This is a genomic window from Hydrogenobaculum sp. Y04AAS1 (assembly GCF_000020785.1).
Classification (GTDB): domain Bacteria; phylum Aquificota; class Aquificia; order Aquificales; family Aquificaceae; genus Hydrogenobaculum.
In genome coordinates this window covers 1-225,627 of the sequence record NC_011126.1, presented here as the reverse complement: position 1 = coordinate 225,627, position 225,627 = coordinate 1, and the positions used below count along the sequence as shown (strand labels likewise).

Annotated in this window: 253 protein-coding genes, 15 tRNA genes and 1 other RNA gene (1 of these 269 only partly in view); 137 read left to right on the top strand and 132 right to left on the bottom strand. The window is 35.2% G+C overall.

Going from position 1 to position 225,627, the window contains the following annotated elements:
- The 10 genes from rplA to HY04AAS1_RS01265 form a co-directional block, all read right to left on the bottom strand.
- Positions 1–250: the start of a 50S ribosomal protein L1 gene (rplA, locus tag HY04AAS1_RS01305; protein ID WP_012513302.1), read on the bottom strand. It extends 476 nt beyond the left edge of the window; the window shows 250 of its 726 coding nt (coding positions 1–250); the start codon lies at positions 248–250; its stop codon lies beyond the left edge, outside the window.
- A gap of 5 nt (positions 251–255) precedes the next feature.
- Positions 256–693: a 50S ribosomal protein L11 gene (rplK, locus tag HY04AAS1_RS01300; protein ID WP_012513301.1), complete on the bottom strand. Its 438-nt coding sequence runs from the start codon at positions 691–693 to the stop codon at positions 256–258.
- Between the two features lie 10 nt (positions 694–703).
- Positions 704–1,441: a transcription termination/antitermination protein NusG gene (gene nusG, locus HY04AAS1_RS01295; RefSeq protein WP_012513300.1), complete on the bottom strand. Its 738-nt coding sequence runs from the start codon at positions 1,439–1,441 to the stop codon at positions 704–706.
- The gene (gene secE / locus HY04AAS1_RS01290) at positions 1,438–1,638 is read right to left on the bottom strand and encodes a preprotein translocase subunit SecE (protein WP_012513299.1); all 201 of its coding nucleotides are present in this window, start codon (positions 1,636–1,638) and stop codon (positions 1,438–1,440) included. Before secE ends, nusG begins: the two co-directional genes overlap by 4 nt.
- 27 nt (positions 1,639–1,665) lie before the next feature.
- A tRNA-Trp gene (locus HY04AAS1_RS01285) sits at positions 1,666–1,738 on the bottom strand.
- The gene (rpmG, locus tag HY04AAS1_RS08350; RefSeq protein ID WP_012513298.1) at positions 1,738–1,887 is read right to left on the bottom strand and encodes a 50S ribosomal protein L33; all 150 of its coding nucleotides are present in this window, start codon (positions 1,885–1,887) and stop codon (positions 1,738–1,740) included. The genes HY04AAS1_RS01285 and rpmG overlap by 1 nt, the downstream gene beginning before the upstream one ends.
- A gap of 10 nt (positions 1,888–1,897) precedes the next feature.
- Entirely contained in the window at positions 1,898–3,115 is a 1,218-nt protein-coding gene (tuf, locus tag HY04AAS1_RS01280) for an elongation factor Tu (RefSeq protein WP_012513297.1), read from the bottom strand.
- Between the two features lie 31 nt (positions 3,116–3,146).
- Positions 3,147–3,219: transfer RNA gene (locus HY04AAS1_RS01275), tRNA-Thr, on the bottom strand.
- Between the two features lie 22 nt (positions 3,220–3,241).
- Positions 3,242–3,313, bottom strand: a tRNA-Gly gene (locus tag HY04AAS1_RS01270).
- 5 nt (positions 3,314–3,318) lie between these two features.
- A tRNA-Tyr gene (locus tag HY04AAS1_RS01265) sits at positions 3,319–3,405 on the bottom strand.
- A 137-nt stretch (positions 3,406–3,542) separates the two neighbouring features.
- Between HY04AAS1_RS01265 and hpt the strand changes: the two genes are divergently transcribed.
- The 4 genes from hpt to HY04AAS1_RS01250 all read left to right on the top strand — a co-directional run bounded on the left by hpt (position 3,543) and on the right by HY04AAS1_RS01250 (position 7,357).
- Positions 3,543–4,046: a hypoxanthine phosphoribosyltransferase gene (gene hpt / locus HY04AAS1_RS01260; RefSeq protein WP_012513296.1), complete on the top strand. Its 504-nt coding sequence runs from the start codon at positions 3,543–3,545 to the stop codon at positions 4,044–4,046.
- 272 nt (positions 4,047–4,318) lie between these two features.
- A complete protein-coding gene (locus tag HY04AAS1_RS08410) occupies positions 4,319–4,564 on the top strand; it encodes a DNA topoisomerase (RefSeq protein WP_337954098.1) in 246 nt (81 codons plus the stop codon).
- A gap of 2 nt (positions 4,565–4,566) precedes the next feature.
- Entirely contained in the window at positions 4,567–6,249 is a 1,683-nt protein-coding gene (locus HY04AAS1_RS01255) for a GspE/PulE family protein (protein WP_012513295.1), read from the top strand.
- 28 nt (positions 6,250–6,277) lie between these two features.
- On the top strand, positions 6,278–7,357 hold the full coding sequence (locus HY04AAS1_RS01250) for a type IV pilus twitching motility protein PilT (RefSeq protein WP_012513294.1): 1,080 nt from the start codon (positions 6,278–6,280) through the stop codon (positions 7,355–7,357).
- Between the two features lie 327 nt (positions 7,358–7,684).
- On the opposite strand, the gene recR is transcribed toward HY04AAS1_RS01250, so the two are convergent.
- On the bottom strand, positions 7,685–8,356 hold the full coding sequence (gene recR / locus HY04AAS1_RS01245; RefSeq protein WP_012513293.1) for a recombination mediator RecR: 672 nt from the start codon (positions 8,354–8,356) through the stop codon (positions 7,685–7,687).
- Entirely contained in the window at positions 8,346–8,642 is a 297-nt protein-coding gene (locus HY04AAS1_RS01240) for a hypothetical protein (protein WP_337954080.1), read from the bottom strand. Before HY04AAS1_RS01240 ends, recR begins: the two co-directional genes overlap by 11 nt.
- Before the next feature lie 296 nt (positions 8,643–8,938).
- Between HY04AAS1_RS01240 and HY04AAS1_RS01235 the strand changes: the two genes are divergently transcribed.
- The 4 genes from HY04AAS1_RS01235 to HY04AAS1_RS01220 are packed head-to-tail and all read left to right on the top strand — an operon-like array spanning position 8,939 to position 12,910.
- Entirely contained in the window at positions 8,939–10,861 is a 1,923-nt protein-coding gene (locus HY04AAS1_RS01235) for a GGDEF domain-containing protein (RefSeq protein WP_012513290.1), read from the top strand.
- A 20-nt stretch (positions 10,862–10,881) separates the two neighbouring features.
- A complete protein-coding gene (locus HY04AAS1_RS01230; protein ID WP_012513289.1) occupies positions 10,882–11,793 on the top strand; it encodes a MoxR family ATPase in 912 nt (303 codons plus the stop codon).
- A complete protein-coding gene (locus HY04AAS1_RS01225; protein ID WP_012513288.1) occupies positions 11,790–12,005 on the top strand; it encodes a hypothetical protein in 216 nt (71 codons plus the stop codon). The genes HY04AAS1_RS01230 and HY04AAS1_RS01225 overlap by 4 nt, the downstream gene beginning before the upstream one ends.
- Before the next feature lie 2 nt (positions 12,006–12,007).
- Complete coding sequence (locus tag HY04AAS1_RS01220; protein WP_012513287.1) at positions 12,008–12,910, top strand: Ppx/GppA phosphatase family protein; 903 nt, start codon at positions 12,008–12,010, stop codon at positions 12,908–12,910.
- Between the two features lie 2 nt (positions 12,911–12,912).
- Here HY04AAS1_RS01220 and HY04AAS1_RS01215 read toward each other — a convergent pair whose 3' ends face one another.
- The 8 genes from HY04AAS1_RS01215 to rfaD all read right to left on the bottom strand — a co-directional run bounded on the left by HY04AAS1_RS01215 (position 12,913) and on the right by rfaD (position 18,481).
- Complete coding sequence (locus tag HY04AAS1_RS01215) at positions 12,913–13,482, bottom strand: sulfite oxidase-like oxidoreductase (protein ID WP_012513286.1); 570 nt, start codon at positions 13,480–13,482, stop codon at positions 12,913–12,915.
- A gap of 67 nt (positions 13,483–13,549) precedes the next feature.
- The gene (locus HY04AAS1_RS01210; protein WP_012513285.1) at positions 13,550–13,963 is read right to left on the bottom strand and encodes a hypothetical protein; all 414 of its coding nucleotides are present in this window, start codon (positions 13,961–13,963) and stop codon (positions 13,550–13,552) included.
- Position 13,964: 1 nt separating this feature from the next.
- The gene (locus HY04AAS1_RS01205) at positions 13,965–14,876 is read right to left on the bottom strand and encodes a beta-ketoacyl-ACP synthase III (protein WP_012513284.1); all 912 of its coding nucleotides are present in this window, start codon (positions 14,874–14,876) and stop codon (positions 13,965–13,967) included.
- The gene (plsX, locus tag HY04AAS1_RS01200) at positions 14,876–15,895 is read right to left on the bottom strand and encodes a phosphate acyltransferase PlsX (RefSeq protein ID WP_012513283.1); all 1,020 of its coding nucleotides are present in this window, start codon (positions 15,893–15,895) and stop codon (positions 14,876–14,878) included. The genes HY04AAS1_RS01205 and plsX overlap by 1 nt, the downstream gene beginning before the upstream one ends.
- An 11-nt stretch (positions 15,896–15,906) precedes the next feature.
- On the bottom strand, positions 15,907–16,089 hold the full coding sequence (gene rpmF, locus HY04AAS1_RS01195) for a 50S ribosomal protein L32 (RefSeq protein ID WP_012513282.1): 183 nt from the start codon (positions 16,087–16,089) through the stop codon (positions 15,907–15,909).
- Complete coding sequence (locus HY04AAS1_RS01190) at positions 16,070–16,585, bottom strand: DUF177 domain-containing protein (RefSeq protein WP_012513281.1); 516 nt, start codon at positions 16,583–16,585, stop codon at positions 16,070–16,072. Before HY04AAS1_RS01190 ends, rpmF begins: the two co-directional genes overlap by 20 nt.
- Before the next feature lies 1 nt (position 16,586).
- A complete protein-coding gene (cysM, locus tag HY04AAS1_RS01185) occupies positions 16,587–17,552 on the bottom strand; it encodes a cysteine synthase B (protein WP_012513280.1) in 966 nt (321 codons plus the stop codon).
- On the bottom strand, positions 17,549–18,481 hold the full coding sequence (gene rfaD / locus HY04AAS1_RS01180) for an ADP-glyceromanno-heptose 6-epimerase (protein ID WP_012513279.1): 933 nt from the start codon (positions 18,479–18,481) through the stop codon (positions 17,549–17,551). The genes cysM and rfaD overlap by 4 nt, the downstream gene beginning before the upstream one ends.
- A 171-nt stretch (positions 18,482–18,652) precedes the next feature.
- On the opposite strand from rfaD, the gene HY04AAS1_RS01175 reads away from it, so the two are divergent.
- The 8 genes from HY04AAS1_RS01175 to HY04AAS1_RS01150 all read left to right on the top strand — a co-directional run bounded on the left by HY04AAS1_RS01175 (position 18,653) and on the right by HY04AAS1_RS01150 (position 22,266).
- Positions 18,653–19,231, top strand: a complete 579-nt coding sequence (locus tag HY04AAS1_RS01175; RefSeq protein ID WP_012513278.1) for a hypothetical protein — start codon at positions 18,653–18,655, stop codon at positions 19,229–19,231.
- Positions 19,232–19,277: 46 nt separating this feature from the next.
- Positions 19,278–19,472 carry a hypothetical protein gene (locus tag HY04AAS1_RS01170; RefSeq protein WP_012513277.1) on the top strand — a complete coding sequence of 65 codons (195 nt, stop codon included), beginning with the start codon at positions 19,278–19,280 and terminating at the stop codon, positions 19,470–19,472.
- Between the two features lie 11 nt (positions 19,473–19,483).
- Entirely contained in the window at positions 19,484–20,068 is a 585-nt protein-coding gene (locus HY04AAS1_RS01165) for a hypothetical protein (RefSeq protein WP_012513276.1), read from the top strand.
- 68 nt (positions 20,069–20,136) lie between these two features.
- Positions 20,137–20,271, top strand: coding sequence for a hypothetical protein (locus HY04AAS1_RS08515; RefSeq protein ID WP_012513275.1), 135 nt, complete (start codon positions 20,137–20,139; stop codon positions 20,269–20,271).
- A gap of 375 nt (positions 20,272–20,646) precedes the next feature.
- A complete protein-coding gene (locus HY04AAS1_RS01160) occupies positions 20,647–20,874 on the top strand; it encodes a hypothetical protein (protein WP_012513274.1) in 228 nt (75 codons plus the stop codon).
- Positions 20,875–20,960: 86 nt separating this feature from the next.
- Positions 20,961–21,377 carry a NifB/NifX family molybdenum-iron cluster-binding protein gene (locus HY04AAS1_RS01155; RefSeq protein ID WP_012513273.1) on the top strand — a complete coding sequence of 139 codons (417 nt, stop codon included), beginning with the start codon at positions 20,961–20,963 and terminating at the stop codon, positions 21,375–21,377.
- Between the two features lie 226 nt (positions 21,378–21,603).
- Complete coding sequence (locus HY04AAS1_RS08510) at positions 21,604–21,738, top strand: hypothetical protein (RefSeq protein WP_337954079.1); 135 nt, start codon at positions 21,604–21,606, stop codon at positions 21,736–21,738.
- An 18-nt stretch (positions 21,739–21,756) separates the two neighbouring features.
- Positions 21,757–22,266 (top strand): gamma carbonic anhydrase family protein, encoded by a 510-nt coding sequence (locus tag HY04AAS1_RS01150; RefSeq protein ID WP_012513272.1) that lies wholly within the window; start codon positions 21,757–21,759, stop codon positions 22,264–22,266.
- A gap of 229 nt (positions 22,267–22,495) precedes the next feature.
- Here HY04AAS1_RS01150 and HY04AAS1_RS01145 read toward each other — a convergent pair.
- Positions 22,496–22,568, bottom strand: a tRNA-Arg gene (locus HY04AAS1_RS01145).
- Positions 22,569–22,698: 130 nt separating this feature from the next.
- Here HY04AAS1_RS01145 and HY04AAS1_RS01140 point away from each other — a divergent pair.
- Positions 22,699–23,664 (top strand): hypothetical protein, encoded by a 966-nt coding sequence (locus tag HY04AAS1_RS01140; protein WP_012513271.1) that lies wholly within the window; start codon positions 22,699–22,701, stop codon positions 23,662–23,664.
- Positions 23,665–23,773: 109 nt separating this feature from the next.
- Here the strand turns inward: HY04AAS1_RS01140 and HY04AAS1_RS08405 are convergent, their stop codons facing one another.
- Positions 23,774–23,947 carry a hypothetical protein gene (locus tag HY04AAS1_RS08405; RefSeq protein WP_156769301.1) on the bottom strand — a complete coding sequence of 58 codons (174 nt, stop codon included), beginning with the start codon at positions 23,945–23,947 and terminating at the stop codon, positions 23,774–23,776.
- A 20-nt stretch (positions 23,948–23,967) separates the two neighbouring features.
- Between HY04AAS1_RS08405 and aroC the strand changes: the two genes are divergently transcribed.
- The gene (gene aroC, locus HY04AAS1_RS01135) at positions 23,968–25,125 is read left to right on the top strand and encodes a chorismate synthase (protein ID WP_012513270.1); all 1,158 of its coding nucleotides are present in this window, start codon (positions 23,968–23,970) and stop codon (positions 25,123–25,125) included.
- A complete protein-coding gene (aroD, locus tag HY04AAS1_RS01130; RefSeq protein ID WP_012513269.1) occupies positions 25,125–25,778 on the top strand; it encodes a type I 3-dehydroquinate dehydratase in 654 nt (217 codons plus the stop codon). The genes aroC and aroD overlap by 1 nt, the downstream gene beginning before the upstream one ends.
- Before the next feature lie 36 nt (positions 25,779–25,814).
- Here aroD and HY04AAS1_RS08400 read toward each other — a convergent pair whose 3' ends face one another.
- Genes HY04AAS1_RS08400 through HY04AAS1_RS01085 form a run of 10 tightly spaced genes read right to left on the bottom strand, consistent with a single transcriptional unit; the run spans position 25,815 to position 34,588 of the window.
- The gene (locus tag HY04AAS1_RS08400) at positions 25,815–25,967 is read right to left on the bottom strand and encodes a hypothetical protein (RefSeq protein ID WP_012513268.1); all 153 of its coding nucleotides are present in this window, start codon (positions 25,965–25,967) and stop codon (positions 25,815–25,817) included.
- A 16-nt stretch (positions 25,968–25,983) separates the two neighbouring features.
- On the bottom strand, positions 25,984–27,114 hold the full coding sequence (tgt, locus tag HY04AAS1_RS01125; RefSeq protein WP_012513267.1) for a tRNA guanosine(34) transglycosylase Tgt: 1,131 nt from the start codon (positions 27,112–27,114) through the stop codon (positions 25,984–25,986).
- Between the two features lie 10 nt (positions 27,115–27,124).
- Positions 27,125–28,789 (bottom strand): dihydroxy-acid dehydratase, encoded by a 1,665-nt coding sequence (gene ilvD, locus HY04AAS1_RS01120; protein WP_012513266.1) that lies wholly within the window; start codon positions 28,787–28,789, stop codon positions 27,125–27,127.
- Positions 28,790–28,804: 15 nt separating this feature from the next.
- A complete protein-coding gene (locus tag HY04AAS1_RS01115; RefSeq protein WP_012513265.1) occupies positions 28,805–30,082 on the bottom strand; it encodes an NADH-ubiquinone oxidoreductase-F iron-sulfur binding region domain-containing protein in 1,278 nt (425 codons plus the stop codon).
- Positions 30,057–30,521, bottom strand: a complete 465-nt coding sequence (nuoE, locus tag HY04AAS1_RS01110; protein WP_012513264.1) for an NADH-quinone oxidoreductase subunit NuoE — start codon at positions 30,519–30,521, stop codon at positions 30,057–30,059. Before nuoE ends, HY04AAS1_RS01115 begins: the two co-directional genes overlap by 26 nt.
- A gap of 41 nt (positions 30,522–30,562) precedes the next feature.
- Complete coding sequence (locus HY04AAS1_RS01105; RefSeq protein ID WP_012513263.1) at positions 30,563–31,651, bottom strand: GGDEF domain-containing protein; 1,089 nt, start codon at positions 31,649–31,651, stop codon at positions 30,563–30,565.
- Positions 31,648–32,715: an undecaprenyldiphospho-muramoylpentapeptide beta-N-acetylglucosaminyltransferase gene (gene murG, locus HY04AAS1_RS01100; protein ID WP_012513262.1), complete on the bottom strand. Its 1,068-nt coding sequence runs from the start codon at positions 32,713–32,715 to the stop codon at positions 31,648–31,650. Before murG ends, HY04AAS1_RS01105 begins: the two co-directional genes overlap by 4 nt.
- Entirely contained in the window at positions 32,697–33,821 is a 1,125-nt protein-coding gene (locus HY04AAS1_RS01095; RefSeq protein ID WP_012513261.1) for an FtsW/RodA/SpoVE family cell cycle protein, read from the bottom strand. The genes murG and HY04AAS1_RS01095 overlap by 19 nt, the downstream gene beginning before the upstream one ends.
- A 10-nt stretch (positions 33,822–33,831) precedes the next feature.
- Entirely contained in the window at positions 33,832–34,386 is a 555-nt protein-coding gene (locus HY04AAS1_RS01090; protein ID WP_012513260.1) for a transglycosylase SLT domain-containing protein, read from the bottom strand.
- A complete protein-coding gene (locus HY04AAS1_RS01085; RefSeq protein ID WP_012513259.1) occupies positions 34,355–34,588 on the bottom strand; it encodes a hypothetical protein in 234 nt (77 codons plus the stop codon). The genes HY04AAS1_RS01090 and HY04AAS1_RS01085 overlap by 32 nt, the downstream gene beginning before the upstream one ends.
- A gap of 127 nt (positions 34,589–34,715) precedes the next feature.
- On the opposite strand from HY04AAS1_RS01085, the gene HY04AAS1_RS01080 reads away from it, so the two are divergent.
- From HY04AAS1_RS01080 to HY04AAS1_RS01040, 9 genes are all read left to right on the top strand, one after another.
- Positions 34,716–36,938: an EAL domain-containing protein gene (locus HY04AAS1_RS01080; RefSeq protein ID WP_012513258.1), complete on the top strand. Its 2,223-nt coding sequence runs from the start codon at positions 34,716–34,718 to the stop codon at positions 36,936–36,938.
- A gap of 73 nt (positions 36,939–37,011) precedes the next feature.
- Positions 37,012–39,855: an EAL domain-containing protein gene (locus HY04AAS1_RS01075; protein ID WP_012513257.1), complete on the top strand. Its 2,844-nt coding sequence runs from the start codon at positions 37,012–37,014 to the stop codon at positions 39,853–39,855.
- A 2-nt stretch (positions 39,856–39,857) separates the two neighbouring features.
- Complete coding sequence (locus tag HY04AAS1_RS01070; RefSeq protein ID WP_337954078.1) at positions 39,858–42,170, top strand: sensor domain-containing diguanylate cyclase; 2,313 nt, start codon at positions 39,858–39,860, stop codon at positions 42,168–42,170.
- Positions 42,171–42,209: 39 nt separating this feature from the next.
- The gene (locus HY04AAS1_RS01065; protein ID WP_012513255.1) at positions 42,210–43,733 is read left to right on the top strand and encodes an ATP-binding protein; all 1,524 of its coding nucleotides are present in this window, start codon (positions 42,210–42,212) and stop codon (positions 43,731–43,733) included.
- 18 nt (positions 43,734–43,751) lie between these two features.
- The gene (gene ruvX / locus HY04AAS1_RS01060) at positions 43,752–44,123 is read left to right on the top strand and encodes a Holliday junction resolvase RuvX (RefSeq protein ID WP_012513254.1); all 372 of its coding nucleotides are present in this window, start codon (positions 43,752–43,754) and stop codon (positions 44,121–44,123) included.
- Positions 44,107–45,051, top strand: coding sequence for an endolytic transglycosylase MltG (gene mltG, locus HY04AAS1_RS01055; protein ID WP_012513253.1), 945 nt, complete (start codon positions 44,107–44,109; stop codon positions 45,049–45,051). The genes ruvX and mltG overlap by 17 nt, the downstream gene beginning before the upstream one ends.
- Before the next feature lies 1 nt (position 45,052).
- Positions 45,053–45,793, top strand: coding sequence for a DNA polymerase III subunit delta' (locus tag HY04AAS1_RS01050; RefSeq protein ID WP_012513252.1), 741 nt, complete (start codon positions 45,053–45,055; stop codon positions 45,791–45,793).
- Positions 45,794–45,822: 29 nt separating this feature from the next.
- A complete protein-coding gene (locus HY04AAS1_RS01045; RefSeq protein ID WP_012513251.1) occupies positions 45,823–46,674 on the top strand; it encodes an ATP-dependent Clp protease proteolytic subunit in 852 nt (283 codons plus the stop codon).
- Positions 46,674–47,735: an LptF/LptG family permease gene (locus tag HY04AAS1_RS01040; protein WP_012513250.1), complete on the top strand. Its 1,062-nt coding sequence runs from the start codon at positions 46,674–46,676 to the stop codon at positions 47,733–47,735. The genes HY04AAS1_RS01045 and HY04AAS1_RS01040 overlap by 1 nt, the downstream gene beginning before the upstream one ends.
- On the opposite strand, the gene lpxD is transcribed toward HY04AAS1_RS01040, so the two are convergent.
- The 11 genes from lpxD to HY04AAS1_RS00985 form a co-directional block, all read right to left on the bottom strand.
- Positions 47,732–48,706, bottom strand: a complete 975-nt coding sequence (gene lpxD, locus HY04AAS1_RS01035) for a UDP-3-O-(3-hydroxymyristoyl)glucosamine N-acyltransferase (protein ID WP_012513249.1) — start codon at positions 48,704–48,706, stop codon at positions 47,732–47,734. The two genes, HY04AAS1_RS01040 and lpxD, sit on opposite strands and share 4 nt — an antisense overlap.
- Positions 48,703–49,215 (bottom strand): OmpH family outer membrane protein, encoded by a 513-nt coding sequence (locus HY04AAS1_RS01030; RefSeq protein WP_012513248.1) that lies wholly within the window; start codon positions 49,213–49,215, stop codon positions 48,703–48,705. Before HY04AAS1_RS01030 ends, lpxD begins: the two co-directional genes overlap by 4 nt.
- 30 nt (positions 49,216–49,245) lie before the next feature.
- Complete coding sequence (locus tag HY04AAS1_RS01025; RefSeq protein WP_012513247.1) at positions 49,246–49,959, bottom strand: biotin--[acetyl-CoA-carboxylase] ligase; 714 nt, start codon at positions 49,957–49,959, stop codon at positions 49,246–49,248.
- Positions 49,960–50,065: 106 nt separating this feature from the next.
- Positions 50,066–52,129 carry a chemotaxis protein CheA gene (locus HY04AAS1_RS01020; RefSeq protein WP_012513246.1) on the bottom strand — a complete coding sequence of 688 codons (2,064 nt, stop codon included), beginning with the start codon at positions 52,127–52,129 and terminating at the stop codon, positions 50,066–50,068.
- Positions 52,130–52,132: 3 nt separating this feature from the next.
- Entirely contained in the window at positions 52,133–53,173 is a 1,041-nt protein-coding gene (locus HY04AAS1_RS01015; protein WP_012513245.1) for a chemotaxis protein, read from the bottom strand.
- 12 nt (positions 53,174–53,185) lie between these two features.
- Complete coding sequence (locus tag HY04AAS1_RS08340; RefSeq protein ID WP_012513244.1) at positions 53,186–53,551, bottom strand: methyl-accepting chemotaxis protein; 366 nt, start codon at positions 53,549–53,551, stop codon at positions 53,186–53,188.
- 21 nt (positions 53,552–53,572) lie between these two features.
- A complete protein-coding gene (locus tag HY04AAS1_RS01005; RefSeq protein ID WP_012513243.1) occupies positions 53,573–55,441 on the bottom strand; it encodes a methyl-accepting chemotaxis protein in 1,869 nt (622 codons plus the stop codon).
- A gap of 17 nt (positions 55,442–55,458) precedes the next feature.
- A complete protein-coding gene (locus HY04AAS1_RS01000) occupies positions 55,459–55,842 on the bottom strand; it encodes a chemotaxis response regulator CheY (protein ID WP_012513242.1) in 384 nt (127 codons plus the stop codon).
- Positions 55,843–55,855: 13 nt separating this feature from the next.
- On the bottom strand, positions 55,856–56,416 hold the full coding sequence (locus HY04AAS1_RS00995; protein WP_012513241.1) for a protein phosphatase CheZ: 561 nt from the start codon (positions 56,414–56,416) through the stop codon (positions 55,856–55,858).
- A 2-nt stretch (positions 56,417–56,418) separates the two neighbouring features.
- The gene (locus HY04AAS1_RS00990) at positions 56,419–56,607 is read right to left on the bottom strand and encodes a twin-arginine translocase TatA/TatE family subunit (RefSeq protein ID WP_012513240.1); all 189 of its coding nucleotides are present in this window, start codon (positions 56,605–56,607) and stop codon (positions 56,419–56,421) included.
- A 54-nt stretch (positions 56,608–56,661) separates the two neighbouring features.
- Complete coding sequence (locus tag HY04AAS1_RS00985) at positions 56,662–56,853, bottom strand: twin-arginine translocase TatA/TatE family subunit (protein WP_012513239.1); 192 nt, start codon at positions 56,851–56,853, stop codon at positions 56,662–56,664.
- Between the two features lie 100 nt (positions 56,854–56,953).
- On the opposite strand from HY04AAS1_RS00985, the gene guaB reads away from it, so the two are divergent.
- The 6 genes from guaB (at position 56,954) to HY04AAS1_RS00955 (ending at position 61,346) form a co-directional block, all read left to right on the top strand.
- Positions 56,954–58,423, top strand: coding sequence for an IMP dehydrogenase (gene guaB / locus HY04AAS1_RS00980; RefSeq protein WP_012513238.1), 1,470 nt, complete (start codon positions 56,954–56,956; stop codon positions 58,421–58,423).
- The gene (locus tag HY04AAS1_RS00975; protein ID WP_012513237.1) at positions 58,420–59,091 is read left to right on the top strand and encodes a type III pantothenate kinase; all 672 of its coding nucleotides are present in this window, start codon (positions 58,420–58,422) and stop codon (positions 59,089–59,091) included. Before guaB ends, HY04AAS1_RS00975 begins: the two co-directional genes overlap by 4 nt.
- 19 nt (positions 59,092–59,110) lie before the next feature.
- A complete protein-coding gene (locus tag HY04AAS1_RS00970; RefSeq protein ID WP_012513236.1) occupies positions 59,111–59,488 on the top strand; it encodes a hypothetical protein in 378 nt (125 codons plus the stop codon).
- An 87-nt stretch (positions 59,489–59,575) separates the two neighbouring features.
- Positions 59,576–59,767, top strand: coding sequence for a helix-turn-helix domain-containing protein (locus tag HY04AAS1_RS00965; RefSeq protein WP_012513235.1), 192 nt, complete (start codon positions 59,576–59,578; stop codon positions 59,765–59,767).
- Positions 59,764–60,462, top strand: coding sequence for a sulfite exporter TauE/SafE family protein (locus tag HY04AAS1_RS00960; RefSeq protein ID WP_012513234.1), 699 nt, complete (start codon positions 59,764–59,766; stop codon positions 60,460–60,462). The genes HY04AAS1_RS00965 and HY04AAS1_RS00960 overlap by 4 nt, the downstream gene beginning before the upstream one ends.
- On the top strand, positions 60,459–61,346 hold the full coding sequence (locus HY04AAS1_RS00955; protein WP_012513233.1) for a sulfite exporter TauE/SafE family protein: 888 nt from the start codon (positions 60,459–60,461) through the stop codon (positions 61,344–61,346). Before HY04AAS1_RS00960 ends, HY04AAS1_RS00955 begins: the two co-directional genes overlap by 4 nt.
- Here HY04AAS1_RS00955 and HY04AAS1_RS00950 read toward each other — a convergent pair.
- Genes HY04AAS1_RS00950 through HY04AAS1_RS00940 form a run of 3 tightly spaced genes read right to left on the bottom strand, consistent with a single transcriptional unit; the run spans position 61,334 to position 63,124 of the window.
- The gene (locus HY04AAS1_RS00950) at positions 61,334–61,750 is read right to left on the bottom strand and encodes a hypothetical protein (protein ID WP_012513232.1); all 417 of its coding nucleotides are present in this window, start codon (positions 61,748–61,750) and stop codon (positions 61,334–61,336) included. The two genes, HY04AAS1_RS00955 and HY04AAS1_RS00950, sit on opposite strands and share 13 nt — an antisense overlap.
- Before the next feature lie 7 nt (positions 61,751–61,757).
- The gene (locus HY04AAS1_RS00945; protein ID WP_012513231.1) at positions 61,758–62,684 is read right to left on the bottom strand and encodes a GTP-binding protein; all 927 of its coding nucleotides are present in this window, start codon (positions 62,682–62,684) and stop codon (positions 61,758–61,760) included.
- Positions 62,681–63,124, bottom strand: coding sequence for a hypothetical protein (locus HY04AAS1_RS00940; RefSeq protein ID WP_041307962.1), 444 nt, complete (start codon positions 63,122–63,124; stop codon positions 62,681–62,683). Before HY04AAS1_RS00940 ends, HY04AAS1_RS00945 begins: the two co-directional genes overlap by 4 nt.
- Before the next feature lie 46 nt (positions 63,125–63,170).
- On the opposite strand from HY04AAS1_RS00940, the gene HY04AAS1_RS00935 reads away from it, so the two are divergent.
- Genes HY04AAS1_RS00935 through pfkB form a run of 6 tightly spaced genes read left to right on the top strand, consistent with a single transcriptional unit; the run spans position 63,171 to position 68,161 of the window.
- Entirely contained in the window at positions 63,171–64,154 is a 984-nt protein-coding gene (locus HY04AAS1_RS00935) for an ABC transporter permease (RefSeq protein ID WP_012513229.1), read from the top strand.
- Entirely contained in the window at positions 64,151–64,885 is a 735-nt protein-coding gene (locus tag HY04AAS1_RS00930; RefSeq protein WP_012513228.1) for an ATP-binding cassette domain-containing protein, read from the top strand. Before HY04AAS1_RS00935 ends, HY04AAS1_RS00930 begins: the two co-directional genes overlap by 4 nt.
- Positions 64,878–65,795 (top strand): MlaD family protein, encoded by a 918-nt coding sequence (locus HY04AAS1_RS00925; RefSeq protein WP_012513227.1) that lies wholly within the window; start codon positions 64,878–64,880, stop codon positions 65,793–65,795. Before HY04AAS1_RS00930 ends, HY04AAS1_RS00925 begins: the two co-directional genes overlap by 8 nt.
- A complete protein-coding gene (locus tag HY04AAS1_RS00920; RefSeq protein ID WP_012513226.1) occupies positions 65,792–66,349 on the top strand; it encodes a hypothetical protein in 558 nt (185 codons plus the stop codon). Before HY04AAS1_RS00925 ends, HY04AAS1_RS00920 begins: the two co-directional genes overlap by 4 nt.
- A complete protein-coding gene (locus tag HY04AAS1_RS00915) occupies positions 66,342–67,244 on the top strand; it encodes an aldolase (RefSeq protein ID WP_012513225.1) in 903 nt (300 codons plus the stop codon). The genes HY04AAS1_RS00920 and HY04AAS1_RS00915 overlap by 8 nt, the downstream gene beginning before the upstream one ends.
- Complete coding sequence (pfkB, locus tag HY04AAS1_RS00910) at positions 67,241–68,161, top strand: 1-phosphofructokinase (RefSeq protein ID WP_012513224.1); 921 nt, start codon at positions 67,241–67,243, stop codon at positions 68,159–68,161. The genes HY04AAS1_RS00915 and pfkB overlap by 4 nt, the downstream gene beginning before the upstream one ends.
- On the opposite strand, the gene fliN is transcribed toward pfkB, so the two are convergent.
- Genes fliN through HY04AAS1_RS00850 form a run of 12 tightly spaced genes read right to left on the bottom strand, consistent with a single transcriptional unit; the run spans position 68,162 to position 77,514 of the window.
- Positions 68,162–68,611 carry a flagellar motor switch protein FliN gene (gene fliN, locus HY04AAS1_RS00905; protein WP_012513223.1) on the bottom strand — a complete coding sequence of 150 codons (450 nt, stop codon included), beginning with the start codon at positions 68,609–68,611 and terminating at the stop codon, positions 68,162–68,164.
- Positions 68,611–69,576, bottom strand: a complete 966-nt coding sequence (locus HY04AAS1_RS00900) for a FliM/FliN family flagellar motor switch protein (RefSeq protein WP_012513222.1) — start codon at positions 69,574–69,576, stop codon at positions 68,611–68,613. The genes fliN and HY04AAS1_RS00900 overlap by 1 nt, the downstream gene beginning before the upstream one ends.
- 12 nt (positions 69,577–69,588) lie before the next feature.
- A complete protein-coding gene (gene fliF, locus HY04AAS1_RS00895) occupies positions 69,589–71,091 on the bottom strand; it encodes a flagellar basal-body MS-ring/collar protein FliF (RefSeq protein WP_012513221.1) in 1,503 nt (500 codons plus the stop codon).
- Between the two features lie 7 nt (positions 71,092–71,098).
- A complete protein-coding gene (gene fliE, locus HY04AAS1_RS00890; protein WP_012513220.1) occupies positions 71,099–71,404 on the bottom strand; it encodes a flagellar hook-basal body complex protein FliE in 306 nt (101 codons plus the stop codon).
- A 2-nt stretch (positions 71,405–71,406) separates the two neighbouring features.
- Positions 71,407–71,817, bottom strand: coding sequence for a flagellar basal body rod protein FlgC (flgC, locus tag HY04AAS1_RS00885; protein ID WP_012513219.1), 411 nt, complete (start codon positions 71,815–71,817; stop codon positions 71,407–71,409).
- Positions 71,818–71,831: 14 nt separating this feature from the next.
- Positions 71,832–72,206, bottom strand: coding sequence for a flagellar biosynthesis protein FlgB (locus HY04AAS1_RS00880; protein ID WP_012513218.1), 375 nt, complete (start codon positions 72,204–72,206; stop codon positions 71,832–71,834).
- Between the two features lie 2 nt (positions 72,207–72,208).
- Positions 72,209–74,047, bottom strand: a complete 1,839-nt coding sequence (locus HY04AAS1_RS00875; RefSeq protein WP_012513217.1) for a hypothetical protein — start codon at positions 74,045–74,047, stop codon at positions 72,209–72,211.
- Between the two features lie 4 nt (positions 74,048–74,051).
- Positions 74,052–74,696 carry a CDP-alcohol phosphatidyltransferase family protein gene (locus HY04AAS1_RS00870; RefSeq protein ID WP_012513216.1) on the bottom strand — a complete coding sequence of 215 codons (645 nt, stop codon included), beginning with the start codon at positions 74,694–74,696 and terminating at the stop codon, positions 74,052–74,054.
- Complete coding sequence (locus tag HY04AAS1_RS00865; protein WP_012513215.1) at positions 74,693–75,652, bottom strand: KpsF/GutQ family sugar-phosphate isomerase; 960 nt, start codon at positions 75,650–75,652, stop codon at positions 74,693–74,695. Before HY04AAS1_RS00865 ends, HY04AAS1_RS00870 begins: the two co-directional genes overlap by 4 nt.
- Positions 75,649–76,170 carry an inorganic diphosphatase gene (ppa, locus tag HY04AAS1_RS00860; protein WP_012513214.1) on the bottom strand — a complete coding sequence of 174 codons (522 nt, stop codon included), beginning with the start codon at positions 76,168–76,170 and terminating at the stop codon, positions 75,649–75,651. The genes HY04AAS1_RS00865 and ppa overlap by 4 nt, the downstream gene beginning before the upstream one ends.
- A gap of 38 nt (positions 76,171–76,208) precedes the next feature.
- Positions 76,209–77,270, bottom strand: coding sequence for a LysM peptidoglycan-binding domain-containing protein (locus HY04AAS1_RS00855; RefSeq protein WP_012513213.1), 1,062 nt, complete (start codon positions 77,268–77,270; stop codon positions 76,209–76,211).
- On the bottom strand, positions 77,233–77,514 hold the full coding sequence (locus HY04AAS1_RS00850) for an acylphosphatase (RefSeq protein ID WP_012513212.1): 282 nt from the start codon (positions 77,512–77,514) through the stop codon (positions 77,233–77,235). The genes HY04AAS1_RS00855 and HY04AAS1_RS00850 overlap by 38 nt, the downstream gene beginning before the upstream one ends.
- Before the next feature lie 84 nt (positions 77,515–77,598).
- Here HY04AAS1_RS00850 and HY04AAS1_RS00845 point away from each other — a divergent pair, with 84 nt between their 5' ends.
- The 11 genes from HY04AAS1_RS00845 to HY04AAS1_RS00795 are packed head-to-tail and all read left to right on the top strand — an operon-like array spanning position 77,599 to position 88,938.
- The gene (locus HY04AAS1_RS00845; RefSeq protein ID WP_012513211.1) at positions 77,599–78,558 is read left to right on the top strand and encodes a bifunctional phosphoglucose/phosphomannose isomerase; all 960 of its coding nucleotides are present in this window, start codon (positions 77,599–77,601) and stop codon (positions 78,556–78,558) included.
- Positions 78,551–79,669: a methionine adenosyltransferase gene (gene metK / locus HY04AAS1_RS00840; protein ID WP_012513210.1), complete on the top strand. Its 1,119-nt coding sequence runs from the start codon at positions 78,551–78,553 to the stop codon at positions 79,667–79,669. The genes HY04AAS1_RS00845 and metK overlap by 8 nt, the downstream gene beginning before the upstream one ends.
- A gap of 1 nt (position 79,670) precedes the next feature.
- Positions 79,671–80,876: a 30S ribosomal protein S12 methylthiotransferase RimO gene (gene rimO / locus HY04AAS1_RS00835; RefSeq protein ID WP_012513209.1), complete on the top strand. Its 1,206-nt coding sequence runs from the start codon at positions 79,671–79,673 to the stop codon at positions 80,874–80,876.
- Positions 80,873–81,646: a cytochrome c biogenesis protein CcsA gene (gene ccsA / locus HY04AAS1_RS00830; protein WP_012513208.1), complete on the top strand. Its 774-nt coding sequence runs from the start codon at positions 80,873–80,875 to the stop codon at positions 81,644–81,646. The genes rimO and ccsA overlap by 4 nt, the downstream gene beginning before the upstream one ends.
- Complete coding sequence (gene argH / locus HY04AAS1_RS00825; RefSeq protein ID WP_012513207.1) at positions 81,643–83,019, top strand: argininosuccinate lyase; 1,377 nt, start codon at positions 81,643–81,645, stop codon at positions 83,017–83,019. The genes ccsA and argH overlap by 4 nt, the downstream gene beginning before the upstream one ends.
- A gap of 29 nt (positions 83,020–83,048) precedes the next feature.
- Complete coding sequence (locus HY04AAS1_RS00820; protein WP_012513206.1) at positions 83,049–83,396, top strand: hypothetical protein; 348 nt, start codon at positions 83,049–83,051, stop codon at positions 83,394–83,396.
- Positions 83,380–84,291 carry a prepilin-type N-terminal cleavage/methylation domain-containing protein gene (locus tag HY04AAS1_RS00815; RefSeq protein WP_012513205.1) on the top strand — a complete coding sequence of 304 codons (912 nt, stop codon included), beginning with the start codon at positions 83,380–83,382 and terminating at the stop codon, positions 84,289–84,291. The genes HY04AAS1_RS00820 and HY04AAS1_RS00815 overlap by 17 nt, the downstream gene beginning before the upstream one ends.
- Positions 84,292–84,302: 11 nt before the next feature.
- Positions 84,303–85,598, top strand: coding sequence for a hypothetical protein (locus HY04AAS1_RS00810; protein WP_012513204.1), 1,296 nt, complete (start codon positions 84,303–84,305; stop codon positions 85,596–85,598).
- A gap of 56 nt (positions 85,599–85,654) precedes the next feature.
- Entirely contained in the window at positions 85,655–86,446 is a 792-nt protein-coding gene (gene flgG / locus HY04AAS1_RS00805) for a flagellar basal-body rod protein FlgG (protein WP_012513203.1), read from the top strand.
- Positions 86,447–86,478: 32 nt separating this feature from the next.
- Positions 86,479–87,153 carry a flagellar basal body P-ring formation chaperone FlgA gene (flgA, locus tag HY04AAS1_RS00800; RefSeq protein WP_337954077.1) on the top strand — a complete coding sequence of 225 codons (675 nt, stop codon included), beginning with the start codon at positions 86,479–86,481 and terminating at the stop codon, positions 87,151–87,153.
- A gap of 30 nt (positions 87,154–87,183) precedes the next feature.
- Positions 87,184–88,938, top strand: coding sequence for an ABC transporter ATP-binding protein/permease (locus HY04AAS1_RS00795; protein WP_337954076.1), 1,755 nt, complete (start codon positions 87,184–87,186; stop codon positions 88,936–88,938).
- Position 88,939: 1 nt separating this feature from the next.
- Here the strand turns inward: HY04AAS1_RS00795 and HY04AAS1_RS00790 are convergent.
- A tRNA-Asn gene (locus tag HY04AAS1_RS00790) sits at positions 88,940–89,012 on the bottom strand.
- Positions 89,013–89,126: 114 nt separating this feature from the next.
- On the opposite strand from HY04AAS1_RS00790, the gene ftsZ reads away from it, so the two are divergent.
- The 6 genes from ftsZ to clpX all read left to right on the top strand — a co-directional run bounded on the left by ftsZ (position 89,127) and on the right by clpX (position 93,947).
- Complete coding sequence (ftsZ, locus tag HY04AAS1_RS00785) at positions 89,127–90,212, top strand: cell division protein FtsZ (protein ID WP_012513200.1); 1,086 nt, start codon at positions 89,127–89,129, stop codon at positions 90,210–90,212.
- Entirely contained in the window at positions 90,209–90,589 is a 381-nt protein-coding gene (locus tag HY04AAS1_RS00780) for a Rid family detoxifying hydrolase (protein ID WP_012513199.1), read from the top strand. Before ftsZ ends, HY04AAS1_RS00780 begins: the two co-directional genes overlap by 4 nt.
- Positions 90,590–90,661: 72 nt before the next feature.
- Positions 90,662–90,747: transfer RNA gene (locus HY04AAS1_RS00775), tRNA-Leu, on the top strand.
- 24 nt (positions 90,748–90,771) lie between these two features.
- Positions 90,772–92,142: a trigger factor gene (locus tag HY04AAS1_RS00770; RefSeq protein ID WP_012513198.1), complete on the top strand. Its 1,371-nt coding sequence runs from the start codon at positions 90,772–90,774 to the stop codon at positions 92,140–92,142.
- Complete coding sequence (clpP, locus tag HY04AAS1_RS00765; RefSeq protein WP_012513197.1) at positions 92,129–92,746, top strand: ATP-dependent Clp endopeptidase proteolytic subunit ClpP; 618 nt, start codon at positions 92,129–92,131, stop codon at positions 92,744–92,746. The genes HY04AAS1_RS00770 and clpP overlap by 14 nt, the downstream gene beginning before the upstream one ends.
- Position 92,747: 1 nt before the next feature.
- Positions 92,748–93,947 carry an ATP-dependent Clp protease ATP-binding subunit ClpX gene (gene clpX / locus HY04AAS1_RS00760; RefSeq protein ID WP_012513196.1) on the top strand — a complete coding sequence of 400 codons (1,200 nt, stop codon included), beginning with the start codon at positions 92,748–92,750 and terminating at the stop codon, positions 93,945–93,947.
- Here the strand turns inward: clpX and HY04AAS1_RS00755 are convergent.
- The 9 genes from HY04AAS1_RS00755 to HY04AAS1_RS00715 form a co-directional block, all read right to left on the bottom strand.
- The gene (locus HY04AAS1_RS00755) at positions 93,944–94,681 is read right to left on the bottom strand and encodes a menaquinone biosynthesis protein (RefSeq protein ID WP_012513195.1); all 738 of its coding nucleotides are present in this window, start codon (positions 94,679–94,681) and stop codon (positions 93,944–93,946) included. The genes clpX and HY04AAS1_RS00755 overlap by 4 nt on opposite strands.
- The gene (trpD, locus tag HY04AAS1_RS00750) at positions 94,678–95,691 is read right to left on the bottom strand and encodes an anthranilate phosphoribosyltransferase (protein WP_012513194.1); all 1,014 of its coding nucleotides are present in this window, start codon (positions 95,689–95,691) and stop codon (positions 94,678–94,680) included. Before trpD ends, HY04AAS1_RS00755 begins: the two co-directional genes overlap by 4 nt.
- Positions 95,688–96,122 carry a dUTP diphosphatase gene (gene dut / locus HY04AAS1_RS00745; RefSeq protein WP_012513193.1) on the bottom strand — a complete coding sequence of 145 codons (435 nt, stop codon included), beginning with the start codon at positions 96,120–96,122 and terminating at the stop codon, positions 95,688–95,690. The genes trpD and dut overlap by 4 nt, the downstream gene beginning before the upstream one ends.
- 3 nt (positions 96,123–96,125) lie before the next feature.
- The gene (locus tag HY04AAS1_RS00740) at positions 96,126–98,237 is read right to left on the bottom strand and encodes a polyribonucleotide nucleotidyltransferase (protein WP_012513192.1); all 2,112 of its coding nucleotides are present in this window, start codon (positions 98,235–98,237) and stop codon (positions 96,126–96,128) included.
- 2 nt (positions 98,238–98,239) lie between these two features.
- Positions 98,240–98,515 carry a 30S ribosomal protein S15 gene (rpsO, locus tag HY04AAS1_RS00735; RefSeq protein ID WP_012513191.1) on the bottom strand — a complete coding sequence of 92 codons (276 nt, stop codon included), beginning with the start codon at positions 98,513–98,515 and terminating at the stop codon, positions 98,240–98,242.
- 29 nt (positions 98,516–98,544) lie between these two features.
- Positions 98,545–98,618 (bottom strand) — tRNA-Arg (locus HY04AAS1_RS00730).
- 39 nt (positions 98,619–98,657) lie between these two features.
- Positions 98,658–99,500 (bottom strand): EAL domain-containing protein, encoded by an 843-nt coding sequence (locus tag HY04AAS1_RS00725; RefSeq protein WP_012513190.1) that lies wholly within the window; start codon positions 99,498–99,500, stop codon positions 98,658–98,660.
- 22 nt (positions 99,501–99,522) lie between these two features.
- Positions 99,523–100,113, bottom strand: a complete 591-nt coding sequence (locus tag HY04AAS1_RS00720; RefSeq protein WP_012513189.1) for a GGDEF domain-containing protein — start codon at positions 100,111–100,113, stop codon at positions 99,523–99,525.
- Positions 100,110–101,156 carry a GAF domain-containing protein gene (locus HY04AAS1_RS00715; RefSeq protein WP_012513188.1) on the bottom strand — a complete coding sequence of 349 codons (1,047 nt, stop codon included), beginning with the start codon at positions 101,154–101,156 and terminating at the stop codon, positions 100,110–100,112. Before HY04AAS1_RS00715 ends, HY04AAS1_RS00720 begins: the two co-directional genes overlap by 4 nt.
- Before the next feature lie 71 nt (positions 101,157–101,227).
- Between HY04AAS1_RS00715 and murB the strand changes: the two genes are divergently transcribed.
- The 12 genes from murB (at position 101,228) to HY04AAS1_RS00655 (ending at position 111,853) form a co-directional block, all read left to right on the top strand.
- The gene (gene murB / locus HY04AAS1_RS00710; RefSeq protein WP_012513187.1) at positions 101,228–102,076 is read left to right on the top strand and encodes a UDP-N-acetylmuramate dehydrogenase; all 849 of its coding nucleotides are present in this window, start codon (positions 101,228–101,230) and stop codon (positions 102,074–102,076) included.
- A complete protein-coding gene (locus HY04AAS1_RS00705) occupies positions 102,067–102,933 on the top strand; it encodes a D-alanine--D-alanine ligase (RefSeq protein ID WP_012513186.1) in 867 nt (288 codons plus the stop codon). The genes murB and HY04AAS1_RS00705 overlap by 10 nt, the downstream gene beginning before the upstream one ends.
- Positions 102,926–103,762, top strand: coding sequence for a hypothetical protein (locus HY04AAS1_RS00700; protein ID WP_012513185.1), 837 nt, complete (start codon positions 102,926–102,928; stop codon positions 103,760–103,762). The genes HY04AAS1_RS00705 and HY04AAS1_RS00700 overlap by 8 nt, the downstream gene beginning before the upstream one ends.
- Positions 103,763–103,828: 66 nt before the next feature.
- The gene (locus HY04AAS1_RS00695) at positions 103,829–104,581 is read left to right on the top strand and encodes a polysaccharide deacetylase family protein (protein WP_012513184.1); all 753 of its coding nucleotides are present in this window, start codon (positions 103,829–103,831) and stop codon (positions 104,579–104,581) included.
- 33 nt (positions 104,582–104,614) lie between these two features.
- Positions 104,615–105,457, top strand: coding sequence for an MTAP family purine nucleoside phosphorylase (locus HY04AAS1_RS00690; RefSeq protein ID WP_012513183.1), 843 nt, complete (start codon positions 104,615–104,617; stop codon positions 105,455–105,457).
- Positions 105,454–106,362 carry a bifunctional molybdenum cofactor biosynthesis protein MoaC/MoaB gene (gene moaCB / locus HY04AAS1_RS00685; RefSeq protein ID WP_012513182.1) on the top strand — a complete coding sequence of 303 codons (909 nt, stop codon included), beginning with the start codon at positions 105,454–105,456 and terminating at the stop codon, positions 106,360–106,362. Before HY04AAS1_RS00690 ends, moaCB begins: the two co-directional genes overlap by 4 nt.
- A 133-nt stretch (positions 106,363–106,495) precedes the next feature.
- Positions 106,496–106,834: a P-II family nitrogen regulator gene (locus tag HY04AAS1_RS00680; RefSeq protein ID WP_012513181.1), complete on the top strand. Its 339-nt coding sequence runs from the start codon at positions 106,496–106,498 to the stop codon at positions 106,832–106,834.
- A 36-nt stretch (positions 106,835–106,870) separates the two neighbouring features.
- Positions 106,871–108,280, top strand: coding sequence for a type I glutamate--ammonia ligase (glnA, locus tag HY04AAS1_RS00675; protein ID WP_012513180.1), 1,410 nt, complete (start codon positions 106,871–106,873; stop codon positions 108,278–108,280).
- A gap of 48 nt (positions 108,281–108,328) precedes the next feature.
- Positions 108,329–108,931, top strand: coding sequence for a lysophospholipid acyltransferase family protein (locus HY04AAS1_RS00670; RefSeq protein WP_012513179.1), 603 nt, complete (start codon positions 108,329–108,331; stop codon positions 108,929–108,931).
- 36 nt (positions 108,932–108,967) lie between these two features.
- Positions 108,968–110,425, top strand: a complete 1,458-nt coding sequence (dnaB, locus tag HY04AAS1_RS00665) for a replicative DNA helicase (protein ID WP_012513178.1) — start codon at positions 108,968–108,970, stop codon at positions 110,423–110,425.
- The gene (gene tmk, locus HY04AAS1_RS00660; protein WP_012513177.1) at positions 110,425–111,027 is read left to right on the top strand and encodes a dTMP kinase; all 603 of its coding nucleotides are present in this window, start codon (positions 110,425–110,427) and stop codon (positions 111,025–111,027) included. Before dnaB ends, tmk begins: the two co-directional genes overlap by 1 nt.
- A 67-nt stretch (positions 111,028–111,094) precedes the next feature.
- Positions 111,095–111,853 (top strand): sulfite exporter TauE/SafE family protein, encoded by a 759-nt coding sequence (locus HY04AAS1_RS00655; protein WP_012513176.1) that lies wholly within the window; start codon positions 111,095–111,097, stop codon positions 111,851–111,853.
- Positions 111,854–111,884: 31 nt separating this feature from the next.
- On the opposite strand, the gene HY04AAS1_RS08460 is transcribed toward HY04AAS1_RS00655, so the two are convergent.
- The 3 genes from HY04AAS1_RS08460 to secF all read right to left on the bottom strand — a co-directional run bounded on the left by HY04AAS1_RS08460 (position 111,885) and on the right by secF (position 114,570).
- A complete protein-coding gene (locus HY04AAS1_RS08460) occupies positions 111,885–112,043 on the bottom strand; it encodes a hypothetical protein (protein WP_012513175.1) in 159 nt (52 codons plus the stop codon).
- A gap of 51 nt (positions 112,044–112,094) precedes the next feature.
- On the bottom strand, positions 112,095–113,381 hold the full coding sequence (locus HY04AAS1_RS00650) for an FAD-dependent oxidoreductase (protein ID WP_012513174.1): 1,287 nt from the start codon (positions 113,379–113,381) through the stop codon (positions 112,095–112,097).
- A gap of 307 nt (positions 113,382–113,688) precedes the next feature.
- On the bottom strand, positions 113,689–114,570 hold the full coding sequence (gene secF / locus HY04AAS1_RS00645; protein ID WP_012513172.1) for a protein translocase subunit SecF: 882 nt from the start codon (positions 114,568–114,570) through the stop codon (positions 113,689–113,691).
- Positions 114,571–114,635: 65 nt separating this feature from the next.
- On the opposite strand from secF, the gene HY04AAS1_RS00640 reads away from it, so the two are divergent.
- Genes HY04AAS1_RS00640 through HY04AAS1_RS08290 form a run of 5 tightly spaced genes read left to right on the top strand, consistent with a single transcriptional unit; the run spans position 114,636 to position 117,828 of the window.
- On the top strand, positions 114,636–114,896 hold the full coding sequence (locus HY04AAS1_RS00640) for a hypothetical protein (RefSeq protein ID WP_012513171.1): 261 nt from the start codon (positions 114,636–114,638) through the stop codon (positions 114,894–114,896).
- Positions 114,893–115,963 carry a prephenate dehydratase gene (gene pheA, locus HY04AAS1_RS00635; RefSeq protein WP_012513170.1) on the top strand — a complete coding sequence of 357 codons (1,071 nt, stop codon included), beginning with the start codon at positions 114,893–114,895 and terminating at the stop codon, positions 115,961–115,963. The genes HY04AAS1_RS00640 and pheA overlap by 4 nt, the downstream gene beginning before the upstream one ends.
- The gene (locus HY04AAS1_RS00630) at positions 115,960–116,178 is read left to right on the top strand and encodes an AtpZ/AtpI family protein (RefSeq protein ID WP_012513169.1); all 219 of its coding nucleotides are present in this window, start codon (positions 115,960–115,962) and stop codon (positions 116,176–116,178) included. Before pheA ends, HY04AAS1_RS00630 begins: the two co-directional genes overlap by 4 nt.
- Entirely contained in the window at positions 116,171–116,929 is a 759-nt protein-coding gene (trmD, locus tag HY04AAS1_RS00625) for a tRNA (guanosine(37)-N1)-methyltransferase TrmD (protein WP_012513168.1), read from the top strand. The genes HY04AAS1_RS00630 and trmD overlap by 8 nt, the downstream gene beginning before the upstream one ends.
- Entirely contained in the window at positions 116,905–117,828 is a 924-nt protein-coding gene (locus HY04AAS1_RS08290; protein WP_012513167.1) for a CheR family methyltransferase, read from the top strand. The genes trmD and HY04AAS1_RS08290 overlap by 25 nt, the downstream gene beginning before the upstream one ends.
- Positions 117,829–117,843: 15 nt before the next feature.
- Here HY04AAS1_RS08290 and HY04AAS1_RS00615 read toward each other — a convergent pair.
- Positions 117,844–117,917, bottom strand: a tRNA-Met gene (locus HY04AAS1_RS00615).
- Between the two features lie 83 nt (positions 117,918–118,000).
- Between HY04AAS1_RS00615 and tsaE the strand changes: the two genes are divergently transcribed.
- Positions 118,001–118,402, top strand: coding sequence for a tRNA (adenosine(37)-N6)-threonylcarbamoyltransferase complex ATPase subunit type 1 TsaE (gene tsaE, locus HY04AAS1_RS00610; protein ID WP_012513166.1), 402 nt, complete (start codon positions 118,001–118,003; stop codon positions 118,400–118,402).
- A complete protein-coding gene (gene miaA, locus HY04AAS1_RS00605) occupies positions 118,393–119,289 on the top strand; it encodes a tRNA (adenosine(37)-N6)-dimethylallyltransferase MiaA (RefSeq protein ID WP_012513165.1) in 897 nt (298 codons plus the stop codon). The genes tsaE and miaA overlap by 10 nt, the downstream gene beginning before the upstream one ends.
- Here the strand turns inward: miaA and HY04AAS1_RS00600 are convergent.
- Positions 119,258–119,536 carry a ubiquitin-like small modifier protein 1 gene (locus HY04AAS1_RS00600; protein ID WP_012513164.1) on the bottom strand — a complete coding sequence of 93 codons (279 nt, stop codon included), beginning with the start codon at positions 119,534–119,536 and terminating at the stop codon, positions 119,258–119,260. The two genes, miaA and HY04AAS1_RS00600, sit on opposite strands and share 32 nt — an antisense overlap.
- A gap of 181 nt (positions 119,537–119,717) precedes the next feature.
- On the opposite strand from HY04AAS1_RS00600, the gene HY04AAS1_RS00595 reads away from it, so the two are divergent.
- The gene (locus HY04AAS1_RS00595; RefSeq protein WP_012513163.1) at positions 119,718–120,032 is read left to right on the top strand and encodes a hypothetical protein; all 315 of its coding nucleotides are present in this window, start codon (positions 119,718–119,720) and stop codon (positions 120,030–120,032) included.
- Positions 120,033–120,034: 2 nt separating this feature from the next.
- Here the strand turns inward: HY04AAS1_RS00595 and trpB are convergent, their stop codons facing one another.
- From trpB to HY04AAS1_RS00550, 9 genes are all read right to left on the bottom strand, one after another.
- The gene (gene trpB, locus HY04AAS1_RS00590) at positions 120,035–121,234 is read right to left on the bottom strand and encodes a tryptophan synthase subunit beta (protein WP_012513162.1); all 1,200 of its coding nucleotides are present in this window, start codon (positions 121,232–121,234) and stop codon (positions 120,035–120,037) included.
- Positions 121,235–121,248: 14 nt separating this feature from the next.
- Positions 121,249–123,297 carry a DUF3536 domain-containing protein gene (locus HY04AAS1_RS00585; RefSeq protein WP_012513161.1) on the bottom strand — a complete coding sequence of 683 codons (2,049 nt, stop codon included), beginning with the start codon at positions 123,295–123,297 and terminating at the stop codon, positions 121,249–121,251.
- Entirely contained in the window at positions 123,284–123,901 is a 618-nt protein-coding gene (locus tag HY04AAS1_RS00580) for a TetR/AcrR family transcriptional regulator (RefSeq protein ID WP_012513160.1), read from the bottom strand. The genes HY04AAS1_RS00585 and HY04AAS1_RS00580 overlap by 14 nt, the downstream gene beginning before the upstream one ends.
- Positions 123,894–124,157, bottom strand: a complete 264-nt coding sequence (gene rpmA / locus HY04AAS1_RS00575; RefSeq protein WP_012513159.1) for a 50S ribosomal protein L27 — start codon at positions 124,155–124,157, stop codon at positions 123,894–123,896. The genes HY04AAS1_RS00580 and rpmA overlap by 8 nt, the downstream gene beginning before the upstream one ends.
- A 3-nt stretch (positions 124,158–124,160) precedes the next feature.
- On the bottom strand, positions 124,161–124,451 hold the full coding sequence (gene rplU, locus HY04AAS1_RS00570; protein WP_012513158.1) for a 50S ribosomal protein L21: 291 nt from the start codon (positions 124,449–124,451) through the stop codon (positions 124,161–124,163).
- A 68-nt stretch (positions 124,452–124,519) separates the two neighbouring features.
- Complete coding sequence (locus HY04AAS1_RS00565; protein WP_012513157.1) at positions 124,520–125,017, bottom strand: GspH/FimT family pseudopilin; 498 nt, start codon at positions 125,015–125,017, stop codon at positions 124,520–124,522.
- Between the two features lie 48 nt (positions 125,018–125,065).
- Positions 125,066–125,138 (bottom strand) — tRNA-Pro (locus HY04AAS1_RS00560).
- Positions 125,139–125,447, bottom strand: coding sequence for an HU family DNA-binding protein (locus HY04AAS1_RS00555; protein WP_012513156.1), 309 nt, complete (start codon positions 125,445–125,447; stop codon positions 125,139–125,141).
- Positions 125,444–126,403, bottom strand: coding sequence for a sodium/calcium exchanger membrane protein (locus tag HY04AAS1_RS00550; RefSeq protein WP_012513155.1), 960 nt, complete (start codon positions 126,401–126,403; stop codon positions 125,444–125,446). The genes HY04AAS1_RS00555 and HY04AAS1_RS00550 overlap by 4 nt, the downstream gene beginning before the upstream one ends.
- A gap of 30 nt (positions 126,404–126,433) precedes the next feature.
- On the opposite strand from HY04AAS1_RS00550, the gene HY04AAS1_RS00545 reads away from it, so the two are divergent.
- Positions 126,434–126,835 carry a hypothetical protein gene (locus tag HY04AAS1_RS00545; RefSeq protein WP_012513154.1) on the top strand — a complete coding sequence of 134 codons (402 nt, stop codon included), beginning with the start codon at positions 126,434–126,436 and terminating at the stop codon, positions 126,833–126,835.
- A complete protein-coding gene (gene lpxB / locus HY04AAS1_RS08330; RefSeq protein WP_012513153.1) occupies positions 126,828–127,895 on the top strand; it encodes a lipid-A-disaccharide synthase in 1,068 nt (355 codons plus the stop codon). The genes HY04AAS1_RS00545 and lpxB overlap by 8 nt, the downstream gene beginning before the upstream one ends.
- On the opposite strand, the gene HY04AAS1_RS00535 is transcribed toward lpxB, so the two are convergent.
- The 26 genes from HY04AAS1_RS00535 to speD form a co-directional block, all read right to left on the bottom strand.
- Positions 127,887–127,959, bottom strand: a tRNA-Pro gene (locus HY04AAS1_RS00535). The genes lpxB and HY04AAS1_RS00535 overlap by 9 nt on opposite strands.
- 73 nt (positions 127,960–128,032) lie before the next feature.
- Entirely contained in the window at positions 128,033–129,592 is a 1,560-nt protein-coding gene (locus HY04AAS1_RS00530; protein WP_012513152.1) for a sigma-54-dependent Fis family transcriptional regulator, read from the bottom strand.
- A gap of 8 nt (positions 129,593–129,600) precedes the next feature.
- On the bottom strand, positions 129,601–129,987 hold the full coding sequence (locus HY04AAS1_RS00525) for an SCP2 sterol-binding domain-containing protein (RefSeq protein WP_012513151.1): 387 nt from the start codon (positions 129,985–129,987) through the stop codon (positions 129,601–129,603).
- A gap of 58 nt (positions 129,988–130,045) precedes the next feature.
- On the bottom strand, positions 130,046–130,369 hold the full coding sequence (locus tag HY04AAS1_RS00520; RefSeq protein WP_012513150.1) for a DUF2173 family protein: 324 nt from the start codon (positions 130,367–130,369) through the stop codon (positions 130,046–130,048).
- 11 nt (positions 130,370–130,380) lie between these two features.
- Positions 130,381–130,722, bottom strand: a complete 342-nt coding sequence (locus HY04AAS1_RS00515; RefSeq protein WP_012513149.1) for a DUF2173 family protein — start codon at positions 130,720–130,722, stop codon at positions 130,381–130,383.
- A 157-nt stretch (positions 130,723–130,879) separates the two neighbouring features.
- Positions 130,880–131,977, bottom strand: a complete 1,098-nt coding sequence (locus HY04AAS1_RS00510) for a KamA family radical SAM protein (RefSeq protein WP_012513148.1) — start codon at positions 131,975–131,977, stop codon at positions 130,880–130,882.
- Positions 131,974–133,773, bottom strand: coding sequence for a translation elongation factor 4 (lepA, locus tag HY04AAS1_RS00505; protein WP_012513147.1), 1,800 nt, complete (start codon positions 133,771–133,773; stop codon positions 131,974–131,976). Before lepA ends, HY04AAS1_RS00510 begins: the two co-directional genes overlap by 4 nt.
- 9 nt (positions 133,774–133,782) lie before the next feature.
- Positions 133,783–134,967, bottom strand: coding sequence for a formate-dependent phosphoribosylglycinamide formyltransferase (gene purT / locus HY04AAS1_RS00500; protein WP_012513146.1), 1,185 nt, complete (start codon positions 134,965–134,967; stop codon positions 133,783–133,785).
- Positions 134,968–134,999: 32 nt separating this feature from the next.
- Positions 135,000–136,592, bottom strand: a complete 1,593-nt coding sequence (locus tag HY04AAS1_RS00495; RefSeq protein WP_012513145.1) for an RNA-guided endonuclease TnpB family protein — start codon at positions 136,590–136,592, stop codon at positions 135,000–135,002.
- 129 nt (positions 136,593–136,721) lie between these two features.
- Positions 136,722–137,858, bottom strand: coding sequence for a 1-deoxy-D-xylulose-5-phosphate reductoisomerase (gene dxr / locus HY04AAS1_RS00490; RefSeq protein WP_012513144.1), 1,137 nt, complete (start codon positions 137,856–137,858; stop codon positions 136,722–136,724).
- Positions 137,855–138,253: a DUF4149 domain-containing protein gene (locus HY04AAS1_RS00485; RefSeq protein WP_012513143.1), complete on the bottom strand. Its 399-nt coding sequence runs from the start codon at positions 138,251–138,253 to the stop codon at positions 137,855–137,857. Before HY04AAS1_RS00485 ends, dxr begins: the two co-directional genes overlap by 4 nt.
- Positions 138,250–138,531, bottom strand: coding sequence for a hypothetical protein (locus tag HY04AAS1_RS00480; protein WP_012513142.1), 282 nt, complete (start codon positions 138,529–138,531; stop codon positions 138,250–138,252). Before HY04AAS1_RS00480 ends, HY04AAS1_RS00485 begins: the two co-directional genes overlap by 4 nt.
- Positions 138,528–138,860 (bottom strand): hypothetical protein, encoded by a 333-nt coding sequence (locus HY04AAS1_RS00475; RefSeq protein WP_012513141.1) that lies wholly within the window; start codon positions 138,858–138,860, stop codon positions 138,528–138,530. Before HY04AAS1_RS00475 ends, HY04AAS1_RS00480 begins: the two co-directional genes overlap by 4 nt.
- Positions 138,861–140,009: a nitronate monooxygenase family protein gene (locus tag HY04AAS1_RS00470; RefSeq protein WP_012513140.1), complete on the bottom strand. Its 1,149-nt coding sequence runs from the start codon at positions 140,007–140,009 to the stop codon at positions 138,861–138,863. It lies immediately after the preceding gene.
- Positions 140,010–140,070: 61 nt separating this feature from the next.
- Positions 140,071–141,591 (bottom strand): bifunctional phosphoribosylaminoimidazolecarboxamide formyltransferase/IMP cyclohydrolase, encoded by a 1,521-nt coding sequence (purH, locus tag HY04AAS1_RS00465; protein WP_012513139.1) that lies wholly within the window; start codon positions 141,589–141,591, stop codon positions 140,071–140,073.
- Complete coding sequence (acs, locus tag HY04AAS1_RS00460; RefSeq protein WP_012513138.1) at positions 141,592–143,472, bottom strand: acetate--CoA ligase; 1,881 nt, start codon at positions 143,470–143,472, stop codon at positions 141,592–141,594.
- 32 nt (positions 143,473–143,504) lie between these two features.
- Positions 143,505–144,203 carry a ComF family protein gene (locus HY04AAS1_RS00455; protein WP_012513137.1) on the bottom strand — a complete coding sequence of 233 codons (699 nt, stop codon included), beginning with the start codon at positions 144,201–144,203 and terminating at the stop codon, positions 143,505–143,507.
- Positions 144,160–145,413, bottom strand: a complete 1,254-nt coding sequence (locus HY04AAS1_RS00450) for a hemolysin family protein (protein WP_012513136.1) — start codon at positions 145,411–145,413, stop codon at positions 144,160–144,162. Before HY04AAS1_RS00450 ends, HY04AAS1_RS00455 begins: the two co-directional genes overlap by 44 nt.
- A complete protein-coding gene (locus HY04AAS1_RS00445; protein WP_012513135.1) occupies positions 145,406–146,149 on the bottom strand; it encodes an ABC transporter ATP-binding protein in 744 nt (247 codons plus the stop codon). Before HY04AAS1_RS00445 ends, HY04AAS1_RS00450 begins: the two co-directional genes overlap by 8 nt.
- A 255-nt stretch (positions 146,150–146,404) precedes the next feature.
- Positions 146,405–147,412 (bottom strand): substrate-binding domain-containing protein, encoded by a 1,008-nt coding sequence (locus HY04AAS1_RS00440; protein WP_012513134.1) that lies wholly within the window; start codon positions 147,410–147,412, stop codon positions 146,405–146,407.
- Between the two features lie 19 nt (positions 147,413–147,431).
- On the bottom strand, positions 147,432–148,232 hold the full coding sequence (locus tag HY04AAS1_RS00435) for a transcriptional initiation protein Tat (RefSeq protein ID WP_012513133.1): 801 nt from the start codon (positions 148,230–148,232) through the stop codon (positions 147,432–147,434).
- Positions 148,233–148,352: 120 nt separating this feature from the next.
- The gene (locus HY04AAS1_RS00430; RefSeq protein ID WP_012513132.1) at positions 148,353–149,447 is read right to left on the bottom strand and encodes a hypothetical protein; all 1,095 of its coding nucleotides are present in this window, start codon (positions 149,445–149,447) and stop codon (positions 148,353–148,355) included.
- A gap of 6 nt (positions 149,448–149,453) precedes the next feature.
- Entirely contained in the window at positions 149,454–151,109 is a 1,656-nt protein-coding gene (locus HY04AAS1_RS00425) for a 2-oxoacid:acceptor oxidoreductase subunit alpha (protein ID WP_012513131.1), read from the bottom strand.
- A 36-nt stretch (positions 151,110–151,145) separates the two neighbouring features.
- Entirely contained in the window at positions 151,146–151,805 is a 660-nt protein-coding gene (locus HY04AAS1_RS00420; RefSeq protein ID WP_012513130.1) for an RsmE family RNA methyltransferase, read from the bottom strand.
- Complete coding sequence (locus HY04AAS1_RS00415) at positions 151,798–152,823, bottom strand: DNA-processing protein DprA (RefSeq protein WP_041307948.1); 1,026 nt, start codon at positions 152,821–152,823, stop codon at positions 151,798–151,800. Before HY04AAS1_RS00415 ends, HY04AAS1_RS00420 begins: the two co-directional genes overlap by 8 nt.
- Positions 152,793–153,197 (bottom strand): adenosylmethionine decarboxylase, encoded by a 405-nt coding sequence (gene speD / locus HY04AAS1_RS00410; protein WP_012513128.1) that lies wholly within the window; start codon positions 153,195–153,197, stop codon positions 152,793–152,795. Before speD ends, HY04AAS1_RS00415 begins: the two co-directional genes overlap by 31 nt.
- Before the next feature lie 214 nt (positions 153,198–153,411).
- Here speD and gspD point away from each other — a divergent pair, with 214 nt between their 5' ends.
- The 6 genes from gspD (at position 153,412) to HY04AAS1_RS00380 (ending at position 159,204) form a co-directional block, all read left to right on the top strand.
- Positions 153,412–155,394: a type II secretion system secretin GspD gene (gene gspD, locus HY04AAS1_RS00405; RefSeq protein WP_012513127.1), complete on the top strand. Its 1,983-nt coding sequence runs from the start codon at positions 153,412–153,414 to the stop codon at positions 155,392–155,394.
- Between the two features lie 49 nt (positions 155,395–155,443).
- Entirely contained in the window at positions 155,444–156,412 is a 969-nt protein-coding gene (locus HY04AAS1_RS00400; RefSeq protein WP_012513126.1) for a lytic transglycosylase domain-containing protein, read from the top strand.
- Positions 156,405–156,992 carry a molybdenum cofactor guanylyltransferase gene (locus tag HY04AAS1_RS00395; RefSeq protein WP_012513125.1) on the top strand — a complete coding sequence of 196 codons (588 nt, stop codon included), beginning with the start codon at positions 156,405–156,407 and terminating at the stop codon, positions 156,990–156,992. Before HY04AAS1_RS00400 ends, HY04AAS1_RS00395 begins: the two co-directional genes overlap by 8 nt.
- 55 nt (positions 156,993–157,047) lie before the next feature.
- The gene (locus tag HY04AAS1_RS00390) at positions 157,048–157,671 is read left to right on the top strand and encodes a superoxide dismutase (RefSeq protein ID WP_012513124.1); all 624 of its coding nucleotides are present in this window, start codon (positions 157,048–157,050) and stop codon (positions 157,669–157,671) included.
- Between the two features lie 14 nt (positions 157,672–157,685).
- Complete coding sequence (locus tag HY04AAS1_RS00385; protein ID WP_012513123.1) at positions 157,686–157,949, top strand: NifU family protein; 264 nt, start codon at positions 157,686–157,688, stop codon at positions 157,947–157,949.
- Positions 157,950–158,031: 82 nt separating this feature from the next.
- Positions 158,032–159,204 (top strand): porin, encoded by a 1,173-nt coding sequence (locus HY04AAS1_RS00380; protein WP_012513122.1) that lies wholly within the window; start codon positions 158,032–158,034, stop codon positions 159,202–159,204.
- Here HY04AAS1_RS00380 and HY04AAS1_RS00375 read toward each other — a convergent pair.
- From HY04AAS1_RS00375 to ssrA, 10 genes are all read right to left on the bottom strand, one after another.
- Positions 159,181–160,092 (bottom strand): NAD-dependent epimerase/dehydratase family protein, encoded by a 912-nt coding sequence (locus HY04AAS1_RS00375; RefSeq protein WP_012513121.1) that lies wholly within the window; start codon positions 160,090–160,092, stop codon positions 159,181–159,183. The two genes, HY04AAS1_RS00380 and HY04AAS1_RS00375, sit on opposite strands and share 24 nt — an antisense overlap.
- A gap of 51 nt (positions 160,093–160,143) precedes the next feature.
- Entirely contained in the window at positions 160,144–160,335 is a 192-nt protein-coding gene (gene rpmB, locus HY04AAS1_RS00370) for a 50S ribosomal protein L28 (protein ID WP_012513120.1), read from the bottom strand.
- A gap of 54 nt (positions 160,336–160,389) precedes the next feature.
- Positions 160,390–160,914, bottom strand: coding sequence for an HNH endonuclease (locus HY04AAS1_RS00365; protein ID WP_012513119.1), 525 nt, complete (start codon positions 160,912–160,914; stop codon positions 160,390–160,392).
- Positions 160,911–161,699, bottom strand: a complete 789-nt coding sequence (gene dapB, locus HY04AAS1_RS00360; RefSeq protein WP_012513118.1) for a 4-hydroxy-tetrahydrodipicolinate reductase — start codon at positions 161,697–161,699, stop codon at positions 160,911–160,913. Before dapB ends, HY04AAS1_RS00365 begins: the two co-directional genes overlap by 4 nt.
- Complete coding sequence (locus tag HY04AAS1_RS00355) at positions 161,696–161,953, bottom strand: hypothetical protein (RefSeq protein ID WP_012513117.1); 258 nt, start codon at positions 161,951–161,953, stop codon at positions 161,696–161,698. Before HY04AAS1_RS00355 ends, dapB begins: the two co-directional genes overlap by 4 nt.
- Before the next feature lie 30 nt (positions 161,954–161,983).
- On the bottom strand, positions 161,984–162,652 hold the full coding sequence (locus tag HY04AAS1_RS00350; RefSeq protein ID WP_012513116.1) for a dihydrofolate reductase family protein: 669 nt from the start codon (positions 162,650–162,652) through the stop codon (positions 161,984–161,986).
- Positions 162,645–163,268 (bottom strand): CDP-alcohol phosphatidyltransferase family protein, encoded by a 624-nt coding sequence (locus HY04AAS1_RS00345; RefSeq protein ID WP_012513115.1) that lies wholly within the window; start codon positions 163,266–163,268, stop codon positions 162,645–162,647. Before HY04AAS1_RS00345 ends, HY04AAS1_RS00350 begins: the two co-directional genes overlap by 8 nt.
- Positions 163,265–164,266 (bottom strand): ketol-acid reductoisomerase, encoded by a 1,002-nt coding sequence (ilvC, locus tag HY04AAS1_RS00340; protein WP_012513114.1) that lies wholly within the window; start codon positions 164,264–164,266, stop codon positions 163,265–163,267. The genes HY04AAS1_RS00345 and ilvC overlap by 4 nt, the downstream gene beginning before the upstream one ends.
- A gap of 97 nt (positions 164,267–164,363) precedes the next feature.
- On the bottom strand, positions 164,364–164,828 hold the full coding sequence (locus tag HY04AAS1_RS00335; protein WP_012513113.1) for a CZB domain-containing protein: 465 nt from the start codon (positions 164,826–164,828) through the stop codon (positions 164,364–164,366).
- Between the two features lie 87 nt (positions 164,829–164,915).
- Positions 164,916–165,341: a transfer-messenger RNA gene (gene ssrA / locus HY04AAS1_RS08325) on the bottom strand.
- Positions 165,342–165,490: 149 nt separating this feature from the next.
- Here ssrA and mazG point away from each other — a divergent pair.
- The 5 genes from mazG (at position 165,491) to HY04AAS1_RS00310 (ending at position 171,082) form a co-directional block, all read left to right on the top strand.
- Positions 165,491–166,246, top strand: a complete 756-nt coding sequence (gene mazG, locus HY04AAS1_RS00330; RefSeq protein ID WP_012513112.1) for a nucleoside triphosphate pyrophosphohydrolase — start codon at positions 165,491–165,493, stop codon at positions 166,244–166,246.
- 270 nt (positions 166,247–166,516) lie between these two features.
- Positions 166,517–168,094, top strand: coding sequence for a S1 RNA-binding domain-containing protein (locus HY04AAS1_RS00325; RefSeq protein ID WP_012513110.1), 1,578 nt, complete (start codon positions 166,517–166,519; stop codon positions 168,092–168,094).
- On the top strand, positions 168,094–169,014 hold the full coding sequence (locus HY04AAS1_RS00320) for a DHHA1 domain-containing protein (protein WP_012513109.1): 921 nt from the start codon (positions 168,094–168,096) through the stop codon (positions 169,012–169,014). Before HY04AAS1_RS00325 ends, HY04AAS1_RS00320 begins: the two co-directional genes overlap by 1 nt.
- A gap of 44 nt (positions 169,015–169,058) precedes the next feature.
- Positions 169,059–170,963, top strand: a complete 1,905-nt coding sequence (locus HY04AAS1_RS00315; protein ID WP_012513108.1) for a thioredoxin domain-containing protein — start codon at positions 169,059–169,061, stop codon at positions 170,961–170,963.
- Positions 170,964–171,010: 47 nt separating this feature from the next.
- Positions 171,011–171,082 (top strand) — tRNA-Cys (locus HY04AAS1_RS00310).
- A 9-nt stretch (positions 171,083–171,091) separates the two neighbouring features.
- Here the strand turns inward: HY04AAS1_RS00310 and HY04AAS1_RS00305 are convergent.
- Positions 171,092–171,820: a hypothetical protein gene (locus tag HY04AAS1_RS00305; RefSeq protein WP_012513107.1), complete on the bottom strand. Its 729-nt coding sequence runs from the start codon at positions 171,818–171,820 to the stop codon at positions 171,092–171,094.
- A gap of 41 nt (positions 171,821–171,861) precedes the next feature.
- Between HY04AAS1_RS00305 and HY04AAS1_RS00300 the strand changes: the two genes are divergently transcribed.
- Positions 171,862–172,392, top strand: coding sequence for a hypothetical protein (locus HY04AAS1_RS00300; protein ID WP_012513106.1), 531 nt, complete (start codon positions 171,862–171,864; stop codon positions 172,390–172,392).
- 2 nt (positions 172,393–172,394) lie between these two features.
- Here HY04AAS1_RS00300 and HY04AAS1_RS00295 read toward each other — a convergent pair whose 3' ends face one another.
- Positions 172,395–173,774: a porin gene (locus HY04AAS1_RS00295; protein WP_012513105.1), complete on the bottom strand. Its 1,380-nt coding sequence runs from the start codon at positions 173,772–173,774 to the stop codon at positions 172,395–172,397.
- 9 nt (positions 173,775–173,783) lie between these two features.
- Positions 173,784–175,928, bottom strand: a complete 2,145-nt coding sequence (locus tag HY04AAS1_RS00290; protein ID WP_012513104.1) for a methyl-accepting chemotaxis protein — start codon at positions 175,926–175,928, stop codon at positions 173,784–173,786.
- Between the two features lie 265 nt (positions 175,929–176,193).
- Between HY04AAS1_RS00290 and HY04AAS1_RS00285 the strand changes: the two genes are divergently transcribed.
- From HY04AAS1_RS00285 to HY04AAS1_RS00175, 23 genes are all read left to right on the top strand, one after another.
- Entirely contained in the window at positions 176,194–177,261 is a 1,068-nt protein-coding gene (locus HY04AAS1_RS00285; RefSeq protein ID WP_343122202.1) for a hydrogenase small subunit, read from the top strand.
- A 3-nt stretch (positions 177,262–177,264) separates the two neighbouring features.
- On the top strand, positions 177,265–179,166 hold the full coding sequence (locus HY04AAS1_RS00280; RefSeq protein ID WP_012513102.1) for a nickel-dependent hydrogenase large subunit: 1,902 nt from the start codon (positions 177,265–177,267) through the stop codon (positions 179,164–179,166).
- On the top strand, positions 179,159–179,854 hold the full coding sequence (gene cybH / locus HY04AAS1_RS00275) for a Ni/Fe-hydrogenase, b-type cytochrome subunit (protein ID WP_012513101.1): 696 nt from the start codon (positions 179,159–179,161) through the stop codon (positions 179,852–179,854). Before HY04AAS1_RS00280 ends, cybH begins: the two co-directional genes overlap by 8 nt.
- The gene (locus HY04AAS1_RS00270; RefSeq protein WP_012513100.1) at positions 179,851–180,351 is read left to right on the top strand and encodes a HyaD/HybD family hydrogenase maturation endopeptidase; all 501 of its coding nucleotides are present in this window, start codon (positions 179,851–179,853) and stop codon (positions 180,349–180,351) included. Before cybH ends, HY04AAS1_RS00270 begins: the two co-directional genes overlap by 4 nt.
- A gap of 9 nt (positions 180,352–180,360) precedes the next feature.
- Positions 180,361–180,600 carry a HypC/HybG/HupF family hydrogenase formation chaperone gene (locus HY04AAS1_RS00265; protein ID WP_012513099.1) on the top strand — a complete coding sequence of 80 codons (240 nt, stop codon included), beginning with the start codon at positions 180,361–180,363 and terminating at the stop codon, positions 180,598–180,600.
- Positions 180,578–181,672 carry a hydrogenase formation protein HypD gene (hypD, locus tag HY04AAS1_RS00260; RefSeq protein ID WP_012513098.1) on the top strand — a complete coding sequence of 365 codons (1,095 nt, stop codon included), beginning with the start codon at positions 180,578–180,580 and terminating at the stop codon, positions 181,670–181,672. Before HY04AAS1_RS00265 ends, hypD begins: the two co-directional genes overlap by 23 nt.
- Positions 181,663–182,649 carry a hydrogenase expression/formation protein HypE gene (gene hypE / locus HY04AAS1_RS00255; protein ID WP_012513097.1) on the top strand — a complete coding sequence of 329 codons (987 nt, stop codon included), beginning with the start codon at positions 181,663–181,665 and terminating at the stop codon, positions 182,647–182,649. Before hypD ends, hypE begins: the two co-directional genes overlap by 10 nt.
- Positions 182,624–182,995, top strand: coding sequence for a hydrogenase maturation nickel metallochaperone HypA (gene hypA, locus HY04AAS1_RS00250; RefSeq protein ID WP_337954075.1), 372 nt, complete (start codon positions 182,624–182,626; stop codon positions 182,993–182,995). The genes hypE and hypA overlap by 26 nt, the downstream gene beginning before the upstream one ends.
- Positions 182,992–185,202 carry a carbamoyltransferase HypF gene (gene hypF, locus HY04AAS1_RS00245; RefSeq protein ID WP_012513095.1) on the top strand — a complete coding sequence of 737 codons (2,211 nt, stop codon included), beginning with the start codon at positions 182,992–182,994 and terminating at the stop codon, positions 185,200–185,202. The genes hypA and hypF overlap by 4 nt, the downstream gene beginning before the upstream one ends.
- A complete protein-coding gene (locus HY04AAS1_RS00240) occupies positions 185,202–185,585 on the top strand; it encodes a hydrogenase expression/formation protein (RefSeq protein ID WP_337954074.1) in 384 nt (127 codons plus the stop codon). The genes hypF and HY04AAS1_RS00240 overlap by 1 nt, the downstream gene beginning before the upstream one ends.
- Complete coding sequence (hypB, locus tag HY04AAS1_RS00235; RefSeq protein WP_012513093.1) at positions 185,578–186,330, top strand: hydrogenase nickel incorporation protein HypB; 753 nt, start codon at positions 185,578–185,580, stop codon at positions 186,328–186,330. Before HY04AAS1_RS00240 ends, hypB begins: the two co-directional genes overlap by 8 nt.
- Positions 186,331–186,529: 199 nt before the next feature.
- Complete coding sequence (locus tag HY04AAS1_RS00230) at positions 186,530–187,243, top strand: carbon monoxide dehydrogenase beta subunit family protein (protein ID WP_012513092.1); 714 nt, start codon at positions 186,530–186,532, stop codon at positions 187,241–187,243.
- A 15-nt stretch (positions 187,244–187,258) separates the two neighbouring features.
- Positions 187,259–188,428 carry a ferredoxin oxidoreductase gene (locus HY04AAS1_RS00225; protein ID WP_012513091.1) on the top strand — a complete coding sequence of 390 codons (1,170 nt, stop codon included), beginning with the start codon at positions 187,259–187,261 and terminating at the stop codon, positions 188,426–188,428.
- Positions 188,429–188,458: 30 nt separating this feature from the next.
- Complete coding sequence (locus HY04AAS1_RS00220) at positions 188,459–189,325, top strand: thiamine pyrophosphate-dependent enzyme (protein WP_012513090.1); 867 nt, start codon at positions 188,459–188,461, stop codon at positions 189,323–189,325.
- An 11-nt stretch (positions 189,326–189,336) separates the two neighbouring features.
- A complete protein-coding gene (locus tag HY04AAS1_RS00215) occupies positions 189,337–190,017 on the top strand; it encodes a 2-oxoacid:acceptor oxidoreductase family protein (RefSeq protein ID WP_012513089.1) in 681 nt (226 codons plus the stop codon).
- 10 nt (positions 190,018–190,027) lie between these two features.
- The gene (locus HY04AAS1_RS00210; RefSeq protein ID WP_012513088.1) at positions 190,028–190,252 is read left to right on the top strand and encodes a hypothetical protein; all 225 of its coding nucleotides are present in this window, start codon (positions 190,028–190,030) and stop codon (positions 190,250–190,252) included.
- 3 nt (positions 190,253–190,255) lie between these two features.
- Complete coding sequence (locus HY04AAS1_RS00205) at positions 190,256–190,525, top strand: hypothetical protein (protein ID WP_012513087.1); 270 nt, start codon at positions 190,256–190,258, stop codon at positions 190,523–190,525.
- A gap of 118 nt (positions 190,526–190,643) precedes the next feature.
- Entirely contained in the window at positions 190,644–191,138 is a 495-nt protein-coding gene (locus tag HY04AAS1_RS00200; RefSeq protein ID WP_012513086.1) for a bifunctional nuclease family protein, read from the top strand.
- Complete coding sequence (locus tag HY04AAS1_RS00195; protein WP_012513085.1) at positions 191,139–192,038, top strand: 5'-3' exonuclease H3TH domain-containing protein; 900 nt, start codon at positions 191,139–191,141, stop codon at positions 192,036–192,038. It abuts the gene before it with no gap.
- Between the two features lie 77 nt (positions 192,039–192,115).
- Positions 192,116–192,622 carry a thiol peroxidase gene (gene tpx / locus HY04AAS1_RS00190; protein ID WP_012513084.1) on the top strand — a complete coding sequence of 169 codons (507 nt, stop codon included), beginning with the start codon at positions 192,116–192,118 and terminating at the stop codon, positions 192,620–192,622.
- Positions 192,619–193,311 carry an MtnX-like HAD-IB family phosphatase gene (locus HY04AAS1_RS00185; RefSeq protein ID WP_041307939.1) on the top strand — a complete coding sequence of 231 codons (693 nt, stop codon included), beginning with the start codon at positions 192,619–192,621 and terminating at the stop codon, positions 193,309–193,311. Before tpx ends, HY04AAS1_RS00185 begins: the two co-directional genes overlap by 4 nt.
- The gene (locus tag HY04AAS1_RS00180) at positions 193,259–194,620 is read left to right on the top strand and encodes an aminotransferase class III-fold pyridoxal phosphate-dependent enzyme (protein WP_012513082.1); all 1,362 of its coding nucleotides are present in this window, start codon (positions 193,259–193,261) and stop codon (positions 194,618–194,620) included. The genes HY04AAS1_RS00185 and HY04AAS1_RS00180 overlap by 53 nt, the downstream gene beginning before the upstream one ends.
- A 1-nt stretch (position 194,621) precedes the next feature.
- Positions 194,622–195,446, top strand: coding sequence for an alpha/beta fold hydrolase (locus tag HY04AAS1_RS00175; protein ID WP_012513081.1), 825 nt, complete (start codon positions 194,622–194,624; stop codon positions 195,444–195,446).
- 378 nt (positions 195,447–195,824) lie between these two features.
- Here HY04AAS1_RS00175 and HY04AAS1_RS00170 read toward each other — a convergent pair whose 3' ends face one another.
- Positions 195,825–196,241, bottom strand: a complete 417-nt coding sequence (locus HY04AAS1_RS00170) for a putative metalloprotease CJM1_0395 family protein (RefSeq protein WP_012513080.1) — start codon at positions 196,239–196,241, stop codon at positions 195,825–195,827.
- Between the two features lie 82 nt (positions 196,242–196,323).
- On the opposite strand from HY04AAS1_RS00170, the gene HY04AAS1_RS00165 reads away from it, so the two are divergent.
- Genes HY04AAS1_RS00165 through HY04AAS1_RS00140 form a run of 6 tightly spaced genes read left to right on the top strand, consistent with a single transcriptional unit; the run spans position 196,324 to position 202,057 of the window.
- Positions 196,324–197,211, top strand: a complete 888-nt coding sequence (locus tag HY04AAS1_RS00165) for a tetratricopeptide repeat protein (protein ID WP_012513079.1) — start codon at positions 196,324–196,326, stop codon at positions 197,209–197,211.
- Positions 197,201–198,823, top strand: coding sequence for a methyl-accepting chemotaxis protein (locus tag HY04AAS1_RS00160; RefSeq protein WP_012513078.1), 1,623 nt, complete (start codon positions 197,201–197,203; stop codon positions 198,821–198,823). Before HY04AAS1_RS00165 ends, HY04AAS1_RS00160 begins: the two co-directional genes overlap by 11 nt.
- Positions 198,824–198,826: 3 nt before the next feature.
- The gene (queC, locus tag HY04AAS1_RS00155) at positions 198,827–199,477 is read left to right on the top strand and encodes a 7-cyano-7-deazaguanine synthase QueC (protein ID WP_012513077.1); all 651 of its coding nucleotides are present in this window, start codon (positions 198,827–198,829) and stop codon (positions 199,475–199,477) included.
- Positions 199,474–200,376, top strand: a complete 903-nt coding sequence (locus tag HY04AAS1_RS00150; RefSeq protein ID WP_012513076.1) for an amino acid--tRNA ligase-related protein — start codon at positions 199,474–199,476, stop codon at positions 200,374–200,376. Before queC ends, HY04AAS1_RS00150 begins: the two co-directional genes overlap by 4 nt.
- Before the next feature lie 9 nt (positions 200,377–200,385).
- Positions 200,386–201,771 (top strand): bifunctional UDP-N-acetylglucosamine diphosphorylase/glucosamine-1-phosphate N-acetyltransferase GlmU, encoded by a 1,386-nt coding sequence (gene glmU / locus HY04AAS1_RS00145; protein WP_012513075.1) that lies wholly within the window; start codon positions 200,386–200,388, stop codon positions 201,769–201,771.
- Positions 201,764–202,057, top strand: coding sequence for a cupin domain-containing protein (locus HY04AAS1_RS00140; protein WP_012513074.1), 294 nt, complete (start codon positions 201,764–201,766; stop codon positions 202,055–202,057). The genes glmU and HY04AAS1_RS00140 overlap by 8 nt, the downstream gene beginning before the upstream one ends.
- Positions 202,058–202,085: 28 nt before the next feature.
- Here the strand turns inward: HY04AAS1_RS00140 and HY04AAS1_RS00135 are convergent, their stop codons facing one another.
- Complete coding sequence (locus HY04AAS1_RS00135; protein ID WP_012513073.1) at positions 202,086–202,481, bottom strand: helix-turn-helix transcriptional regulator; 396 nt, start codon at positions 202,479–202,481, stop codon at positions 202,086–202,088.
- The gene (dnaJ, locus tag HY04AAS1_RS00130; RefSeq protein ID WP_012513072.1) at positions 202,471–203,625 is read right to left on the bottom strand and encodes a molecular chaperone DnaJ; all 1,155 of its coding nucleotides are present in this window, start codon (positions 203,623–203,625) and stop codon (positions 202,471–202,473) included. The genes HY04AAS1_RS00135 and dnaJ overlap by 11 nt, the downstream gene beginning before the upstream one ends.
- Before the next feature lie 117 nt (positions 203,626–203,742).
- Between dnaJ and HY04AAS1_RS00125 the strand changes: the two genes are divergently transcribed.
- From HY04AAS1_RS00125 to HY04AAS1_RS00100, 6 genes are all read left to right on the top strand, one after another.
- Positions 203,743–204,477, top strand: a complete 735-nt coding sequence (locus tag HY04AAS1_RS00125; RefSeq protein WP_012513071.1) for a hypothetical protein — start codon at positions 203,743–203,745, stop codon at positions 204,475–204,477.
- Positions 204,478–204,633: 156 nt separating this feature from the next.
- Positions 204,634–204,846 carry a heavy-metal-associated domain-containing protein gene (locus HY04AAS1_RS00120; RefSeq protein ID WP_012513070.1) on the top strand — a complete coding sequence of 71 codons (213 nt, stop codon included), beginning with the start codon at positions 204,634–204,636 and terminating at the stop codon, positions 204,844–204,846.
- Between the two features lies 1 nt (position 204,847).
- A complete protein-coding gene (gene prfB, locus HY04AAS1_RS00115; RefSeq protein WP_012513069.1) occupies positions 204,848–205,975 on the top strand; it encodes a peptide chain release factor 2 in 1,128 nt (375 codons plus the stop codon).
- Positions 205,965–206,762 (top strand): 3-methyl-2-oxobutanoate hydroxymethyltransferase, encoded by a 798-nt coding sequence (panB, locus tag HY04AAS1_RS00110; RefSeq protein WP_012513068.1) that lies wholly within the window; start codon positions 205,965–205,967, stop codon positions 206,760–206,762. The genes prfB and panB overlap by 11 nt, the downstream gene beginning before the upstream one ends.
- 79 nt (positions 206,763–206,841) lie before the next feature.
- The gene (gene folE / locus HY04AAS1_RS00105; RefSeq protein ID WP_012513067.1) at positions 206,842–207,390 is read left to right on the top strand and encodes a GTP cyclohydrolase I FolE; all 549 of its coding nucleotides are present in this window, start codon (positions 206,842–206,844) and stop codon (positions 207,388–207,390) included.
- Complete coding sequence (locus HY04AAS1_RS00100; RefSeq protein WP_012513066.1) at positions 207,387–208,106, top strand: pseudouridine synthase; 720 nt, start codon at positions 207,387–207,389, stop codon at positions 208,104–208,106. The genes folE and HY04AAS1_RS00100 overlap by 4 nt, the downstream gene beginning before the upstream one ends.
- 9 nt (positions 208,107–208,115) lie before the next feature.
- Here HY04AAS1_RS00100 and HY04AAS1_RS00095 read toward each other — a convergent pair.
- Both HY04AAS1_RS00095 and HY04AAS1_RS00090 read right to left on the bottom strand, forming a co-directional pair.
- A tRNA-Ser gene (locus HY04AAS1_RS00095) sits at positions 208,116–208,208 on the bottom strand.
- An 18-nt stretch (positions 208,209–208,226) separates the two neighbouring features.
- Complete coding sequence (locus HY04AAS1_RS00090) at positions 208,227–209,165, bottom strand: ribose-phosphate pyrophosphokinase (RefSeq protein WP_012513065.1); 939 nt, start codon at positions 209,163–209,165, stop codon at positions 208,227–208,229.
- Positions 209,166–209,275: 110 nt separating this feature from the next.
- Between HY04AAS1_RS00090 and nadA the strand changes: the two genes are divergently transcribed.
- Complete coding sequence (nadA, locus tag HY04AAS1_RS00085; RefSeq protein ID WP_012513064.1) at positions 209,276–210,247, top strand: quinolinate synthase NadA; 972 nt, start codon at positions 209,276–209,278, stop codon at positions 210,245–210,247.
- Positions 210,244–211,383: an MFS transporter gene (locus HY04AAS1_RS00080; RefSeq protein ID WP_012513063.1), complete on the top strand. Its 1,140-nt coding sequence runs from the start codon at positions 210,244–210,246 to the stop codon at positions 211,381–211,383. The genes nadA and HY04AAS1_RS00080 overlap by 4 nt, the downstream gene beginning before the upstream one ends.
- On the opposite strand, the gene HY04AAS1_RS00075 is transcribed toward HY04AAS1_RS00080, so the two are convergent.
- Together HY04AAS1_RS00075 and phoU are read right to left on the bottom strand one after the other, a co-directional pair.
- Complete coding sequence (locus HY04AAS1_RS00075; RefSeq protein WP_012513062.1) at positions 211,373–213,169, bottom strand: HAMP domain-containing protein; 1,797 nt, start codon at positions 213,167–213,169, stop codon at positions 211,373–211,375. The two genes, HY04AAS1_RS00080 and HY04AAS1_RS00075, sit on opposite strands and share 11 nt — an antisense overlap.
- Positions 213,129–213,791 carry a phosphate signaling complex protein PhoU gene (phoU, locus tag HY04AAS1_RS00070; RefSeq protein WP_012513061.1) on the bottom strand — a complete coding sequence of 221 codons (663 nt, stop codon included), beginning with the start codon at positions 213,789–213,791 and terminating at the stop codon, positions 213,129–213,131. Before phoU ends, HY04AAS1_RS00075 begins: the two co-directional genes overlap by 41 nt.
- Before the next feature lie 273 nt (positions 213,792–214,064).
- Here phoU and HY04AAS1_RS00065 point away from each other — a divergent pair, with 273 nt between their 5' ends.
- From HY04AAS1_RS00065 to HY04AAS1_RS00035, 7 genes are all read left to right on the top strand, one after another.
- Positions 214,065–214,550, top strand: a complete 486-nt coding sequence (locus tag HY04AAS1_RS00065) for a septal ring lytic transglycosylase RlpA family protein (RefSeq protein ID WP_012513060.1) — start codon at positions 214,065–214,067, stop codon at positions 214,548–214,550.
- A gap of 232 nt (positions 214,551–214,782) precedes the next feature.
- Positions 214,783–214,855 (top strand) — tRNA-Pro (locus HY04AAS1_RS00060).
- A gap of 7 nt (positions 214,856–214,862) precedes the next feature.
- A tRNA-Ala gene (locus tag HY04AAS1_RS00055) sits at positions 214,863–214,935 on the top strand.
- A gap of 89 nt (positions 214,936–215,024) precedes the next feature.
- Positions 215,025–216,161, top strand: coding sequence for an ABC transporter permease (locus tag HY04AAS1_RS00050; RefSeq protein WP_343122201.1), 1,137 nt, complete (start codon positions 215,025–215,027; stop codon positions 216,159–216,161).
- A 1-nt stretch (position 216,162) separates the two neighbouring features.
- Complete coding sequence (locus HY04AAS1_RS00045) at positions 216,163–216,870, top strand: ABC transporter ATP-binding protein (RefSeq protein WP_012513058.1); 708 nt, start codon at positions 216,163–216,165, stop codon at positions 216,868–216,870.
- A 78-nt stretch (positions 216,871–216,948) separates the two neighbouring features.
- Positions 216,949–218,040, top strand: a complete 1,092-nt coding sequence (locus HY04AAS1_RS00040) for an HlyD family secretion protein (RefSeq protein WP_012513057.1) — start codon at positions 216,949–216,951, stop codon at positions 218,038–218,040.
- A 1-nt stretch (position 218,041) separates the two neighbouring features.
- Positions 218,042–219,439, top strand: a complete 1,398-nt coding sequence (locus HY04AAS1_RS00035) for a TolC family protein (protein ID WP_012513056.1) — start codon at positions 218,042–218,044, stop codon at positions 219,437–219,439.
- 4 nt (positions 219,440–219,443) lie between these two features.
- Here the strand turns inward: HY04AAS1_RS00035 and cdaA are convergent, their stop codons facing one another.
- From cdaA to HY04AAS1_RS00020, 3 genes are read right to left on the bottom strand one after another with little or no spacing between them, the layout of a single operon-like run.
- Positions 219,444–220,190, bottom strand: coding sequence for a diadenylate cyclase CdaA (gene cdaA, locus HY04AAS1_RS00030; RefSeq protein WP_012513055.1), 747 nt, complete (start codon positions 220,188–220,190; stop codon positions 219,444–219,446).
- Positions 220,183–221,370, bottom strand: coding sequence for a dihydropteroate synthase (gene folP, locus HY04AAS1_RS00025; RefSeq protein WP_012513054.1), 1,188 nt, complete (start codon positions 221,368–221,370; stop codon positions 220,183–220,185). The genes cdaA and folP overlap by 8 nt, the downstream gene beginning before the upstream one ends.
- Positions 221,370–222,818 carry a glycogen synthase gene (locus tag HY04AAS1_RS00020; RefSeq protein ID WP_012513053.1) on the bottom strand — a complete coding sequence of 483 codons (1,449 nt, stop codon included), beginning with the start codon at positions 222,816–222,818 and terminating at the stop codon, positions 221,370–221,372. Before HY04AAS1_RS00020 ends, folP begins: the two co-directional genes overlap by 1 nt.
- Positions 222,819–222,877: 59 nt before the next feature.
- Between HY04AAS1_RS00020 and metG the strand changes: the two genes are divergently transcribed.
- Together metG and HY04AAS1_RS00010 are read left to right on the top strand one after the other, a co-directional pair.
- Positions 222,878–223,228 (top strand): methionine--tRNA ligase subunit beta, encoded by a 351-nt coding sequence (metG, locus tag HY04AAS1_RS00015; RefSeq protein WP_012513052.1) that lies wholly within the window; start codon positions 222,878–222,880, stop codon positions 223,226–223,228.
- A complete protein-coding gene (locus tag HY04AAS1_RS00010) occupies positions 223,225–224,028 on the top strand; it encodes a sulfite exporter TauE/SafE family protein (RefSeq protein WP_012513051.1) in 804 nt (267 codons plus the stop codon). Before metG ends, HY04AAS1_RS00010 begins: the two co-directional genes overlap by 4 nt.
- Here HY04AAS1_RS00010 and dnaA read toward each other — a convergent pair whose 3' ends face one another.
- Positions 224,029–225,525 (bottom strand): chromosomal replication initiator protein DnaA, encoded by a 1,497-nt coding sequence (dnaA, locus tag HY04AAS1_RS00005; RefSeq protein ID WP_041307931.1) that lies wholly within the window; start codon positions 225,523–225,525, stop codon positions 224,029–224,031.
- Positions 225,526–225,627 lie beyond the last annotated feature (102 nt).

Sequence of the window (225,627 nt, the reverse complement as noted above, 5' to 3'; positions counted from 1 at the left end):
CACCTTCAGCCAAAACCAACACCTTTAGCTCTCTTCCAAGCCCGGCCGGTAACACTAAAGACCCTCTAACCATTTGGTCGGCATACTTAGGATCTACACCCAACTTCATAGCAAGTTCAACAGTTTCATCAAACTTATGCTTTAAGATGTCTTCCATTTTTTTAAGAATCTCTACCGCTTCAGGCAAAGCATAAGTTTTACCTGGCATTACAAGCTTAGAAGCCTCTATATACTTCTTTCCTCTTCTCATAACACTTACCCCTTATAACCTTCTATTTCTATGCCCATGCTTCTGGCAGTACCGGCTATCGTTCTCATAACAGCATCTAGATCTTGAGTGTTCATATCTTTAGCTTTTAATTGAGCTATCTCTTTTAACTGATTTAAGGTAATCTTACCAGCCTTTTGACGTTTTGGATCAGATGAGCCCTTTTGGACCTTTGCCGCCTTCTTCAACAAGAAAGAAGTAGGCGGTGTTTTCATTATAAACGTAAAACTTCTATCAGCATATATACTAATCACAACCGGCACAATAGTACCGGGTTCCATATCTTTTGAAGCAGCGTTAAACTGCTTCACAAACTCCATTATATTTATACCATGCTGACCTAAAGCAGGCCCAACAGGAGGAGCCGGTGTCGCTTGCCCCGCTGGAAGCATCAATTCAACTGTAGCTGTTAACTTTTTAGCCATATGCTACTCCTTATATCTTTTCTACCTGTGAAAAATCAAGCTCCACAGGTGTTAACCTTCCAAATATGCTAATAAGCACATTTAACTTTTCTCTTTCTAAGTTCACTTCTTCTATAGTACCGGTAAAACTCATAAAAGGACCTTCTATAATTCTAACCTGCTCACCTTTTTCAAATACCGCTTTTTTGGTTTTGAATCCTCTCTGAGCATGTGCCAATATTTTATTTACTTCTTCCTCTTTCAAAGGGGCTATTTTGCCACCCACCAAGACCGGCTTGTAAACGTGCGGTGCCTTTTCTATTGCTCTTAAAAGCCTGTCGTCCATATGAGCTTTTAACAATATATACCCTGGAAACATTTTATTATCCAAAACTATTTTTGCTTCAGTTTTATTGTCCTTGCAAGTAATTTTTTGCCCCGGTTTAGATATTTCTCCAGCCCTTATACAGTCATGGTTACAGTCTTCATCATCTTCCGATGGCACAACCTTTACAGTGCCTTCTTCTATTCTAAATACAGTTACGCATTTTTTACCCAAAACACTTATATCCCTGTTGTTTCCTCTTAAAGATAATCTATATTTTTCTTTCCCTAGGGCTTTTATAACTACTTTTTCCTCTGCAGGCAACACTATATCTTCTACCAGATCGTTTATCTTGTCAAGTTCTATAACCTTCATAAGAGATTCTTTAGCGGTGGTCTCCTTTCCGGCTTCAACCTGCAGAGCATACCACTTCATATCAGTCATAAACTACCACCCCAAATACCAAATATAAACGACAAAATCTTCGTAAAACTCAAATCTACAATCCATAAATAAATTCCAAAAAATAAGGAAAATATTATAACACTAACCGTCGCCCTTATGACGAGTTTTTTATCAGGCCAAGATACCTTGCGTAACTCTTGCTTTACTTCTTTTAAAAAATTTAAAATTTTATCCATCTAAAATCCCAAAACTCATCGTAAGAGCGGGGCACGGAGGAGTCGAACCCCCAACCGCGGAATTTGGAGTCCCGCGCTCTGCCAATTGAGCTAGTGCCCCTATTTTACCTCTCTATGAACTACGTGCTTGTTACACCAAGGACAATGCTTCCTTATTTCAACCCTTTGGGGATGTTTTTGCCTGTTTTTAGTGATAGAATAATTTCTTCTCTTGCATTCAGTACAGGCCAACGTAATAATTTCTCTCATACTTTCTTCCTCACTCTATAATCTTGGTGACAACACCAGCACCAACTGTTCTACCACCTTCTCTTATGGCAAATCTAAGGCCTTCTTCCATAGCTACTGGATGTATTAGCTCTACTTCAAACTCTACGTTATCACCAGGCATTACCATCTCTTGACCTTCTGGAAGCTTTACCACTGTACCAGTTACGTCAGCGGTTCTTATGTAGAATTGTGGTCTGTAGTTTAGGAAGAATGGAGTGTGTCTACCACCTTCTTCTTTTGACAATACGTAAACTTGAGCTTTGAACTTTTTATGTGGAGTTATAGAACCTGGCTTTGCTAAGACTTGACCTCTTTCTACTTGGTCTTTACCTACACCTCTTAATAACACACCTACGTTGTCACCGGGTAATGCTTCGTCAAGGATTTTTCTAAACATTTCCACAGATGTGGCTGTAGTTTTTAGGGATTCTTCTTTTAGACCTACTATTTCCACTTCTTCGCCTGGTTTTAGCACACCTCTTTCTACTCTACCTGTGACAACTGTACCTCTACCAGATATGGTAAAGACATCTTCTATTGGCATTAGGAATGGCTTATCAGTTTCTCTTTGAGGAGATGGTATATAGTCATCTAAGGCTTTCATAAGGTCTACTATTGCATTGCACCATTTGTCTGGTTTGCCTTTGTCTAGTTCTTCTAGTGCTCCTAAAGCAGAACCTCTTATAATTGGCACATCATCACCCGGAAATTCGTACTTGTTTAGCAGGTCTCTTACTTCTAACTCTACTAGATCTAATAGCTCTGGGTCATCTACCATATCGCATTTGTTCATAAATACCACTATGTAAGGGACGTTAACTTGTCTTGCTAGCAAAACGTGTTCTCTGGTTTGGGGCATTGGACCATCTGCTGCTGATACAACAAGTATTGCACCGTCCATTTGAGCGGCACCTGTAATCATGTTCTTTATGTAGTCTGCGTGTCCGGGACAGTCAACGTGAGCGTAGTGTCTTTTTGGTGTTTCGTATTCAACGTGAGTTATGTTGATGGTAATACCTCTTTCTTTTTCTTCAGGTGCTTTGTCTATTTCTTCATAACGGTAGCATTTTGCCTTACCGCCTGATAATACACCAGCACCTAACACACAGGTGATAGCAGATGTTAAGGTAGATTTACCATGGTCAACGTGACCTATGGTACCTACGTTGATGTGCTCTTTCTCTCTAACAAACTTTTCCTTTGCCATAAAACGCTAAACCCCCAAAAAAATTTTCAAAAGCCCTAGACCGGACTTGAACCGGCGACCTCACCCTTACCAAGGGTGTGCTCTACCGACTGAGCTACCAGGGCTAAAAACAAAACTAAAAACAAAAGCGGACGACGGGACTCGAACCCGCAGCCTGCTGCTTGGAAGGCAGCTGCTCTACCATTGAGCTACATCCGCTAAAATGGTGGAGAGAGCAGGATTCGAACCTGCGAAGGGCGAAGCCCGAGGGATTTACAGTCCCTTGCCGTTGGCCGCTTGGCTATCTCTCCTACTTACTAAATGTTATATTATAACATTTCTTCAAAAAAAATTCAAGTTTTGTAGCTTTTAAAGGCCACAAAAATGTAGCCTTAAATTATAGCACAAATTATGGTAAAATGTTAAATATTGGAGAATAGGCTAGAAGATGAAAGTAAGACCTATTATAAACAGCTTTGATTTACAAAAAAGAGTCATAGAATTATCAAAAACTATAGAAAAAGACTACGAAGAAGTTTATATATTGGGGCTTTTAAACGGTTCATTTATGTTTGTAAGTGATTTATCAAGACATATACAAAAAAATGTGTTTGTTGATTTTATGAAAGTAAGCTCATACGTAGGAGATAAATCTTCAAATCTTAATATCCTTTGCGATATTAGTTTTGATATAAAGGATAAAGATGTAATCTTGGTAGATGATATATTAGACACGGGCAAAACACTAAGTAAAGTAAAGGAGCTAATATTATCAAAACATCCGAAAAGCCTTAAGATATGCGTGCTCCTTGATAAGCCCTCTAGAAGAGAGGTTAGTATAAAGGCAGATTACGTAGGTTTTGAAATAGAAGATAAGTTTGTTGTAGGATACGGCCTTGACTACAACGGCTTTGGAAGAAACTTCAGCTTTATAGCTCAGATAGAAATATAGATGATATAGGCTATATTTAAAAACCTATGCCCAAACTGTGGAGGTGATATATCCTCTTATAGAGTTGCAAAAGGTCTACCTTGCGAAAAATGTCTAAAAGAAGAAAACGTATGCGATGTATTGAAAGAGGGTTTTTAAAAGAGTAGTGCGATATAGAAAAAGAGTTAAACTTATGGGAAGAGTATTTCTACAAAAAAAATGCCATTATACACAAGAAGAACTCGTTAAAGAAATGAAAGAAAAAGGAATAGGAAGACCAATCCACATACTCTATCATAGTTTCTAGGCTTTTAGAAAGAAAGTATCTAATAGAGAAAAGATCAAAGCTTATATCTACTAAACTCGGCATAGAAGTATATAACTTTCTAAAGCAAAACAAAGAGCTTTCTTATTTGGTATCTGAAGAATTTACCAGAGAACTAGAACACAAAATGGATATAATAAGCGAGAAAGGAGAAGATTATAAAGAGGTGCTAAAAACACTGTATAACTATCTTAAATTTATTTATAATTTATAAATATGCCGGATACAGAAAGGAATTTAAGGTTTTTAAGATTTTTGCGAAACGAAGGACTCATAGATGACAATACATTAAAAGAATTAAAAGATCTAGATATAGACATAGTAAGCTATCTTGTAGAAACTAAAAAAATAACTGAGCAAGATCTTCTTAACGCATATTCAAAAATGTTTAAATTTGTAGATAGATACGGTAGCATAGTAAACATAGATAAAATAGATAAAAATCTTTTAAACTTATTTCCTCAAGATTTTATAGTAAAAAATAAAATAATACCCATTTCTATGTCTGACAATAATATTATTGTAGCTACATATATGCCGTACATAGATGAAAATCAAATAAAGTACATTACCAAAAAAACAAATGTAATAATCTGGTACGCGGCACCGTCACACATAAAAAGTGTAATAGATAATATCTTTCATAGTTCTGGATCTATAGACTTAAGCACAGAAGAGGTATATATAGAAGTAAACCAAGAATACGATATCAATATAGAAAAGTTGGTAGAACAATCAAGCGAAAGTGCAATCGTGAAATTGGCTGACTCCATACTTTATAGAGCTGTAAAAGATGGTGCTTCTGATATACATATAGAGCCTCAGGAAAAAGAAATTGTTCTAAGATTTAGAATAGATGGAATGCTGAAAAAAATAGACACTTACCCAACAAATATAAAAGAACCACTAGTATCTAGGTTTAAAATATTGGCAAACCTCGATATATCGGAAAGAAGAAAGCCTCAAGACGGGACAATAAAAGTAAGAATATCAAATAAAAAAGTTCAGCTTAGAATATCGACACTTCCTACAATATTCGGTGAAAAAATAGTAATGAGAGTGCAGTTTCCTGATGAGTTTTCAGCTTTAAAATTAGAAACGCTTGGATTTGAAGAAGATGAAGTGGAAAAACTAAAACAAACTTACAGCAAACCTTATGGGATAATACTAGTGGTAGGACCCACAGGTAGCGGGAAAACTACAACCCTTTATTCAATACTTCAAGACTTAAACAAAGAAGATGTAAATATAGTAACTGCCGAAGACCCGGTAGAAATAAATATACCAGGGCTTAATCAAGTCCAAATAGATGAAAAAGTAGGAAGGACTTTCGAATCGGTTTTAAGGTCATTTTTAAGGCAAGACCCAGATATTATGCTTGTAGGTGAAATAAGAGATGCTATAACGGCTGAAATAGCGATAAAATCATCTCTTACTGGGCACTTAGTCCTATCAACGCTACATGTAAACGATGCGCCAAGTACGGTAGCAAGGCTTATAGACATGGGGATAGAACCGTTTCTCATATCATCTTCACTTTTGGCAGTATCCGCTCAAAGGCTTGTTAGAAAGTTGTGTCCATATTGCAAAATACCATATGAACCCACAAAGGAAAAAAGAGAATATTACGGCATTACCACCAATACAATATATAAAGCAAGCAAGCAAGGCTGTGAACATTGCAACTATTTAGGTTATAAAGGAAGAACTGTAATAGCAGAACTCATGTTTGTAGATAATGAAATAAGAGAGGCTATAAATCAAAAGAAAACCACAGAAGAGATAAGAGAAATAGCTATTAAAAAAGGTATGAAGACATTGTTTCAGTCTGGTATAATAAAAGTAAACAAAGGAATTACATCTTTAGAAGAAGTGTTAAGAGTATCTATACAAGATTAAGATAATTTCAAACATTAAGGAGGAACTTATGCAACTTGATATAGGGACGTTAACAGAAATACTGGTAAAAAACAAAGGAAGTGATATTCACATAGTGGCAGGCTCTAAACCTGCTATAAGAGCAGATGGCAAAATAAAGTTTTTAGAAGAATACAATACATTAACACCTGAAGATACACAGCATTTAGCCTACGGCATTATGCTTGAGAAATATAAAAAAGTATTTGAAGAGAAAAATGCAGTAGATTTTTCTATCGGAGTACACGGTTTAGGCAGATTTCGCGTAAATGTATTTAGACAAAGAGACTCTGTAAGTATGGTTTTAAGATACTTAACCAGCGAGATAAAAGATATTACAAAATTAGGGTTGGACACAAAGGTCTTAGAACTTACCAAAAGGAGTATGGGACTTATTCTAGTAACAGGTCCAACAGGTAGCGGTAAATCCACGACCTTAGCATCGATGATACAGTATATACTTGATAATGAGCCTGTACATGTTATAACAGTGGAAGATCCGATAGAATATCTTTTTAAACATAGTAAAGGTATTGTAAACCAGCGCGAGTTAGGACAAGATGTACCAAGTTTTTCCGATGCTTTAAGAAGCGCTTTAAGAGAAGACCCAGATGTAATACTAGTAGGTGAAATGAGAGATAGAGAAACTATAGAAATGGCTTTAAGAGCAGCTGAAACAGGGCACTTGGTATTTGGAACACTTCATACAAATACCGCTATATCCACTATAAATAGAATTGTAGATGTATTTAGTGCAGAAGAAAAGGATCAAATAAGGACACAGCTCTCTATCTCTTTGCAAGGTATTATATCTCAAAGGCTTTTACCCAAAATAAACGGTGGTAGAGTGTTAGCTTACGAGCTTTTAATACCAAACACAGGTATAAGGAATTTGATAAAAGAAAATAAGCTACCACAAGCTTACGCTTTGATGCAATCAGGTCAAGCTCAAACAGGTATGCAAACCATGAATCAACACTTAAGAAAACTATACGGTATGGGGCTTATAACAAAAGAAGATGCTCTAAAATACAGTCCAGATCCAAAAGAATTGGCAAGGTTAATGGGTGTAGCTTATGAAGAGATGTAGAGCGGTAGCGCCCGCATTTTACTATTGCGTGGCATACTTGTCGTAGCAAGATGAAAGAACAGGCATATACGATGTAAGAAATGCCCATCGGCACACTAGAGCGCTATCAGCGCGTTTCAAAGCTAAAGAACAGACAAAGCCGCTCAAAACTATGAAAAATGCTAAAGCACACTAGAGCGCTATCAGCGTGTTTCGGATCTAATGAACATGCAAAGACACTCAAAAGCTCAGAGAAATGCCTTTGGCACACTAGAGCGCTATCAGCGCGTTTCGGATCTAATGAACATGCAAAGACACTCAAAAGCTCAGAGAAATGCCTTTGGCACACTATTCCCTTTTTTCTATGCTCTCTTCCAAAGATAGATCGTCCACATACTCTATAAGCGTACCAAACTGGATAGCGGTGGCTATGCGTGTTATCTTCGGTGTAGTAGACCGTGGTAGACTTGTGGTGCGTGGCATACTTGTGGTGCGTGGCATACTTGTAGCAGATTTATTGTTTAAGCTTTTTATTATTTTTATAAGATAGTTAGCTGTAGCCTCACCCTCCGGGTTTGGATTTGTGGCTATTATTATCTCCTTCGGATTGTATTTTCTTATTCTTTCTTTTAAAAGCTCTATACTCAAATCTTCTGGTGCTATACCCTCCAGTGGACTTATACGACCACCTAAAATATGATAAACACCTTTAAAACGCTCCAATTTTTCTATCTTGTAAGCATCTTGAGACTCTTCTACTACAGCTATATACTTTTTACTTCTTTTTGGATTAGAGCATATAGCACAAACTTCTTGATCTGTAAGTATGTTGCACTCTTTACATGTAGTTATAGAAAAAAGATTTTCTAAGCTTTTTACGATATCTTCTTTTTTGATTTTATCAAGCTTTAAAAAGCCGTATACAAACCTTGAAGCGTTTTTTTCACCATAGCCAGGTATATGTTTTATGTTTTCCAAAGCTTTTAGAAGATTTCTTGGTATAAAATCCTCAAAGGCCAAAAGGGATACTCCCTAACAATCTATCTTTCATAGCTTTAGTAAGATTCTCTTTTACCATATCCTGGTATTCTTCTATTAGGCTTTTAAGATCATCCTTAAATTCTGCTATAGGTTTTGAAGACACATCTTCTGATATACTAAAATCCTTTATATTGCCAAGACCGTCAAACTTTATGGTAATACCAGCTCGCTCTAACATATGCTCTTTAGAAGCAAGTTCAGTTTTTAGCTTTTCATACTCTAGCTCTAAGCTCTTAAGCTGTTTCATCATACTTATTATATCCATAGGTAAAGATTATATCACAAAAATTTATAAAATTTGCATAATACTTGGCTATAATAATACATAGGAGGTATATTCTTTATGGAAGAATTTAGCTTTTGGGCTTTTGTAATAGCGCCTATATTTATACCCATAGTATTTGGACTTATATACGTATTTACGAAAATGGAATGATATATATAAAAGCTTTGGTAGCCATATTGGTAATAATGTTTTTATTGGGAGGATTTTTTATCTTTAGCCTATATAAGGAAAAATAGTTTATCATCTTAAGTTATTTTGTAATATAATTAAAAATTATGCATTTATTTTATAAAATAAAGAAGTTTATAGTTACGTCTATAACACATAAGCTTATATTTAGATTGTTTGTACTTATAACATCAATAGTCATTATAACGGAAGGAATATTTGCTGTTTCTTTTAGAGAGCAAGGTATTAGATACGCTTTATCAAAAGCCAATACTGTGGCTGGTATTGTAAGAGACGGACTAACATCTTTGATGGTAATGGGCGTTATAAAAGATAGGGAGTCTTATATTAAAAGGCTTGAGCGAGTAAAAGGTGTAACAAACATACATATAGTAAGGGGAGAAGCTGTAGATAAACAGTTTGGTCCAGGGCTTCCGACAGAACAACCAATAGACAACTTAGAAAAACTTGTACTTTTAACAGGAAAGCCTATTTACAAAATATATGAAAGCCCATCAAAAGTGCTTGTTAGAGACATAATACCCTATAAAGCCTCGAATAAAGGCATAGTAAATTGCTTTCAGTGCCACGAGGTCCAAAACGGCCAGGTATTAGGCGCAATAGATATAACACTTGATGTAACAGGCATAAGATATAAAGCATTTTTAGTAATGTTAACTACGCTGTTAATTTTTGTTGGGCTTTTTGGTGCGTTATCTTACTCTATATTTAGATTCTCAAAACCATATATAGATATGTTTAATAAGCTTATAAAGAGCTTCGACTCACTGCAAGAAGGAAGATTCGAAGAAGCTAAGATAAGAGATAGCAGCGTATTAGAAAACAACGAAATAATAGATGAGGCTGGTAAGGTGGTGATATTTTTCAATAAGATGATCGATATACTGCATAACGCTTTAAACAGTATACATCAAAAAGCTTTCACTCTAATAGGATACGATGTTATGAATTCTGGCAACACCATAAAAGATACCGATAAAATAGTAACAGAACTAGAAAATATATATAAATTCAAAAAAACCATAGAAAAAGATAGCTCTAAAGAAGATATATACGAAAGACTACGATTAATACTAGAACACTACATGTCTTTGGATAAGTTTAGCTTATATGAAGTGCATTACGATAAAATGAAGCTAATATTTGCAAATGGCACCGACAAACTCTGGTGCAAGGAAGAAATCTTAAAGGACAACAACTGTTGCAGAGCCTATAGGACTGGTGCAGACGTAAACAGCGATGAATTTCCAAACGTATGCAAGTGTTTTATAAAGGACTATAATGAATTTCAAAAACAAGAAGATTCTTTGGAATATTACTGCATCCCGATATATCTAAACGGACACGTGCACAACGTATTGCAAATTGTATATGAACACTACATGAAAGATTTTGTAAATATGATGATACCTTATATAAAAGGCTATCTAGATGAAGCTATACCTGTTATGGAGTCTAAGCTTTTAATGGAGAAACTAAAAGAGCAATCTATAAAAGATCAATTAACAGGATTCTACAATAGAAGATATATAGAAGAAGCCATAGACCCTATATTAAATAACGCCAAAAGAAAAGGTGAAACCACGGGTGTTTTGATGATAGATGTGGATCACTTCAAAGAGATAAATGACAAATATGGACACGATGTAGGAGATATGGTGTTAAAAACAGTAGCTCAAACTATAAAAGAATCCATAAGAGAATCGGATATTCCTATAAGGTTTGGTGGTGAAGAGTTTATGGTGCTTTTAACAAACGTAAAACCCGGAGATAGTGAAAGTGTTGCCGAGAAGATAAGGAAAAATATGGAAAACAGAGTTATAAAATTACCAAACAACACCACTATAAAAAGGACGATAAGTATAGGAGTATCTGAAATACCAACAGATACTGATAAATTCTGGCAGGCTGTTAAGTTTGCAGATGTCGCTCTTTATAAAGCAAAAGAATCTGGCAGAAACAAAGTAGTTAGATATCAAAAAGATATGTGGCAAGAAGAAGAATATTAAGTTAAAATATAACAGTTCATATGGCTATTAATCCTAAAAAAGTAGAATTTGAAATATCAAGAATTATAAAAGGCAAAGAAAACGTTATAAGATATGTATTGGCTGCTTTCTTTGCTGGCGGGCATATTCTTATAGAAGATGTACCTGGGGTTGGTAAAACTACGTTGGCTATATCTATGGCAAAGGCTATGTCATTAATTTTTAATAGAATACAATTTACATCAGATTTGATGCCTTCGGATGTCTTGGGCATATACATATACGACGAAAAGAAAAGAGATTTTGTATTTAGACCTGGTCCTATCTTTAGCAACATAATACTTGCGGACGAGATAAATAGGGCTCCACCAAAAACTCAAAGCGCTTTACTAGAGGCCATGGCAGAAAAAACCGTTAGCATAGAGGGTAAAACTCACAAGTTAGAAGATGTCTTCTGTGTAATAGCCACTCAAAATCCAATGGACAACTATGGCACGTTTGCATTGCCAGAATCAGAATTGGATAGGTTTATGATAAAAATATCTATGGGATACCCATCCTACGATATAGAAAAATTGATGATTTTGAACGGGGACCCTTCGGAAAGGTTAGCAGATATACAATCTGTACTTACAAAACAAGATGTTTTAGATATTATAAAACATGTAAAGCATATACACGTATCAGAGGATGTGGCAGACGTACTTATGTTTATAGTACAAAAAACAAGAAAACACAAAGATGTATATGTAGGTGTGTCTCCAAGGGGTACTTTGCAAATGATAAATCTGGCCAAATCTTATGCCTTCTTGATGGATAGAGATTTTGTAACACCTTTTGACATAATAGAGTTAGCTCCCATAGCTTTTCCACATAGAATATTGACAGACGATACCACCCAAAAGAAAAATTCTATTATAATAGAAGAGATAGTAAAAGAGGTTAAGTTATGAAGATGTTTTATGGAATATTGTTTTTTCTTATAGTAGCTGTATTAGCTTATATCACGTGGCTAAATAAAGATAGCTTATTTTCCATAAAGTTAAGCCCTGCAATAGATGGATATTACTACCATACTATCTATTATCCTATTGGAGTATGGCTTACTGGCGCTATTGTGATAGGTTTTATAATAGGATATATTTTGGGGCTTTTAAAAAAATAGACATGAAAGACGTTGTAGCGGCAATAGACATAGGTTCATACAGTATAAGGCTTGGCATAGCCACCAAAGAACCTTTTGAAATAATTTTTGAAAAAGGAAACATAGTAGAATTAGGCACCGGGGTAAAAGAAACTGGCTTTATAAAAGAAGAAAAAATCAAAGAAGCTTTGGAAACTTTAAAAGATTTTAAAAACACCATAGACAGCTACAATGCTTCAAACATCATTGCAGTAGGCACAGAAGCTCTAAGAAAAGCAAAAAACGCTGATGATTTTATAAAAAAAGTAAAAGAAGAAGTTGGTATAGATGTAAATATTATTAGCGGTGAAGAAGAAGGAGAGCTTTCTTTTAAAGCAAGCATATTTTCCCTGGGGCTTAAAAAAGACGCAGTTGTGATAGATCAAGGTGGTGGTTCTACAGAGTTTGTTTACGGAAAAGCTTCTAATATAAAATCTATAAACTCTTTTCCTTTTGGTATAGTAAATCTTACCGAAGAGTTTTTTAAGCATGACCCACCTACCGATGAAGAAATAAAAGCTCTTTTTGATTTTCTTGAAAAAAACATAAAACAAGTACTAAAACTAGTAGATAGTATAGTGGCAATAGGAGGCACCATTACAACTATAGCAGCTCTTCACTATGGTGTATATCCTTACAACGGCAAAATAATACACGGTAAAATCCTGTCTTTAGATGCTTTAGAAAAATGGTTTTGGGCACTTGCAAAAATACCAACAGAAGAAAGAAAAAAATACAAAGAGATAGAAGATAAAAGAGCAAAGGCTATAGTATCTGGTATAGCCATATTTTATAAAGTTTTGGAGCTTTTTGAAAAAGATTACCTTATAATAAGCGACTTTGGTCTAAAACATGCTCTTCTTTTAAAAGCAGCAGGACTTATATAAAGCTAATCTTCACTAAAACGCTCTTCCTTCCAAGGGTCTCCTATATCGTGATAACCTCTAAGCTCCCAAAATCCCTTTACGTTTTTATCCATAAACTCAAGAGCTTCCAAATACTTTGCACTTTTCCATGCATACAAAGAAGGGATCACAAGCCTTATAGGAAAGCCGTGCCTTTTCGGGATAATTTCACCGTTCATTTTATAAGCCAATATAGAGTTTTCATCGTAAAGATACTCTATAGGAAAGTTTGTGGTATATCCTTCAAGACAATGAGCCATAACAAACTTAGCTTCTTTCTTTGGTTTTACCATCTCTAATATTTTTTTTGTTTTTACGCCTTCCCAAACGATATCTCTTACACTCCAAGTGGTAACACAGTGAAAATCCGCCACCACTTTGTCTTTTGCCATAGATACAAACTCATCGTAAGTTATTTCTATAGGATTTTCTAAAAATCCAAAAAACTTCAACCTATACTTAGATAAATCAACATCTTTTATATCTTTTACTATATCGTAAACAACAGGTTTTGAAATCCATTTTTGTCCTTTTGGCAATCTATCTTTTTCCATAAGAAAAAAATTTACATTCTTAGATTTTATAAGTTATGACCAAGCTACCTTTATTTTTAGCAGTGTTTTAGGTTGGCTTTTTTAACTCTTTGTCAAGATGTTTGTAAATCTCATCTATTTTTATACCCGAGTTTTCAATGTCTGTTTTTAACACCGTAGGATCAAAATAGTGGTTCTTGGCGTTTAAAAAAGAAAACCTCTTGTCTTGATTTCTAAACATAGCTATCAAAGGTGTGGTATAATAGCTTCCTTTTTTATCTTGCCATGCAACATATCCCACGAATACATAAGGGTTGTCGTTTTTGATAAAACCGCTAAAGCCAAGTATATCGCTTATAGTATTAGGATAATATCCAAGTATATATTCTCTTAATTCTTGTAGAAACTGAGGCATTTCAACTGATTGCTGGTCTATAGGAGGTTGTTCTTGTTCTATCTTTTCACTATCGTCATCAGAGTTAAATCTTATAACCTTACCCATCTTAAAACTCCAAAACGCTAGCTCCCCATGTAAGTCCTCCGCCCATAGCCGTTAATAGAATTTTATCTTTTCTTTTTAATATACCTTTTTCAAAAGCCTCATACATAGCTATAGGTATAGAAGCAGCACTAGTGTTTGCATACTCTTGTATGTTTACATAAACTTTTGAACTTGGAACACCAAGTTTTTGCGCCAACGAGTTTATTATACGTATGTTTGCCTGATGAGGTATCACAAGAGATATTTCATCTATGCTAACGTTTGCCTTTTCAATAGCCATTCTACAAGCAGCTTCCATGTTTCTTACAGCGTATTTAAACACTTCTTTTCCGTTCATCTTTAGAAAATCGCATTTCTCAGCATAAAGAAGATCCTTGTACTTACCATCGGAAAACATAACACTTGATAATATATCCCCTTCTCCTTTTGTAATTACAGCAGCACCGGCCCCATCTCCAAAAAGCACACAGGTGCTCCTATCGGTCCAATCCACTATAGAAGAAAGTTTTTCTACTCCTATAAGAAGTATTGAATTTACATTTGAGCTTTCTATGTAAGATTTTGCTATATCAAGCCCATACAAAAACCCACTACAAGCAGCCGATATATCAAAAGCAAATCTTGATTTTATATGCTGTTGAACTACACAAGCTACAGCTGGAAAAAGCATCTCTGGGCTTAAAGTGGCTACTATTATAAGATCTACTTCTTCTAAACCGGCTTTTTCAAGAGCCATCTTACCAGCTTTCACAGCCATATCGTATATAGACTCATCTTTTGCTACGTGTCTTCTTTTTATACCAGTTCTCGTAGTAATCCACTCATCGGAAGTATCAATGTTTTTTTCCAAATCCTTGTTGGTAACAACATGAGAAGGCACGTAAATGCCTATAGACTTTATAGATACGCCCATTATTGCTCCTTTAAGACTGGTTCTATATATTTTACAAAGTTTTCTTTCATTCTTTCGTTGAAGTGGTGAGATAAAAATGCTCTAGCTATCTTTATAGCGTTTTTTATGGCTTTCGCGTTTGCTCTACCATGTGTTATTATAACAGGTTTTTTTGCTCCTAAAAGTGGTGTACCACCGTATTCTTCAAAATCTACTTTTCTCTTAAAAGCATTTATAGCTGGCTTCATCAAAAAAGCTCCAAGCTTACTTATTTTTCTTTTCATAACCTCTTCTTTTATCATATCTATAAGAGCCATACCAAGACTTTCAGATGCTTTTAAAACTATATTTCCTACAAACCCATCGCATACTATGACGTCAAAAGTACCGTTGTATATATCTCTACCTTCAGCGTTTCCTTTGAAGTTTAACTTTGTTTCTTTTAAAAGCGGAAACGTTTCTTTTACAAGCTCGTTGCCTTTCCCTTCTTCTTCTCCTATACTTAAAATACCTATGGTTGGATTCTTTACACCCAATATCTCCTCTGCGTAAGTATGTCCTATGATGGCAAAATCCAAAAGATGCCTTGGTCTACTATCAACGTTTGCTCCCACATCAACAAGCACAGTCTTCTTACCAAGCTTGTTTGGAAGAGCTACAGCTATAGCTGGTCTTTCTAAAAACTCCGCCGCCCCCACCACAAATTTACCTATCACCAACACAGCACCGGTGTTGCCAGCAGATACAAGAGCATCGGCTTGATTTTCTTTTAAAAGCTTACCAGCTATATATAAAGACGAGTTTTTCCTTTTCAACACAGAAGAAGGAGATGAGTTAATCTCAATTGAATCTTCAGAATTTATAATTTTTATATCTTCTCTTAATTTATACTTTTTCAATACCTGTCTTATAAGCTCTTCTTTCCCTACAAATAAAACTTCACAGTTTAGTTCATCTAAAGCTAGTATACCACCTTTTACTATCTCATCGGGGGCATAATCACCCCCCATACAGTCAAGCGCTATACGAAAGCTTTCCATTTATAGCTAAATTACACTTCTAATACTTGTTTATCTCTGTAATAACCGCAGTAAGGACAAGCCCTGTGTGGCATTGCAAATTCTCCACAATTTGGACATTTTACCATATTAAAAGATTTTAGCTTCGCAAAAAAAGCTTGCGCCCTTCTTTGGTTTCTTCTCCAACGAGAAGTCCTACGCTTTGGTACCGCCATTTTTTTCCTCCTTAGTTAGTAACTCTTTAAGTATAGCAAAACTTTTGTTTCCTTGCTCAACTTTTGATGGCAAACTACAAGACTCTTCACATAAAAATTTTATAGGCATAGCACCTATAAGAGCATCCAAAACAACCTCAGAAGGATCAAACTCCTCCTGGTCTATGTAGTAAGTGTAGAATTCTTCTTCTTTTAACATGTGTGATTTTGAATATGTTTCTAAACTTTTATCTAAAAGCTCAAAAACCTCGTCCAAAACTATATCAAATCCAAACTCCTTAAGGCAAACAGAACAAAAAGCCCTTACCTTAGCCTCTAACTTCAAAGATAGCTCATATCTCATATAACCTTTTGGTGATATATTGATCTTCACATTGGCCTCAACACTTTCTATATCCTCAGGTAAAAAATCTTTCCAAAAATCCTTTTTTATATCCTCTTCAAAGGAGTAAGTTTTTTGGCTTTTAAAAATATCTACAAGGTTTAAAATCTCCATATCACTTACCCCACACTCTAGTGGATAGATATCTATCCCCGCCATCTGGAAACACCGTCACAATGAGCCCACTTTCAAGCTCTTTGGCAAGTTTTATAGCACCAGCCAAGGCAGCTCCAGAAGATTGTCCTACGAAAAGCCCTTCTTCCTTGGCAAGTCTTCTTGTAAGTTCGTAAGCTTCTTCCGTATCTACAAAGATTGTTCTATCTAAAAACGTTTCATCAAAAATACCTGGTTTTATAGAAGACTCTATATGCTTTAGGCCTTCTATGCCATGAAATGGATAGGCTGGTTGGATGCCTATAACCTCTATGTTGGGATTGTAAACCTTTAACCTTCTACCAGTACCCATTATAGTCCCACCGGTACCAATCCCTGCTACAAAATGAGTAATCTGACCTTTAGTTTGATTGTATATCTCTATACCAGTAGAGTAAAAATGAGCTTGCCAGTTGGCTTGGTTGTTGTATTGGTCTAGATACACATATCTATCTGGATATTTTTTTACAATATCTCTAACGTATAAGATAGCCCCGTCTGTGCCCTCCAAAGGATCAGTATAGTGGGTTATAGCCCCATAAGCCTCCAGTATCTTCTTACGCTCTTCGCTTACGTTTGATGGCATAGCAAGCTCTACTTTTATACCAAGTGAAGCTCCTACCATAGCAAGCGCTATACCCGTATTACCAGAGGTGGCGTCTATCACAGCCTTATCTTTTTGTATAATACCTTTTTTTATGGCGTTTAAAAACATAGAAAGAGCAGCCCTATCTTTTACAGAGCCCCCTGGATTCGTAGATTCAAGCTTTGCATATATTTTCACATTTGGGTTTATATCAAAAGCCTCTAAAACTTTTTTTATTCTTACCAAAGGTGTGTTGCCCACAAGCTCCAAAGAGCTTTCCCTTGGTTTTAAATAAGGCTCGTCGTGTTCTCCTAATACCCAAAAAATACCCTTTAAACTCATATCAGCTTCAAGCTTTTAAGATAATGCTCTATACCAGATTCCAAATCATATTTGGGCTCGTAGCCAAGCTTTTCTTTGATAGCACTTATATCGGCTTCTGTGTAGTTTTGATAAAATTCGTATGGACAGTCAAAATACTCTATTTCGTAGTTTGCACCCATGAGATGGTTTAAAATCTCTACTATATCGTTGAAGCTTCTTGCCTTGCCATAGCCTACGTTAAATATACCACTAGCATCGTATCTTTCCAAAGCCTTTATATTTGCTTGCAATACATCTTCTATATAAACAAAATCTCTTTTTTGCTCACCATATTTAAAAAGTCTTGGGTTTTTGCCAGATTTCATCTGCATGGCAAGTTGATAAATCATACTGGCGGTTTTGCCTTTGTATTGCTCTCCCATGCCGTATACGTTGAAGTATCTAAAACCCACTGCCCTAAAAGAAGGATATTCTTCCATCTTATTTTTAACGAGGTTATCAGCCATTAGCTTTGAAAAGCCGTATACGTTTTCCGGTATAAGACCCCTATCTTCTCTCATAGGTGCTTCTGTGTTGCCATACACTCCAGCAGAAGAAGCGTATATAAGCTTTGCATCCCATTTTATACAAGCATCTATTATATATTTCATGCTATTGGTGTTTACATCCATCATAAACTTCTGATCAAGGATTGTGGTATCTGTAATAGCTCCGTTGTGAAAGACCGCTTCAAAAGAGGCGTATTCTTTTTTAAGATATTCCCATAGGTCTTTATCTTCTATAGCCCCTTCTATCACATCGCCTTTAAATCCATAAAGAGTTTTAAAGTATCCTGAAGAAAAGTTATCCACCACAAGGATATAAGCTTTTGGGTAAAGCTCTTGAAGCCTTAAGGCTATCCTTGAGCCTATAAAACCGCTTCCACCTGTTATTAGAAATTTTCTCATAAAAATATTTTAACTTAAATATTTAAGGTATAAGGCTTTAAATATATTGAAAAACATCAAAGAAAAATATGATATATACCATATTATATGTTGGACTTTCTTGGACAGGCTTACCTTCGTTTTTTGGCTTTTAAAAGAAATTTAACATATCACTTTTAGGAGGTAAGGCCCATGCTAAAAACCTTTGTAATGCCACATGTAGCACCTATCACGGAAACCTTTGACCTTGAGAGGTCAAAAAGCGCTGTTCAAAACCTTATAAGGTTTGGCGGATACGAGCTTTTATCAAGATTTGTGGCTGTAGTAGATATGGGAAGCTCAAGCTCATTGCCCCAATCTGCAGACAACTATTACTTTGTCTTTGGCGATGTAATAAACGGCCAAGCTCTTATAATAGCCGATGCACTCAAGTTTTGGGCAAAAGAGTTAAGAGTTTCTTCTCATAAGAAAAGTTCTATAAAAGGCTCAAAAACCGCCGAAGAGATAGCTATATTAAACGACATACTAAAGGAGTTAAAAGACCAAAACCAAGAAGCTACAATACAAAACCTCATAAGCTCCTTAGAAAAAAGAAAAAAGTCAAGCTCCAAAACCCCAAGCTTAGGCACAGTACTATCTAACTCCGGCAAGCAAGATATAGTAAGCGTTGGAAGATGTGTCATAAGAAAACTAGAATCTGAAATAAGAAGCAAAAAAGACAGAAAAACCGGCCAAGTGGTCTTGTATCGCTCCTGCGATCAATTAACCTAAACATAATTTGCCCCCTGTAAAGGGGGCGTTAAAAGGAGGTAGTTTTATGGATTTTAAAATAATTAGCCTGTTGATAGAAGATACACCAAAATTTGTAAAACTGGTAGAAGATATAGAAGTCCTTATAAAAAATACAAAGGATCCTCATCAAAAAAATTTGCTTTTGGAAATTGTGGATATACTGGAAGAAATAACACCAAGACTCCAAAGCGTGTTAAGAGATTTAGAAGAAATAGGATAAAGGAGAAAGCTATGAAAGAAAAGGCTATTCTAGAAAAGATATTTGTATCCCAAGACAACAAAGATATCAGGTCAAAAATAAAATCTTTGATAGGCTACGATATACCAAGCATAATAGAAGCTTGGGTAAATTATGTAGGATACAAAACGCTATACGATAAGGACATAACAGAGCTTTTATTAAAAGCAAATATACTAGATGATGAATTTGCAAAATTTCTCCAAAGCTTACAAGCCATAAAATCCACCAAAAACAGAATATCTAAAAAAGAGTTTTTAAGCTTGTTTAAAGAACTCATATCAAATACAGGTTATATGGCTAACGCCCTACCCTATATAGAAGACATAATAACTTACATAGGACATGCCCTTTATCTTATTATGCTAAGTGGTCTTGATGTAAAACCTTTTAGTTTCATGCTTTTAAAAGCAAAACACCAACAAACTCTTTATAAAAACCCTCAAAATCAATCCGGGTCCATCAAGCAGATAGAATACACAGCGCATGCAAAGATAAAAGGTATCAAGGTAAAAGAAGCTGTAAAACAATCACCTCCAGACATGTCTTGGAACAAAGATGCCTTTGGGAGATTTTAATCAAAATACTTGGAGGGCTTTTGCCCTCTTTTTATATTTATTTTATATTGATGTTGTAAAATAATACTATGAACACATGGAAAGCATTAGCAAAACAACAAATGGCATTTTCTCATTACTCAGGTGCAGTGGTAATAGTACTTTCTATCATATTTGCCATAGGTATGCTGGCTATACTTGCAGTAGCTTTAAAAAGCAAATAGAGCGATACAATCGCATTTTACATCGTAGCAAAATGAAAGAACAGACATATACCACGTAAGAAATGCCAAGCACACTAGAGCGATACAATCGCATTTTAATTCGTAGGTTGATGAAAGAACAGGCAGAGCGGCAACGTCCGCATTTCACATCGTAGGTTGATAAAAGAACAGGCAGAGCGATGAAATCGCATTTTATTTCTGGGGTTGACGAGGGAACAGGTACTGGTAGTGTAAGAAATGCTTCCAGCACACTACGATGTAAGAAATGTTACACACACTAGAGCGGTAACGCCCGCATTTTACATCGTAGCAAAATGAAGGAACAGGCATATACGATGTAAGAAATGCTACACACACTAGAGTTATAATAAACTAATGGATATTTGGCATAGCATAATGAATTTTATACATATGTTGGAAGGCACACCCTATCAAGGGCATACACATTGTTATAACTGCATGTTTCAAACAGGGCAAATACCAAACGTATTTAAGATTTACGCCCAAAGGCTTGTAGAAACTGTTGTGATAGGTGGTTTGTTGATAGTTATTTTTTCTAAAATCGTAAAACACGAAGAAGATAGGATAAACAAAGAAGACTAATTATGATAAAACTTCTACTACAATCTAAATTTTTAACTAATTTAATAGTTAGTATTTATTAACCTTAAATTTTTAGGAGGTGCTCTATGAAAATGCTTAAAACAGTAGAGAGATTTACATTGCCAGAAGGCTTTGAATCTTATGAAAACCATGTGGCTATACCAATAAAAGCCCCAAAGGAAAATAGCCCCATCAAAATATCACCACTTTTTGGAGAAGTGAAGTTTTTTGCTTTTTACGATAAAAACTCAAAAACCATTAAAACCCTAAGAAACCCGGTAGAAAGGGGCGGTATGGTGATAAGGTTTTTACTATCTCTTGGTGTAAGAGAACTTATAGCCCTACACATGGGACAAGGAGCTTACAACCTCGCTATAACAAATGGTATGAAGGTGTATTTTGCCGAAGATGATAAGATAAGTTTTGATGAGCTTTTAAAAAAATACGAATCTAACGAACTTACCCTCATAACCCCCGATAAATTTGAGCTTCTTACAAGGTAGAGCGGTAACGCCCGCATTTCACCTCGTGGGTTGACTAAAGAACAGGCAAAAGAGCTAAAGCTAAAAAATAGGTAGAGCGGTAACGCCCGCATTTCACCTCGTGGGTTGACTAAAGAACAGGCAAAAGAGCTAAAGCTAAAAAATAGGTAGAGCGGTAACGCCCGCATTTCACCTCGTGGGTTAATGAAGGGACAGGCAGAGCGACGAAATCGCATTTTACTATTGCGTGGCAGACTTGTCGGGGGTTGACGAGGGAATAGGCACTGGTAGTGTAAGAAATGCTTCCAGCACACTATACGATGTAAGAAATGCCAAGCACACTTTAGCTGCGGTGATCATCAGCATCATCATTAAAAGATAATTTGCTATAATACTTTTCATGTTAAAAGCTTACAAAGACTTTTATCCAAAAATAGGTAGCGGCGTATATATAGCAGATAACGCTTTTGTAATAGGAGATGTAGAACTTGGAGATGATGTTAGTGTATGGTTTGGCACCGTTGTAAGAGGAGATGTAAATTATATCAAAATTGGCAACAGAACAAACATTCAAGATAATTCCGTAATCCATGTAACCCACGACACGCATCCAACCATCATAGGACACGATGTCACTATAGGACACGGGGCTATAATACACGGATGCACTATAAAAAATTTTGTACTGGTGGGAATGGGAGCTACCATCATGGACGGAGCTACAATAGAAGATTTTGTATTGGTAGGGGCAAGAGCCCTCATAACACCAAACAAACATATACCAAGCGGTGTTTTGGTAGCAGGAAGCCCAGCTAAAATAGTAAGAGACTTAAAACCAGAAGAGATAGAGCTTATAAAAGAATCTGCTTCAAACTATGTAAGATATAAAAATAATTATTTAGCGATGTAATCGCATTTTACTATTGCGTGGCATACTTGTGAACCGTGGCAGACTTGTGAACCGTGGCAGACTTGTGAACCGTGGCAGACTTGTCGTAGCAAGACAAAAGAACGAGCACTGGTAGTGTAAGAAATGTTGTACACAGGGTGGTTTACCATATTTCAGATGCCTATTTTCTTAATAAACGCTTATCTCACGATGTAAGAAATGCCTTCGGCACACTTATCAAGTCCTTAAACGTGTCTGGCGGGATTCGAACCCGCAATCTCAGGTTCCGGAGACCTGCGCTTTATCCGTTAAGCTACAGACACTTTATCCTTTGATATTTATTTTAACCTATAAAAAACCAAAACAACATATTTTTAATTTTCGTATAAAATAATGTTAATACCACATATATTTTATGTTATAATAACATAAATTTATTTTAGGAGGTTGAACATGAGAAGGTGGGAATGGTTGAGCTTGTTCGTATCAAAAACGGTTTTTGCGTGCGCTTGCGGATGTGGTGTGTTTGAAGTTACACTACCAAGCATGATGCCAAGAAACACGGAAAACACGGTATTTTTTAAATATACGTTTATGGATCAAAATGAGACTTGGCACGGTAGTTCCAAAGCCGATAGCGCTTTAAATCCAGACCAAAAGATAAGAACAGACTTCTTTACCATAGGATATCAACATATGTTTAATAGAAGTTGGGGAATTCACATAGAAATACCATTTTGGGATAGATATTTTAGCACTGATACAAATGGCACGCCCGGTATTACCGATGAACAACTTGGCGTTAATCCAAACGTACAATCCACTGAGCATTTTACCTTAGCAGATATAAGAATAATGGGTATATACTCTGGTTTTTCACCAGATATGAGTACTGGGCTTCTTTTTGGGTTTATACTACCAACAGGACCGCATAACCTTACAAATCTAAAGATAGAAGATCCAGATACTCAGCCAGGTTATGGTTCTTTGGGTAGTCTTTTAGGCTTTTATCATTATGGATATCTAACAAAAAATGTTCAGTGGTTTAGTGAAGGTATGTGGAGACACCAATTTTACGCTGTCACAGAATCAGACGGCGGAACTTACAAACCGGGAGATAGTTTCAATGTATCTTTGGGAGCTTACTATCTTAAGTTTATGCAAAAATACCATGTATCTCCGTTTTTAGAAGCCATATACTCAGTAAGAAATAAAGACGATGGATCAGACGCCGCATACACAAACAGCGGTTCTCCAAGCAGCGGATTTCAAAGGCTTTTTGTAGCTCCTGGAATAGAGTACAAATTTGGAAATTACGATCTTAGTGCAAATGTTCAGATACCTGTATACACATACGTAAACGGATATCAACAGGTGGCTCCTTACATGTTTAGCGCTAGCGTAAGTTATAGCTTTTAGGATTTAGATAGAGCGATATAATCGCATTTTACATCGTGAACAAAACAGGGAACAGGTATACACGAGGTGAAAATGCCAAGCACACTAGACCGGTGACGCCTGCGTTTTACTATTGTGTGGCAGACTCGTCGTGAACAAAGCAAAGAACAGGCACTGGTAGTGTAAGAAATGCTACGCACACTAGAGCGGTGAAATCGCATTTTACTTCGGGGGTTGATGAAGGAATAGGCACTGGTAGTGTAAGAAATGCTACGCACACTACGATGTAAGAAATGCTATACACACTTTTGATATAATTATTAAATGGGTTTAAGATTTTTAAGCGCTGGTGAGTCTCATGGACAAGCTCTTATATCTATATTAGAAGGGTTGCCATCAAACCTTGAAGTGGATATAGATTTTATAAACAACGAACTAAGAAGAAGACAAGGCGGATACGGAAGGGGCGGGCGTATGGCTATAGAGCAAGATAAAGCCAATATCTTATCTGGGGTTAGGTTTGGAAAAACCACCGGTGCTCCTATAGCCATAGAGATAAAAAACAAAGACTGGGAAAACTGGCAAAACAAAATGGCTCCTTTTGGTCAAAAACCAGAAGATTTTAAAGATTTTACAAGGCCAAGACCTGGACATGCTGATTTGGTAGGTGGTATAAAATACAATCAAAAAGACTTAAGAAACGTCTTAGAAAGGGCTTCTGCCAGAGAAACCGCTTCAAGAGTAGCAATAGGTGCTTTTTGTAAGCTTTTATTAAAAGCTTTAAACATAGAAGTTTATAGCTATGTCTTAAGCGTTGGGAAAATATCTGCAACGCCACCATCTGACGATCCTTTTATCAATGCCAAAGAAGCTGAAAAATCTGTCTTAAGGTTTGTAGACCCAGCCAAAGACCAAGAAGCAATAGAGTATATTGACAAAGCTAAAGAACAAGGGGAAAGTCTTGGGGGAATATTTGAGGTAGTAGCTGTAAATGTACCGCCTGGGCTTGGGTCTTACATACAATGGGACAAAAGAATAGATGGGGATATAGCAAAAGCTATGATGAGCATTCAAGCTATAAAGGGAGTGGAGATAGGGCTTGGTTTTAAGGGGGCTACGCTTTTTGGATCAGAAGTGATGGATGAGATAGGATACGAAAACGGTTATATGAGATATTCAAACAATCTCGGTGGCACCGAAGGTGGTATGACAAATGGAATGCCTATAGTAGTAAGGGCTGCCATGAAACCCATACCTACTCTTATGAACCCTTTAAGAAGCGTAGATATCATCTCAAAAGAACCGATAAAAGCCAGCAAAGAAAGAAGCGATGTAACAGCCATAGCAGCTGCTTCAGTGGTAGGAGAAGCCATGCTTAGTTTTGTAATAGCTCATCATATATTAGAAAAATTTGGCGCAGATTCCATGGAAGAGCTTATAATAAATTACAACCAATACCTTGAATACGTGAGGTCATTTTAATGAAAATAGCTATACCAATAACCGATGAAAATTTTGATGAGGTTTTATTAAAAGCCAGAAATGCGGATATCTTAGAATTTAGAGTAGATTCTTTTACAAACAAAGATATAAGCTTTGTATCTGGGCTTTTAAAAAAAGCAAAAGAAAATGGTTTTGAAACGATACTTACTATAAGAAGTGAAAAAGAAGGTGGGGCTTATGTAGAAAACAGAGTAGAAATGTTTGAAAAACTTATGCCTTTATCTGATTATACAGATATAGAGCTTTCTTCCACAGATATAATAGCCTATATATCAAGACTCTCTAAAGAGTACAACAAAAAGCTTATCGTCTCTTATCACAACTTTGAAATGACACCGGCAAACTTTGTTATAAAAGAAACCATAAGAGAAGCCTTAAGATATGGAGATATTCCAAAAATCGCCCTAAAAGCAAACTCCTATGAAGATGTGGCAAGGCTTATGTGTAGTGCTATCGATATAAAAACACCAAAAATACTCATATCTATGGGAGAGTTTGGCAAAATCTCAAGAATAGCTGGATTTATCTTCGGTTCTTTCATAAGCTACGCATACTTGGAAAAACCAAACGCCCCTGGACAGCTTTCTTTAGAAGAGATGCTTAAGCTAAAAGAAATGTTTTATTTAAGATAATATGCCATAACTTTAGAGCAGTGAAACCGCATTTTACTATTGCGTGGCATACTTGTCGTAGGTTGATGAAAAAACAGGCATATACGATGTAAGAAATGCCAAGCACACTATGGCAGAATCCTCTTTTACATTTCCAGATTCATCGTAAGCTCTTAGCTGTATATAATAACTCCAAGATTTTAAATTCATAGTTTAAAATTTAGATTTAGTTTAAGTTTATGCTATGATTTTTCATATTAAACTTTTCTAACATTTGGCTTTTAAAATCCAAAAACCTACCTTGGATTATAGCTTCTCTGGCTTTTTTGGTAAGATTTAAGAAAAAGTGAAGATTGTGAATAGTATTTAAAATATAAGAAGATATTTCCTCCATCATAAAAAGATGTCTCAAATAAGCCCTTGAAAAGTTTTTACAGGTATAACATTCACATTCTTCATCCACAGGTCTTGGATCTTCTTTATAACGCTCATGTCTTAAAACAAGTTCACCTTTTGATGTGTATAAAAGCCCAGTACGGGCGTTTCTTGTAGGAATCACACAATCAAACATATCTATTCCAAGAGAAATGGCTTCCAATATATCCTCTGGTTTTCCAACGCCCATAAGATAATGGGGTTTATCAAACGGCAGTTCTTCTACAACGTAATAGGTCATAGAATACATGATATCTTTTGACTCCCCCACAGACAAGCCACCGATAGAATAACCATCCATATCAAATTCTACAGTAAGTCTTGCAGAAAGCTTTCTTAAATCTTTATATTCACCGCCTTGAACAATGCCAAAAAGCATTTGGTCTTTTCGTTTTTTGGCTTTTTTGGAACGCTCTAGCCATCTTATAGTCCTATAAAGAGCTTCTTTGGTATATTCGTAAGAAGCCGGTAAAGAGATACACTCATCTATTGGCATCATGATATCTGAGCCAAATATCTCTTGAATTTCTATCACTTTCTCAGGGCTAAAAAGATGTTTATCCCCTTGAAGGTGGTCTTTAAAATAAACTCCATCATCTGTTATCTTGACGTTTGAGCTATTTTTCTTAGACAAAGAAAATACTTGAAAACCACCGCTATCTGTAAGAATAGGCTTATTCCAGTTGATAAATTTATGAAGACCACCAAACTTTTCTATAAGCTCAGGTCCTGGCCTTAAGTAAAGATGATAGGTATTTCCAAGGATGATTTGAGTACCAAGCTCTTCTAACAAACGGTGAGTCATGGCTTTTACAGTACCCTTTGTACCCACCGGCATAAAAACAGGTGTTAATATATCACCATGTAAAGTTGATAATATACCAGCCCTTGCTAAACCATTGGTTTTTTCTATCTTAAACATCAACTAAATGTCAATCCGCAGATAAAATAGCACCCTCTGAAGCATCTTTTACAAATTTCCTATAACGCTTGAGCCATGAGCTTTTAATAAGTTTTTCCTTTGGTTTAAAAGCTTTTAAACGAGCATCAAACTCTTCTTGAGATATCAAAAGCTCAAGCTTTCTATTTGGTATGTCTATAAGTATTTCATCACCGTCTTGAACTATACCAATAGGGCCACCAGCTGCTGCTTCTGGAGATATATGCCCTATACAAGCACCTCTAGTACCACCTGAAAACCTTCCATCTGTAATAAGGGCCACAGAACTTCCAAGACCCATACCCATTATGGTGGAAGTGGGGCTTAGCATCTCCCTCATACCAGGACCACCTTTTGGACCTTCGTATCTTATGACCACTACATGGCCGGGTTTTACCTTTCCACCCCTTATACCTTCTATGGCTTCTTCTTCGGAATCAAAACATATGGCTTTCCCTTTGAACTGCAGCATCTCTTTGGCAACACCAGCAGTTTTTACCACGCTTCCTTTGGGTGCCAAATTACCAAATAGTATGGCAAGACCACCGTCTTTTGAATAAGCGTTGTCTATACGTCTTATGACGTTTTCATCCATTATTTCTACATCTTTTACGATCTCTTCTATGGTTTTTGTAGTCACCGTTCTTTGTTTACCGTCAAATAAACCATTTCTAAGAAGTTCTTTCATGATAGCACTTATTCCACCAGCTCTATCAAGGTCATCCATATGATAATCTGAAGAAGGGGATATTTTGCAAAGCGTAGGTGTTTCTCTTGAAATTTTATCTATATCTTCCATTTTGTACTCTATACCAGCCTCTCTTGCAATAGCCAAAAGATGAAGCACTGTGTTGGAAGATCCACCCATAGCTATATCAACTCTAAAAGCATTGTCAAAAGATGCTTTTGTAACTATATCCCTTGGTTTTAAATCTATCTTTACAAGTTCTACTACTTGTCTAGCAGCTTGCCTTGCAAGCATTTCTCTTCTTGGGTCTATGGCTAAGGTGGTACCGTTTCCTGGAAGTCCAAGACCAAGCACTTCAGTAAGGCAGTTCATAGAGTTTGCCGTAAAAAGCCCAGAACAAGAACCGCAAGAAGGACAAGCGTTTTGCTCTATAACAAGAAGATCTTTTTCTGTTATCTCACCTTTGTTTAGCTTGCCAACCCCTTCAAAAACAGATATAAGATCTACTTTTTTATCTCCTATTTTACCAGCAGCCATGGGACCGCCGCTTATAAACACCGTAGGCACGTTTACTCTAAGAGCACCCATTAGCATACCGGGGACTATTTTATCGCAGTTTGGTATGCAGATAAGACCATCAAGCTGATGAGCTTCTACAACGGTTTCTATAGCATCTGCTATAAGTTCTCTACTAGGTAAAGAGTAGTGCATACCGTAATGTCCCATAGCTATACCGTCATCTACACCTATGGTGTTAAACTCTACTGGTATAGCACCGGCTTTTCTAATCTCTTCTTTTATAGGTTCTACAAATTCTCTAAGATGCACATGCCCAGGCACAATATCTATATAAGAATTAGCAACACCTATGATGGGTTTTCCAAAATCCTCATCTTTAAAACCACAAGCCCTCAATAAAGATCTATGCGGGGCTTTGTCATAGCCTTTTTGTATTATATCGCTTCTCATAAAAACCTCCAAACTTTAAATATTTACAAAGGATTTTTGTTCTTTCTTGGCAAAATCCTCTGGGAACTTTTCCATAGCTTGTTTGATAAGTCTACTAGCCACAGCGCCAAGACCACAAACAGAAGTGGGTTGAATATACTTTGTCACAAACCTAAGACCTTCCCAAGTCTTTGGTGTGGCTTCGTCTTTTTCTATCTTGTCAAGAAGATAAGCTTGCTCGTGGCAACCTATACGGCACGGTGTACAAAAGCCACAAGTCTCATGTTCATAAAACTCAGCTATCTTATAACAAGCATTCACTATATCATCTTCTTCAGTTAGCACTATCACAGTACCAGTACCACCAAAGCCAAACTGTGAGTAATCCATAGGAGTATCTAGTTCACTCACGCTAAGACAATCAAGAGCTCCAGAAAATACAGCCTTTATAGGAACGTTTCTAATAGTCCCACCAGCGTATTTAAATATAACCTCTCTTAGGGTTGTATTCATGGGGAGTTCATAAACACCTGGCTTTTTCACCTTCCCGCTCACTGGAAAAAGCTTAGGACCAGGATAATCCATAGGGCCTATCTCTTTATAGCCTTCAGAACCTAAATTTATAATAATAGGAATATTTGACAACGTTTCTACATTGTTTACAACTGTAGGCCTACCCCATAAGCCCACCTGGACTGGAAAAGGTGGTTTTAGCCTTGGATGCCCTCTTTTACCTTCTATAGAGTTAAGAAGAGCCGTCTCTTCACCGCAGATATAAGCACCGGCTCCTCTTGAAACAAGTATTTCAAGATCAAAACCAGAGTTTAGTATATTTTTACCCAAAAAACCTTCTTTTTTTGCTTCTTCTATGGCGTTTCTTAATATATAATAACCGGCTGGATACTCGCCTCTTATGTATATGTAAGCTCTGTTGACCCCAAGAGCGTAAGCGGATATAATCATACCCTCCAAAAGTAGATGAGGATCCCTTTCTATAATAAGCCTGTCTTTAAAAGTGCCTGGCTCTGATTCATCGGCGTTGCACACCAAGTATCTAGGAGCTTTGTTTTGAAGACAAAATTTCCACTTTCTACCAGTAGGAAAACCTGCTCCGCCTCTTCCTCTTAAATTGCTGTTGTCTACTTCTTCTACTATGTCTTCAGGCTTCATGCTTAGGGCTTTCTCTAACGCAAGATATCCATTGTCTTTTAAGTATTCTTTTATATCGGCGGTTCGCTTGCGTTTGGCTCTTTTAAGAAGAAGGTTTAGCTCCGTTTCAGCGTGTATATTAGCTATATTTGGCAAGTATTTCATGAAGCTTCTCCTTTGATTCATACCTATACGTATCGTTGTCTACCATGAAAACCGGTGCTTCTGAGCAAGCACCAAGGCATTGGACTTCCACAAGCTTAAACATGCCATCTCTTGTCACTTGGCCTGGCTCTATACCAAGAAGTTCTTTTACAGCGTTGAAAACTTTGTGGCTTTTAAGAAGATAGCAAACTATGCTATTGCATACGTATATGCGGTGCTTGGCTTTTTCGCCTGTGTCAAACATTTCATAAAAAGCCACCACACCTTTTATATGATGAAGCGGTATATCTAAAATCTCTGAGAGCTCTTCCAAAGCCTCTTCTGGTATGTGGCCAAGGTGCTCTTGAATAGAGTGAAGAGAAAGCAGCATAGCCTCTTCCTTAGACCCAAAATACTTTATATGACCTTCTATAGCCTCTTTTATCTCTTGAGTTAGCATATATACATTTTAAGCTTTTATAGTTATTTTTGCAACTTAATTTATATCAAAATCTCAATACGATTTTTACCGCTTCTTTTTGCGTAGTAAAGAGCTTTATCAGCCCTCTCGATGGCTTTTTCAAGACTATCGTCTTCTTCTTTTAACTCCGTTAGACCCATGCTTACGGTAAACTTAACAATATTATCACCTTCTTTTATTTCAATATTTCTTATCTTGTTAAGTAGCTTTTCACAGGCTAACTTAGCTTCGTTTAAATGAGTATGGGTAAACAATATTAAAAATTCTTCACCACCCCATCTAAAGGGTATATCGGATTTTCTAACATTATCCAAAACAACCTTGCCAAGCTCTTTTATCACCTTATCACCAATAGGATGGCCGTAAGTATCGTTTATTTTCTTAAAATCATCTATATCAAACATGCATAGAGATAGCGGTATTTTATACCGTCTTGACCTAGCAAATTCATAATTTTTGATATCGTTAAACTTTGCCCTATTGTAAAGGTTAGAAAGCTGATCTTTTGTAGATTTTTCATAAACCTCATATACTTTGTCTGTAAGAAGCTTTTCATAGTAAGATAAAGAAACTACTTCTGAAGCAAAATGGGAAAACTTTACAAAAGAAGCGGTAAGACCAAAGATATCAATGGATTCATTTTGATGATCATCTTTATACTTTCTTATAGCGTCTATAGTATACGAGGATAAAATATTTTGAGCTTTGTAAAAATCAAAGATATTTTCACTTTCTTTTTCCAAAGCAAAGCCAAGTTCTATACAATCTAAAATAAAGCTATAAACAGCGCCTTCAGTAAAATTGCAAAATAAATCCAGAAACTTGTATATAAAATCCTTTAGATAATCAAACATTGGACTTATGCGTTTTTTAAGACATTCGTCGGTGTCCAAAATTATATGTTTAACTCTACAGAAATTCTTAATATCTTTATCGGTTATCCCAAAATTTTTCAAAATATTCAAATCGTAATAAGTTTGCTGGTTATGGTTTTCAAAAATCCCAGCATTATTTTGCGCTTCAAATAGCTCCAAGAATATGTTAGCAGCATCTTTTTTAATATGATATCTCTTTAAAAGCTCAAACAATCTAGTTTTATAGTCTATCATAATATACCCCGTATTTTTTCAAGCATAAGCTCTTGTGGTAATATTATATCATTTTCTTCGGTTTTTATACAAAAAGAAGATATATTTTTTGAATAGCTTTCTAAATCATTTAGAACATTTTCTAAGGCTTTTATAAGACTATCATAATCTAATTTAGATTGTTCTATAAGCTGAGCCCCGCCTAAATCTTTTATCTCCAAAGCATTGAAATACTGATGGTTGTATGCAGCATACGGATATGGTACAAGCACAGCCGGAAGACCCAGCGTAGCCATCTCATACACAGTACTTGCCCCAGCACGAGATATAGCTACATCGCAAGCTCTCATAAGCTTATACATCTTTTTAAAAAAAGGAAAAACCTTCACTCGTTTTAGGCTTTTAAGAGCGTTTGAAACCTCTTCGTAGTTTTTTTCACCTGTTAGGATGATGCCATTAAAGTTTGTTTTTTTGAAAAAATCTATAGCTATATCGTTTAAAACCTTTGCCCCTTGAGAACCACCCATTACCAAAACACAAGGGCTTTCTATACCAAACTCCTTTTGAAGTTCTTTTTTATCGTAAAAGCTCAAAAACTCTTTTCTAATAGGCATACCTACTCTAAAAGCATTTTTAAAAAACTTAGAGGTATAGGAAAACGTCGTAAAGCATAATTTAGCTTTTTTGGAAAGAGATTTATTCGTAAGGCTTGGAATGGTATTTTGCTCATGAAGAAAAAGGGGCATTCTTTTTAATATACTCAAAGCCCCTACGGGTAAAGATGCGTATCCACCAAACACAACTCCTATAAAATCGTCTTTAATATTTTTATTTAAAAAGTATACAGATTTTCCCATAAGATAAAGAGATTTTAACTTATCAAGATATCTTTTACCAACAAAGCCTTTTGTATCAAGAAAAATATTTTTAGAGGGTATATCTTCTTGAAGTTTTTTCTCTATACCATAAGAAGAGCCCACATAGAAAGAATTTATATTCTTTTCTTTTAAAAGCTCTAAAAAACTAATGGCAGGGAAAAAATGTCCACCGGTTCCACCGCCTGATACTAAGAAAGTTTTTTCCATGGTTTCTTTTCTTTTCTATAAACAGACATCACAAGACCTATAGCCAACAGGTTGGCAAGCAAATTTGAGCTTCCATAACTTATAAATGGTAGAGCTATACCTTTTGAGGGTATTACATTCATAGCCATCATCATATTCCATATGGACTCCGTAGCTATATACATACCTATGCCAAACGCAATAAGCTTACCAAAGCTATTTTCAGCAAAATTTGATATTTTAAATATTCTGTAAACCAGTCCAGCATATAAAAGAACCACAAACAAAACCCCCAAAAATCCCCATTCTTCACCTATTAGAGCAAGAGCATAATCTGTATCTATTTCTGGAAGATAACCCTCTTTCTGAATACCCTCCCCTATACCAACACCCAAGAGTTTACCGTGGGCAAAAGCAAAAAGAGACTGTATAATTTGATAGCCTTTTGTGTTTGCCTTGGCAAAAGGATTTAACCATGCCGCAAAACGACCTTCCACATAGTTTCCGCCAGTTTTTAAAAGTAAAAAAAGAATCCCAAGCACACCAAACATAAACGTTGCCGGATATAAAACCCTAGGAGGAGCGTTGCCTATCCAAAGCATTATAAAAGCAATAAAAAGTAAAAAAATAGCGCTTCCCCTATCTGGTTCTAAAAATATCAGAAAAGACTGTAAGGCCACCAAAAAGGAAGCAAACAAAAGCTCCTTCGTAGCACTAACCTCACCTTTTCTACTTATATAGTAAGCTAAAAAAACAATGTTTATAATCTTTGAAAATTCCGACACTTGTAAACTTCCACCAAAAAGCCATCTATTTACAGGCATATGTTTGGCATACTTTATTAAGAGCACCACTATGAGTAGAAAAATGTTTAAAGATATGATACTATATATGGCCTTTGGGTTTTTAAGCTTTTCGTAATCAAATTTAGTAATCAAAGCAGCCATAAAAAAGCCTACAATACCAATACCAAATTGAAATATAAGTTTTTTATAAGCAGAAAAGCCAAGTTTTATAAATACACTACCCACCAAACTTGCACTTGCTATATTTACAAGACCTATTATGTATAAAAGCAACACACTTACAAGTATGATTTCATCCCATTCTTTAATGTAAAACCTCATTTATCACATATTATACAGCAATTTCTCGAAGGCTACGCCATATGTTAAAGATGGATATTGGGTAGTTTAGAATTTCAAAAATTTTATTTTCATCGGGGTATGTGCTTTTGTGAGAATTTCTATAATCTCTTAAAGCTATTACAGAAACAACACCGTGATATTCAAGACACCACTCCACCACGCTAAGACCACCGTTGTAAGCCATCAAAGAATAGGCTAGTATCTCCTGCCTTGGTAACATGGGTTCTTTCTTGGAAACGGCGTTTATAAGGTATTTCATATAAGTGTGCTGGGCTATTATTTGAGCTTTTATGTCCCATATGCTTGGTATTTCTTCATGTTTTAGGAGCTTTTTCCAAACAAATTTCCAAGTGGATAGTTCAAACTGAGCAAAGCCTTTACAACCTGTTTTAGAAACGCTTTCTTCATTCCACCCAGATTCTTGATAAGACTGCGCCATCAAAAACGCCACGTAGTCATCTTTGTTTTTAAAAATAGCCGGTATCTGCAGCACTTCCTCCTTGTAGAGGTTTTTAACGCTTTTTAGCTTGGTTTTGTCCCACATAGTAAGCCTCCAATCTGTCAAGTCTTCTAAACACTTCTTTGAAAAACCTATCAAGCTCCCTGTGATAGTCTTCTTTTATCACAGATTTCTGCCTTAGGTTTTCTATCTCCTTTTCAAGAGTTTCAAGCTTATTCTTGAAAAAGAACAAAAACAGCCCCACAAACACGTTGATAATTACCGCCGTTAAACTTAAATCTCTCATAAATTTTAATATCGTTAAAAGCCAAAAACTAAAAGTCTCATTTGTCCAAAGAAGTCCAAATAAAAATACTGATACGTATTATGGAAAAAATTAGTAATTTATGTTATAAATAAGATAGAGGTGTCTTATGATTGCAGAAAAAGAGAAGTTCTTAACCATATCGCATAAGATATTCAGCGAGTTTTACTCACACTTTTTACAAGATTACCATGCATCAGCGTTTTTCAACTCACCTTTTACAATTGAAAAACTAATAAAAGCCCAATCTGAAGTGCTTTACAATATAATAAAACTTATCCAAGAAAAAGATGAAGTGTGCCAAAGGCCGTTCTCAGAGCAAGGAAATGGCAACGCCTGGTCCTCAGAGTCGAAATGCGATGATACCGCTCTAAAAACAGCTGAGAATGAGCTTGAAATTATAGCCAGAAGACATTACCAGCTTGGTGTAAATAAAGATACCATGCTTGATTCCATAGATTATTACATAGATCTCTTAAAACTTCATCAAGAAGAGCTTGGGTTAGAAAGTACTACTATAATGAGGTTAAAAGAGATGCTTGACAAAACCACTGCCAATGCTTATATAGAAGGTATAATAGGCTACGCTATCAACTTTATAATAAACGGTGACAACATACATACTTCTTCAAAATACGACTTATTTTTTAAAGAAGGTATAAAAAATAAATTAGAATCTATACAAAAAGCTTTTAAAGAAGTTTCTGAAGAGCATCTCAAAGCTGAGATGCAAAGCCACATTGAGTGCAAAGTAGGGCAGATTCTTCATGGGCTTGGTTTTGACATAATGAGTTTTGGTGCAGAAGCTATTAAGGTCAAAACCATAGAAATACACAAAGATGTTCACACTTATATGAACCAGCTTATAGGTTATTATATTTCAAAAGATTACAGGCATGCTGTTTCTATATCAAACTACGTTATAAACGCTGTATATGAGCTTATATACAACTATGAACTTATCTCAAATCGTTGGAATCAAGACAAAGAAATACTTATACCACAGATATTAAACAACAAAAAGTATAAGGACAAATTGTCTCTTTTAGTGGTAAACTTTTTTGGATCCATGACAGATAGACAGCTTGGCAAACAATGTGAAACAATTTTAGAAATGCTAGAAAGCGTTATTGTCAAACATATGGAAAATTTCAACCAACTGTTTTTCACCAGAGTTAAAAATGAGCTCTATGTATTTTTAAACAACGATCTAACTTACAATTTTGTTAGCTTTTACAACGATCTAATAAAAGATATAGAATTGTTTGCAGAAGATTTAAAAACATCAAATTTTGCGATTGGCAACCATCCAGTATTTTATATATATAAGTTTGATATAAATAGATTTCTTGAAGTGTCTTCAGAAGAACTAAATGAGATTATAAATATAATAAAAGAAGAGTCAAAAACAAAATTTAAAGAACTTGCACCACCTTTGGTGATAGTAGATGTAAGTGATAGAAAGTTAGAGCTCTTGGAAAAAGCAAAGGCAAACTTAGAGCTAAAAGATATCGTTTTAAAGAAAGTAAAAAATAAAGATGTAGATATTTTTGTTCAATGGATATACGATAAAAACTTGAAAAACAGATTTTTTGAAGTGCTTGTAAGGATAAAACAAGGTGATAATTACATACCAGCTTATAAATTTATAAACATTCTCCAAAGAGAAAATGCGATGACGCTACTTGATATAGCCGTTATCGGTAAAGTATTGGAAAATGTAGATAAGATAAAAGCTATAACCAACGAGCTTTATCTAAACATATATCCACCTTCTCTTGAAAACGGTGAAGTAGTAGGGCTTTTAAAAGAACTTGTCAAAACACTATCACAAAATGAGGTTATGCTAAACTTAGAGCTTACCGAATACGCTATCACCACCAACAAAGAATTGTTTGAAAACGATATGAAAGATCATTTACTTTACCTTGCCTTAGATGATTTTGGCACAGGATACACCAATTACGAGCTCATAGGAGAGCTTTCGGAGTCTGGTCTCATAAAAACCATAAAAATAGACGGTGCTATAGTAAAGAAAATATTGGATTCACAGGTCTATATGTCTATGGTGGAAACTATCACCATGTTTTGTAAAAGAAACAAGCTTAGGGTGATATACGAGTTTGTAGACAGCAACCAAATACTGGAAGCTCTCACAAACATTGCTTCGTCTATTCATTTTCCAAAAGAGTTTATGTTTTTCCAAGGGTTTTACCTTCATAAACCAAACGCTTTGGAAGAAGAATACAAAAAGCTTACTGCAAGTCTGCCACGGGATACCAGTATGTCAAGCTATCAACCAAACCCAAAAGACGAAAGCGTAAAGGTTTAACTTTATCGTTGCAACCTTATCAAATTATAATATAATAAAATATCCTTATGTTAATAATAATTGAGGTATTGTTATGATTGAGTTTAGGGTTTGTCCCCATGATACACAAAAAGGACTTGACAAATGGCTTAATATAGCTAAAAAGATAAAAGAAATTTTTGGCCAAGAGGTGGAGCTTAAGCCTTTTAAAAACTTTGACGAAGAATACGCTTATTTTTCTAAGGACGATTTTAAACCAGATATTTATTACGCAAGCTTTGATATGACGCTTTTGCTTTTAGATAAGGGCTATAAGATCATAGGCAAATTTAAAAATGAAAATGATGTTTTTTTGTTGGTAAGCCGAAAAAAGTTTAACGATGAAGAACCAAGCAATATAACAATTGTAGATAAGCTAAATTCTTTTTATGTCTTATACGATATGGATTTTTACGACAAAAATATAGTCTTGTCAGAGTTCTATGATGATGTTGTAAAAAAGGTGATAAGCGGCGAAGTAGAATTAGGGCTAATATTTAAAGAATACTACGATCAATTAGACCAAGAAACCAAAGACAGCATAAACATCGTAAAGGAAATATCTTTGGATGCAGGTCATCACTTCTTGGTGTCAAAAGAATTTTATGAAACACATCAAAATAGTATAAAGGCTTTTATAAAAGCCTTGGAACTGGAAGAAATCTCTGAAGAAAACACGAATAAACTAAAGATATATCAAAAATCTGGAAATATTATCAGAGAATCTGTAATCCGTAGCATGCTTGTAGAAAGCTTAAAAGATATAAACCAGGCGATAATATCTGCTGATACGGAAGAAGAGCTTTTTGAGCGAATATGCCAAAATCTTGTAAATAAAAGCCGTTTTAAATTTGTATGGGTTGGGAAAAAAGAAGGAGAGTTCATAAAACCAGTGCATAAATGCGGTGAAGACGATGGATATGTGGATAGTCTTAAAATAAGCGTAAGAGAAGATGTCCCAGAAGGGATAGGACAAACTGGCATAGCTTATAGGGAAAATAGGATTGTTATAAACGAAAACACATTAACATCAGATCTTATGAAAGCTTGGAAAGATGAGCTTTTAAAAAGAGATATATATTCATCGTTAGCTGTACCTATAGAAAAAAATGGAGAAGTTTATGCGGTAATAAGCGTTTATTCTATTATACCGTTTTCTTTTAAAAAAGAATTTATGACAATATTTGAAGAGCTTAAAAAAGATGTATCTTTTGCTTTGGAGAAGATTGATAAAGACAAAGAAAGTATCGTTTTAAGAAAAGCCACAGACGATGCAAAAATGTGGCTTCTTATAACAAGCAAAGAGGGTCTGATTGAGTACGTCAATCAACATGTTTTAGATTTGACAGGTTATAAAAAAGAAGAGGTGATAGGCAAAAGCCCAAAAATGTTTAACTCCGAATATCAGAGTGATAATTTTTGCGATGAGGTATGGAGAACCGTTTCGTCAAACAAACCTTTTTCTGCAATATTTGCATACAAGACAAAAAATGAAAATGTTATATACATAGATCAGACTATATATCCAGTGGTGCTTAACGACGGAACCATGAAATTTTTATTCGTTGGCAAAGACATCACCAATGAAAAAGTATTGAGCCAAGAGCTTGATAAATACAAATTTTACGATACTCTTACCGAACTGCCAAACTTTTTAGCTTTTAAGTTTTATGTTTCAGATGTCGTTGAAAGCAAAAGATACAAAGATTTTGCTTTGATACTTATAGATATTTACAACATGTCTTTTGTTAACTCCACCTATGGGTTTGATGTGGGCAACGAAGTACTAAAAGAGGTAGCAAATATCTTAAAGCAAGAGTTTAAAGAGGGATTTGTGGCAAGGATCGGAAACGATGAATTTGGCATATTTGTCCCAGATATAGAAAGTGAATCTATTTTGATATATAAGATTAGAAGCCTTTTGGATAGAAAGATAAAAACCTCTAAAAACTATATTAGCATATCCTACAACGTTTCTATCGTATTATCTGATGTTGCTAATACTGATTTTGAAGAAGTTTACAACAACGCCGTTGTCACCCTAAACCTTTCTAAGAAAGAGGGTGAAAACGTTATAAAGTTTTATGAATCTGAGGTAAACACAAGATTACAAGAGTATATAACGTCAGAAAATCTTGTGGAAAGAGCTTCTGAAGAGAATTTGTTTAGGTTTTATTTTCAACCTTATCTTAATTCAAAAGATTTGAAAATCGTAGGTTTTGAATCTCTTATAAGAATAGTAGATAAAGACGGTACTGTCTATGCACCCTATAAATTTATAGATTACCTTGAAAATAGTAAGTATATCATGCATTTTGAAGAATGGGCTTTAAAAGAGATATCTGATAAGATAAGAATATTTAAATCTTTAGACAAAGATATATCTATATCTTTGAACTTATCGGCAAAAGGGATCTTAAGCTTACCAGATGAGGATTTTATTGAAAAATTGGCTTCTGTGCCTGTGGATGTTCAAGATAATTTAGTTTTAGAAATTACAGAAAGAAACATTATAAAAAATGTAGAAAAATCCAAAAAGATATTTAGAAGTATAAAAGAATTCAACAAACATATTAAAATATCAATAGATGATTTTGGCACTGGTTATTCATCGCTGGCTTATCTAAAACACCTTCCGATAGATATACTTAAAATAGATATATCTTTTATAAGAGGTATTGCAACCGATAGGCACGATTTTTCCATAGTAAAGTTTATAACCGGCTTATCCAAAGATTTTGGTTTTAAGACTATAGCAGAAGGCGTAGAAACAAAAGAACAAGTAGATATGCTTTCATCGATGGGAGTGGATTATTTTCAAGGATTTTATTTTGCTAAACCCATGCCAGAAAATGAGGCTATAGAGTTTGTCTTGGAGGATATGAAAAAAAGCAAATGAGTATGTTAAACTGCACGTACGAAAATACTATAAAAGCCCTTTGGGAAGATTACCTAAAAACAGATACGGTAGACCAAGAGCTGCTGAAGAATATAGGAAAAGAAGCTTACGATAAAACCCATATAACTTATATGAAACATAACTTAGAATATATTAAAAATGATATCACCAAGAGCCTAATCAAAAAAGGTCTTCTTACAGAAGAGACTTACGATAAACTTATATCTTTCTTTGAAAAGCTAAAAAACACGATTTCAAGATATTACTCATTCCGTTGCGTAGAAGAGTCTGACAAATTAGAATCGATGCTTTATACTGAGGATATATTACCAGAGCTTCTTAAACCAAGTGCATACTTTAAAGATGCTATCACAAAAGACTATATTGAACTTAGCAAAAATCCTTCTATCACTTTTGATTCTCACGCTTGCCCAGTCTACAAGGAAATAGAAAACTCAGCAATGCCAGAAGATGTTAAAAAAGATGTTCATAAAGCACACGAGAGGCTTCATTATGTGGCTAAGTATTTTTACAAGCTTATAGAACAAGGTGATATTGACAATCTATACGGTATATACTGGCGTATGAGATATCTAAATATCTTAATAGTAACTGCTATATCAATATACACTTTGAAATCTGAAATGGAGTTTTATAAAACATTTTTAGAGGGCCATAGTATACCTATACTTTTGGTAGATCCAGATACTTACAGCATAGCAAACGCCAATCAAGCTGCTCTTGATTTTTATGGATACACAAAAGAAGAAATAACTACTTTGAAAAATTGGGATATAAACACGCTTGGCGAAGAAAAGATGAAAGAGCTTGCTCGCAAAGCAAAATATAAAGAGCTAAACTTCTTTAAGCTTAAGCACAGATTAAAATCTGGTGAGATAAGAGATGTGGAAGTTTATTCGTCCCCTGTTCATCTAAATGGCAAAACTTACTTACTGTCAATAATAAACGATATTACAAAAGAAGAGAGAATAAGAAAAGCTTTTGAGATATTTAAAGAGATAGAACATCTTAGCCTTACATCGGATAGTGAAGATGGATTTTTTGAAAAGCTTTTAGATATGTTTGAAAAAGAGGATATGTTTAAAGATGTATGTATTTTGAGAAAACAAAAAAATGGTTTTTACATAAACTCTACATCGGAAACATGCATTGAAGATGTAAACAAAGAAATAAACTTTCCTATCATCAAAGCTTTTAACACCAAAAGCACCGTATACTATGAAAATTCAAATGAAATTGAAGATGATGCAATAAGACAAAAACTGATAGAAAAAGAAACTTTATCTTCCATTGCCATGCCTATATCAGAAAATGGCAACATCTATGGGTCTATATGTATATGCTCTAAGGTGAAAAATTACTTTGAGGATTACAAAGAAATTTTATCTAACTTGAAAGATAGGATAGAAAATGCACTAAAAACCATAGAATTAAGGAAAAAACTAAATTATCAAAACGATCTTGTCAATAGCATTGTTAAAAACACACAAGTAGGCGTTTTGGTATTCGATGAAGATAATATTTATTATGAGAATGATTATCTTCTTGAACTTTTAGGATACACTCATGAAGATATAAAAACACTTAGCATCTTTGATATCTTATCACCTATACATGTTAAAGATATAATCAAGGCTTTAACCAATAAAACACCTATTATCTTACAAGAGTTTCATATTCTTAACAAGAAAAACCAAACACTTTATGTAAAGGGCTCTTTAAACTTCATAAAAGATGTTGAAAACAAACCTGTGGCTGTTTTCACATTTGTTGATATCACAAAAGAAAAAGAGTTATCTGATATGTTGTTAAAACAATCCACTGAAGATCCTCTTACAGGTATTTACAATAGAAGGTATCTTGAAAATAAATTGGAAGAATATGTAAAATTGGCAAAACGACACGACAGGCCTTTAAGTCTTATCATGTTTGACATAGACTTTTTTAAGCATATAAACGATTCTTTTGGTCACGACGTAGGTGATAAAGTGCTAAAAGCCATAGCAAAAGTGGTATCAGAGAACATAAGAAATACCGATATCTTTGCAAGATATGGCGGTGAGGAGTTTGTCATCATAGCTCCAGAGACCACAAAAGAAGATGCCAAAATATTAGCTGAAAAACTAAGAAGTCTTATAAGAAATCTTCATTTTGAAGAAGGGATCAACGTAACTTGCTCTTTTGGCGTGGCATCGTTAGAAAAGCACGATACAAAAGAAACGCTTTTAAAACGTGCAGACGAAGCTCTTTACGAAGCAAAGAAAACCGGTAGAAACAAGGTGGTAGTAACATAAGATTTTATCGTATCCAGTCATATTTGATATAATCATATTATGAAACTTTTACCAATAGGCATACAAACCTTCAAAGATATCATAGAAGGTGGTTTTTACTATGTAGATAAAACACATTTTATACCAAAACTAACAAGTAAATATTATTTTCTATCTCGCCCCAGAAGGTTTGGTAAATCCCTTTTTCTTGATACCCTAAAAGAAGCCTTTTCTGGCAACAAAGAATTATTTAAAGGGTTATATCTATACGATAATTGGAATTGGGAGAAAAGATATCCTATCATAAAAATAAGCTTTGCAAGTGGAAATATAAGAACTTCAGATATTTTATTGGATCTAATGACATCTCAAGTAAATAGGATATCAGAAAAAGAAAAGATAAACTTAAAAGAAAAGCGTCCAAGTCAAATGTTTTTAGAACTCATCGAAAAACTATACGAAAAATACAACCAACAAGTAGTAGTACTCATAGATGAGTACGATAAACCGATATTAGATGCAATAGAAAATATAGAAGTAGCAAGGGAAAATAGAGAAATATTGAAAGATTTTTATTCGGTATTAAAGGGTATGGATCCTTATCTAAAGCTTGCCTTTCTAACAGGTGTATCAAGGTTTTCAAAAGTATCAATATTTAGTGGACTGAATCAGCTTCAGGATATCACTTTAAATGAAGAGTTTTCAACAGTATGCGGTTATACCCAATCTGAGCTTGAAAGTGTATTTGAAGACAGGCTAAAGGATTTTGATAAAGAAAAGATAAAAGTCTGGTACAACGGCTATAGTTGGCTTGGAGAGAGTGTTTACAATCCTTTTGATATACTCCTTCTTTTCTCAGAGAAAAGGTTTAGAGCCTTTTGGTTTGAGACAGGAACGCCCACATTTCTTATTAAGATGTTTATGAAAAACAGATACTACCTACCAGAGCTTGAGAACCTTGAAGTGGGAGAAGAGATTTTATCAAACCTTGATGTGGATAACATATTTCCTGAGAATCTTTTATTTCAAGCGGGCTATCTTACAATAAAAGAGTTTATGGAAGAATACGGAACATACATATTGTCTTATCCAAACCTTGAAGTAAGAAAAAGCTTTAACAGCTCATTTTTGATATATGTATTTAGAGAACCAGTAAGTGTAAGCAAAACAGAAACAAATATAAAAAAGGCTATACTCACAAAAGATATAGACAAACTAAAAGATGCTATATACACATTCTTTGCAAGCATTCCTCATGATTGGTATAGGAAAAACGATATATCATCATATGAGGGCTTTTATGCATCTATCGTGTATGCTCTTTTTAACGGAGCAGGACTAAACGTGATAGCAGAAGACAATACCAATAAGGGTCAGATAGATCTAAGTGTCTTTAACCAAGACAGCGTTTATATTATAGAGTTTAAGGTATTAGAAGATAAAGAAGAAGGAGGAAAAGCTTTAAAACAGATAAAAGATAAAAGGTATTATGAGAAGTATAAAGATAAAGAAGTTTATTTGATAGGTATAGAATTTAGCAAAGAGAAGAAGAATATAGTTAGTTTTGAGTGGGAGAGGGTATAACAAAGAAGAGATATCACGATGATACTTGGCATAGATTACGGAACAAAAAGAATAGGGCTTGCCTTAGGAGATAAGCATCTAAAGATATATAAACCCTTTAAGATAATAAAAAACGATAAAAATCTAATACAAACGCTAAAGCATATAGTAAAAGCCTACAAAATAGAGCTAATAGTGCTTGGATACCCACTAACGCCTTCTGGAAAGGAAGGCCAAAGGGCGAAAAAGGTAAAAAAGTTTTACGAGCTTTTAAAAAAAGAGTTAAATATAGATATAGTATTACAAGATGAAAGATACACAACCTTTGAAGCCAAAAGCTTAAGCGATGAAAAAGAGATTGACCACATAAGTGCATATATAATATTAAAAGAGTATGCAGAAAACCTTTAAACAGATATCTTTTATAATCCTTGGCACCGTGCTTATGCTTGGTTTTTGGCTTTTAAGACCACATATAGTAAATAAAACAATAGATATATACGGATTAAACAAAGAAGAGGCTATAAACAAACTCTCAAGAAACGGCATAGTAAACAAATACATATTGGAAGCCCTTCTTTATATTACAAACGCCCATATAAAATATGGAGAGTATAGATTTAAAGGCATCGTAAGCCCTTTTGAAGTGTATAGAAAGCTAACAAGGGGAGAGTTTTTGCTTCATAAAATCACAATACCAGAAGGTTTTGATATATACGATATAGCAAATAGGCTTCAAGAAAACGGTATATGTTCTAAAAAAGCTTTTTTAAAGTACGCCAAAGACAAATCTTATGCCAAAGCGCTTGGTATAAACTCAGATGGTTTTGAAGGGTATTTATTTCCAGATACATATTTTTTCTATAAGCATGAAAATCCAAAATATATAATATATTCTATGTATAAAGCTTTTAAAGAAACGATGAAGGAAAATCACCTAAACCCCACAAAAGATCAGATTATAATAGCCTCTATAGTGGAAAAGGAAGCAAAGTATTTAAAAGATAAACCGCTTGTGGCATCTGTTATATACAACAGGCTTAAAAAAGATATGCCACTTCAAATGGATTCTACCGTAATTTACGCTTTAAAAATAGAAGGAAAATGGAACGGCACTATCACCAAAAAAGACCTTTCTATAAAAAGCCCCTACAACACGTATCTTGTAAAAGGGCTTCCACCAACCCCTATCTGCAACCCAGGTATCAACTCTATAAAAAGCGCCATATACCCTGCAAAATCCAATTACCTTTACTTTGTAAGCGATAAATCTGGCAACATCTATTTTAATAAAAGCCTGAAAAACCATATAAAAGCTATAAAAAAAGTCGACGGATAACATGAACGCAAAAGAATTTTTAGAAAAAGCCCAGCTAAACCAAAGAATACCTACCTCTACCCTTATTGTATCTATAGAAAAAGATGTAGAAAAACTAGCCCTTTCTTATGCAAAGGGGATTCTTTGTGAAAACAAGCAACCATGGGGATGCAAAGAGTGTTATAGTTGCAAGATATTTTATGAAAAGCATCCAGATTTTATATGGATAGGAAAAGAAAACTCTATAAAGATAGACGATATAAGAGAAATATCAAATTTTGCCAACCTAAAACCAAACTATAGTCCAAACAAAGTATGTCTTATAACAAACGCCCAAAACATGTTAAAAGAAGCCTCAAACGCCCTTTTGAAAACCTTAGAAGAACCGCCTTCTTACCTAAAATTTATCATCACAGCGGACTCTTTATCAAACATAATACCTACGATAGTATCAAGATCCATCGTTTTAGAGCTTTTTGAAAGAAAAACTTCAAAACATCCTCTATGTGAGAAGCTTATCTCAAAACGCTTTTACGAAACAATCCCCCAGATAGACAACATAAAAGATATTAAAGAAAAGGAAGAGCTTATAGACTGTCTAGTAGAAAAACTAGAGCAACACATGTTAAAAATTGGCTTCAACGAAGACATGGACAAAGCTATTAAAAGCCTAAACAACACCAAAAGAGCACTTTCAAGAGGCATAAGACTAAGCCTTTGGATTAGTGCTATATTAAGCCCTATAATAGATGAGCAATTCTAAATTAATTTTAAATATGGTATAATTTACATATGAATCAAGATATAGGTGGGCTTTTTAATCTATTTTGGTTTTTATTTTTATTTTTCTTTGTAGTTTGGCCTTTTTTGAAAAGAAGCCTTTTAAATAGAGAAAGGGAGGCAATGATAAGGCTTATAGAAAAAAAATATAACGCCAGAGTCATAACGATGATTCATAGACAAGAAGGATTGTCATTTTTTGGGTTTGCCTTTATGAAGTTTATAAACATAGAAGACTCTGAACAGGTGTTAAGAGCCATAAGGATGACTCCAGAAGATATGCCCATTGTTATGATACTTCATACACCCGGTGGTTTAGCGCTGGCAGCTTCTCAAATAGCTAGTGCACTGGCAAAACACAAGTCAAAAGTTATAGTCATAATACCTCACTACGCCATGAGTGGTGGTACACTAATAGCCTTATCTGCCGACGAGATAACGATGGACCATAACGCCGTGTTGGGACCCGTTGACCCACAAATAGGGCAAATGCCGGCTGCTTCTATACTAAAAGTGCTTGATGTAAAAAAACCAGAAGACATAGATGATGAAACTATGATAATGGCCGATGTATCCAAAAAAGCAATAGAGCAGATGAAAAGCTATGTATACGAGCTTTTAAAGAAAAAAGGACATCCTGATGATGTTGCAAAAAAGATAGCAGAAGAGTTATCCACAGGTAAATTTACACATGATTATCCTCTTGATGTAGACCAGCTAAAAGCCATGGGCTTAAATATAAACACCGATGTACCAGAAGAGGTTTATGAACTCATGGAGCTTTACGACCAACCCACGAATTCTCAAGTACCCTCTGTCCAGTACATACCTATTCCTTATAAAACCACTCAAAACAAAAAATAATGCTTCTAAGATTTATAACGAAGCGCTTTTTGTTTACTATATTTTTGGTTTATCTATCTATTTTAGCATTATTTTTTATATATCAAATTTCAAATTTTTTTATCACTTATCATATGAAAAGCCCAAAAATACTTTTTCAAACAATATTAAACTTTTTACCGATAGTGCTTTTTTACACTGCTACAATAAATGTATCTATATCAGTTTTTGTATTAAGCCATTACTTAAAAAGGATAAAGATGTTTTTGGTACCTCAAAGCTTTGGAATACCAATAAGCCATATATTTAAGCCCTTTATCATAGTAAGTCTTTTAATATCTTTTGGAAATTTGATGCTAAACGAATTTTTCATACCAAACGCTACAAAAGAACTAAAATACATAGAGCACGTCTATAAAAAAAATCAAAAATACGAGCTTGGAATAGCTAGAAACCTCTGGATAGCAAAAGAAAAAAACAACGAAAAAACTTTCATAGGAACATCTTTGGCCACATCAAACGGCTTATTTTACAACATAAAGATAATAAATGTAAAAAACAACAAATTTAACTATATCATAAAAGCTAAAAAAGCCATAGTGAAAAATGGTTATATGGATTTAGAACAAGGGATAGAAACATCCTTTAGCCCGTTTAGAGAGATACATTTCCAGACATTACACCTTAAAACAGAAATAAATCCAAAAGATTTGAACCTTTGGATAAAAACCCCAGACGAGCAATCTCTTACAGAGCTTGTTAAAACCGCTATCGTAATGAGAAAAGAAGGATTAAACATGTTTCCATACATATCAACGTTTATATTTAAGCTGGAGTTTTCTTTTTTGCCTTTCCTGATGGTGTGTATAGCATCTTTTTATATAGCTAAAAGCCAAAATACGATAGATTGGTATAAAGCGTTTTTATGGCATGCTTCTTTATTTGGTATAGGTATAGTAATACCTTACAGCTTATCTTCCAAAATAAATATGAATCCCTTATTTTTTGTAGTGATATATGTATTTATGAGCTTTTACGCTTTAAAAAGAGTTTTTGATATACAAAGAGCAAACTGGTTTTAAAGTTTGTTTAGCTTCTTTAAGGCATCTGGAAGTTTTAACAAAGATACGTAAATTCTTTTCCACTTGTTCCATTCTATAGATGGTAGGTTTGCACCGTAAGTGTTGTTAGAAGGAAGATCGTAGGCAACGCCCGATTTGGCTGCTACTTGTACGTTTGAGCCTATGTTTACGTGATCTGCAACTCCCACTTGTCCAGCAAGTATTGAATTATCCCCTATATTGACGCTACCCGAAAGCCCCACTTGAGATACCAAAAAGCAGTTTTGCCCTATCTTACAATTGTGTCCTACCATTACAAGGTTGTCTATCTTTGTAGATTTACCTATGATTGTGCTATCAAGAAGCGACCTATCTATAGTGGTGTTTGCCCCTATCTCTACATTATCTTCTATGATAACGTTTCCTATATGATTTAGCTTTTTTATACCTTCTGGTCCTATAGCGTATCCAAATCCATCCGCTCCTATTACAGCCCCTGAATGTATTATTACATTTTTACCTATAACGGTATTTTTGTATATATGAACTCCGCTATACAAAATGCTGTTATCCCCTATAATGGTGTTGTCTCCCACGTAAGTAAAAGGATATATTAGCACTCCTTCTCCTAAGCTTACGTTTTTGCCTATATAAGAAAAGGGCCCTATATAAACGTCTTTGTCAATATGTACACTCTCTTCTATAAAAGCTTTGTCCGATATACCTTTTGGTTTTTCGCTTTTATAAAAAGTATCAAGGACTATAGCCATTGCATACTTTAAATTTTGCACCTTTATAAAGTTTGGCGCTTGTAAATCTATATCAGATAGGTAAGCAATGTCTTGTTTGAAATCTATATCTTTATGTTTTTCATCTACAAACACTATGGTATTTGGCTTTTGAGATAAAACAGAACTAACGCCAACAACATCTATATCAACGGTATAGCTTGAAATGCCCCCAAGCAAGGAGGCTATTTCAGATAATTTCATTTGTGTGCGCTATCTAAGGCTTTTATAATAGATGGTGTTATATCAAGATTACCAGTATATAGCATTTGATTGCAATCAAAGACGCCTTCTAAGCTATGAGATTTTGCGTAAGATGTAACCACATTTTTAAGGCCTTCGGTAAACTCCTTGCCTGCCTTTTCTTGCATAGCTTGGAGTTCTTTTTGAGCGTCTTGCTGATATTCCAAAGCTTTTAACCTTACGTTTTCGTATTCTTTAATCTTCTGTTTTTTGGCTTGCTTGGAAATAGCTTTGCTCTCTATCTCCCTTTGAAGGTTTTGAAGCTCTGCTTCATAGTTTTTGAGCTTTTGTCTTATCTCGACCACTTTCTCATTTAAAGATTTACCAAGGGATTTGGCAAAGGTAGATTTTTGCATTACCTCTTGAGTATCCACACATGCAAAACCACCAGCGTAAGAAGAAGCCGATAAAACAGACAATAGCCCTACAGCTAATGCTGAAGTCTTTAACATCTTTTTAAGATTTTTCATTTTTGCCTCCTTTTAAAAATTATAAATATTTTACCACGTTTCTTTAGGTATCATAGACTCTATTTCACCGGCATTTAAACTAATAAGCGTATTGTCTTTCTCAATCACTATAGAGCCATCTTTATCTATCTCTTTTAAAATCCCAGACACCTTTCCATCGTTTGCCGTTATAAGTTTATTTTTGTAAAGAAGGTTGTTGTTTATAATATTTCTAAAATCTTCAAAACCATGAGAGTTAAAATAGTCTATATCTTGATAGAAAAAATCAAAAAACGTTGTTAAAAAGTGTTGCTTTGATATATATATACCAGTGAAAAGCTTTAAGGATATAGCCCTGTCTGATATATCTTGGGGAAAATCATCTTGATTTAGATTTACGCCTATACCTATTATAGTATTTTCCCTTATTTTCTCTATCAAAATACCTGCAACTTTTCTTGGCTTTTCCAATAAAACGTATATATCGTTTGGCCATTTTATAAAAGCTCTTATGCCGTATAGAGTCTTGATAGTTTTAAAAAGAGAAACACCAACTACGAGAGAAAATGGTTCTATGTGCAAATTCTTCTTAAGCATACTAAAGTAAAGCCCATCTTTTAAATAAGAAAACCAAACATGTCCATACCTACCCCTACCTTTGGTTTGCACGTTTGCTAAAACACAAGTATCATCCATCAATTCTTTTATATGGCTTTTAATATAATCTTGCGTAGAATCTATGCTATTAAACCATATAAGCTTCATAGTGTGTCAACGGCATTTTTCAGAGCTATTGAGTACCTTTGAAACCGTGGCATACTTGCCTGTTCTTTAGCATCGAAACGCGCTGATAGCGCTCTATCAAACAACATTAAACTCTTGCGCTATGAGTTATTCTTTTTAATATACCAGCCAAATCAAGTATAAGCACTACATTACCATCACCTGTAATGGTAGCCCCAGATATACCTTCTACTTCGCCAAATATCTTGCCAAGAGGTTTTACCACTATCTCCTCGTCTCCATAAAGCTCTTCTACGGTAAAGCTCACCCTTTGATTGCCAAGCTGTGATATGATAACATACCCTATTTTGCTGTTTCTAATACCAAGTACGTCCGCAAGGTTTACAAGTGGAATAGTAGATTCTCTCAATATAAGGACATCTTCACCAGATACGGTAGTGATGGTAGCATTTTCTTGTTGTATAATCTCTAACACAGAGTATATGGGTATGGCAAAATTTCTGTTGCCTATAGATACCATAAGAGCCCTTATAATACCTACCGTCAGAGGGAATGCCATAGTAACCTTTGTGCCTTTTCCTTTTTGGGTTTCTATATCTATGGTACCCCTAAAATTCATGACGGTAGTCATCACAACATCCATACCTACGCCTCTACCAGAGACCTCAGAGACTTGGTCCGCTGTAGAAAAACCAGGATGGAATATAAGAGAAAGTACTTCTTTTTCAGTCATTTTTTCAAGTCTATCTTGGCTTATAATACCCTTTTCCAAAGCTTTCCTCTTTACCTTATCTATGTCTATACCGCGCCCATCATCTTCTATAACCATTATGATTCTATCACCCTGATAGTAAGCTTTCAGTTTTATAATACCATTTCTTGGTTTGCCTAAAAGCTCTCTTTCTTCTGGAGATTCTATGCCATGGTCTACAGAATTCCTTATAATATGTATAAGAGGTTCTTCAAGCTTTTCCAAAACAGACTTATCCATTTCAGTATCTTCACCTTCGGTAACAAGCTCTATCTGTTTGTTTAAAAGTTTTGCCAAATCTCTAACAACACGGGGAAACTTTTGAAATAATCTTTTAACAGGTTGCATACGAGTTTTCATAACGGCTACTTGAAGATCACCCACTATTCTATCTATGGAAGATAATACAGATTCAAGGTCATCCAAACCTTTTATCTGTTCGTTGTTTTCTGAAGCACTTTGCATAATAGTAGATACCACTTTTACAAGTCTATTTCTATCAAGGACAAGTTCACCTACTAAGTTCATAAGAACTTCTATCTTCTGTACATCTATCCTTAAAACTTTTTCTTCTTCTTTTTCTTTTGGAGGTTGAGTACGAGAATGCGTATCAGCCGCTCCAGCTTGCTTTGGAGGTTCTACTATACCGTGGGATACTTGTGCACCAGCATCCACTTGCGCTTCCATCTGAGAGGTAAACCGTGGCATACTTGTAGCAATTTTATCTTTTGCGATCTCTTCTTCTTTTTTAGACGACTCTGCCGTGCTTTTTGAAGATGTCCCATTTATAAGAGCATCTAATTCTTGAATGAGACCTTCCGGTCTTTCACTTGGTGGCATCAACACAAGCTCTTCTAATATCTCTTCTATAGATTTGCCAATAAGGTGCTCAAAACCGTATTTCTTTAAAAGCCTTGATACTGGATCATCTGATGATTCTTCAAAATTCTTCTCACCAATCTGCGGCTTAGCCTCCTTCTCTTTAGAAGATACGGACTGGTCAGAGACCGTGGCAGACTTGTTAATCGTGGTATACTTGTCAGAATATTTATCTGGGTTTTTCAAAACATCTTCTAACTGAGACAAAAGCTCGTTATCAGGCTCCAACTCTTCTTGATTTTCAGCCTTTTCTAAATATTCCTTTATTTTATCTGCAGCTTTTAAAAGTAAATCGTTTATAGCAGGAGATATAATAAATTCAGCATTTCTTAACTTACCAAGTATATCTTCTGCTTTATGAGCAGTTTCTACTATAGGATCAAGCCCAAGAAAACCAGCCCCTCCTTTTATAGTATGCATTACTCTAAAAGCACTGTTTAAAATTTCTTGATTCGTAGGATCTTTTTCTAATTCTAATAAATCTGTTTCTAACTTTTCTAAATTCTCTCTTGCCTCTACCAAAAACTCTTCAAATATTTCACGCATTTCATTAGGTATCATACATCACTCTCCTTTTACCCTTAAAGCAACTCTATTTACAATATCTGCTAGTTCTTTTGCATCAAACTTCACTATAAAATCATCAGCTCCTACAGATTTTGCTTTCATTCTGTTTGCTTCGTCACTTAAAGTAGTATTTACTACCACTGGTATATGCATAAGTCCAGGTGTGGATTTTAACTTCTTAGTAAGGGTAAGCCCATCCATTTTTGGCATTTCAAGGTCTGTTATCACAAGCTGAACGTAGTTTGATATATTTTTATTTTCTTTTTTTGCTTTTTCTAATAGATTTTCTAAAGCGTTCCAAAGTTCTTCTCCATTCTCAAATATAACCACCTCGTGACCCAATTTCGTCAGCATACTCTTTAGTAAATTTCTAGCGGTGCTTGAATCATCGGCCATGTATATAGTAAATGTCTCTTCTTGCTCATCTTTTGCCTTTTCAAGATAATCTGCATCAAAAACATTTAAAAGACCCATATCGTTTAGTATGCCTTCAAAATCAAGTATAAGAAGAAGACCCTCTTCAGTTTCCACTACACCTGTAATACGTCCATTCAATTTTTGATTTAATATAACAGGAGCCTCTTTTATATCTGCCCACGATATTCTTCTTATACGCTTAGCATCGTGGATTATGATGCCTACTTTTTCTCTTAAAAACTCCATATAAAGAACGTATTTTTTATACTTAAGAGGCTCAGCCAAGCCCATCCACTTTGATAAACTAACAACAGGTATCAGCTCTCCCCTTATCTCCGCCATACCCTCTACTTGAGGAGGCATGTTTGGAACCTTCGTAATCTCTGGAAGCCTCAGCACTTCCCTTACTTTTGCTACGTTAACTCCCATTATCCATTCATAACGAGAACCATCTTCTTTATCTTCAAAGATTCTAAAATCTACTATTTCAAGCTCATTTGCACCAGTCCTCAATACTTCCGGTAAGCCGCTGTTTGATTTTTTAGGAGCTACAAGGGTGCCACGATCATCAAGGGTGCCACGATCATCAAGTCTGCCACGATCTACTATGCCGCTTTCCATACTAAGCCCTCCTTAGACCTCTTCTTTATTAAGAGTGTCAAGCTTTTCTTCTATAGAAAGCATAAGCCTTTTTATGTTGGTGGCTATTTTGTTTGTATTTTCTGCGAGCTTTCTAAACTCAGAAGCCACCACCGCAAAGCCCTTGCCAACTTCACCGACTCTAGCTGCCTCTATGGCAGCGTTTAAAGCAAGTAAGTTTGTTTGCTTGGCTATCTTAGAAAGACTATCTACCATCTCTTTTATCTCTTCGGTCTCTTTAACAGCCTCTTTTACAATATCTTTTTTGCTTAGATTAGAATTTTCATCCCGTGTTAGTGTCGTCTCGTTTTTTCCCGCATCTACTAAATCATGGGCTTGTTGTTGAAATTGCTCTTCCATATTTACACCTCCTCTTTTACTTTAACATCCTTTTAAACTTTCTGCAAGGCTTGTTATTTTATCTACAATAGTAGAAGAATAATCTGTAAGCTCTATAAGTTTCTCATAAAGCTCATTTTTCTTACCCTGTCTTTTCAGCTTTTCTATATCCATACCTATTTGATGGTAATACTTATGAGGATTTTCCGTCTCTTCAAATATTGCACTTGCAGATGAACTGCATTTTTGCACCATACTTCTTGTATTTGGATCGTAATACCATTTTCCAAAAGCACATTGAGTATGATCTGGCACACTAAAGCTTATCTTATCTTCAACCATCTTAAGTACATTTAGCATAAACTTTCCGTGATCCACTGCTCTTTGATATATCTCTCCAAAGTACCCTGGTTTTATGGCTTTTAGAGAAACAAACGAGTTTTCTGAAAAATTGATGGCATTTTCAACAACCGGTTCTTGTTGTTCTATGGTTTGCTTTATTTTACCCAAAGAATCTCCAAGAGAATGTATATTTTGGGTTATGCTGTGAATAACAGCAGATTGCTCTTCCGTAGCGGTGCTTTGCTTTGATATAAGCATAGAAAGCTCTTCAAAACTGTGTTTAATACTTGAAAAACCTTGTTTTAGGTCTTCCACATACTCTTTGTTTTTGACGATGATTTTCTTGGCTTCTTCGGTTTTTGATATGGAGATCTTTGTCTCTTCTACGATATTTTCTATGAGATCTTTTATGCTTATGGCAGATTTTGATGTTTTTTCTGCAAGTTTTCTCACTTCATCTGCCACAACGGCAAAACCTCTTCCTACCTCACCAGCGCGAGCTGCTTCTATAGCTGCATTTAAAGATAGCAAGTTGGTTTGCTCTGTAATATCCATGATTACCTCTACTATCTGATTTATAGAGGCAATACTTTTTCTGAGCTTTTCAGAGCTGCTGGACACATTTTCTATAGCACTTACGGAAAGATCTATATTTTTGGTAGTGTCTTCAAGCTTTTTAAAACCAGATTCAACATTGTTTGAAAGCTCTGTTTGAACCTCTTTTATACTATGGATAGCGTTGGTAAGATCAGATATGCTTTGGTTTACCTCTGTAATAGCATTTATAACAGCACCAAGGTCTTCTTCAAAGTTTCTAACTTGGGTTTCTACTCTATATCTGTATCCTTCTATCAAAGACATAGTATGATATAGCTTGGCTAATGTGGGTAATGTGGAATAATACATGTTATCCACCATTCTATCTGAAGTGGCGTCTTTCCAAACAGCGGCGTAGTTTATAACGTTACCGTCATCGTCGTATATGGCTGTTCTGTAAGATTCTACAACGGTATTGCCCATATGAATATCTGTGTTTTTCAAGACCTCACCGGGTTTTAGGGCTTTAAAAAGCTCTTTTATACGCTCTGGGTCCTTGTGGAATTTATGGATAGATGTACCCAACGGGTTTGACCAGTCTATGTTGTAGCCAAATGTTCTATTTATAGTATCCCCTTCTTTTTTAAGTATCTCAATACCTCTTTTATTTATATAAACAAGCTCATTTCCTTCTTTGCCCGGTTTAAAATCTGGTGTTACTACAAAAGCACCTTCTGACTGAAGGGCATTTAAAAGATCAAAACCAAGTTTTGCCTTTTCCTTGAAGGTGGATAAATCTTGTTGTAAAGAGTTTAATTTTTCAGCAAGGGTGTCTTTCTCTCTCAATATGTTGTCAAACTTTGATTTATAATCTTCTAAAGAGCTTTTTACACTTGAAAGCTCCGATTGATGTTTGTTTTTTAGTTCTTCATATCTTCTTGAGAGTTCCTCTTTCTCTTTTTCTAAAAGCTCTAACTTATGCTTTAGCTCAGCATTCTCGTCAATTAAATCCTTGCAAAAGATTCCCTTCATAAATGTCCTCCTTTTACCTATTTAAAAATTTTCTCTATCTTTTCTTTCAAAATTTCCGCTGTAAAAGGCTTCACTATATAGTTATTTACACCGGTCTTTAAAGCCTCAAGCACGTTTTCTTTTTTAGCTTCCGCTGTTACCATCAATATAGGTAAATCTTTTAGATTTGGGTCTTGTCTTATGGTTTTTACAAGCTCCAAACCATCCATCTCTGGCATGTTCCAGTCTGTCAAAACAAAATCATAATTAGAAGAAGATAGTTTTGAAAGGGCATCTTTACCATTTTCAGCCTCTTCAATGTTTGAATATCCAAGCTGGTTTAGTATGCTTTTGATAACTCTTCTCATAGTGGACATATCGTCTACTACCAGTATTCTAATATCTCTTGGTGGTAAAGGCATAAAAGCACCTCCTCTAAAGTCCAAATTCTTTTAATAGTTCATCTACATCGTCTTGGTTTATGCGGTCTCCAGTTAAAATCTCCGTTGCTTTACCTATAATTTTTTCTTTGGTAGTTTCATCCTTTTCGCTGGCTTCTATAGAGCTTACCACCATTTGAAGAAGCCTTCTCTTTGTATCCTCTATAGCCTGTATTACTTTCTTTATCTGCTGAGCTGTAATATCTTGAAAAGACATTGCAGTGTATATTTCTATAAGCTTATTGAGATTATCTTGGTTTAAAGATTTTATCTCTTCCAAAATACCGTTTATGGTTTTTGTGGGTTTTAATTTTAATAAGGTACTTATATCTTCATCTATCTTTTTAGAATTCGTCTCTATGGCATCCAAAAGGCTCATGATTTGATGTGTACTTTTTTCGGTAAACTCAATCACATCTTGCAAAGAAGCGCTAGCAGATGGAAGTAAGTTAGATGTCTCCTCTATAGGAGCTTTTATATCCTCTACTTTGGTCTCTAAGTTTTTAATTTCTTCTAGCAGTTGCTTTATGATATCGTTCAAATCACTTACCCCCATCTTTACTTCACCTCTTCTGCTTTTACCTCTTTTTCCCTTGATTTATCGTCTTCCCCCGAAAGTGCTTTTTTGAAGTTTCTAATACCTTCTCCTAAACCTTTGCCAGCCTCTGGCAGTTTATTTGCACCAAAAAGAAGAAATACCACAAACAATATAACAATGAGCTCAGTAATGTTTGGCATATGAAACATAATACAACCTCCTAACAAATTATATCATAATTATGAAGATAAAAATTTACAAAATTAATTGGCTTCTTTTGGTTTCTCCTCTTCTTTCTTTTCCTCTGCTTCTCCGGAAAGTGCCTTTTTAAAGTTTCTAATACCTTCTCCTAAACCTTTACCCATTTCTGGTAGTTTGTTTGCTCCAAAAAGCACCAAAACTATTGCAAATATAAGCACAAGCTTTAATGGATTGTCAAATAAATCTCCAAACATAAAAACCTCCTATATTATTAATATAATACTAATTTTACTTTTAGGCTTTTAAAAAAAAGAAAACTTTACTCTGAAAAAGTATTTATTATATAATAAGATTATGTTAGAGCATAACCTTAGAGAATATTATTCATTTGACGATGTGCTGCTGGAGCCAGCTTACGCTGAATTTTTACCTTATGAAGCGGATGTATCTACATATCTTACCAAGAAAATAAAACTAAATATACCAATAGTATCTGCCGCTATGGACACTGTCACAGAGTACAAAATGGCTATAGCCATGGCAAGAAAAGGCGGTATTGGTATTATCCACAGAAACATGACCCCAGAAGAACAGGCAAAAGAAGTGGAACTCGTAAAAAAATCCGAAAGCGGCATGATACTAAAACCAATCACTATAAAAAGCACAGATACAGTCCAGGAAGCAAAAAAGCTCATGGATAAGTACAAAATATCTGGTCTTCCAGTGGTGGACGACGACGGAAAACTCATAGGCATTCTTACAAACAGAGATTTAAGATTTGTAAAACATCAGGATTTTTCCAAACCTATCTCTATGTTTATGACCTCTAAAAACCTCATCACAGCAAAAGAGGGAATATCCCTCGAAGATGCCACTGAGATATTAAGAGCCCACAAGATAGAAAAACTACCTATAGTAGACGACGAAGGTAAAGTGAAAGGGCTAATCACCATAAAAGATATAATGAAGCGTATTCAATATCCAGAAGCTGTAAAAGACAAATATGGAAGGCTTATGGTAGGGGCTGCCATAGGCACAGGTCCAGATACAATGCACCGTTTGGAGCTTTTAGTAAACGCTGGAGTTGATGTAATAGCAGTAGACACAGCCCATGGACATTCTAAAAGAGTTTTAGAAGTAATAGAGCAAGTAAAATCAAAATACCCAGATTTGCAGGTTATAGGTGGCAACATAGCTACTCCAAAAGCTGTAGAAGACCTTGTTAAAGCAGGAGTTGATGCGGTAAAAGTAGGTATAGGTCCAGGGTCCATATGCACTACCCGTATAGTGAGTGGCGTAGGGGTACCGCAGTTAAGCGCAGTAGCACATTGTTATGAAGTCGCCAAAAAATACGATATACCAATCATAGCGGATGGTGGTATAAGACACTCAGGGGATATAGTAAAGGCTATAGCAGCAGGTGCTAGTTCTGTAATGCTCGGGAACTTGTTGGCTGGTACAGACGAGGCACCTGGCGAGCACATATTCTATCAGGGCAGAGCTTACAAAGTGTATAGAGGCATGGGTTCTCTTGGGGCTATGATGTCAAGACGCTCAGCAGATAGATACTCCCAAGAAAATTTAGAAAAATTTGTACCAGAGGGCATAGAAGGAAGAGTACCTTACAAGGGCAGTGTTATAGATGTTTTGTATCAGCTTGTAGGTGGGCTTAAATCTGGTATGGGATACACCGGAAGTCCAAACATAAAAGCTTTACAAGAAAACACGAGGTTTATAAAGATAACCCAAGCAGGGTATAGAGAATCTCACGTTCACGATGTGGCAATAACAAAAGAAGCTCCAAACTACTCTTTAGAACCTTGAAGATATTGGATATAGGTAACACTAGGATAAAGTACTATGAGGTAAAGTCTATAGATAGCATAGATGTTATATTTGACATATCTGCAAAAAGACCAACGTTAGAATGTTATATCGAAAACTATAAAGAAGAAATTTACGCCATATCCACCAACAAGGAGTTTGAAGATTTTATCATAATAAATAAATTAAGAAAAATAGACACATCTCTATTTGAAAAGCTTACAGACTTCAAAAGTCCATACGAGGAATATGGCATAGATAGACTCATAAACTCCTACGCAGCTTCAAAGCTTTACTCCAGCAACGTTTTAGTGGTGAGTATGGGAAGCGCTATCACATACGATATAGTGAAAAATTCCAAAATAGAGTATGGATATATAACACTTGGTTTGATCCAAAGAAAAGAATGTTTAAGTATAAGCGTACCGCATTTACAGATGCCAACAAACGAATTAGAAAAAGCAAGAAATTTCCAAAAACCGTCAAACACACAAGAAGCCATAGCATACGGCATAGCAAAAGAGCTTCTTAGTACTATAAACACAATAAAAAGCGAGGAAAACGTGGAAGTTGTTATCACAGGAGGAGATGCAAATTTTTTTGAGGACATGTTTACCATAGACAAATTTCTTACGCCAAAAGGCATATTTTTGGCTTTTAAAAAATAAATGTGTTATAATAATATCTATGATGACAAAAAAAGAGTTAGAACAGCATTTGGCTAAGCTTGAAGATTTTGTGCCGAAGGTGTCGGCTAAAAAAAGCAAAAGACCAGGCAGACCCAAAAAATACGACGATAGGCTGGTATTGTTTTTGATAGCCCTTAGAGAAAAATACGGCTGGTCTTTGAGAGATTTGGAGAAAAAGACAAAAGACATAGTACCAAAAGGTATAGAGGTACCAGACTTTTCGTCTATTCACTACCGCATAAGGGGTATGAGAGAATACATAGAAGAGATAAAACCAAAGCTCCTCAAGATTATTCCCGATATAGAAGACCAAAAGGCAGATTCAAACACCAAGAAAAGCCGAAAACCTAAGAGCACGAAAACTACAAGAAAGTAAGTTGTTGATTTAGCTACATTTTTAGGGCTTGCCTTCCTAACCATATTTGGTTATACTAATATTAAATGGTTAGTAGGAGGTAAAGCCGTGAATACTAAAAAGAAGTATATTAGCGTTAAAGAATTGGCGGAGCTACTTGGCTGTAGCACAAAAACAGTCTATCGCATGATACAATGCGGTAGGTTTTGGACAGAAGATGGAGATAGGATAGTGAAGTTAAATGGAGCCTATAGGATACCGCTTTCAGCTATAAAAAGACTAGAAGCTGAAGAAGTATGATAACAAGCATATTCGGTTTAACCACAAACTATGTGCTTATATTTATCTCGGGATTTCTATCGTTTGTACACTGCTACGGCATGTGTGGAGTATTTCCGGCTAGCGTATCGAAGCTAAGCGAAGAAAATAATATAAAAAATATCATTTATCTTTTTCTTTACAACTTAGGTAGAATGCTATCTTATATGTTTCTTGGTTTTTTGGTAAGCTTCGGGAGTATGAAGTTTGGGGTTTTTGTAAGCAATATAAAGTATATTTCCGGAGTATTTTCGGTAGCTATAGGCATATTAATGGCCTTCATAGGTCTAAAGCTGATTTTTGGGAAAGCCATAGGTAGCATAGGCTTTTTAAACCCTCTTTACGAAGGTATCATATATATAATAAACGTTTTATCCAGCACGAAAAGCATTTTTTCACCATTTTTAATAGGGATTTTTAACGGGTTTTTACCATGCCCTATGGTTTATGGGTTTTTGCTTTTGGCAGCTCTTTCTAAAAGCCCGATACAAGGCATCCTCATAATGTTTAGTTTTGGATTGGGAACCATGTTTACAATGTTTAGCTTTGGATTTTTATCAAAATACCTTATTAAACTGAAACATCAAGCTGTATATAAATTAATAGGTGTGATACTCATATACTTTTCTTACGAATCCATAGCAAGAGTTTATATGAGTATATACAATTGCAGATGATAGACTTATACAACGTAACGACATCTTCTAACATATGGGTAACGCTACTAACAGCTTACTTGTTGGGGATAATACACGGCATAACACCGGATGAACATACTTGGCCTATAACATTTAGCTATTCCGTTGGAAGCTACTCAGCGAAAAAAGGGTTTTTAGTGGGTTTATCTTTTTCGCTAGCTTTTACGCTACAAAGGGCTATAGCCAGCGAGCTAGCTTATTTTTCTTTGGTAAACTTCCTAAAAATACCTATCTTAGAATACATCATATACATACTTGTAGGGTTAGCTATGGCCTTCGGTGGGCTATATATATTCAAATACAAAGACATGTTTCATATACACTTTGGCAAGATAGACACCTCGCATCACAAAGAGGCACTTCTTGGACATACCATAGATGATACTCGCGAAGTTATAACTATAAAGATGGCAATGTTGCATGGATTTATAGCAGGGTGGGGTTTTGGGGCTTTTGCAATAATTATATATACCGTGCTGGCTCCTTCTATGCCAAACGCCTACGCTGGTTGGTTGCCGGGATTTATGTTTGGGCTTGGTACTACAACGGTGCAAGTAATTATGGGTACATTGTTTGGACTTCTTGGTAAATCCTTAAATTTACCACAAGAGATATCAAGAAAAATAGCAAGAACTACCGCTGCAAGAACGCTATTTTTTGGTGGTATTTTGTTTTTTATAGTTGGGGTGTTGGGGCTTTCAAAACCAGAATGGTTAGGGTTTAGCATAAAAACACCTTTGAGAATTCACAACCTTCACAACCTTGATATAGGATTTTTTTTAGTGATAATAACAGTTATGGGAATAGGCTTGTCTAGTATGGTAATCGAAACAATAAAATATAAAAAATACTATAAAGCGTAGATATCTAAAGAAAGCTTTAGCCTTACCATACCCCTAAAGTTTTCTACCAAAGCTGATGCGTTATCACCATCTTCCGGAGATGTAGCCATAGTGTAAAACATATTTTGTCCAAAAAATTCTTTTAGCTCGTTTACTATGTGTATAGCCCCTTCTTTATCAGTACCAAACAGTAAAAGCACCAGGAAATCTTCAAACACAAAAAATGCATCTGATGTCCTAGTTGAATCTATCAAAGCTTTTAGAATGCTCTCGTCTTTTTTATCAAACCTTATACCAAGGAGCGTTATATTTCTTAGTACGCTTAAATTTTCTGCTAGACTTAGCTCTTTGTTTATCCTTCCAAGCAAAGAAAAGGAGTATCCCACCAACGACAAAAAATCTTTCTTATCAAACAATATACCCATACATTAATTATAATACAAAAACATTTTCTTTTTTGATATTCTCACCAATAAATACTAAAAAAGACTTACCATCGTATTTTTCTATGGGGCTTAACTCCGTATAACCAAACACATAGTTGACAACCATAGGAGTTTGAAAATCTTTAAGCCTCACGATACCTTTTATCCTGTATATATTTTTAGGTATATTTTTTAACTTCTGCTCCAATTCATCGTAAAATATCTCTTTTTCTAAAAATACCACAAACTCCCCTATATGGGATTCTTCAAGATGGTTTACTCCAGCTAAATTGACTGGTAGATTTGGTAAATCTCTTATAGGATAGACGTGTTTAAACAAATTTTCGTCTACTTGGCCGTATTTACTTTTATAGATTTTAAAATCTTTAAAAAATTCTTCTGAGGTTAGAAAATCTCTTAGATTATACTCTTTCTTTATGACTTTTACCTCGTTCTCTATATTTTCTAATTCTTTTTCAGATACCAAATCTATCTTATTTATAACTATTATATTTGAGCTGCCTATTTGATATTTAAAAGTTTCGTTAGATTTATAGTTATGAAAATTTTTTGCATCTACAACACATACAACACCTTCTAACAAAGAACCTATATTTTGAAGGCTTAACATGATAGGAAAGGGATTTGAAGCTCCAGAGGTTTCTACAAAAAGAAAATCTGGATTGTATTTTTCTAAAATCTCGTAAACGCCTTTTTCAAACTCCGCCTGCAAAGTGCAGCATATACAACCCTCTGAAAGCTCAAGCACGTTAGAATAAACATTTTGAAGTATTTTACCATCAACACCTACATCACCAATCTCGTTTACAATAACAGCTACTTTTTTATCTTTAAAATGCTCTTTTACAGCTTTTAGCATAAAAGTAGTTTTACCAGCACCTAAAAACCCCGTTATTACAAAAGAAGATATCATTGCTGATTGTTTGTAGTGTTGTCTGTGGTGTTAAATTTGCTCATATCTGGTACTTGCACCTTGCCAGTAGTTGTATTGACAACGCTTCCAGATATAACGTAAGCCATATCGTTTCTTATTCTAATAAAAAATGTCTTGTTGTTCATGCTCTTTAGTATAACATCACAATATCCTGGCACAGATTGGGAGGGAACAATAGCCAATATCGTATATGTGGCTAAATTCTGGGATACGAGATATCCTTTTATAGCATCTTCGGTAGGACATTGATTTTGAGAATTTGAAGATTGAGAGTTAGATGGTGCCTGGGCGGGAGAAGATGTATTGGCTTGGGGTGGATTAGCGTTTTGGGAAGGTTGTATAGGTTGTTGGACAATTTGCACATTTTCACCAAAAGCCAAAAAACTAAGTAAACATGATATACAAAAAAACTTTTTCATAATTTTAATTATATCACTGCAAAGCATATTTTGTTAAAATTAGGCTATGGACTTAACGAAAGAAACCATTGAGGGGAAAATTGATGTATCTATCTTTATAAAAGAGCACACAATAGATATAAAAGATATTGAGAAATTAGATACCTTCGGAGCCATTTTTGTATTGGAGCTTTTAGAAAAATATAAAGATAAAGAACTAGTAGGCAAAAAAGAACATATAGAGTTTATACAAAAAGTAAAAGAGCTATTAAAATACAACAACGAAAAGACAAAAAAAGACTCAAATATAAACTTATCTTTAACGTTTTTAGAGTATATAGGAATATTGGTTTACCATAGTTTTAAAAATATAAAAGATATAGAATTTGAATCTTTTTTAAAAGAAGTAGAAAGTTCTGGTATTGGCTCTCTTTTTATATTGGCGGTGCTTTCGTTTTTGGTAGGGATAGTGATAGCTTATCAAAGCGCAAATGAGCTTATAAGCTTTGGAGCAAATATATTTATAGTAAATCTAATAGGTATATCGGCCTTTAGAGAGCTTGGTCCACTTATCACCGGTATAATATTGGCTGGTAGGGTAAGCAGTGGATATACAGCGAACATAGGCATAAGAAATGTATACGAAGAAATCGATGCTATAGAGGTGATGAGCATATCTCCTTACGTGGTGTTTGGTTTACCAAGAATCATAACTCTTACATTGATAACGCCTTTGCTGGTGCTTTTTTCCAGCAACGTAATGGTACTAGGCGGGGCTATAATAGCAAATACTTCTTTAGATATCCCTTTTGATATGTTTTTTGATAGACTAAGAGAGGTTGTAGGATTTAACCAGGTGTTTGTGGGTTTGGTAAAAGCTCCGTTTTTTGGAGCATATATAGGACTTGTAGGCACATACTTTGGTTTTTATTCTGGTAAAAAGCCTGAAGACGTCACATTAAACGTTATGAAAAGTGTAGTGATAAGCATCTCTGGTATCATAGTAATAGATGCTTTATTCTCTATCATCTTTGCAAAGATTGGCATATGATAGAATTTAAAAATGTTTACTCTGGATACGGCAATTATATAGTCCATGAAAATATAAGCTTTAAAATAGAAAAATCAGAGATAGTGGCTATAGTAGGTGGAAGCGGATCTGGTAAAAGTACTTTGGTAAAATTGATGCTTTTTCTTTTAAAACCAAAATCTGGGGAGATATACTTTGATGGGAAAAAGATAGATTTTGACGATGAGAAAACCATACAAAAGATAAGGGACAAAATAGGGGTGGTGTTTCAATTTAACGCCCTTTTTAATTCTATCACAAGTGTAGAAAACGTGATGTATCCAGTTTTAAAAAAGACTTTACTATCAAAAGACATTGCTTTTAAAAATGCTATAGTGAAGTTAAACATGGTTGGTTTTACCAACATATGGGCTTATCCGGGTGAGCTTTCTGGGGGCATGAAAAAGAAAGTGGCTTTGGCAAGGGCTTTGGCGCTGGAACCAGATATACTTATACTTGATGAACCTACCTCTGGCTTAGACCCAATATCTGCTGATGAGTTTGATAGCCTTATAAAATCTACAAGAGATAGCTTAGGTACCACCGTCGTTATAGTAACTCACGATATAGCCTCTTTAAAAATAGTTGATAGAGTGCTTATGCTTTATGACAAAAAGATTATCTTCAATGGAAACCCATATTTGTTAAAAGCTCAAAACCACCCATGGATACAATCTTTTATAAAAGGTCAAAGAGGTCATTGCTATGATTGAAGGAAAACCAAGATACACGTTGATAGGATTTTTTATAGTTTTTGGAATAGGTGTTGTAGTAGCCACAATATATTTTTCTACAAGCTTTTTTAAAAATAGAAACTTAAACACTTACTACATCTTCACAAAATACTCAGTAGCTGGTCTATCCATAGGTTCACCGGTAAAATACAAAGGTGTTGATGTTGGGAAAGTAAACGCTATAAAAATAGCAAAAGACCAAGAAACCATAAAGATAAAAATATCCGTAGAGAGAAATCTTGACTTAAAAAAAGATGTAATAGCAAGCTTAGGGATAACTGGTATAACTGGTCTATCATATATAGATTTAGAACATGAGAAAGGGGTAAAAGCTTTTTATGACAAAGATTTGGAGGCCTACGTGATACCTATGAAACCATCAGAACTTCAACAAATATCAAATTACATACCTCAAATACTTTATTCCGCTTACAACCTTATAAAAAATCTAAACAATCTAACATCCTACAAAAATACCAAAAAATTTGATACGTTGTTTGACAACATCAATGATACCATAAAAAACCTAAATAGTCTTATAAAAGATTCCAAAAACTCTTTATCTAATACCAACAAAGTTTTAACGGCTTTTAACAAAAAGATAAACGAATTAGATGTAAAAGATATAAACAATACTGTAGAAAAATATAACCTCTTGGCGGATAACTTAAACAAAGAAACGACAAAATTAGATACCCTTCTTAAAAGCCTAAAAACAAATTCAGATATGTTGACAAACAACATATACCCTCAAATAAACAAAACATTGAAAGATATACAAAAAACATCTAAAGAGATGAGGATTCTAATAAAACATATAAAAAATCATCCAAATGCATTTTTTATCATAAACCGCCAAAAACCCTTTCCACTGGAGGAAACAAAATGAAGAACATTCTTTTGGCCTTTGTTATGATACTCATAACTTCCTGTGCTTTTGTCCAAAAAGAAAAAACTATAGAATTTATACAACCAAAAGAAAGCTATACAAACGTCAAAAAAGTTTACATATCAAGCGTTAGCTCTCCAAGATACTTAGACACTGACGATATGGCTTACATTTATAAACATCAACTAAGATATTTTGCAAAACACCGTTTTCCTTGTAGTTTAAACTGCACTGTCAAGAACTATCTTTTAGAAGCACTACCTTACTTAGTGGAAAAACCCATATCAGATTATAAGCTTTCAATATACATTTACGACTTTGAACCAAGCTTCAAAACATTTAATAGCGGTAATATGATACTAAAAGCAAGGTTTTATTTAAAGTATAAAAACACCTATAAGATAGAAGATTTTAACTACAACAAAGCCTTTTCTGTCAAAGATTTTAGTAAGCTTATGGAACAAGAAAACATGGCACTACAAACCATGGCAAAAAAATTAAATAGCTTTATAAAAGATGCTATAATAACCATTAAGGAGGGCAAAAATGCTTGAAGTAATCATACCTGCAAATGTATCAAACGAAGAAGAATTTCTTAAGAACTTCAACGAAGCCACAAAAAACACCGGAAATCTCATGCTTTTTGCCGGAGACCAAAAAATAGAACATCTAAATAAAGATTTTTATGGAGAAGGTATAGCAAAAGATGATGCAAACCCAGAGCACCTTTTTAAAATAGCCTCAAAAGGAGAAATAGGTATTTTTGCTACACAACTTGGACTTATCACAAGATATGCAAAAAAATATCCAAACGTACCTTATCTTGTCAAAGTAAACTCTAAGACAAACCTAGTACCTTTTGAGCAAAGAGATCCAATAAGCTTGAGTCTTCATGATTTTGATAAAATCTTAGATATAAAACAAAAGGGAATAAAGATATTAGGAGTAGGGTATACAGTGTATCTTGGCAGTGAGTTTGAACATGTAATGCTAAAAGAAGCCTCAGAGCTTGTTTATAAAGCGCACAAAAACAACATGATAGCGGTGTTATGGATGTATCCTAAAGGAAAAGCCGTAAAAAACGAACATGACCCAGAGCTTATAGCTGGAGCTGCCGGTGTAGCGGCATGTCTTGGAGCGGATTTTGCCAAAATAAAAGTACCAAAACAAGAAGGAAAAGATGTAAAAGAGCTGCTTCACATAGCAGTAGAAGCAGCTGGTAATACTGGACTTATATGCGAAGGAGGTTCGAAAGAAGGGGTTTTAGAGTTTTTAAAAGAGTTATATCTCTATAAAGAAGCTGGTGTAAGAGGAAATGGCACTGGTAGAAATATACACCAAAGACCTTTAAAAGAAGCCATAGCAATGACAAAAGCCATATCTGCCATAACCCTTTACGATAAAACACCAGAAGAAGCATATAAAATTTTTCAAGACAACCCATTATGATATATACAATTACTTTAAATCCAGCTTTGGATAGGACTATATGGCTTGACGAGCTAAAGCAAGATGATACCAACAGAATATTAAAAGAAGAAAAATATGCCGGCGGTAAAGGTATAGATGTATCGAGGGTGTTGTTTAATTTTGGTGTGCCTAACGTAGCTCTTGGTTTTGTAGGTGGGTTTGCAGGGCTTGAGATAGAGGGGCTTTTGATAAATGAAGGGGTAAATTTTGATTTTATAAGAATATCAGAAGAGACAAGAACAAACATCATTATAAATACAGACAACAACCAAATTATAATAAGCGCAAAAGGGCCCAATATACCACCGTTTGAACTTACAAAATTAATAGAGAAAATAAACAACCTGGACAACCCTTCTTATGTAGTAATATCTGGTTCACTACCAGAAGGTCTTAAACCGGCTGTATACGCAAAGATAATAGATATGGCAAAATCAAAATCTGCTACAGTAGTATTAGATACAGACGGAGATGTTTTAAAATTTAACATAAGCCACAAACCAGACATTATAAAACCAAACAAACACGAACTTTCTAGGGTAGTAGGAAGAGATATAAAAACTATAGAAGACGCCGTAATAGCTGCAAAAGAGATAAATAGAATGGGTGTAAGGATAGTTTTGGTATCTTTAGGTAAAGACGGAATAGTTTATGTAAGTCAAAATGCAATAATGCATGCAACACCTCCAGCCGTCAAGGTAGTAAACACTATAGGAGCTGGCGATTCTGCGGTAGCTGGTTTTATATACGCTAAGCATATGGGGCTTTCGGATGAAGAAGCTTTAAAATATGCGGTAGCAACAGGAACAGCCACAACGCTTAAATCTGGTACAGCGTTAGCTACGCTAGAGGATGCTGTTGCCATAAAAGAACAAGTAAAGTTAAGATACTTATAACTAATGACTTGCTAAAGATTTTACGCGCTCTTCTTTCTCTATTATTTCTGCTATCCTTATGCCAAAGTTTTCTCCAACTACCACAAGTTCAGCTTTAGCTATGAGTTTTCCGTTTGCATAAACGGATACAAAACTATTTATAGACTCATCCAACGCCATCACAGAACCGGGCCTTAGATTAAGCAACTCTTTTATAGTTATTACCGTTGTCCCTATAACTACAGTAATAGAAAGAGGTATATCAAGTATACGCTGTAAATCTTTAGATATATCTTGTGTAGTAGCTTGAGCTTGTTGGTTTTCAGCGCTGGACTCGGTTTGAGCTTGGGCTTGTATAGCCTCTTCCCACAATTTCATCAAGTCTTCATCGTTTTGAGGTGTAGGTTCTACTTTGTTTTCTTTTTCCTTGATCTCTTCAGGTTGTTGATCTTGTTTTTCTTCCTCTGCCATTATTGACTCTCCTTGTTATCCAATAATTTTAGTATTTTAACAGCTTTTTTAGAATTAGAGCGCCCCAATACACCATACATCTTAAGCATCCCTTCTATATTTACCTTTACTGGCCTGTTAGCAGAAGTTTTGAGTGTTATAGTATCACCTACTTCCCATTCTAGTATATCTTTTACCATAAAATCACCACCATCTATCGCTACAGACAAACTAACCGTTAAATTTTTTATTAAATTTTTATTTATACTATCATAATCAACATAATCTGATACTTCTGATACGTTTCTTAATCTATCTACAACGGGTTCTAAAGAAGAGTTTTGTATAGCAAGAAAAATAGGATAATCTATGCCATCTATTTCTATATTTATATGAGCTTGTATAAACATTTCCTTCTTAGAATTCATAGGAGCTATAAGGGCTGGGTTTACCTCCGTTTCCAAATACATAACTTCTCCAGACAATATACTATTCCAACTTTCTTGAAAAGCGCTTAAAAGTAAATCCACCACTTTCTTTATAATTTTTAACTCTAACTTTGTAAACTCCTTACCTTCTATCCTATAAGGTTTAGCAGAACCACCAAATATAACACTTACTATGCTATAAATCATACGAGGATCTAATATCAAAAAGTGCGTACCTTTTAACCCAGTAATATTAAACATATTTATACACGATGGAACTGGTAATTTAGTTATTAAATCCTCAAATCTTATGAGAGATGTTTCAGCTTTGTAAATGTTATTAATAGCCACTATTAAGCTAGATAACTTTACCCTTGAAAGCCTGCTCCACTTTTCTAATATAATCTCAAGTCCTGCTATTGTGCCTAGAGAAATACGCTCTAAATCATCTATATCAAACTTCTCGTATTCTAAAGATTTTTCCTCTACCTCTTCTTCTTTGCCTAAAGACTTTAAAAGAAGGTCTACCTCTTCCTGACCTAATACTTGTTCAGCCATAGTTGTTCACCTCTAAGTCTTTTTGGTGCTACTAAGCCAATGCTTAATAATCTTTGCCACCTTATCTGGATTTTCCTTAGTTACCTTTATCATCTTATCAACGGTAATAAGCTCCTTGGCTTTTTCTCTTAGCTCTTCAGTTTCAAGCGATTCTAAAGCTTCCATAGCTGCACTTACAGCTGGTAATTCTCGAACTTCTGGTTTTTTTCTGGTTTTTAAGAATACAAAAAGCAATATTCCAAGCAACAAAAGAAGTAAGATACCAGCTATACCGTACTTTGCATAAACAACATATATAGGGGGTTTCGGTACAACTGGTCTATAAAAAGGTACCGCTATGACAGATACGGTATCACCTCTTTTTGGATCTACCCCAGCCGCCGCAATTACCAATTGTCTTATACTGTTTAGATTCACGTTTTTAAGATCAGCGTTTACTATGACGCCTACACTCATTCTCTTTATACGTATGGTCTTATCTACAACATGAGTTTTTTCTACACTAACATCGTAGTTTGTAGTAACTTCTTTTTTCGTAGATTGAAAATTGGCGTTTGGTCTAAGTCCACTCATTGGTGGTATGTTTGAAGCTGTACCTGGTACTCCGGATACGCTGGTACCTGTGGTGGTTTCTTGTTTTTTCTGTTGACTAACTATTGCTGTAGTGTTCGGATTGTAATTTTTTGATTTTGTTTCCACTTGAGAAAAATCTGGTTCTACATCCACAGCAACCCTAACGTTGTTGTAACCAAGAGCCTGACCCAACACTTGTTCAAGATGTTTTGTTATGGAGTTTTCTAAATCTGTTTTTACCCTTAACTGTTCATTTGTAAGATAGGAAGAGGGGTTGTTTAGTTCTTCCGTTAGGTCCACGCCGTTGCTATCAACCACAGTCACCCTGTTGGGAGTTAAATCGGGCACACTAGCGGCCACCAAATTCCTTATAGCTATCACCTGACGTCTTGTGATTGAAGCCCCCGGTTTTAATTCTATAAATACCGAAGCTGAGGGTTTTTGGCTTTGGGTTATAAATATGCTTGGTTTTGGTATAGCTAAATTTACCTTTGCTTTTTCTATATTTCTAAAACCTAATATCGTATTTGACAGCTCTTCTTCTAGGGCTCTTTGATATTCTACATGTTGCATGAAATCTGTCATTCCAAGAGGCATTTTGTTTAAAAGCTTAAAACCTGGATAGCCTTTTGTCGGAAGCCCCATAGCAGCAAGTTTTAATCTAAGCTGTCTGGCTTCTTGCTTTGGGACTAAAATTGTCCTACCGTCTTGAGTTATTTTATATTTTACGTTGTCTTTTTCAAGCTGCTCCGCTATGGCAGCCATGTCTCTGTTGTTTAAATCTCCATACAAGACCGCATAATGTACTCTTGATGTCAAAAAAAATATTAATCCAGTTAAAAGCGCTAAAACTACAGGTATAGACAAAACTATAATTTGCTGAGTTTTGTTTAAAGCTTGGAAACGCTCTTTTAAATTATTTAATATTTCTTTGTAGTCCATAGATTATTTAAACTTGAGTATTTATAAGAGTCTGATAAGCATCTAAAAGCTTGTTTCTCACCTGCACCAACAAGTTTAATACCACACCAGCTTTATCAAATTGGACTACAGCATCGTGAAGCGGAATATCAGCGCCTTCCAATATAGCCTTTTTAGTAGCTTCGGCAGTTTGCTGCACATCGTTTGTATAGTTTAAAAAGTTTGATAATACATCGAAGAATGACTCTGCCCCTTGGTTTTGTGATTTGGGCTTTTCTGTGTTGTTGTTTACGTTTCCAAACAGGTCCGGTATACTTTTTATTATGTTATCCATAATCAGGTCCAGCTATTAATAGTAAACTGAGCTATATTCTTTGTCATATTAAAAGCACTGAGATTAGCTTGATAGCTCTGTGTAGCTGTAATCATATCCACCATCTCGGTAGTAACGTTTATATTTGGCTCTTCCACATACCCTTGAGTGTTTGCATGAGGATTTGAAGGATCGTATATAAGCTTAAAACCGTTTGATTGTCTAATTTCGCTAACATTAACCGGTACTAAACCATCTGAAAGCATATTTCTATCGTAAACCGCTTGAAACACTGGCTCTAGCTTTTGATAAGGAGTGCCATCTGTCTTGTAAGATTCGTAGTTTGCAAGGTTTGAAGCGATAGTGTTCATTCTTATGCGCTCTGCATACATACCAGAAGCAGATACATCAAAAGCGTTAAATATATCAAGCATAATTTACACCTCCTTTATTGCCCTTTTATAGCTGTATTTAGTTCGTTTATGTTGTCTGTTATCATTTTCATATAAGTCTCGTAGGCTATATAATTTGCGTTTGCCTGTGCCATCTGCTTTTCTATACTAACGTTGTTTCTATCGTTTCCTATAAGCCCAGATTCCTTTTCCAATATATCAAAATGAGGCCCTGTTTGTACAGGTTGAATTTGTTTTTTGGGGTTTGTTATCTTTAGGGCAAGCTCTTTTTCAAAAGGTACAAACCTAACGTTTAACTCCTTATAATGAGGCGTATCTGCATTTGCTAAATTACTAAGTATAACCTTATGCTTTAACCAAGTATAATCCAAATAAGGAACTACTTCATCTACGCCATTAAAAAGCCCCATAACTATTCACCCCACAAAATAATAGCAGCCTTCGCCCAAAGGTTTTGGCTATTTTTAGCCAAACCTAATATATATTTTAACTCATTTTTGTCTTTTAGCAAGTGGCTAATGTAGGCAGCTTTATATAAAGCCCACCAATATGTGTCATCTTTTGTTTTATTGTAAATCTCTATATAGGTTTCAAAATATTTTAAAGCATTTTGATAATCTTTTTTGTTTAACTTTAATATGCCGTCTTTTAAAAGTCCAAGCTTAGCATAGTCTTTTAATCTATTAGAGGCGTAAATATTTTTATGAGACAAAAATCTATCTAACATAGCATCGTCATTGTTGTAATAGCCTATTAGGAATTCTGCCTCTTCTTTATCGTCGCCTTTTAAATTGTTTAAAACAGAATTTAAGTCGGTTATGCCGTCTTTTATATCGCCTTGTTCTATATAAAACTCTCCTTGTAGAAACGTCTTTATATTTTGATCTTGGGTGCCACTTGTAAATCCAAGTCCATTGGTATCACCTACATACACAAAAACTCTTGATATGTTCTCATAAGTGCTTGGCTGTATAAACATTGCAAATAAAGAGGGGTCTTCTTTGTAAACGCTATAAAGCCTATAGGCAAAGGTTTCATTGTAGGGGTTTTCTCTTGATATAAGGTTTGATATATAGTTTACAGGCTTTTCAAATGATACATTAATATCATCAAAATTTATGGTTTTTTTTGGAAATTTTATGTTTAAAAAGCCTATAAACATATCTTGGATCTCTTCGGAATTAAGTCCGCCTTCAAGGTAGTAGTTGAGAAGGCCAAAATCTGGATACAAAGATAAAACGCTTGGAAAATGAAGCCACATAAGCTTATCTAAGGTATTTTGATAAAACGGTATCTTGTAAGTAGCCAAATAACCAGGGTGCATCCATAAAGAACTAAGCGATATATAGGCAACTGGATTGTAGAAAACACCGTCATGCTTTAAAAATTCTTTTAAAATCCTATGAGCATCAAGATAGTCTTTTGTAATAAGATATATGTGCATCAGTATATAATTTACCTTGTTTTTATACCTTCCATATATATCCCTTCTTTTTGAAAGCTCAAGGTGAAACATGGCATCTTGCCAATCTGATAACTTATAAAAAGCGTATCCATAAAGAAACTCGTAATAGGGGTGATAAGACAAAAAACTATCGTAGTTAGAAGCTTCATGAAGCATGAAGGTAGTGTTTTTATAATCTCCAGTCAAAAAATAGTATATGCCGTAATCAAAATAATAAAGAGCCGTATCTTCTGGGGTTTTTATATCTTTGTTTTGAATGCTTTTAATATAATCTATACCGCTTTTATCGTGGTTTCTAAGGGTTGCATAGGCTAACTTGATTTTATACTTATTTACATTTGGGTGTTTGCTTGATAAAACCATAAAAACACCACCAGCTTTGTTGAAATCTCCCAAAAGAAGATATATATCACCTATTATTTCTCTTTGTAGAGCTATATAAGAAGGGACCTTATAATAAAATGGGTACATGTTTAGCATAACTATAGCATTCTGAACACCTTTTATATTTGCGCTGTAGTAGTTTTCGTAAGCGTAAGCCTTTGCTATGTAAAGATAAGAAAGCTCACCGTATTTACTTTTTGGAGCCATAGAGTACACATCCATAAACTCTGAGATAGCGTCTTGGTAGTCCCTTAGATGTATAAGCTCTATAGCGTGATTTAGCTTTCTTTCTAAATAAGCGTTTAAACTTGAGCCTACGCCAAAGGATTTTATACCAGAAGCCGCCAACAAAACAAGTATAAATACAAAAAGTATAAAAAGCTTCTTTATAAAAAGCTTCATGAATCTATTTTAAAACTTTACGGTTTAATGCGCTTATTATATTTCTAACACCTATACTTAAAGTGTGCTTCCAAGCCGCTCTCTGCGCTTTGGAGAGGCTATGCCTGTTCCTTTGCCCCGAAATGCGGTTGCACCGCTCTAAATATTCTAAGAAACTAAGCACTACAAAAATACCTACTACATCGTAAAGCAAGTCTATAAATTTTATTTCGTAGTTCTTAATATTTTCTATAAAAAGCCCACAAAAAAGCACTATCATAGAAAACGTGGCAAGTTTTCCAAGATAAGAGGGCTTTGGCACTACACCAAGATAGAGCAATAAAAAGCTCCCTAAGATTATAAACACCTCTCTAGCCAATATTAGCTTAAAAAGAATAGCTGGCATATGGTACTTTAGTCTTATAAAAGCAAAAGACAAAGACAATATCAAAACTTTATCAGCTACAGGATCAAGCAGTTTGCCCAAAAGGCTTATGCTGTTTGTAAGCCTTGCTATAAGCCCGTCCAAAGCATCCGTGATACTAACTAAAATAAATAGAAAAAACGCTAGCTTTATATCGGCTTTTACTAGAAATAAAAAAAATGGAGATATTAAAAGCCTAAAAAATGATAAAAGATTTGGGATTGTAAAAATATTTGAAGTATTCAATTTATACCAGACCTCAGTATGTCGTGAAGGTGTATTATGCCTATGGGCTTTTCGTCCTCTTCTATGATAAGAACGGTTATCTTATAACTTTCCATCAAAGATAGAGCTTTTGCTAGTATGTCAGATTTTGATATAGTTTTTGGGTTTTTAGTGCAAACCTCATACACACTAGTGGTGTTTATATCTACTTTACTTTCCAAAATCCTTCTTATATCACCATCTGTCAATATGCCCACCAGCTTTCCAGCTTCATCTACTACGGCTGTAGCCCCAAAGCCCTTTTGAGTTATCTCTATAATGGCCTCGTAGATCTTTGCATCTTTTTTTACAATAGGAAGCTCATCGCCAAAATGACCCACATCTTTTACTTGCTTTAGCTTCTTGCCTAAAAACCCAGCCGGATGTAAAAGAGCAAAATCCTCTTCTTTAAAACCAGAAAGCCTCAAAAGACTCATAGCCATAGCATCACCAAGTACAAGCATGGCAGTGGTGGAAGATGTGGGAGCCAAGTTTAAGGGGCATGCTTCTTTTTCAATATTAAGTACTATTGATATATCGCTTTGTTTTGCCAAAGTGGAGTTTTTATTGTTTGTAACAGATATCAAGAAGCATCCCATCATTTTTATATAAGGAATCATATAGAGTATTTCAGCAGACTCGCCGCTGTTGGACAATGCCAAAACAACATCTTCTTTTGAAATAATACCAAGGTCTCCGTGTAAAGCCTCGTTTGGATGCAAGAACACCGCGGGGGTACCAACGCTTGCCATAGTGGAAGCTATTTTCCTAGCTATATGACCTGACTTACCCACTCCAGTCAATATAACTTTACCTTTGGAGCGATGTATAACATATATAGCTTTTTCAAAATCTTCGTTTATTAAAAGCTTTAAACCTTCAACGGCCTCTATTTCTTTTGAGATAGTCTCTAAAGCCGTGTCTTTTACAAGGCTCATTTGTTAAAACGTTCTATGGCCTTCTTCAATTCCTCAGAAGCTTTTTCTTTGGATATAAAATTTTTTATCTTCACCCATTTCCCCTGCTCTAATTCTTTATAATGCTCAAAGAAGTGCTTTATTTTGTCCTTTATATGTTGAGGTATATCGTCTACATCTTTTATATGAGAAAAAGAAGGGTCTACTTTTTTGTGAGGCACTGCTAGAAATTTTGTGTCTATACCAGCCTCATCTTCCATCTCAAGCATACCCGCCAAAGAGCATCTTATTACAGAACCAGGCACAGCAGAAAACTCCGATATTACAAGAATATCTGCAGGGTCTCCATCTTCAGCTAGTGTATTTGGTATAAAACCGTAGTTGAAAGGATAGTACATAGCGGTAAAAAGTACCCTATCAACAAATATAACGCCACTTTCTTTATCGAGCTCGTATTTGATGTTACTGTCTTTGGGTATCTCTATAAAAGCGTAGATATCATCAGGCGGATTTTTACTTACTATCTTGCTTAAATCCATAACAAACCTCCTTTAAAGTTTAAATATATTATAACAAACTATCTACCAAAGTAAGTAATAGGGTCTATAGGAGTGCCGTCTTTGCTTCTTAATTCAAAGTGAAGCTCACAAATAGAAGTGCCAGGCTTTGTCCCCACCAAACCTATGGTTTGACCTTTATTTACCATCTGACCTTTCTTTACAAAAAGCTTTTGGTTATAAGCGTAAACCGTTATAATACCTCCACCATCCACTATAGCCATATTGCCGTAAGCTACCAAATCATCACCACTATATACCACTATGCCTGAGTTTATAGTTTTTACCGGATTTCCACAGGCGGTAACGATATTTATGCCCCTTTGGGCCCTTTGTATCTGGCCTTCTACGGGTAGTGGTATATTTACATGTTTATGCAACGTTGATTGAGAATTAGCCTCTTCTTGAGTAAGGGCTTTTAGATTGTTTGGTTGGCTTGGTAGCGGTTTAGTCCTATAATGTTCTTTATAACGCTTTTTAGCTCTTGCTATAATTTTTTTATAGGTGATATGCTTTTTGCCAAGCTTTACTACAACTCCTTTGCCAAGGTATTTGTCCATCAAGTCTGGGTTTAATTTTTCAAGTATTCTTAAAGGTACACCAGTAACATCTGAAACGTCTCTTAGGGTACCACCGTTTTTGATAATATAAAGTTTGTACTTTCTGCCTTCGTATCTCTCTACATACTTCGTATTGTAAGGAACTTTTATAGTCTCTCCTGCCCTTAGAAAATTTCTATGAAGGTTGTTTAGCTCTTTTAACTCCCTTATAGATGTACCAAAACGCTTCGCCAAAACCGACAATGTATCACCGCTTTTTACTTTATAGCCCATGGTAGGTATTCTTGGTCTTTTTGGTTTATAAGGGATACAGATTTTTTGCCCTATAGACAAAAATTTATGTCTCCTAAGAGAAGGGTTTGCCTCTTTTATGGATTTTGTATAAACGTGAAACTTGAGAGCAATACCGTCTATAGTGTCCCCTTTTCTTATCTTGTAATAATGACACTCATAAGCCTTAGCTTGCCACGTCAAAAGCCCCAGACTAATACAAAATATCAAAGCTTTTTGGATAATCTTCATCTTCAAAAACCTCCATGTTATATTTTATATCAGATACAAAGGCATGTTTTGGACCTTCTTTTAGCTTTTCTAAAAACATCTCAAGAGCTTCTTTCTCTCCTATAGCTTCAAACTCTACCGTACCATCTTCAACGTTTCTAACATAGCCTTGTATACCCAAACTATCCGCTATATCTTTGGTAAAAGCCCTAAAACTTACTTTTTGAACTCTTCCAAAAACCTTTCCTTTTAGAATATACTTCATTGAAAAGACATTATAACATACAAAATTTATCTTTATCAATGAGGATATATTGATGTAAAATATTACTTAAGGAGGTATTTGAAAATGAAAAGCGCATTAGAAATGTTGAGGGGTTTTGGAGACCACTTTGAAAAAGTCGATGTTGGTAACATGTTGCCACAAAGCTACAACATGCTTGTGTTTAGCGGTATGGGAGGGTCTGGTATTGTAGGAGAAATAATGAAATCCTACCTTATAAAAAATGGTTTTAACAAGCCCGTATTCTCCATAAAAGGGTATGAACTTTTGCCTTTTGTAGACAAAGACGCTCTTGTGGTATGTATATCTTATAGTGGCGATACGGAAGAAACAATATCTGTATTTGAACAAGCCATAAAAGTAGGGGCGAAAATAATATCTATAAGCTCTGGCGGAAAGTTAGAAGAATTGTCCAACAAGCACGGTGTACCACACATAAAAATACCCACTGGTTATCCTCCGAGGTATGCTCTTGGATTTATGCTTAATGCTTGTTTATGGCTTTTTGGAAAAGAAGAAGAAATATTAGACTTAAAAGAAGATCTAAAAGCTTCAAGCTCTCGTTATGAGGAAATCTCAAAAGACATAGCAAAAAGCTTGTTTGGATATGTGCCTATAATATATGGAACACCGCTTATGGAAGCAGCCGCTTACAGGTTTAAAACCCAAATAAACGAAAACTCAAAAACACCAGCTTACAACGCATATATACCAGAGATGCATCACAACGAAGTGGTAGGTTATACAAACCCAGACATAAACCAATACCTTAGGTTTGTTATAGTAGCAGATAAAAAAGAACACCCAAGGGTAAGCCTAAGAGTAAATATGACAATAGACATTTTAAAAGACAAGGGCTTTAACCCAATACTCATATCCGAAGAAGGAAACTCCTACATTTCAAGGCTTTTAAAGAATATATACATAGGGGATTTTGCCAGCTATCATTTGGCAAACATGTACGGCTATGACCCGTTGCCTGTAGATATAATAACCTATGTAAAAAAGAGGCTTCAAGATGGATAGGATAAGGTTTGCGGAATCACCTTTTGAAGGGCATCCAGACAAGCTTGCAGACATTATATCCGATGAGATATTGGATGAGTTCATGAGAAAAGACCCGTTTTCTAGGGTCTCTATAAACGTCTTGCTTAGCTCCAACATTGTATTTATAGCAGGGGAAGTCTCTTCCTCTGCATATGTAGATTTGCAGATAGTATCAAAAAAAGCTATAAAAGAAGTGGGATATACAAAACCAGAGTATGGTTTTGACGGAGATCTTATAGGCGTTATAAGCTCTATAAACGAGCAAAGCCCAGAGATAGCCCTTTGCATAGCATCAGAAGGAGCAGGTGATAGTGCCATAGTGGTAGGTTATGCCACCGATGAGACGGAAAGCTTTTTACCAGCCCCCATTTACTTTGCTCATAAAATCTCAAAAACCACATCAGACTTTAGAAAAAAAGGTATAATGCCCTTCTTAAGACCAGATGGCAAAACGATAGTGGGTATCAAATACGAAAATCAAAACAAATTTTATATAGATTCTATAAATATGTTTGTACAACACGATCCAGATATAAGCCTAAACCATCTAAGAGAACTCATCTTCGAGGACATCATTAAAAAACATATACCCAATGAGCTTTTAAGAAAAGAAACAAAAATAAAGATAAACCCAGCTGGCAGATTTATAATAGGTGGGCCTGTGGCGGATACGGGTATGACTGGCAGAAAAATTGTATCAGATGCTTATGGTGATATTTCTTTCTCAGGAGGAAGCGCTTTTTCTGGCAAAGACCCTACAAAAACAGACAGGGCTGCCTCCTACATGGCAAGGTATATAGCAAAGCACATAGTGGCAGCTGGTTGGGCTAAAAAAATCTTGGTACAAATAGCTTATGCTTTTGGTGTAAAAGAACCTATAGGCTTTGACATAGAGACCTTTGGCACTGAAACAAAACCAATAGATCTTATAAAATCTAGAATAAGAGAAGTTTTTAGCCTATATCCAAAAGATATCATAGAAACCTTAGATCTTAGGAAGCCTATATACAAAAGAACCTCTTGCTATGGGCATTTTGGCAAAGAAGGTCTTCCATGGGAAAAGCTTGATAAACTAGAGTATTTTTCTTGATATGAAAATAAATTTTATAAATTTAGGATGTCCAAAAAACCTTGTGGATTCAGAAAATATTATGGGCTTTTTTAAAAAAGAAAACATAAGCTCTTATCACAGGGCTGACACCGTTGTTATAAACACCTGTGGGTTTATAGAACAAGCCAAAAGAGAGTCTATAGAAGAGATACTAAAAGCTATAGGAGACGGCAAAAAAGTGTTTGTGACAGGATGCCTTGTGTACAGATACAAAGAAGAGCTTCAAAAGGAGATACCAGAAGCTGTATTTTTTGAAAATATAAAAGATTTAGAAGGTATTGAGCTTTTACAAACACCCAAAAGACAACTTACCACCAAGCATTACGCCTACCTTAAGATAGCGGAAGGATGCAACAGAAAATGTTCTTTTTGTGCCATACCAAATATAAGAGGTCATCATAGGTCAAAATCCATAGAAGAGCTTGTAGAAGAGGCCATATATCTAAAAGAAAAGGGTGTAAAAGAACTTATCATCGTATCTCAAGATACTCTTTACTATCAAGAAGATAACTCTTTTAAAAGCATAATAAAACTATTAGATGCCCTTGAAAAGCTCGATTTTCCTTGGATAAGACTCATGTATCTGTATCCAAACAGCATAAGTAAAGACTTTATAGATTATATAGACAATTCTAAAAGCGTATTGCCTTATTTTGATATACCACTTCAGCATATATCTGATAATATTTTAAAAAGCATGAGAAGAGGATATACAAAAAAAGATGTTTTTAGGCTTTTAGAACAAATAAACGCTATGAAGCATAAAAAACCTATACTAAGAAGCTCTTTTATAGTAGGTTATCCAACGGAAGAGGAAAGAGATTTTGAGGAGCTTTTAGATTTTATAAGCCAAGAACTTTTTCACTTTGTAGGGGTTTTCGAATATTCCCACGAAGAGGGCACATATGCATATCAGTTTGATGATAAAATACCAAAAGAAGAAAAACAAAGACGCTACAAAGAGGTGTTTAATCTGTCCCAAGAGATATTGGAAGAGAAAAACAGCGCTTTGGTAGGGCAAGAGATAGATATACTTATAGAGAAAAAAGATAGAGCAAGAGCTTTCTTTCAAGCCCCGGAGATAGATGGGATAGTGTTCCTTGAAAAATCAAGCCCTAAAACTGGTATTATTAAAAAAGCAAAGGTTATAGCAAACATCGGTACCGATTTACTGGTGGATATATGATATTTTATATATTTAATATACTATTTTACCTTATGGCTTTTATAAGCTTTTTGCTTTATACACTAAAAGCCAAAAACACGATAAAATACAGTCTAATTTTTATAATGCTTGGGAACTTGTTTTACCTTATAAAGCTTATTTTAAATGTAAAATCTGGGGTCGCTTTTAGCAACATAGATGCTATAGTTGCTTTTTCTGGTAACATCATAATGCTTTTTTACGGTATCCTTCTTACTAAGTTTAGAAATTTAGAAAACATAGGTTTTATTATATCTTTTATAGGAGCGCTGTTTAGCATGGCTAATTTAAGAAACGTATTTTTACATCAACAACCAAGCCTTTTAAACCCGATATTTTTAATACATATAATAAGTGCAGGGCTCTCTTACTCTTTTATCATGCTTGGAGGTATATTTTCTTTGTTAAAACTTATATCAGAAAAGCAGATAAAACAAAAAAAGTTTTCAAAAACTTACGTTCCTATATATACTTTAATATTTATAGAAAGATTGTCTATAAATATGAGTTTTATATTTTTAACCATCACTATCCTTTTTGGTGTTATGTGGTCTTTTTATTACGACAAAAGCCTTTATTTAGATCCAAAAATCTTAGTAATATCGTTTTTATGGTTTTATTATGCAATACTTGTCCATACATATATCTTTAAATCTTCAAAACCCACCACAATCTCGGTTCTATCAGCTTTGGGAAGCACCATAACGGTTATATCTGTTATATTCATAAAACATAGTATAATAACAGGATGAGCAAAGCGTGGTCTGGAAGGTTTAAAGAAGATACATCAAAAGACGTAGAACTTTTTACAGAATCTATAAGCTTTGATAAAGCCTTAGCAATGTATGATCTAGAGCAAGATTTTGCACACTTAGAAGCTCTTTTAAAAGCAGGTGTCATATCAAAAGACTCTTACGAAAATATAAAAAGTGGTCTAAAGAAGATAAAACAAGAGATAGAAAAAAACGAGTTTTATTTTGATATATCAAAAGAAGATATACATATGAATATAGAAAGTAGGTTGTATGAACTAATAGGAGAAGATGCCAAAAAACTACACACCGGAAGATCAAGAAACGATCAAGTAAACACAGATTTAAGACTTTATTTAAAAGACCATATTCTAAAGATTTTTGAGCTTTTAAAAGCACTAAAACAACAGCTTGTCTTAAAAGCAAAAGAGTATGAAGATCTTATAATGCCAGGATACACGCACTTACAAAGGGCTCAGCCGGTATTGGTGGCTCATTATCTTCTTTCTTTTAAAGAGGCTTTTTTAAGAGACTCTCAAAGACTTATAGATGCTTACAGAAGGATAGATACTCTAACCCTTGGAAGCGGTGCTTTGGCAGGGGCAGATTTTCCACTAGATAGGTTTTTAGAAGCAAGTATTTTGAACTTTTCTAAAATCTCAAGAAACTCAATGGATGCTGTAGCAGATAGAGATTTTGCCATAGAATACATGTTTTGCCTTAGTTCTATAGCGATGCATCTTTCTAGGATGGCAGAGGATTTTATTATATTTAACACAGAAGAGTTTAAATTTATAGATTTACCAGATAGTCTTTGCACAGGAAGCTCCATCATGCCTCAAAAGAAAAACCCAGATGTTTTAGAGCTTATAAGAGGAAAAGCTGGAAGAGTTTACGCAAACCTTATAAATCTTATGGTAAACCTAAAAGGGCTTCCAATGACTTACAACAGGGACCTTCAAGAGGACAAAGAGCCTATTTTTGACGCCACAAACACCATCTTAAACAGCTTAAAAATGATGATATTGATTATAAAAGATATAAGGTTTAGACAAAATATAGAAGCGGGAAACCTTCTTTTAGCCACAGATTTGGCAAACTATCTTGTAGAAAAAAATATACCTTTTAGAGAAGCTCATCACATAGTAGGTAATATCGTAGCTTACGCCATAGAAAACCAAAAACCCTTAGAATCTCTAACCAAAGAAGAACTAAACAACTTCTCAAAAGCTTTTGACAAAGACGCAAAAGATATAATTTCCAAAGAATCTTCTATCTTAAGAAAAAAAACCTATGGCAGCACAAACAAAGATTTTGTAAAAAAACAGATAGATTTATCCTCTTCAGAAGAAAGCATAGACAAAAATTTATAAAAGTATTATATTTTTAATCAGAGGAGTTTATGATAAAAACTCAAAAACATGAAAAATTAGGGCTTACTGTCACAGAGGTGATGGTATCCATCGCCCTTTTAGCAATAGGGGTTATCACATTTGCAGCGATGCAGTCTTTTTTTGCCAACGATACAAAAAATAGGTTTATATATGGATGTCTTACAACTATAGCTTCAAATGCTATAGCCATGTGTATGAGTGGACAACCAATACCTTCTACAGTCCAATGCGGTGGGATACAAGTGAATTTAAATGTAAACTGTACTCAACCTACAAGTGGATGTAGCACAATAACATCTACAGCCTCTTACAATAATCTATCTTACAGCGAGACTGACAATGTTTGTCAATTCTAAGTCTAAGGCTTTTACCATAACAGAGATGCTTGTAGCAATAGCTATGAGCGTAGTCCTTATGCTAGCACTTTTTGAGCTTTACGAATCCACTCAAAAGATTTTCTTTAACACAAACTCAATCTCAGGAGCAGAGGAAAATGCTTACAACGCTTACGTGGTAATGCAAAAATATTTTGATAGAGGTGGTGTAGGAGTACCATCAAATACAAACAATACAAATGGAGGATATCCACCACCAGCACCAAGCTATATATCCATATCTTCAGGAAGCTGTTCGTGGCAGACTTGTCCTTGTGATAGCATAAGTTTCTACGGTAGTTTGTATGGTTTTGGTATGGTGCAAAATATAGACAGCAATTCCAATGCAGATGTTATAAGCTGTAGACTTTCAGATACAAATCCAAGTGGTAGCACTGCATACTATTATCTAATTAGGGGTGGAAGCTTTTACTATTCCAATTCTTCCAATACGACCCCTGATATATTTACAATAAACATATCTCCAAACAACGTATCTTGCATATATACCACAGCTTCAAATGCTACAATATATAACGATACTATATACGATACTACTACAGGCCAAAATCTAAGTTTAAGCCCAGGAGATGTGCTTTACTCAGTTCCCTATCAAATATCATTTTTTTGCCAGCCAAATCCAAGTGATAACAACAACAATTGGCTTTATTTACAAACTATTAACGAAGCCACTGGTACCACCAATACGCAGCCAATAGTCCCAGTTCAAAGCCTTAGCTTTAGTGCATATCCGCAAGGCTGCATTGCTACAAACTCATGTAATATGATAGAGGCTATCATAGGCGTAAATTCTCAAGCTAAAAATGCCTCTGGAGGTATAACTTCTATAACTTTTAGTTTTGATTTTTACAAGTAGGAGGGTAGCTTATGAGTGTAGTCAAGCAATTTAGAAGAGGGTATACGTTAATTACTACAATGCTTGTTATGATAGTGCTTTTTGTAATAGGCATAGCAGGTGCTATGCTTGTATATTACGGCAATATGACATCGGGGGCTATGATAAACTATTCAAAAGCCTATTACAACGCAGATTATGGACTTCAGCAAGTAGCTTACAACGTTATGAATGGCACTTGTAATTGTACTAACAACGGTTGTGGTATATCTCAAACACTTCCAACCGGCGGGACAGTGCAAGTGATAACACAATCTGATATTAACAACAAAACCTGCTTTATAGAATCAATAGGTACTGGCCAAACAGGAGGAGAAGTAGTAAGAGCAATAGCTATATCCACTGGTAGTTCAAACTGGGGAGCTTTGGGAGTGATAAATGGTTCAGTAAGCATAGGTGGGTCTGCCGCTATTAACGGTTGTGACTACATAGCCCAATGTGAAGCAACAGGACTACTAGAGGGTTCTAACTTAACATTGCCAAATTTACCAAATTTATATACATGTCAAAATAATCCAAACCCAAATAATCCAAAAGGCATAGGAGGAGATCCATATACAAGAACAACAACATCCACAGATATAGCTCAACTTGTAACACCTTTTAACAGCTTTTCGCAGCTTCAAAACTATATACTAACAGAAGTGGCTAATTATTTTGGCACTACTACAAATGGGAGTTCTATAAACGCACCCACTCAAAATCAAAGTTGCTATTGCAATGGTAATGCTACAGCTAGTGGATCCAGTATTAGTTGCGGTTCACAACCATTAAGCAATAATTGTTCAATATACTACATAGGCGGTAATTTAACTGTAAATTCTGCTACTTTCGGAAACAATCAAATAATTTATGCAAACAGTGGTATAAACATTACTGGTAATACATTATCTATTACCGGTGGATTGCTATATACTCCAAACACATTAACAATTGATACCCATGGAAACTCTCAAATAGGATACCCAAACCCTACAACTTTAATAGCTGACAATGCAAGCATAGATATGCATGGTACTGCTAGCATAAACGGCCTTTTTATGATTAATAATTTATCAGATTTTAGCATAGGAAATTCAAGTGTTAATGGTGCTTTATATGTTAACAATACAAGCGATGGGATTAATCTAAGCGGTAATACTTCCATCAACTTTAACTATGCTATACTACAAACAATTACTAGTGCTTTTCCTAATTTATTTAACCCCATAAATTGCTATTCCCAAGGACAGCAGCAGGTTATGCTTAATGCTGTTACTTTATATTAAAAGCATTGAAAAGTTTATAGCAAAGCATATATTTATAAATCTGGAGGTAAGAGTGTATGTTTAGAGCTATGTGGACATCGGCGGCTGGTATGACAGCTCAACAACAAAACCTTGATGTTATATCAAACAACATGGCAAATGTAGATACGGTAGGCTATAAACAGCTTCAACCTGTATTTGACGATCTTATATACCAAACTGTAAAAGATCCTGGCATGGAAACATCTCAAAACTCACAAAACCCCATAGGATATCAACTTGGGCTTGGTGCTTACATAGATGGAACTTACGGTATATTTACTCAAGGAAACGTCCAGCAAACTGGTAATCCCCTTGATGTGGCTATACAAGGAAACGGGTTTTTCCAAGTGGCTATGCCAGATGGTACTATAGCCTATACAAGAAATGGACAACTTCAATTAGATGCCAATGGAGATTTGGTAACAGCAGATGGATATCTCATCCAACCTCAAATTACGGTACCTCCAAACGCAACCTCTGTAAACATAGGTCCGGATGGCACGGTGGCTGTTACAATACCGGGACAGCAAGGGGTCCAAACTGTAGGGCAGCTTCAAATGGCAAATTTTGTAAATCCAGCCGGTTTAAAGCGTATAGGCAACAACCTGTTTGAACAAACCCAAGCTTCTGGAAATCCAATAGTATCAAACCCTGGTACTCAAGGACTTGGCACTCTTTTATCAGGTTACACAGAAGCTTCAAATGTAAACATAGTAAACGAAATGGTAAATCTCATCATAGCAGAAAACGCTTACCAATTTAACTCAAAAGGGATTACAGCAGCAAACACTATGCTTTCTACTGCGGCAAACCTATACACAGGTTAATGAAAAAAACCTTTTATAGTATTTTTGTTTTTTTGCTTTTTTTATCGTTTTGTGGCTTTTCAGAAAATATAACATTTAGCCAAAAATATATTGAAAATCTTGTTAAAAGCCAAATAAAAAAAGAGTACCATGATAACATAAGAGTAGATTCGGTAAACTGCTTTGTATATAAGCCATTTGAAGTAGACTCAAAAGATATATCTGTAAATCTCAGAGTACCGCCCCTTAGCCCGGTGGCTTACGCTACGATAAATATAAACTCAAATAACGTGCTTCAAAGAACCTACAATGCCATGGTATATATAGAATGGAGAGTGCCTGTTATAGTGGCAAAAAAACTCATCACCAGAGGACAGATTATTACAAAAGACGACATCAAGAGCGCCGTAAAGTATATAAGGTTTGTACCTCAAAACTTGGTTGTATCAAAGCGTCAAGTGATAGGGGCTACAGCTTTGCAAAATATAGGCATAGGAGAGCCCATAAGAACTTCTATGATAAGCATGGTGCCTATTATACGTTACGGAGATATAGTAAGAGTTATATACGACAACGGCTATATAAGGATTACCACAAAGGCTAAAGCAATGCAAAACGGATATCTTGGCAAATTTGTAAGACTGCAACCTCTAGGCAACCAAAAAACTTTTATCGTCGGCAAAGTTATAGACAAAGATACTGTCCTTATAAGCCCAAATTCATATTAATTTCATATAAAAATGGTAAAATTAAGTAAGATGGACAGTAATATAAGTAAACTGGATAAGACTTTCTGGAAAGATTTCTGGCATATATTAAAACCCTATTGGCTTCATTCGGAAGAAAAGAAAAAAGCTTGGCTTTTGTTTTTTGTGATAATTTTTTTAAATCTTTTCCAAGTATTTTTAAATGTGCTTTTTACAAAATGGTATAAAGTTTTTTACGATGCATTGCAACACTTTGATGAAAAAGGCTTTTGGAAAGCGCTTTTAGAGTTTAGCATCTTAGCAACGCTTTTTATAGTATCGGCAGTCTATGCTACATATCTTCAACAGATGCTTCAGATAAAATGGAGAGCTTGGCTCACATCACACTACATAAACAAATGGGTAAGCAATAAAAAGTTTTACCACATGCAAGTTATAGAACAAAACACCGATAACCCAGACCAACGTATAGCAGATGACGTAAATGCCTTTATAAGCCAAAGCTTAGGACTATTTTTGGGACTAATGAGCTCGGTGGTAACGTTTTTCTCATTTGTCGGAATGCTTTGGATCATATCTGGTCCTATAAGTTTTAATGCTTTTCATATTAAAATCACAATACCAGCTTATATGGTTTGGGCAGCGATTATATACGCTATATTAGGGACTTATATAACCGCCAAAATCGGTAAACCTCTAGTGAAACTAAACTTTGACCAACAAATGTTTGAAGCAAACTTTAGATTTGCTTTGATAAGAATAAGAGAAAATTCAGAATCTGTAGCTCTTTTAAACGCGGAAGAAAAAGAGCATCAAAACCTCATGGATACATTTAGATACGTATTTCAAAACTATTGGCAAATCATGGTAAGGCTAAAAATGCTTGGATGGTTTACATCTGGATACAATCAAATAGCCATTATATTCCCGATACTCGTAGCAGCTCCGAGGTTTTTTGCCAAAAAAATACAGCTTGGTGACGTGATGCAAATAGCTAGCGCTTTTGGTCAAGTGCAATCGTCTTTATCTTTTATAGTAAATTCTTACGCTTCAATAGCCGCTTGGTATTCGGTGGTAGACAGGCTTAGGACTTTTGAGAAAAATATAAAAGCTATAGAAACTTCTCAAAATCAAAGCAAGATAACTATTTTGCCAAGCCAAGATGGACTAACAATAGAACATTTAAGTATAAAGATACCTTATTCTGAGAAGTTTATCGTAAAAAATCTAAACCTTAATGTAGATAAAAAAGAACATACTATAATAATGGGACCCTCTGGTGTCGGTAAATCTACTCTCATAAGAGCAATAGCCGGCATTTGGCCCTTTGGAGAAGGAACCATAAAACTGCCGCAAAACCATATGTTTTTACCGCAAAAACCTTATTTTCCATATGGAAGTCTAAGGGAGATACTTTTATACCCATCTACAGATGGCAAAGCTGTGTCAAATGAATATTTGGAAGAACTTTTAAACATAGTGGGTCTTTCTTACCTTTCAAAGGATTTAAACACAAAAAATCTATGGTCTCAGGTGCTTTCTCCCGGTGAACAGCAAAACCTCAACATAGCAAGGGTATTGCTTCATTCACCGGATTGGCTTTTTATGGATGAATCCACAAGTGCCTTAAACGAAGAAAAAGAACTACACCTTTATAGCCTTTTATTAGAAAAGCTTAAAAACCTAACGATAATAAGCGTTGCTCATCGTAAATCTTTGGAAGATTTTCACCTTAAAAAACTGATTTTGAAAGAAAACGCTCAATACGAGATAACGTATATTCAAAAATCTATAAGATCTATTTAAACTCCGGGGGAGGGGCTCGAACCCCCAACCTGGTGGTTAACAGCCACCCGCTCTGCCGGTTGAGCTACCCCAGATAACAATATTATTATACCATAAGCAAAAAAATTTTCAAGGATTTTTTAAGTCATAAGAAATAGCAACAACGTTTTTATGATATACTAATTATGAGTAATATTTAGGAGGTGTATATGGATTTTATAAATCCTACAAAGATTAAAGTGTTTGGCGTAGGCGGCGGTGGTTGCAACGCTGTTAATAGAATGTATCTTGATGGTATAGAAAATGTTGAATTGTATGCTTTAAATACAGATATACAACACCTTAGCACGTTGGGTGTTCCAAACAAACTACAAATAGGTGAAAAAATAACTAGAGGTCTAGGAGCCGGCGCAAGACCAGAAGTAGGAGAACAAGCGGCTTTAGAAGATTTGGATAAGGTAAAAGAAATATTAAGAGATACCGATATGCTATTTATAGCGGTAGGTCTTGGAGGTGGCACAGGCACAGGAGCAGCTCCTGTTATAGCCCAAGCGGCAAAAGAGATGAACATACTTACGGTATGCGTATGCACAAAGCCCTTCAACTTTGAAGGTCCCAAAAGAGCTCAGGCAGCAGAAGAAGGATTACAAAAAATAAAAGATGTATGCGATACATATATTGTGATACACAATCAAAGACTTCACGATATAGCCGATAGAAACCTCACAATAGGAAACGCTTTCAAAATGGTAGACGATATACTATCTCAAGCAGTCAGAGGTATAACAAACATAGTAACCACACCGGCTTTAATAAACGTAGACTTTGCAGACGTAAAAACGATAATGCAAGACGGAGGATTATCTTTAATAGGTATAGGTACATCCAAAAATAGCGATAAGTTAGATGCCGCCGTAGAACAAGCTATGCACAGTCCGCTGTTGGAAGGAAACTCTATAAAAGGATCCAAGAGACTTATGGTAACACTTTGGATAAATCAAGACACGCCATTTACAGAAATAGAATCCTCTATAGCAAAGATAAGAGAAGAAGCCGACGACAACGCACTTATTATATTTGGTGCTGTTGTGTTAAATGAAAACGAAGGTCAAAATACAAAAGTGGCTATAGTAGCCACTGATTTTGAAGAAAATGTAAAAGCCCAGCAGGGTTTAAAGGTTATAAAAACCCAAGATAGAGAACCAAAAAAAGAAGAAAAACCAAGAGTCGTAGAACCGCAAGCTCAGGAAGAAGAAGACTTACCGGCTTACCTTAGAAGAAAAAGAAAGATATGAAAAAAGAAATATTTACACCAAAAGCCCCAAAACCTTTGGGGCCTTATTCCCAAGCGATACTTATAAACAACATGCTTTTTGTATCCGGTAGCATAGGTATAGATGAAGCGGGTAATCTAAAACCAGACATAGTATCCCAAACAAAACAATGTCTTTCAAACATACAACACATACTTCAAGAAGCGGGTTTTAATTTAGAAGATGTGGTAAAAACTACCATATACCTAACTCATTTAGAAAATTTTGCGGTGATAAACGCTATTTACGAAGAGTTTTTTACAAACGCCCCTACAAAACCAGCGCGCTCTACGGTAGAAGTATCTTCTCTACCAAAAGGTGCCTTGATAGAAATTGATGTTATAGCAATAAAAGCCTAAAAACTAAAAATCAACCGATTTAGTTCAGTAAATCTAAAATGTGCAAGTTTGTGCTATAATATTAAATTTATAGCGGATGTGGTGAAATTGGCAGACACACAGGACTTAGGATCCTGTGGGCGTAAAAGCCCGTGAGGGTTCGAGTCCCTCCATCCGCATTAAACAAATTTTTTGGAGGTTTTATGGCTTTTACCATAACAAAAGAAGAAGGTATATTTAGAGATTTTGCTTTTGATGTAGAAGGAAAAGAGCTAGAGCAAACTTACAGGACAATCTTAAACGAGCTAAAGACCAATGCAGAGGTAGATGGCTTTAGAAAAGGAAAAGCCCCTGAATGGATTATAAAGAGCAAGTTTAAAAACTACATACTCGAAGCTCTTGTAGAAGATTTTGCCAAGAAAGCCTATGAAAGTGCAAAAGAAATGGGCTTTGATGTTATGGATATAAAAATAAACTTGGAAAATAGCAAATTTTCAGAAAAAGAAATGAAACTCACAATGGAAGGTTATATTGAAATATTCCCAGTCATAGAAAGCGGCAAGCTAAAAGACTTTGAAAGCGTAGAATTAGAAATACCTAGTTTTGAGTTAACAGATGAGATGGTAGAACAAACAATAAAATATGCCCTAGAAGATAAAGCCACGTTGGAGCCAAAAGATGGGCCAATAGAAGAAGATGATTACGTTGTAATAGACTATACCGTTGTAGATAAGCAAGATGGAGAAAAGGTAAATCAAAAACTAAGCGGTATATTGAAAGAGTTAGGCTTAAGAGAAGACCTTTATAAGGAGATTTTAGGGAAAAAAGAACAGGACGTAATCAAGCTAGAAAATGTACCAATCCAAGAAACAGAAGATGAAAACACGCCAAAAGTAGATATAGAAGCAAAGATAGAGTCTGTAAAAAAGAAAGCATATCCAGAACTAACAGATGAATTGGCGAAAGAACTAAACCTTGGAGAAAATGTCCAAGAAGCTAGAGAAAACATAAAGAAAAGACTACAAACCTACTTAGAAAACAAAAAAGAAGAAGCAAAGATAGAAGCTCTTACCAAATACTTATTAGAAGAGTACAAAGATATAACCGAAGTATCAAGAACAGAAGCTATAAGAATTGCCAACTTGGTCTACGAAGAGGAGCTAAACAGATTAAACAACATGTTTGATTTGAGCTCCTTTGATGAAGAAACGTTAAAAGTTATAGAAAAATCGGCGTACGATAAGTCTATAAAAGAAGGTATCACAAGCGCTAAAACTCGCTCAATATTTGTATCTTACGCTAAAAAATTTGGCATAGAACTAACAGATGAAGATATAAAGAAATATATAGACGAACAAGTAGAAGCTTACAAAGACATGCTACCAGAACATCAGAAAGATGAGGAGTCTTTAAAAAGATTGAGAGAGAACATAGAAAACTACTTTTTAAGAGAAGACAGGAAGTCTGTGCTTATAAAAGATATACTTGCTTCTAAAGCTATGGACAAACTTTTAGAAATGGTTAAATTTAAAGAGAATACATCTTTAAAGGAGGAAAACGTTGAGCAACCCTAAAGATTATCAGAAGATTATAGATCAACTTGTACCGATAGTAGTTGAACAAACACCTCGTGGTGAAAGAGCCTACGATATATATTCGAGGCTTTTACAAGATCGTATAGTTATACTTGGTTTTCCTATAGATGACCACGTGGCAAACCTTATAGTAGCCCAGCTTTTGTTTTTAGAAGCCCAAGACCCTGAAAAAGATATACAAATGTATATAAACTCCCCTGGTGGTTCTGTTACAGCAGGTCTTGCTATATACGACACTATGCAGTATATAAAGCCTGATGTAACCACTATATGCATAGGACAAGCAGCTTCTATGGGAGCGGTGCTTTTGGCAGCTGGTACAAAAGGAAAAAGGTTTGCGCTTCCAAACGCTCGCATCATGATACACCAACCACTTGGAGGCGTACAAGGTCAAGCTACAGATATACTTATACACGCTGAGGAGATAAAACGTATAAAACACATATTAAATACCATATTGGCAAACGCCACCGGTAAAAACTTAAGACAAATAGAAAAAGATGTGGATAGAGATTACTTTATGTCTGCCGAAGAAGCCAAAAACTATGGGCTTATAGACAAAGTAATCACGAAGAGGGCTTAATATGGCTAGCAAAAAAGAATATTGTTCATTTTGCAACAAATCATCCAAAGATGTACCGTTGATGATAGCGGGTCCAAATGGTATGAACATATGTAGCGAATGCGTAGAAAAAGCGATGGATCTAATCAAGCAACATGATAAGGAAGAAGTTACAAAAGAAGTAAGATCTATACCAAAACCAAAAGAGATAAAGAAAATTCTAGATGAGTTTATCATAGGTCAAGATGAAGCTAAAAAAATTCTATCCGTGGCAGTTTATAATCATTACAAAAGAATACTTAGAAAATCCGATACAGATATAGAAAAGAGCAATATACTCCTTATAGGACCTACCGGAAGTGGCAAAACGCTTTTGGCAAAAACATTGGCAAAAATTTTAAACGTACCTTTTGCTATAGCAGATGCCACTACCCTTACAGAGGCAGGTTACGTCGGAGAAGACGTAGAGAACGTTTTAGTGAGACTCTTACAAAACTGTGATTACAACATAGAAAAGGCTAAAAAAGGCATTATATATATAGATGAAATAGATAAAATAGCTAAGAAATCTGGTCATAACCCCTCTATCACAAGGGATGTATCGGGCGAAGGTGTGCAACAAGCTCTTTTAAAAATCATAGAAGGGACTATAGCAAACGTACCACCTCAGGGTGGCAGAAAACATCCACACCAAGAGTTCATACAGCTTGATACTACCAACATACTGTTTATATGCGGTGGAGCTTTCGTAGGTTTAGAAGATATAATAAAAAGAAGACTTGGTAAAAGCACCGTGGGTTTTGAAACAGAAATTTCAAAATACAAAGAAGAAGGCAATATACTATCACAGGTAGAACCCGACGACCTTATCAACTTTGGGCTTATACCTGAGTTTGTAGGAAGACTACCGGTTATAAGTGTTTTAAATGAACTAACAGAAGAAGATTTGATAAGAATACTAACTGAACCTAAAAATGCTGTTATTAAACAGTATAAAGAGCTTTTAAGAATGGAAGGTATAGGATTAGAGTTTACTGAGGGTGCTTTAAGAGAAATTGCAAAAGAGGCCATAAAAAGAAAGACCGGTGCAAGAGGGCTAAGGGCTATAGTAGAAAAAATCATGACTGACATTATGTATGAAGCACCGTCTTTAGTAAACGTAGAAAAGATAGTTATAGATGAGAACAAAAAACCAGTTTATATGTATAAAAAAGCTGGTTAAGTAAGGCCAAAGCGCTTCACAAAACCTTCAAATATTTCCAGTGAGCGTTTGTGGCCTTCTCTTAGTCCTAAATCAAGGCATTCAAGAAAATACTTTCTAAAAAAGTCTATATCCACAAAATCGTATTTTTTAAATATCTCATTCTCTAAAGAATTGTTCTTTAGTTTTTCATAAAAAAAGTTTATAGAATTTATCACATCCTCTTTCAACTTATCAAAGGATTTTACAGATCTTTTCTTGTATGTAAAAAGCGCAAAAACAAAACCAACACCATATCTTTTAAACCATTCTTCACCTAAATCTACAATTTTTTTATAAGCGTTAGAACAATATTCTTTTATAGCTTTATCACCTATATAAAGAATTGTATCCGCTTTTTCTTCGTCATCTACATAGTTTGGTTTTAATTTTAAAATTTCCTCTACATACCATCTTGTCAGTATCCTTGAAGTAACAGAATCTTTGGTAAGATAAACATTTTTTACATAATCTTCTTTCAAAAAAAGCAAAACAGAACATACCATTTTCTTGCCAGATATGGAAACGCCATCAAGGTATGTGTACTTATCTTTATCTTTTAAATATACGGCAGATGATAATATGCCTATGTCTATTTTATCTTCTTCAAGCATTTTAAAAAGCTCTGAAGGGTGTCCTTCTATTATTTCATAATTTAAAAGATTGTAAAACATGGGAAGCGTATTTAAATAAGATACTTTACCTACTTTTATCATTCAGTATAATTTGAACATTCTATCAAACTTTGTAGCTTATTTAAAGCTTTTTTAGAAAACACACTATCTTTTGCTATTTCCAAAGCTTCTTTAAAAGCTATATCGCTAAAAGCCATAATACCAAAACTAGCATTTATAAGCACTACATCAAGAGCAGCCGACGGCTTACCGCTTAAAGCCATATTAAATAAATTTAAGCTTTCTTCTATATCTTTGGCTTGGATATCTTCTATATTTTGAAAAGAAAATCCATACTCTGTAGGATCAAATTCAAACATGTCAACATCGTCTTTTGTTTGTTTTGCCACAAGCGTTTTGGAGCTTATAGAAACCTCATCCATACCATCATAACTACTAAACACAAAAGATTTTATGTTACCTAGCTCCTTTAACACGTAAGCTATTTTCTCCACCAAATATATATCGTAAACACCCATTATCTGCCTTTTAGCACCAGCGGGATTTGAAAGAGGTCCTACAAGGTTGAAAACAGATTTTATTCCAAGTTCTTTTCGTGGCTTTGCTATGTTTTTCATAACACCATGATGAAAAGGTGCATAGATAAATCCAATACCAACTTCTTCTATACATCTTGCTATATGATTTGGCGACATACTTATGTTTACACCAAGACGTTCTAATATATCAGCACTTCCACACTTTGAAGATACGGATTTGTTGCCATGTTTTGCCACTTTAAAACCAGCACCAGCTATAACAAATGCACTAGCCGTTGATATGTTGAAGGTGGATTTTCCATCTCCGCCAGTCCCACAAGTATCTAAAAGTTCTTCTTGATTGTTTACTGGGACTTTTAAAGCTTTTTCTCTAAAAAACTTTGCTATCTCTGTTATCTCTTCTATTGTTTCTCCCTTTAATCTCATCCCCATTATGAAAGCGCCCATTTGAGCTTCTGTGGCTTCGTTTGAAGCAATGGATTCTAACATTTGTCTTATATCTTCTTTTGTTAGATTTTCCTTTATCGATAATTTAGAAAGAACATCTATCATTTCATACCTGTGGAACCAAAACCACCATCTTGTCTTTGTGTATTAGAGAGTTCTTTGGCCTCTACAACTTCTACCTTTAAAACAGGAACTATAACCATCTGAGCTATCCTTTCACCTTTTTCAATAATTACTTCCTTGTCCGATAAATTTATAAGTATGACTTTTATTTCACCTCTATAGTCATGGTCTATAGTACCTGGGCTGTTTAACACAGTTACACCCTTTTTAAGAGCCAATCCGCTTCTTGGTCTTATTTGAGCTTCATAGCCTTCTGGAAGCTCTATGGCTATTCCAGTAGACACCAACACTCTTTCAAAAGGTCTTATCACTACTACATCATCAACGCAAAAAAGATCGAGTCCAGAAGCACCAGAGGTAGCATAAAAAGGAAGTGCAGCATCTTCTCTTAGTTTTTTTACTAAAAGCTTCATAAACTATTTTCTGTGATGGGGTTTCCTATTAAGTTGTTCTTTTCGTGGTCTTTCTTGGTTTTCTGGCTTTTGATAGTCTGGACTACAGAGGTTTAACCTATTTTGTTCGTCTATAGCCATAACTTTTACTTTTATAGTATCACCAACGTTTATAGTAGGCTTTTCAGTCATAGCAGACGCATGTAGCAATCCTACTTTGCCAGGTAGTACTTCTACAAACAAACCATAGTTTTCTACCCTTATTACTTTGCCTTCATATACGCCACCTACCTCTACCTCTTGAATTAAAGAGTTTATAAAATCTGCCGCCTTATTTACGGCTTCTATAGTAGGTGCATTTATATAAGCGTTAGCACCATCTATCCATACACTTGCACCAAATTGCTCTTTTATATACTTTATATTCTTTCCAGCAGGGCCTATTACAAGACCCACTTTGTCCTCTGGAATTTTCATCACTTGAGCTTTTGGAGCATATTTAGATACTTCTTTGTTTGGTTCTGGTATAGCTTCATAAAGTTTATCCAATATAAACATCCTTGCTTCTTTGGCTTGGTTTAAAGCTTTTATCATTATATCTTTGCTAAGACCTTTTATTTTTATATCCATTTGAACGCTTGTTACTCCATCCCTTGTACCAGCTACCTTGAAATCCATATCTCCAAGATGGTCTTCATCTCCAAGTATATCGGTAAGTATGACAAAGTTATCGCCATCTTTTATAAGACCCATAGCTATGCCGGCTACATGCTTTTTCATGGGTACACCAGCATCAAAAAGTGCCAAAGAACCTGCGCACACTGTAGCCATAGAGCTTGAGCCGTTTGATTCTAAAATATCTGAAACTACTCTTATAATGTAAGGGAAATCCTCTTCTTTCGCTAAAAGAGGCTCTAAAGCTCTTTCCGCCAAAGCACCGTGGCCTATCTCCCTTCTTCTTGGAGGACCCCAAGGCCTCGCTTCACCTGTGCTAAAAGGTGGGAAGTTGTAATGAAGCATAAATCTTTTAAAAGTCTCACCTTCAAATATTGTTTCCACAAGCTGAGCTTCATCTTTTGGTGCCAAAGTCACTGTAGCTAAAGCTTGAGTTTGACCTCTAGTGAAAACAGCAGACCCATGTGGTCTTTCGAGTGGATGCATTTCTATGGTAATTGGCCTTATATCTGTTTCCTTTCTACCATCTATGCGCTTTTTATATTTTAGGATTTGCTCCCTCATAAGTTGGCTTTCTAAATCTTTAAAAGATACTAAAAAGTCAAACTCTTGTTCTTTTGATATCCCCAATTTTTGCATTGCTTGAGCATAAACATCTTTTAAAGCTTTAGATCTTTCTTTTTTATCTTCTATACTAAAAGCTTCTAAAATCTTTGAAGAAGCAATTTCTTTTAGCTTATTCGCCATATCATCTGATAAACCGATGTGACCTATGGGTTTTTTCTCTGGTTTTAAAGAATCCACAAGCTCTTCTTGGGCCTTTATAAGGGTTTGTCCTTTTTCAAGTCCAAAAAATAAAGCATCCAAAAGAACACTTTCTTCTACTTCTTTTGCCCCGCCTTCCACCATCACTATCGCATCTTTTGAAAGAGCCATAACGATATCCATATCGCTGTTTTTGCGCTGTTCATAGGTGGGGTTTATTATAAATTCTCCGTTTACTCTGCAAACCCTCATGCCAGCTATAGGCCCTTCAAAAGGCACAGAGGAAGAAACGAGCGCAGCAGAAGCACCTGTGATGGCTAACACGTCAGGATCGTATTTGTCATCGGCTGAAAGCGTTAGACAAGTAACCACCACCTCATTTAAAAATCCTTTGGGCATGAGAGGTCTAAGAGGTCTATCTATCACCCTTGAGATAAGCACTTCTCTATCTGTAGGTTTTCCCTCTCTTTTTATAAACCCTCCTGGTATTTTACCCCAAGCAAAAGAGCGCTCTCTGTAATCTACTGATAAAGGTGCAAAATCTATGCCACATAGAGGCTCTTCTGATACACATACAGTAACCAATACCTTTGTACCACCTTGAGATATAAGAATGCTGCTATCAGCTTGATGGGCATACTTGTTTGCTTCTATATATATAGGGTCTTGATTTCCAATTTCAGCTTTTACAATCATACTCAATTCTTCACTCTCAAGTTAAGCTTTTCGGATACTTCAAGGTACTTCTGATAATTTTTTCTTTTGAGGTAATCAAGTAACGCTTTTCTTTTGTTTACCATGGCTATAAGCCCACGCCTTGAATGCAAATCCTTTTTATTTTGCTTCATGTGTTCTGTAAGTTTATTTATACGCTCTGTTAATATGGCTATCTGCACTTCTGGTGAGCCAGTATCTTTGTCGTGATGTTGAAAACTTCTTATAAGTTCCCATTTTCTCTCTTTTAAAATAGGCATATCTAACCTCCAATTAATGTTTATCAGAACGGGTCCGGAGGGAGTCGAACCCCCGGCCTAGGGATTAGAAATCCCTTGCTCTATCCAACTGAGCTACGGACCCTTCTAAATTTATATATTATATCAAAAACCTAAAACTTTATCAATAATAATTTAATTTTTTATGTTCCCAGCTTTCAACAAAATCTACTAACTCACTTATCGGCATTGGTTTTGCTAACCAAAAACCTTGAATGAAATCACATCCTAAAGACTTTAGCAACTCAAATTGTTCTTTTGTTTCTACGCCTTCTGCTATGGTCTTCATCTCAAGATTGTGGGCTAGTTCTATTATAGTTTTCGTGATGGATCTTGATTTTTTATCGTCCAATATATGCCTTACAAAAGATATGTCTATTTTAAGATAATCTATTGGTAAATCTTTAAGATAGGAAAAAGAACTATAACCAGTTCCAAAATCATCAATAGATATCTTAAAACCAGAACTCTTAAGCTTTTCAAGCGTAGATAATGCTTTATCAAAATTTTCTAAAAATAAACTCTCGGTAATTTCTATATTTATATAGCCCAATAAAGTGTGCTGTAAGCCGTTCTCAGAGCTATTGAGTGCCTTTGAGACCGTGGCAGACTTGTCCTGTTCATTAGCCCCGAAATGCGTCTTTGCCGCTCTAGTGTGCTTTAAGCCGTTCTCTGAGCTCTTGGGTGTCTGTGTCTGTTCCTCAGAGTTGAAATGCGCTGATTGCGCTCTATCTGCATTTTTATATCTTGAAACAATGCTTACAACTTTTTCATATACATCTTCATTTTTAAAAGAAATAGGTGATATATTGATAGATATTGGCACAAGTCTACCACGGTTCATTGGTACACTTGCAGAAAGCTTTATGCTATATAGATATTCTAAGTCCTTACATACTTGGTTTATAAGCCAAGTTTCTAATTTTGATATAAGACCAGACTCTTCAAGCATAGGTATGAAATGCATGGGCGAAATAAAGCCGAGTTCTTCAGAATTCCATCTTGTAAGCGTCAAATCCAGCAATACAAAGAGTGTTGATATCAAAATAAGGCTGATAGTATATCACAAACTCTTCTTTCTCAAAAGCTTTCTCAAGATGTGTTTTGTAAAGTAAAAACTGGGAAGCCTTTGAGTTTAAATCATCGCTGAAAAACACATAACTCCACTCTGTATTTTTTTTAGCTTTAGCCAAAGATATGTCAGCATTTTTATACACCTCTTTGGCAGACTTTCCATTGTCTGGGAAAATAGCTATACCCATTTGCATAGCTACACTTATGACATTGCCATTTATGTTGAAAGGTTGCTCAAAAGCTTTTCTTAATCTATCCAAAAGTATTATTACATCTTCCTTGTCCTTTAAATCTGTCAAAATTATACCGAACGTATCAGAACTAACCCTACCTATTATATCTGTTGGCCTAAATATATCTCTTAGCCTCCTGCCCACAGCTTTCAAAAGCTCATCGCCTATATCAAAACCATATACGTCGTTTATATAAGTAAATCTATAGATATCCGCCAGTATGAAAGCCCCAAGCCTATTGTAATTAGCTTTACCAGTGTTTATAGCATTCATCTCGGGAACCACGGCAGACGGCTCACCCCCCCCCATTCGCTCGTTTCCAATGCTCTTCTTACATGCATATCAAGTTCTGCTATCAAAAATGAGTAAGAGAATAAACCGGTAACAGGGTCTTGATTTAAAAGAAAATGCATTTGCTCTTCTAAGCTCTTCTCTTTTGATACATCTTTGCCTATAAATATAAAATTCTCGTTGGCTATCGGTACAACAGCCAGATCTACATAAACATTTTTGTTTTGTTTTGTTCTAAAAAGCACTATACTACTATACTCTTTAGCTTGGGATATAGCCTCTAATAAATCTTTATAATTAAATAAATAATTAAATAAAATATCAACTTTTTTACCTAAAAGCTCACCCTTGTTGTATCCAAAAACTTTCAACGTTTTATCGCCTACATACAATATGTTACCGTCGTTGTCTGTCATGATAAATAATTCCATATAAGAAGAAAGCCCCGATTCTACAGCCTGAAAAAGCCAGTGTGTTTTTATAGCGTTAAGAGTCATCTCTATATCAATAGCTAATTCCTCTAACAAGCTCCTTTCTTCTTCTTGAAAAAACTCTATCTCGTCCGCATACATCCCAAACACACCTACGACATCACCGTTTTTTCTTACAGGCAAAGTAGCGCTTGAGCGAAATCCTCTTTTTAAAGCTTCTTCTTTCCAAGGTATCATTCTTGGATCTTTTTCTATATCCTCTATTATGATAACGCTATTTGTTTTAAAACATGTGGCGGCAGGTCCTTTTGAGCTTATATCTGACTCATCAAGAGAAATTTCCAAAAATTTAAGATAATCTATATATATATTATCAGCGGCTGATTTTTTAGAGTAATAAACCGGTACTATTTTATTTATGCTTTTTATATAAAAACCTATAAAGGCAAACTTTACAAAATGCTCTACTACTATATTGCAAAGATGCTCAAAAAATGAAGCTTCATCGTAAGGTGTTGAAGCATTTACGCTTCTAACAATCTCCTGGTTTATAGCCCTCATCAACCTATACAACTTTACAATTTTATTTTCCATTTCACCTTCCACGTAAAGTTATTTTTATATGTATTATAGCAAATTTATATACGTTATGATAAAATAAATTGATGATAATAAACAAAAATGCGGACTTAAAAGACTTTACAACGATAAAAGTAGGCGGTATAGGTTCATATATGTTTTTTCCAGAAAACGAAAAGGAGTTCCTAAATATATATAAAAAGCACAAAAACGATAAACTCTACATACTTGGGAAAGGTTCAAACACCATATTTGGGGATTTCAACGGAATATTAATAAATACAAAACATTTTTACGATATTAAAATCTCAGAAACAAAAGAAGGTATTTTGGTAAAAGCCTCTGCAGGAGTACCTTTGAAAGACTTAATAAAACTATCTATTGAAAACAACATAGAAGAGTTTTACAAGTTGATAGGTTTTCCAGCAAGCACTGGCGGGGCAATAGCTATGAATGCAGGAGCTTATGGTGTGGAAACCTTTGATTTTATAAAAGGTGTATGGTGTATAGATGACGACGAAATAGTTTACAAACCAAAAGAAGAGATATTTTATTCGTATAGAAAAACCGAGTTTGAAAATAAGCCAGTGTTGTACGGAGAGTTTTTATTTAAAAAAAGTCATCAAGATATAAAACCTTTAGCACAAAATATAAATCAAAAAAGAATAGAAGCCCAGCCACTTAACATGCCCACTTCTGGTTCTACATTTAAAAATCCAAAAGATCACTTTGCCGGTAAGCTTTTAGAAACGGTTGGTTTAAAAGGATATAGAATAAAAGACATAGGTTTTTCAGAAAGGCATGCAAACTTTTTAATAAATTATAAAAACGCATCTTTTCAAAATGTAATTGACATATTAAACATAGCAAAAGAGCAAGTTTACAAAGCTTTTAATATAATATTAGAAGAGGAAATAAAACTGATATGCGCATAACGGTTATAACTGGTGGAGATTCACTTGAGAAAGAGATTGCCCTAAAAGGTGCTAAAGCGGTAGAAGAGTCCCTTAAAAGGCTTGGCTACGACGTAGATGTTTTAGAAATAGACAAAGATTTATGTTTTAAACTAAAACAGACAAATCCAGAAAAAGTTTTTATAATAGCCCATGGGACTTACGGAGAAGACGGCAGAGTTCAAGGACTTCTTGATATATTAGGTATACCTTACATAGGTTCAAATACGAAAACAAGTGCCATATGTATGGATAAAGATTTTTCAAAACAGATATTTGAACAAAACCATATCAAAACCCCAAAATGGAAAGCTTACAAACCAAAAGATGTTATAGATTGGAGCATTTTTCCTTGTATTGCAAAACCAGCTTCTGCTGGTTCTAGTTTTGGGCTTTTCAAAGTAGAAGATGACAAATCTCTTAAAGAAGCCGCTCAAAATATATTTAAAATAGACGATAAGCTTATTGTAGAGGAGTTTATAGAGGGTAAAGATATGACGGTGGGATACTTCAAAGGGTTTATTTTAGAACCTATAGAGATAATACCAAAAAAAGGTATATACGATTTTGAAAGCAAATATACAAAAGGTATGTCAGAATATATATTTGTGGAAGATGAGAGTATCGCTAAAAAGCTAAAAGAGATAGCTTCAAAGCTAGTGGATATATTTGAATTAAAAGATATGGCAAGGATAGATTTTAGAGTAAAAGGTAAAGACGTATACACCCTTGAAATAAATACTATACCTGGTCTTACAGAACTTAGTCTTTTGCCTATGGCCCTTAAAAAAGCAGGCATATCTTTTAACAAGATGGTGGAGATGCTTGTAAATGGCTAACTTATATTATCACCGAGGAAAACAAAGGGGAAAATTATCAAAATGGAACGCTATAAAACAAGTTCTACCTTTTATATGGCTTATACTTTTTGGGCTTTTTAGTTTCTTTGCACCTTTTCTTATAGACAGCATAAGCTTTTTCAAAGCAAAAGCCGTAAATGTTTACGGAGATCAAAATATACCGCCAAAGGTAGTGGCAGATGCCATAGGAGCTTACAAAAGAAACTGGCTTTTTATGAATGCATCTGGCATCAAAGATAAATTAGAAAAAGCCACCGGCAACGCTGTAGCTTCAGTGGCTATAAAAAAAGATTTGAAGGGTATATTAAATAACGATGTAGTAGTAGATGTTTATATAAAAGAAAGAAAACCCATTGCCGTTGTGGTAAATCAGAATAAAAGCTATCTCATGGATGACAAAGGTAATTTGTTTGATAAAAAATACTTCAACACCAAAGGCCTAACCATCATATATACCCCAGATATAGAAAAAACCCAAAAAGAAGTTAAGCTGTGGCTAAAGCCTATAGCAAATTATTTAAAACAATTTAAAGACAAAAATATATTTATTACCAACAGCGGTATTTTTGTAGATATAAAAGATATAAATGGAGAGATTATACTACCTCTTTCAAACGAATATGATAAAAAGCAACTTTTAGAGAGGTTGAATATAATATTAAACTATGGACCTAGTTATCTTGCAAACAAAATAGTGGATCTGCGCTACAACAAGTTTATAACAATAAGAGAAAAGACAAACAATCATTCATCTTTAAACCCCGCAGAAACTGCTACAGAAAATTCTAACAACCCTAATAACCTATAGATGTGTTCACACAAGTTTTATATTTCTTTCATAATTATTATATATAATATTTTAGAGGAGAAATATATGGAAAGAAGAGAATTTTTAAAAAACATTCTTGTAGGTGGAATAGGCTTAGGCATTGGTAGTGCTTTTGGAAGCACATTGAAGATTACCGCAAAAGAACAAACAAAATCTACCAATATAAAACCGCAAATAGCTTTAACTATAGACGACGGGTGGTTTGATAGAGAAAAAATGGTAAATATAGTAAATCATTATCAAGTACCAGCAAACTTTTTTATCATAGGAAGAGTTATAGAAGAGGACCCAAAACCATGGATAAACGCTATAGAAAACGGGCATGAATTAGGATGTCACACTTACTTTCACAACTTCTTCTCAAAGGAAACTATATCTAAAATAGACGAAGACTTTAGCCTATATGCAAAAACGTTTATAGACAAGCTTGGAAACGAAAATTTCAACAACATAAAGCATTTTAGATATCCATACGGAGACGTTGGCAACTATATAAACAAAAAATATATCGAATCTCTTATAAAAGCTCATGGTTGGGATATAGCTTGGTGGGATTTGGATTTGTCTTTTTATCATAGACCCCGTTTTGGTGTTTATAAAAACCCAATACAACCTTTAGATAAATTTAAAATTTATATGGAACATATGGAAGAATTATCTATGAAACTTGGTAGGCCAACAAAAACGAAGGTCTTAATGCACTTCAAATATCCAGACGATCTTACACTAAAAGATGTTATAGAGTATTCTTTGAAACGAGGCTATGAAATAAAGAGATTATCAGAGTTAGAAGCTTAAACAAAACTTTTCGTGGTGTGATATTATATTTTTATGCACCATGAAAATAAGGCTTTTCTTGGAATAATAGGTGGAAGTGGTTTATATAAAATATTTGACGATGTTGAAGAGCTAGATATAGATACTCCTTTCGGTAAACCATCTTCCAAAATATTTTTAAAAAATGGTGTTGCCTTCTTATCAAGGCACGGTATAGACCACTCCATACCACCTCATCTTGTAAACTATAGAGCAAACATATATGCTCTTTATAAAATAGGTGTTAGAAAACTAATAAGTATAGGGGCTACAGGTGGTATAAACACACTTTTTAAAAGCGGTGATATCGTTATAACCTCTGATGTTTTAGACTTTACTAACTCAAGAGCATCAACGTTTTTCGAAGGAATATTCTCCAAGGATATAAAAGAGCAAGAAGATACACCTTTTTATAGGCTTTTAAAAGCTAAAAAAGTAGTACATACAGATATGTCAAACATCTTTTGCGAAGAGATGATAGGAATAGCAAACGGAATATCAAAAGATTTAAGCTTACATTTCTATGTAAAAGGCGTATATGCTTGCACAGAAGGACCTAGATTTGAAACTAAAAAAGAGGTAGAAATGCTAAAGCATTTAGGAGCAGATATGGTAGGTATGACAGCTTGCCCAGAGGTATTTTTAGCAAGGGAAACAGGCATGCATATACTACATATAAGCGTAATAACAAACCCTGCCGCTGGCATAGAGGGTCATAAGCTTACCTCGAAAGAAGTTATAGATATGATGAAACAAAAAGACGAAGAGATTAAAAAGTTTTTAACGCTTTTTATACCAAAAGCCCAAAAACAATTTGTATGTCAATGTGAAAGTATATTAGAAGGTGCAGATATATGAAAACAATAGATGTAAGCGATAAGATAGAAACCCTAAGAGAGGCAAAAGCCTATGGCTTCATAGAGCTTAGTAAGGAAACTATAGAAAAGATTAAATCAAATCAATTGCCAAAAGGTAATCTTATAGAAGCTACAAAATTGTGCGCTTTATACGGTGCGAAAGCGACCCAACAATTACTTCCATTTTGTCATCCTATAAGCATCGATTTTGTGGAAGGTGAGGTAAACATAAAAGAAAACGGCATAGAAGTATTTGCTACAGTAAGAGGAATATCTAGAACAGGCTACGAAATGGAAGCACTAAACGCTGTAAATACAATGCTTTTGAACATATACGACATGTGTAAAGGTATAGACAAAAACATGGTAATAAAAGAAATAAAGCTTTTATCTAAAAAAGGTGGGAAATCCGATTACTTTGAAGATTTATCTGGAGAAAAAGCGGCTGTCATAGTCCTAAGCGATAGAGCTTCCAAAGGAGAATACGAAGATAAAAGCGGCAAAATAGCTATAGAAATGTTAAAAAAACTAAAGGCGGAAGTAGTTCATTACGAGGTCATACCAGATGATAAAGATATGCTGATATATCGTCTTAAAAGCCTACAAAACACTGTAAATATTATTATAACGAGTGGTTCCACTGGTTTTTCAAAAAGAGATATAGCACCGGAAGCCACTAAAGAAGTTATAATAAAAGAGATGGTAGGTTTTGAAGAGATAATGAGAGTTTATGGTTATAGAAAAGTGCCAAAAAGTATAATGTCTAGGGGTGTTTGTGGTATCATAAATGAAAACTGTATAGTGATAAACCTACCGGGAAGTAGTGGTGGCGTAAAAGACAACCTTAGCATGATAGGTGGGCTAATCAAACATGCTCTTAAAATGGCAAGAGGTGAAGGACATTGAAAAAGTATAAAAATATAATGTTGATGTATGTTAACATGTTAACAATTTTGTTAACAAATAATACCAGTGATTTCTCAAGAAACATTATTTTACAAAAAATTTATATTGGCATTATATTTGATAGGAGGTACTTATGAAAAAGATAGAGGCTATTATAAAGCCTTTTAAATTGGATGAAGTGAAAGACGCTTTAACAGAGATTGGTATAGGTGGCATGACTGTTATAGAGATAAGAGGTTTTGGGCAGCAAAAAGGCCATACAGAAGTATATAGAGGTACAGAGTATGTAATAGATTTTTTACCGAAAATAAAAATCGAAATAGTAGTAAAAGATGAGGAAGTTGAAAAAGTGGTAAACACTATTATGAAATCAGCTCAAACCGGGAGAGTAGGTGATGGTAAGATATTTATATTACCAGTAGAAGATGTAATACGCATAAGAACGGGAGAAAGGGGAGAATCTGCTATTTAAATGAGAAGCTAAAATTTCTATTAAGGAGGTTTTAATATGAATCAAGCAAAAGCTCAAGAGGTCTTGGACCTAGTCAAAAATGAAGGCATTGAGTATGTGGATCTGAGATTTTCAGATCCGTTTGGCCAATGGCAGCACCTTACCATACCAGCCTATGAATTATCTATGGATACGTTCGAAAATGGGAGAGGCTTTGACGGCTCTTCTATAAGAGGCTGGCAATCTATAAATGAATCAGATATGTTAGCTTTCCCAGATCCAGAAACAAGTTTTATAGATCCTTTTATGGAAAATACAATTGTGATGATATGTGATATCTACGACCCCATTACAAGGGAAAGATATGGAAGAGACACAAGATACATAGCTCAAAAAGCAGAACAATATCTCAAACAAACAGGTATAGGCGATGTAGCTTATTATGGACCGGAAGCTGAATTTTTCATATTTGATTCTGTAGAGTTCGGCAACACCGGAAACTCATCTTTCTGGAGGGTAGATTCTGAAGAAGGATGGTGGAATAGAGAGTTTACTTCATCCGGTTATAAAATACCAAACAAGAGAGGATACTTCCCAGCACCTCCACTAGATAAAACTCACGACTTAAGAGCAGAAATGGTAACCATAATGAGCAAATACATGGGTATTACAGTAGAATTACACCACCACGAAGTGGCAACAGCCGGTCAAGCCGAAATAGATATAAGGTATAACTCCTTAGTAAAGCAAGCAGATAATCTTTTTAAATATAAATATACAGTAAGACAAGTAGCAGCTAAGTATGGCAAATTTGCTACTTTTATGCCAAAAGTGTTGCCAAACGACAACGGCACTGGTATGCACACACACTTCTCAATATGGAAAGGTGATCAAAACCTATTTGCCGGTTCTGACTACGCAGGCATATCAGAAATATGTAAATACGCAATAGGTGGTATACTAAAACACGGTCCAGCCTTGGCGGCTATCACAAACCCTACGATAAACTCTTACCATAGGTTGGTACCAGGCTTTGAAGCTCCTGTAAGACTTGCTTACTCTGCTAGAAACAGATCTGCTTCAATAAGGATACCTATGTATTCTCAAAGCCCAAAGGCAAAACGTATAGAAATAAGATTCCCAGACCCTACCACAAACCCATACCTTGCTTTTGCAGCAATATTGATGGCAGCAATTGATGGTATAGAAAACAAGCTAAACCCAGGTGAACCTTTTGATAAAGACATATATTCTCTACCACCAGAAGAACTTCAAAATATACCACAGCTTCCCGGCTCATTAGAAGAATCTCTAAAGACTCTAGAAGAAGATTACGAATTTTTACTAAAAGGCGGTGTATTTACAGAAGAGTTTATCCAAATGTGGATTGAATCAAAGAAAGAGGAAATAAACAAAATGAAATTTACTCCACATCCGCTTGAATTTGAATTATACTTTGATATCTAATATGCTAAAAATAGGGGCTTTTAAGCCCCTTTCCAAATTCAAATTTTAATGAAAGATAGCCTCATAAAGCTTTTGCCATATGGTATAAGGCTTTTAAGAAAAACCATAAAAATAGCCTGCGATAGAGACGATTCAAAAGACAGAGCTGTTATATATGCATTATGGCATTCTCAGGCTTTAGCTGTAGCTATGTACGGCATAGACAAAAACATTTACAGTATGGCAAGCCAAAACAAAGATGGTGATATAGCTGCTATTTTACTGGAAGGTCTTGGTTTTGGAGTAGTAAGAGGTTCCAGCAACAAAGACAACAAAGACAAGGGAGGAGCTAAAGCTCTTATTCAGATAAAAAAAATTTTAGAACAAGGTTATAATATAGCTATTACAGTAGATGGACCCACTGGACCACCCAAGAAAGTAAAACAAGGTATCGTTTACCTTGCTCAAAAAACAAGAAGACCGATAGTGGGTATATACGCACACATATCAAACTATATAAGCCTTAACTCCTGGGACAGATTTCAAATACCATTACCTTTTTCAAGCATAAAGCTAAACACTACAGATGACATATATATAGAAGAAAATGCGGATTTAGAAGAATATACAAAATTGTTAGAAGAAAAGATGATAGGACTTGAATTAAAATAAAATACCTAAACATAATTTTAAAAATAAAATATAAAGATGAACAACACAGACACATTATTAAACAAAAACAGCATACTTGATATCGATTTACCAAGAGACGAAGCTGCGGAAAGATCTGTGCTTGGTTCTATGCTTTACGATTTAGAAAACATACCAGTAGTAGCAGAGGTATTAAAAGAAGATGATTTCTTTGAGCCGATACATAGCACCCTTTTTAAGCTTTTATTAGAATACTATTTTGAAAATGCAAATCTAAACACCATAGATAGAGTTTTGTTAAAAGATTTTATAGAAAAAAAGAAAATAACAGATATAGCGGAAGACTTTTTAGAAGCGCTCGTTTTAGAAGCTGTTACCGATATAGAGATTTTACAAAGTGTAATAAAAATTATAAAAGAAAAAGCTATTCAAAGAGCTATAATAAATTTAGGCATCAAGATAATAAGGGAAACAAAACAAACCCAAGATTCAAACATCCTTATAGAAACTATACAAAGTGAACTTATAAACATAGCCTCTGACAATGTAAACGTTGGATACTTTGAGCTAAAAGATATATTGGAAAATGTTATAAGCATAATAGAAAAATTTGCCCATAAAAAAGAGCTTGTTACCGGTGTACCTACTGGTTTTATTGATTTGGACAAGCTTACCACAGGTTTTCACGAATCTGACCTTGTGATAATAGCAGCAAGACCTGGAATGGGAAAATCTTCCTTTATGCTTTCAATGATGCACAACATGGCTAAAAAAGACGTAGATGTTGGAATATTTTCGCTGGAGATGAGTAAAGAACAACTTATTATGAGGCTTTTATCTTCATCAAGTAAAATAGACATGCAAAGACTTAGAACTGGGATGGTAACAGACGAAGAGATAAAGCTCTTGAACTCTACAAAAGAAGAGCTGTCAAAATTAAAAATCTACATAGACGACTCCCCAGCCATTACAATATCAGATCTTCGCATAAAAGCCAGAAAACTAGTTAGAGAAAAAGGCGTCAAGATAATAGCAATAGACTATCTTCAGCTTGTAAGGTCCATAAGAGCAAAAGGCAATAGACAAGAAGAAGTGGCTGAAGTATCTAGAAATTTAAAAGCCTTGGCAAAAGAGCTAAAAATACCTGTAATAGCCTTAGCTCAGCTTTCACGCCAAACAGAGCATAGATCAGACAAAAGACCCCAGCTATCGGATTTAAGAGAGTCTGGCCAAATAGAACAAGATGCGGATCTCATCATCTTCTTGCATAGACCAGAGTATTACAAAAAAAATCCATTGCCAGAGGAAAAGGGAATTGTAGAAGTCATAATAGCAAAGCAAAGGCAAGGACCTACTGGCATAGTTAGACTTGCTTTTATTAGCGATTTCGCATCTTTTTACCAGCTATCAGAAAAAGCTGCCTCCCTTTACTCAAAATATGAGGGAGAGGACAACGGTTTAACAGAAGATAGCGATATAGTAGATACAGATATAGATTTGGACGTAGATTTTTAATGGAAAATACAACTATACAAAAACCCTACATCATAGTTTTTGAAGGAATAGACGGCAGCGGAAAATCCACACAAATAAATATAGTTTATGAGCTTTTAAAATATGAAAACGTAAAATTATTAAGAGAACCGGGCTCTACAGAGATGGGAGAGAAAATTAGAGATATATTAAAATCACAAAAACTAGACCCAAAAACCCAAACATTCCTAATAGAAGCTTCAAGAGCACATATGATAGAAAAGCATTTCAAAGGTTTTGAAGGTATACTACTTTTGGATAGATATATATATTCAACGATAGCTTATCAGGGGTATGGTTTTGGTATCGATATAAACTTTCTAAAAGCCCTAAACGATTTCGTATGCGATATATATATACCAGATATTGTATTTCTATTTGACATAGACCCAAGAACAGCTCTTGAAAGGCTAAAAAGAGAAAAAGATATGTTTGAAGATTTAGAATTTTTAAAAAAGGTAAGGGATGGTTATTTAAAACTTGCAAAAGAATACAATTTCTATACAATAGACGCCTCAAAAAATGTGGAGGCCATCACAAACGAAATCACCAATATTTTAAAACGGCATAGTTTATTATTTTGATTTTATTAAAAGCAAAAATACTACATCTATCAGAGAATAAAAAGTTTTTAAATAGTAAAATTTTCTTATGCATACAATAGATATGATAAATTTACTAAACCCACATTTTTGGGACTATTTTTTGTACGGTGCTTTTGTGGTAGCCTCGGCTTTTTACATAAGAGCCACAATAGGTTTTGGCTCTGGGCTTATTTCAGTATCGCTTCTAAGTCTTTTGTTTCCCATAAAGGAAGTGGTACCAGTGGTGCTCATTTTAGACTTGGCTGGGTCTATACTGTTAGGAGCTTACGATTTTACACACATAAGGTTTAAAGAATTAACATGGCTTTTTCCAGGTAGCATCATAGGGCTTATCATAGGTACATTTATTTTGGCAAACACAGACGCTCAAAACATAACAAGATTTTTAGGGGTATTTATCATATCCTATGTGATATATGCCGTTAGTTTTAAACCGGAGAAGTTACCAATTATAAGAAAATTCTGGGCATTTCCACTGGGGATACTTGCTGGTATTATAGGAAGCTTATACGGCGGTGGTGGTCCTCCCTTGGTAGCTTACCTTCAGCTAAGAAGAATAGAAAAAAGAAGCTTTAGGGCAACGTTTCAAGTGATAGCACTTTTAGATAACATCCTTAGGGTTTTCACCTATCTTAGTGTAGGCCTTTTAAACTTAAAACTATTTGAGATAAGCCTATCTCTTATACCTTTTGCTGGTTTAGGGCTTTTTGGAGGAAACAAACTACATATGAAAATATCAAATGAAACATTTATGAGACTAACACTCTTATTTTTATTTTTAATAGGAATAAAATATTTAATATAAAATGAAGCGGGCTTACAACCCGCTTCTCACATTATTGTTTCTTAATGTTTGGCTCGTCGTTAAAACCCTGGAAAATCTCACCTTCTTCATCTGTGCGAGAAGCATTTACTAGACCATACAAAAGGGTAGCAAAAATCCAACCATAAAATATAATTGCCAAAAACATAGAAAGCTTAAATCCTAAATACATAACTTCACCTCCTTAATAATATAATAACATATAAAAAAAATTTTTCAAGTGTTATTGTTTCCCTGGCACACCGCTGCAATCAGGACATGGCTCTACTAAGTGAAGATTAAACATAGCCTCAAGACCCATCTTTTCAAACCATGGCTCTACATCACCGGTCTTTACCTTCCACAAGAAGTATTTTTCAAAACCGCTCTTTACCCAGTGCATCCATTTACTCCTTTTTTGCAAGGTCCAAGCTCTTGGTGGTATAACTGGATAGGCTATAAAACCAGCGGCATCGTTACCCATATCAGCTATACATATAGCGGCCAAAGTAGGCATATACCTTTCTGAGCTGTTTCTTATATCAGATACTATGTTTAAAGCGGTGGCCAAAGCCATACCCTCTATCATTTGACCAGTTTTTGGAGTACCGGTAGGCACTGGAGTTTGTTCTACTGGAGGTATAGCAGCTACTACACCAACACCGTATATGTTTCTATAATTTGGATTGTTGAAGCACTTATCCACTATAACCATCTTGTTGGCCGGATTTGCTACTTTATCACCAGCGCTTGCTACTACATCTGTACCCATAAAACTTGGCATAAGCATAGTAAAAGAAGATTCTACCTCATATTCTTTGCCATTTAAATCCTCATAAACTACAGAGTTAGGGTTTACTTTTTTTGTTTTTACATTTATAATAGGTCTTATATCCCTTTCGGCCATCAGATCTTCCATAACCCTTCTTGAGGTTCCAACACCACCTAAACCGAGATGACCCAAAAACGGCTCAGAAGTTATATAATGGATTGGGAACTTATGCCTTAAGCCTCTTTTCTTTGCTTCATAATGTAGCATAAAAGCAAATTCATACCCTGGGCCAAAACAGCTAGTACCTGGTTTAGCACCAACCACCACTGGACCTGGTTTTTCAAAAAACTTTTCCAAAGCTTTGTTGAGCTCTAAAGCGTGATCCACTGTACATACAGAATGTCCATTTTCCTCTTGGCCCTCTGTAAATACAAGCTTTGGGCCGGTGGCTATTACAAGATAATCGTATTCTAACACTTTACCACTTTTTAAAGTTACTTTGTTGGCATCCGGGTCTATCTTCTCAGCGTCTTCATTTATAAAATCTATGTTCTTTTTCTTCAAAACAGGTTGAAGAGGCGTTGATATGTCACCAAATTTACGCCATCCTATAGCCAAATGAGGAAACGCCGGTGTAAAACCAAAGTAAGGTCTTCCAGAAACTACTTTGATATCAATGTTAGCGTCTAATTTCCTTAAATTGTAAGCGGTAGATACGCCACCTACACCACCGCCTATAATAACCACTCTTTTTGCCATAATACCTCCTAAAGTTAGATAATACTTAATTATAATATAACTACATACATATAAGTAAATAAATATATCTTATAAGAAAATAAATCTTTCTTATATATAAAGAAAATATAAAATTGTTAAAAACTATTTAACCGTGCTTAGATACATAGTCAAATATTATTATGAAAATAACAAATACAATAATGATTACAGTGGGAGTTAAAATGAAAATAAACTTATCATGAGCGTTCAACTTTTTACCCATAACAACCACTCCTTTGCTTTTAAGATTTTAATAAAATATAAACTTAGAAGAATTTGACAATGACTATATTGATTGTGGTTTTTGTTTTTTGATCTTTCTAAGTAAAATTTTTATATCAAGCACAAGAGCTGAAGCCACAAATATAGAAGAAAGGGTACCCACCACAACGCCTATTAAAAACGCAAAAGAAATATCGGATAAAACGCTTCCACCAAAAAGGTATAGACCTAAAGAAGATAAGAACACAGTAGAAGATGTCATTATGGTCCTTACTATATTTTGGTTAACAGACAAGTTTATAATCTCAGACAGGTCCATACCTTTTCTTAATTTGAGATTTTCTCTTATTCTATCAAATACTACCACGGTATCTGTTATAGAATAGCCAGCCACCACAAGAATTGAAGCCAAAACGTCCAAACTCACTTCTTTATAAGTCCAAGAATAAGCACCCACAACTATAAAAACGTCGTGAGCAAGCGCCAATATTCCACCAAGAGCAAACAAAAACTCATATCTAAAGGATAGATATATCAGTATGCCTACTAAAGCAGTAATTACAGCCCATACAGCCTTTTTCCTTAGTTCTCCACTTACCACAGAACCGATATCTTCTCTTTGTAAAAGCTGAAAACTACCAATGCTATTTAACGCTTTTTCTACAAGGCTTGGCTTCTCACCTACCCTTATCTTCACAATAATATCGCCAGTGTTTGTACGCTGAACAACTGCATCTTTGATATCTACCTTATAAAGAGCATCATCTACTTGCTTTACGCTTACAGGTGTTTGGAACCTTACTTCTAGCATTGTCCCACCGGTAAAATCAAGGCCAAGGTTTAAGCCTCTCGTATACAAGCTAAAAGCTGAAAGCAATATCAATATTATAGATATCACATAAGAATAGTATCTATACTTTATAAAATGTATATATTTAATCCGCATAACTTGTATTAGTATATCATAAATTAATATTGCCAACCAAAAGTATAAAGTTTATAATATTTAGTATGGAAAAGGAAAAACTTGAAGTGGAAAGCTTTGAAGATGAGGCTCAAATAGCAAGGGAGCAAGCCCTTAAAATGCTTTTTAGCGCATTTTTACCACCAAAAGAGATAAGGGAAGAGGTGATAAGGCAGATGAGAATATCGGAGATGGCCTTTTGGAAAGCTTTAAAGGCTGTTGTGGATTATCAAGTTCAAAAGCTCGAGAAAAAAACAGAGCCCAAGCAAGAGACCAAGAAAAAAGCAAAGAAAATTGATATAGAATGACAAAAGAGTTAGAGGATTTAAGAAGTGAGATAGACAAAATAGACGCAAAAATAGTAGAGCTTCTAAACAAAAGAGCCGCTATTGCAAAAAAGATAGGAGAAATAAAAAAACAGCAAAATATACAAGTTAGGAACTTACAAAGGGAAAGAGAAGTTATATCAAATGTACTAAAAGAAAATGAAAAATACGGTGTGTTTCCAAAAGAAGCACTGGAAATAATATATAAAGAGATTATATCTGCCATATCATCTTTAGAAGGGGTTGTAAAGATAGCCTACTTTGGACCAAAAGCGACGTTTACTCATCAGGCAGCCATATCCCATTTTGGATTATCTTCTGATTATATTGCCTCTGATTCTATATCTACAGTTTTTGAGCTTGTAGAATCAGGAAACGCCCATTACGGAGTAGTACCCATAGAAAATACCATAGAGGGGGTAGTAAATCATACCATTGACCTTTTAATGGATGCAGAGCTTTTTATAGTAGGAGAAATCATAATACCTATAAATCTATTTTTATTATCGTTAGAGACAGATATTGCCAAAATAAGCAAAGTATATTCCCATAAACATGCACTAGCACAAAGCAGGAAATTTTTAGAGAAGTACCTTCCTTTTGCAGAGATACTAGAAGCTAAAAGCACCGCAAACGCCTGTGAAATAACTCAAAAAGAACCAGGAACAGCAGCCATAGCATCTGAAGTGGCCGCTTACGTTTACGGATTAAACATATTGGCAAAAAACATCCAAGACCAAAAAAATAACTTCACAAGATTTTTAATAATAGGCAAAACACTTACAAAGCCCACAGGAAAAGACAAAACCAGCATAATTATGGGTGTTAAAAACCAAACAGGAGCCCTTTATAAAGCCCTTGAAATATTTTATAGGCACAATATAAACCTTACTAAAATAGAGTCAAGGCCTTCCAAGAAAAAGGCTTGGGATGATATATTTTATGTAGATATGGAAGGACATATCGAAGATAAAAATGTAAAAGAAGCATTAGAAGAACTTGACAAAAACAGCCATATGATAAAATTTTTGGGCTCTTATCCAAAATGAACCTAAAAGAGTTTAGCGCTTTAAATGTTGCTTTTAACATCCTAGGCGGTATAATAGCGGGCTTATTTGTTGGATATATGCTTGATAAGTTGGCTTTTGATTTTTTCCATAAAAGCACATCACCTTTGTTTTTGTTTATATTTTTAGCTTTTGGCATAATAGCTGGTTTTAAAAACGCTTACCAAGATTTTAAAAAAACGTTAAAAGATGATTAATTTTTTTGTAGTTAGCATATTTCCAGAAATAATAGAGTGTTATACTAAATTTGGTATCTTATCAAAAGCCATAAAACAAGGGTTTGTCAGTGTTCATGCTGTAAATCCAAGAAATTTTTATGAAAAAGTAGATGATACCGCTTACGGTGGGTTCCCAGGAATGGTGTTAAAACCAGAGCCTATAGTGGCCGCCTACGAGCATGTATTGTCTATCACTTCTGAAAAACCCTTTGTAATAAAACCAGAACCATGGGGCAAAACAATAAACCAGCATATATTAAACAATTTAAAAAATAAAAAAAATATTATAATATTATGCGGTAGATATGAAGGAATGGACAAAAGAGTAGACAATATAGTGGATTTGGACGTATCCATAGGAGATTTTATACTAAGTAGCGGGGAATTGGTGGCACTTTCAATAATAGATGGTATAGCAAGACTTTTAGAAGGGGTTTTGTCAGACAAAGAAAGCTTAGGGCAGGATTCTTTCTCAAACAAGTGGCTTGGTTATCCAGTTTATACAAGACCAGAGGAATTTAAAAGACATAAGATACCATGGGTATTGAAAACCGGAAATCATAAACTAATAAAGCTTTGGAGTCTATGGGAACGAATAGAGCTTACAATAAGGTTAAGACCAGATTTAATACCAAAAAATTTAACCGATATAGAAAAGCTATTTTTAGAAGCCATAAAAACAAATCTAAGTTTTGAAGAGGTGTTATGTTGGAACAAGAAACTGTTATAAACGGCAAAGTCCTTGAAGAGCTAAGAAAGATAATTTATGAATTAACTGGCAACTACTATCCAGATGAACGTTTGATGCTTTTAGCAAAAAAATTAAACATGTTTTTAGAAGACAAGTCTACCACGGTTCACAAGTCTGCCACGACCAACAAGTCTGCCACGACAAACAAGTCTGCCACGACCAACAAGTCTGCCACTATTCAAGTGAATTCCACAGAAGCACTCAAAATAAAACTAGATGAATTATTCAAAGAGAAAAAACTAACAAAAGAGATATTGAATATCATCACTGTCCCAGAAACAAAATTCTTTAGAGAAAAAATACAGCTTGATACGTTTATGAAAGAAATAATTTTGAAAATTGTCCTTCCAGCTATTCCTAAAGGTCAACCAATAAAAGTAGCATCTTTTGCATGCTCCACAGGAGAAGAGGTTTATACCTTGGCGATGATGTTTGAAGCTAGCTCCATAAAATATCAAATAATAGGCTTTGATATAAACGAGTCCTATTTAGAGAAAGCAAGAAGCGGTATATATCCGAAAAGAGAACTGCTAGATATACCACACGAATATCATAGATTTTTAGATATAAAAGAGGATAGTATTAAGATAAAAGATTCTATAATGAAAAATACACAATTTAAACAGTTAAACCTCATAAGAAAAGAAGATTTTGCACCCTATAGAGAAGTATTTGACGTGGCATTTTGCAGAAATGCCCTAATATATTTTAACGACGATTCAAAGCTAAATGCTATAAAAAATATAGCCTACTCTATCAAAATGGGTGGTTTTTTTATAGTATCTATGACAGAGGTACTGAGCCGTATACATACTCAGTTTTTCGAAACTATGAAAATAAACAACATTTTCTTTTACAAAAAGATTAAAGAGGTTTAAGAAGTAAAAGTTAAATTGCGAGGGAAGGATTTGAACCTTCGACCTTCGGGTTATGAGCCCGACGAGCTACCAAGCTGCTCCACCTCGCATTAAAATTTTATCATATTAAAAACTTAAATTCAATGATAGTACTCATGTTTAAAGCCGTGTGCATCTGATATAATCAACACTTATGCAAAACAAATACATAATAGACATTATCGCGCCAGATAATTTAGACGAATTTGTAAATCTCATAAAAGATTATATAAAAGTATCAGATATAGTATGCTTAGAAGGTGATCTTGGATCGGGAAAAACTACGTTTGTAAAAGCTTTCCTAAAAAGCTACAATTTTCACGACGTATCAAGTCCAACGTTTTCTATAATAAACGAATACAAGTTGAAAGATTTTGATGTACTGCACGTAGACTTCTGTAGAATAGAAAATGTAAAGAGTTTTATAGATTATATAAAAGAAAAACAAAGCGAATCTATAACCTTTGTAGAGTGGCCAAAAGAAATAGAATGCACAAAAAAACTTAGTATAAAAGATATAGGTAAAAATAGAAGGCTGTTTAAATTATGTCTATAGATGCTATAATAATAGGTGGGCCCACGGCATCCGGTAAAACAGAAATTGCTCACGAGTTGGCAAAGCTTTTAAATACCGAGATAATAAGTGCCGATTCAATGTGTGTATACAAGTTTATGAACATAGGCACCGCAAAGCCAAGTTTAGAAAAAAGAAAAGAGATAAAATATCATATGATAGATGTAGTATTACCAAATGAATATTTTGATACTTATATATATGTGGAAAAAGCAAAAAGCATTATCAAACAAATAAAAGAAAAAGGTAAAATTCCCATAATAGTAGGTGGCACATATCTCTATATCCAAGCACTCTTATATGGCTTACCTGAAACTTCAGAACCAGATTTTAGACTTAGAAAGAAATTAGAAAGCATAGCAAACAAAAAAGGACTTCATTTTTTATATGAAAAGCTTAAAGTCATAGACAAAGTATACGCAGAAAAAATAGGAAAAAACGATAAAAAACGTATAATAAGAGCGTTAGAAATATTTATAAATACAGGAAAACCATTTTCTTCATTTCACAAATGGCATGAACCTACGATGAAAGTTTTGGGCTTTTATACAAACCTTACTCAAGAGGAGTTAAACAAAAACATAGAAAAAAGAACATACTATATGATAGAGCAAGGGCTTGAAGTAGAATGTATAAATTTGCTTTGTTTAGGGTATAAAGAAGCTATGACATCTTCTCAGGCTATAGGCTATAAGGAAATGATACCTTATATAGAAGGTAAATCAAGCCTCAAAGAGGCTATAGAAAATATAATAAAAAACACAAAAGAGTATGCTTCAAGGCAAAGAAGATGGTTTCAAAAAACCACCTTCACACCAATAAGAACTATTGAAGATATCAAACACCACCTGCAATCGCTGGTACTATAGAAAGCGTATCTCCATCTTTTAGCTCTGTATCTATACCTTTTAAGAATCTTATATCCTCATCGTTTAAATAAAGGTTTACAAACCTTCTTAGTTCTCCATTTTCATCCACAAGCCTTTCTTTAAAACCAGGATAAGAGGCTTCTAAGGCATCTATAAGCTCTCTTATGTTTTTAGCCTCTACACTTACTTCTCCTTGGCCATTGGCCAACCTTCTCAAAGGTGTTGGTATTCTAACGGTTATAGCCATATCATCTCCTTAAAGCCAAAAGGCACCGCCACTTATATAGCGCTATACGGCAAGCGCTGGTTAGAGTTATAATTATAGCACAAAACTTTCTAAAGCAAATCTCTACACATATTCATGTTGCAAAATATTGCATACTTATTTTGATCATCCCTTTTTAAAGGTTATACAATATATTAAAAGCATGGAAAACTTAAATTATTCAAAATTTAACAGGATATTTTTGGCTGGTAAAGATAAGGGCGATTTATCAAAGGAATTAGAGCATTTGCTTATATCTGTAAAAGTCCTTTACAAATCTTACATGATAGATATAGAAAACATGGATAAAGAGGATATAAAATACGATTACTTAGAACATAAGAACAACTATGAAAATACGATAAGACCATTTTTGATGAAAAAGGATATACTCATGGATAAAAACCTATGTGAAAAAGCAGATCAGATATCAAAAACTTATGAGGAATTCTTAGAAACTCTGGCGAAAAAGATATAAAGCTAAATACCACCTTTAAACATATCAAATATCTGATTTACATCCTTATCGCCTCTACCGGAGAGGTTTATTATCATTAAAGAACCGGGGTTTTCTTTGGCAATATCTATAGCCTTTATAACAGCATGAGAAGATTCCAAAGCAGGTATTATACCTTCTGTTTTTGCTAAAAGCTTAAAACCCTCCAGCGCCTCTTCGTCAGTAGCATATATGTATGTAGCTCTTTTTGTAGCTTTTAAGAAAGCATGCTCCGGACCCACACCAGGATAATCAAGACCAGCAGATACAGAATGAGTACCCAATATTTGACCTTCTTCATCCTGCATAAAGTAAGATTTCATGCCATGAAGTATTCCCACTTCACCATCCGATAAAGGTGCCGCATGTTTTTTACTGGCAAGACCAAGCCCACCTGCTTCAACACCTATAAGCTTAACCTCTTTATCATCTATAAAAGGGTAAAAAATACCTATGGAGTTCGAACCACCACCTACACAAGCTATAACAAAATTAGGAAGTCTTCCCTCTTTTTCTATTATTTGAGACCTTGTCTCTTCTCCTATTACTTTTTGAAAATCTCTCACTATCATAGGAAAAGGATGGGGGCCCACCACAGAACCAACTACATAATGAGTAGTTTCAACGTTTGTAACCCAATCTCTCAACGCTTCATTGATGGCATCTTTTAATGTTTTTGTACCAGAGGTTACCACTTCCACCTTTGCACCTAAAAGCTCCATTCTAAAAACATTTAACCTCTGACGCCTAACGTCTTCTTCACCCATATAAACCACGCATTCAAGACCAAGCAACGCACAAGCGGTAGCCGTAGCCACACCATGTTGTCCTGCACCTGTCTCAGCTATGATACGGTGTTTATCCATTTTTTTGGCCAAAAGGCATTGTCCTATGGCGTTGTTTATCTTGTGCGCCCCTGTATGAAGCAAATCTTCTCTTTTGAGATATATCTTAGCACCGGCAAGCTCAGAAAGCTTTTGGGCAAAATAAAGAGGGGTTGGCCTTCCAGCGTAATCTTTCAGATAATAATTTAGTTGATTTTTAAAAAATTCGTCGTCTTTGAGTTTTTTATAAAAATATTCAAGCTCTTCAAGAGCATACATCAATGTTTCAGGCAAAAACCTTCCACCAAAAGCTATATCTCCTTCTTTAAAATAACCTTTTTCGTCCGGTTGACTGTACATACAAATATTTTACATCAATAGGCTATGTGAAGTGCATCCAAAATAGATTTATTTTTTATAAGGTCTTTCTTAGCCCATACTTCATTTTGAGTATCCCATATACCTATCATAAGACTGTAATCTTTTTCATCTTTGTTATAAAGTTTTACAAAACCAAGTATCTTTAAAAATTCGTCTTCGTTGTTTGGCAACTCTTTTGCCTTTCTATATAGATATTTACTAGCTTCTTTTGTAATGTAAACAGATTTTAAATTCACACCGAAATTTACAAGCTCAATATAAAAAGAAACAATATCTTCTATATCGTAGTTTTGTTTTAACATATAAAGTAAAACATTCTTTGCTATTTGCTCTATAAAAGCTTTTTGCTGTTTTAAAAATGGAGAAAGGACTTCTATGTGTGATATATTTGAGATAATTTGTTTTATAAGCTCTTCGTAATGCTTTATATTCTCTTTAATTGTATTGTATATCAAAAACTCCGTTATATCCTTCTTAAAAGCCCCAAACATATTAGACACATCTAAATCTTTTATATTAAACTCAAAAGAATTTTGCTCAAGGGTTTCTTTATCTTTTAAAAATACATATATATAATTTCCAGAGATTGAAATTCTGTAATAAAATTTAACAAAATACCCTTCGTCCTTTATATAACCGTAGTGATTCATAATAGCCAAATAAGACGCTACATCTTCAAGGGTGTAAACCTTGGCATCTTTTATATACACATCTTTTGCGGTAGGTCTTTCCTTGGTATTGCCTTTGGCATTTTGCAGAATGTTTATAAAAGGTATCTCAATGTCTTCATAGTCTTTTAACAAGTATATTGCATACTTTGCCATATCAAGAGCGTGTTTTACCTCAACTCCAGATACGTCGTCAAAAAACCAAGCATCTGAAGAGAATGAGAACTGTACACATTTATAAGCGTTTAGAAGTTTGGCAAAAGCAAGCTTATACTCTTCATCGTCAATGCCTTTTTCTTTCAAAAACTCTTCTGTATCCTTTACACCAAGAATAACATCTATGTATTCAAATAAAAGTTGTTTTAAATCTATTTTAAACTTTTTAGCTATATTTTCTAAATTTTCTCTGACTTTTTGTCTTAGAAACTCTAAAGCCTCTCTCAAAGGACCACGCCAGTACTGATTCCAATCTGGATGAGCACCAGAGTTGCAACCACAATGGGTTCGCCAGCGCTCTATTCCATGCGGACAACTCCAAGAGGTATTTTCTACCAATTTAAATTCATAATCAAAATCTTTTAACTCTTCTACAAGATCATTTAGAGCTTTTAAAGGTATAAGCTTTGAAAGATAAGCAAGTCCCATCTCCCCAAACTTTTTATGATGACCAAAGGTCTCTCCATCGGTGGCAACGATTGGAATAATATCTCCAGATTGTTTGAAAGCATCCACCAGTCTTTTTACATCTGTAAGAAGATCTTCAAAAGAAACCTTTGCCGAGATTATACCATCGTATATAAAAACCTTGATTTGACCGTTTTTTAGCTTTATATGACCGTAGTTTTTAGAAGTTTTGTTGGAAACCTGATGAGGAGCCAATATGACATACTCTATACCAAAAGCCTTAAAGACTTCCAACGTCTCATAATCTACAGCACACTCTGGTAGCCACATGCCTTTTGGTTTAACACCAAAATAATACTCATGGGTTTTTATGCCCCAATAAACCTGTATCTCTTTATCAAACCGTGGATCTAAAGGTAGTATCGTATGGTTAAAAGCCAAAGCTAAGGCGTTCTTTGAGCTTTTCTTAAGAATATCAAGAATATAAGGCTCATGCTTTTCAAACCAATTAAGTAGCGTATAACCCACGTTGAAGCTGATATTTTCGTAGTTATTTACTATAGCTATCACCAACTCATCTTCTTTTATGTGAGCGTAAGCGTTTGGAAGATAACATTCTCTAAGTATTCTTTTGTTCCAGTTTTCATAAGGATAAGCGGATGCTTCTAAACCAATTTCACCTAAAGACGGGCTTATCCTGATAGGTTGATAAAAATGTCCGTGAACTACAAAGTACTTATGAGCCTGCACCAAACAACCCCTCCTCAAATAGCATCTTCAATGTTTTTTTATCTTTTACAATGCTACCTTCTTTCCCCCTCAAAAACCATATAAACACTCTTGATTGTAAAAGCCCTAAAAATGTAAAGGCAGCTTCTTCTATGTCTAAATCTTTTTTTATAATACCTTCTTCAATACCTCTATGAAAAAGGATGCTTATAAGATCAAAATAGTTTTCTAAAAAACTTACAACAGCTCTATTATCGTATATGTTTGACCTTGATACTTCAAAGCACAGAACCGGAATAGCGCCTTTACTTTTCTCAAGCATGTCTATATGAGTATCCATTATTTTATCTATCTTTTGCTGGATCGATAAATCCCTATCAAATACTATACTTCTTATAGCTGTTAGACACTCTCCTGTATACTTTTTGACTACTGTTTGGACTATGTCGTTCATATCTTTAAAATGCTTAAATATAGCGGCGTCGGTTATATTGAGCCTAGCGGCTATGTTTTTTGCCGTAAAGCCTCTTAAACCTTCCTGAGCAATTATCTCAGCCGCTATCTCTATTATTTTGTCTTTTGTGCTTTCTCTTTGAGGTGTCTTTTCTTCTACTGTCTTATGCACTTGCTTCTACCGGCTCTATACTGACAAAATTCTTTTTACCTTTCTCTTCAAACTTCACTATACCATCTTTAAGAGCAAAGATAGTATAGTCAGATCCAAGCCCCACATTTTTGCCGGGATGTACCTTGGTCCCTCTTTGACGGATTATAATAGAACCAGCTTTTACAAACTGTCCGCCAAAAGCCTTAACGCCAAGACGCTTTGAATTACTATCTCTACCGTTTCTTGTCGAACCACCACTTGCCTTTGATGCCATAACTTACTCTCCTATAGATAGTATAGAGATTTTTGTATAAAACTGCCTATGCCCTCTTAACTTCTTAGAATGTTTTTTTGGAAGATGCTTGAAAATAAGCACCTTCTTATCTTTAGCAGTAGATAGAACTTTAGCCTTTACCTTACCACCAAACTTAACAGTGCCATCTTTTACTATGTTTAAAGCCGGAAGTTCTATCTCCTCATTTTCTCCAAAAGGAAGCTTTTCCACTTTTAAAACATCGCCTTCTTTAACTAAGTACTGTTTAGACCCTGTTTCTATAACAGCATACATAATCACTAACCTCTCTTTAATTTAAGATTGATAATTATAACAAGTAAAATACTAAAAATCTATGATATTTAGCAGTTAGTTGGGCATATGCCAGTGCCAGATGTATCTCTTATGCCGACATAAGAAACACATATCATATAGTACTGGTTTATATAAGAATCATAAACACATACATTTCCATTTTGAGCGCTCACACCCCTTGAATCAAAGGATATATAACCCGGATTTCCTGTATAGCTAAGATAAGAAGCCTCGTAAGAGGGTAAAGTATAAGACTCTACAATATTACCGCCACAAGAGGAGTTTGGATAAAGTCCCAAATTATAAATAGTTAAAGAAGAACCAGTGCTGTTGCACAAAGAAACATAAACCGAGTTTGATATTGCATAGGTTTTTGCTTCCATAACAAGAGAATGTAGCCTCTGACCTTCAGAATAGAGTTTGTATTGATGATACCACCTCATACTAGGTCCCACAAATATATATGTCAAGATGGCAAGTATGGCTATCACCACAAGAAGCTCAACTATAGAAAAAGCTTTGCTTAATTTTTTGACACTTTTCATTAAATCACCGTATAAATATTATATCGTAAAAAAAATAAAAAATTAAAATCGGAATGCCGGGACTCGAACCCGGGACCCCTGGCCCCCCATGCCAGTGCGCTACCACCTGCGCCACATTCCGTTAGACTTTTTTCTTGTGGTTTACTTGCAACACAAAATTTTGGCTTGGTTTGAACGTGAGGTTGTATCTTGGGGGAATCTTATACAAATCACCAGTCTTTGGATTTCTTCCTATACGGGGTTTTCTTTCTTTTATATAAAAAGTACCAAAACCAGAAAGCTGAATTTTATTTTCCTTTTTTGATATGATAGCATCTTCTAACGCATTTAAAAACATATTTATTATACGAGATACATCTCTTTTCTTTAGTTTAGTATTTTGTTTTTGCAACTTTATCATAACTTGATCCAACAAATCTTTCTTTCTCATAATATATATAAAAAGTATAACACAATTATGAAAATTATAAATATGATACCAATTCTAAGGTTTATGGCTTTTGATATGCTAAGAGAAAATATCAAAGTACTCAAAATACTAAAGAATCCCCCCACCATAAGCATATTTGGTATACGCCAATCGGTAAACCAAAGTCCCAAGCTCACCGGCATACAAGATTGAAAAACCAAAGACCCTACGATATTGCCTATAGACGACTTTAACTTTCCTTTTCTAGCCCAGATAAAAGCGTTTGAAAGTTCTGGAAGTTCTGTGGCAAGGGGAGAAAACACCAAAGCACTTTTGTAAGCATCCCATCCAAGAAGATGAGATACACCTTCTATACTTAGCACAAGCCCATCTATTACAAAAGGAAGCGTAAAAATCACCAACAAACCCTGAACTACGGCAAGGATCTTGATATAACCTTTTATCCCAAGTTTAGAGGAAAAAATAGAGAAAAAAAGTTTTTCATTCTCTTCTTCATCTTTAGTTCTGCGGCTTTTAAACTGAATATATACAAAGTACGCATAGATTGTCAAAAACAACAACACAAAAGGCTTTTTAACAGGTAAAAAATTTATCAATAAGGCCGTGTTAAAAGCAAACAAGAAAAATAGTATATTTGCCAAGTCGTACAAGTCTTTAAATCTCTTATATTTGGCTTCTATCACTAAAAGCATAAAACCAAAACCAAACATACTAAGAAACATAGGCCCACCAAATATAGAACCTATACCAATATGGGTGGTATCAACAGAGCCTTTTAGAAAAGATATAAGTGGCACCAAAAACTCCGGCAACGTAGTCACCAAAGACGCTATCACAGAGGAGCTAATACCCTCTGGAATGTTTAACTCGTGAGACAAAACATCTATAGCATTTACAATCACTTCCGCCAATACATATATTAAAATCATGTAAACAGCTATAAGGATAAAATCCATGCAAATATTATACTATGCTATAATATATATATGCCCATAGATGAAGCTTATAAGACCAAAGACCTAAGAAAGCTTTTGGACTTCAAAGCTTATATCGAGCCTATTATAAAAGAAGAAATTGAAAACATAGATGAAGACGATTTGGAGTTTGGATACTCTTTTGAAAAAGAACTTGACAAAAACCTTTGGGATGAGGCCGTAGAACAAAACAACTACTACGATGTAAAAACAGAAATATTGGAACACCACGACGGAGTTTATCTAAAAAGCACATTTATAAACTCAATAGAAAATATAACTGCAGAAAGATACGTAAACATAAGATCAAACGCAAAAATAGAAATCTCTTACAGATGCTTTATAGATGTAGACAACATCAAAGCTATAATAGAGAAAAAAGATAAGTTTAAAATCACTTTAAAAAGTGGATGATTTATTTTTATCGATAGGGGATTTATCAGCCGCTAACTATGTAGTAAATATATTAAAACATTTAAAAGATAAGCATCTAAACATATCAGGTATAACAGACACACGCATGGAAGAGCTTGGAGTAAAACCTATAGCCAACATAAAAGATTTAAATTTGGTGGGCATAATAGAAGTCCTTCCAAAGGTTTTTAAGATAAGAAAGATATTAAATCTTGCTTTAGAAAAAGCCAACAACTCAAGATGGGTGATACTTTGCGATGCTCCTGGGTTTAACTTCCGTCTTATGAAAAACATAAAACACAACCATATAATATATTTTATATCTCCTCAGGTATGGGCTTGGAAACCCCAAAGGATAAAAGAGATTGTAAAGTATGTAAGACATCTTATCGTTATACTTCCTTTTGAGCTTGATATATATAAACCATATGAAAACGAGCACTTTAACGTCCACTATTTTGGTCATCCTCTTCTTGATATTATAAAACCCTCAAGTATACAAAAAGAAAATATAATAGCAATGCTCCCAGGTTCTAGAAACTCTGAGTTTAAAAGACATATTGGGCTTTTAGAAGAGCTATCTTATTATATTTATAAAACTTTTCATATGAAAAGCCTAATACCTCTGGCAAGCACGGTAGATTATCCAATATACAAAAAAGAATATATAGAAACCACAAAAGAAAGTTCTTTGGATGTGATGAGAAGGGCAAAGTTTGGCATAATAGCCTCTGGGACAGCTTCTTTAGAAGCATCACTTTTAGGACTTCCTCATATAATATTTTATAGATTAAACCCAATAACGCTTCAAATAGCAAAACGCCTTGTAAAATCAAAATATATAGGTCTTCCAAACATAATAATGGATAAAGAGATAATACCAGAGCTCATACAACCATCAAAAGAAGATATTATAAATGTTGTAAGCTCTTATTTAGAAAACACTTCAAAGGTAAACGCTATGAGAGAAAACCTTTCTTTTTTAAGAGAAAAACTTGGCCCAGAAAATGCTACACAAAGAATAGCAGATTTTATAGAGTATATTTTAAAATCGGGGTAGCAGGACTCGAACCTGCGACATTCGGCTCCCAAAGCCGACGCTCTACCACCTGAGCCACACCCCGTAGTATATACATTATAGCACAACTTTTAATTTTGTAAAGGGGTTTTTATAAATTTTTATAATATAGCACTCTATTAGCCAATACCAAGCTCTTTTAACTTTCTCCAAAGAGTGGTACGGTGTATACCAAGCATTTTTGCCGCCAAACTCTTGTTGTAATTTACCTTTTCTAAGACAGCCTTTATCCTTTCTTTTTCTTCTTGCTGTTTATGGTTGTTGCTTTGAAAATCTAAACTTATATCTTCGATATTTATTATGCTACCTCTACATGTTATTACAGCCTTTTCTATAATATGCTCTAATTCTCTGATGTTACCTGGAAAATCATAACCAAGGAGCATTTTTATAGCATCACCAGATATTGATTTTACCCTTTTTGAATAGAGTTTTGAATATTTTTCTATAAAATTATTTATTAAAAGCGGTATATCTTCTTTTCTTTCTCTAAGAGGGGGTAGATATATGTTCACAACACTTAACCTGTAATAAAGATCTTCTCTAAAACGTCCTTGTCTCATAAGCTCTTTTATGTCTTTGTTGGTGGAAGCTATAATCCTTGTATTTGTCTTTCTAGGGGTGTTTGAGCCAAGCCTTTCAAATTCTTTTTCTTCCACAAGGTGGAGAATTTTTGCCTGTAAGCTCAGTGGCATATCCCCTATCTCATCCAAAAACAAAGTTCCGCCATCAGCTATCTCCGCTTTACCGGGTTTATCTTTTGTGGCCCCTGTAAAAGCTCCTTTTACGTATCCAAAAAGCTCTGCCTCCAAGAGGTTCTCTGGTATAGCAGCACAGTTTACTTTAACAAAAGGAGCATCTCTTCTTGGGGACAAAAGATGTATGTATTTTGCCAAAAGGCTTTTGCCTATGCCGGTTTCTCCTTCTATAAGCACGTTTACATTGTGCTCTGAACAAGATTTCACTAAATCAAGTACTTTTTGAAATGTTGGGCTTTTGGTAAAAATGTAATCTAGTTTATCGCAAAAAGACATATTATCTTGCTGGATCACATAAAAAGATACCACATAACCAAAACCAAGATTCATAGGGGATACAAGCGTTGATGCTTTTTGCCTACCACACGGAGTTTCTATGTATACATCTGTTCTTTCTCCTTGTGGAGGAAACTCTTCTAAACTCAGATTCACAAGCTCTTTTATATGCCTTCCTATCAAAGATTCTTCGCTGGTTCTACAAAGCATTTTTTTGGCTATATTGTTGTGCTCTACTATATAACCGTTTTCATCCAAAACAAGTATTGCCTCTACTATAGAGTTTAAAATTGTTTCTTTGTAGGTTTTTTGTCTTTGAGATTCTAATATACAAGAAACTACGTTGCTTACATCTTTAAAGACCTCCACTACCCCCTCGCATTTATCACCATTAAAAAGAGGGCTCATACTCCAACAAGCATGAACATCTGTGTTGGTTTTTATATCGTAAACCTGCACGCTTTCTCTCTCTTCCAAAACAAGCTTTAAGGGACAAGAATTACATATACTAAAAAGTCCTTTACAAAAATCGTTTTCTTTTACGTCAAGAAGCTTTTTAGCAGAATCGTTGGCATAAACTATCTTATAGTCTAAGCCTATTACCAAAACCCCGTCAAGAAGCTCATCGAGTATACTAAAATCCATAAAACATATCAAGCATTCCAATCCACAGGTACGCTACCCATCATCCTCAAGCTCTCCTCAAAAGCTCCCATATATTTCATAGCTGTTATCATAGAACCCTTAAACTTTAACTTCTTTGTAAGCATGGCAGCTTTTGGTCCCATTTGCCCTGTAGCAAGCGATTTCCAGTCTTCCAATGTAGCCCACATTTCAAAATCGTAATCTTTACCGTCTGCCATTCCACAGCTTATAGCCTCTCCATTTTTTATTATAAGCTCTACCGCTTCATTCTCTTTAGAGATTATATAATATTTTAGCTTAGCAGAGAAGTTTTTAAGATCATTTTTAAGTTTCTCGTTTTTGTTCCATTGATCTTTGTAAGCTTTTATAAAATCATAAGATAAAAATTTATACATAATTCCACTCCTAAACAAAAAATGTGGGGGCTCCCCACCCCCAGTAACACCATAAACCTTAGGAAGAAAGAGCTTTGAACACTTCGTTAAAAGAAACTTCGTCGTTGTTTACAAAAACACCAACACCTTTTACAACGCAAACAGAGTACTTTGGACCAGTAAGAGCAAAGCCTACAAGAGGAGTCCACTCTTTACCAGACATGGCTGTGTAACCTTGGGTTTGCATCTCAGCCATCATCATATTGGCAGCACACATCATGGCGGCCATAGCAGCTTCTTCTTCACTTATGTTGCCTTTGTAAGCCAAGAGTTTACCATCCTGAGAAAACTCACCAGCTGCCCATACACCTTTTATGCTTAAAAGTTGATCAAGGTTTGCCATACTGCACCTCCTTAAATATATTTTGATAGTACTTCAAAGGTCTTGTCAAAATCAGCTTTTGAAAGTTCCAAAAACACACCTACGTTGCCGAAAATACAAGCTACATACTTACCACCAGCCACCGCAAAGCCCTCTACTGGATAAAAACCGCCTTTGCCAGTGTAAGTGCTCCAGCCTTTAGCCTGCATATTACCCATAAGCTTGTTGGCAGCACACATCATAGCTGCAATTTCGGCAGATTTCTCATCTATATCCCCGTAGTAGGCTACCAACCTACCATCGTCTGTAAACTCGCCCGCTGCCACAGCACCCGGGAGAGTCATGAGCTCTTTTAGCTTGCTAACTGTAGCCATAAGCCACACCTCCTAACGTTTGATACTATTTATATGGCAAATATCGTGCCATCATAATGTAATAAACTTTTAATAGTAAACCATTGATATTCTAATGACTTTAAAAAATGCTGATGTTTCATGTTGCATCAATGTTGCATCAATGTTGCAATAGATGTTATTTAAGTGTTTCTTCTATTATAACTTTTGTTTTATCAAAAGCTATAAACTCATATAAGCCGTCTTCAAGCTTTTTAAAATAACTTGGGATAAGTGGAACTTTACCCTTACCACCAGGTAAATCTATAGCGTAAGTGGGTATACCAAACCCGCTTAGCCTTCCTCTCATATAATCCATTATCTCTAAGCCTTTTTCTATGGAGGTCCTAAAATGAATTGTGCCTGTGATGGGGTCACAGTGGAAAAGGTACTGAGGTTTTACCTTTATGCTTAAGAGTTTCCTCATTAGTTCAAGCATCGTTTCTTTGTCATCGTTTACACCTTTTAAAAGTACAGCTTGATTGTTTACTGGCACACCAGCCTTTAGCAGATTTCTTATAGCTACTTTGGCATCTTCTGTGATTTCGTTTGGATGGTTAAAGTGTGTATTTATCCAAAGCTTGTCATATCTCGATAGTATATCAAGAAGCTCCTCATCGTAAAGGCGCTGGGGAAGTGTCACCGGTACCCTTGAGCCTATCCTTATCACTTCAAGATGCTCTATAGAAGATAGGTTATTAAGGATGTATTTTAGTCTTTCGTTATCAAGAGTAAGAGGGTCTCCGCCTGATATTAAAACATCTTTTATGGTTTTATGGTTTTTAATATAATCAAAATAAACATCTAAAAGCTCTTTGGGAGCGGCATGAGTACCCTCTTTGAAAATGCGCTTTCTCATACAATGCCTACAATAAACACCGCAGTAAGAGGTTACACTTATAAGAGCCCTATCTTCGTATCTATGAGTAAGACCTTTTATAAAAGTTTCTTCGTTTAAAGCGTTTGGATGTGAGTTTTGTTGGGCGTTCTCATCTATTTCAAGAGGGCTTGGGACTATTTGAAGCCTTATGGGATCTTTTTTATCTTTGGGATTTTTTACAAGCGATAGATAATAAGGGGTCACGGCAAAAGGATATTCTTCTGCAACAGCATCAAAAAACTTAATCTCTTCGTTAGTTAGCTCTATATATTTTGATAATTCTTCTAAAGTGGTTATACGGTTTTGAAGTTGCCAACGCCAATCATTCCACTTTGACTTGTCAGTTGTTTTTATCATTGGGCTTTTAAAACGCTTAAAAACGCCTCTTGAGGCAAAGATACCTTGCCAAACTGCTTCATGCGTTTTTTACCTTCTTTTTGCTTTTCTAAGAGCTTTCTTTTTCTTGATATATCACCACCATAGCACTTTGCAGTAACGTTTGCTCTCATTGGGGGTATACGCTCTGAAGCTATAATTTTACTACCTATAGCCGCTTGGACGTTTATTTCAAAAAGCTGTCTTGGTATAGTCTCTTTTAGTTGCTCCACCAAAGCCCTTGCTTTTCTGTAAGCTTTATCTTTGTGCACCAAAAACGACAGAGCATCCACTGGTTCTTTGTTTATCATGATAGTTAGTTTTACCAAATCAGATTCTTTATATCCTAAAAACTCATAATCAAAAGATGCATATCCTTTGGAAGCAGATTTTATCTTATCGTGAAAATCCACTATGATCTCTTGAAGTGGCATCTCATACTCAAGCAACGCTGTGTTTTGATCAAGGTAAGAAAATTTTACCTGTATACCCCTTTTATCTTGGCATATATTTATTATATTTCCTACATAGTCTTTGGGTGTAATGATGGTGGCCAATACGTATGGTTCTTCTATATACTCTATAAGGCCAAAGTTGTCTGGTATATCGTTTGAGCTTTTGACCTCTAAGATATCAGATCTATTTTTAAGCTTTAACCTATAAACAACGCTTGGAGCAGTGGTGATAACATCTATGTTGTACTCTCTTGAAAGTCTTTCTTGGACTATTTCCATGTGTAAAAGCCCCAAAAACCCACATCTAAAACCCATACCTATAGCAGGGGATGTTTCTGGTTCGTAAGTGATAGCTGCGTCGTTTATAGAGTATTTTTCTAAAGCATCTCTTAGCTCTTCAAAGTCTGAATCCTCGGTGGGGTAAAGCCCGGCAAAAACCATAGGCTTAGCAGTTTTAAAACCAGGGATTGCTTCTTTGGTGGGGTTTGATTTTAATGTGATAGTATCGCCAACTCTTATATCTCTTACATCTTTTATAGAAGCTGCTATATACCCAACGTCTCCGGCTTTTAGTATAGGAAGCTTTGTCATTTTTGGCGTCTGGGCACCAACCTCAGTAACTTCAAACTCCTTGCCGGTAGAAAATAGCTTTATCCTATCACCTACTTTCAAAGACCCATCAAATATTCTAACAAAAGCCACAGCACCTCTATAAGGATCATAATAAGAATCAAATATGAGAGCTTTTAAAGGTGCATTTTCATCTCCTTTTGGTGGTGGTATCCTCTTTGTGATAGCCTCTAAAATCTCTTCTATCCCTATACCTTCTTTTGCAGAAGCAAGTATAGCCTCATCTGGGTCAAGGCCAAGTATATCTCTTATTTGAAGTTTTATACGATCTGGGTCTGCTGCTGGTAGGTCTATTTTGTTTATTACAGGTATTATAACTAGGTTTTGCTCGACGGCTTTCCAAAAATTTGCCACAGTTTGGGCTTCTATACCTTGTGAGGCATCTATTAAGAGCAAAGCCCCTTCGCAAGCTGCTAAAGATCTTGATACTTCGTAAGAAAAATCTACGTGCCCTGGTGTGTCTATAAGATGCAATGTAAAGTCTTTGTTTTGTATCTTGCTGTGATAGTTTATCTTCACAGCTTGGAGTTTTATCGTGATGCCTCTTTCTCTTTCTATATCAAGAGTATCAAGCATTTGATCTTTTTTTTCTCTATCTGTGATAGCTCCGCAAAACTCTATAAGCCTATCGGCCAATGTAGATTTGCCATGGTCTACATGGGCTATTATCGAGAAGTTTCTTATGTTTTCCATCGGATTATACTAAATACTCTCTTCCAAAATTCTTACTGCATTAGCAACTTTTTTAGCGTTTTGACGGGCTTTTTCTATGTCCTCTGCCAACGCCAAAGCCACTCCCATACGTCTTTTTGGTCTTGTGATGGGCTTTCCAAAGATCCTTAGCTTTGTGTTTGGTATAGATAAAGCCTCTTCAAGATTGTCGTAAGCTGGTATTATACCATCTGTTTTTGCATGAAAACAATAAGAGGCTCCGGCTCCTAAAAGCTCAATATGTATAGGGAGTCCAAGTATTGCTCTTAGATGTATCTCAAACTCAGACATATTTTGAGAGATCATCGTCACCATACCAGTATCGTGGGGTCTTGGAGATATTTCGTTGAATATAACCTCATCTTTTCTTACAAAAAGCTCACATCCAAATATACCATACCCACCAAGTCCTTCTACAACGGTTCTTGCTATATTTTGGGCTTTTTGTAAAAGCTTATCATCCATTGGATGAGGTTGCCAGCTTTCATAATAATCACCTTCTACTTGTATATGACCTATGGGCGGGCAAAACAAAATCCCTTGATTTTTTGTTCTTACTGTGAGCATCGTAATTTCATAATCAAAATCTATAAACTCCTCTACGATAAGTTCTTTTGAATCACCTCTTGCCTTTTCTCTTGCTATATAAAAAGCTTTTTCTAAATCTTGTTCTTTATAAACTATAGACTGACCCTTACCTGAAGAACTCATAACCGGTTTTACCACCACTGGATAACCAAGTTCTTTGGCAGCTTGTTTTAACTCTTCAAACGTATTTACAAATTTATACTTAGAAGTAGGAAGTCCTAGCTCTTCAGCAGCAAATCGCCTTATGGCTATACGGTTCATCGTATATTTTACAGCTTTAGCACAGGGCACTATATTAAAACCTTCTTGCTCTAACTCTATAAGGGCATCTGTATTTATAGCTTCTATCTCAGGAACTATAAAATCGGGGGCTTCCCTATAGGCTATACTCTTTAAAAGCTCTTTATTCTTCATATCTATAACGTAGTATCTTTGGGCTACTTGTTGGGCTGGAGCGTGCTGATATGAATCCACCGCCACAAGCTCTATACCAAGCCTTACAGCTTCTATAGCAAACTCTTTACCAAGTTCACCTGAACCAAGAAGCAATATTTTTGTAGTGTTGTAAGACAATGGGGTGCCTATCATAATTATATTTTATCACATCCGTCGACTTACACCTAACAAAAACTGAAATTTTTTACCAATCTGTTAGATTGCAACGCCTCTGTGCCAAATGACACGGACTTATTCCCCACACTATTCCATAGACTTTTTAGCAGTCTACAGAATTCGTAGTCGCTTTTGATTTTAATGGGATTACAGAGCTTAAATAGTTTGTCTTTTAACCAAACAAAACATTTACCAGTACCTATTTTGATATGGTTTACTGCAGCGTTAATATCAGCATTGAATACTTTGTTTATAACAGTATCCAAGAATAAACCCCTCTTAACACGCTTTCCTTTGAAAGCATTAGTCAAGTCAGGATTATCTTGAATACTTTCTACATCATCACTTATACAGCTTGCTTTAGATGTGTATTTTTCATCTATATAACTTACTTTTATTCCATATTCTTGTGCTTTGTACTCTATGTATTTTAAAAGTTTCACAAATGGTATTTGAATGAAGTTTTGTTTTACAGCTTTGCTTAGTTCACATTCTCCATTGCTCTTTAGCTGTGCTAAGTTTTTGGATATAAAAAGTTCTGATACTCCATGTAGATGTAAATACTCAACTACACGTTTAGCCATTTTATGAAATTGATCTGTAAAAAACCTATTTCTTTTTGAGTATAAGAACGAAATAAATTTACCAATTCTCTTACCTTTCTCTGTATATTTAACAGGATATTTTGTCCCTGTTTTTGATACACCCCATTCTAATACCTCTTTAGATTTTGATTCATTAAGCTTAGCTACAAGTCTATTAAACTTTGCATTGTAATGTTTAAAGGGCTTGCCATCCACTATTAGTGATGGAGTACTTTTGTCGTCTATAAACACTGTTATCAGATTATTTATGCCTATATCTATGCCTGCATATTTGATTTTATCCTTTTCTGTTTTATTTAATTCTTTCAAATAACTAATTTGCAAATACAAATCTCCATTATCATACACAACTCTTGCTGAGTATAACTTGTTTATGTCTGTTAGCTTTTTAACCTGCTCTTTATCCACATGTATATAAACCATGCGGTCAGACAAATTAATACCTACTAAATTTTCCTTCTCTAATCGTGCAAAAGATAAAGAACAGTATTTATCTAATTCTACTGCATAGTTTGTTAGTTTAGAAAGCTTTTTTGGTTTAGGAGGCTTAGGCATTCCTTGAAATAAACTTGGATTTTGTTTATATAACTCTAAACTAGTAAAGTAGGTATTAAAACTTGCTTTTACTCTCTTGATGATATGAGTTAAGTTATGTGATTTCAATTTCTTAGCAGTTTCTTTTAATTCATTCCAAAGTTGATTGTCCTTATATTTGTTCTTGAGATACTCTATCTGAGCTGAATGTTTAGAGTTGTAATCATACAAAGCGTTTCTCATAAGCTGTGGAGAAGTAAGTAAGTTAAAATCATTTGTATCTTTACCATCTTTATATAGATTGTAGTTTTGGTTTATAAGTATTAGCAATATGTTTTCAAAGTGTTTATAAGTAAATAAGATATTTTTTAGTTTCTTTTCTAACTTGTCAGACTTTATTCTTATAGAAAAGGTTCTTAACTCGGTATTTTGAACTAGAGATTGTTTGTTATTCTTTTTCATCCCACTTTCTCAATGTAGTTATATATATACCTGTAAGCTTAGAAAATTTTCTTATCTTATACATACTTTAAATATAGTATAAATTCTAATTTTTTCAAGCACAAAATAGTAGAAAAAAGAAGGAAAGTTTTAACAGTTAGTTAGCCTATGATTTGATAATTCTAGTAATTTGTTTTTACCAAACTCCACAGCCCTTAAAATATCTTCAAGATTCTCTTCTATATGAAAATTCACCGAAGAAAGTACGCTCTCTATCAAAACTGGTATATCAAGAAATCCAATTTTCCCTTCTAAAAAAAGCTCTACAGCTTTATCATCAGCTCCTAAAAGCACAGATACATAAGGGTTTCCCATAGAGGCTACCCATTCACAAACATCGATAGCCCTAAACAAATCCCTTTTAGGCTTTTCAAAAGTAAGACAAGAAATAGATGTTAAATCTAACCTATTGAAGGTATAATTTACCATCTCTGGATAAAAAATAGCGTTTTGAATAGGAAGCCTCATATCTGGAAGCGACATATTTGCTATAAAAGAGCCGTTTTCAAGTTCAACTATGGCATGCACTATACTTTGAGGATGTATCAATATCTTTATGCGTTCAAGTGGTATATTAAACAATACACTGGCTTCTACAAGTTCAAATCCTTTGTTCATAAGTGTTGCAGAGTCTATGGTTATCTTTGGACCCATCTTCCAATTTGGGTGTTTAAGAGCCTCTTCTTTGCTTACAGTTTTTAGCTGTTCTTTGGAATACCCTCTGAAAGGACCACCTGAAGCTGTTATATAAAGGTTTTTCACAGTTTTGTGGCTTTTAAGAAGCTCAAAAGCGGCATTGTGTTCGCTGTCTACCGGTATCACTAGCTCAATATTTTCTCTTATTAGGTTTGGCATACAAAGGATTGATTCCTTGTTGGAAGCAAGAAGTATTTTTTTAGCTTTTAGTATGCTGTAAGTGGCTTTTATGCCAGAGGTCCCAGATATAGCGTTTAAAATCCTATCGGAGTTTTCTATAATAGCCTGAAGTCCCTCTTCTTCGTTAAGGTATGTAGAATATTTTGAAACCTCATCAATCCAGTCTTTTGTAGGGGTTTCTACACTAAAAACAAACTTAGGTCTAAACTCTTTAACCTCTTCTAAAAGCCCTTTGGATGATCGATATGCACCTATACCTATAAGCTCTATCTTATCTTTGTTTGATCTAACAATATCAAGGGCATTTTTCCCAATAGTCCCCGTAGAACCAAGTACACCAAGCCTTGTCATATCAAACTTAGTATTATAAAAAAGCTATTTATCATTTGTATAAGATTTAATACCATACTAAAAGCGTGTAAACGAAGGAATGCGTGATAATCTGTATGTTTTAAAAAAGAGGCCTCTGGCAATATAAAAACAAGAAAAGCTATGAAAATAACTATATTTAATATCAAAAAAGCGAAGTTTTTTCTGAATGTTGGCTTTTCACTTAAAAACAAAATAAAAAAACTCATAAGAAATATAAAAAGTCCAATACCAAAATACATTGGAAATATTTTTGCCACCACATCACCAGCCAACATGGTAGAAAGCGTATCAAAAAGAGTGGGGGCCACATCAAAGCTAAAAAACAAACTAACACCAAACCATGTGCTTATCATGAAAAGAACTATGTTGGTCATAACAAAGAAAGAATATCCTTGTATATGTTGTTTATATTTTCAAAGTTTACGGGCTTTTCCAATAAAAAAATACTGTTTTGTATATCAAGGACATTAATCCTATCCAAATCGGAATCTTTTATAAAAACCTTTGCCCCATACAAAGAAGCTGTTCTTTCATAGTAAGGTTCATTTTTTATATAAGATATAAAGCATTTTATATTGTTTAAGTTTAAAAGCGTCCAAAGGTATATAAGCTCTCTTAACTTATGCTGTCCTACCATTACAAGATAAATCATTCAAGCACTATACCCTTTTGATAAACTTTCCATCTTGGAGGAGGTAGCGTTGTAGAACATCCCAGTGAGCTTGTATCGTATATCTTAAAAGCTTTTGGTTCTTCTTTATCAGCCACAAACACAAAAATAGTATTGCTTGGCATAAGGGTAAGAGTTTGTTTCCAATTCTTTATCTCGTTGGCAATATCTAAAAGACAGTTTTTTATTTGATCTTTTGAAAGCTCTTCTTTTGTTTTTGATTTTGTATCTTCTATAATCCAATTATCACCAGAGATTTTTTGCACAATATTTAAAAAATCTTCATCTTTTAAAAGCCCATAAAACCTCACTTATATCACCTCTGTAAATGTCTCTTTGTTTTCTACAGTATCTATAGTGGGGTCTGGCATTTTACCAGTAAGCATATCTATAAGCTCACAGACAGATATTATACCTTGCTTTTTCAACTTATATCCGTTGGCACCGCTTATAAAAATACCTTCTTCTACATTGCCAAGACAAGCAGCTCCAAGCCTATCGGCTATACAAAAACCTACTTTTTTAGCCTCCTCTCCATGCTTACAAGGGGCCACGCAATCAGAAACGCATCCTTTCCAGCCGTTGTATCCGTTTAAAAGCTTTTCCACAAAAGGCGTTTTTATAACCCTCAAAGGATATCCCACCGGCGATTTTAGAAGCATTATATCCTTTTCTTCAGCGTTTAAAAGAAGCTCCTTGTATACAAGCGGTGCATCGCTTTCTTTTGTAACTGCAAACCTGGTGGCCATCTGAACACCGACAGCACCTCTTTGAATGTAGGTTTTTATATCTTTGTAATCCCAAACACCACCTGCCACTATAAGAGGTATATTACCCCATTCTTGAGCCTCTTTGTAAACCTCATCAAACAAATTTTCAAGTTGAAATTCCGGCTTAAAACAATCTTCATACTTAAAACCTTGATGACCACCAGACATGGGACCTTCCAAAACGACAGCATCTGGTAACCTGTTATAGCGCTTTTTCCATGTTTTGGCTATAAGGTTTAAAGCCCTAGCAGAAGATACTATAGGCACCAAAGCCGTATCATACCCCTCTGTATACTCTGGCAACTTCAAAGGAAGTCCTGCTCCAGATATGATTAAATCAGCTCCAAACTTGGCAGCTTCGTTTGCTACCCTACCGTAATCGTTTATAGCAGATAGTATATTTACACCTATGGCGCCTTTGCCACCGGCTATTTCTCTGGCTTTTTGAATAATGAGCCTCAAAGCCTCGCCGTTGTGAGCATTTTCAGTGCCTATCGGTCTTCCAAACTTATCTTTTTTAACAAGTTCTAAAAATCTATAACCTGTACCCACTGAGGATACAACACCTACAGCACCGCAGGATGCAACAGCCCCTGCCAATTTTTCCCAAGAAATACCTACGCCCATACCCCCTTGTATAATAGGTATCTCCACCTCTATATGCCTTATTCTAAGTGGTGGTAATTTCATAAAAACCTCTCACTATTGGATATACATAAAATATAAAAACAATTCTCAAATTTGCAAAGCTTCAATGTCTGAAATGCCTCATATGGGTAAATATCATAAACATGTTATGCTCATTTACAGCCTCTATAACTTCTTTGTCTCTTATAGAACCACCAGGTTGTATTGTACCAGATATTCCTTCTTCAGCAGCTATATCTATGCTATCTCTAAACGGGAAAAAAGCGTCTGAGGCCACTACGGCGCCTTTTAAATCATGGGAAAAGTTTTTTGCTTTTCTTATAGCGCTTCTAAGAGAATCTACCCTCGACACCTGACCAGCGCCTATACCTATGGTTTGATTGTTTTTAGCTATCACTATAGCATTTGATTTTGTCCATTTTGCCACTTTCCAAGCAAATATAGCATCCTCTAACTCTTGCTCAGTAGGTCTTCTCAATGAAACTATCTCTATAGACTCATAAAGCTTATCATCTATGTCCTGCACTAAAAACCCGCCAGATATACTCCTTAGATCAATATTCTGATTGTAGTTTTTATACCTTACTAACCTTAAATTCTTCTTTTTGGAAAACTCTTCAACAGCTTCTTCGGTAAACTCAGGAGCTATAACTATCTCATAAAAATGCTCTGTAATAGCCTTAGCAACGTCTTTATCTACAACCTTGTTAAAAGCTACGATACCACCAAACGCCGCCTCAGGATCACATTGAAAAGCTTTTTTGTAAGCTTCCAGAATATTGTTGTCTGTGGTTATACCGCTTGGATTGTTGTGTTTTACGATAGCACAGCAAGGATTAGAAAACTCTGACATGAGCTTTACAACAGAATCGGCATCAAGATAGTTGTTGTAAGACATCTTTTTACCTTGAAGCACATCAGCTCTTACAATACCATTTTCTTCCAACGGATTTTCATATAGGTAAGCTTGCTGATGTGGATTTTCACCGTATCTCAATTCATCTCTCAAAAACATAGGTACAGTATGATGCTTAAAATCTTTTTCTGAAAAGCCAAATACTTTGGAAAAATAACTAGCTATAACAGCATCATAGTAAGATGTTAACCAAAAAGCTTTCAAAGCTAAGTATTTTCTGTCTTGCTGAGATACAGCATTCATTTTGAGCTTTTCTATAAACCATCCGTAATCTTCGATATCTGTAAGTACACTAACTCGTTTGTGATTTTTAGCAGCGGCTCTTACAAGAGTAGGACCCCCTATGTCTATAAACTCCACAAGAGCATCTATATCTTTTAGCTCTTTCATCTTCTTTTCAAAAGGATACAAGTTCACCACTACGATATCAATAGGTTCTATAGAGTTTTCTTTTATTTCTTCTAAATCTTTTTCTACGTCTTCTCTAAACAAAATACCACCGTGTATAGCGGGATGAAGCGTCTTAACTCTACCACCTAAAATCTCTCTAAAACCTGTTACCTCAGATACCTCTATGGCATCAACACCAGCATTTTTTAGATAAGTGTATGTCCCACCACTGGATAGAATCTCATACCCTTGGTTCAAAAGCTCCTTAGCCAGTTCTAAAATACCGGTTTTATCGTATACAGATATAAGTGCTCTCATTTAATCCTCTAAGGTAGATACATCGCCTATATCAAGCCCAAGCTCTTTGGCTTTTAGTACTCTTCTCATAATCTTTCCACTTCTTGTCTTTGGTAATTTATCTACAAACTCTATCTCTTCTGGATAGGCTATAGCCCCAAGCACGTGTTTTACATGCTCTTGAATGCTTTTTTTAAGCTCTTCAGAAGGATTATAATCTTGTTTTAGTATTACAAAAGCCTTTATACGTTCACCCTTTATGGGATCAGGTTTACCTATAACAGCAGCTTCAGCCACAGCTTCATGATCAACTATAGCGCTTTCTACTTCCATAGTGCCTATACGATGACCAGCCACAGAAAGTACATCGTCGGCCCTACCTACTATCATAATATCACCTTCTTCATCTATAGACCCTAAGTCATCAGCGTTGTAAACGTTGCCTGGTATTTCAGTCCAATATTTTTTATAACGTTCAGGTTGCCCCCAACAATTTCTCATCATAGAAGGCCAAGGATTTTTTATAACCACATAGCCTACCGTGTTAGGTGGGACAGGGTTTCCGTTTTTATCTACTATAGCAACTTCAATACCTGGAAGCGGTTTACCGGCTTTACCTGGTTTCATAGGGTTGCCAGGCAAAGTAGTTATCATGTGAGTTCCAGTCTCTGTTTGCCACCAAGTATCTACTATGGCGCAATTTTTATGTCCTATATGCTCGTAGTACCAGTGCCAAGCTTCAGGATTTATAGGTTCGCCCACAGAACCAAGGATTTTAAGAGAAGATAGATCATGAGCTTCTGGCCATTGCTCTCCGTATTTCATAAAAAGTCTAACAGCTGTTGGAGCAGTATAAAACTTGTTTACTCTGTATTTTTCTACTATCTTCCACCAAGTGGATGGATCTTTATAGTCTGGAGCGCCCTCAAATATAACGCTTGTAACACCTACAGACAACGGCCCATAAACTATGTAAGAATGCCCTGTTATCCAGCCTATATCAGCAGTACACCAGTATATATCGTTTGGCTTTAGGGCAAATACGTTTTTTGTGGTAAAATGCACATTTACCATGTATCCACCGGTGGTATGTATCACACCTTTAGGCTTACCGGTGGTACCAGAAGTATAGAGTATAAAAAGTGGATCTTCAGAATCCATATGTTCTGGTTCACATTCTGGTTTTTGGCTTTTAACAATATCGTAAAAGCCGAGCACTCCCTCTGGAAGACCAGCGTTATCTCTATCCCAACATATTACATGTTTGATTGAATCAAGGCCTTTTATAGCTTCTAAAGCAGTAGGCAAAAGCTCTACTTTTTTACCACGCCTTTTTGTGTATGTGGCAGTTATTATAGCGCTTGCCCCTGCATCCTCTACCCTCGTTCTTAAAGCGCCTTCACTAAACCCGGCAAACACTACTTGATGTATAAGCCCAATACGAGCGCAAGCCAGCATGCTTGCCACAGCTTCTACCGTGTTTGGCATGTATATAGAAACTCTATCGCCTTTTTTAAGGCCTAAGCTTTTCAAAGCATTTGCAAGTCTATTTACAAGCTCAAGAAGCTCCCCGTAGGTAATTTTTTTCTCTTCTAAATCTTCGTTTACTCCTATATAAGCTACTTTGTTTCTAAGGCCTTCTTCTATATGCCTATCAAGACAGTTGTAAGAGGCGTTTAATTTACCATCTAAAAACCATTTGGCGTATGGAAAGTTCCATTCTAAAACCTTTGAAAATGGTTTAAACCATGTAATATCTTGTGCTGCTTCTGCCCAAAAAGCATCTGGATTTTCTATTGATTTTTTGTAAATAGACTCATAATCCTTTATATGAGCCTCCTCCAATATGCGAGATGGTGGGTTTATCTTCTCCTCCACTTTTAAAAGCACTTCATCGTTCATAGTTATATACCTCCAGCTTTTGATTAAAATTATTATACCATATCAATAGCTCTTTTATGGGACGCTATAAAATAAAAATAAACTTCTTTTACAGCGTGCATCTTAAGGGTTCTCGCTATTTGAGTAGCAGTAGCTCCTGTAGTTAATATATCATCAAAGACTAAAACTTTTTTACCTTCTAAATTAAATACAAATTCTTTTCTTATCTTAAAAGCCTTAGAAACAATGTGTTCTCTTTGATTTTTATCCATGCTAAGAGATAGAGGTTTAGCATGTCTTCTACGTTTCAAAATAGATATGTATTGAGCGTTTAAAGCTTTTAATAAGATATCGTTCTGGTCATAGCCCCTTTGCCAAAATCTAAAGAAAGAAACTGGCACATAGGTAACAATATCAGGGTTTATAGATTTTACAAAAGCAAAAAAATCATCTTTCACAATATCACCTATTATTTTTGCAAACAAAGAGGCTTTCTTAAATTTTAAGGCGATTATCATTTCTTTTAAAGCTTTATCGTAGCTACTAAAAATCCTATAGGAATCTATGTAAGGAAGAGTTTCTTTTTCAAAAAGCATAGGTTTTATAGATGCTATACAATCATCGCAAACATAACCCTGAAGCGTCGGCTTAAAATAGTTGTTACAACTAAGACAAACGTTGTCTGGTATGTAAAGTTTGTCAAAAATCTTAGCTATTTGGCTCTTTATCCGTAGGTATTTTGATAAGTACATGCTCTATCTTTTTACCATCCATTTTATCCACTATAAACTTAAAACCTTTGTATTCAAACTCATCGCCTTCTTTTGGAATTTTCCCCATGTTTGCCATTATAAAACCGCTCAACGTATCGTAATCGTAGTTCTCAGAGAGTTCAAAACCAACGGTAGCGGCGACTTCTTCTATGGAGGCAGAACCTTCCACTATATAAACATCTGAAGACATCTTGGTAAACTCATTTTCATCTTCCCACTCCTGAGGTAAATCTCCTGCCAACCATTCAAGCAAATCATGTTTCGTAATGAGTCCAGATATGGCACCGTGCTCATCTACCACCATCATTATTTGACTTGAAGATTTTTTCATCTCTTGAAGTAGATTTTTTATACTCATAACCTCTGGTATAAATTCAATAGGTCTTAAAAAAATCTCTAACGTATCGTCTTTATGCTGATAAACTGGCGTAAGGTCTTTTATATGTATATAGCCAACCACATTGTCTTTTGTATCTTTGTATATAGGTATCCTACTATGTTCATGCTCTAATATATCGTTTATAACTTCCTTTACAGTTTGGGTTGCTTCTAACATAAATATATCAAGCCTTGGAGTCATTATTTCTCTTACTATAGTTTCTCTCATCTGAGATACTTTTTGTATCATCTGAGTTTCTTCTTCTGAAAATTCCTGAGCGTTTGCTGGACTTTGCATTATATAAACTATATGCTCTAAAGAAAACTTCTTTTCCAAGCTTATATTTTCAACACCAAAAAGTTTTAATATCTTTTTTACAGGTGCTACAAAAATGTAAGTAAAAGGCTTTGTGGCTACAAGATATGGATAAAATATGATCGCGTAAAACTTTAAAAGCCTATCTTTCAAGAAAAGAGCAATATTTTTAGGTATAGTTTCACCAATTAAAAATATCAATATACTGATAAATATGCCAGATAAAAATACCCATCTTTTGCCTACCAGGTTTATTACAAAACTAGAGCTCACTGAAGATATTAAAACATTTACAAACTCGTTCCCAATGAGCATTGACACTAAAAGAGCTTGCGGGTCTTTAAATATTCTATCTATAAGTTTTTTATAAAACTTTTTATCCTTTTCTTCTAATATATTAGAAGCACCAAAAAACACAACCTCCGAAGAGGCAAAAAAACCAGATAAAAATATGAGAAAAAGTATTAAAAGGCTATAAAGCAATATACTATTCATAGGAATACTGTTTGCAATCCAGAGAATAGCTATTTAAAAGTGTCTTTGTAAACTCATGTTTTGGGCTTTTAAAAATATCTTCTTTATCCCTTATTTCCACTATTTTTCCATTGTACATAACCCCAATTTTATCACAAATTTTCTGTGCAAATTTTATATCGTGTGTGATTAGAAAAAGTGTTTTACTTTCTTTAATTTTCAAAAAAAGCGACGCAGCAATGGATTTATGAATAGCATCCAAAGAAGATGTAGGTTCATCGGCTATTATAAGCTCTGGATTTGTTATGAAAGCTCTTGCTATCGCTACCCTTTGGCGCTCTCCCCCTGATAAATCTCTTATCTTCTTATTAAAAAGCTCCTCTTTTAAACCAAGCGCCAAAATATCATTTATTATATTTTTCATATCAAAAGCCAAAGACATTATACGAAGTGGTTCTAATATGGCATCTAAAACACCGAACCTAGGGTTTATGGAAGACATTGGATCTTGGGGTATAAAAGAGACATGTCTTGGATAATCTTTTATAGTGTATATATCTTCGCCTTTAAAATATATATTCCCAAAATCTGGTTTTATAAACCTAAGTATACACTTTCCTAAGGTTGATTTGCCAGAGCCAGAAGGACCTATTATACAAAAAGATTGATTTTTTGTTACTTCAACATTTATGTTACTTAATATATAATGTTTTTTGTCAAAAGATTTGTAAAGATTTTCTATTTTAAGTGTATTCATATCTTAGAAAGGCACCGCAAGGATGCGGTGCAAAAAATCTTGGGAGGGGGAGGGAGGGAGTATCTAAACTCACCTTCGCTTTTTAACTTCATCTTAAAAATTTACATAAATAAATATAAACCAAATTTACAAATATGTCAATATGAAATTAAGCATATAAAGATATCACAAAAATTATGAAAAATAAATGAAGTTTTTACAGATGACATATAGATTAATAAGAACAGCCCGCCTTAAGCGGGCTAGTTTGAGAAATTATCTTTTTCCTTCGTAGGGTTTGAAGCCGTAGAATTCAAATACCTTTAGAGCGGCTGGTGTCCTTAAGAAGTGCAACCAATCTTTAGCTGCTTGTGGATGTGGAGCTCCTTTAACCTCAGCAGCAGCGTATATAGCCGTGTAATTGCATTTTGCTGGTATTGGCACAGCTTCAAGAGGATTGTGGTATTGTTTCATTTGAGCTTCTACTTCAGAGTGCCATACAACACCGGCATCAGCTATATGTTCCATAATTGCAAGTGGGGTTTGTCTGTGGTGTATTTCTGTCAATATAGCCTTACCGTGTGGACCAAATATGGCATCTTTTAACTTCTTACCACCACATTTTTCAAGGGCGTCTTCTATTCTTCTTGCTATACCTTCAAACTTTGGATTTGGCATGATTACTTTCACATCTTTTCTTGCTAAGTCTTGGAGGCTATGTATATGCTTTGGATTGCCTTTGTAGACTTCTATAGCAAGTGTGTTTGTAACGTATGGGGTAAATGTAGAAGCTTCGCAAAAACCATCTTTTATACATTTTTTCACGCCAAAAGCACCGCCAGCAAATATATCTGGTTTGGCAGTGAAAGTCATATCACCCAAAGTAAATGTATCGTGGTAATGCTCTATAGTTTGCAAAAGCTTACCTGGAGGTATTGTTATTATAAATACCTTGCCTTTGTATTGAGGATATTCTTTTTCAAAAGCATTTACAAGCTTGGTAGCTGCAAAATAATAGTTACCGCCTACATACACTACCAAACCATCTTTGTTGGCAGCGTTTAAATCGCCGTGAAAGTCCACAACATTATCCACTGGGGGTATTGTAAAATCAAAACCCTTGTAAACAGCTGGATCATTGGCGCTGTGAACATCTGGGCTAACAACTGGTTTTCTGCTCCATGGTGGTGTGTGCGGTGGCATTTCATAAGGGTTTAAATCTGTGGTTGCAAAAGCTGCGGCGCCTAACGCCATTACACTTAAAGCTAGTAAAGCTTTTTTCATGCTTCTAACCTCCTAAAATTTATTTTGGAAAATCTGCCGTGTTTATATAATGGAAACCTCTCATTTGAAGCTCTGGTATTGTAGCTACCACGCCTGGGGTTACTATAGCTTGTGGTATGATATGGTTTGTAAGATCTGCAGAGAGTTCGTCGTGGGTAAGTTTATGAGGATTTATTCCAGCTTTTAAAAGTGCACCTGCCATTTCCCAGGTTTGATTGTGGCAAGCCAAAAATACAGCGCCTCTTTCTATAAGAGCTTCTACGCTGTTATCAGCTGGTGAGAAAGCACCAGACTCATCTGTAGGGCTATCTTTTTCAAGCATACCAGGTTTCATTTTAAGCCATACATTTTTCTTTAACTTTCCTTTTGTCAAAGGTGTTATATACGTTTCCCATACATAATCATCGTATATAGCAAAGTGTGCATTACCATGAGTTGCGCTTACACAAAGGAAATCTGGATTTTTATAAGACCATATTTGAGCATTCATAGCATTTCTCATAACGTTTAGCCAAGCGCTGTGTATATCGTAATTGTCCCATACTTGTTTTGGACCACCTTTATAGTTGAATACTTCGTCCAAAGCTTCCCAGTCCCATTGATTTTTGTCTGTTAAAACCATCGGTAGAGACTTGAAATTTCTTCTTCTTGGTGCTTTTGCAAGCCTTTCTGCCAGCTCTTTTAGTGTCCTAGCACCTTTTGGTATCAAAGCGCCCACTTCCTCAGCCTTGGCAGCCGTTGGGTTTAAGGCTGAAGCTACCATTCCTGCTCCTAAGCCTAGTATGGCTCCTTTTAACACATTTCTTCTACTTTGATCCATAACGTTTCCTCCTTTTTAGAAAGTTATCTTATAGTTTAACCCTCATAGTAAATATTATATTATAGTTTTTTCTTAAAAGTCAATAAGATATAGTTATATATTTATAAAGTTTTCAAGATTTTAAAAGCCAAAAAACAAAATATAAATAAAAAACGATATTATAAGAAGGACCAATATACTAAAAAAAGCTACCACTGGGCTTATGAAAGACATCACAAAAAACAAAATAGGCCCTAAGCCAGAAGAAAGCCCATATATAGAGCTTATCCTAATCCCTACGTTATCATCGTTAAATTTAAGCACAGTTATAGCTTTAAAAAATGTCCAAAAAACACCAGTAGCCATACCCCCAGCAACGGCAAGAATTACTCCGTAAAAAAATGGATAATCTACACGCATGAAAAACCTCCATATAGCAAGTAGATATACCATAAACCACAAAAATACCGTTATATAAAAGCCGGTATTTTCTTTTTTCCAAAAAACACCAAGCACAAAAGAAGAACCTATGGCAAATAAAAGCCCTATAAACATAAGGATATAAACTTCCTTGTTTGGCAATAAAAGATAGGTTTTAAGATACATAGTCATAGAGTTATTGAAAAATTGAGGGGCTATACTCAAAAAAAGTAAAGAAATTGTATATTTTAAAAAAATATTGTCCTTAAAAACACTTAGTTTTTGAGCTTTTAATAAAACATTTTTATTAGAATATTTGTAAAACAAAAAAGCGCAGGTTATATAAACAAAGATACCGACGCTTATAAGCATCCTCTTGTCTTTTATAAAAAACATTGATACAACAGCCAAAAAATAACCCAAATATCCTAAAATGCTACTAAAAGAAGATGATATTTTTGTGTCTTTGGTTTCTAATATCGATATCTGATAAAACAAAAGCCCTTGCATGTGAACGACTGTAAAAAGCATAAAAAACAAACCAAACAAATATTTATCTTCTACCAAAAGCCCAAAACTTACAAAAAATGTAATACTAGAAAAAAGAAAGAGCTTATTTAGGACTCTTAGGGGTTTTCTTAATAAAAAAATATTTATAAAAACACCGATTAGGTTTGAAACACCTATTACAAAAGCGTATGTGTATATACTTACACCAAACTGATAAAACAAAATTGGGAAAAGCACAAGCCCAAAGCCGTTGGCAAGGAAAGACTCGCCAAACTCGTATAGGGCAAAAAGCTTTGTGTTATCCACCAAAATTCAGTTTATATAGCTTTTGACAAGCTCTAAAGCCTCATCTTCAAAAAACGGTCTTCCATCGTATTTATTTATATTTACATCAGCTCTTATGCCGTACATGTGAAGAAGTCTTTCAAACTGCTTTGTGGCAGAGCATTCTACCGCTATAAGCTTCTTGTTAGAAATCTCTTTTTTGATATTATCCTCTGGGAATGGTTCTAAGTATATAACATGCACAAATTTTATATTTAGGGCATTTGCCACTTCTTTTAACACATGCTTGTTAGAGCCCCAAGAGATAAGGCATACATCCGAATCTTTGTTGCCAAAAACCTCGTAAGTTTGTTTGGTGCTTAGTATATCTGATTTTAGCTTTTGATATTTTCTTAGTCTTTTATCTTGCATAAGCTTTGTGATGTGGGCATCTTCTATGGTAATACCAGCTTCGTTGTGCTCATAGGAGTTTGCCTTCACCACAGCGTCCTTTGTACCAGGGAATAAAAGAGGCGATATACCATCCTCTACATTTTGATAACGTTTGTAAAGCTTTGGATCTCCTTCATACATTTTGGGCGGTCTTATATCTTTTATTCTGCTACATATATCGTTACAAGAGGATATATAATAGTTTTCTGCAGCGTTTTTATCGCTTAATACTATGACAGGCACTTGATATTCCCAAGCTAAGTTTAGAGCTTCTTTGGTAAGAGAGTAAGAATCCTCTGCATCTGACACTCCCATCACAACCTTACCAAAATCCCCATGTCCTGCAAAAATAGCAAAAAGTAAATCTGATTGAGCGCTGTAAGTGGGGAGGCCAGTGCTTGGGCCAGGTCTTTGAGCTTCATATATTACTACAGGAGTCTCTGTCATACCTGCAAGGCTTAAAGCCTCCACCATAAGGGCAAAACCACCCCCAGATGTACCTACCATAGACCTTTTACCTGCGTAAGCGGCTCCTATGGCCATGTTTATAACGGCTATCTCATTTTCTGGATGTATTACTTTTATACCAAGCTCATCTTTTTTAGCTGCTAACGTATGTAAAACTGAAGAAGAAGGCGTCATTGGGTAAGCAAAGTATATACCTAGCCCACCATCCACTGCACCGTTTGCCACCGCATCGTTTCCAGATACAAGCTCACCTTTTTTCTCACCGCTTGGTTTTACATCAAACTTTACCACACTAGCTTCATAGGCATCTTTGTAGATGGCTTCGTTTTTGTCTGGTTCTTTTAATTTTCTTACGAAAGGCAAGCCTACTTCGTAATCTATGTTTAAAAGCTTCAAAACACCGCCAAAAACCGATGTACTTTTAAAAAAGCTTGGTGCAACTTCTTTAAAAGGCATCACGATAATCTCTTTTGCCTTAGGTATCATATCTTTGTCGGTAACTTCGTTTATTATCCAAAGGGTATCGTCTTTTGCATCTTCAAGGTGCTCTTTAACAGAGCGCTTGTCTGTGGCTATTATGATGTCTGCTTTTTTATGAACGCTGTTTATAGGAAAATCTGCTATTCTTATGCTTACAAAGTTATGTCCTCCCCTTATAAGAGATGGGTAATCCACATACATAAACACATAATACCCAAGCTCTGTCAAAGCAGAACATATAAGTCTACCAGCTTCTTTTATACCAGCACCCGCTTTTCCTCCAACTATCATAGTCAAATCCATATTTACACCTCCACTTATATAATTGTATCATACAAACTACAACTTACATCTTATCATAAAAATACCAGCAAACACCGCAAGCTCTTCTCTTAATATGTTATCCCCCAAAGAATGAGTATTAAATCCCAAAGCTTTTAAAAACTCCACCTCCTCCTTGGAGAGTCCTCCTTCTGGACCAAAAACAAGGGTATACTTGTTGTCTTTTAATAAATCGTTTTTGGGCTTTTCAAAACTATCAAAAACAATACCGTATCCTTGTAATGTTATATCCTGTAAAGAAATAGGATGGTTTAATTTTGGCAAGAAAGAGGGTCTACTTTGCTTTATAGCTTCTTTTAAAATTTTTTGAAGCCTTTGATACTTTTCCAAAAGCTTAGAGCTATCTTGAAAACTTCTTTTGCAAAAAACAGGGGTTATCTCAAAAACACCGCCTTGTACTGCATAATCTATTATTGTTTCTAACGTTTGAAGCTTTATCGGTATACATACGTTTGCATATATTTTTACATCTGGGGGTTTTGTTTTTTCTTCTAAAAGCTCAAAATTTTGCCCTGTGAATTTAGCTTCGTATATTTTGTCTTCTATAACAAGCTCTAAAAGTTCGTTTTTTTCTATTCTAAGTACTTTAAAATGCTTTTTATCTTCCTCAAAAAACTCTATCGTACCATTTTTTCTAAAAGCAAAAAACCTATGCATTTTTCACAAAATAAGCACCGTCTTTTGATATATAGCCTTCTATTTCAAGCATGGTAAGCTCCATTGTAAGTTTTTCCTCGTCATAGTTTGTTTTTACTAAAAGCTCATCAAAAGTGCATGGTTTATCAAGAAAAGAAAGTATAGGATTTTGTTGGTTTTCTGGCTTTTCAAAAGATAAATCTAGGTCTTTAAAAAGATGGGATTTATTTGTAAAAAGCTTAGCTACATTTTCTCTTACTAAGTTTACACAACCCTCAAACTCTTCCACCGGGTTTCCCACATATGCAAAAACTTTTTTGTTTAATTTAAAAGCCCAATACGCACTTATAAGAGCACCGCTTTTAGAAGAGGCTTGCATAACCAAAATATAATCTCCCAAAGCGGCTATTATTCTGTTTCTCATTGGAAACGTATATTTTGAAGGTGCCTCAAAAGGTAAAAATTCCGTCAACAAAAGACCGTCTTTATCTAGAATCTTTCCAAAAAGACTTTGTTTTGCATACAAAAATCCAAAACCAAGAACGGCTATAGTGGGGACAGACTCTTCTAAAGCACTTTGATGAGCTTTTGAGTCTATACCATCGGCTCCTCCAGATACCACAGTTTGTCTTAGTTCTGATACAACAGATTTTGTCATATTTAAAGCACTCAAAACGGCTTTCCTTGAGCCTACTATGCTGACAGATTTTTGACAAAGCAAAGGTTTATCACCTTTTAAAAATATTACCGGAGGAGGATCAAGAAGATTTAACATATTTGCAGGATACAATTTATTTTCATAGGTTATGGCTTCGATATTTAACTGTTTTAATTTAATAATAGCGTTATTTACATAGTTTTTATCAAAAGCTTTAGCAACAATATTTATAGCTTTGGAGCCGAAGAATGGCTCCAAAGATGTTTTGTCGGCTTTTAATATTGCTTCGGCACTACCAAAATGTCTAAAAGCCCTATATAGTAACTTGTTGCCTATTCCTTTTATGGATTTTAGCAACAACCAGCTTTCGACATTATCCAAAGCACATCTTTTCCCTTTGAATCTTCTATGATACCTCTATCAAAGACTTTTTTATCTACGTGAGTAGGGGATAAAGAGTTTATTATATAGTCCATGGCTCTATAAGCCTTTGATGGGTCTCCACAGGTAAATACATCCACAGTAGCCGTTTTATGCTCTGGCCACGTATGAATGGATATATGAGATTCGGCTAACAGGATAACTCCCGTAGCTCCGTGAGGGTTAAACTGGTAAAAATGAGAGGAGATTTTTGTAAGCTCTCCTGCTTTTACTGAATTTTCAAGAAGGTGTCTGATATCTTCTTCCCTGTCAATGAGATCAGGGTTAACTCCATAAAGGTCAGCTATAATATGGAGTCCGAGGGTTTTTGCCATTTCAATACCTCCCTTGGTATCAACACAACAAAAGATGTGGAGCAACTAACTTGCTCAAAATTACCAGCGCCACCCACACGCTTTCGGAATTTGCTATCCTGCTCACTCATAAAATACCTCCAGAAAAAAAAGATAGATTAATCATTATAGCATATTTTTACCTTTGTCAAGGATTTTATATTTTAAAAGCAAAAACTTATGTATAATAGTTATAATGAAGATTTTAAGAAAAATAAATTGTTTGAATATATTTTCCGTTTTATGGATTTTTATAGTGTTTGGAATGGCCCATGGAAAGGGAAAAACCAAATACTTAAACAACATGGTAGTACTAAACTTCCAAAACCAAAGCATAGATGATATAGCAAAGTTTATGTCAAAGCTTACTGGTAAAACTATAGTGATAGGGATAAAGGGAAATCTTCCTAAAATAACGGTTAGCTCCAAAAAACCTGTAAGCGTAGAAGACGCTTGGCATCTTTTTTTAACGAGCTTAGCTTTAGATGGGTACACTGTTGTAAAATATAAAAACTTTTACAAGATACTTCCTCTAAAAGAAGCATCTTCTTTTAGCACAAGTGTTACAAAAAAAGCCTTTCCAAGCCCCTCTATAGAAACCTACATTTACTTTGCCCATACAAACTCCCAAATACTTCTAAATGCCGTAAGACCTTTTTTAAGCCAATATGGTAACGCCACCGTTTATATGCCCTCAAACGCCCTTATCATATCTGATATAGGAGTGTCTGTTGATAAAATCCAAAAACTTTTAAAGAGTATAGATATACCAAATTTAGCTTTTAGTCTAAAAATGTATCAAACAAAAGATACAAACGCCGTTGTAAAAGCCCTAAGCCCCTTGGCAAACCCTGTAAGTCAAAAGTTTGGTATACCTATGGTGGTATCTTCTGTTCAGAAAAAACACTCCAAAAGCGGTTTTGTGCTTGTATATGCACCGAAGCTTATGCAAGCCTCTATAAAAGAGATTATACATAAAATAAACGAAAGCGCCTCTCATTTTAGAAGACATTATTATGTTATCCCACTTCAAAACGCCTCTGTAGGAGAAATGGCAAAGACGTTGGCAAGCCTTTTTGGAAGCGCAAGCGCCATTTCCTCTACCACAAAAAGACCTACACCAAACCTAAACACTATGCAAAACCAACCTCAAACAATTCAAAGCAACGTACCTCCAAATCAAAACATAAACGTAATATCTTCCAACAAACCAATAGGCTCTATATATCTTTCTGATGGCACGAGGATAGGTTTTGACAGAGCCACAAACAGCGTTATTTTATACGCCACAAAATCTCAATACGAAAATCTAAAAAATCTCATAAAAAAACTAGACGAAAAACGCATTCAAGTGCTGATAGCGGCTTCTGTAGTGGAGGCAAACCTCACCAAACAACTTACCACCGGTGTAAATTGGCAAGCTTTGGGCAAAAATGGCGGTATAGGATTTAACCCGGCATCTCTTCAAACCATATACCAAGGGCTTTTATCTGGAAACTTCGTAGTAGGTGTTACAAGCTCAAGCAGTATAAGTGCAAACGTAGGTGGTAATACAATCATATTTCCTGATTTAGCGGTATTTTTAAGTTTGTTAGAGCAAGGAAATGGTTTTAAAATCATATCAAACCCAAAGGTGCTAACCCTTGACAACGAAGAGGCTATTATAAAAGAAGCTCAAGTTTATCCTTATGTAACAGGTACCCAATACAACATAAACGGCTTCCCAATACTCACTTACGACTACAAAGATATAGGCCTAGAGCTTGATGTTATACCTACTGTTTCAAAAGACAACATAAGGCTTGGCATAAACTTAAATCTTCAAGATATCACGGGCTTTACAAATACAAACGTAGCGGGTCAAACGGTGCCTATACCTATTACCACAGATAGAGTTTTAAATTCGGAAGTAGTCGTTAAAAGCGGTCAAACGGTGATATTAGGAGGACTCGTGAGCAACAACACTATAAAAAACATAAGCGGTATACCAATTCTTCAAGATATCCCAGTTTTAGGAAATCTCTTCAAATATCAAAACAGAGAAAATAAAAAAAGCACTCTTTTTATATTTATAACACCTTACATCATAAAAAGCCCAGATCAACTTGCCAAAATTACGAAAGCAAATGAAGTAATAGCGCACAGAATATACGAAAGTGTGAAAAAAGCAAAAGAATAATATATATCATATAAAGTTTAACACTTTAATGGTATCTTAAAATACCGATATGTATGCTATGAACGTAAAAAGGCTTCTTGGTTTGGGGCTTTTATCAATAATACTTAGCTCTTGCAGTGCAGAGATTACAAACGCATCTTTATATGGAAACAACTACGCTTACAAAAAGCCAAACTACGTAAGCTATGAAAGACCCCAAATAAGCCATCGTCCCATATATCAAAACAACCCTCAATTTCTAAATCTTGTATATACACAAGATGTTAAAAAGTATATAAACTACTTTTTATACCAAGATAGAGGTTTTATAGAAAGGGGCATAGAAAAAGCCATTTACTACTCTCCTATAATATTACCAATACTTAAAAAGTACAACCTTCCATCGGATTTTATATACCTTCCCATCATAGAAAGTGGATATAATCAATATTCTGTGTCAAGCACCGGAGCAGCCGGTATATGGCAGTTAATGCCTCAAACAGCAAGAGATTACGGTCTTATAGTAAACAATCAAATAGACGAGAGGTTTGATATTATAAAAGCTACCCAAGCTGCAGCCCATTATCTTAGCGATTTATACAATCAGTTTGGAGATTGGAACAAGGTTTTAGCTGCTTACAACTGCGGTCCTTATTGTGTATCGTCGGTGTTTAAACAAGACCCAAGGGGAAGTTTTTGGGCTTTTCAAAGTTCGTTTCCGCCAGAAACTCAGCAATATGTACCAAGATTTTTAGCGCTTTTAGATATCATAAAAAATGCAAAATATTTTGGTATAAAAGTAAAGAAGCAATACTTTAACTATACGCTTCATATATATAGACCAAATTCCCCGCAAGAGCTTAGAAATATAGCTCTAGCCTACAACGTAAACTATTATCTCTTGAAAAGGTTGAACCCTCAAATAAAACAAGGTTTAGTCCCGGCTGGTGGCTACGTTTATATACCGTCCTTTGGAAAACCAATTTACAGAGAAGCTTCCACAGATGACTCTATAAAAAGATTAATAGCAGGTGAATGATACCATAGATGTTTTCATATTAGCGGGAGGCCAAAGCAAAAGGTTTAAAGGGGATAAAACGCTTTTTATTTTTGACAATAAGCCAATGATAGAACATGTGTTTGAAACATTGTACAGCTTTTCAAAAAATATATATATAGTTTCTAAAAACCCAGAAAAATACTTATTTATAAAAAATGCAAAATCAATAAAAGACATATTAGATATTCAAAACCCGCTAAGTGGTCTTTATACAGCGTGTTTTTATACAGAAAAACCGTTTTTGTTAGTGGGAGCAGATATGCCTTTTATAAAAAAGGATCTTGTAGAGTATATGATAAGAAATCATAAAAAAGAAGCAACGATATTTAAGATAAATGGTTTTTTTGAACCACTTCTTGCCGTTTACGATCCTTCAGTAAAAGATAAAATAAAACAATCTATAGAAAACCAAAGAGCATCTTTTCAAAAGCTTATACTTAATCTTGATGTAAACGTATTAACCGAAGAGCAGGCAAGGAGTGTAGATAAAGATTTGATATCTTTTTCAAACATAAACACCAAAGAAGATGTAAAAAGATTTTATAATATTGGTCATTGACTAGTGCTCATAAAACTTTAGATTTTTTTAAAAGCCTAAAAAGGAGGTAAAAGATATGAAGTTAGAACCAAAGAATCACTTAAAACCGTCAAGTTTAAACGGCATATCTAACGAGCAGATAGAACCGCACTTTGAAGCTCACTACAAAGGCTATGTGGCTAAGTTTAATGAAATCCAAGATAAGTTGGCAGATTTAAACTTTTCAGATAGGGCAAAAGCCAATCAAAACTATTCAGAATATAGAGAGCTAAAAGTAGAAGAAACCTTCAACTACATGGGTACAGTCTTGCATGAGCTTTACTTTGGACATCTAACCCCAAAGGGTACTCCATCAGAAGCTCTCAAGAAAAAAGTAGAAGAAGATTTTGGCTCTTGGGATAACTGCGTAACAGAGTTAAAAGCAGCAGGTATAGCCTTTAGAGGATGGGCTATTTTGGGTCTTGATATATTTTCTGGTAAACTTATGATAAACGGTCTTGACGCTCATAACCTTTACAACCTTACAGGGCTTATCCCACTTATAGTGTTGGATACCTATGAACACGCTTACTATGTAGACCAAAAGAACAAACGCCCACCTTACATAGACGCTTTCTTAAATTCTCTAAATTGGGACGTAATAAACGAAAGATTCGAAAAAGCTATAAAAGCTTACGAAACACTAAAAGGTTTTTGTTAATAGGAGGTAAGCTTATGGCTTTACCAACTGTAGAAGAGGTAGAAGAAGCTTTAGATGAAATAAGGCCAGCTTTGAGATTTGACGGCGGTGATATTGAGCTTGTTAGCATAGAAGAAGATGGTACAGTATTAGTAAGGCTTATGGGGGCTTGCTCTGGTTGTGGTATGTCTACTCTTACATTAAAAGCCGGAGTGGAAAGAGCCCTTAAGCAAAAGTTCCCAGATATAAAAGAAGTAAAAGATGTAAACGCAGATTTAGGTTTTAGTTTTGGCTTTTAAAAGCTTAAAATCACTACTTTTACTAGCTTTAGTTACAAGTTCATCTTTTTCATTTGAAATAAAACAAGGCCAGCAGGATGTTATGGCTGGCCTTAAACTTCAAATATTTGCACAAAAAGACGGAGCTGTAACAACCACCGATCATTCTTCTACAAACTTCTCAGTACAAAACGCCCGTATATATTTTATGGGTAAACTAAATAAAATAGTGGAGTTTGGAGCAAACTTTGATTTTTCAGATAACAATTTACTCTCACCAGATGGTACAGCAAGAACTCACACTGGTATGCACCAAAGTATTGTAAAAGATGCTTATATAAATTTTAGATTTTCAAAATCTTTTAATATAATGACAGGCCTTTTTATGGATCCATATTCTCGCATATCTTTAACAGACAGCTATTATACCGTTATCCCTACTATGGAAGGGGTTGGTACAATAAATAGTTTTATAATGAACAAATCCCTAAAAGGACCTATGTTTGTAAACCCATTTACGCCTCTTGATATAGGTTCTGATATACAAAATGCCTACAGAGACATGGGTATAGCAATTTGGGGCTCCAAATTTCACAGTGCTATCAAATACTATGTAGATATAGCAAACGGAAGATACGACTATGAACTTTCAAACGACAACATCACATCTCCAAGTTTAAAATACGGTTTTAGACTTGAGCTATCTCCAACGTTTTTGGGCTTTTCAAATAACGAAGGTTATATGGATGAAGACACATATTTTGGTAATAAGAATATTTTAGCACTTGGTATAGCATATGAGCAAGATAAATTTACAAACCAAAGCGGTTCTACAAATTCAAAATCCTTTGACACAGACCTTTTGATTGAGAAAAAGTTTAATAGTCTCGTCCCAAACCTTCAGATGGGATATTCAAACACAACAGACTTACCATATGGAATGTCAGTTAGTCAATATACGGTAAAAGCACCTATAAAAGCTACTGGATATTATATACAAACGGCTATTTTATATGACAAACACATAGGCATAGGAAAACCCTCTTTGGCCCTTAGATACGAAACCGACGAAAACACCAACAACTACTCTAACAAAGCCAAGATAAACAGGCTTAGCATCTTTGGTACTTATTATATAAACGGTGAATCTGCTAAGATATCCTTAGGAGCAGATTTTATAAACCCAAATTCAAATTTGATATACGATACCGAAAATGGTCAAACTACTTTAAAAAACTACTGGGATTATACGTTAGCTTTTCAGACCATGTTTTAAATGTGACTTGTAGTTTTCTATAGCCCATTTCAAAGATTCTTCGTAGGAGATTGGTTCTTTTCCTATCAATGGCCATGGGTCTTGTCCTTGGCAAACGTTGTTTTTGTACATCATAAGTATTTGGTCTTTGCTAAAAGGAGGTGGTTCTAATATTTTCTCAACCAAAGCACCGCTTACATACATCAGAGGTTTTGGTAGTCTTAACACAAAAGCATGTCTTCCTAAAAGCTTAAAACTATCTTTTAAAAGTTTATCAAAAGAAACAGGCTTTTTACCGCAAAGCTCTATAATCTTATTCTTTAAATTTGGATCGTCTATAGCTTTTACAAATACAAAAGCAACATCTCTAACATCCACCGGTGCAAAATAATAAGACAATATACCGGGATGAGCCATAATATGAAAGTATTTTCCAAAGAAATCAAGATCTTTAAAAAGTCTTTGCTCAGGTCCTATTATCAAAGAAGGTCTTATAATGGTGTAATCTATCCCCAAAGACATGAGAAATTTTTCTGCTAAAAGCTTGGTGTGATGATACATAGATGGGGCTTCTTCTGAGACTCCCAAAGCGCTCATATGTATGATGTGTTTTATACCGTATTCTTTGGCGACGGTATAAAGATTTTTTGGTATAAGGTAATGGATATTTTCAAAGGTTATACCTTTAGAAGGCTCTTCTACCAAAATGCCTATAAGATTTATCAATACATCTGGTTTTTCTTGTTCAAAAGCCTTTTTAAGGCTTTCTTCATCGAAAAAATCCACAACGATATGAGGCTTACTTACTTTTTTGCGCGTCAAAAGTTTGTAAGAATGAGTAGACTTCTCCAAAGCCTCTACAACATATTTGCCAACAAAACCGGTACCCCCTGCCACTAAAACTTTCATAAGAAAAATATATATTTATTTTATCTTTTCAAAATGCGTTAAATCAGTATATCAAACGGCTTTTACCACCTTCCCGGCTTTTAGACACTTTGTACATACCATAACGCGCTTTGTGCTACCATCTGGCATCCTAATCTTTACACTCTGGAGGTTTGGTTTAAATACTCTTGAATTTCTTTCTGCTGAAAATGTAACGCTTTTCCCATAAACAGCCTTTTTATTGCAAACAAAACATGCCGCCATATCATAACTCCTTTACAAATGTTTTAAGCTAATATTATAGCATAAAACTAAAGCTCAAGAAATCTCTTTTAAATATTGATAGCAATAAGGCTTTATAATATTTAACGTAGTTTCATCAATTTTTTTCAAATGTTCTTTTAAAAGCAATGTAAAATATTGAGGTTTATGGGGTTTAATATAAATTGGCATTATAATATTGTCAGATTTACTTGCATTGCAAGATTCACAAGCAGTAACAAGATTATCCCAAGTCCATTTACCACCCTTTGATACAGGTATTATATGGTCTACCGTAATCTCGCTATCATCACACACCTTACCGCAATAACCACAAGTGAAGTTATCTCTTACATAGACGTTGTACCTAGTGGGTATATTCTTATAAAAAGTTTTTGATAAAGCGTTGGTTTTGAGTACAATGGGTACTTTGTAAGTTCTGTAAGTAGATCTTATTACAGCTTCTGGATGGTATTCAAGCACCGTAGCCCTTTGTGTATATTCTAACAAGAAAGATTTTCTATAATCAAGGAGTGTCAAAGGCTTATAAGTCTTATCCAATAAAAGACTATACAGCTTCATAAGCCAAGCACATCAAACATTGAATAAAAGCCCGCAGGTTTTCTATAAACCCATTTGGCAGCCTCCAAAGAGCCCTTTGCGAATATCCTCCTATCTGTGGCTCTATGGGTAAGCTCCAACCTCTCTCCCATACCAAACATATAGACAGTATGTTCACCCACCACATCTCCTCCCCTTATAGCAAAAACACCCACTTCCTTATCCTGTCTTGGTGCTAGCCATTCTCTTCCAAAGGTTTCTTTTACATCCGGAATCTCTTTTTTTACTATTTCCAACAGCCTTAAAGCGGTTCCAGAGGGTGCATCCTTTTTAAAACGATGGTGAATTTCTGATATCTCTATATCATACCCTTTATCCTTTAAAGCTTTTGTAGCTATTTCTAAAAGCTTAAAGAGTACATTGACCCCAAGACTCATATTTGGGGAAAATACTATAGGTATTGATTTAGAGAGTTCTTTTATTTGGTCTAACTGATGCTGATCAAACCCAGTAGTGCCTATTACAATAGGTTTGTTATGTTCTTTGCATATATAAGCATTTTTTATGGCTGTATCCACACTACCTGTAAACTCTATGACGACATCTACATAGTCAACAACATCTTCTAATTTAGATGATACATATTCTAACACAAAAGTTTTACCTTTAATAAGCTCTTCTTTGTCTACGCCTGCTTTTACAACTAAGTCTTGATAGCTTTTAGAAACTTCTATAATACTACTACCCATGCGACCCAAAAAGCCGCATAAGGCAATAGAAACAAAATAAGGAGAATCTTTTGTCATTCTTCTCCTTCGCCCATAATGAGATCTTCAAGCTCATTTACCGCTTCTACAGCTTGATCTGGTGGCACTATTCCAGGATATAGGGCTACGTTAACTCCAGAGGTAAAAAGCATTTTAGCTACGATCTCTTGAAGTTTTTCAAGTTCTTCAGGGCTTATCTCCTCCCTAATGCTTTGCTCCACATCCTTGTTTGTAAGAAACAACCCCACTATGCTGAAGGGCACTGCGTAATAACCTTCTTGATTTTCTTGCATTTTAAATACCTCCAAAAATTTATACCTTTATTATACCACTTCCCATTCGGTGATGAGATGGTATCCTCTTTTAAAATGCGCCCTAAGCCTTAGATGAAGTATATTGTTTAAAGTCTTAAAACCCTCTCCGCCTACCAAAGTAGGAACGTTTTCACCGCCAACAATTACAGGAAGATGTATAATACGAATTTCATTTACAGCTTTTAACTTACAAAGCTCCCAATTTATAGAAGAACCACCTTCTACCATCAAGCTTTTTATATCTTTTTCTCTTAATTTTTTTAGTAAAAGCTCAAAATCCACAAGGTAATCTCCTGTCACAAGCACTTCTATACCCATTTCCGTAAGTTTTTTGATTTTTTCTTCTGGGGCTCTTTTGGTGGTGGCTATGATCGTATGAGCATCCTTTGATAAAACGTTTGCATCAAACGGTATGTTTGCCGTAGAGCAAGGTATAACTCTTATTGGGTTTTTACCTTTTACATATCTTACCGTAAGGCTTGGATTGTCTGTCCTTATGGTTTCACAGCCTACCATTATGGCGTCTACTTTTGCCCTTACCTCATGAAGGTATCTATAAGCCTCTTCATCCATAAGAGTCATAAGTTCTTTAGAAGATGCCCCTCTGTATAGTGTTAACTTGCCATCCAAAGTTAGCTCTGATACTATTATTACATAAGGTTTATCTTGGTTATTCATAATCCTTCCCGTATTTCTTTAAAAGATACAAAATTCTTATTAAAAGCGAACCAAACGTAAATAGCACTATAAGTTTCATGCCAAGATGCAGACCAAAAATAGGGTTTATGCGCTCTAATATACTAAAAAATAATATACTTATATGGGTTTCAGGCCTACCGAAAAAACCTATCCCTTCCAAAGGATCATCTATCTTACCTTTTTGTCTTTCGGAAAAACCAATCTCAGCATACACCACTGGCTTTATAAAGGTATGAAGCATAGAAAATGTAATAGCGCTTATAGCTATAAAAGGAGACCCATATGCAAAACCTATGCTTCCAAGTATAAAACCATCTACAGTTTTATCTGCTATCCAGTCAAAAGCTGCCCCAAACTTCGAAGCTTTATCTTCAAGCCTCGCAACCACACCATCCATCAAATCTAAAAATCCCGATATTATCAAAAACGATGCTCCGGTTAGTGGTTTGTGTATATAAAAAAAGTAAGCGCCTGTAAGTCCAAAAGCCAAAGACAAAAGGGTTATTACGTTTGGGGACATGTGCATCTTTACAAACACATGCCCCATGGGAGCGTAAAACTTTTTTAGTTTATAACGTTTTTTGGTAAGATTCATTTTAACTCTTTACCAGATAGCCACGGCATCATCTGTCTTAGCTCTTTACCAACTTTTTCCACCAAATGTTCTTTATCCTTATTTAAAAGAGCGTTGTAAACTGGTCTGTTGGCTTGATTTTCCAATATCCATTCTCTGGCAAACTCACCATCTTGAATTTCTTTGAGCATCTGTTTCATAAGAGGTTTGACAGCTTCGTATACTCTATCACCTCTTGTTACATCGCCATATTTTGCGGTATCTGATATAGAATATCTCATACCAGCTATGCCGTGTTGGTATATGAGGTCTACTATTAGCTTTAACTCATGAAGACATTCAAAATAAGCCATCTCTGGTTGATAACCGGCCTCTACAAGCGTTTCAAAACCAGCTTTTATAAGGGCTGTAGCACCACCACAAAGCACCGCTTGCTCACCAAATAAGTCTGTTTCCGTTTCTTCTCTAAACGTGGTTTCTATAACCCCAGCCCTTGTAGCACCTATGCCTTTTGCATAAGCTAAGGCTATATCTCTACAAGAACCTGTAGCATCTTGATGTATAGATATAAGAGCTGGTACTCCTTTTCCCTCTTCGTACATCCATCTTACCAAATGGCCTGGTCCTTTTGGAGCCACCATAAATACATCTATATCTTTTGGTGGCACTATTTGACCAAAATGTATGTTAAAACCATGGGCAAAGGCTATAGCTTTTCCAGGTGTTAAATTAGGTTCTATGCATTCTTTATATACAGCTGGTTGAACCGTGTCTGGTGTTAATATCATTATCACATCGGCCTCTTGAGTTGCTCTAGAGGTGGTATATACGCTAAAACCATCTTCCATAGCAGTTTTTCTATGAGGACTTTTATCGTCTAAAGCCACTATAACCCTAATACCACTGTCTCTTAGATTTAAAGCATGAGCGTGTCCTTGAGAACCATAACCCACTATGGCTACAGTTTTCATAGCCAAGATACCCAAAGATGCATCTTCGTCGTAGTAAATTTTCGCCATTTATTTTACCTCCAAATAGCTAATATCTTTTATTTTAACCTATTGAGATTGTTTGTGCTATGAAAAATTGTTATTTTTCTATAAGCTTTGGCTTATCTTAGTTTCTTGACATTGTTGCCGATAGCCTCAACACCATATCTACCAACATACTACTTTTGGAAGCCAACTCTACGATTAGCATTTTAACTTCATAGTTACTTTTACGCTTAAGACATTCCTCAGTGGTTTCGTGAAAACTCATATGAATATTGCCAATTCTTTCAAACATAGAAGCAGCAGCTTCTCCGTAAGTCTTTGAAATATAGCTTTTATCAATGCTGTAGTATATCTTGCCAAAATTGCATTGTGTATATTTTGGCGGTATCCAATCAATCTCACTGTTTAAAAACTTTTTAAAATTTAATATATACAATTCATGCATGCGTACGCCTTCTACAAGCCTATCTAATAAACTATCATTGTTAAGTTGTTCTTTAATACTATCCAGTTTGCTTAAGATATCCTCACAATGCCTAACCAATATATCAAGCCTATACAAAGCATCTCTATCTAGACTGGACATAATGACCCTCCTAATTAATTTAGACATTATTATATTCTATTTTTCTTAATTTTTGGTTAAGATCTTACAGTCTGTTGTTTATTATTATGGTGGAGGCGGCGGGAATCGAACCCGCGTCCGTCAGAACCGGGATAGATGACTTCTACAAGCTTACATAGGTTTTATTAAGTGTGCTAACAGCATTTCTCAGAGCTAAGGAGTGGCTGTGCCTGTTCCTTAGTCCAGAAACGTGTCTTTGCCACTCTTACTGGGTTTGAGGCAAAACCTATGAAAAACCACAAACCTCAGGCTGTCTTAAGTACTGGTTTGGCGCAAGACAGCAAATCACCAACCAGGACACCTTTCTCTGACGCCCACAGCTGGCCAAGGTACCAAAACCAGCAAGGACGCGCTGCTTTTAGTTAAGCAGCGAGAGAGAGTTCAGCTTCGGGAGCTGTTTGTTTTGGCTATCACAGTCGCCACCTGGCCTGCTATCATCTACCCGGCGCTCCAACGTCGAAACCGTTCGCCCCCTCTTTACGAATATATTATAAATTATTAAAATATAGGTAAATTTGTATGATATATATCATTATTTTACAAGGATTATCTAAGTATCTGTAAAAGCATATAAAATAAACATTGATTTTTAAAATGTAAAGCATTAAAATAAGCTTTTTAACATGAGTTGTATATTGGAAGAACTTATCAAAACCTTTGAAAAAGTAAGGCAAAATTGTCCGTGGGATAAGAAACAAACCCATGAAAGCCTTGCAAAATACGTCTTAGAAGAAGCTTACGAGTTGGTGGACGCCATAGACTCCAAAGATAAGGAAGCTATAAAAGAAGAACTGGCAGACTTGCTTCTTCAAATAGTGTTTCATGCGCAAATAGCAAAAGAAAATAAAGAATTTGACATAAACGATGTTTTTGAGCTTTTAATAAAAAAACTTGTAGAAAGACATCCACACGTCTTCGGAAATGAAGATCCAAAGGCTGTTTTAGAAAATTGGGAACATAAAAAAGCGGAGAAAAGAGAATACTTTTTAGATGGTATACCAAAATCGATGTGTGCTCTTATGAGGTGCCAAAAAATTCAAGACCGCATGGCAAAGGTGGGTTTTGATTTTGAAAATGTAAGTCAAGTGAAAGAAAAACTAAAAGAGGAGCTTGAGGAGCTAGAAGAAGCTTTAGAAAATGGTAATTTCAAAGATATAGAACACGAGTTTGGTGATATACTTATAGCTATAGTAGAATATGGAAGGTTTTTAGGCGTAAACGCTGAAAAAGCGCTACAAAAAGCAAACGATAGAATGATGAAAAGATTTAATTTTGTTGAAAAAAGTCTAAAAAACAAAGGAAAATCTTTAAAAGAGGCTTCTTTAGAAGAAATGGATACCTATTGGAAAGAAGCAAAAAAGTTTGATTATGAGTTTTAGAGCGATGAAATTGCATTTTACTTTGTGGATAGATAAAAGAACAGACACTGGTAGTGTAAGAAATGCTTTACACACTAGAGCGGTGCAACCGCGTTTCAGCGTTAATAAACAGGCAATGGCTCACAGTAGCTCAGAGAAATGCGAGAGCACACTAGAGCGATGAAATCGCATTTCAGCGTTAAAAAGAGGCAATACAGCGCAAGGAGCACAGAGAAATGCTTTGCACACTAGCTTTTATGATAAAATATCTCAACTGGAGGCAGATTTGGCATGGTAACAGAGTTTGAAGAGTTATTAAAAGCTCAAAAGGAGCAGTTTTCCACAGGAAGCGTAGTAAAGGGTTCTGTGGTAAAAATTACAGATTCAAACGTGTACTTGGATATAGGTTATAAAATAGAAGGCGTTATAAGGCGGTATGAAGTAGGTGATGTTGAGATAGGCCAAGAAATAGAGGCCGTTATTATAAAACTAAGAGGAATTGAAAATCCAATACTTTCCACAAAACCCTTAAAATCTTCGAAAGGTTTTTCTATAGCCAAAAAAGCGTTAGAACAAAAAACACCTATAGATGTTATAGTAGAATCAAAAGGAAAACCTGGATTTTTTGTACAACTTGAAGATATTAGGGCTTTGATGCCCTTTGGTGAAGCTCCAAGGCATGTAAATATAGGAGACAAAATAAAGGTGTTGGTAACAAAAGCCACCTATGAAAATGGAAAACCTATGGTAAACGTATCTTACAAAGAGTATGAGAACATTGAAAGGCATCAAAAACAACTTGAATTTATAAACTCGTTAGAAGTAGGCTCTACAATAGAAGGAAAAGTAATAAAAGTAGACCCAGAAAAAGGTATTACAGTGCTTTTAAAAGAAGGGGTTAGAGGCTTCGTACCGCATTACGAAATACCAAAAGGCACAAATATAAAAGAAAACGATACGTTAGAGGTTAGAGTTATTAAAAAAGCCAAAAAGGGTGATTTTCTTATATTAAGCCTAAGAAAACCAAAGAAGAATATATGGGAAACATTGGAGCTAAAAGAAGGAGACAAAACAGAGGGCAAAGTATCTTTCTATAGAAAAGGGAAGGGGCTTTTCGTAGAATTACAAGAAGGTATTACAGCCTTAGTACCAGAAGAAAGCATGAAAAATATCGGCAACAAGCTTTTAAAGAGTGGCACAAAACTAAAACTTGTTGTAACAAGAATAGACAAAGATAAAAAACAAATAGATGTAAACATAGTACCTTCTGAAGAAAACCCAGCAGCGGATTTTATAAAATCAAACCCACCAAATACGATAGTAAAGGGAAAAGTAAAAACCGTACATCCAAACATTGCGTTTATAGAGCTAGGACCAAACGTAGAAGGCATAGTGAAAAAACAAGATATGTCTTGGCTTAAAAACGCACGCTCAGAAGAGTTGCTTACCCCTGGAGAAGAAAAAGAGTTTATGGTACTAGGCCTAGATGGTAAAAAAGTAAAGCTTGGCTTAAAGCAGCTTACTCAAAATCCTTGGAGTGTAATACCAGAAAGGTACAAACCAGGACAACAAGTAGAGCTTGCGGTAAAAGAAGTAAGACCTTTTGGTACCTTCTTAGGTTTGCCAGAAGGCATAGATGGCCTATTGCCAATATCTGAAATACCTAAAAACACAAACTTAGAGCCTGGTCAAAACATAACGGTTAAAGTTTTAGAGGTAAATCCAAAAGAGGAAAAAATTACTTTCAGTATGATACAAGAAACCAAAAAACAGCAAAAAGAACAAGGCGACCAAAAAGAGTTTATAAAAGTAAACGACTCTTCATCTGGCTTTAAGCTTGGTGATATCCTTAAGAACAAGTTAAAGTGATGGAAATTTGTTTTTTTCATAAAAGCTGTATAGATGGCACTATGTCTGCCGCTATACTACAAGAACACATAAAAAACAAAGATAGCATTATATTTATACCATTGAATCACGGTACCAGTGTAAAAGAAGCCATAAACAAGTATTTACCTTCAGAAGGACAAAATTTCAAAGAGATTTCAAAAATATGGTTTTTGGATATAGCTCCTAAATGGGATGATCTAATATACCTTCAAAGCCTAAGGCAAGAAAAACAAGGATACACGGAAGTAGTTATAATAGACCATCACAAGACTGCTGCCAATACGATATCAAAATTTATAGGAAAACCCATTGAAGAAGATAAGCCCATTGCTTTGGAGTACGATTTTATCACTTTTATATACGATCCTACAGAAAGCGGTGCATCTCTTACTTACAAAACCCTTATAGACAAAAATTTACCGATGATAGTGGATATTGTAAAAGATAAAGACATATGGCTTTGGAGATATCAAAACACCGACGAAGTAAACGATTTCTTATACATGTATACAGATAAACCAGATTTGATGAGAGAGTTTTTGCATAAAGATATTGACGAAATAGCTACTAAAAGCAAGATACTATCAGAATACAAAAATTTTATGGTATACAAGTTAAAAGATATTTGGTCAAATTCACCTCTTTACATAAATATAAACGATATAAAGATACCAGCCATAAACACACCTATATATCAAAGTGAGATAGGAAGTCTCATTGCCAAAGAGCACAACATAGCCTGTATGTTTTATATAACTGGGGATTTCGTAAAGCTTTCTTTTAGAAGTGTAGATGGTTCTGCAAGAAAGATAGCAGAATCTTTAGGTGGCGGTGGTCATGACAATGCAGCCGGAGCTATAATAGATAAAGAAATGTTTTTTAAAAGCCTAATTAACTGATTATAAACATTTTAAAATAAAACAGACTTTTTATATTTTATCAGATGAAAACACCAAATAGACTTATAAACGAAAAAAGTCCCTATCTTAAAATGCACGCTTATAATCCCGTTGACTGGTACCCTTGGTCAGAAGAGGCCTTTGATAAAGCCATCAAAGAAAATAAACCTGTGTTTTTATCCATAGGTTATTCTTCTTGTCATTGGTGCCATGTGATGGAAAAAGAATCTTTTGAAGATGAAGAAGTGGCATCTTTTTTAAACAAATGCTTTGTAAGTATAAAAGTAGACAAAGAAGAAAGACCAGATATAGACAGCCTTTACATAGAATACTGCGTACTTTTAAACAACTCCGGCGGTTGGCCGCTCTCGGTTTTTCTAACCCCCACTAAAGAACCATTTTTTGCAGGTACTTATTTTCCAAAAGCCTCATTTTTAAAGCTTTTAAACCAAATAAAAGACCTATGGGACAAAGATAGCAAAAACATAATAGAAAAATCAAAAAGGATGGTAGAACAGCTAAAGCAATTCATGAATTCTTTTGAAAAAAGAGAGTTAAATGAAAGTTTTATAGATAAAGCACTTTTTGGTCTTGCAAATCGTTACGATGAAGAGTTTGGCGGGTTTTCCGAAGCCCCAAAATTTCCAAGCCTTCACAATGTTTTACTTCTTCTTAAAAGCCAAAAACAACCCTTTCAGGACATGGCATTATCAACACTTTTAAACATGAGAAGAGGCGGTATATGGGATCATGTAGGAGGAGGTTTCCATAGGTATTCCACAGATAGATATTGGCTTTTACCGCACTTTGAAAAAATGCTATACGACCAGGCAATGGCTATATTGGCTTATTCTGAAGCTTATAGACTTACAAAAAATGAGATTTTCAAAGATACAGTTTATAAAACAATAAACTTTGTAAAAGAAAATCTATACGAAAACGGATTTTTTTACACATCAATGGATGCCGATACGGAAGGAGAAGAAGGAGGGTTTTACCTTTGGACTTACCAAGAGATAAAAGATATACTAAAAGAAAAAACAGATAAGTTTATAGAATTTTTCAATATAAAAAAAGAAGGTAATTTTCTTGATGAAGCTAAAAGAGTTTATACAGGTAAAAACGTATTATATGCAAAAGAACCAACGATGTTGTTTGAGAATGAGCTACAAGTTTTAAAAGCTTTTAGAGAAAAAAGAAAAAAGCCCCTTATAGATGACAAAATACTCCTTGACCAAAACGCCATGATGGACTGGGCTTTGATAGAAGCCTACTTAGTTTTTGAAGACAAAGATTTTCTTGATATGGCCACCAAAAATCTAAACAACATATCAAAACATCCGCTACAGCACGCTTTAAACCACAACAAGCTTATAGAACCTATGCTTGATGACTACGCTTATCTTATAAAAGCCTATCTTTCTCTTTACAAAGCTACATTCTCAAAAGATGCTTTAGAAAAAGCTATTTCACTGACAGAAGAAGCGATAGAAAAACTATGGGACAAAAACGCTGGTGGGTTTTATCTTAGTGTAGGAAAAGATGTACTGATACCTCAAAAGACCCTTTACGACGGGGCTATCCCATCTGGGAACTCCGTGATGGGCTTAAACCTTGTGGAGTTATTTTTTATAACAAAAGAAGATACATATGAAAACCGCTATCAAATATTATCTTCTATATACTCTGATATGCTCTCTAGAAATCCTACCGCTTGTAGCTTCTTTATGACAAGCTTTTTACTTTATAAAAAAGGTTATCAGCTTTTACTTTCTATGCCCATATCAAAAGCCCAAGAAAGAGTAAAAGAACTTTACAAACATTACTTACCAAACATAGTTCCATACCATGAAGAATCGTCTGAAGAAACGTTTATAGCTTGTAAAGATTACACTTGTCTAAGCCCTATAAAAAGTGTAGATGATCTGATAAAAAGCATAACACTTTAAAAGTTCCATGTGGTATAATATTAAGCTAATTAGAATCAGCTTATTTAGGCGACGTGGCCGAGAGGCGAGGCGCGGGACTGCAAATCCCCTCTACAGCGGTTCAAATCCGCTCGTCGCCTTTTAATATATCAAAGACCAAACCTTACAGCTTTGGCGTTTTCTTTGTCTTGAGGTGGTGTTTCATGCCAAAGCATGTTCATAGCAAAGTTTAGATTATCTTCAAGCCTCATAGCGTAATTGTCCCAAAACACGCAAGTGCCAGCCAGTGTAAAATATCCACCGCTTACTGGTGCAATATGATCCGCTATCAAAAGAGGGTAGTTTTCCATATTTGATTTTGCAGTTTCCTCTCCAGCCACCACTATCTTTATATCTGGCATTATGGTTTTTATAGAGCACGTACAAGGAAGCACTACAGCGTTAACATTTACCTTGTTGTCTAAGCCTTTGTTGTATCTTCTTACCTTTGTGCTTTTAACAAAATACTTATCTCCGTCGTAATTTGATACTTCATCCGTTATTTCATCTGGGTTTAGCTCCATGCCAAAAGCCCTTGCCAACGTGTTGCAAGTGTCTGCTATATGGTCTTCGTTTTTGTAATAACCAAGCAGTATCACCTTCTTGCCAAGCTCTTCCACCGCTTTTACAACATCTTGGACTTCTTTTTCAGTGAATGGAATCTCTGGATAGTTAAACACTATCGTATCGTATTCAAAAAGCTTATCCCACGAATCCACTTCGTCAATCTGAAGCCCAAACTCTGGGGCTCTTTTCTCAATAATAGAAAAATAATAATAATCCGTCACCGTAAACTCTTGATGAGTTATGCTCCATGCTACTCTACATATCTTTTTCATGATTTTATTATAACACATATCAAAAGTTTTATATTTATAATATGAGATTTTTAATTTTTATACTTTTGTTTTTTAGCTTTTCATATGGAGATGCCATCCTAAAGTATGAGACAAACTTTGTAGGACTATCAGCAGGAGTAGTAACAGTTGATATTAAAAGCCCACAAAACATAGATTGCGAAGGTAAAACAAAAGGACTTTTTTCAATATTTTACAGCTATGAGTTTAAGTTTAAAAAAAATGGAGACAGCTACTTTTTAGAAGAAATAACCAACGGCAAAAAACGTATATACACCGAAGAAAAGATAATGAAAGAAAAAGCCTGGATACCGCTTTTTGTATCTATGCTTACAAATTCCCATTATGAGTTAGGAAATCCCATAAAAGTTGGTAATATCTTAATAGTACCAGAAGAAAACGTGCAAAACGAAATATATTTCTTTAACGTAAAAAATAGCAACAATGTCAGAAAAGTAATTATATGGTACGATAGCTCAACACATCAAAACGATTTTCCAAAGTTGATAAGAATAGTCACAAGAAAAGCTACGATAGACTTAAAAAGATTGTAACGTTAAAACACTATCCTAAAAGCCAAAGTCCAATCATTAAAAGCCCTTATATTATCTTTGCCATTTGAAGTTGCGTTTATAAGATTTGCATCAGGATTTATAAACTGAACACCAAAAGACATGTTTGCATTTTCGTTGTCTATGTAATAATTTACAAATACATCCGTTAAAAATACCTTTGTGGTTATAAAAGAATTTTGATTAACTGGATCTACATAATAGTTTTTATTCTTGTCTTCTTCATATCTTAATACAAGCGCTGGTTTACCGATGCCAATATATCTATCGTATAAAAGCTGTGTTTGAAGATAATAGCCTTCCGCTTCTGGTTGTGATATATTGCTATTAGCTTTTGAAAAGCCTAAATCTTTTTGAAGAAGCCATGCTCCTTGGACATTTGGTACAAAATCACCAAACTTTTGTTCCCAAAGCACATCAAACGTATAGGCTTTTGCTGTGGTGGAAGATGTCTGACCATTACATATATTTGTTTGATTTACACTGTTTAGCCAAGGGTTAGAGCAGTCTACTCTTTGCTGTTGATAAGCAAAAGAAAATGTAAGGGTTTTCCTTTTTCCAAAAAACATGTCTTTATCTACGTAATCTGGTTCTCCTTTATAGCCTAAAAACGTAAGTGTAAGTTCTATTCTAAAACCGTATTTTAGGTTGCTTTTGGCGTTGTTACCATATTGATAGTCATATCTTCCGTTGCCTACCATAATATAGTACTTTAGCGCCGTATGTTTTGCTATATCACCCCAAATAGCAATACCTGTATCCCTAAAGGCGTTTCCTACATCAGAACCAAATGTCAAAGACACAAGGGGTTTTATAAAGGGTTTAAATTTATAAACACCATCATAGTTAAGGTAATTTGGGTTTACAGCATAGTTTGTTTGTAAAAGCCTAGCACCATCTATATTTATTTCAGATAAACCTGGGTTGTAATCTTCTATTGGCACTATAAAAGAGTACAAATCTTCTAAAGGGATTCTTGACCAAGGGTCCAAAAAAAGACCAGCGGTAATCTGAAAAGATTTTTTAAATTTAAAATTAATAAAGGCGTCTTTTACGATAGTATACTGCATTTTATCGTGAGAGCGAGCAGAACCATCTGGTATTAAAACGTTGTTATCAGAAAAATCAATATTTGCACCAAATTGCACCACTGGGTTAATCTGCCCTACAAAATAAAGCCTTGCGTTTTCTACCGAAAAGTTTACGCTTTTGTGATCGTTAGTGGTTACTTTGCCATTGTCTTGAGCCCATATAGAAAGCTTTAAACCTACGTCTGCAAATTTATCGTTTGAAGCTTTTAATAAAACACCGTAAGAGTTAGATGCCATAAAACAAAAAGCCAAAGCAAAAATAACCTTTTTCATACCAAAATCCTAAAACTTAAATTTAGTAACTTCTATTTTAAGCTCTTGAGCTACATCAGCCAATGACTTTGCTGTAGCTGAAAGCTCTTCTATAGCTGCCGCCAATTTGTCAGAAAACGTCCTCACATCTAACATGGAGTTGTTTAGCATGTTCAAAGTAGCGTTTTGCTCTTCTATGGCAGAAGATATGGATTGAGAAGCTTCTTGTACGTTAGATGTATAATTTTCTATATCTTTATAATAATCGTCTACCATCAATATAGACTTAACAGTTGAATTTACACCTTTTGTTATATCAGATATAATATCTGATACGTTCTTTGCAAAACCACCGGCTTTTTCAGCCAGTTTCTTCACCTCATCTGCCACAACGGCGAATCCTCTCCCAGCTTCCCCTGCACGGGCCGCTTCTATGGCAGCGTTTAAAGCTAAAAGATTTGTCTGTTCTGTTATAAACACTATAGAATCTACAATGGAGACTGCCTTTTTTGCCAGCTCACTCATCATATCAGCATCAACTCTTGTTTGATTTATCGCCAATTTTCCTTTGTTTACTATTTCAAAAAGTTTGTTTATGATATTTTTTGTATCTGTCATGTTTGAGGCTATAGAGTTAACAGTAGCAGATATCTCTTCTATAGAATTTGCCAACGCATTTATCTGCTCGTTGAGATTTTTATTGTCTAAAGCCAAAGCGTTTGTAGTGGCAGATGTTTCTTCCATGCTTGTACCTAGTTTTACAACGCTTTCTGTTATAGCTTGCAATAGTTTTCTCAAAGCGTCCAAAGACTTGTTGACATCATTTTTGATAGCTTCAAAATCTCCTACCGCATCAGTCTCTACATTTTTAGTAAAATCTAAGCTTCCCATTCTCTCGATAGTAGATTTTATATCTTGCAATATGCTGTTTGCCGTACCAACTCCATCTACCAAACTTTCTATTGCCTTACCTATTTCATCTTGATAACGTATCTCAGCTTTTATATTTAGATTACCGTTTTTAAATTCATTTGCAACTCTATTTAATATACTTACGTTGTTATCTATACTCTTTATCGTCAAATATACAAACCACATAGATAATACTATGCCTATACTTACCACAAATAGACTTACATAAAGTACTTCATGGTCTTTTGCATCTCTAATATTTACAGATTTTTCTAACGTATGAATTGTATCTCTTGATAATGCGTTAGAAAGAGTTTGTAGCTTTGAAAGAGAGCTCACAAACTGCTCTTTGTAAATATAGGCACTCTCTGGATTATCCAATATTTTTTCTATAATGGGTTTAAAAGTATCGTTTATATATCTTTTATAAGCGTTGGCAGACAGATGTATTTCGTTGTAAAACTTATTGGCTCTGGCGCTCTCGTTGTAAAATAAACAAGCGTAATGAATATGTTCTCTTATGCTGCTCAACAAACTTGAGATATCCATAACCAAATGGTGTATATATGTGTTTTGTTGATTAGAAGCGCTCTGTTGGTTTAAGCTATTGTTTAGGTTTGATGTTGAATTTGTACTTTGAGCAGTGTTTGAAGTTGCGTTTTGTTTAGATATATTTATAAGCTCAAAAGATTTACTTTGAAGTTTACCGACTTTTAAAATAATATGAGGCTGATTTCCAAAAAATCCAGTTATGGCAGTAGAATCCGCAAAATCAGGATCTTTGATAAGTTTTCCTCTTATATAACAATCTCTTATAATAAGTTTATCTGTTAAAAAGTTAGATATGGTATCATAATTTTTATTCACTTGATACGGATTAAAACTATAAGCATTTTGCTTAAGGTTGTCATACATAGATAAAAGCTCAGCAAAACTTTTGTTCATATCAAGTTTTTTCCCATATTTTTTATCCAATAAAGAAAGTTTTGATAAAATCTTGTCTATTTTGTTAAAAGTATTTTCCAAAGGTGTTTTATAGCTTTTATCACCCACCGCCAAAGACTTATTATACATCCTAGCCGTTTGAAGTTCTATAAGCATCTCATAAAGAGGATCGGCTACTTTAAGACAATACTTTTCTTGGTCCATTTGAGCTACTGCTTTATGGGTATTATAAAAGACGATAGCCCCTATAACAACACCAAAAAAAGCCACTATTGCACCCAAGATATAAAGCTTTGTCTTCACTGATATATTTGTCATATTAACCTCCACTTATATAAAATTTCCTGCTATTATAAATCGTTTTTTTTTGTATGAAATGCAGCAGAATTGAAATATAAAAATATTTATAATACACTTACATAGTTAGACATTTCAAAAGACTTTAAAAGGTTTTTGTGTAATAATATCTTCGTTATAAACCTATAAATATGTCTTATTGCTTTTATAAAAAGAAATCATTGACAAGAAATATTAAAAGTGCTAGTATAATTAATGAATATTTATTCAGAAGGAGGCTTTTATGATAGATGGAAAAGAGACCTTTTGGGAAGCCCTCAAAAGACACGGGGTGAGTAGGAGGGAGTTCATGAAGTTCTCAGCTATCATCACTGGTCTTATGGGTTTACCACCTGCTTTGATACCAAAAGTAGTAGAGGCGATGGAAACCAAGCCAAGAGTACCAGTGATATGGATACATGGGCTTGAGTGTACATGTTGCTCTGAATCCTTCATAAGATCAGCTACACCTTTGGCCTCAGATGTGCTTCTTACTATGATATCTTTAGAGTACGATGATACGCTATCAGCGGCAGCCGGAGAAGCCTTAGAAAAGCACAAAGAAGATATAATGAAAAAATACCATGGAGAATACATATTGGCAGTGGAGGGAAATCCACCTCTTGGAGACGACGGAATGTATTGCGTTGTGGGAGGTAAACCTTTCTTAGAAGGCTTGAAAAAAGCAGCAGAAGGTGCAAAAGTTGTGATAGCATGGGGTTCTTGTGCGTCTTGGGGTTGTGTGCAAGCTGCCAAGCCAAACCCTACAACGGCTGTACCTATTGATAAGGTAATAACAGATAAGCCTATCGTTAAAATACCAGGATGTCCACCAATACCAGAAGTAATGACTGGAACCATCATGTATACGGTGCTTTTTGGAAAATTACCCCCTCTTGACTCTCAAGGAAGACCAAAGATGTTTTATGGAAATCGTATACACGATACATGCTACAGAAGACCGTTTTTCAACGAAGGTATGTATGTGGAGCAGTTTGACGACGAAGGTGCCAAAAAAGGATGGTGTCTTTACAAGATGGGATGCAGAGGGCCGACCACCTACAACTCTTGCGGGAATTTAAGATGGTATAACGGACTTTCTTATCCTATACAATCTGGACATGGATGTATTGGATGTTCGGCGGACGGATTTTGGGATAATGGAGACTTCTACAGTAGAGAGCAAAACATACCATTTATAGGTACAGAGTCAAATGCAGATAAAGTAGGTGCGGTGGCAGTAGGCGCTGTGGCAGTAGGAGCGATAGCTCACGGTGTTATAAGTAAAATACGCTCTGGTAAAAAGGAGGGTTGATATATGAGTTCAAGAGTTGTTATAGACCCAGTGTCTAGGATAGAAGGGCATTTAAGGCTTGAGATAGAAGTAGATGAGCCATCTCACAAAGTAACAAACGCCGTATCAGCAGGTACGATGTGGCGGGGTATTGAGCTTATAGTAAAAAATAGAGACCCAAGGGAAGTATGGGCTTTTACACAACGTATATGTGGGGTTTGCACCACTATCCACGCTTTAGCTTCAGTAAGAAATATAGAAGACGCCCTTGATATAGAGATACCTAAAAACGCAAACTACATAAGAAACATAATGCTTGGGACTTTGTATGCCCATGATCATTTGGTACATTTTTATCATCTTCACGCTCTTGACTGGGTATCTCCTTTGGAGGCTGTAAAGGCAGATCCTGTAGCTACAGCGGCTTTGCAAAATCAAATACTTCAAACTTACGGTGGTATCATATCTTTGTATACGGATTTTCTTGGTGGTAACGCTTATCCAAGGAAGTTTCCAAAAGCAACGCCAGGGTATTTTAAAACCTTTCAAGATAAGATAAAAAACCTTGTGCAAAGCGGACAACTTGGTATATTTGCCGCCAACTGGTGGGACCACCCTGATTATAAAATGCTTCCTCCAGAAGTGCATCTTATAGCTGTATCACATTATCTAAATATGCTGGATGTTCAAAGAGAGCTTGTTATACCTCACGTGGTGTTTGGTGGTAAAAACCCTCATCCTCACTACATAGTGGGTGGTATGAACTGTTCTATATCCATGGACGATATGAACGCTCCTATAAATATGGAACGCCTTGCGGTGGTAGAAGATGCTGTATACACTCAAGCAGAAGCTGCAAACTTGTTTTACCTGATAGACCTTTTGGCTATAGGTCAGATATATGTTCAAAAAGGCTGGACTTACGGCGGTGGTTTATCAAAAGAAAGAGTTTTAGGATACGGTGATTATCCAGATGAGCCTTATAAAAGCATAAAAAACGGAGATTATCACCAAAAGATACTTTATCATTCAGACGGTGTTGTAGAAAACTTTGCCCAAGGCGTTGACAAAGCCAAGTATTATCCTCTTACAAACAAAGATCTCACAAATCCAGACATAATCCAAGAATGGGTAACGCACTCTTGGTATCAATATCCAAACAACAACGAAGGTCTACACCCTTGGAACGGTATAACAGATCCTTATTATACAGGACCAAAAGAAGGCACAAAAACCCATTGGAAATATTTAGACGAAAACGGAAAATATTCTTGGATAAAAGAACCAAGATGGAAAAACTTACCAGCAGAAGTAGGTCCTTTGGCAAGGTATATGATAGTTTATACGGCAGTAAAACAAGGGCATATAAAACCCTCTTGGATGGATGAAATGGTGGTAAATCAAATAGACCTTGTTTCAAAGCTTTTAAACTTACCTCCTCATGTATGGATGCCTACTACCGTAGGAAGAACTGCAGCAAGAGCTTTAGAATGTCAACTGGGAGCAAATGCATCAAATTATTTCCTTAAAAAACTCTACGACAACATAAAAGCTGGGGACACGTCTGTGGCAAACATGGAAAAATGGGAACCATCCACATGGCCAAGCCAAGCAAAAGGAGTAGGTATAACTGAAGCACCAAGAGGAGCTTTAGGGCATTGGTGTATCATAAAAGATGGGAAAATTGAAAACTATCAAGCGGTAGTACCCACCACATGGAACGGCTCCCCAAGAGATGAGAAGGGTCAACAAGGTGCCTTTGAAAGATCCATGCAAGACACAATAGTGCTTATAGCAAAAGAACCCCTTGAGATATTAAGAAGTATTCACTCTTTTGATCCTTGTTTAGCATGCTCTACTCATGTTTACAACACACAAAAAGAAGAAGTGGTAAGCTTTAAGATAGGGGGTGCTTGTTATGAATAAGGATATTAAAAAGTATTATCTTTTTAGCCCATCCCTAAGGATAGCCCACTGGGTATGGGTTTTGGCTATAAGCGTTTTGTTTGTAACCGGTATATACATAGGAAACCCATTTTTCATAGGAAACGTAGGATACAGTGCCACTTTTGGCGACCTTCACGCTATAACCATGAACTGGATAAGGCTTTTGCACTTTAGCTTTGGTTATATCCTTCTTGCAGCCCTTATTTTGAGATTTAGTATAATACCTTTTAGAAAAGCCGATAGACTCATAATACCAAAAGTTTGGACAAAAGCTTATTGGGATGGCGTTGTTGATACATTGAAAAACTATCTTCTTATCACCAAAAGCCATAAAACCTATATAAGAAATCCTCTGGCAAGAACCGCTTATTTTGGGATTTTTTTGCTTTTGATATTTCAAGTGATAACAGGCTTTGCAATGTTTGGAAGATCAAACCCAGGTGGGTTTTGGGACAAGCTATTTGGATGGGTCATACCTATGCTTGGTGGTGAGTATCAAGTTCATAGATGGCATCATATAGTAGCTTGGATTATTGTGCTTTTTGTGGTGATACACGTTTATATGGTTATAAGAGAGGATATATTGGAAAAAAATGGCGAAGTATCTTCTATGGTAAATGGCAACAGGTTTTTTGACCATGTACCTGCTGATATATCTGACGTATGAGAACAATTTTGATGGGTATAGGAAACATACTTTTGCAAGATGAAGGCGTGGGCGTTCATGCTGTAAAGGAGATAGAAAAAAGATATAGCTTCGAACCTTCTATAGAGATAATAGATGCCGGCACGCTTGGTCTTGAGATTATGTATATGCTACAAGATGGAGTAGACAATCTTCTGGTGGTGGATGCCGTTATGGGCGGAAAGCCACCAGGGAGCTTATACGTTTTTAGAAACGAAGAGGTAAAAAAGTACTATCTTAAGAATAAACTATCGGCCCATGAGGTGGGTTTTTCCGAGGTTTTAGCGCTTTTAGATCTAATAGGGAAACCTGTAAAAGAAAACCTTATACTTGTTGGCATAGAACCAGTTAGTTTTGATGTGTCTTTGGAGCTTCATGAGAAAACCGCTTCTAAGATGGAAGATTTGATAAAAACTGTATTGCAAGAGTTGCAAAATATAGGTATAAAAGCTTTGGAAAAAATACCTTCATCTTCCTAAGGAGGTTTTATGTGTCTTGCCATACCTTCAAAGATTGTAGAAATATTAGACAACAACATAGCCGTATTAGATACGATGGGAGTTAGAAGAAAAGCTTCTTTGGAGCTTTTAAATCCAAAACCAAAGGTTGGGGATTATGTGCTTTTGCACGTTGGTTTTGCCATAGAGATACTTTCTGAAGAAGACGCCTTAGAAAGTCTAAAGCTTTTTGAAGAGGCACTGCAATATGAAAATGAACTTGAACAATAAAGATATCGTTTTAAAAGCCAAAGACAAGCTTATAAAAAAAGTAGAAAAACTTGGAAAACCTATCAAGCTAATGGAGTTTTGCGGTGGACATACCCATGCCATAATGAGATACGCTATAGATAAGCTTCTTGATGGATATGTGGAGTTTATCCATGGGCCTGGTTGTCCTGTATGTGTTGCTTCTATGGATAGGATAGATTTGGCTATAGAACTTGCCAAGATGCCAAATGTTATATTTACCACCTACGGGGATCTTTTGAGAGTGCCAGGCTCTTACAGAAAATCGCTTTTAGACATAAGATCAGAAGGGCACGATGTAAGAAGTCTATACTCTTGCCTTGATGCTATCGATATAGCTGTAAAAAACCAAGATAAGAATGTAATATTTTTTGCCATAGGCTTTGAAACCACCACACCACCAACGGCAGTGCTTCTTAAAAAAGCAAAAGAGATGAAGTTAAAAAATCTTTTTGTGGTATCAAATCACGTGATGACTCCCCCCGCTATTAGGTATATACTAAACGCCGGGATATCTCATATAGATGGCATTATAGGACCTGGGCATGTTAGTGTTATAACCGGTATGAAAATATACAAAGAGTTTGATATACCTATTGTTATATCTGGTTTTGAGGCTTTTGATATATTAAAAGCCGTAAACATGATATTGGATCAATACATAAAACATGAGAGAAAAGTTGAAAACGCCTACACAAGAGCTGTTACAGAAGAAGGCAACAAAGAAGCTCAAAAGCTTATAGAACAAACCCTTGATATAAGAGATACATTTAACTGGCGAGGGATAGGTCCTTTGCCAAAAAGCGCTCTAAAAATAAACAAAGATTACGAGATGTTTGATGCAGAAAAAACCTTTGATGTAAAGTTACCACCTTCAAAAGAGCATCCTCTTTGCATATGTCCAAAAGTCATTGTAGGAAAAGCAAAGCCCACAGATTGCAAGCTATTTGGCAATCTTTGCACCCCAGAAAACCCTATAGGCTCTTGTATGGTATCCTCAGAAGGAGCTTGTGCTGCTTATTACAAATACCAAGAGGTAGAACTATGTATGTAAAGCTCTCCCATGGGGGCGGTGCCAAAGAAACAAGAGAACTAATAGAGAAAATATTTTTAAAACATTTAAAAAATGATCTTTTATCAAACGAAGATGCCACAATATTGCATCTTGATGGTAAACTTGCCATAAGCACCGATAGTTTTACGGTAAACCCTATATTTTTCAAAGGTGGTGATATTGGAAAACTAAGTGTAGCTGGTGTAGTAAACGATCTGTCCGTAATGGGCGCAAAACCCCTTTACATGAGTATGGGCTTTATAATAGAAGAGGGCTTAGCTTTTGAAGAGCTTGAAAGAATAGTAATATCTATAAAAGAAGAGGCCCAAAAAACAGGTATAAAACTAATAACAGCAGACACAAAAGTAGTTCCAAAAGGACTTTGCGATAAGATCTACATAAACGCCACTGGCATAGGAAAGCTCATCAAAGAAGGTATATCTGCTTCTAACTTACAAGAAGGCGATGCCATCGTAGTATCTGGCCCTATAGGAAACCACGGGGCTGTGATAATGGCTCATAGAAATGGCTTTGATATAGACATAAACTCAGATTGTGCATCTTTATGGGAGGCTATAGAACCTCTTTTAAAAGAGAATATAGAAATCCATGCTATGAGAGATCTAACAAGGGGAGGTCTTGCAAGCGCTTTAAATGAGCTTTCTCAAAGCTCAAAAGTAGAAATACTAATAAAAGAAGAAGATATACCGATAGAGGATTCGGTAAAAGGTTTTTGTGAAATCCTTGGTATAGAACCCTTTTCTTTGGCCTGTGAAGGTACTTTTGTGATGAGTATACCCAAAAAAGATGTCCAAAAAGCCCTTGATATTCTTAAAAGCCAAAAACTAACCCAAAAAGCAAAAGTGATTGGAGAGATTATCAAAAAAGGCAAACAAGGAGCATATATACAAACTCTTTATGGAAGCGTTAGATATTTAGAAGAAGCTCCCGGTGAGCTTTTACCACGGATATGCTAACATGCACGAGTTTTCAGTGGTCCAAGCCCTTTTGATGCAAGTAGAAGACATTGCAAAAGAACACAATGCAAACTCTGTAGAAAAAATATATGTCGTTATAGGTGAAGTATCCGGAGTAGAGCCTCATCTTTTGAAGATGGCTTTTGATACGTTTAAAGAAAATACTATAGCTTCAAAGGCAGATCTTGTTATAGAATTTCAAAAGCCCCATATATACTGTGAAGAATGTAAAAAAGAATTTTCTTTAGAAAGATACTCTATGCGTTGTCCTTTGTGCGGATCTTTTAAAGTTAGGCTTACAAAAGGCGATGAGCTTATTTTAAAAACCTTAGAGCTTGAGACATGAATGTTGATAAAAAACGTTTTAGGCTTTTAATAAAAGGAACAGTCCAAGGAGTAGGTTTTAGACCTTTTGTTTACAACTTAGCAACATCTCTTGGCGCAAAAGGTTTCGTGTTAAACAACGCTGATGGTGTAACAATAGAAATAGAAAACGTAGATATAGATAAATTTATTTATTTATTAAAAGCCAAAAAACCACCCCTTTCAGAAATTGAGGATATAACGATAAAAACCCTTGATTGGTTTGGTTTTGAAGATTTTAAAATAGAAGAATCAGAAGCTTTTGGCGACAAAACCCCAAGCGTCCCACCAGATATGGGCATCTGTGAGGATTGTTTAAAAGAGTTTAACGATCTAAACGATAGAAGGTACAAATACCCTTTTATAAACTGCACAAACTGTGGTCCAAGGTACAGCATCGTTTTGGACATCCCATACGACAGAAAAAACACCACGATGAACGTCTTTGAGATGTGTGAAGATTGTAAAAAAGAATATGAAGATAAAACCAATAGAAGGTTTCATGCGGAGGCGATATCTTGTCCTAACTGCGGACCCATCTATTGGTATGAAAAAGATGGCAATATTTACAAAGAAAATATATTTGAACTAATGGCAAAAGATTTAAAAGATTCAAAAATAATTGCATTAAAAGGTCTTGGTGGATTTCATCTTATATGCAATGCCCTCGATGAAAAGGCCGTTAGAACACTAAGAGAAAGAAAAAAAAGATCTTCAAAACCATTTGGGATTATGTTTAAATCTTTAGAAGAAGTGTTAAAATATTTAGAACCAAAAGAAGATGAGATAAAAGCACTAACATCTGTTCAAAAGCCCATAGTGCTTATAAAAAGAAAATCCCCATACTTTGAAGAAGCCTGCAAAGGACTATCAAGCGTAGGAGCATTTTTGGCATATACAGGTATTCATCTTAGACTTTTTGATTTTATAGATTTTCCTATAATAGCCACCTCTGGAAACATCTCAGACACCCCTATTTGCAAAGACAACGACAAAGCAAAATCTAAACTAAAAGATATAGCCGACGGATTTTTTATGCACAACAGAGATATAAAAAGACCAATAGATGATTCTGTAATAAAGCTAATAGATAACGATGTAAGCATCATAAGACTTGCTAGATCTTACACTCCAAAACCAATATATACAAATACCCATGCAAAAGCTATATCTCTTGGTATGGGGGCTTTTCTTAAAAGCACAATAAGTATATTCAAAAACAACACTATTGTATTAAGCCCTCATATAGGCGATTTGGAAAGTATAGATACCATAGAGCATTATAAAAATACGTTAGAGGATTTTTTGAGATTTTACGATGTAAAACCAGATATTGTAGTGTGTGATATGCATCCAAACTTTTTTAGTAGTATTTACGCTAAGAGCATGTTTTCAAACATTATCACCCTTCAACATCATAAAGCGCACATACTTTCTGTAATAGCAGAAAACAATATTTCTATAGACCAAGAGATATTAGGTATAGCATGGGACGGCACAGGTTATGGGGAAGATGGGACTATATGGGGAGGTGAGTTTTTTGTAGGAGATGCTTACAATCTTAAAAGAGCGTTTTATATAAAACCCTACAAACTCATTGGCAATGAAAAAGCCATAAAAGACCCAAGAAGGATAGTGCTAAGTTTTCTTTTTGAGCTTTTAAAAGAAAAAGCATATAAGCATCCTTTGATAGAAAAACTTCATTTTGAAGAAAAAGAATTAAAGACCCTTTATAAAATGTGGGAAAATGATATAAATACCACAAAGACATCTTCCATAGGAAGGCTTTTTGATATGGTAGCATATCTTATGGGACTAACGGATGTTATAGATTATGAGGCAAAAGGGGCTATGATGGTAGAAGATAGATATATAGATTCAAAAGAGTATTATGATTTTCACATATCAAACAACGAAATAATCATATCTTTTGAGGATATACTTGGTGAAAAAGAGATAGATAAAATGGCTTCTAAGTTTATAAATACGTTGTTTGAAATTATTGTATCTATTATCAAGCTTTTAAAAGCCAAAAACGTTGTGGTGTCTGGAGGTGTGTTTTACAATAGGCCTTTGATGAGAAAGCTAAAAGCTTTGGATGGTATAAATTTGTTTTACAACAAAAAAATCCCTACCGGTGATGGTGGGATATCCGTTGGACAAGCATTTTATGGAGGTATACTATGCTGATGAACGCTGTACCAATACTTTATGAAATACAAAAAGCCCTTGAGGATTTTGTAAAAACAGGGCAAAACCATATAATTTATACAAATAAAATACCCCTTTCCGAAGAGGATAAAGAGTTTTTATTAGATGTTCTTGGAGAAGGCAGTATAAAAATAGAGTATAAAAGCAAAAGAGAGTATATAACTTTCAAAGAAACGTCGCTCATAGGTGTATGGCTTGGAGTGGTTTATGATGTTGAGAGAAAACCAATCCTTGAGATTTTAGAGATAAACTCATTTCCCTTTATGCTCCAAGCCCCAAAAGAGGATATAGAAGATTCCATCAAAAGGTTAAAAGATATCTTAAAAGATTTTGAAAACAAAGGAGGTAAAGATTATGTGTAAAGACTGCGGATGTTCAATAACAGATCACAATCACGAAGAACATCATCACCATCATCATCATGAGCATGAAAATGATAAAAAGGTGGTAGAGGTAATCCAAAATATACTTGATAAAAACGATAAACAAGCATATTCAAACAGAAAACATTTTGAAGAGCATGGGGTATTTTGCATAAACATGATGAGCTCACCAGGTTCTGGTAAAACATCTTTGTTAGAATCTACTATAGAGGCTTTAAAAGACAAGATAAAAATAGGTGTCATAGAAGGAGATTTAGAGACCAACAACGATGCTATGAGGATAAAAGCAAAAGGGGCAAAAAGCTATCAGATCACCACAGGACAGGCTTGCCATTTGGATGCTTTTATGGTGCATGAGGGTATTCACAACCTTTGCATTGAAGATCTTGATCTTGTTTTTATAGAAAACGTAGGTAATTTGGTATGCCCTGCCGCTTACGACGTGGGCTCTCACATGAACGTTGTGCTTTTTTCCACCACCGAAGGAGAAGACAAGCCTGTAAAATACCCCGTCATGTTTAAAAGTGCCGATCTAGTTGTTATCACCAAAACAGATCTACTTCAGTATCTTGATTTTGATATACAAAAAGCCAAAAACTATGTAAAAGAGGTAAATCCAAGAGCGGATATAATAACCCTTTCAAGCAAAACCAAAGAAAATCTAGACAAGTGGCTTAAATACTTAGAGTTTAAATTGGAGATATTTAGAAACTCTCTTGCTTAACAATATAACCCAATATACTTTATGTAAGTTATTATTTATAAATATTTTTATAATGTGATTTTTATATTTTAAAGTTAGTAAATACAATTTCATAATACCAATGTGTAATTTATCATTGCTATTGATCATGTGTAATAATCTTGACAATTGAATTTATTTGCATATCTTTTTAACATCATCTCAAGGAGGTAGCCATATTATGGCAAAAATTATCACACCAGGTCCATCTGGTTACGTACCTACACCTGCAGTTTTTGAAGGTGTTCAAATAGCTCCTCCAGGTAAAGCTCTATTATACGGTGAATGGGTAGACGAAGAAACGGCTATGAGAGAAGCAGCCTTGGCAATGCTCACAAGAAAAAATCCCACTATATTCCCTGGGCCATTGGTATTATGGGGATACAACGCTTCTGCCATAGAAAAAGCTCAAGCAGTATTAGAACTTGCCAAAGAAATACCAAATTGCCGTATAATACCAATGCCAGATTATAGACCAAAATACCCTAAGATAGACCCAGAAGCTGAGATAAATCCAAACCACCCAAATCTTACCATACTTCACAATAGAATAGAAGCTTGCATCTTTGTAGGAGTCCATTGTCATTATGCCAACCTATCCTTAAGAATGATAAGAGCTGGCACAAACTGTTTCACAATAGCCCTTTGTGCAGAGATGGGACACGAAGATGCAATGGTATCTATAAGAGATACACATGCTGAAAAACTATTGGAATTTAGAGACGTGGTTGTAAAATTAAGAGAAGAGCTTGGTATAAAGTGGGAACCAAAGCTACCACCAGAAAACCCATCTTTACCAAAAGAGCATTATGAAACACTTAACATAGCGGATTATGGAGATCTTGCTTATTTATTACACCCAAGGAAGGGTGAAACCGTAGAAGAAACCGAGTAATTTTTGGAGGTTTTTATGCCAGAACAAAAAGTTGTTGACACAGATTATCTTCTCTTGGAAGCTCCAAGAGAGAAGAAATTTATAACTGGCTCACAAGCCATGGCTGAAGCTGTAAAAAGAGCCAACGTAGATATAGCTATAGCTTATCCAATAACCCCACAATCAGAAACCATGCACCTGGTGGGCGATTTATGGGCTCAAGGTTATGTAAAAGATTATTATAGAGCCGAAGAAGAGTACGGAACTATGTCGGCCATAGCAGGTGCAGTAAGAGGCGGAGTTAGAGCTTTCACGGCTACATCTGGACCTGGTCTTTTAAGGGGTATAGAGGCGATAGCCTCATGGCCAGGACACAGAATACCGGCAGTCTTAGGTGTTCTAACAAGGGTTGTAAACGCTCCTCTTTCTATACAACCAGACAACGTAGAGATATCATATCTTCTAAACTGTGGAATGGTTGTATTACACGCTGAAAACCAGCAAGATGTTTTTGACTTCACACTCGCATCTTTTGCTATATCAGAAATGGTAGATGTATATTTACCGATAGCCGTATGTACAGAAGGTTTCTTCGTAACTCATGCTAAAGGCTATGTAAATATGACACCGGAAGATATGAAGCTTCCACCAAGAGATCCATACAAAGCTCCGGTTCCCCCAACAGATTGTGAAATACCACCCGCAAGAATACAAAGAGACGCTCCCGTTCAAAAGTCTAACTTTATGAGCTACCTAATACACCAAGTATGGCAACAAGAAGTATGGTCTTCCAACATGAGAGCCATGAAATACATGTATAAATATATAAACGGTCCTATAGAAGTTATAAACCCAGAGGCTGAAGTATTTGTAGCAGCTTCAGGGTGCGCAGCAGCTCAAGCCAGAGAGGCTGTAAGATACGCCCAAATGGAAGGCTTAAACGTTGGGCTTTTAAAGATAAAATCCATAGTCCCGTTCCCATCCAAAGAAGTAAGGGAAACTTTGAAAAATGCAAAAGCTGTCATAGTACCAGAGCACAACATAGTAGGATGGTTATCTAAAGAGATAAAGGCAAATATCCAAGATAGCGACAAAGTCATAGGAAAACCTAGAGTTTATGGAGGTATGACACTTCCAGTAGAACTTATAATGGATGAAATATATGCCGCTCTTGGTATTAAAAAGGACAAGACGGTGCTTGTTTAATATTATGTTAAAAACCTAAGGAGGTAAGTTATGGGCTTAGAATACGTTCAAATATCACCTGGATTTGAGAAATATATGCCAAAGGACTATGTAGACCTTGTTAAATATGGTCAGTTTGGCAAACAAATTGATGTACAACAGATAGATCAAATAAAAGAGTTGGTCGAAGAGCATCCAATGTGCGCAGGATGCTATATGGCCTACTTTGTGAGAATATTCTATGCAGCTTTACCAAAACCAGAAGACACTATAGTGCTTGGTACCGCTGGGTGTGCTAGATTGGCGCTTTCCCAAGCTGCTGTACCCTTCATCTATGGAAACTACGGAGATACAAACGCTGTTGCATCTGGATTAAAACGCGCTCTTAACATAAGATTTCCGGACAAGGTAAAGGACGTTGTGGTTATAGCCGGTGATGGTGGACTAATGGATATAGGTTTTAGCATGACAATGCACTCTTGGTTTAGAAGAGAAAACTTTACCACTATAATGGTTGATAACGAGGTTTACGGTAACACCGGTGGTCAAGAGAGCGGTATGTCACCTAAAGGAGTACAACTCAAAATGGCCCCTAAAGGTAAGAAGTTTGACAAAATAAATGCAGTTGAATTAGCAAAAACCGCAGGTTGTGTTTATGTAGCAAAGCTAGCACCCACAAATCCTAAGAGAATAGCCAAAACCATCAAAAGGGCAATACTAGCAGCTAGGGAGCTAGGGCCTACCTTTATACACGTTTATACCTCATGCAATATAGAATATTCAATACCTACCGAAAGAGTGCTAGCGGATGCAAAAGAAAGAGAAAAAAACGATTTTGGCTTTTACGAATGGATGACAGATGAAGCCAAAGAGTATTTAGAAGAGCAAGAAAAGAAAATGGCAGAGGTTAAAGCTTAAGGAGGATATATATGAAAAGGTACAACATGCGTATAGCTGGTGTTGGTGGTCAAGGGGTTGTGACCTCTGCTCACATTCTAGGTAACGCTATGTCGGCTGCCGGCAAATATGCCTCTTTAGTACCGTTTTTTGGTTCTGAGAAACGTATGGCACCGGTGGAGGCTTACGTTAGAGCTTCCGATCAACCCATATACGAAGTGGGTGAAGTGGTTTATCCAAACGTAATAATGATTTACCATCCACAAGTTATAACACACGGTAAGTCTTATACGATGCCCTTTTACTCTGGTCTAAAACCCGATGGACTTGTTATTATAAACACCGATGTAGATATAATACCAGAAGAAGATCACGCTATATTGGAAAAGCTCAATACAAAAGTAATAAACTTTCCAGCCACAAAGATAGCCCTTGATATAGCAGGAACAGAGCTTGCCACAAATATGGCTATGATTGGTCTTTTCTTTGGGATAACAAGACTTGTAGACTTTGAATATATAGAGCAAGCTGTAAAAGAAAGGTTCTTGGGTAATACGTTTGTAGCTTCCGGTGGTACAGCTTCTTTGGACAGCGCCATAGAAAAGAAGTTCAAGAAGAAGGTAGAACTCTTGGAAAAGAATATGCAAGTTATAAAAGAAGCTTTTAGAATGGCTGAAGAGAATGGATGGATATTGGAAGAAATCACTGTTTAAGGAGGCATAAATGTACTACGTAGCCGATGTTAAAGAGTTTGAGTGCGCTAAATACAACTGTAAACAATGCGTACTATTTTGCCCAGAACCAAATACTCTTATGTATAACTCTGAAAAACACGTAGCATGGGTGAATTATAGCAGATGCAAAGGATGCGCCATATGTGTTTATGTGTGCTCAGACCTTCTCAAGAGAAATTGCATAGAGATGGTGATGATGACAACGGGGGATTGATGTATGGATAAAAAAAGGATAGAAAACATAATATTTAAAGTATCAAAAATGCTTTCTGATCCATCTCTTGATATGGAAGTATGCGAGGAGGGAGCGAATCCCCCTTGTGTAAAAGTAACATATACCACTGAAAATGGATCAAAACACCAAAAAACGATAGACGTAATGGAAGAGCTTTCAGATAAGTCAGACGATGAAATAGCAAAGTTTATAGTTTTTCAAACAGAGCAGTTCATGGAAGAAATCGATTCAGTAGAGTATAGCGGAGAATAAAGTAATATATATAAAGGCTGTCCAACAAGGACAGCCGCAATGTCAAAATCTTTTATCTTTATACCACTTGATTTTTATCAAAAAATAACTATTATTTTCAATAAGGAGGTTTTTAAAAATGGTAGAAGTTTACGTTAGCGGTATGGGAATAGATCCTATATCTCAAATGCCTATAGTGGTTTTGAAATCCAAAGAGGATGATAATCTAGCTTTACCTATATGGATAGGAGTTTTTGAAGCCAACAACATCGTAATGAATATGCAAGGTATGGATTCTCCAAGACCTATGACTTACGATCTTATAAAAAATATCTTGACAAGCACAGGATATACGGTAAAGATGGTAACAATAGACTCCATGGAAAACAATACATATATAGCTACGATTCATCTACAAAACTCAAAACAACCAACTGAAGAACTAGCTATAGACTCAAGACCCAGCGACGCTATAAATATAGCTCTTAGATTTGATGCGCCAATCTATGTGAATAGAGATCTGTTTAGCAACAGTGCCGATATAGAAATTCAAGATGACTTAAACGTAACAGAAGAAGATTTAAGAAGCTGGATTGAAAATATAAAACCAGAGGATTTTGAAAAAAATATATAAATGGATACAATATACGTTTTAGATGGTTCTGCATTTTTATATAGAAGTTATTATGCTTTACCTTCTTTGAAAACCGAAGACGGCGTAGAAACTGGTGCTTTTTATGGATTTATAAGAGCTTTATTTTCTATATTAAAAGCTAAGAAACCAGAATATTTTGCTATAGCTTTTGATTTACCCGCCCCAACAGTTAGAGATAAGATATACAAAGAGTATAAGGCCACTAGAAAAGAAACCCCAAGCGAGCTTGTTTCACAAATACCCCTTATAAAACAAGCGATAAATTTGCTTGGTATAAGGCTTTTAGAAAAAGAAGGTTTAGAAGCAGACGATATAATAGCCTACATTGCTCATAAATCAAAAGAATGGAATAAAAATCTTACGATTTACACACCAGATAAAGATTTAATGCAGCTTGTAGAAGATAAAAAAATAATTGTAATAAACCCTATCACCAACAAGGTGTTTGACGAAGAAGCGGTAATAGAAAAATTTGGCGTACCACCTTCAAGACTGGCAGATTATCTTGCTCTTATCGGAGATAGCGTAGACAATATAAAAGGTATAAAAGGTGTTGGTCCTAAAAAAGCTGTTGAGCTTTTAGAAAAATATGGTTCTATAGAAAACATATTAAATAACTGGGACGAAATACAAAAAACTTTTAAAGAGGCTTCAAAAGAGGATCTGGAGTTAGCTTACAAGCTTATTAAATTAAACACAGAAGAGATATTAAATATGATAAATATACATTTAAAAGATTTAAAAATATCTTACAATATAGACCTAAAAAAAGTAGAAGAATTCTTTATGGCTTTTAATATGAAAAGCTTAATAAAGGATTTAAATACAATATTTAAAGAAAAATCTTCAGAGAAAAGAACTCAAAAAACGCTTTTTTAAATTAAAACTGCTTATAATCATTGTAATAAAAGCTAAAAAAACTTATTGTTTATAGGCAAAACCTTAGGAGGTAAAGCATGCTCAAAACCAAATTAAAAGGAAACGATGTATCACTTTCAGGTGATATAAAAGTAGGAGATAAAGCTCCTGAAGTAGAAGTTGTGCTAACAGACTTATCCACCAAAAAGATAGGTGGAGCTAAAGACAAAGTTCAGCTAATAATAGCTGTCCCATCTTTGGACACGCCAGTATGCGCTACGGAAACCCGTAAGTTTAACGAAGCTGTTGGCTCAATGCAAGATGTAGATACTACGGTTGTATCCATGGATTTACCTTTCGCATCAAAAAGATACTGCTCCACTGAAGGAGTGGAAAACATAGCCGTAGCTTCAGATTTTAGAAACAAAGATTTTGGCAAAGCTTACGGCATACTTATATCGGAAGGTCCGTTGCAAGGGCTTTTGGCTAGAGCTATTTTTATAGTAGGTAAAGATGGCACTATAAAATATTTTCAACTAGTGCCAGAAATCACGTCAGAACCAGACTACAACGATGTACTAAAAGCTCTGGAGAGTCTAAAATAACAACATTTTTTTGTGATTTTGACGGCACTATAACGCTCCAAGATACTGTAGATGCGCTCTTGGAGCGCTTCGCATCTAAAGAATGGCTAGAAGCTGAAAAGCTATGGAAAGAAGGTAAGATAAACTCTAAAGAGTGTCTTGATATACAGATGTCCCTAGTAAACATAACAAAAGATCAACTGGAAGATTTTCTGTCCGATGTATATATAGATAAAAGCTTTATAAAATTTTTGGATTATGTAAAATCAAATTTTAACGCTAAAGTATACATCTTAAGCGATGGTTTTAGGCTTTTCATAAAAAAAATATTAAAAGATCATTTAGAAAAAATTGATGGAATATATGCCAACAACCTTTATTTTATAAACAAAAAATTTAAAACCCTTTACAGATATTCACAAAAAGATTGCCAGCTTGGGGTTTGCAAATGCCATCTTGTGCAAAAGCTAAAAGATAATAAGACAATATATATAGGCGATGGTATGTCTGATTTTTGCCCTTCTAAAAACGCTGATTTTGTATTTGCCAAAGGTAAACTCTTAAACTTTCTAAAAACTCAAAACGTTAGTCATTTCACTAGCTTTTCATATTTTGAAGATATAATAAATCAATTACCTTTTGTATTGGAGAATTTACATGAAGAAAGAGGAAATACTATCGATAGAACAAGAAGTTTGCTCTTGGGGTGATACGGTACATTATCTAAACCCTCCAAAAATTTTCAAAGCTTCAGAAGGATCTTACCTTTATGATGAAGAAAACAAACCATATTTAGATTTACAAATGTGGTACAGCGCTTGTAATTTCGGATACAAAAACGAGCGTATAAACAACGCCATAAAAGACCAGATGGACAAAATGGGACAACTGGCCTCTCAATTTCTTTTTGAGGAAAAAGTAGTCTTATCAAAGAAGATAGTAGATGCTAATTTAAAAAGATTTAATCTAAAAGGTAGAGTGCATTTCAACGTAGGTGGTTCTCAAGCAATAGAAGATAGTTTAAAGCTTGTAAGAAATTACAAAAAGAAAAATTTAAACTTCGCTTTTATGGGAGGATATCACGGCAGAACACTAGGTGCAACAGCTATCACATCTAGCTATAGGTATAGAGAAAGATTTGGACATTTTGGCGACAGGGCGCTTTTCGTACCTTTTCCTTATTGTTTCAGATGCCCTTACGGCAAAAATTTAGAAACTTGCGATTATTATTGTGTAAAAGAGTTTGAAAAGCTTTTCGAATCAGAATATTACTCTATATACAATCCAAAAACCAACGAATGTGAATATGCAGCCTTTTATATAGAACCCATTCAAGGTACCGGAGGTTATGTAAAAGCCCCACCAGAATATTTTAAAAGGTTGAAAAAAATATTAGACCAAGCTAACATACTTTTGGTAGATGATGAAATCCAGATGGGATTTTACAGAACTGGTAAACTGTGGAGTATAGAGCATTACGATGTTAAGCCAGACATCGTTGTATTTGGGAAGTCTTTAACAAACGGCATGAATCCACTGTCTGGATTATGGGCAAAAGAAGAGCTTATAAACACTAAAATATGGCCAGCCGGTTCTACTCATTCCACGTTTTCTTCAAACCCCATAGGAGTAAGAGCTGGAGTAGAAGTTATGAATATATTAGAAGAAAAAGACTATGAAATTATTGTAAAACAAAAAGGCGATAAGTTTTTAGAAGGTCTTAAAAGCCTAAAGAAAAAATATAAAAATATAGGGGACGTAGACGGTATAGGACTTGCTCTTAGAATTGAAATATGTGAAAATGATGGTTTTACACCCTCAAAAGCCCTAACGGATAAGATATTGGAAGAAGGTCTAAAAGGAGATCTTGATTACAAAGGTAAAAAATATGGGTTAGTGTTGGATGTAGGAGGTTATTATAAAAACGTTTTTACACTTGCACCGTCTCTGGAAATAACCAACGAAGAAATAGATATGGCTATAGAGCTTTTAGACCAACTTTTTAAAAGGGTAATATAATATGGAGCTTTCTATAAAAAACAACAACGAAAGAGCGGTTTTGCTGCTTCATGGACTTACTGGTACGCCTTTAGAACTAAGATGGGTGGCCAGAGATTTTGCCAAGGCAAATTACGATGTATATTTCCCAATACTACCTGGCCATTGTTCTAGCCTTGAAGAGCTTAAAAAAACTAAATGGGAAGATCTTTATGAGTTTGCCAAAGACTTTTACCTTGATTTAAAAGCTAAATACAACGAAGTTTTTGTAGCTGGACTATGCGTAGGTGGTATGCTTTCTCTTATGCTTGGTATGGAGTTTCCTGATATAGATGGGGTTGGCTCTTGGGCACCAGCCATGGGTATAGATGGATGGGCAATACCTTGGTATAGATTTCTATTGCCCCTTGGACTTTATACACCGTTAAAATATATTTACTACTGGAAAGAAAAAGAACCCTTTGGCATAAAAAATGAAGCCATGCGAAGAAAAATCATACAGATGATGAAATCTGAGAAAAATGAAGCCATAGCATACGATAAAATACCAGCGCCCATTATAGTAGAACTAAAACGAATGGCAAAATACATCAAAAAACATATACACCTTTTAAAAGCGCCATTTATTTTAATTCATTCAAAAGAAGACGATTTGTCTTCTATAAAAGGAACAATTTTTATATATGAAAAAGCACCAAGCAAAATTAAAAAATTTATAGAGCTTTCAAACAGCTATCACATCGTAACTATGGACAACGAAAAAGACATAGTTTCAAGTGAAACAATAAATTTTTTCAACTTTTTGACAGAAAGAAAGCATCAAAAATTAGAAGTATATCAAGCGTAGACAGAGATAGATCAAAAGAACAGGCACAGGCACTCATTAGCTTAGAGAAATGCTGTTAGCACACTAGAGCGCTATTAGCGCATTTCAAATCTAATGAACGGTCATTTACACTCCATAGCTCAGAGAAATGCCATTGGCACACTAGAGCGGTGTAACCGCGTTTCGTAGTTAATGAACGAACAAAGCCGCACAGGAGATGCGAGAAATGCCTAAAGCACACTAGAGCGCTATTAGCGCATTTCAAATCTAATGAACGGTCATTTACACTCCATAGCTTAGAGAAATGCCGTTAGCACACTAGAGCGGTGCAACCCGCGTTTCAGCGTTAATGAACAGGCAAATCAACTCAATAGCTTCTAAAAATGCTAAAGCACAATATCAAGCGTATACAGATATATTAGAACCTTCTTTTTGTAACTCCATTTGAGCTTGTTCTAACATCATTTGAGCCTGGGCAGCTACAGCTCTATCTTGAGCAGATGGGTCTACGGGTGCCAAAGCTGCTTTTATAACTCTTTCCATCTTTTTTATCGTAGCTTGAGGGGTAGGACCTGGTGAAACATCTATACTCACATCACCACCCACAGCATATTTTTTACCGTTTGGTCCTATTACATACTTATAGTTTATTGGACCAGTTAAATCTCCACCGGCTATCTTATGAGCCATTTCATGAGCCCTAACATCTCGATCTATAGCCTTTAATTGATTTATCTCTTGCTGTGTTTGGATACTTCTTTGACTTGTAGGTTTATCGCTTTTGGATAAAATAGGAAAGCTAATAGCCCCTATCATAAAATCTATTATAAATACAATTTATACTTAATCTACAATTAAAATCATAATATAACAAAGTCTTTGCTGTTAAAATATTTTTATGAAGTTATATAAACTCTTAATTATAGTGACTTTTTTTGTTGGTATATCTTACGCCGATGCTGAGCAATGCATAAACTTGCTCCGATCTAAAGACTATCAAAAAGCCATAGACTTGGCAAATAAATCTCTTAGATGGAACAAATACGATTTTAATTACAACATGTGCGCAGCCATGTCTTACATTGCCTTAGGAGAGCCAAAATATGCTATACCTTATTTGAAAAATGCCACAAAAAACGCAAACACTCGTTATCAAAAAGAAGCACTTTACAACTACATGGGTGTTAGTTACGACATGATTGGCGACAAATCAAAAGCACTAGACAACTATACAAAAGCTTATAAATTAGCAAAGTCTCTTGGAGATAGCAACGGAATAGTAGACAACCTCTCAAATATAGCTCATATATTTTATTCGGAAGGCTATTACAATTCCGCAATAAAGTTTTATAAAAAAGCCTTAAAACAAGACCTTCAAAGTCCCACCATACTAAACAACATAGCCCTTTGTTATGCAGATTTAAACCACCCTCACAAGGCTCTTCTATATTACGAGAAATCCTCCCAAGCTTTCGATGAAAAAGGTGATAAAATTCACGAAGGCGCCACTTATCTAAATATGGGTGTTTTGTATCTTAAGCTTTTAGATTTTAAAGATGCAAAAACATACATACAAAAGGGTTTAAACTTAGTAAACAGCAACAAATACTGGGAAGCAGTTGGTTATCAATATATGGGCTGGTATTACGATAACAAAAATGAAAGCGATAAAGCAATGATTTATTACCAAAAAGCCTTAAAACTTGCAAATGAAATAGGAGCTAAAGGTTTAGCAAACTCTATACAAAAAAATCTATCATCAGAGGAGGTAGCTAGTGAGTATTAAAGCAAAACTTTGGATTATACAGGTTTTTATGATTTTAGGAGCTTTTGTAGCTCAAGGCATACTATATATATTGGACAACAATATAAAGCAAAACATAGATACGTACATAGGTATATCACATTCTGAAGTTGAGCTTTACAAACTTTTAACAGATGTGCTAACGCTAAAAAATGCATATACCACAATAATGTTAAACCCACAAGACCAAAAAGCACACAACATGTACAACAACGCTTTAAAAAATATAAACACTAAATTGAAGTTTATAAAAGACGAAACTTTGAAGAGCTATCTAAACAATTTTATAGCTTTTACAAATGAAGTTGTGAGCAACATAAACACCAACAATCAAAATTACTACATAGGACAAAGCATAGAGGTTCAAAGTAAGATATGGGTTCCACTAAGAAAACGCTTTGATATGCTTATAAAAGCTAATGCTTCTTCCATATCAGAAAAAGAGTTATACATTAAAAATCATATAGATTCTATTACAAAATACATATTCATCGCTATAATGAGCGTGGTAGCGTTTTTAATTATCTTTAATTATTTTATGCAAAAAAGCATCCAAAACGACGTAGAGAATCTAGAGAACCTCATAAAAGAAACTACGGACAAAATGGAATTAAGCGTATCTTTTGATATAAACAAGTTTAAAGGTGAAATACAGATTATTGCAAAGTCTTTGGCTATTTTTATGGACGAGATAAACAAAGCTATATCAAGCATAAAAGAAGTCTTCTACAATATATCGGAGGGAGATTTGACAAAAAAGATAGATTTGGAATCCAAAGGCGACATAAAAGACCTTATAGATTTCGTAAACATATCTATGGACAAGTTAAAAGAAGCCTTTAAGAATATAGAAAATAGCGTAGAACACATGGCAGAGGTACAAGCCCAAATATTTGGCATAAGCATGGATTTAGATGATTCAAAGGCACTTCTAACAGATCAAGTAGAGCATATCAAAAACGCCACCGACCAAACATCTATAGCCATAAATTCTATAGCTGAAAATACACAGGAAGCTAAAAATATTACAAAAGAAGTAATAAATAGCTTAGAAATAGGAAAGAAAGAGCTTTTAAAAACCCAGGAAGCCGTAAAAACTATAGAACAGATGGGAAAACAAATAGATGTAATTACAGAAAATATCCTTTTTATAGCAGAACAAACAAACCTGCTAGCTTTAAATGCAGCGATAGAAGCAGCGAGAGTAGGAGAACAAGGGAGAGGTTTTGCAGTAGTAGCAGATGAGGTAAAAAAATTAGCAGAAAGGACCGGCGGTTTTGCTAAAAATATATCAAATCTTACCACATCAATAGCAGAAGCTATAAAAACAGGCGCTGAACAAATGGAAAACTTAGTAAAGCAATATGAAAACATATTACACATATCAGACTTGTCTGCGGAGATATCTGACAAAATAGCAAATGCCACAGAGGAGCAAGCTCAAACTATAAAAGAAATTCAAAATTCTGTAAACTCTTTAAATACAATATCTTCCAATATTAACAAGATTATAAATGACTTATCAGAAAGTATAGAAGAAATGGCAAACGCAAGTGCAAACCTGGGAAACACGCTTAAAAAGTATAAGGTGTAGGGTATGTCTAATATTTTAGTGCTTTTGTCTGGCGGAATGGATTCTGCTACGCTTTTATGGGAAGCAAAAAAAAAGTTTAAGGATGCTTACGCTATATCTTTTGATTATGGTCAAAAACACATAGTAGAGTTAAAGTACGCAAAAGAACTTGCAAATATGGTAGGTATAAAGGAGCATTTTATTGTAAAAATACCACATTACAAAGAGATTAACTTCCACTCACCACTCTTAAGCGTCTCCAAAAAAGAAATACCAAAAGAAAGCTATCAAGAAGATGTACCTATAACCTATGTACCGATGAGAAATCTTACTTTTCTGGCTATAGCCTCAGGCATAGCGGATGAGCTTGGTATAGAGAATATAGGTATAGCTGTACATGCTGTGGATGCACCTTATCCGGATTGTAGACCAGAATTTATAACCTCTGCTGAAGCTGCCATCAACGCAGGTTCTTCTTTTGTAGTAAAAACTAAAAAAAGAATATACGTTTACGCTCCGTTTTTAGGCTTTTCTAAAAAAGATATAGCTAAGCTTGGCAAAACTCTTGGTGTACCATTTGATAAAACTTATAGCTGTTATGAAGGCACAGAACCTCCCTGCGGAGAATGCGCTACCTGTATTCAAAGAAAAGAAGCATTGGAAGGTATTTTATGATAGATATTTTTTCTTTACCGTTAAAAGCCCAAAAACTTTATGAAGAGTTTATAGACAAGATAAGAGGTTTTTACAAAAAAATAGGCTACACAGAAGTTTTTACACCATACATCCAAGATGAGCCAAATTTAGAGAAATACATAAAACCAGTGGAGATAGATATAACTTACTGCGGTAAAAAAGAAAAAGCGTATCTTCATACATCCCCAGAAAGATCTATGAAAGCTCTTTTAAAAACTTACAAATCAAATATATTCCAAATAGCAAAAGTCTTTAGAGACGAAGAATGCGGTAGTTTAAACAGCATAGAGTTTACAATGTTAGAATGCTATAACGTTGAGAATAAAGATGCAATAAACGAGATATCTAAGCTTATTTTTGAGCTTTTCGGAGAAAATATAAAATGTATATTAACAAAACCAAAGCTTACACCCTTTGAAAAGGCATTCGAGGAATACCTTGGAGTCATTTTTTCTGAAGATGAAGATATACTTAAAAACAACCTCATATCTTTTGGATACGACTTTGATGATAGCGATACGTGGGAAGAGCTAATAGATAAAATGATGGTACATATGCAACCTAAACTTGGTAAAAGCCAAATAGAGTTTTTAACAGATTTCCCTTGTAAACTAGGTGTATTGTCAACATGTAAAGATGGTGTATCAAAGCGCTTTGAGCTTTTTATAGATGGGGTTGAAATAGCAAACGGCTGGATAGAAGAAACAAACCATGAAAAAATAAAAGATATCGTAGAAAACGCATCTAATTACAAACCTATAAAAGATAAGGAAAAACTTGTCAAAGACTATCACAATGATTTTTCTTATACAGGATATTCGATAGGTATAGAAAGATTATTTTATTTTTACGCTACGAAGATGGGAGTTGTGGGTTAAAATATAGATATGAAAGCGATAATACTTGCAGCTGGCTTAGGCACTAGGTTTAAAAGCGAAAAACACAAAGTACTACATGAAATGCTTGGCAAACCTATCATTTGGTATGTGCTAAACTATATAAAACAATCTAACATAGTAGATATAGCTTTAGTTGTATCCCACAAAAAAGAGAGCATCATAGAAGCTTTAAAGCATGAAAACGTATCGTTTTTTGAACAAGCAAATCCAAAAGGTGGCACTGCAGATGCTCTTTTATCAGCAAAAGCTTTTTTTGAAGGTATGGACGATTACATATTGGTTACAAATGGCGATGCTCCTTTGGTAAAACCAGATACCATAAAAGGCATGCAAAGATTTTTACACATGGTAGAAGAGTATGAAAAGATAAAAGTGGGAGCTTTGGTATTGTCTTCTTTCTTACCAGACCCAACAGGTTATGGGAGAATAGTAAAAAATGGTAAAGGAGACGTAATAAAAATAGTAGAAGAAAAAGAAGCCACCTATGAACAAAAACAAATAAACGAAGTAAATGGTGGTGTTTATATGTTTTATGTACCATATCTAAAAGAAGCTGTTAAACACTTAAAACCAAGCGAAAAAACCAACGAGCTTTACATCACAGATATAATAGAGATTATGACAAATCTTGGTTATACATGCAGAAGTTTCATGGCTTCTGAGATTACAGAAATTTTTGGTGTAAACGATAGATGGGAACTTAGTTTTGCAGAAAGCGTTATAAAAATGAGAATATTGGAAAATCTTGCAAGATCAGGTGTTACCATACACTCGCCAGAATCTGTTTATATAGAACCTGACGTACAAGTAGAATTAGACGCTGAAATATTTCCAAACGTTGTTTTAAAAGGCAATACAGTTATACACAAAAAAGCAAAGGTTATGAATGGAAGCTATCTTGAAAATGCTACCATAAAAGAAAAAGCCACCGTGCTTCCTATGAGCTACATAAAAAACTCAACCGTAGAAGAAGAAGCTATTGTAGGCCCAATGTGTCATATAAGAGACAACTCTGTGGTAGGTAAAGGCTCTCACGTGGGTAGCTTTGTAGAACTAAAAAATGCAAAACTTCAAGAAAATGTAATGGCGAAGCATCTTTCTTATCTTGGGGATGTAAACATAGGCAAAAAGACCAACATAGGGGCTGGGACAGTGGTAGCAAACTTTGACGGCAAACAAAAGTATCAATCTTACATAGGACAAAAAGCTTTCATAGGTAGTAATTCCCTTATAATAGCTCCAAGAAATATAGGGGATTTCGCTTTTATAGCTGGTGGTTCTGTAATAACAAAAGATATACCACCAAAAGCTTTGGCTATAGAAAGAGCAGAGCTAAAAATACTAGAAGATAAGTCAAAAGTTAAAGATGAGTGAAGTTATCTTTGAAAAAACTAACATAAAAGATGAAGAAACGATAAAAGATATATTAAAACAACAAGGCTACGATGTTTATACATGGCAAGACTCTGAGGGCACACACTACCCTTGGCATACTCATGAGCAAGAAGAAGTAAGATGGGTGGTCTCTGGAGAAGTAGAAATAGGTGTTGAAGATAAGGTTTTTAAGCTTTTACCAGGAGACAAGGTCATACTTGCACCAAACACGCCTCATTGGGCTAAAACAGATAAAGGTGTAAGATACGTTTGCGGGAGTAAGTAGTCAAGCATTTAATAAATGGTAAACCACTCTAAGATTTTTTAGTAAATTTTATAATACCTTTGTTTAAATTGTTCATAAGCACTATAGCTTTGTCAACGTCTTCAGAGTTTACATTCTCACTTCTTATCTTTTTTATTATATCTATTAAAAGCTCAATACCTTTTTGCATCTCTTCCATTTGCCTTTTCATGTTTAATATAACATCTATACCGGCTATGTTTACCCCCAGGTCTCTTGCCAGCATAAGGATAAACTCCAGCTGCTCAAGGTCTTCTTCTGTATAAAGCCTTGTATTGCCTTCGGTTCTAGAAGGTTTTAAAAGACCTTCTCTTTCGTAAAGCCTAAGAGTTTGAGGGTGAATTTTATACATTCTAGCTACAGTACCTATAGTAAACACCGCTTTGGTTCTTCTTTCAGCGCTCATAGTTCTTCACTACCCTTTCAGGTTTTGGTAAAAGTTTATCAAGTTCTTTCAATAGTTTTTCAGCTTTTTTGCCATCACCCATAATCTTTGAAAGCATATTAAACTTAGGTACATCTATATGAGGTATTACAACAAGGTTACCATAGCCAACACCTTTTAATTTTGGCATACCCTTGCCAGAAACAACTATTTTATCGCTCTCTTTCGTACCGGGCGGTATTTCTACTCTTATATTGTCCCCTTTTAAATCTTTTATATCTATCGTAGTGCCCATAACAGCCTCTGGATAAGTTATATTTACATCTATATACAAATCATCACCTTCTCTTTTGAATATTTCATGGGGTAATATTTTGGTTATCACGTAGAGGTTGCCAGGTCTTCCACCAAATAGCCCCGCATGCCCCTTACCATCTACCACAAGCTTTGTACCATTATCAACACCTGGTGGAATGTTTACAGGGATAACTTCTTTTTTGAAGATATAAGATTGTCCTTTGCACTTTTTACAAGCTTCCCTTATGTAACCGCTACCACCGCATTGGGGACAGGTGGTAGATATAGAGAAAAACATAGCTCTTTGATTTATGTTTCCACTCCCTTTACAGGTAGGACATACCTTTTCAGAGTTTTTATCGTATCCATAGCCTCCACATGCATCACAAGGTACACCTTTTTCTACCTCTAAATTTACCTTTTTGCCAGTGTAGGCTTCTTCTAATGTCATCTCTACGGTTTTTACAATGTCTTCTCCATTTATAGGCCTTTGTCTTGAAGAGCTTCTTGACTTTCTACCGCCAGTGAATATATCTTCAGAAAACAAATCTCCAAAACCAAACACATCTCTTAGCAAATCTTCTAAGTTTCCAAAATCAGCGTTTACTCTCGTCCACGCTTCTTGCCCGCCCTGTTGTCCCATGCTAGCAGATAAACCTTCTTCTCCAAATTGGTCGTAAACTTTTCTTTTATTTTCATCAGAAAGTACCTGATAAGCTTGGTTTATCTCCTTAAATTTTTCTTCTGCCCCTGGTTCTTTGTTGAAATCTGGATGGTATTTCCTAGCCAGTCTACGATACGCTTTTTTAATCTCCTCTTGAGTAGCGTTTCTACTTACCCCTAAAATTTCATAGTAATCTTTCTTCATACTTAATATTATAAAATATTAGCTTATTATTGTCAAGTACTTTATGAGGCTGTTATAAAAATCAATCTCTAATATAAATCAGAGATAAAAATCAACTTATATGTTATATTGTTAACTATGTATATAACATTAAGATTCAAGCTTATTGAAAATAGTAAAGAAGACTTAGAGATATTGAAAAACCTAATGAAACTCCAATCATCAGCTGTTAGATATGCATATAACAGGATAAGAGAAGGCTATACAGATAAAGATATATACCATTTGATTAGAGAGAAATTTCCAAGTTTACCAACAAGGTATATACCTAGTGCAATAAATAAAGCAAAATCAATTAACAAAGAACATGAAACCATTGTATTTGGAAACAGAGAAATATTTGAAAAATTGTGCAAAAGCCATTTACAAGGAAAACAAAGAGAAAAACTAAAAGAACAATGGAGACAAAACAGGAAGTATAATCTAATTAGCATAGGAACTGCTAACAACACAGATAAAGGCAACAGACTATTACGTTTTGAAAAGAAAAATGATGAACTATATTTAAGAGTAAATATACAACCACGTAAATGGATATGGTTAAAAGTTAAAAGGCAAATAAGTAGTAAAAATGATAAATGGGCTGTATTAGGAGACATTAAATCTATACAAAGCTTTCAAAGCGAGCCAAGTTTCTGTAAGGGAGCCAATGGAAGGAATCTCGAACAGACTAACAAAGCTTGGCAAGTTTTGAGAGTAGCTCTTGTGATCCCGATCCTGGGGAAACCTTTTAATAGGGAGTACTCTTCCTTAAAGACTATACTAGTCTCAGGGAACGTGGAGAGGGTAGCAAGTAGGTTAGTTCCACATTAGGCTGGTGGGACGGACTCTACGTGAGTAGAGTAAATTTAGAACAGCCTTAGTACTTTATATCATTGTTTATAAAAGATTTCAACATATTTTACTAAAAGCTATATCTTATGATAATATTTATATACTTGTTTGGCTTTTAAGATTATAATATATATTATGAGAAAGTTATTTTACATAGAAGGCATGACATGTATGCACTGCGTTAATACTGTAAACAAAGCAATCGGGGCTTTAGAAGGGGTTAAAAGCTTCGATACAAAGCTAGACAAAAAATACTCAGAGGTAGAGTACGACGAGACAAAACTCTCAGAAGCCGATATAAAATCCGCCATTGAAGAATGGGGGTACAAAGTAGTAGATATAAAGTAATATGGTAGAAATAGTAAGTAGCTTTTCTGATATAAAAAAGCGATTCGAAGAATTGTCTTCTTCTATAGATGAAGAAAAGATAAAAAAAGAAATAGAAAAGTACGACCAAATGATGTCAGAACCAGATTTTTGGTCCGATCAAGAAAAAGCCAAAAGCATAAGTCAAAAAAGGAAAGCTCTTCAAGACAAATTAAATACTTACACATCTCTTAAAAGCCGTATAAAAGATTTAGATGAAATGGTAAGCGAACTGAAAGAAGAAGACTTAGATACAACGCTACTGATAAGCGAAGAGTTAGAAGCTGTAGAAAAAGATTTAAAGAAATTTGAGCTTGAGACTTACCTTTCTGATGAGATGGATATAAACAACGCCTATCTCACAATACAGGCTGGGGCAGGTGGAACGGAAGCTTGCGATTGGGCTAGCATGCTTCTTAGAATGTACACAAGATGGGCAGAAAAACATGGTTATGAAGTACAGCTTACAGATATAAATCCAGACGATGTAGCCGGTATAAAAAGCGCCACCCTTTATATAAAAGGACCTTATGCTTACGGTTATTTAAAATCTGAAAACGGTGTCCATAGGCTTGTAAGGATATCGCCTTTTGATGCCAACGCCAGAAGACATACATCTTTTGCTTCTGTGCTTGTGGTACCAGAGGTTAACGAAGATGTAAATATAGAAATAAAAGAAGAGGACCTGAGGATAGATACTTATAGAGCCTCTGGAGCTGGTGGTCAGTATGTAAACAAAACGGATACAGCCGTTAGAATAACTCATATACCAACTGGTATAGTAGTAGCCTGTCAGCAAGAGCGCTCTCAAATACAAAATAGAAGAAAAGCTATGGAAATGCTTAAAGCAAGACTTTATCAGTTAGAACTTCAAAAGATAGAAGAAAAGAAAAAAAGCTTAGAAGGACCAAAAACAGATATAGGATGGGGCTATAAAATAAGATCATACATATTCCAACCATCTCAACTGGTAAAAGACTTAAGAACCGGTGAAGAATCCGGTAATATAGAGGCTGTAATGGATGGCGAAATAGACAACTTTATAGAAGCTTACCTAAGAAAGAAGGCTCTAAACCAACTTTCTTTTGACAATCAAGAAGATGACCAATAAATTAAATATAGAGCTTTTATTTAAAAAGAAAAAAAATAAACAAAAAATCACAATGGTCTCTCTAAATAACTACATATCAGCTAAAATTTGCGAAGAAGCTGGCATTGATACCATTTTAGTGGGGGATTCTCTTGGCATGGTGTTTAAAGGAGAGCCAAACACCCTTGGAGTATCTTTAGAAGAAATGATATATCACGCAAAAGCGGTAAAAAGAGGGGCTCCAAATACGTTTGTTATAGTGGATATGCCTTTTATGAGCTATCAAAGCTCCATGGATGAAGCTGTTAAAAACTGCGGCAACGTTATAAAACAAACAAAAGCTGACGCTGTAAAAATTGAAGGTGGGAGCTATTTTGCACCTCTTATCGAGAAACTTACAAAGATAGGTATTCCCGTGTGCGCTCATATAGGCTTTACACCTCAGTGGATAAACACTATAGGAAAGTTTAGATTTATTGGTAAAACTGAAAAAGAAAAAAATATCATAAAAGAGGACTTTAACAGTGTAGCTGAGGCTGGGGCTTTTATGGTGGTGCTTGAAAGTATACCAGATTCTTTGGCAAAAGAACTTCATTCTGAAAGCGTTATAACAATAGGGATAGGTGCTGGAGGCAGTACCGATGGACAAGTGCTTGTGTTTGAGGACATCGCTGGTCTTGTGGATTTTATGAAACCAAAGTTTGTGAAAAGATATGCAAACGGCTATCAGATATTTTTAGAAGCTATAAAAAGCTATAAAAAAGAAGTTGAAGAAAACATATTTCCATCAGAAGAACATATTTACTAAATATTTCATGAGAAAACCCATTGATAGTAATATTAAGATCTAATATATTTAGCAGAAATTTTAGTGCGAGGTTTTAAAAATGATTGACAAAGAGAAGATTATAGAAGGTATAAAACTCTTCTTAGAAGGTATAGGAGAAGATATCACAAGAGAAGGCATAAAAGAAACTCCAGAAAGAGTCGCTAAGATGTGGGAGGAATTTGAAAAAGAGAGGTCCTTTGATTTTAAGCTTTTTGAAGAGTACAGCAACTATTCTGAAATGATTATAGTAAAGGATATACCTTTTTATAGCATGTGTGAGCATCATCTTTTACCGTTTTTTGGCAAAGCTCACATAGCATATATACCAAACAAAAAGATATGTGGGCTATCTAAACTTGTAAGAACGGTAAGGGCTATGGCTTTAAAACCACAAGTCCAAGAAAGGCTTACAGAGGAAATAGCCGATATAGTCCAAAAAGAATTAGAACCAATGGGAGTTGGTGTCGTAATAGAGGCAGAGCATCTTTGCATGTCTATGAGAGGAGTAAGATCACCAGGACATTGCACCGTCACTTCCTCTTTAAGGGGAAACTTTTTAAGCGATATTAGAACAAAGGAGGAGTTTTTTAAACTCATAAGACAATGAGGTTAAATAGATTTTTATCTTTGGCTGGGGTATGCTCTAGAAGAAAAGCAGATGAATATATAGAAAAAGGCTACGTTAAGGTAAACAACAATATAGTAAAAGAGCTTGGTACTACTATAAATCCAGATGAGGATATAGTAGAGTTTAGAGGGCGCATAGTAAAAGCTCAAAAACCAGTATATATAATACTAAATAAACCATGCTGCTATCTCACGTCTTTGGGAGAAAAAGAAGAAAAGCCCACCATAAGAGAACTAATAAAAGATGTGGGCGTTAGAGTATATCCAGCTGGAAGGTTAGATTACAACGTAGAAGGGCTTTTGATACTTACAAACGACGGAGAGTTGGCAAACAGAATAATACATCCAAGATACAAGCTACCAAAAGTATATATAGCCACTATAAAAGGCGAGATAGATGATGAAACGTTGGAAAAGATGAAAAGGGGCGTAAGGCTAGAGGATGGGTTTGTAAAACCAGATAGTTTGAAGCTTTTAAAAAGATTTAAAAATGGTGCAAACATAGAAATAACTTTCCATGAAGGTAAAAACCATCTTGTAAAAAGGTTTTTCTTAGCTTTTAAAAAGCCTGTAAAACATCTTATAAGAACAGCGATAGGCCCTATTTCTCTTGGTAATTTGCCAAAAGGTAAATGGAGACATTTAAAACCAGCAGAAATAAAACTTCTATTTGAAGCCCTACACTATAAAGCGTAAAGTTTCAAGTGGCGGATGGGGCGGGATTCGAACCCGCGGAAGAGCTCATCACCCTTCACACCGTTTCCAGCGGTGCGCCTTCGACCACTCGGCCACCCATCCTAAGGGTTTTATATTATATCATACGAATAAAGAACTCACTGAAGAGTTTTCATATATACGCTTTATAGCTTCACCTACTATTGGAGCTATGCTTACTATGTTTATTTTGCTAGATTCTTTACCTTGTTGGCATATGGTGTTGGTTAATACTACCTCTTCTAATATAGAGTTGTTTATACGCTCTAATGCTGGTCCAGATAAAACACCGTGAGTAGTTAGCGCTCTAACAGATTTTGCTCCTTTGTTTATAAGCATGTTGGTAGCAGCCACCAAGGTACCTGCCGTATCTATAATGTCATCTATTATGATGGCATCTTTGCCTTCTACGTTTCCTATAACGTCAAATACTTCCGCTTTATTTGGTTCTGGTCTTCTTTTGTATATGATGGCGATATTGCACCCAAGCTTATTGGCAAGCTGCCTTGCCCTTTCAGCACCACCAGCATCTGGGGATACTATAACAGTGTTGGGAGAATCTACTTTATATTTTATATAATCGTAAAGCACCGGTAAAGCCAAGAGATTATCCACTGGTATATTAAAAAAGCCCTGAATTTGAGGGGAGTGTAAATCCATTATCACAGCCCTTTGGGCTCCCGCTGTTGTAATCATATCAGCCAGCACTCTAGCGCTTATAGGAACACGTGGTTTATCTTTTCTATCTTGTCTTGCATAGGCAAAATAAGGTATTACAGCGGTTATACGATAAGCAGACGCTCTTTTAATAGCATCTAATAGTAGTACAAGCTCCATAATGTGATCGTTTATAGGAGCCGATAACGATTGTATAACAAATATATCTCCACCTCTCATAGATTCTTCTACCTGCACTCTTATCTCACCATCGCTAAATTTACTAAGAAGTGTTTTTGATAATGGTATATCAAGATATTCAGATATTTCTTGAGCTAACTTCATATTTGACGAACCGGCAATAAGCTTAATCGGTATACCCATTTCTAAACTCCTATAAAAGTTTCAGGATTTTAGTATTATAAACCAAATAAATTTCTATGATTATGAGATAAGTTATTGTAAATAAACTTTTATATGAGTAGGTTATTATTATGGATACGTTAACTATTGAAAAACCAGTTTCAGTAGAGTTACCCAACGAGTATTATATAGAAAAAATTAAAGAGCTAAAAGCTAAAAAAAGTGTTGTTATACTTGCTCATTACTACCAAAGACCGGAAGTCCAAGATCTGGCTGATTTTGTAGGGGATTCTTTGGAACTTTCAAGAAAAGCCCAGCAAACGGATAAAGATATCATAGTGTTTTGCGGTGTAAGATTTATGTGCGAAACTGCAAAAATCCTAAATCCCAATAAGAAAGTCCTACATCCAAATCCAGAATCTGGTTGCCCTATGGCAGACATGGCTACAGTCCAAGGAGTTTTAGAACTAAAAGAAAAATACCCTGATGCAGCGGTGGTGAGCTATGTAAATACATCCGCTGAGGTAAAAGCAGTATCAGATATATGTGTCACTTCTGCAAACGCAGTGAAGATTGTATCAAAATTAGAGCAAAAGCGTATAATCTTTGTGCCAGATATGGGGCTTGGAAACTGGGTAAAGAAAAATGTCCCAGATAAAGAGATTATCATATGGAAAGGTTTTTGCCCACCTCATTATGAGTTTGGCCTTTCTGATTTAAAAGCCCTAAAAGAGCGCTATCCAAACGCTGTGGTAGCAGCTCATCCAGAGTGCAATCCAAAGGTTTTAGAAAACGCTGATTTTATAGGAAGTACAAGCCAGATTATAAACTTTGCCACCACAACCCCTCATAAAGATATCATCGTTATAACAGAAGTAGGCCTAAAATATGTACTTCAAAAGAAAGACCCCACTAAAAATTATATTTTCCCTGAGGCTATGCATTATTGCGGTTCGCCGGTTTATTGCTGCACTATGAAAGGTGTGACGCTTGCAAACCTTTATACCACCCTAAGAGATGAGATAAACGAAGTAACGCTTCCAGAGGATATCATATTAAAAGCTCAAAAACCCATAGAACGTATGCTAGAATTATCTAAATGAACAAAAACATATGGCTATTTAGCCTAACGAGTTTTCTCACAGATGCATCTTCTGAAATTATATTTCCAATTTTACCGCTTTTACTTACTATACTTGGAGCATCTACGTTTGATATAGGTATTGTAGAAGGGCTTTCAGAGTTTTTATCAAACTTTTTAAGGATTTTTAGCGGGGATTTAGCGGACAAACTAAAGGCAAAACCTCTTATAATAGGAGGATACCTTACTTCTGCCATATCAAAGAGTTTATACATATCAAGTATAGTCCTAAACACATGGTTTTTTGTGCTTTTAGGAAGATCTTTAGATAGAGTAGGAAAAGCTATAAGAAGCCCCGGAAGAGATGCACTCTTATCTTTATCTGTAAAAAAAGAAAAAACAGGGCTTGCCTTTGGTATACATAGAACCGCTGACACACTTGGGGCTCTTGTAGGAAGTCTTTTTGTGCTTCGGTTTTTTTATAGGTTTGGTTCTAATGAGAGTTCCATAAAACATCTTATCATCATAGCTCTTATACCGGCTTTTTTGGCCATTGTGCCACTTTTGTTTGTCTTTGAACCTCCAAGGGATTTAAAACTTACAAAAAAAGAAGAGGCTATATCAAAAGATTTTTACATATTCTCTCTTGTAATATTTCTGTGTCTTAGTACAAACTTTAGCTACGCTTTTTATATACTCATAGGAAAAGCCTCAAACCTGTCTTTTTTTGATATATCCCTTGGGTATGTGATATTTAACCTTATATATACGCTTTTTGGCATACCCGTTGGAAAACTTTACGACAGCATTAAAAACAAACATGCTTTATTTAGTGTCACGCTTTTGATATTGGCTATAGCTCAGTTTGGTGCAAGTCTAAATTTTTACATAGGATTTTTGGTTTTTGGTCTTTTTAACGCCTTTTATGAAATAGTAGGTAGAAGCTTGGTGAGTTTATACGGTGTAAAAAAACGCTCAAAAGCTTATGGGATATATGGATTTTCTGTGGCAAACGCCACACTTTTTGCAAACCTTATAATAGGTATACTATCTCATTTTATAAATTTGTCTTTGGCTTTTAAGATAGAAAGTGTTTTAAGTATCATATTTTCGGTAGTTTGGTATTTGTATAACAAAAAATTATACGTTAGGGTATAGTTATCACAAACAAAGCCCCAGCACTTGAGGGAAGGGCTTTTATATCCCAGCCATGTTTTTGTATGATGGCTTTTACGATGCTAAGACCAAGACCTGTGCCAGTGGGTTTGCTAGAATAATAAGGCAAGAAGATTTTGGATATTTCTTTTATACCCTCGCCGTTGTCTTGGTATATAATCTCCTTTGGTTTTATCTCTATTTTTATCTTGGTGCTTTTAGATTCTATGCTGTTTTGGATGAGGTTCATAAACACGATCTTTATCTTTTCTTTGTCAAACTCCAAAATATTGTCTCCTATTATCTCAAAATCTACGCTATAGGGTTTGTAAAGCTCTATTGCTTCTAAGATTGCATCTTTTATAGATTGAGTAGATTTATCAAGTATTTCTATATTTGAAAAGTCTTTAAAATCTTGAAGAAGTTTTAATATCTTGTCTATTTCTTTTAAGACTATATCTCCTACGGCGTTTATGGTATCTTGGAGTTTTTCTGGATGATTTTTTGATATTCTAAGAAGCCTTTCTATGTTTAGTTTTATAGGGGTAAGGGGGTTTTTTAGCTCGTGGGCTACTCTTTGGGCGGTTTCTTTCCAAACAGAAAGCCTTTGAGCGTTTACCATAGGGCTTACATCTTCAAAGATAAAGATTTTTTCGTTTTCTGAGAGTTCTATTATATCTTGTCTTATGTTTTTATCTTTAAAATCTAAATTTTTTATATCGGTGTTTCCAAACATATCTAAAAATGCTTTGTTTACTCTTATTACATTGTAGTCTTTGTCTACGTAAGCTACACCTATCGGTATGTTGTCAAGGAGTTTATTTAGCTGGTCTTTTTCTTTTATAAGGTCTTGATAGAGCTTTTTAAGGTTTTCTTTCATATATTGAAAAGCTTGTATTAGTTCTGATAATTCGTCGTTGGTTCGTGGAGTTGGTAGTTTTGTATCGAGGTCACCTTTTGCCAAAGTTTTAGCAGCTTCCGATAGTTCTTCAATGGGCTCTGATATATGACGGGCTAAAAATATACCAAACCAAACGGTAAAAAGCACCACCATAAGAGCCAATATCACGATAAAAGCAACGTAGTTTCCATTTAAGATATCTCTTGTTTTTACAAGCACAATAAACTCTTTGGCAAAGCGGTTTAAGGCTTTTGAAGATTTTTCAAGCTTAGCATCTTTACCTACCACAAATACATACGCTTTGTCTCCTTTCATTATACATATGCTGTAAGATTTTTGATTTTCTACAATGGGATTGTCGCAATCAGATACTTCGTGCACAGCCCTTATATCAAAATGATTTACAAGAGAATAAGGGTCTTCATAAAAAACCAACCTACTCAAAAAATTTCTATAAAGAATAGCTTTTTCATATTGGCTTTGTTCGATCTCTTTGGAAAGTTTTATAGATGTTCTTAAAACAAGCTTGGTCTTATCGCTTATAAAGGTTTTAACGCTTTCTACTATCACAAAGCTTGATGCAAACATCATAAGAGATATTGGTAAAAACATATAAAGGAGTATTATGGTGGTTATTTTTGTACGTAAGGTTTTTTTCTTGGTTTCGTAATATAATTTTATAAATTTTCTAAATATTATAACACTAGCCAGTAAAAGAGCAAAAAGGTTTATATTGATGATAGCAAGAAAAGCGTATATATTTATAGAGGGGTTATGTTTTAAATTTAGTACAAAACCTATATTTGAGGTTAAGACTATTGATAATGCTAAAAGCCCTAAAACTAAATTAACTTTTTTCTTGAATGTGTTTATGTTTAACCATCTCACCTTGCACCAAGTATATAGCCATCTCTGATACGTTTTCAGCGTGATCGGCTATTCTTTCAAAATGTCTTGCCACCATTTCCAAAGATATAGCCCTTTTTATATTGCGCTGATCTTCCATAACATATGTGATGAGCTCTCTTTCAAGCTGATGATAAAGCTCATCTACCATATCGTCCCTTTGAATGACTTTTTTGGCTAACTCCGTATCTTTTTGTAAAAAACTTATGACGCTATCACTAACCATTTCTTTTGCTATATCAGACATCATGGTAAGATTTATGTAAGGTTTTAAAGGTGGCTCTTGAGATAAAAGTATAGATCTTTGAGCTACGTTTTCTGCTTCATCCGCCATACGTTCAAGATCCGATACAATTTTATACACTCCCATTACAAACCTAAGGTCGCTAGCCTCTGGCTGATAAAGGGCTACCATCCTTATACAATCTTGTTCTATCTTAACTTCCATAGTGTCTATATCGTCGTCTCCTTTTATCACCTCTTCGGCTAAATCTACGTTTTGATCAAGAAGCGACTTCATCGCCTTTTCTATGGCAGTTTGCACCATAGAAGCCATCTTTATAAGCTCTTTTTTTGTCTCTTCCAATTCTTCAAAAAACTTCATACATTAAATATTATAATATTTTTGTTAAGATTTCGTTAATTTTTTGTATTTAGCTTTTAACAAAACAAACACTCAAACATTAACCAAACACCATATAGTTGAATATATGTTTAGGTATAGTGTAAAATATGTATAATAATTATATAAAAAACTTTGTATCTACATAGACTTCAATGCAAAAATTTAAGTTAGCTCTTGACAAACAAAAACAAAAAATGTTAACCTTATACCCATGAGTTAGCAATGAAAAATTTTATTTAGGAGGTAGTTATCATGAGAAACCGTTTGGGTATTCTCATGAGCTTACTCCCAGGAATGAGGAAACACATAGCGCTAATACTTAGCGCTTTCCTGATTCTTGGCGTAGGCTCAGAAGCAAAAGCTAATACAGTCCAAAGGGACTGCTATTCTAAAAATGTTTATGTGTCATGGTATGGGCGTGCAAGACGCATTTACACCGCTAATGGTAAGGTTTACAATCACGATCTTTACTTTGCCGCCTCCAAGACTCTTCCTTTTGGCACAATGCTTTTTATAGAAAATCCAAGAAACCATAGATCTGTGGTAGTAAAAATAGTAGACAGAGGACCATTTGTAAGAGGAAGAGCATTAGATCTTTCTTACGGAGCAGCAAAAGCCCTAGGCATATTGGTTCAGGGGGTAGCAAGAGTGAGAGTAATGTCACTAAGCTGTTCTTACGCCTATAGGAAAAATGTTGATATAATAAAAGATATTATAAGAACATCCAGGGATTCGTAAGCTAAATATTTAAGTGGTATCATTCATTTATGAAGCTAGTTATAATTGCTAACAGGATTCCTCTGATAGCCAGAGGAATGGAGCCACTTACATTTGAAATCCATAACTATAAAGGTAGGCACTGGACCATCGTTTGCCAGATACTACATACCCTCTCAAAAAAATGCATTAGAGATTCTAAATACATTAGCTGAAAACTAATAGCACAAAATAGCTTATAATTATTATAATACGGGGTGTAGCTCAGGTGGTAGAGCACAGGCTTCGGGAGCCTGGGGCCGCAGGTTCAAGTCCTGTCACCCCGATATTATAGGGGATGTAGCTCAGTCGGGAGAGCGATGCCATCGCAAGGCATAGGTCGGGGGTTCAACTCCCCTCATCTCCATAATACTTTGAATTGAATATAATAAACTGAATCGTCAGTCATATATCATAGAAACTAATTAATTTTATGATATAATTAAAAGTATGAATATAAGGGGTCTTGGCACCATAGCCATAAAACTTCTCACCGGAGATTCTGGTAAATTTTTTACACTAATTATGGGTGTCGGGTTTGCTGTGTTTTTGATGCTTCAAATGACATCCACATTTTTTGGTGTAATAGCAAAATCTGGTTCCAGCATATACAATACAGGCGCTGATATGTGGGTAATGGATAGGAGTGTAGATAATTCAAAAGACAACATACCTCTTCCAGATTACGTGCTTGATTATGCAAGAAGCTTACCCGGGGTTCTTTACGCTGCTCCAATATATGTAGGAGGTGGAACCGTTAAACTTCCAAACGGAAGATATCAAGCTGTGGATATAGTAGGCCTTGATGATGTTTCTTTAATGGGTAGACCCATCATGATAAAGGGGAATATAAACGATATATATTCAAGCTACGCTTTTATAGCTATAAAAGATGCGGATTTAAAAAAGCTTGGAAACGTTCATATAGGTTCTACCTTTGAAGTAAACGATCATAAAGGGGTAATAGTGGGTTTTGCCAAAACTGCAATGTCTGGGCTTTTTGGAAATCCAACCCTATATACCACCTATACAAGAGCTACCGAGGATTTACCCACTACAAGGTTTACGATATCTTACGTACTTTTAAAGCTTAAAAACCCCAAATACATACCAGAGATTAAAAAAGCTATAGCTAAGCTTGGTTATAGAGCCTTAACCTCTAAAGAATTTACTAAGATAAATGCCCATTTTTACATGTTTAAAACTGGGTTTGGTATGAATGTATTAATTATGACACTGGTAAGCTTCATAGTAGGGCTTTCGATAGCAGGGCAGACATTTTATACGTTTGTTTTGGAGAATCTTGAAAAATTTGGGGCCTTAAAAGCTATAGGAGCTACTAGGAAAGAGCTTGTTTTTATAATAGTAATTCAAGCGGTTTTGGTGGGGTTTGTAGGCTACGGAGTTGGAGTGCTTTTATCCTCATCGATGATAGCTTTAGGACATCTCAAAGTTCCAAACTACGCAGCTATGGTGGGATACGGCAACATGCTAGCAGCTTTGGTGATGGTTGTATTTATAACAGCCTTCGCTAGTTTCTTAGGAGTAAGAAAGGTATTAAAAGTAGAGGCTTTTGAAGTGTTTAGAGGATAAAATGGAGGATAAAAAAATATCCATACGAGTGCAAAATCTCACAAGATGCTTTGGGACTGGTGAAGCTAAAACGTGTGCTGTGAAAAATGTAAGTCTAGACATATATTACGGAGAGATGTTGTATATAGTAGGGCCTTCTGGTTCTGGTAAAACCACGTTTTTAAGCCTAATATCTGGGGTTTTGAGACCAGACAACGGTAAGGTAATAGTAAAAGATACAGATATATGGTCTTTAGACACGGATTCGTTGGCAAGGTTTAGGCTAAACAACATAGGTTTTGTTTTCCAAGATTACCATCTTTTTCCTAGATTGAGCGTTTTGGAAAATGTAGCTATACCTCTTGTTTTAAAAGGTGAAGACTGGGACAAAGCTATAAATTTGGCAAAAGAAAAACTTCAAATGGCCCAGCTTCCAGAATCTAAATACGAGCTTCCAGCTTACAAGTTATCTGGCGGGGAGCAACAGAGAGTAGCAATAGCAAGGGCTCTCGCCACAAATCCTACAATACTGGCTTTGGACGAACCTACCGCCGCTTTGGATGGAGATACCGGTAAAAAAGTAATGCAACTTATAAAAGAAAGAATGCTTACGCCAGAAAGGACAATATTGGTTATAACCCACGATAGCAGAATATTTGAAGATGCCACTAGAATAGTGCATATGGAAGATGGTGTTATAAAAGAGGCTTCTTTGGATGAAATACACTAAACCGTGGCAGACTTGTAAATCGTGGCAGACTTGTGAAGCGTGGCAGACTTGTAAATTTTTGGCTTTTAGGAGGTAAAAATGAATACAAAAACAAAAATTTTGATAGCTTTAGCTATTCTTGGTATCATAGCAGGTATTATAAGCGCTCACATATACGGATCAGCTCCAAAACCACCGCCACCTGTATATATGACAAAAGACCCTTTTAAAAATGGCGTTTATGCAAACGGCATTATAGAACCAGTACAAGCCAGTGGGGAGAGCATAAATGTATACCCTGAGGTATCTGGAAATGTAACAAAGGTTTTTGTAAAATACGGTGAGTTTGTGCAAAAAGGACAACCGCTTTTCCAAGTGGATGACAGCGTACAAGCCCAAACGGTCAAACAGCTTTACCATCAAGTGCAAGCAGACTATACAAAATATCAAGAGCTTTTACACGAACCAAGACCCCAAGTTTTGGCCGTTTCAAAGGCTCAAGTAGATTACGCCAAAGCGCAGCTTGCTTATGCCCAGTCAAACTATAAAAAGCTTTTAAACTCTTATAAACTAAACCCAAAATCTGTATCAAAACAAGATTTAGATAACGCAAAAAACGCTTTAAAAGAAGCAAAAGAAAATCTTAAAGTGGCAATTAAAAATTATGAACTCACAAAGGCGGGAGCATGGAGTTATGATATAAACACCCAGTATCAACTTTACAAAGCCGATAAGCATGCTTACCAAAGTGCTTTGGAACTTTTAAAAAGATATACGGTAAAAGCGCCGGTATCTGGAACTGTTTTAGAGCTAAACGTGGAAAAAGGGGACTATGTATCACCTTCTGGTGTTTATTATACTTATACACATTCTTACGTTACACCTGTAAGACTTGGTCAAAGCTCCAATGGAGAGCTTCAAGTTAGAGCATTTATAGATGAAATACTTCTTGCAAAACTACCACCTATAAAAGACTTAAAGGCCGTTATGTTTATAAGAGGTACCAACATATCTGTGCCCCTCAAATTTGTAGCGGTAGAACCTTATGTAACACCTAAGATAGAACTATCGGATGAGCTACTAGAAAGAGTAGACGTAAGAGTTCTACCTGTAATATTTAGATTTAAAAAGCCTAAAAACGTAAACCTCTACCCAGGACAGCTTGTAGACATATATTTAGAGGGCAAATAATATGAAAAAGGCTATAGTTGTTATTGGTATAGGAGCTCTGATATTAAACTCTTGCGCTTTTTACGCAAAACCAACAAATGTATCTATAAAATATCCAAGCGCTTTTAAAGAAAAGCTTTCAAAATACGAACAAGTCTACACCACAAAAGATCAAAACCTTTACAAACACTGGTGGAAAACCTTCAACGATAAAACCCTAGATTACTATGTAGACTTAGCTCTCAAAAACAATACAAACTACCTTATAGCTCTTAAAAATATAGAACTCTCGAAGGCTTATGTACTTGAAAACTCATCTGTGCTTTTTCCAAATTTTAACCTAAATGTATCCGGTACAAGACAAAAACTATCTAAACGGACACCCACCGGAAGATTTTTCAGTATAGCGCCCTATACCACCTACAACCTCTCTGTAAGTGCCTCATATGAGATAGATCTTTTTGCAAAAGCTCTAAACGCCTATAGATATTACAAAGAAAATGTAAAAATATCAAAAGAAGAAGCCAAAGCCATTAAAAACGCCCTCATCATGAACACAGTAAACAACTACTATCAAATAGTAGAAAATGCACATTATATAGAGCTTTTAGAAAAAGAAATAAACATAGCAAAGAAAAACTTAGAGCTTGCACAAACAAACTACAAAGCCGGACTTACATCTTATCAAAATGTAGACCAAGCTAAAAGCTCATTGCTAAATTTAGAACAAACGTTAGAAACCTACAAAGCCCAAAGAAAAGTGTTGGTAAATGCCTTTGCTTACCTTTTGGGAGAATATCCAGAAGACTTTAAATTTTCTATATACGGTACGTTGCCAAAGGATTTTGCTATACCAAAAGCAATACCCTCCACAGTGCTCACCACAAGACCAGATGTCAAAGAAGCTATGTACAATGTAATAAACAGTGCTTACGAGAAAAAAATCGCTTTGGCGAACTTCTTTCCATCTTTTGATTTAACTGGTAGCTACGGCTTTCAATCCCAGCAGCTAAATAACCTCGTGACCCAGCCAAGTATATCTTGGAATTTTGGCCTAAACATTATAGAACCTATACTAAACTGGAATCAAAACTTAGGTTTATACAAAGCGTCAAAAGTAGCTTTGGCTCAAAGCATACTAAACTATAGACAAACTGTTTTAAAGGCTTTTAAAGAAGTGGATGATGCTATCGCTCAATATAAAACAGATGATATTAATTATAAAAGCCTAAAAAAAACATATCAAACCGCGTTGGATCAATACCGCATAGCGCTTGCAAATTACAAAGCAGGACTTACTCCTTACAGCAGTCTACTCACTTATAAAACAAATCTAATTGAATCTAAAAAAGCCCTTTTAGATCAGAAACTAAAACTTATACAAGATATATCGTCTTTATACAACGTATTGGGGTATTAAGAAATCAGCTTAACTCTTTTTCTAAGTACTCTTTTAACATGTCAGGGCTTTCCATCTTCGTTATCACACCGGCTTTTATAAAGGATATATCACCGGTTTCTTCTGATACCACCACCGCTAAAGCATCTGATTCTTCGGTGATACCAACCGCAGCCCTATGCCTTGTGCCGTATTTTTTGGGAAGGTCTTTATTTTTAGACAATGGCAATACGCAAGAAGCGTACAATATTTTATCTTCTTTTATTACAACAGCACCATCATGCAGAGGTGTCATAGGATAAAATATCGTTATAAGAAGTTCTACAGATACAGTTGCATCTATATAAGAACAACCATCTATGATATCTTCTAAGCTTTGGCTTCTTTCTATGACAATGAGAGCCCCTATTTGTCTTTGGGATAAAAAAGAGCAAGCCATTGCTATACGTTCTATTACCTTTTGGGTGGCTTGAGAATTTTTTTGTATGCTGGTTCTCTCACCAAGTCTTGATAATGCTCTTCTTATCTCCGGTTGGAATATTATAACAAGTACCACTATGCCTAAGGTCCAAAGTTTTTCAAAGATAAAAGACATGGTCTTAAGACCTAGGGCTTCAGATAGCATCCAAATAAGAGCTATTACAATTACACCCTTTAGTATTTGACCTCCCCTTGATTTTGCCATGTAATATATGACTTCGTATACGAGAAAATAGACCAAAGCTATATCTATAATATCTTTAAGGGTGATAAAATGCAGTATCTCAAGCATAATGATAATTCCTTATTGCATCTAAAAGCGCTATAAACTCTTTAGTAGTAGCTACATCATGGGTTCTTACAATATGGCAAGCGTTTTTTGTAATACTTTGGGCTATAGACCCAAGACTTCCTACAAGCCTTTGCTCTGGGGCTGGTATAGATTCTTTTTGTAAAAACTCTTTTATCACTATACCTATAAAAGATTTTCTTGAAGTACCTATAAGAATTGGCCTATCAAGACTTCTAAGAGCTTCTATCTGATTTAAAATTTCTAAGTTGTGCATAGGTTTTTTGGCAAAGCCTATACATGGGTCTATGATTATGCCGTTAAAGAGATTATACCCAAGTTCTAAAAGCTTTGTCTCTTGGCTTTTAAAATGATTTATAATTTCAAGGGTTATATCCTCATACTCAAAATCTGTATGGGGCCACTGATTTGGTTTGTACGAAGAGGAATGTCCTATGATGTAAGGGCAGTTATAAACAGCTATAGTTTTTAGTATATCATCGTCAAAAACTCCACCACTTATATCGTTTATAATATCTGCCCCTTCTTCAAGACATACCCTAGCAGTATTGGAAAAATATGTATCTATGGATATCCACACATTCTTAAACTCTTTTCTTATCTTTCTTAAGGGTTCTAAAAGCTTACGAACCTCTTCCTCAGAAGATATTTCCTCTGCTCCAGGTCTAGTAGATTGAGCTCCTATATCTATTATATCTGCACCCTCTTTTATAAACTCTTCTACTCTAAAAAGTATATCTTTCTCATCCACCCTTGAAGGTGCGTAAAAGGAATCTTTGGTTATATTTATAACTCCCATTACAAGTGGTTTCATGTCTGAAAGGTGCAAAACTTTTGTGTTGTAAGATATGTTGTAACGGTGCTCTTTGCCAAAATTAATAATATGCTTTATAAGTTCTTTAGCTATTTTTGGTTTTGTGGCTTTTAAAAGCTCAAAAATACCAAACTTATTTCCTATAACAAATGCATATTTCCCCTGATTGTGGCAAAATACACCAAAACGAGCAGCATTTTCTAGCACGTTTTTCTCTAAAAAGCCCTCAAACTTTATAGCAAAAGAGGGCACTATTTTAGATACGTCTTCGGTTTTAATACTGTAATGGATATTTCTTTTTATATATACATGGACGTCTTTTGACGTATTTAAAAATGTTATTTTCATCAGTGCATTTTTATAAGCTTTGCAGTTTTATAAATTTTTATATACTCTTGGACACTTCTTCTCCAAGAAAAATCCTGAGCCATGGCGTTTGAAACAATGTTATACCATTCGTTGTCTTCTGGAATGTATTTTTTCTGATAAACTATCATAGCCCTTGCCATAGTATAAAGAAAATCTTTGTAGGTGTAATCTTCAAAAGAAAAACCAGTACCGTGCTCGTTGTCTTCGTTATAATCTACAACGGTATCCGCTAAACCACCAGTTTTATGCACTATGGGTATAGCTCCGTATCTCATAGCAATCATCTGGCCTATACCGCAAGGCTCGTATTCAGAGGGCATCAAAAACATATCAGCTCCGGCATAAAGCTTTCTAGATAATATATCGTTATATTCTATCCTAGCTGCAACGTATCCCATGTTTCTTTTAACCATATCAAGCACTTTACCCTGATAATAATAATCTCCAGAGCCTAAAAATATAAAATCGTAACCTATTTTTACAGCATCGTCTACAGCTTTTTCTATCAAATCAAGCCCTTTTTGTTTTGCAAGCCTTGCTATAAATGCTGCCAAAGGTCTTGTATGAGGAGTTTCAAGCCCAAAAAGTTCTTTCACATACATTTTATTTTTTTCTTTGCCCGCTTTAAAGGTATTAATATCGTAGTTTTGATACAAACTTTTATCTGTGGCAGGGTTCCAAGATTCGGTATCTATTCCGTTTAAAATCCCAAAAACGTATCTTTTCTCCCTCAGCACACCCTCAAGGCCAAACCCCATATTTGTTTGAATTTCTTTAGCATGTGTTTTGCTTACAGTAGTTATAACATCAGAATGCACTATACCGCCTTTTAAAAAATTAACTTGATTGTAAAATTCTAAATCCTCTGGATTAAAAAGCCCCCACGGTATACCTATTTGAGGTAAAATATGACCTAGGAATATACCTTGAAAAGCTATGTTGTGTATAGTAAGCACCGTAGCAGTCTCATCAAGATGCTTAAAATATAAATCTTTATAAACAGCCACCAGCGCTGTATGCCAATCATGAATGTGTATTATATCTGGGATATGACAAACGTGAGACAAGGTTTCCAAAGAGGCTAACGAGAAAAAGGCAAACCTAAGATAATTATCCTCGTAAGGGCCTTTTGGGGTACCATAAACATATTCTCTTCCAAAAAATGTCTTTTGGTCTATTAGAAATATATCTACATTGTCTAAATTAGTTTTATATATATGAAAATCGTAATACACACCGCCTAAATTTAACGTATGCTGTGTGATGAATTGAACATTTTGGGCTTTTATTGACTTGTAAAATGGAAGTATTACTGAAACTTGATGCCCTAGGTTTACAAGCTCTTTTGCCAAGGACTGGACCACGTCACCCAACCCACCCACCTTCACCAGAGGCTCGCACTCAGAAGCCACAAAGCATATTTTCATATTTTAATTTTACCATACAAACAACACCTTTAAGAAACAAAAAATTATATAATATTTACATGGAGGTCAAAAACACTACAAGCGAAGAACTAATAAGTATAGAAGATTTTTCAAAGGTAAAGCTGGCTTTAGCTAAAGTTTTAGATGTGGAAGAAGTGCCAAAATCCGATAAACTTTTAAAATTAGAAGTAAAGATAGGAGATGAAAAAAGGACAATATTAGCAGGTATAAAGCAGTATTACAGCAAAGATGAGCTTGTGGGCAAAAAAATCCTCGTAGTATACAATTTAAAACCAAGAAAAATGATGGGCTTTGAATCTCAGGGTATGGTATTAGCCCTGTCCGATGGGGATAACTTCTCCTTGATAATACCAGATAAAGATGTAAAAGATGGTACCTTTGCAAGATGATACATATTACTTTTATTCAATACTTACTGTCAGCTGTATCTGGCGTATTTGTAGGACTTATACTTTCTTTAATAGGAGGTGGGGGGTCTATACTGGCGGTACCGTTGCTACTTTACTTCGTAGGACTTGACAATGGAAACTTAAGCAAAGAACAAGACAATATCGTTAAACATCTTGCTATAGGCAGTACAGCGTTGGCGGTAGGTATAAACGCGTTTATCAACTCCATGTTTCATTTCAAACATGGAAACGTCAGTATAAAAGAGGGTTTTATCTTTGCAATACCCGGTATAATAGGCTCTTTTCTGGGGGCTAAAGCGGGGGCTTCTTTAAGAGGCGCAGATTTGTTGGTGGCTTTTGGGTTTATGATGATAGCTATAGCTTTCTACGTAATGTCTACAAAAGAAAAGAAAGAGTTTCACAAAGAAGGAATTGCAGGAAATCCTTTTTTAATAGCTTTGTCCGGATTTTTCGTGGGTATTCTATCTGGGTTTTTTGGTATAGGCGGTGGTTTTTTGATAGTGCCAGCACTTCTTTTTAGCACAAACTTAAGCACTATAAAAGCTATTGGCACCTCTTTGATATCGGTAGGTATGTTTGGTATAACAACTGCCATAGTATATGCTACAAAACACGAGGTGGATTTTCTCATAGCCATCTGTTATCTAATAGGTGGTTTTTTAGGCGGGTTCTTAGGTGTGAAACTGGCAACTAGATTAAACGCAAAAAAACTAAAAACCTTTTACGCTATAGCGGTTATACTTGTAGGCTTATACATTATATACAGAAACATAAGATAATCAATCTAATTTTCTTATAATCTCTCTTAAAGAGGATACAGAGTACTGAATCGTTTTGTCCTCTTTTATCTGTTTTTCTATCTTTTTGATAGAATGGTTAACGCTTGAATGGGACTTTATGTTAAAAGCCTTTGCTATCTCAGCAAGAGAAAAGCCCGTAAACTCTCTTGATAAAAAGATAGCTATATGTTTTGCTGTAGCGTACTTTTTGTTTTTATAGCTTTTATTAAAGATATCCATACCAATGTTAAAATAGTTTGCTACAGCTTTTTTAATCTTGTCTATGCTTATTTCTTTTGGTGTGTTGGTAACTGTGGTAGAGTTGTAATGCGTGGCAGAGTTGTAAGCTTCTAATATAGAAACGCCTTTTGCCTTTATCTGAAGCACAAGACCTTCAATCTCTCTAGCGTTGTTGGTGGTATTGTCTTTTATATAGGATATAAGCCTTTCGTCTACGTTTAGTCCATAAATCTGAATCTTTTGTTTTATAATAGAAAGCTTTATTTGATCATCTATGCTGGTTTCCACCAAAAGACCACCTTCAAACCTACTTACAAGCCTTTCGGAGATATCTTTTATGTCTCTTGGATGCTTATCGCTTGCAAATACTATATGTTTGTTGTATTGAAAAAGATAGTTAAATATGTTAAAAAGCTCCATCTGCGTACGTTCTTTACCAGACAAAAACTGTATATCATCTATGAGTAAGATATCTACGCCTTTGTATTTTTCTCTAAAGCTTATTATATTGCCAGCCTTTAAATAATAAACCATTTCCTCTGTAAAATCGTTCATGGATGTATATATAACGCTTTTTCCAAGAGAGTAAGCTCTGTTGCCTATAGCTTGCAAAAGATGCGTTTTACCGCTTCCTACCTTCCCGTATATAAAAAGGGGGTTATATATAGAATTTTCATCTGTAGCCACTTCTAAAGATGCCCTATAAGCCACTTCGTTTTGTTTACCCACTATAAAGTTATCAAATGTATACTTAGAAGATATACCTTCTTTAAAAGCGGTTTTATTTTTTACATCAGAGGGGTTCAACTTAGTTTCAGCGTTAGGGTATGAAGGTATAGACATGCTAAAAGGCGCTTTATCTACGGCAGTTTGCCTATCAACACTATCTCTGTAAGTTGAATAACTTATGTCTATATTAGGATTATCTTGCTCTTTTATCACAAGTTTTATGGAAAAGCCTTTCTTATAAGCTTCATCTCTTAGTATGTTACCAAGGGTTTGATGTATCCAGTTTTTTGATTGCTCTGTGGGGCATTCCAATACAAGGCTTTTTCCTTCAATAGCTATTGGTTTTAAGCTTTTAACAAGGGCCATTGTAGGTTTGTCAATTTTCTTGCTTATACCAACAAGTATGTTTTCCCATATGCCTTTGCAGTCTTTATTGGTATTTTTTTGATTTGAAAATCCTAAAACACCAAAAAATTCACTTTTCCTATTTACCTTTATTTTTTTAAATTGATTTAGGTTCTTATTCATATGTTTTAAGTATATAGGTCTCGTTAGTGTTAAAAATACAAAAAAAATAGAAACTTATCAATACCTTTTATATTTTGATCTAAATGCTTAAAGAACCTTAAT

What these genes read in the sequence shown, in the direction of transcription:
- rplK (WP_012513301.1), bottom strand. Translation starts at nt 693, where the DNA reads ATGGCTAAAAAGTTAACAGCTACAGTTGAATTGATGCTTCCAGCGGGG.
- nusG (WP_012513300.1), bottom strand. Translation starts at nt 1,441, where the DNA reads ATGACTGATATGAAGTGGTATGCTCTGCAGGTTGAAGCCGGAAAGGAG.
- secE (WP_012513299.1), bottom strand. Translation starts at nt 1,638, where the DNA reads ATGGATAAAATTTTAAATTTTTTAAAAGAAGTAAAGCAAGAGTTACGC.
- rpmG (WP_012513298.1), bottom strand. Translation starts at nt 1,887, where the DNA reads ATGAGAGAAATTATTACGTTGGCCTGTACTGAATGCAAGAGAAGAAAT.
- tuf (WP_012513297.1), bottom strand. Translation starts at nt 3,115, where the DNA reads ATGGCAAAGGAAAAGTTTGTTAGAGAGAAAGAGCACATCAACGTAGGT.
- hpt (WP_012513296.1), top strand. Translation starts at nt 3,543, where the DNA reads ATGAAAGTAAGACCTATTATAAACAGCTTTGATTTACAAAAAAGAGTC.
- HY04AAS1_RS01255 (WP_012513295.1), top strand. Translation starts at nt 4,567, where the DNA reads ATGCCGGATACAGAAAGGAATTTAAGGTTTTTAAGATTTTTGCGAAAC.
- HY04AAS1_RS01250 (WP_012513294.1), top strand. Translation starts at nt 6,278, where the DNA reads ATGCAACTTGATATAGGGACGTTAACAGAAATACTGGTAAAAAACAAA.
- HY04AAS1_RS01240 (WP_337954080.1), bottom strand. Translation starts at nt 8,642, where the DNA reads ATGGATATAATAAGTATGATGAAACAGCTTAAGAGCTTAGAGCTAGAG.
- HY04AAS1_RS01235 (WP_012513290.1), top strand. Translation starts at nt 8,939, where the DNA reads ATGCATTTATTTTATAAAATAAAGAAGTTTATAGTTACGTCTATAACA.
- HY04AAS1_RS01230 (WP_012513289.1), top strand. Translation starts at nt 10,882, where the DNA reads ATGGCTATTAATCCTAAAAAAGTAGAATTTGAAATATCAAGAATTATA.
- HY04AAS1_RS01225 (WP_012513288.1), top strand. Translation starts at nt 11,790, where the DNA reads ATGAAGATGTTTTATGGAATATTGTTTTTTCTTATAGTAGCTGTATTA.
- HY04AAS1_RS01220 (WP_012513287.1), top strand. Translation starts at nt 12,008, where the DNA reads ATGAAAGACGTTGTAGCGGCAATAGACATAGGTTCATACAGTATAAGG.
- HY04AAS1_RS01215 (WP_012513286.1), bottom strand. Translation starts at nt 13,482, where the DNA reads ATGGAAAAAGATAGATTGCCAAAAGGACAAAAATGGATTTCAAAACCT.
- HY04AAS1_RS01210 (WP_012513285.1), bottom strand. Translation starts at nt 13,963, where the DNA reads ATGGGTAAGGTTATAAGATTTAACTCTGATGACGATAGTGAAAAGATA.
- HY04AAS1_RS01205 (WP_012513284.1), bottom strand. Translation starts at nt 14,876, where the DNA reads ATGGGCGTATCTATAAAGTCTATAGGCATTTACGTGCCTTCTCATGTT.
- plsX (WP_012513283.1), bottom strand. Translation starts at nt 15,895, where the DNA reads ATGGAAAGCTTTCGTATAGCGCTTGACTGTATGGGGGGTGATTATGCC.
- rpmF (WP_012513282.1), bottom strand. Translation starts at nt 16,089, where the DNA reads ATGGCGGTACCAAAGCGTAGGACTTCTCGTTGGAGAAGAAACCAAAGA.
- HY04AAS1_RS01190 (WP_012513281.1), bottom strand. Translation starts at nt 16,585, where the DNA reads ATGGAGATTTTAAACCTTGTAGATATTTTTAAAAGCCAAAAAACTTAC.
- cysM (WP_012513280.1), bottom strand. Translation starts at nt 17,552, where the DNA reads ATGAGTTTAAAGGGTATTTTTTGGGTATTAGGAGAACACGACGAGCCT.
- rfaD (WP_012513279.1), bottom strand. Translation starts at nt 18,481, where the DNA reads ATGAGAAAATTTCTAATAACAGGTGGAAGCGGTTTTATAGGCTCAAGG.
- HY04AAS1_RS01175 (WP_012513278.1), top strand. Translation starts at nt 18,653, where the DNA reads ATGCTAAAAACCTTTGTAATGCCACATGTAGCACCTATCACGGAAACC.
- HY04AAS1_RS01170 (WP_012513277.1), top strand. Translation starts at nt 19,278, where the DNA reads ATGGATTTTAAAATAATTAGCCTGTTGATAGAAGATACACCAAAATTT.
- HY04AAS1_RS01165 (WP_012513276.1), top strand. Translation starts at nt 19,484, where the DNA reads ATGAAAGAAAAGGCTATTCTAGAAAAGATATTTGTATCCCAAGACAAC.
- HY04AAS1_RS08515 (WP_012513275.1), top strand. Translation starts at nt 20,137, where the DNA reads ATGAACACATGGAAAGCATTAGCAAAACAACAAATGGCATTTTCTCAT.
- HY04AAS1_RS01160 (WP_012513274.1), top strand. Translation starts at nt 20,647, where the DNA reads ATGGATATTTGGCATAGCATAATGAATTTTATACATATGTTGGAAGGC.
- HY04AAS1_RS01155 (WP_012513273.1), top strand. Translation starts at nt 20,961, where the DNA reads ATGAAAATGCTTAAAACAGTAGAGAGATTTACATTGCCAGAAGGCTTT.
- HY04AAS1_RS01150 (WP_012513272.1), top strand. Translation starts at nt 21,757, where the DNA reads ATGTTAAAAGCTTACAAAGACTTTTATCCAAAAATAGGTAGCGGCGTA.
- HY04AAS1_RS01140 (WP_012513271.1), top strand. Translation starts at nt 22,699, where the DNA reads ATGAGAAGGTGGGAATGGTTGAGCTTGTTCGTATCAAAAACGGTTTTT.
- aroC (WP_012513270.1), top strand. Translation starts at nt 23,968, where the DNA reads ATGGGTTTAAGATTTTTAAGCGCTGGTGAGTCTCATGGACAAGCTCTT.
- aroD (WP_012513269.1), top strand. Translation starts at nt 25,125, where the DNA reads ATGAAAATAGCTATACCAATAACCGATGAAAATTTTGATGAGGTTTTA.
- HY04AAS1_RS08400 (WP_012513268.1), bottom strand. Translation starts at nt 25,967, where the DNA reads ATGAATTTAAAATCTTGGAGTTATTATATACAGCTAAGAGCTTACGAT.
- tgt (WP_012513267.1), bottom strand. Translation starts at nt 27,114, where the DNA reads ATGTTTAAGATAGAAAAAACCAATGGTTTAGCAAGGGCTGGTATATTA.
- ilvD (WP_012513266.1), bottom strand. Translation starts at nt 28,789, where the DNA reads ATGAGAAGCGATATAATACAAAAAGGCTATGACAAAGCCCCGCATAGA.
- HY04AAS1_RS01115 (WP_012513265.1), bottom strand. Translation starts at nt 30,082, where the DNA reads ATGAAATACTTGCCAAATATAGCTAATATACACGCTGAAACGGAGCTA.
- nuoE (WP_012513264.1), bottom strand. Translation starts at nt 30,521, where the DNA reads ATGCTAACTCAAGAGATAAAAGAGGCTATAGAAGGTCATATAAAGTAT.
- HY04AAS1_RS01105 (WP_012513263.1), bottom strand. Translation starts at nt 31,651, where the DNA reads ATGATAGACTATAAAACTAGATTGTTTGAGCTTTTAAAGAGATATCAT.
- murG (WP_012513262.1), bottom strand. Translation starts at nt 32,715, where the DNA reads ATGGAAAAAACTTTCTTAGTATCAGGCGGTGGAACCGGTGGACATTTT.
- HY04AAS1_RS01095 (WP_012513261.1), bottom strand. Translation starts at nt 33,821, where the DNA reads ATGAGGTTTTACATTAAAGAATGGGATGAAATCATACTTGTAAGTGTG.
- HY04AAS1_RS01090 (WP_012513260.1), bottom strand. Translation starts at nt 34,386, where the DNA reads ATGTGGGACAAAACCAAGCTAAAAAGCGTTAAAAACCTCTACAAGGAG.
- HY04AAS1_RS01085 (WP_012513259.1), bottom strand. Translation starts at nt 34,588, where the DNA reads ATGAGAGATTTAAGTTTAACGGCGGTAATTATCAACGTGTTTGTGGGG.
- HY04AAS1_RS01080 (WP_012513258.1), top strand. Translation starts at nt 34,716, where the DNA reads ATGATTGCAGAAAAAGAGAAGTTCTTAACCATATCGCATAAGATATTC.
- HY04AAS1_RS01075 (WP_012513257.1), top strand. Translation starts at nt 37,012, where the DNA reads ATGATTGAGTTTAGGGTTTGTCCCCATGATACACAAAAAGGACTTGAC.
- HY04AAS1_RS01070 (WP_337954078.1), top strand. Translation starts at nt 39,858, where the DNA reads ATGTTAAACTGCACGTACGAAAATACTATAAAAGCCCTTTGGGAAGAT.
- HY04AAS1_RS01065 (WP_012513255.1), top strand. Translation starts at nt 42,210, where the DNA reads ATGAAACTTTTACCAATAGGCATACAAACCTTCAAAGATATCATAGAA.
- ruvX (WP_012513254.1), top strand. Translation starts at nt 43,752, where the DNA reads ATGATACTTGGCATAGATTACGGAACAAAAAGAATAGGGCTTGCCTTA.
- mltG (WP_012513253.1), top strand. Translation starts at nt 44,107, where the DNA reads ATGCAGAAAACCTTTAAACAGATATCTTTTATAATCCTTGGCACCGTG.
- HY04AAS1_RS01050 (WP_012513252.1), top strand. Translation starts at nt 45,053, where the DNA reads ATGAACGCAAAAGAATTTTTAGAAAAAGCCCAGCTAAACCAAAGAATA.
- HY04AAS1_RS01045 (WP_012513251.1), top strand. Translation starts at nt 45,823, where the DNA reads ATGAATCAAGATATAGGTGGGCTTTTTAATCTATTTTGGTTTTTATTT.
- HY04AAS1_RS01040 (WP_012513250.1), top strand. Translation starts at nt 46,674, where the DNA reads ATGCTTCTAAGATTTATAACGAAGCGCTTTTTGTTTACTATATTTTTG.
- lpxD (WP_012513249.1), bottom strand. Translation starts at nt 48,706, where the DNA reads ATGAAATTATCTGAAATAGCCTCCTTGCTTGGGGGCATTTCAAGCTAT.
- HY04AAS1_RS01030 (WP_012513248.1), bottom strand. Translation starts at nt 49,215, where the DNA reads ATGAAAAATCTTAAAAAGATGTTAAAGACTTCAGCATTAGCTGTAGGG.
- HY04AAS1_RS01025 (WP_012513247.1), bottom strand. Translation starts at nt 49,959, where the DNA reads ATGAAGCTTATATGGTTTAATAGCATAGATTCTACGCAAGATTATATT.
- HY04AAS1_RS01020 (WP_012513246.1), bottom strand. Translation starts at nt 52,129, where the DNA reads ATGATACCTAATGAAATGCGTGAAATATTTGAAGAGTTTTTGGTAGAG.
- HY04AAS1_RS01015 (WP_012513245.1), bottom strand. Translation starts at nt 53,173, where the DNA reads ATGGAAAGCGGCATAGTAGATCGTGGCAGACTTGATGATCGTGGCACC.
- HY04AAS1_RS08340 (WP_012513244.1), bottom strand. Translation starts at nt 53,551, where the DNA reads ATGGAAGAGCAATTTCAACAACAAGCCCATGATTTAGTAGATGCGGGA.
- HY04AAS1_RS01005 (WP_012513243.1), bottom strand. Translation starts at nt 55,441, where the DNA reads ATGAAGGGAATCTTTTGCAAGGATTTAATTGACGAGAATGCTGAGCTA.
- HY04AAS1_RS01000 (WP_012513242.1), bottom strand. Translation starts at nt 55,842, where the DNA reads ATGCCTTTACCACCAAGAGATATTAGAATACTGGTAGTAGACGATATG.
- HY04AAS1_RS00995 (WP_012513241.1), bottom strand. Translation starts at nt 56,416, where the DNA reads ATGGGGGTAAGTGATTTGAACGATATCATAAAGCAACTGCTAGAAGAA.
- HY04AAS1_RS00990 (WP_012513240.1), bottom strand. Translation starts at nt 56,607, where the DNA reads ATGTTTCATATGCCAAACATTACTGAGCTCATTGTTATATTGTTTGTG.
- HY04AAS1_RS00985 (WP_012513239.1), bottom strand. Translation starts at nt 56,853, where the DNA reads ATGTTTGGAGATTTATTTGACAATCCATTAAAGCTTGTGCTTATATTT.
- guaB (WP_012513238.1), top strand. Translation starts at nt 56,954, where the DNA reads ATGTTAGAGCATAACCTTAGAGAATATTATTCATTTGACGATGTGCTG.
- HY04AAS1_RS00970 (WP_012513236.1), top strand. Translation starts at nt 59,111, where the DNA reads ATGATGACAAAAAAAGAGTTAGAACAGCATTTGGCTAAGCTTGAAGAT.
- HY04AAS1_RS00960 (WP_012513234.1), top strand. Translation starts at nt 59,764, where the DNA reads ATGATAACAAGCATATTCGGTTTAACCACAAACTATGTGCTTATATTT.
- HY04AAS1_RS00955 (WP_012513233.1), top strand. Translation starts at nt 60,459, where the DNA reads ATGATAGACTTATACAACGTAACGACATCTTCTAACATATGGGTAACG.
- HY04AAS1_RS00950 (WP_012513232.1), bottom strand. Translation starts at nt 61,750, where the DNA reads ATGGGTATATTGTTTGATAAGAAAGATTTTTTGTCGTTGGTGGGATAC.
- HY04AAS1_RS00945 (WP_012513231.1), bottom strand. Translation starts at nt 62,684, where the DNA reads ATGATATCTTCTTTTGTAATAACGGGGTTTTTAGGTGCTGGTAAAACT.
- HY04AAS1_RS00940 (WP_041307962.1), bottom strand. Translation starts at nt 63,124, where the DNA reads ATGAAAAAGTTTTTTTGTATATCATGTTTACTTAGTTTTTTGGCTTTT.
- HY04AAS1_RS00935 (WP_012513229.1), top strand. Translation starts at nt 63,171, where the DNA reads ATGGACTTAACGAAAGAAACCATTGAGGGGAAAATTGATGTATCTATC.
- HY04AAS1_RS00930 (WP_012513228.1), top strand. Translation starts at nt 64,151, where the DNA reads ATGATAGAATTTAAAAATGTTTACTCTGGATACGGCAATTATATAGTC.
- HY04AAS1_RS00925 (WP_012513227.1), top strand. Translation starts at nt 64,878, where the DNA reads ATGATTGAAGGAAAACCAAGATACACGTTGATAGGATTTTTTATAGTT.
- HY04AAS1_RS00920 (WP_012513226.1), top strand. Translation starts at nt 65,792, where the DNA reads ATGAAGAACATTCTTTTGGCCTTTGTTATGATACTCATAACTTCCTGT.
- HY04AAS1_RS00915 (WP_012513225.1), top strand. Translation starts at nt 66,342, where the DNA reads ATGCTTGAAGTAATCATACCTGCAAATGTATCAAACGAAGAAGAATTT.
- pfkB (WP_012513224.1), top strand. Translation starts at nt 67,241, where the DNA reads ATGATATATACAATTACTTTAAATCCAGCTTTGGATAGGACTATATGG.
- fliN (WP_012513223.1), bottom strand. Translation starts at nt 68,611, where the DNA reads ATGGCAGAGGAAGAAAAACAAGATCAACAACCTGAAGAGATCAAGGAA.
- HY04AAS1_RS00900 (WP_012513222.1), bottom strand. Translation starts at nt 69,576, where the DNA reads ATGGCTGAACAAGTATTAGGTCAGGAAGAGGTAGACCTTCTTTTAAAG.
- fliF (WP_012513221.1), bottom strand. Translation starts at nt 71,091, where the DNA reads ATGGACTACAAAGAAATATTAAATAATTTAAAAGAGCGTTTCCAAGCT.
- fliE (WP_012513220.1), bottom strand. Translation starts at nt 71,404, where the DNA reads ATGGATAACATAATAAAAAGTATACCGGACCTGTTTGGAAACGTAAAC.
- flgC (WP_012513219.1), bottom strand. Translation starts at nt 71,817, where the DNA reads ATGCTTGATATATTTAACGCTTTTGATGTATCTGCTTCTGGTATGTAT.
- HY04AAS1_RS00880 (WP_012513218.1), bottom strand. Translation starts at nt 72,206, where the DNA reads ATGGGGCTTTTTAATGGCGTAGATGAAGTAGTTCCTTATTTGGATTAT.
- HY04AAS1_RS00875 (WP_012513217.1), bottom strand. Translation starts at nt 74,047, where the DNA reads ATGAAGCTTTTTATAAAGAAGCTTTTTATACTTTTTGTATTTATACTT.
- HY04AAS1_RS00865 (WP_012513215.1), bottom strand. Translation starts at nt 75,652, where the DNA reads ATGAGCCTTGTAAAAGACACGGCTTTAGAGACTATCTCAAAAGAAATA.
- ppa (WP_012513214.1), bottom strand. Translation starts at nt 76,170, where the DNA reads ATGGATTTAAGCAAGATAGTAAGTAAAAATCCGCCTGATGATATCTAC.
- HY04AAS1_RS00855 (WP_012513213.1), bottom strand. Translation starts at nt 77,270, where the DNA reads ATGAAGATTATCCAAAAAGCTTTGATATTTTGTATTAGTCTGGGGCTT.
- HY04AAS1_RS00850 (WP_012513212.1), bottom strand. Translation starts at nt 77,514, where the DNA reads ATGAAGTATATTCTAAAAGGAAAGGTTTTTGGAAGAGTTCAAAAAGTA.
- HY04AAS1_RS00845 (WP_012513211.1), top strand. Translation starts at nt 77,599, where the DNA reads ATGAAAAGCGCATTAGAAATGTTGAGGGGTTTTGGAGACCACTTTGAA.
- metK (WP_012513210.1), top strand. Translation starts at nt 78,551, where the DNA reads ATGGATAGGATAAGGTTTGCGGAATCACCTTTTGAAGGGCATCCAGAC.
- rimO (WP_012513209.1), top strand. Translation starts at nt 79,671, where the DNA reads ATGAAAATAAATTTTATAAATTTAGGATGTCCAAAAAACCTTGTGGAT.
- ccsA (WP_012513208.1), top strand. Translation starts at nt 80,873, where the DNA reads ATGATATTTTATATATTTAATATACTATTTTACCTTATGGCTTTTATA.
- argH (WP_012513207.1), top strand. Translation starts at nt 81,643, where the DNA reads ATGAGCAAAGCGTGGTCTGGAAGGTTTAAAGAAGATACATCAAAAGAC.
- HY04AAS1_RS00820 (WP_012513206.1), top strand. Translation starts at nt 83,049, where the DNA reads ATGATAAAAACTCAAAAACATGAAAAATTAGGGCTTACTGTCACAGAG.
- HY04AAS1_RS00815 (WP_012513205.1), top strand. Translation starts at nt 83,380, where the DNA reads ATGTTTGTCAATTCTAAGTCTAAGGCTTTTACCATAACAGAGATGCTT.
- HY04AAS1_RS00810 (WP_012513204.1), top strand. Translation starts at nt 84,303, where the DNA reads ATGAGTGTAGTCAAGCAATTTAGAAGAGGGTATACGTTAATTACTACA.
- flgG (WP_012513203.1), top strand. Translation starts at nt 85,655, where the DNA reads ATGTTTAGAGCTATGTGGACATCGGCGGCTGGTATGACAGCTCAACAA.
- HY04AAS1_RS00795 (WP_337954076.1), top strand. Translation starts at nt 87,184, where the DNA reads ATGGACAGTAATATAAGTAAACTGGATAAGACTTTCTGGAAAGATTTC.
- ftsZ (WP_012513200.1), top strand. Translation starts at nt 89,127, where the DNA reads ATGGATTTTATAAATCCTACAAAGATTAAAGTGTTTGGCGTAGGCGGC.
- HY04AAS1_RS00780 (WP_012513199.1), top strand. Translation starts at nt 90,209, where the DNA reads ATGAAAAAAGAAATATTTACACCAAAAGCCCCAAAACCTTTGGGGCCT.
- HY04AAS1_RS00770 (WP_012513198.1), top strand. Translation starts at nt 90,772, where the DNA reads ATGGCTTTTACCATAACAAAAGAAGAAGGTATATTTAGAGATTTTGCT.
- clpX (WP_012513196.1), top strand. Translation starts at nt 92,748, where the DNA reads ATGGCTAGCAAAAAAGAATATTGTTCATTTTGCAACAAATCATCCAAA.
- HY04AAS1_RS00755 (WP_012513195.1), bottom strand. Translation starts at nt 94,681, where the DNA reads ATGATAAAAGTAGGTAAAGTATCTTATTTAAATACGCTTCCCATGTTT.
- trpD (WP_012513194.1), bottom strand. Translation starts at nt 95,691, where the DNA reads ATGATAGATGTTCTTTCTAAATTATCGATAAAGGAAAATCTAACAAAA.
- dut (WP_012513193.1), bottom strand. Translation starts at nt 96,122, where the DNA reads ATGAAGCTTTTAGTAAAAAAACTAAGAGAAGATGCTGCACTTCCTTTT.
- HY04AAS1_RS00740 (WP_012513192.1), bottom strand. Translation starts at nt 98,237, where the DNA reads ATGATTGTAAAAGCTGAAATTGGAAATCAAGACCCTATATATATAGAA.
- rpsO (WP_012513191.1), bottom strand. Translation starts at nt 98,515, where the DNA reads ATGCCTATTTTAAAAGAGAGAAAATGGGAACTTATAAGAAGTTTTCAA.
- HY04AAS1_RS00725 (WP_012513190.1), bottom strand. Translation starts at nt 99,500, where the DNA reads ATGCATTTCATACCTATGCTTGAAGAGTCTGGTCTTATATCAAAATTA.
- HY04AAS1_RS00720 (WP_012513189.1), bottom strand. Translation starts at nt 100,113, where the DNA reads ATGAATGCTATAAACACTGGTAAAGCTAATTACAATAGGCTTGGGGCT.
- HY04AAS1_RS00715 (WP_012513188.1), bottom strand. Translation starts at nt 101,156, where the DNA reads ATGGAAAATAAAATTGTAAAGTTGTATAGGTTGATGAGGGCTATAAAC.
- murB (WP_012513187.1), top strand. Translation starts at nt 101,228, where the DNA reads ATGATAATAAACAAAAATGCGGACTTAAAAGACTTTACAACGATAAAA.
- HY04AAS1_RS00705 (WP_012513186.1), top strand. Translation starts at nt 102,067, where the DNA reads ATGCGCATAACGGTTATAACTGGTGGAGATTCACTTGAGAAAGAGATT.
- HY04AAS1_RS00700 (WP_012513185.1), top strand. Translation starts at nt 102,926, where the DNA reads ATGGCTAACTTATATTATCACCGAGGAAAACAAAGGGGAAAATTATCA.
- HY04AAS1_RS00695 (WP_012513184.1), top strand. Translation starts at nt 103,829, where the DNA reads ATGGAAAGAAGAGAATTTTTAAAAAACATTCTTGTAGGTGGAATAGGC.
- HY04AAS1_RS00690 (WP_012513183.1), top strand. Translation starts at nt 104,615, where the DNA reads ATGCACCATGAAAATAAGGCTTTTCTTGGAATAATAGGTGGAAGTGGT.
- moaCB (WP_012513182.1), top strand. Translation starts at nt 105,454, where the DNA reads ATGAAAACAATAGATGTAAGCGATAAGATAGAAACCCTAAGAGAGGCA.
- HY04AAS1_RS00680 (WP_012513181.1), top strand. Translation starts at nt 106,496, where the DNA reads ATGAAAAAGATAGAGGCTATTATAAAGCCTTTTAAATTGGATGAAGTG.
- glnA (WP_012513180.1), top strand. Translation starts at nt 106,871, where the DNA reads ATGAATCAAGCAAAAGCTCAAGAGGTCTTGGACCTAGTCAAAAATGAA.
- HY04AAS1_RS00670 (WP_012513179.1), top strand. Translation starts at nt 108,329, where the DNA reads ATGAAAGATAGCCTCATAAAGCTTTTGCCATATGGTATAAGGCTTTTA.
- dnaB (WP_012513178.1), top strand. Translation starts at nt 108,968, where the DNA reads ATGAACAACACAGACACATTATTAAACAAAAACAGCATACTTGATATC.
- tmk (WP_012513177.1), top strand. Translation starts at nt 110,425, where the DNA reads ATGGAAAATACAACTATACAAAAACCCTACATCATAGTTTTTGAAGGA.
- HY04AAS1_RS00655 (WP_012513176.1), top strand. Translation starts at nt 111,095, where the DNA reads ATGCATACAATAGATATGATAAATTTACTAAACCCACATTTTTGGGAC.
- HY04AAS1_RS08460 (WP_012513175.1), bottom strand. Translation starts at nt 112,043, where the DNA reads ATGTATTTAGGATTTAAGCTTTCTATGTTTTTGGCAATTATATTTTAT.
- HY04AAS1_RS00650 (WP_012513174.1), bottom strand. Translation starts at nt 113,381, where the DNA reads ATGGCAAAAAGAGTGGTTATTATAGGCGGTGGTGTAGGTGGCGTATCT.
- secF (WP_012513172.1), bottom strand. Translation starts at nt 114,570, where the DNA reads ATGCGGATTAAATATATACATTTTATAAAGTATAGATACTATTCTTAT.
- HY04AAS1_RS00640 (WP_012513171.1), top strand. Translation starts at nt 114,636, where the DNA reads ATGGAAAAGGAAAAACTTGAAGTGGAAAGCTTTGAAGATGAGGCTCAA.
- pheA (WP_012513170.1), top strand. Translation starts at nt 114,893, where the DNA reads ATGACAAAAGAGTTAGAGGATTTAAGAAGTGAGATAGACAAAATAGAC.
- HY04AAS1_RS00630 (WP_012513169.1), top strand. Translation starts at nt 115,960, where the DNA reads ATGAACCTAAAAGAGTTTAGCGCTTTAAATGTTGCTTTTAACATCCTA.
- trmD (WP_012513168.1), top strand. Translation starts at nt 116,171, where the DNA reads ATGATTAATTTTTTTGTAGTTAGCATATTTCCAGAAATAATAGAGTGT.
- HY04AAS1_RS08290 (WP_012513167.1), top strand. Translation starts at nt 116,905, where the DNA reads ATGTTGGAACAAGAAACTGTTATAAACGGCAAAGTCCTTGAAGAGCTA.
- tsaE (WP_012513166.1), top strand. Translation starts at nt 118,001, where the DNA reads ATGCAAAACAAATACATAATAGACATTATCGCGCCAGATAATTTAGAC.
- miaA (WP_012513165.1), top strand. Translation starts at nt 118,393, where the DNA reads ATGTCTATAGATGCTATAATAATAGGTGGGCCCACGGCATCCGGTAAA.
- HY04AAS1_RS00600 (WP_012513164.1), bottom strand. Translation starts at nt 119,536, where the DNA reads ATGGCTATAACCGTTAGAATACCAACACCTTTGAGAAGGTTGGCCAAT.
- HY04AAS1_RS00595 (WP_012513163.1), top strand. Translation starts at nt 119,718, where the DNA reads ATGGAAAACTTAAATTATTCAAAATTTAACAGGATATTTTTGGCTGGT.
- trpB (WP_012513162.1), bottom strand. Translation starts at nt 121,234, where the DNA reads ATGTACAGTCAACCGGACGAAAAAGGTTATTTTAAAGAAGGAGATATA.
- rpmA (WP_012513159.1), bottom strand. Translation starts at nt 124,157, where the DNA reads ATGGCATCAAAGGCAAGTGGTGGTTCGACAAGAAACGGTAGAGATAGT.
- rplU (WP_012513158.1), bottom strand. Translation starts at nt 124,451, where the DNA reads ATGTATGCTGTTATAGAAACAGGGTCTAAACAGTACTTAGTTAAAGAA.
- HY04AAS1_RS00565 (WP_012513157.1), bottom strand. Translation starts at nt 125,017, where the DNA reads ATGAAAAGTGTCAAAAAATTAAGCAAAGCTTTTTCTATAGTTGAGCTT.
- HY04AAS1_RS00555 (WP_012513156.1), bottom strand. Translation starts at nt 125,447, where the DNA reads ATGAGAAAGAAAGATTTGTTGGATCAAGTTATGATAAAGTTGCAAAAA.
- HY04AAS1_RS00550 (WP_012513155.1), bottom strand. Translation starts at nt 126,403, where the DNA reads ATGGATTTTATCCTTATAGCTGTTTACATGATTTTAATATATGTATTG.
- HY04AAS1_RS00545 (WP_012513154.1), top strand. Translation starts at nt 126,434, where the DNA reads ATGCCCATAGATGAAGCTTATAAGACCAAAGACCTAAGAAAGCTTTTG.
- HY04AAS1_RS00530 (WP_012513152.1), bottom strand. Translation starts at nt 129,592, where the DNA reads ATGGATTTTAGTATACTCGATGAGCTTCTTGACGGGGTTTTGGTAATA.
- HY04AAS1_RS00525 (WP_012513151.1), bottom strand. Translation starts at nt 129,987, where the DNA reads ATGTATAAATTTTTATCTTATGATTTTATAAAAGCTTACAAAGATCAA.
- HY04AAS1_RS00520 (WP_012513150.1), bottom strand. Translation starts at nt 130,369, where the DNA reads ATGGCAAACCTTGATCAACTTTTAAGCATAAAAGGTGTATGGGCAGCT.
- HY04AAS1_RS00515 (WP_012513149.1), bottom strand. Translation starts at nt 130,722, where the DNA reads ATGGCTACAGTTAGCAAGCTAAAAGAGCTCATGACTCTCCCGGGTGCT.
- HY04AAS1_RS00510 (WP_012513148.1), bottom strand. Translation starts at nt 131,977, where the DNA reads ATGATAAAAACAACTGACAAGTCAAAGTGGAATGATTGGCGTTGGCAA.
- lepA (WP_012513147.1), bottom strand. Translation starts at nt 133,773, where the DNA reads ATGGAAAACATAAGAAACTTCTCGATAATAGCCCATGTAGACCATGGC.
- purT (WP_012513146.1), bottom strand. Translation starts at nt 134,967, where the DNA reads ATGATAGGCACCCCATTGTCTTACAACACTACAAAAATATTGCTTCTT.
- HY04AAS1_RS00495 (WP_012513145.1), bottom strand. Translation starts at nt 136,592, where the DNA reads ATGAAAAAGAATAACAAACAATCTCTAGTTCAAAATACCGAGTTAAGA.
- dxr (WP_012513144.1), bottom strand. Translation starts at nt 137,858, where the DNA reads ATGACAAGGCTTGGTGTACTTGGTTCTACGGGGACTATTGGGAAAAAT.
- HY04AAS1_RS00485 (WP_012513143.1), bottom strand. Translation starts at nt 138,253, where the DNA reads ATGACCAACATAGTTCTTTTCATGATAAGCACATGGTTTGGTGTTAGT.
- HY04AAS1_RS00480 (WP_012513142.1), bottom strand. Translation starts at nt 138,531, where the DNA reads ATGATTTATCTTGTAATGGTAGGACAGCATAAGTTAAGAGAGCTTATA.
- HY04AAS1_RS00470 (WP_012513140.1), bottom strand. Translation starts at nt 140,009, where the DNA reads ATGAAATTACCACCACTTAGAATAAGGCATATAGAGGTGGAGATACCT.
- purH (WP_012513139.1), bottom strand. Translation starts at nt 141,591, where the DNA reads ATGAGAGCACTTATATCTGTATACGATAAAACCGGTATTTTAGAACTG.
- acs (WP_012513138.1), bottom strand. Translation starts at nt 143,472, where the DNA reads ATGAACGATGAAGTGCTTTTAAAAGTGGAGGAGAAGATAAACCCACCA.
- HY04AAS1_RS00455 (WP_012513137.1), bottom strand. Translation starts at nt 144,203, where the DNA reads ATGTACTTATCAAAATACCTACGGATAAAGAGCCAAATAGCTAAGATT.
- HY04AAS1_RS00450 (WP_012513136.1), bottom strand. Translation starts at nt 145,413, where the DNA reads ATGAATAGTATATTGCTTTATAGCCTTTTAATACTTTTTCTCATATTT.
- HY04AAS1_RS00445 (WP_012513135.1), bottom strand. Translation starts at nt 146,149, where the DNA reads ATGAATACACTTAAAATAGAAAATCTTTACAAATCTTTTGACAAAAAA.
- HY04AAS1_RS00440 (WP_012513134.1), bottom strand. Translation starts at nt 147,412, where the DNA reads ATGAAAAAAGCTTTACTAGCTTTAAGTGTAATGGCGTTAGGCGCCGCA.
- HY04AAS1_RS00435 (WP_012513133.1), bottom strand. Translation starts at nt 148,232, where the DNA reads ATGGATCAAAGTAGAAGAAATGTGTTAAAAGGAGCCATACTAGGCTTA.
- HY04AAS1_RS00425 (WP_012513131.1), bottom strand. Translation starts at nt 151,109, where the DNA reads ATGGATTTGACTATGATAGTTGGAGGAAAAGCGGGTGCTGGTATAAAA.
- HY04AAS1_RS00420 (WP_012513130.1), bottom strand. Translation starts at nt 151,805, where the DNA reads ATGCATAGGTTTTTTGCTTTTAGAAAAAATGGTACGATAGAGTTTTTT.
- speD (WP_012513128.1), bottom strand. Translation starts at nt 153,197, where the DNA reads ATGGCAAAAACCCTCGGACTCCATATTATAGCTGACCTTTATGGAGTT.
- gspD (WP_012513127.1), top strand. Translation starts at nt 153,412, where the DNA reads ATGAAGATTTTAAGAAAAATAAATTGTTTGAATATATTTTCCGTTTTA.
- HY04AAS1_RS00400 (WP_012513126.1), top strand. Translation starts at nt 155,444, where the DNA reads ATGTATGCTATGAACGTAAAAAGGCTTCTTGGTTTGGGGCTTTTATCA.
- HY04AAS1_RS00390 (WP_012513124.1), top strand. Translation starts at nt 157,048, where the DNA reads ATGAAGTTAGAACCAAAGAATCACTTAAAACCGTCAAGTTTAAACGGC.
- HY04AAS1_RS00385 (WP_012513123.1), top strand. Translation starts at nt 157,686, where the DNA reads ATGGCTTTACCAACTGTAGAAGAGGTAGAAGAAGCTTTAGATGAAATA.
- HY04AAS1_RS00380 (WP_012513122.1), top strand. Translation starts at nt 158,032, where the DNA reads ATGGCTGGCCTTAAACTTCAAATATTTGCACAAAAAGACGGAGCTGTA.
- HY04AAS1_RS00375 (WP_012513121.1), bottom strand. Translation starts at nt 160,092, where the DNA reads ATGAAAGTTTTAGTGGCAGGGGGTACCGGTTTTGTTGGCAAATATGTT.
- rpmB (WP_012513120.1), bottom strand. Translation starts at nt 160,335, where the DNA reads ATGGCGGCATGTTTTGTTTGCAATAAAAAGGCTGTTTATGGGAAAAGC.
- HY04AAS1_RS00365 (WP_012513119.1), bottom strand. Translation starts at nt 160,914, where the DNA reads ATGAAGCTGTATAGTCTTTTATTGGATAAGACTTATAAGCCTTTGACA.
- dapB (WP_012513118.1), bottom strand. Translation starts at nt 161,699, where the DNA reads ATGACAAAAGATTCTCCTTATTTTGTTTCTATTGCCTTATGCGGCTTT.
- HY04AAS1_RS00355 (WP_012513117.1), bottom strand. Translation starts at nt 161,953, where the DNA reads ATGCAAGAAAATCAAGAAGGTTATTACGCAGTGCCCTTCAGCATAGTG.
- HY04AAS1_RS00350 (WP_012513116.1), bottom strand. Translation starts at nt 162,652, where the DNA reads ATGAATAACCAAGATAAACCTTATGTAATAATAGTATCAGAGCTAACT.
- HY04AAS1_RS00345 (WP_012513115.1), bottom strand. Translation starts at nt 163,268, where the DNA reads ATGAATCTTACCAAAAAACGTTATAAACTAAAAAAGTTTTACGCTCCC.
- ilvC (WP_012513114.1), bottom strand. Translation starts at nt 164,266, where the DNA reads ATGGCGAAAATTTACTACGACGAAGATGCATCTTTGGGTATCTTGGCT.
- HY04AAS1_RS00335 (WP_012513113.1), bottom strand. Translation starts at nt 164,828, where the DNA reads ATGTCCAGTCTAGATAGAGATGCTTTGTATAGGCTTGATATATTGGTT.
- mazG (WP_012513112.1), top strand. Translation starts at nt 165,491, where the DNA reads ATGAGTTGTATATTGGAAGAACTTATCAAAACCTTTGAAAAAGTAAGG.
- HY04AAS1_RS00325 (WP_012513110.1), top strand. Translation starts at nt 166,517, where the DNA reads ATGGTAACAGAGTTTGAAGAGTTATTAAAAGCTCAAAAGGAGCAGTTT.
- HY04AAS1_RS00320 (WP_012513109.1), top strand. Translation starts at nt 168,094, where the DNA reads ATGGAAATTTGTTTTTTTCATAAAAGCTGTATAGATGGCACTATGTCT.
- HY04AAS1_RS00315 (WP_012513108.1), top strand. Translation starts at nt 169,059, where the DNA reads ATGAAAACACCAAATAGACTTATAAACGAAAAAAGTCCCTATCTTAAA.
- HY04AAS1_RS00305 (WP_012513107.1), bottom strand. Translation starts at nt 171,820, where the DNA reads ATGAAAAAGATATGTAGAGTAGCATGGAGCATAACTCATCAAGAGTTT.
- HY04AAS1_RS00300 (WP_012513106.1), top strand. Translation starts at nt 171,862, where the DNA reads ATGAGATTTTTAATTTTTATACTTTTGTTTTTTAGCTTTTCATATGGA.
- HY04AAS1_RS00295 (WP_012513105.1), bottom strand. Translation starts at nt 173,774, where the DNA reads ATGAAAAAGGTTATTTTTGCTTTGGCTTTTTGTTTTATGGCATCTAAC.
- HY04AAS1_RS00290 (WP_012513104.1), bottom strand. Translation starts at nt 175,928, where the DNA reads ATGACAAATATATCAGTGAAGACAAAGCTTTATATCTTGGGTGCAATA.
- HY04AAS1_RS00280 (WP_012513102.1), top strand. Translation starts at nt 177,265, where the DNA reads ATGAGTTCAAGAGTTGTTATAGACCCAGTGTCTAGGATAGAAGGGCAT.
- cybH (WP_012513101.1), top strand. Translation starts at nt 179,159, where the DNA reads ATGAATAAGGATATTAAAAAGTATTATCTTTTTAGCCCATCCCTAAGG.
- HY04AAS1_RS00270 (WP_012513100.1), top strand. Translation starts at nt 179,851, where the DNA reads ATGAGAACAATTTTGATGGGTATAGGAAACATACTTTTGCAAGATGAA.
- HY04AAS1_RS00265 (WP_012513099.1), top strand. Translation starts at nt 180,361, where the DNA reads ATGTGTCTTGCCATACCTTCAAAGATTGTAGAAATATTAGACAACAAC.
- hypD (WP_012513098.1), top strand. Translation starts at nt 180,578, where the DNA reads ATGAAAATGAACTTGAACAATAAAGATATCGTTTTAAAAGCCAAAGAC.
- hypE (WP_012513097.1), top strand. Translation starts at nt 181,663, where the DNA reads ATGTATGTAAAGCTCTCCCATGGGGGCGGTGCCAAAGAAACAAGAGAA.
- hypF (WP_012513095.1), top strand. Translation starts at nt 182,992, where the DNA reads ATGAATGTTGATAAAAAACGTTTTAGGCTTTTAATAAAAGGAACAGTC.
- HY04AAS1_RS00240 (WP_337954074.1), top strand. Translation starts at nt 185,202, where the DNA reads ATGAACGCTGTACCAATACTTTATGAAATACAAAAAGCCCTTGAGGAT.
- hypB (WP_012513093.1), top strand. Translation starts at nt 185,578, where the DNA reads ATGTGTAAAGACTGCGGATGTTCAATAACAGATCACAATCACGAAGAA.
- HY04AAS1_RS00230 (WP_012513092.1), top strand. Translation starts at nt 186,530, where the DNA reads ATGGCAAAAATTATCACACCAGGTCCATCTGGTTACGTACCTACACCT.
- HY04AAS1_RS00225 (WP_012513091.1), top strand. Translation starts at nt 187,259, where the DNA reads ATGCCAGAACAAAAAGTTGTTGACACAGATTATCTTCTCTTGGAAGCT.
- HY04AAS1_RS00220 (WP_012513090.1), top strand. Translation starts at nt 188,459, where the DNA reads ATGGGCTTAGAATACGTTCAAATATCACCTGGATTTGAGAAATATATG.
- HY04AAS1_RS00215 (WP_012513089.1), top strand. Translation starts at nt 189,337, where the DNA reads ATGAAAAGGTACAACATGCGTATAGCTGGTGTTGGTGGTCAAGGGGTT.
- HY04AAS1_RS00210 (WP_012513088.1), top strand. Translation starts at nt 190,028, where the DNA reads ATGTACTACGTAGCCGATGTTAAAGAGTTTGAGTGCGCTAAATACAAC.
- HY04AAS1_RS00205 (WP_012513087.1), top strand. Translation starts at nt 190,256, where the DNA reads ATGGATAAAAAAAGGATAGAAAACATAATATTTAAAGTATCAAAAATG.
- HY04AAS1_RS00200 (WP_012513086.1), top strand. Translation starts at nt 190,644, where the DNA reads ATGGTAGAAGTTTACGTTAGCGGTATGGGAATAGATCCTATATCTCAA.
- HY04AAS1_RS00195 (WP_012513085.1), top strand. Translation starts at nt 191,139, where the DNA reads ATGGATACAATATACGTTTTAGATGGTTCTGCATTTTTATATAGAAGT.
- tpx (WP_012513084.1), top strand. Translation starts at nt 192,116, where the DNA reads ATGCTCAAAACCAAATTAAAAGGAAACGATGTATCACTTTCAGGTGAT.
- HY04AAS1_RS00180 (WP_012513082.1), top strand. Translation starts at nt 193,259, where the DNA reads ATGAAGAAAGAGGAAATACTATCGATAGAACAAGAAGTTTGCTCTTGG.
- HY04AAS1_RS00175 (WP_012513081.1), top strand. Translation starts at nt 194,622, where the DNA reads ATGGAGCTTTCTATAAAAAACAACAACGAAAGAGCGGTTTTGCTGCTT.
- HY04AAS1_RS00170 (WP_012513080.1), bottom strand. Translation starts at nt 196,241, where the DNA reads ATGATAGGGGCTATTAGCTTTCCTATTTTATCCAAAAGCGATAAACCT.
- HY04AAS1_RS00165 (WP_012513079.1), top strand. Translation starts at nt 196,324, where the DNA reads ATGAAGTTATATAAACTCTTAATTATAGTGACTTTTTTTGTTGGTATA.
- queC (WP_012513077.1), top strand. Translation starts at nt 198,827, where the DNA reads ATGTCTAATATTTTAGTGCTTTTGTCTGGCGGAATGGATTCTGCTACG.
- HY04AAS1_RS00150 (WP_012513076.1), top strand. Translation starts at nt 199,474, where the DNA reads ATGATAGATATTTTTTCTTTACCGTTAAAAGCCCAAAAACTTTATGAA.
- glmU (WP_012513075.1), top strand. Translation starts at nt 200,386, where the DNA reads ATGAAAGCGATAATACTTGCAGCTGGCTTAGGCACTAGGTTTAAAAGC.
- HY04AAS1_RS00140 (WP_012513074.1), top strand. Translation starts at nt 201,764, where the DNA reads ATGAGTGAAGTTATCTTTGAAAAAACTAACATAAAAGATGAAGAAACG.
- HY04AAS1_RS00135 (WP_012513073.1), bottom strand. Translation starts at nt 202,481, where the DNA reads ATGAGCGCTGAAAGAAGAACCAAAGCGGTGTTTACTATAGGTACTGTA.
- dnaJ (WP_012513072.1), bottom strand. Translation starts at nt 203,625, where the DNA reads ATGAAGAAAGATTACTATGAAATTTTAGGGGTAAGTAGAAACGCTACT.
- HY04AAS1_RS00125 (WP_012513071.1), top strand. Translation starts at nt 203,743, where the DNA reads ATGTATATAACATTAAGATTCAAGCTTATTGAAAATAGTAAAGAAGAC.
- HY04AAS1_RS00120 (WP_012513070.1), top strand. Translation starts at nt 204,634, where the DNA reads ATGAGAAAGTTATTTTACATAGAAGGCATGACATGTATGCACTGCGTT.
- prfB (WP_012513069.1), top strand. Translation starts at nt 204,848, where the DNA reads ATGGTAGAAATAGTAAGTAGCTTTTCTGATATAAAAAAGCGATTCGAA.
- panB (WP_012513068.1), top strand. Translation starts at nt 205,965, where the DNA reads ATGACCAATAAATTAAATATAGAGCTTTTATTTAAAAAGAAAAAAAAT.
- folE (WP_012513067.1), top strand. Translation starts at nt 206,842, where the DNA reads ATGATTGACAAAGAGAAGATTATAGAAGGTATAAAACTCTTCTTAGAA.
- HY04AAS1_RS00100 (WP_012513066.1), top strand. Translation starts at nt 207,387, where the DNA reads ATGAGGTTAAATAGATTTTTATCTTTGGCTGGGGTATGCTCTAGAAGA.
- HY04AAS1_RS00090 (WP_012513065.1), bottom strand. Translation starts at nt 209,165, where the DNA reads ATGGGTATACCGATTAAGCTTATTGCCGGTTCGTCAAATATGAAGTTA.
- nadA (WP_012513064.1), top strand. Translation starts at nt 209,276, where the DNA reads ATGGATACGTTAACTATTGAAAAACCAGTTTCAGTAGAGTTACCCAAC.
- HY04AAS1_RS00080 (WP_012513063.1), top strand. Translation starts at nt 210,244, where the DNA reads ATGAACAAAAACATATGGCTATTTAGCCTAACGAGTTTTCTCACAGAT.
- phoU (WP_012513061.1), bottom strand. Translation starts at nt 213,791, where the DNA reads ATGAAGTTTTTTGAAGAATTGGAAGAGACAAAAAAAGAGCTTATAAAG.
- HY04AAS1_RS00065 (WP_012513060.1), top strand. Translation starts at nt 214,065, where the DNA reads ATGAGAAACCGTTTGGGTATTCTCATGAGCTTACTCCCAGGAATGAGG.
- HY04AAS1_RS00045 (WP_012513058.1), top strand. Translation starts at nt 216,163, where the DNA reads ATGGAGGATAAAAAAATATCCATACGAGTGCAAAATCTCACAAGATGC.
- HY04AAS1_RS00040 (WP_012513057.1), top strand. Translation starts at nt 216,949, where the DNA reads ATGAATACAAAAACAAAAATTTTGATAGCTTTAGCTATTCTTGGTATC.
- HY04AAS1_RS00035 (WP_012513056.1), top strand. Translation starts at nt 218,042, where the DNA reads ATGAAAAAGGCTATAGTTGTTATTGGTATAGGAGCTCTGATATTAAAC.
- cdaA (WP_012513055.1), bottom strand. Translation starts at nt 220,190, where the DNA reads ATGCTTGAGATACTGCATTTTATCACCCTTAAAGATATTATAGATATA.
- folP (WP_012513054.1), bottom strand. Translation starts at nt 221,370, where the DNA reads ATGAAAATAACATTTTTAAATACGTCAAAAGACGTCCATGTATATATA.
- HY04AAS1_RS00020 (WP_012513053.1), bottom strand. Translation starts at nt 222,818, where the DNA reads ATGAAAATATGCTTTGTGGCTTCTGAGTGCGAGCCTCTGGTGAAGGTG.
- metG (WP_012513052.1), top strand. Translation starts at nt 222,878, where the DNA reads ATGGAGGTCAAAAACACTACAAGCGAAGAACTAATAAGTATAGAAGAT.
- HY04AAS1_RS00010 (WP_012513051.1), top strand. Translation starts at nt 223,225, where the DNA reads ATGATACATATTACTTTTATTCAATACTTACTGTCAGCTGTATCTGGC.
- dnaA (WP_041307931.1), bottom strand. Translation starts at nt 225,525, where the DNA reads ATGAATAAGAACCTAAATCAATTTAAAAAAATAAAGGTAAATAGGAAA.